Raw genomic sequence first — 171,108 nt, 5'->3', positions numbered from 1 at the left:
GCACAACAGGCCTGATACATGACCGCGCCCGATCACACGTCCAAAATCGTTCGAAGAACTGCTTGCATGAACGGGGGCATCCATACATGACCCGGCGTGGTATTTCATTGAGAATTGACCCATGTTCCAACCTTCTCGCATGTTTTCAGCGGGGCAACCCCCATGACCAATTCGATTGCATGGCTGGGAAGACAGGCAACCTTCCGCCGCCTTGTCAGTCGGGCTCGTGCCATTGATGTTGAGTGAAGCAGAAAAAGATCGTCTCCTCGCTTCAATGATCGATCAAAGGTGCGCCAGTTGACGAAAATTGGCTTCACCCTGCGGGCAGATTGATCTATCGTTTGACCTGACATGACAGTCGATGTGCATCCGGACGGCGAAGGTCGCCAAGGCAGTGTCCGGCCACAAGCGACTTCCAAATTCGGCCGGACTCTCAATGGAGAGTCGTCATGTCGGAACTATCTGCTGCATTGCCATCTTTGCCACTCTTACCCGTTGAAGTGTGTGACGGAATACACGCTGCTGTGGCCTTTGAGGTGCTACGCGATCTCTATGGCTTGCAGGCCGCGACCATAGCGGCCTGGTGCGCCATAGAAGCACGTACTCAAGGCGATGACGTCCGGTACCGTTTCTGGTTCGGCGTTTTTTGCGATCTCCGTAAGGCTTCGCCTGTCTTCTCTCTCATGCTGCCCTCAGCCTCGAAAATCGGGCTGCCTCTCTCCAAGGATGACGATTTTCAGACTGCGGAAAACACGCGAGGCGACCTTGATCGCTTGCTGGGCTCCCGGGATATCGGAGTTTCTATTATTCGTGAAATTAGATCAATAATTGAAAATTAATATTAGATTTTGCGTGCACTTCTTTCGCAAAATCTACCCGTAGCGGCAATAAATCGAACAAACGTGAGGGTGAACGATGAAATTGAAAATCCTGCTTGTTACATTAAGTGTAACAATGACTATGGCCGCCAAGGCGACCGCCGAGCAGTTGATCGTCAACAGCTACGGCGGACCGTACGAAGATATTATCCGCAGTCGGATCATTGAACCCTTTGAAAAAGAGTTCAATGTGACGGTTATCTATGACGCCGTGGGGTCTGCGTCACAGGATTATGCAAAAATCAAGGCGACACGCGGTCGGCCGGGCTTTGATGTCGTCGTCATGACTGCCTCACAATCGCTCGACGGATGCCACGATAACCTTCTCGAAAAGTTCTCACCGGAAACCGTACCGAACATCGCGAAACTGAATCCGGAGATCAGCGCCATCGCCGGCGCCTGCGGAGCCGTCCACGAGGTCCAGTATCTTTCTCTTCTCTGGCGCAAGGACAAACTCGCGAAAGCGCCAATCTCCTGGTTGGCGTTCTTTGATGAAGAACTAAAGGGAAAGGTGATCCTTCCGACTTTCCAAAACATCATGGCGGCATATCTCATGCAGATCATGTCTGTCACGAATGGCGGCGATCTCATGGACAACGTTGACCCAGGTTTCGAGGCCATGGGCAGGCTCGCCAGCCAATCGATGGGCTTCGAGCAGTCCTCGTCGATCATGGAAAATTACATCAAGGAGGGCGAGGTCTGGGCCATGCCATTCTGGAACGGGCGTGCCCAGCTCCTCGTCGATAGCGGTCTACCGGTTGACTACGTGAGACCGGCGGAAGGTACCATCCCGCTCGTTGCGACCTTGAATGTGCCGATTGGCGCTCGCAACAAGGACATGGCGTACAGGTTCGTCAATTTCTTTCTCGAAAAATCCAGCCAGGAAGCATGGGTGACCGGCTATAACGTCGGCAGCGCCCGCACCGATATTGAAGTCCCCGATGCCGTACGCGCGCGTCAAATCACCACCGAAGCCGATCTGAAGACACTTCTTCTTCCCGACCTTTCAGGTCTCGCAGCCAAGTTGCCCGAATGGGGTGCGCGGTGGGAGCGTGAAGTGATCGCGGCAGCGCGATAAGGGGGCGACCATGACAACAATCGAACTCCAGTCACCATTTGAACCCAAACGCCATCGGAGATTTACACTCAGGCCCTATGCTTCGCTGGTGCCGCCTTCAACGGTCCTTTTGCTCTTCTTCGCTCTGCCAATGGGCATGATGATTGGAATGAGTTTCCACGGAAGCGACGACCAGGCGTGGACCATCGCCAACTATCAGCGGTTCTTTACTGATGATCTGATGATGGCGGGTCTGGGGCGCACGATGCTGATGTCGGGCCTCGTCGCCATTTGCGTGACCGTCATGGCGTATCCGCTTGCTTATTATCTGGCTCGTTCGACGTCACGATGGCGCATGGTTGTGTTCGCACTTGCAATCGCACCGGAACTCGCCGGTGTTGTCCTGCGCACCTATGGCTGGCTCGTGATCCTCGAGGACCGGGGTTTTGTAAACTCGATGCTGCTGTGGGCGGGATTGATCTCCGAACCGCTGCCATTGTCGAGAAGCATGTTCGGCGTCGTCGCTGGCCTGACGCATGTCGTTCTGCCTTTCGGGGTTCTTTCCCTGATGACGAGCCTGCAAGGCATCAATCCCAATCTTGAAAAGGCTGCACAAGTCCTGGGGGCTTCCCGTCCAGCCGTGCTGCGCCACATTGTTCTGCCGCTTTCCATTCCCGGGATCGTCAGTTCCCTGCTCATCGCTTTCACAATGGCGGCCAGCGCCTATGCGACGCCAGCCCTGCTTGGCGGTGCGGGCTTCAAGGTACTGGCAACAATGGTCTACGAGCAGGTGCTTTTTTACATCGACTGGCCGTTCGCGGCCGTGATGGCGAATGTGTTGCTCGTGGCAATGCTCGTTGCCGTCTTCATCGGCTCGCGCATTGAAGCGCGGCTCCACAACAAACTGCATCTGTAGGAGACAGTCGTGAACAGGTTTTTATCTGTGACATTCAGGGTCTCGCTTGGACTCATCCTCGCGTTCATCACGCTGCCGCTGCTGGTCGTACTTGTGGCATCCGTCAGTCCGACGGCGAGGATTGTTTTTGAGCCATCTCTCTGGACAACAAAATGGTACGGCGCCCTCATGTCCAGTCGCTGGATTGACCCGTTTTTGCTGAGTGTCGAACTTGCGTTGATTGTCACGGTTCTGAGCGGGCTGTTCGGGCTTCTGGCAGCTTTTGCCGTCGCCTACGAGAAGTGCCCGGGCCATGCCGCAATCATGTCCTTCCTGTTATCTCCCCTCTCCGTGCCGCAAATCGTCAAGGGGGTGGCGATCGTTTTGTTCCTGTCGTCGACCGGGTTTTACACTCTCCTTGGCACGCCGGGCCTGATCATGGCCCACGTCATCCTCACCCTGCCATTCGTCGTGAGGATGATCGCAGGAGCAATGTTCAATGTCGACAAACGGCTTGATCTTGCCGCACGTGTCCTGGGCGCAAACAGGTTGCAAAGGATCCGCTACATCCTGCTACCGCTGATCAAACCCGGCCTGTTTTCAGGAATGACCTTCGCCTTCATTCTCTCCTTCAACAACATCCCCTTGTCGGTCTTCCTCGTCCGGCCTGGCGAAACGACACTACCCATCACCGTCATCAATCACCTCGAATACAGCCTCGACCCGGTGTTGGCGGCGGTCAACGTCGCCTCCCTCCTATTCATTCTCGCAGCCGTCTTCCTGTTCGAGCGGATCGGCGGTTTTTCGACACAGATACATGGTGGAAGCAAATGAACACAGTGGACATAGAACTGATCGCGGTTTCAAAGAGCTATGGAGCCAATCGGGTCGTCGACAATATCGATCTTTCCATTCCGGCAGGAGAATTCGTCAGCATTCTGGGGCCGTCCGGGTGCGGCAAGACAACCACCCTGAACATGATCGCCGGCTTTTCCGATCCTTCCGGTGGAGACATCAGAATCAGGGGACGGAGCCAGTTGGGCGTTCCCCCGGAGAAACGCGGGATCGGCCTGGTCTTCCAGAATTATGCCCTCTTCCCTCACATGACGGTCGCCGAAAATGTCGCCTTCGGCCTCAAGATGAAGGGAGTTTCGCGTACGAAAACCGAGACCGAGGTGCAATCGGCACTCAGACGGGTGCATCTTGAGGGTTTTGAAGAGCGGTATCCGAAAGAACTGTCCGGCGGCCAACAACAACGGACGGCGCTTGCCCGGGCGATCGCGCCGAAACCCTCCCTGCTTCTTCTCGATGAACCTCTATCCAACCTCGACCTCAAACTGCGGGAGGCGATGCGGATCGAACTCAAAGAGATACAGGAAGAACTCGGCATGACCTTCATCTATGTCACCCACGACCAGGACGAAGCGATGGCCATGTCCGATCGCATCGTGGTCATGCATGGAGGTCTTGTGGCGCAGGAAGGCAAGCCCGACGACATCTACGATAATCCGCGATCGCGTTTCGTTGCCGATTTTATCGGAAAATCGAATCTTCTGCCGGTTTCGTCCCTGAGAGCGGAAGGGGAATCGACGATTGTCGTTCTCGAAGACGGTCTTGCACTGACGGTCGCATCGTCGGAAAATCCAGGCGCCGTCCGCTACTGTTGTCTGCGTCCCGAGGCCGTCCGTCTCACGCCTGCGGGAGAGGACCTGCCCTTCCCGGTCAACAGGATCGACGGAACCCTGACACGGATCGTCAATCTCGGCGCCTACCGGGAATGCTTTGTCACCCTATCAAACAGGACTGTGCTCAAGTCGCTTGTGCGCTCGACACGATTGCCTGACCTGCACGTCGGGCAACCCGTCGTTCTCTCCATCGATCCCAAAGCCGTGCAGCTTCTCGAAGGCTAGAATTGATCGCATTTCTATATCAATGAACTCAAATTGATATTGGAGACAGGGTGATCAGTCGCGTTACTCTTCCCTTGCAGAGACGAAATATCCAAGGAAGGAACAGACATATGCTCAATACTCGAAAAATTTCAGCGGTCCAGGACGGAAGCAACGTTTGTGCGGATATCGTTGGCTTCGACTTCAACGACTATGACGAACAGGACATTGCAGAGGTTCGCAAATACTGGCTCCACTATGGCGTGCTTCGCTTCCGGAGTGCCAACATCACAGACCAGCAGCAGGTCGACTTTTCCCGTCATTTCGGGGAATTCGTGATCCACCCTAAGCAATTGCAGGAGGGCGGGCACCCCACGCACAAGGAAATCCTGGTGATCGCCAACACCATGAAGGACGGCAAGCCATCTGGGGCCATGGGCAACAGCGAGGCGACCTGGCACACGGACACCTGGTTCTACGAACGTCCGCCCGCCGGCGCCATTTTGCGGGCGGTGGAGGTGCCGGCTGAAGGCGGTGACACCTATTTTCTCTCCACCTATCAGGCCTACGACATGTTGCCGGACGACGTGCGAAAGGAAATCGACGGTCGGCAGATATTCTTCCAGAATGTCTACGACAAGACCGGCAAGCTGCGGCTCGGCAAGCAGGAGCCGAAGACCAGTGATTTCCGTGAGTGGAGCGGTATCGTCCACCCGTTGGTGCGGACCCATGCCGAAACCGGGCGCAAAGCGCTTTATCTTGGAGGAACGGCCGAGGGTACCTGGATTGTCGGCATGCCGCTTGATGAAAGCGACGATCTGCTGAAACGCCTGTGGCGTCACACGACGGATACGAAAGAGGTTTTTGTCCAGCAATGGACGAAAGGCGACATCATGATGTGGGATAATCGCTGCACCATGCATCGTCGGGATTCCTTCGATCCGAACACGATCCGGATCATGCACCGGACCACGACCGCCGGCGAACGCCCGGTCTGATCATTTCAGACGCCAGCAAAGCGACCTCAATCAATGGAACAGTATCGGACAAAAAAGGGAGAGCCTCCTCTCCCGACGGATCTCTGCGCCCTGCTGCAGGATGTTGAGACCGCAACAATCGGACATACCGAACATCTCGGCTTTCTCAGCACGAGTCTCCGCCCGGTCTGCTCCGCAAAGGTCATTGGACAAGCCCTCACCGTCGCGGCTCCAGGCCGCGACGGCGTTGTGATCTACAAGGCGATCGACCTTCTCCAGCCGGGAGACGTTCTCGTCATCGCGAGGATCGATGGGGACGACATCGCCTGTGTCGGCGGCGGTGTCGCGACAGCGGCAAAGGCGCGCGGCGCCGCTGCCATTATCGTGGACGGCCCGTGCACTGACGTTGAGGAAATTGTCGCATCGGGCCTGCCGGTCTGGTGCCGCGGAGTCTCGGCAAAAACCACGAACCGGACATTCCGGATTGGTGGATCCATCAATGTTCCCGTCGCCTGCGCAGGTACGGCGGTCCTTCCCGGTTTCGCGGTGCTCGCCGACAACTCCGGGATCTTCGTCGCAGACCGTTCACGGATGCACAGCCTGGGTGAGGCTGCGCTGAAGCGTCAAGAACGGTCCACCCGGCTGCGTGCCCATCTTGCGGCAGGCCATTCAATCTTCGCGTACGATGAGGGGCAATCCCAATGAAAATATCGCTCATTCAAATGAACTCGCAGCCCGACCGCCGGGCAAATCTGCGTCAGGCGCAGGCTCTGATGCTCAAGGCCGTCAAGGAGGAGGTGCCGGATCTGATCGTCCTGCCGGAACATTTCGACTGGTCGGGCGGTACTGCCGCGGAAAAACTCGCGGCAGCAGACTACATGCCCGGTGGTGCGGCTTACCGGATGGCACAGGAATTTGCTTGCCGGCACGGATTATGGCTCCACGCAGGCAGCATGCTCGAGCGTGTTCCCGGGGAAGAGCGAATATACAACACCACCGTTGTGTTCGATCCCGACGGCAGGGAGGTGGGCCGCTATCGCAAGATTCATCTTTTCGACATCGTGGCTCCGGACGGCAAAGCCTATCGCGAGTCCGCCACAGTCGCACCGGGGCACGACCTTTTTGTCTACGAGGCTGGCGGCTTCCGCATCGGAGCCGCTATCTGCTACGACCTCCGGTTTTCCCGCCTGTTCGATCAACTTGCGGAGAACAAGGTCGATCTTGTCATTCTGCCGGCTGCCTTCACTATGCAGACCGGAAAGGATCATTGGGAGGTCCTGTGCAGGGCCCGCGCCATCGAGTTCCAGGTCTATTTCGCCGCGTGCGGCCAGTGGGGCAGTTACCTTGCCGCCGGTGGCGAGACCCGGCAGTGTTTCGGCAACTCACTGGTTTGCGATCCCTGGGGACAAGTCATCGCCCGCGCCTCTGACGGAACGGGCATTGCGGCGGCACGGCTGGACAGCCAGCGAATACATGATGTGCGCCGGCTTATTCCGATGGCGCGCCATCGTCAGCAGTTTCCGAACGCAGCATCTCGGGTAGGTCTCGCTGAAACGCCGGGGCCAACAACTCAACATTTGGCAGTCGAACATGTTGCCTGCGATGGGCTATGTTCGACTTGCTGCAACAAGACAGATCTCCCTGCCTCCTTTTGATAGTCGAGAGGGCCCCATGACTACCCCCGCAACGCAGACCCTCGCCGGGTACATCATGAATGCGAGTTTTGAGAACCTTCCGTCGGACGTCGTAGAGAAAGCAAAGCTCTGCCTGATGGACTCCGTCGGGTGCTTTTTCGGCGGTCATCAATCCCCGGTCGCTCCGGGTCTGGAACGGCTGTCGGCGGATATCGCCGGAGGGTCCGCCGAAGCGCCCTGTCAGGATCCCGCCTGGCAGGCATTTCATTACGCGACTTTGGCCAACGCCCTTGACCTTGATGACATCTACTGGAAGGGGCATCCCGGGGCAACAGTGGTTGCTGCCGCACTCGCGCTTGCCAACCGTTCGCGCTCCACAGGGCGCGACCTGATTGCTGCAATCGTCGCCGGGTATGAGGTGGGATGCCGCATCGGTATGTCGCTCGTCCACAACACGCCGCGCAAGACAGTCCATGGCCATGGCACCTGGCAAATATTCGGCGCGGCCGCCGCATCGGCGAAACTGCTGAAACTCGATCATCAGCAAACGGCCCATGCCCTGGCGATCGCGGCTGTCAATGCTCCTGTTGCGTCGGTCATGAAGACCGTTTACGGGGCCACACCGACAATGGCGAAAAACAATTTTGCGACCGCAGCAATGGGCGGCGTCAACGCAGCCTTTCTTGCTCGCGCCGGATTTGAGGGGCCGCTTGACGTTTTCGAAGGGGAAAGCGGTTTCTGGCGCATGGCGGGGGCGGACGGCGTCGACCTGTCGCGGCTGAACATCGGTCCCGATATGCGCTACGAAATACGAGACGTCGGCTTCAAGGCGTTCAGCTGCTGCAGGATCATCCAAAGCAGCGTCGAAGCTGCTGTTGAGGCGTTCGCCATCGGGGCTGTTGACGGGACCGGTCATGACGTCAGGGAGATCGAGGTCTTCGCTTCCGAGATCGTCTGCCGTGCCCCGTTCAATGATCCCGAACCTCGCGATATCTGGGCGGCCCAGTTCAGCGCACCTTTTGCAATCGCCATGGGCGTGCTCGGACACGCCGCTGGTCCGGAATGGTTTGCGCCTTCGCGTTTCCTGGATCAAACAGTGCGCAAGCTGACGGCAAAAATCCGGCTCTTTCCTCTGAGGTCCACGGATCGATCGAGCCACCACCACGCTGCAAAGGTTCGTCTTCACCTGCTCGATGGCCGCGTCGTGGAGGCCACTGTCGAGGTTGCAAAGGGCGATGCTGCCAATCCACTCACACCTTCGTTCCTGGAGGAGAAGTTTTTGCGCCTGTCTGCGGGGCGTTTGCACGGAAACGGAAGACTGGAAATGCTCCAGTTCCTCAAGCATCTTGAGTTGAAAGACGACCTGCGGTTTCTGCTCGATAGGATCCGCGCACCAGGAGGCTCGCCTCAATCTGGGGACAGTCCTATATAACCGGAATGCATATTGTTGCATAAAAGATAGCTAATCTTGGCTTTATTTCCCGCCGATTCCTGCTGAAATCGTCTTGCTCGATGTTCGAGGAGGAGCACGCATGAGTGGAGGAATTATCAGTCCAAGCCTGTCAGACATACCGTGTTACTCCGCGACAGAGATCGCCAGGGACGGGGCTCTGCTTGATGGAAAAATCGTCCATGAGGTCGCCGGCAAAGCATGGGACGACATTGCCCGCGGTTCCGCTTACGGCACGAAATCGGTGCTTTCCATCACGCCCGGGGAGATCGACAGGCATCCCTTGATCAAGGATGCAGGTTCGCTGGAGGAGCGCCTTGGCTGGAAGTTATCCTGCCTTTCAAGCGTCAACAGCCGCTACGGGGCAGTGAAAATCGTTGGCGCAAACGCCCTCAATCGCCAGTTCGGTCTTCCACGGTCACGGTCCACAATTATCCTCATGGACAAATTTACCCTTCTTCCTCTTTGCCTGCTCGATGGAACCGACATATCCGCCGCCCGGACGGCGAGTTATGCGACGCTTGTTCTTGAGCGATTGCTTGCGCCCCGTCGGGATGTGTCTGTCTTCCTGTTCGGCGCCGGACCAATTGCCGAGAAAATTATACTGGCGCTTGATCGATGCCACGGGGAGAGGGTTCGCGAGGTCCTTGTCCGTAGCCGGACAGTCGACTCAGCCATACGGCTCGCGAGATCGCTGGGAGAAACGGTAACCTTCGATATCATGCCTGTTCGGGACAACTGCGATCTCGGTCGATGCGATTTTGTGATTACTGCATCAAACGCGAAGGCTCCCGTTTTCGAGGCCAGTGAGATAGGCGACGCTGCCGTGCTTCATCTTGGTGGGGATGAAACACCCCCCGCACATCTGGAACGGGCGCTGCGGTGCGGTCGTGTTCTGTGTGACGACGTGGCGATGGTGTCGCGCCGTGGTTCGCAAAGCCTTGCGCTTCACTTCTCGCGAAAGGGGACGACGCTGGAGCAATTGGGATCCGTGCTGGGCATCCGTCCAATCACGGCGATCATGGATCCTTCGGAAATCGGACAGGAAAAACCTGTCCACATCACCTGTGTCGGTCTGCCTATGCTGGACCTTTATGTGGCCGCCCATGTCTATGAGACCTTGTCGGGCATCACAAACGATAGCGCCGGCGAAGCGACGGTTGCAGAAGCGACCCACTGAGAGATGCTCCCATGTATATGACGAAGCTTCTCGCCGAATGCATTGCTGACCGTGTTTTCGATGCCGTGCCTGTGGAGGTCAGGAACAAGGCGCTCTGCTGCCTGTTCGACGCCGCGACCTGCGCCCTCGCCGGCAAATTTGCCACCGGGTCGACCAGCGCCAGATTGGTTGCAACCCGAATTTTTGGTCCCGGAAACGCACCTCTCTGGTTTTCGGACCGTCGATTATCGACCACCGGCGCCGCCTTTGCCAATTCGGCTTCTGTCTGCGCCCTTGATTTCGATGATGGTCATCGTGCCGCCCGCGGACATCCAGGTGCTGCGGTGATCCCCGCTGTTCTGGCCGCCTATACGGACAGTGAAATCGACCCGGACGAACTCGTCGCTGCGATCGTGGCCGGCTACGAGATCGCCATCCGGATCGCCGCCGCACAAAATCCTGAAAACATAAAAAGTCGCCAAAGCGGTCTCTGGGCCGGCTACGGCACCGTCGCTGCAGCCGGCAGTATCCATCGCACAGGTCGGGATCATCTCGCCCATGCCCTGGCGATCAATGGTGTGTGGGCCCCCAATCAGGCCGCAAATGGAAGTTCCGGCTATTCGAAGCTCACCGGAAATCATGCGAAAGAAGGAATCCCGTGGAGTGTCGTCACTGGCCTCACCGCACTCGAACTGGCCGAAGAGGGATTTACGGGTCCGGAAGACATTCTCGATCACGCGTCCCACTTCAATAGGGATCGTATCGAGAACGGGCTTGGTCTGACCTGGGAAATCCTGGGAACCTATTTCAAGCCGTATTCCTGTTGCCGCTATATCCACCCCGCCATCGATGCAACGCTGGACCTCATGCAAAGCCAGAGACTAGAGCCGAAAGACGTGCTGTCGGTCGAGGTCCACACATTCCAATGGGCTCAGCGACTGCAAAACAAAGTCATGCCGAAAACCCTTGTGGAGGCTCAATACAGTTTGCCTTTTTGTCTGGCCGCGGCCGTCCGTCACGGTGCCTCCTCGCTCGCGCCCACCGATGAGCAACTTCTCGATGACCGGGAAATCTGTTCCCTTGCTGGTGCCGTCACCTTGACGGTCGATGATCAGATCGACCAAAAGTTTCCGGCAGAAACGTTGGCGCGGGTGACATTGACCACTCCGTCGGGCGATATAACGTCCACCACCGCGATGCCGCGTGGCGATGCGGGCCGACCGATGCTTTGGGACGAACTCGAGGACAAGTTTCGTCAGGTTTGCAGAGGAAAAATGAGTACAGCGCGTGAGGACGTTTTCGACAGGGCAATTAACCAGCTCAAATCCGGTGATCCTCTGCCGTTCCTGCGAGAGATTTCGGCCGACCTGTGATTATTGATCCCACCGCTCGGCCGTAGAAGTGCCCGGACCATTGCTATTGATCGTTCCATTCCAGACCACAACCTTGCCACGGATGATGACGTGACGGACGCGGCCCAGATTGAAGCTATCGACGACTACGAGATCCGCGCGCCTGCCCTTCTCGATCAAGCCACGATCGCCTGCCAGTTGAGGAAAGGTGCGTGCGACGTTCCCGGTCGCCAAAGCGACAGCTGCGACCGGAGACATTTGCCTTTTGTGAACAATGCGCTGGAGTGCCACGAGGATGCTATCCCAATGGCCGCCGGCATAGTCAGTCGAGACCGTATCGACGCATCCGGCTTCGATCAGGGCGTCGAAATTTACCGGATTATTCCGCCAACGAGTCTGGATGCTGTCGAGCGTTGAGACATCGATGGTGACGCCACGCCGTCGCAGTTCGTGGGCGAATGAAACGGATTCATCCGGCAGAAACATCGGATGGTTCGAATGACCTGCTACGATGTTTGCGTGGGGATATTTCTCAGCGACTTCGATCAAGCGTTGGACCGACGGCGCAGAACTGTGAAAAATCGCCGGGAAGCCGACACGCGCGGCTTCTCGCGCCACTTCCTCAAAGCCTCTGAGCGCAAGATCGACCGGTGGCATTACGGAAGCGAGAATGACCTGACGCACGGTTCGCGCGCTGCAGACATCGGACAGACCGCATTCGTCGAGTATCGACTGCAATTCGTCATCGGAAACCCCGTCCTCGACTTTAAGGTATCGGCCGACCACGGCATTTCGCAACTGACGTGAAACCAGAGGCGACACTTCCCGTCCCGTCACCCGTTTCATCGCCTCGGGGATGAAACGGTACTCCTGCGCTCCGCCGCCCAGCGTCTGGCCCCCGCCAACCTCGCCAAGCGCTTTTGCTCCTTGCGACAAAGCTTCGTCGACGGATGCATGTCTATGCCGTTCGGATAGACCGGCGCCATCGATCGCCAGGGCCGCTTCGATATTGGAAGGGGTGTGAGCGGTAGAGATATGGACATCAAGCGGATGTGCATCGCCCGCAAACGCCTCATCAGACAACGCCAAACCGCATACATTCAATAACGTGGTCGTCCCCTCGAGGAGGTGTCTGTTCCTGTTCCAGACAATCACTTGCCCGTCGACAGGGAACGACCCGCTCGGCATGGATGGGCCGCTGACGCAGCCATGGGCATGCGCGTTGATAACGCCCGGGATAACCGTGTGGCCGTGAGCGTCGATGACATCGACCTCGTCAGGATTGACGGATATATTTCCTGGCTGGACGAACGCAATTCTGCCCTCGCCGATACCGATGGAAGCGTTTTCATGAAATGTGGCACCATCTCCCGTTATCACGCAAGCGCCGCGTATGATCCTGTCGAGCCGATTAGACATTGCGATCGTCTCCAAAAGCGGCTGGAGCTTCAGGCGATTCCAGAATGTAGCCGACTCCCCGGACGGTGCGGATAAGGTCGGGTTGGCCCTTCCGGTTCAGTCTCTTTCGTAATCGGCCCATATGGACGTTCAGAGTGCGCTCTTCGACATGATGCAGGCCGGGCCACACCGCAGTTATCAGTTCTGCGCGCCTGCAAATCTCGGTCGGTCGCTCCATCAGGCAGGACAAGACAGAAAATTCCAGCGGTCCCAGGTGAATGTTCAGACCATTTCTTGAAACGCGATGATGCTCGAAATCAATCTCGATGCCGCCGTAGGATAGCTGACCTGATCGCGCTCGAGGCAGGGTCCGGCTGAGCGCAGTCTTGCGCAGGTATTCAAGCAGCTTGATCGGCGCAAAGGGCCGAACGAAACACTCTTCTGCGCCGGCCCGCTGCATATCGACATATTGCCCCTCGCCGCCCGCACCAATGATTGCGAGGACGGGAACGCTCGCCGTACGATGATTCCCCTTGATCCTGGCACACACCTCAACCGCCGGAAAGGGATCAGGCCGGCAGTCAAGCAGTACAGCCCTGACCTGGTGATCGTCGGTAAGATGGGACATCTCCTCGACGCCTCTGGCCATTCGAGCCTGATAACCCTCAACTTCCAGAATGTGTGAAAGGAGGAGAAAGAAGTCCGCATCAACCGAACCGATCAGGATCAATTTTTTCATGAAATGCCCTTTGCGTCGGCAGCAGCCCTGAACGCAAGGCGGTTGTTCCCTGCGTTGAGCCATTTTCTCTACCATCGATATATCAATTTCCCTCAATTTGGCTATGAAATCGACTACTAGAAGTAGTAGTCGCCAAATATGACGTAATGTGACATGTTTTAAATTTGGCTTTGCCAACGGGGAGACGATGGCTACCAACACAGGTTGCCTGGAACCGGTCATTCCGCCAAAGTTGCGCGGATAGCCGAACAATAAGTTGAGACGCGCTAAAAGCCTGCCACGGCTTCGACCGAAAGGTGAGCGGCAAGAACATGAGACGCGGGTTGGTCGAAAAACGCCGGCACGTTGTCCGCTGAGCGCCTGTGGGGAGCGAGATGCTTCTCGTTCTGCGCCGCGACACCTCCCCCTCACATCGGAAAGGGTTCCCGCATGAAAACAGTATCTGCGAATCTCGCTGAAGCCATCGAGGCAATCACAGATGCCCCCACAGTCTATGAGGCCCTTTTTTCTGTTCAGGAAATTTACGACCTAGATTTCGTCACCTACCATTTGACCGCAACCGTGATCAGCGACCTTGATGCACCCTTTGTTCAGTCAACCTACAGTCCGGAATGGATCGCACGGTATTTCCTGAAGCGATATGTCCAGGTGGATCCTGTTGTGCAACAGGGCTTTTTACGGCAGCTTCCATTCGACTGGCGTGAATTCGAAATGACGCCCGAAATTGCAGCGTTCTTTGATGACGCCTGGCAACATGGCGTCGGAGAGTTCGGTTATTCGATCCCCATTACTGACAGGGTCGGCCGGCGCGCGATTTTCTCCGTCAATGCGGCACACGACCCGAAAAGCTGGGACAAACTCGTTGCAGGTAACCGGTCGGACTGGATCGAAATCGCATATCAGATTCATATGAAGGCGATCACGGAGATTCATGGAGGAGAAGACCCTGTTCCGGGCCTCAGCGCCCGTGAACGGGAGTGCCTGTCGTGGGTGGCACGCGGAAAAGACCACAAGGATATTGCACTCATTCTCGGTATTTCCGAGCATACAGCAAGGAGCTACCTCAAGTCTGGCCGGTTGAAGCTCGGATGCGCAACTATTTCGTCTGCCGCAGTCCAGGCGATGAAATTCAGGCTGATCACCATTTGATGCAGCAACTCGAACCTGGCTTTCCACCCCGTGGCACAACAGCCATAGACCTCTAACTTTCCGCGCAATACCTCAATTGTTTGTGCCCATCCGTAGCAATGGGCAAGCCGGGATTTACGTGCATTCTGTCCGACACATGATCGGAGATTGGCGCGTGTTCCTTCTCATCCAACCCTATCAATATCACCGGTACGCGGGCCTGCTGGAGCAATCGTTCCGATTGCGGAAACGGGTTTTTCACGATTGTCTTGGCTGGCAGGTCGATGTGCATCGCGGCCTTGAACGGGACGCTTATGACGGTTTGGGCGCCGTCTACCTGGTCTGGTGCGACAAGGACGCGCGACATCTCTATGGCACGGTGCGGCTCATGCCGACGACAGGGCCGACATTGCTGCATGATGTGTTCAGGCGAACGTTGGCGGGAAAGAATCTGGTGTCTCCCGTCGCATGGGAGGGGACGCGAATGTGTCTCGATGTCGACCTCCTGAGAACGGCACAACCGAGGCTCGGCCCACCAAGGGCTTTCGGGCTCCTTTTGCTGGCCTTGTTCGAATGCGCCTTCGTGCATGGCATCAAGACACTTGTGTCGAATTACGAGCCACCAATGAAAAGAGTATATCGGCGAGCAGGATTGATCGTGGAGGAGATCGGCCGTGCTGACGGTTTCGGCCGGCTCCCGGTGTGTTGCGGCGCGTTCGACGTTTCAGACGAAACCCTTCAGCAAATGCGAACAGTCCTTCGAATTGCGCACCCCTTGTACACACCCTCTTTGCCCAAGGCTGCGGGAGCGGCCGCGGTACAAAGGTTCCAACGCCTGGACCATGTCAAAAGGCCGGCAAAAATCGAGAATCTCGGGACCCTCCAATGGTGCTCAATGGCAAAAGCGCCGCTCGAGCCGGTGGGACAAGACGCGGGATGAACGCTTGGCTACGCAAATTGATCGATATGACATCCATGATGAAAACTAGCCGCGCCACGGCCGAACTGCTTGATCATCTGACCCGGGAACTGGGATTTGACTTTTACCATGTGGTGACCGTCCGTCATCCCGGCTTGGGAAATTCCATCTTGTCCAATGCCCCAAAGGAGTGGCTGGACGTATATCGGCAGGAGCGTTTCGACAGGATCGATCCAGTCCTGACCCACGCCCGTGAAATAATGGCGCCATTCGTCTTTGATTTTGAGCATGAAGGAAAAGTTGCGCGCAGACCCCACCAGACATTCTATTCCAGTGCCGACGAGGCCGGCATCAGGGCCGGCATATGCATGCCCGTGATGGCGCCATTCAGCGATTTCTTCACCCTTTCACTTTTCTCCGGTGATGTGGCCTTGCCCCAAAAATACCAACTGCAACCCGTTTTGAGTGCAAACGCTGTGGGGTTACTCCACATGTGCGTGGAGGCAACCGAGGCGGCGTCGATCAGAGCGCCGGCCATCGAACTGACGGCGCGGCAGTCAATGGTGCTCAAGTGGGCCGCTGAAGGGAAAACGACGCAGGAGATAGCCCTCCTTGAGAACATGACACATCATACCGTCAATTTTCACATGAAGAACATTCGACAGAAACTTAAGACCGTCACCCTTCCCCAGACGACTGCATTGGCCACAAAGCTGAAACTGATCTAAGGTACGTTGTGTTGCTGTATCGGTCGTCGTCATCCGCAAAAGAAGTGTTCGTTATCCCGGATCGCTGATAGTTAGGTTTGCTCCCCGGCAGAACATGCAGATAAAGGGCTGGAACTCGATCGGCAAAAAGACCGGCAAATGCATTGCCGAAATGTTGCCCTATCGCTATGTTCCAAAAAAGAATTATAGCGGCATAGAAAGCGGCAAAAATGGTTACGCTCGCAAGCATAGAGCCCCTGCTTCCGGACAGCAGCCGGGAACTTGAAGATCTGGCGATCGAACTGACGTCAGTTGCCAGTCGGTTCGCAGCGCGACTTCATCCCATCATGCGTGCTTCCGTCGGTGATCTCGTGCGCTCGATGAACTGCTATTACTCAAATCTCATCGAGGGACACAACACGCTACCAATCGATATCGATCGGGCCATGGCGGGCGATTTCGCTCGAGAACCGGAGAAGCGCAACCTTCAGCTCGAGGCCCGGGCCCATATCGAAGTGCAGCAGCTTATCGATAGGGGCGAAATGCCTTTCCCTGTGCTGTCGCTCGACGGCATCTGCTGGTTGCACGGTGAGTTCTGCCGCCGGCTGCCAGATGACCTGCTTCTTGTTCGCAATCCCGATACCGGCGAAGAAATCATTATGGTCCCGGGGCAGCTGAGAACGCGGCACGTCAAAGTCGGCGAACACATCGCTCCCGAACCGGAGATGATTGAACCGCTGCTCGCGAGGTTCGTTGAAGCCTACTCGTTCAAGATGCTGTCTAAACTCCAGAAGATCGTTGGGGTTGGGGCATCTCATCATCGTCTTGCATGGATCCATCCATTTTTCGATGGCAACGGACGTGTCTCTCGCCTGTTCTCCCACGCGTTGCTGCGCGACCTTGGGATTGGCTCGGAACTCTGGTCTGTGTCTCGCGGTCTTGCCAGAAACGTCTCCGACTATAAGCGTCTGCTCTCCCAAGCTGATCAGCCAAGACGCGGCGATCTGGATGGACGTGGCAACCTCACTGAGGCGGGCCTTGCCGAGTTCACGGCCTTCTTCCTCTCGTGCTGTCTCGATCAAGTCACATTCATGGAAGAGCTCCTCAAACCTGAGGAGCTCTTGAACCGCGTCGAGGTGTGGTGCAATGAGGAGGTGCAGATGCAGCGCCTTCCCAAGGGCAGCTGGCCTCTGTTGCGCGAGGCCATACTGACGGGAGAGTTCGCACGCTCGCAAGCACAGGCTTTGACCGGATATCAAGAGCGCCAGGCCCGAACCGTGTTGTCCAGTTTGTTGGACTGCGGCGTGCTCACGTCCCCGAGTTCAAAGGGCAAGGTGCGTCTCGGTTTCCCGGTCGATATCATCGAGCGGTGGCTTCCGCGCCTGTATCCGGCCGTTCGCTAGCGTTGGCCACTGTGTGCCATCGACGCGATCGATGTCATCCACGGCCTTGCCAAGCTCGCGAGAGATCATGGGATTGCTCTCGCTTCCCACGACGACGACTCGATTGAAAAGGTGAACTTCCTGAAAGCCCTCGGTGCTGCCATCTGTGAGTTCCCGATCACCCTGAAAGCTGCAATCGAAGCACGACGTCTCGGCATGGCTACGGCCATGGGTGCCCCGAATGCATTGCGTGATCCGCTCTTCGTCGATAAGGTGCAGGACATAGTTGGGCTTTACATGTAGCCGCCGGACCGGGCAGTCGTGCTGTGCTTGGATGAGAAATCGCAAATCCAGGCACTGGATCGCGAGCAGCCTGTTCTGCCCATGGCGCCGGGCGTCGCCGAACGACGCACCCATACCTTTGTCCGCAACGGCACGACATCCCTGCTCGCCGCTCTCGACGTTGCGACTGGCGCGATGATCGGCCAGTGCTACAAACGTCACCGGGCGACCGAATTTCTCAACTTCCTGAAGCGGATTGACGCTGAGATGCCCAAGGGACCGGACGTGCATCTGGTGATGGACAATTACGCGACCCACAAGACGCCGAGGATCAAGGCCTGGCTCACACGCCAACCACACTGGCATGTTCACTTCACGCCAACGTCGGCATCCTGGATCAACCAGGTCGAGCGGTGGTTCGCAGAGCTGACACGAAAGCAGTTGCAGTGCGGCGTACACCGTTCCACTGCAGAATTGGAGGCCGACATTGACGCCTTCATCGAAACCCATAACGAAAACCCCACCCCATACACGTGGGTCAAATCCGCCGACCAAATACTCGCCTCGGTCAAGCGCTTCTGCCAAAAAACAATGAGCCGAACTTCAGATTCAGGTGACTAGCCTCAACTACCGTTTTTCACGGCCTGCTGAAGCTTTTCGATGCGCTCCCGGCAGAGCGTCTCGATCAGGGCATGAAGTTCCGCAGTGCGCTCCTGGAGCCATTGAAGGGCTTCACCGGAAATCTCGAAGTGCTTCGAGTAGCGCGCCTTGACGTAGGCCTCGTTGAGAATGTTGTACCATGCCGTAAAACGCTGATGGTCACGCGGCCAGATGTCGACCAGCCGGCGATCACGATCCTCCGAAAGTCCGCGCAGGAATTTGAGGTTGTGCGAGGGCGGGGAGTAGTTGGTCAGCGTTAGAAGGTAGCAGGAATAGGCGGATTCGACAGCTTGATGGAGCTCAAAGGCGGCCCGCCGAGGATTATTTCGCTCCAGATAGAAGCCGACACCTGCGAGAAGGTCACCGATTTCCTGATTGTGGAGATCGAAATGTTCTTGCGCCACCCTGAGCGCATCGGCAGGGCTGAGCGGTTTCGGCTCAGCCAGCGGCCGGTCATCGAATTCGTAGAGGATGACGCCTTCGCGGGCGAGATCGACGAAGAAGTACTGCCCGTCATGCAGGAAGTTGCTGATCTCGCGGGCGCCATGCACGATGAGACCGACAGGTGTCTCGATCTCCTTGTCCCACATCACCCGGTCGGTCGCCTTGTCCCAGTATTTGGGGTCGGCCAGTTCCTTGTTGCTGACGATGACGAGGATATCGAAATCCGATCGATAGCCTTTCGACGTATGCGGTTCATCCACCCATGTGCCACGAGCGTAGGAACCGAACAGGATGATTTTATAGATCCGTCCGTCCTTCTTGGCATCGGACTTCGAACGCTCGACAATGCCTGCGAACTCTTCGTGGATGATCCGGACGACCCTTTCCAGCTCGCGCTGCTTTGCCTGCGGAAGATGTCCGATATCCGTTTTCATGGCCTCACCATCGATTCTTCTGAGGAGATATTCTAGCCGTTATCGGCAGACGATTGCTACTCCACATTGTTGTAGCCGCCGTGCCATCTGTTCCTACACTATGCAGGTCTCAACGGCCTGTCGCAATCATTGATCACGACCTGTTATTAATGACACATCTGGACCGAGGCGACCGATCACTCTATCCTTCGTGGTATTAGAGGCCTGCCTCGACCTTAATCGCGCGTCCGGCGAAAGGAACTAAAATGGATCTGCGCCAAATGAGCACATTCGTTGCCGTCGCAGAAGAACTGCATTTCGGGCGCGCCTCCATTCGACTCAACCTCGCCCAGCCTGCAGTCACGGCCCAGGTCCAGGCGATCGAGAAGGAACTGGGCCTCCCCCTTCTCATTCGTTCCACACGCCGGGTTCAGCTTACTCCCGCAGGCTCGGTTTTTTACGAGCGTTGCGTTCAGCTGCTTCGGGACGTCGACGAAAGTTGTGCCATCACACAGGCGGTTGCGGGCAAGGCTGCCAGCAAGATCACCATAGGCACAATTCATCCGGCAACCTTCGGTGTTCTGCCTGATTTTCTTACCCGAATTGGCCGACGCTATCCGGATATCCGCATTCACATCCGTAATGGCACAACCGAATCCATCGTACGGGACATTGAGCGCGGACAGGTCAATATCGGTTTCGTCCGGCCACTGGACAACAACGGCGCATTGCGATGGCAGGCGATAACAGAGGAGCGATATTTACTGGCCGTCTCCAAAGACAATGCTCTCGCTGAAGCCCAGACCGTCACGCTTGAGGACTTGCGCCGCCAGAAGATCATTTCCTTCTCGCGTTCGAACCTGTCCTACACGGAGCGATATTTTCTGGATACATACCGTGAGCATGATCTTTCCGAGCGGATCGTCTACACCTGCGACGACACACTTTCACTGATAGCTCTCGTTTCCGCAGGTGTTGGTGTCGGCTTCGTTCCGGAATGGGCGGCAAACCTGCCGAACAGGAACTTCCGTTTAAAGGCGGTGGAGGAGATCGATCTGCGCATCGGCCTTGGACTGGCCTGGAGCAACCAGGACCCGACCGCCAATCGTGACGACATCATCGACATCGGCCGCCAGCTCGCATCCACTATTGCGAAAGCGCCCGCTCGGAAACAGTACCGCAATTGAACCTCCGAAATAGCATGGCGGCAGGCCCCCCCGGGTTTCCCGTTTGCCGGACAGTCTTGGACGCCCTGGCACATGCGCCCATTATTCCTGTGCAACATAGAAAGAAGGCAGACCTGTCGTCGTAACCCCATTGCGCGACATTGCAGGGATCGGTGACCTTCAGACCAGCAACTTCGAACGAGCCCGTGACGCGGGAGGAAGCCGTCGGGTTACGTCTGACCACCGTAGCAGGGATGCTCCGCCGGCCTATAGCATTGCCTGTCTCCTATGCCGGCAATGAACTGGACACAGGTCTGCGGAGCATCGAGGCCGAAGGGATCGAATCCGGCCTTACAAAAGCCGGCAAGGCCTCCCATTTAAGCGATCCTTATAGAACCCACGCCGCCCTCCGCTCGGCGTAGCGGCCAGGCATGCCAACCGCGTGGCGATCCCTCATATGAGCGAGCACCGTTGTGGGTATTTCCCGTCATCAGGACCAACTGCATGCTGTCGTCCATCCCCCGCTGGGCGTCCCGTATGTCGTATATTGGACATATTGCCGAAGGGAGACACTTTTGACGGAGGATGAATGAGGTATCAAAACGTCTCGGAGGCCTTCATTGAGCTAGAGGCTGCGCCGGCGATAGCAAAGAAAATCTGCATGCAGAGCACAGATATCTGCCTGTCGATCATCGACAGGGACAGCGGCAGGCAACTCAACTTCGAGAACGGGTTTGCGATCATCAGAGTCGCTAACGATGGTCTCATCGTACGGGTCTCCGCCGGAGACCTGCTCACGTTCTACGGCATTCAAACGTTGATCGAGGGTCACTTGTGGGAGCTCGCGCCCAGCGCCGCAAGATCAGTGACATGGCTGCCAGCACCAGGGGCCCGGTCCGGGCAATTCCCGAGAGCAGCGACAACGGACATGAGAGAATGAAGTCCATTGGCTCCCTCGGATCAATACAGAAGATTTGCAGGGCGTAGCTGTCGAACCACCAAGTGGACCAGCGTCATGCAGTATTGTGCTTGGCACGGGCCTCGTCGCGAGCGGCTGCCGGCTGCCTCGATTTGACGTAATCAATCCCCTCAGCGACGTTTGTGATCTTCCACCAAACGTTTCGGTCCCGTCGTACCGATTCCTATCGAGTGAAAACACGGCCTCGTTCGATCGTGCGACGCTGGCGCTCGGCGATAATGTTCTGAGTGCTTTCTGCCCGCACCACCTGCTGCAGCACCTGCAGGCGGTCCCGCATCGCCTCGAAGGCGCGGCGTTGCATCGGTGAGACGAGATTGCCGGTATCCTTCTCACCCCTCAGGATCGCATTCCGGCCGAAACGCTCGTCGAGCGCCCGGCTGACCTCTGCAAACTCCCGGACGACACGTGGCTCAAGTGAACCCGCAGCAACACCGCGTCTGGTGTTCTTTTCCTTGTCCTTGTTCTGCCTGTTCACATCTGCCACCAGTTTCCGGAGGGCATCCTCGGCCGCCTGCGACAGCCCGGGGATGGCAACCGCCATGCGCCGACGGTCCTCGGTGACGGCTCGTGTCTCCGCATCAAGGGCTGTCGCCCACGACGCGCCGAGCGAACGCACGCGGCTGGCGGCTTCCGGTACAGCCTGGCGCGCTTCCTTGCGCTCGCGACCGGGGGCGAGCAGCCTGTCCATCAGGCGATCGGAGCCACGCAGCGCACCATAGGCAGAGGGATCGTTGCTGACCGCCGCGGCGATCCGCTCGCCGGCAAAGCCTTTTCCGACAAGCTCCTCGACCTTTCCGACCGCGCCTGCAGGATCGCGCCAGATGAGCGTCGCGGTCTCGGCAAGGGCTGCGCGATGGTGACGATAGTGCGCGACCGCGCCAGCACGGTTGCGCGCTTCTTCTTCCACCGGTGTCTTGAACTCGGTCACAGCGGCGAGCATCGGCAGCATGGGCATCGCTTCCTGTCCGACCTCGACGCTCGCGCCGGCAACGATCTTCGAACGGTCCTGTTTTTCGGCCAAATGCTGTTCCTCGGAAAAACGCCTGACGGCGGCGAACAGGCGGAGGATTTTCTCCCGGCGCTCCGGCGCGAGATCTTCCGGCATGCGCTCGGCGATGTTACGCTGGGCAACCACATCGGCCTTCGCGGTGAAGGCGCTCCAGCCGAAGCGTGCAGTCAAGGCGTCGTTGACGGCCTTGACCTCCTGAACCAGTTGGCGGTCCTCGACGGCATAGGCGAAAGCGGTCTTGTAGGCATCGTCCCCGCCCCGTTCGCGGATTCTCTCGATTTCGACGAGGCGTGCCATTGCCGGCTTCGACAGCATCGGGATCGACATGGACATATGGGCGCGTCGTTGCTGTTCGCGGATACCGAAGCGCTCGGCCTGCCGGCGGAATTCCGTGGCATGGGCACGAGCCAGCGGCAGCAGTTCCGACAGCGCGGCGATGGCCGTATTGCGTTCGCCACGAGCAGCACGACCTTCGACAGTAAGGTCGGAGCCGCGAAGGCAGCCAAGCCCACCTGGTGCAGTGGCGAGATTATCCGCAAGCTCACGCGGCTCGGTCGTCACATTCGATGCCAACGCATTCAAACGGGCAAGCGCTGTATCCGGATCGCGATAGATCCTCTCGAGGACCGGCCACAGGATCGCTTCCCGCTCTTTCCACCGGTCCGAGGCGATCTGCGCCCGCCGTGCATCCTCATCAACGCTGCGGGCAAAGTTGGTGCTGGGCGGGATCAGATATTTCTCTGTTGGCGGGATTTCCGTTGCCAGAGTTTCGGCTCGGTCTTCATTGTACGCAACACTCTGTTCGCGCTCGATCGCAAACCCGAGCGCAACACTCGCCCGCTCCCAAAGCTTTGCCACTTGCGCCCGCTTTTCCGCAACCCACGCCAGCCGCCGGGAAGCGCCCTCCTCCATTCCGGCCGCAGCCTTGGAGAGCGTGTCGATACCGCGCCGCTGCGCGAAATCCTGCGCCTGCGCCTGATAGCCCTCCTCGCTCTCGAAATCGAGTGTCGTGGTTTTCGCACCGGAGCGCGACAGGCGCTCGACAAGACGCCCGAACAGTTCCGGCCGGTGGCTCTCCTTCTCGATACGCTCCTGGCGAACTTCCGCGGATTCGATCTGCTTGGCCGTCCAGACATTGCGATCGACCTCGCGTTCCTCGGTGCGCTTCTCGCCCGTCTTCTCGTCAACGACCGTAATCTCGACCTTGACCTTCTCGACACCATCCTTGCGTAGCGTCACGGTGTCGCCCTCCGAGACACCCCCCTTCTTCAGCGCTTTCGGCAGGCTCGCGCCCCAGAGACGGTGGACGGTTCCGTCATCCGTCCTGAGGTCGGCATAGGGGCTCTCGTCGGCATCCTCGTCATCGGGCCGGAACTTCGCTTCGCCGGTTTCCACGAGCTCGCCAATGACACCAGCCGCATGATCAGCGCGCGGTTTCCATCCCCATTCCGGTTTCGCCTCGAAATCCTCTTTCGCGGCATAGAGGTCGGCGCCGTCGCGATGACGCGTCATCGATACATAGGTCAGGTGCTGGTCCATCATGCCGGTGGCGAGCACCAAGGTCCGATCGACGGTCGACCCTTGGGATTTATGAATAGTGGCGGCATAGCCATGATCGACATTGCGATAGCTGTTTTCGCTGATCACAACATCGCGGCCATTGTCGAGACGGACGGACAACAAGGCATCGCTACGTTTGTCGCCCGTGGAAATGACCGTGCCAAGCATGCCGTTCTTCACATATTGCGGACCGAGGCTTTTGGCCCGGGGTTCCGCGAAACGGGCATTTTCAAGAAAGATGATCCGGTCACCGGTAGCGAACTCCCGCTCACCGCGCTCTGTCTGGAACGAGCGACGATCGCTGAGTGCGCCGGCGTCGATCATCACCGATCGCAATGCCTCGTTCAGGCGCTTGACGTCCTCGTTGGTGTGGGCGAGCACGAGCAGCTCGTCGCCGCGAAGGTGGCCTTCGCGACCCTCCGAGAAGGAAGTCTCGATTGCCCGATTGCGCGCCTTTGTCCAGTCGGCGACCATCCGGCCGACGATCTCATCGCGCGTGTCCGCCTCGACCAGATGGCCATGTTGGGCATAGGCGTCGAGGCCCTTCTCGACCTCGCCGCGCGCAAAGAGCCGGGAGGCATCGCGCGCCCATTGTTCCTGCTGACGGCGGACGCCGGCGAGTTCAGCAAAGCCGATCCGCTCCGATATAGCCCGGAACGCAGCACCGGCCTGGATCGGCTGCAACTGCATGGCATCACCGACGAGGACGACTTTCGCCTCAGCCTCCTCGGCAGCCTTCAGCACGCGCGCCATCTGCTGCGACGACACCATGCCGGCTTCGTCGATGACCAGCACATTGCCGCGCTCGAGCAGATCGCGTCCGCTTGCCCAGGCCAGTTCCCATGACGCCAGCGTGCGTGACCTGATGCCGGAACTGTCTTCCAGCCCTTCGGCCGCCTTGCCGGCAAGTGCTGCTCCGACGACACGGCGACCGTCGCTTTCCCAGGCAACGCGCGCCGCCGCAAGCAGGGTCGACTTGCCCGCGCCGGCAAGACCGACCACCGCCGCGATACCGCTCTCGCCCGTGACATGACGGACCGCATCGACCTGCTCCGTATCGAGCCGGAACCGCTTTTCCGGATCAGCGGTCTCAACGGTCTCGACGGCGGCAGCGACTGCCTGAGACGAAACCACAAAACCCTTGCGCTCCGAAAGAATGCGTGCTGACTGCGCCATGTCATATTCGATGCGCAGCATATCGCGCGTCGTGAAGACGGCCGGTTCCGCCGCCTTTCCGCTCTCAGGATCGAACACCTGCGACTTCAGGGTTACGAGATCGTCCGACGCCATCAGGCGCGCCCGGATATTGGCGAAATCGACTGGATCGTCGACATAGCGATGCAGCGCCTTGGCGATCTCCTTTTCATCGAATGTCGAGCGCTCATTGCCGAGCTGCTTCAACAGAAGCTCCGGTTCCGCGAGCAATCGATCCGCCATGTCCTGCCGGCGGGCAAGATCGGCCGGCGCAAAATACATCTCGACGCCCTTGCGGGCGAGCGCTGCCTTTTCCGGACCGAGATGTTTTTGCGCGATCCCGTCGAGACCCTGTTCCGCATAGGAACGCCCATCGAGACGGATCTCATGACCGGCAAGCGCCAGATGCCGATTGGCCGTGTCCGCCCAGGCAATCTTCCATGCCTTCATGGTTTCCTTATCACCGGCCCAGAGCTTGTAGACGATCTTGCCGTTCGGCCGATCCGGCGTGACGACGCGCAGCGGCTCGCCATCCTCGCCAAGCACAGCAACCTTCTTCGGGCCGAAACCCTCCTCCGTCAGGGGACGCAGCGTCGTCATCAGATGGATATGCGGATTGCCGTCCTTGTCGTGATAGACCCAATCCGCGACCATCCCCTTGGACGTAAAATTGTCTTGCACGAACTCGCGCACCAGGGCGATGTTCTCCGCCCGCGTCAGTTCCTCCGGCAGGGCGATGATCAACTCGCGCGCAAGCTGGGCGTCCGCCCGTGTCTCGAAGGCGTCGACGGCATTCCAGAGCGCCTCGCTAGCGCCGGCGACGGATTTCCCTGCGATCGCCATCTTCAGCCAGGCCGGGATCTGGTCGGGCAGCGCCAGTTCCTCGTGCATCAGTTCGGACGCCCCTCCCCGATAGCTGAAGGACGTCCCGGCCTGCTCGTCCATCATCCGGGCACGATGACGATAGGCGGCTGCCGAGACGATGCTGCGCCCCGCTCCCCTTCCGATCACCTGCGCTCTGACGAACATGATCGCCACTGACGCCTCCCAGCCTTTCAAGCACGTCGCGCCAGCGACGTATATTGCGCCCTCAAACCAATCGGGCCCTCAAACCAATCGGGCCGCAGGGCCGATACCGCTTTTCCGGAAGACGGCCGAGGCCGGAATTCCGGCATCGACGTTTTGGGGACTTGCACAAGGTAGCCTATTTTACTATCGCATTCTAGTCAGTTTAATCGACAGGTTGCAAGATCGTCATGACGGAGAAGGAGACAGATATGGCTGCTAAATCGTCAATTCTGGATATAGATGCCCAAATCGAGAAGCTGCGCGAACGCAGGCGTTCTCTGATAGTTAAATCCGCCGAGCGCTTTGCTCGCGCAGCGACGAAGGCGGGGCTGGCGGAGATGGAGATCGCCGATGAGGAGGTCGATCGCATCTTCGAGGAGATCGCCGCGCGATTTCGCAAAGAGGAGAAGAAAGGGGCTGCTGGCGCATCTGCTCCGGCGCGTCGATCAACGGATAGTGGGGCTGGAACGCCGGAGGCAGTTTCAAATGACGGCTGATCGCAAACAGGAGGCGCGGGAAAAATTCCTGCTTGGCGGCATCGTCGTCAAGGCAGGCTTGTCGAAGGCCGACCGGGCATTCCTGCTCGGCGGTCTGCTTGAACTCGCGGGCGTGACAGCGGGCTCTCCTGAACATCGGCGGCTGCGCGATATCGGCGAAGAAGCATTCAAGGCCCCGGCCCTCAAGGGAGAGATCGCGCGCGCCGGGGAGATGCTGGAATGGCATTGAAGGGAAAGCTGCATCCGAGCCTGTTGCTGGTCCTCGTGCCGATCGTGGTCACGGCGGTCACCGTCCATATCGTCGGCTGGCGATGGACAGGACTGGCGACCGGCATGTCAGGCAAGACCGAATACTGGTTCCTGCGCACGGCTCCGTTGCCGGCGCTTCTGTTCGGGCCGCTCGCCGGCCTGCTGACGGTTTGGATGCTACCCATGCATCACCGACGACCGATCGCCATGATGAGCCTCTTGTGCTTTCTCGGCGTCGTCGGCTTCTATGGCCTCAGGGAATACGGGCGGCTCGCTCCTGCCGTCGAGCGCGGTCTCGTCGGTTGGGACTATGCGCTTTCCTATCTCGACATGGTGGTCGTGATGGGAGCGCTGTGCGGCTTCATGGCGGTCGCCGCCTCGGCCCGCATCTCCACCGTCGTGCCCGAACAGGTCAAGCGCGCACGGCGGGCAACCTTCGGCGACGCCGATTGGCTCTCGATGTCGGCCGCCGGAAACCTCTTTCCGCCGGATGGCGAAATTGTCGTCGGCGAGCGTTACCGCGTCGACAAGGAAATCGTCCATGAACTGCCTTTCGATCCGAACGATCGCTCGACATGGGGACAAGGCGGCAAGGCCCCGCTCCTCACCTACAGCCAAGATTTCGATTCCACCCATATGCTGTTCTTCGCCGGATCGGGTGGATACAAGACAACCAGCAACGTCGTGCCGACGGCGCTGCGCTATACAGGACCACTGATCTGCCTCGATCCGTCAACCGAGGTTGCGCCCATGGTGGTCGAACATCGCACCCGCGTCCTCGGCCGTGAGGTCATGGTGCTTGATCCGACGAACCCGATCATGGGCTTCAACGTGCTCGACGGCATCGAGACGTCGAAGCACAAGGAAGAGGATATCGTCGGCGTCGCCCATTTGCTCCTGTCGGAGAGCGCGCGCTTCGAAAGTTCGACCGGCTCCTACTTCCAAAGCCAGGCGCACAATCTTCTGACGGGGCTGCTCGCCCACGTCATGCTGTCGCCGGACTATGCCGGCAGGCGAAATCTGCGCAGCCTGCGCCAGATCGTGTCCGAACCCGAGCCGTCGGTGCTGGCGATGCTGCGCGACATTCAGGAGAATTCGGCCTCAGTCTTCACCCGCGAAACGTTGGGCGTGTTCACCAACATGACCGAGCAGACATTCTCCGGCGTTTATTCGACGGCATCGAAGGATACGCAATGGCTATCGCTCGACAGCTATGCCGCACTGGTTTGTGGCAATGCCTTCAAATCAAGCGATATCATTACTGGCAAGAAGGACGTCTTCCTGAATATCCCGGCGTCGATCCTGCGATCCTATCCGGGTATCGGCCGGGTGATCATCGGCGCGCTGATCAATGCGATGATTGAGGCCAACGGCGGTTTCAAGCGGCGGGCGCTCTTCATGCTCGATGAAGTCGACCTGCTCGGCTACATGCGCGTTCTCGAAGAGGCGCGCGATCGTGGCCGCAAGTATGGGATATCGATGATGCTGATGTACCAGTCGGTCGGTCAGCTTGAGCGGCATTTCGGGAAGGATGGTGCGACCTCATGGATCGATGGTTGCGCCTTCGCCTCCTATGCGGCGATCAAGGCGCTCGACACGGCTCGCAACGTCTCGGCGCAATGCGGCGAGATGACGGTCGAGGTGAAGGGGAGCTCCCGTAACATTGGTTGGGATACGAAGAACAACGCGTCGCGCAAATCGGAGAATGTGAATTTCCAGCGACGGCCCCTGATCATGCCGCACGAGATCACGCAGTCGATGCGTAAGGACGAACAGATCATCATCGTGCAGGGGCATAGCCCTATCCGCTGCGGCCGCGCGATCTACTTTCGCCGAAAGGACATGGATGCGGCCGCCAAGGCTAATCGGTTCGTCAAGCTCAGTCCGTAAGTGCTGGACCGTGTCCAAGGGCCTCGCCCACTCCTTTTTTCCCGGAGCAACCGGCAAACTGCTGCGGAACAAACCCACCAATCATCATCGCAATGAATCGGTCGGGCCGGATTGATTCAAGGAAGTCGTTGGACGCTGCTTCCAAAGAAAGCGAGACTCCGGCCATGAAGGACAAGGATACAGCAACAGTTCATCTTCGCCGCATCGACCAGTCGCAGAATATGCGGCGGTTCTACTCGATCGCCATTCAGCCGACGCTGTTCGGTGGGGCTTCGGTCATTCGAAACTGGGGCCGTATTGGCGCAAACGGCCAATCGAAGATGGAGACCTTCGACGAAAAGGACGAGGCGACGCAGGCATTCGAACGCCTTGCGCGGATAAAGCGCCGCCGCGGTTATCGCACCGTTGACGCTACCGGAAACGGCTAATCTCCGCGAGATTCTTGCGACGGGCAATGAACTCGCGCAGGAGCGGCAGGAAAAAAGCCTTGCTGAAGCGCCCGATCGGCGGTTCCGGCTCCAGATAGAAAGATCTGCCGACAATATCTGTGTTGAATTCATCGAGAATGATCCAGAGGCGCCGGTCGGAGTCGAGACCTGCACGACGTTTCTCGGTGTCAGGAATCTCGGCGGCAAACCGCGACTTCTCAGGCTCCTTGGTGGTGATTGGAAAGAAAAGCACGAAATCACCATCCATACGGCGAAGCCGGACACCGACGGTGACCGGTCGGTCCTTACGTCCTTCGGTCTCTCCCGCGCGGGCCTGCCGCGCCCAAAGATAAGGATAGCGGATGACGGTAGCGGTCTGGATATCGACAAAGCTCATGACCGGCCCTTCTCGTCCTCCTGCGCATAGGATTTGACAGCCTCCTGAAACTCATCGAAAAGGCTGTCCGGCATCATCTCGATCGTGCCGGCGGCACGGACATCCGACTGGCGCATCAACCGCTCGTAGTCATCAATGTTGAGAAGGACGAGGCGTGGCTTGTTGCGCTGGGTGATCGTAACGGGGTGGCGCAGCGCCTCGGCGATAATGTCGCCAGATTTGCGGGAAAGGTCACTGGTCGAATAGGAACCAACGGAACGAGGCATGGCGATCTCCTATCATTGTTGAGATTGCTGCAATATACAGCATTAACAGCATTTACGCAAATATTGGGGAAAGCGGTCTGCCGAGGCGGCGGCGCTTGCTGCAAAGGCGAATGCGGGAAGCCGCCCTTAAAAGGGCGGCTCGCTGCTAATATGGCCCGCCTGCTCAGCCCATAGGGCCTCGCGCTCAGCCAGCGCCTTCTCGATCCAGCGGCGCTCGTTGCGATGGACGATGTTTCGCAGTTCGGCGCCTTATCCTGACCGAGCTTTCTGCTTGGCCAGTCGTCAAAGCGCTTCCGTTAACCCCTCATGGGCGTTGCCCAGTGTCCCTCGCAGGAAAGTTTTCAGAGAGACTGGAATTTAATGGCTATTTGACTCATACAACCACCAGTAAATTAAATACGAGGTTATTTCTGCCTATGAAGCGTCTTGCGTCCAAAATCGCCATTTCGTTGTTTTGGGGACTATCTCTTTCCAGTTGCGCCGAATCCGCGCCGGAAGTGAGCGATGATCAAATCCTCTTGTTATTTTCTTCCTCCTCCATGTTCTCGACAAATGCCGATGCACCAAAGACAATCCCGAAAAGGGCCGAGGAATGCGTTCGTCTTCTTTCCGGACTGGAAGACGCGGTTTTCAAGGATATGCCGCAGGAGATGCTTGGCCAGTTGAAGACCGAATGCCGGCGCACGATCGGCGAACGCCTGCGTGATGCAGCCCTGAACCCTGTAAATCTAAAGCTCGAAGATGTTGAGACTGCGGAATTTGCGGAGCGGCTGACTGTCATTCGCGCGAAAGCGCAGGAGGAGGCACAGGCATTTGCCACACGTGAGAACGAGCGGCGTAAGGCCGAACTTGCCAGACAGGAACAAGACCGACAACAGAAGCGAATGCAGGAAGCAGCCGATGCGCTCAAGGCCGCCCAGGCTCAGTTGGCGTTGATAAAGGATGAATTGCCGAAGAGGCTCGCCGCGGCTGCAACCGCATGCGCCGAATTCGATCAGGCAAAAGAGAACCTCCGTAAGCGCAATGGGCGGTCTCCAGTTCTCAACCGCGCGTGGCGCCCCAATATTTGCCAGAATAGCTACGCGGAGCGGGCAAGTCGTCAGCTGGATCGGGTCGAGCAGGCGGTCGTGAAAATGGCTTCGGAGAAAAACTCGCTCTTTGTCCCCAGTATGCCTTTCCTCGGCGATGCCGACCCGGACAAGATCAAAACAGAAATCGAAAAGATGCAGGAAACGACCAGGAAAATGAAGAACACTTGATCGTCGCGGCTCGAATACGAAATTCCGAACTGCTGTTCTGTCGCCGGACGCCATGTGTGCATCCAGTACCGGAGTGCCTCACGACTTTCCTGACGTAAGGTACCGCCACGCATTGGGGCTTAGGATAAGGTTGCTTCCCGAACAAGAAGCAATCGAGGTAGAAATATGACAACGAGCAATCCGGTAGAGCTCTGCGAGTCCATTCTTCGCGCTGGGATCAGCTACAATACGGAACGCCATATCCTGCCAAGTGAGAACATCGTAGCGCATCGGCTCCTGTCAAGGCAGCTGGAACTGGTAGAGGCGTATGCAGAAATGGTGGGTAAGCTTCAGAAGCACCGTAATGCTCTGGAGACGTGTCTGGGAGCCATCCTCTCTACGAGCGCGTTTTGGAGCCCGGAAAAGCTCGACAAGGCACGAAGGCAACGAGAACGGCTAGATACGGTGAATGCCGCGATTGCGTCAAAAGCAGGCGAATTGGCACTGCTTCTGGACGAACGCTCGGAGCTTCATAACAAGTCATCTTTCCACAGTGAAACCCACTACGATGTCTGCGATGTTATCGTCCAGGCCGCTGCTCAAAACCATCGTTTCAACTCATTTGTCCGGGCGGAATTTTCTGCCCTGAGCGGGCAATACGATCTCAAGTATTGGCCAACGCTCGGTGATTTCGCGCGTACACTGTCTCGTGATGCCGCCGCAGCAAGGTCACTGGCATGCGATCCATTGACAGCAGCCGGGACCAAGGCACGCCGCGCGTCCTTATCTGACTATTTCAAGGCGTTGTTTGCGGCGATCGAGGAGAACAGTGCGAAGGGTTATGGTTTCCTTCCACTCGGGTTCAAGATTAGTGATGGCACATTGGCATCGATCGCAAATTGCGCGCTCGACCTTGGAGCTGACGACATTGTCGATGCCGCTTATGTGAAGAGGTTTCGACAGAGACAGCGAGAACAATCCGCTCGCAATCATGCAGGTGATTTATTGGAATGAGACTGCGTGTCTTTGATCATCACCAGGGCAAAAACCTCCTTCAGAAGGGAGGCCCGCCGAAGATCGACCGTATGCGTCGGCAAGAAGAAGGTCGCGTTCCACGATAGCCTTGGCGAGTTCCTCTTCGATCTCCTGGCGCTCGTCGCGATAGACGGCGTTCCGCAGCTCGGCGCGTTATCCTGACAGTCAAGTGAAAATGTGGCCAAATGGTAGAAAACGAGGGGGAACCGCCCCCTCGTTTTTATTGCCGACCTCATTCGAGGTCAGCAAGATAGAGTGCGATGTCGCTTGCGAACTGCTCTTCCTCGGCCTGCGCCTGAGCGACAAGGGCGGCGAGCTCGGCCTTCGCCATCGCGCGCTCAGCTTTGGTAAAATAGCAGCTCCGAAGCTCCGCACGCAGTTCGTTGATTTGATCGAGAGTAGTCATGTTGATCGTCTCCTTTTGATGACGTCAACGGGGCGACGTGCGCACGAAGCACGGGTCAAGGAGCGCGGAGCGACCGCCAGCGGCGGCGAGTGGGGTGCCGGTTTTATCGGAGCGCAGGGAAACCGGAGCGGAGGCAAAATCGGGGGCCCACGCTCGTCCTTGAGGCGGACTGAGCAGCCGTAAACTAGGGCGGCAGAAAGAAGAGAACCCGCGGCCCCGGCCAGGGGACGCGACCGTATTCCAGATCGGCCTATCCTCGGGGCAAATCGATTTCGAATAATATCTTCTCGATCCCTCCCAGGTCTTTACGCACAGCCAGGCGGGCTCGATGCCCGCTTTCGCTCCCATGACTACGCGGATTAGTCAGTGCCAAAATGCCGGAGCCGGCCCCGATCGCTCGGGGCCGGCTGCCTGCCACTCAGTTCGGGTTGTTCCAGAGGATCACCTTTTTCGCCGGATCGCCACCAGGGGCTTGGGCGAGATTGCCGAAGATCACGCCGATCTCGGGCGCCTCCAGCTTCACCGAGAGGTATTCCTCGCCGGTCTGGCGGGCAATGCGGTTCCAGCCTGCGCCGATCTCGAAGCCTGTCTTGCGATGGATGACGCGGAAGTCGGGCGCTTCCTCGCTTGCCTTCTGGGCATTCGGGACGATAGCGATCGGTGCGTTGACCCGGATAGTGGCGAAAACGCCTTCGAGGCTGCCGTCGGTCTTCTGCGTCAGGGTTGCGATCGTGGTGGCCATGGTATTGTCTCCTTCGGTTGCTCGGGACCATTCCCGATGGCGCACGAAGAGACGGCCGGCAGCTGCGGTCAGCTCGCCTGAAAATTTTGCAAAATTATATTTTCCGCCAAAACAAGGAACCGAAATAGAATTTTGCAGAAATTTCGGGCGAGTCTTACCCCTTCAGGGGTTGGCCGCAAAAGCGGGCGGTCGTCTATACGAGCGACATACAACGGGAATGGTTCGGGGCAATCGAAGGGCAAGAGACCATCATGGCTGCCCGGCCCGGCGCTGTACAAAGCAACCGTACAGCTCCATCAAGTGTTTCGCCACCATCCGGGGCAACACCACCTCCTGGCGGCCGCCTCCCGGCTCAAAAGGCATGCGGTGACGTTCCCATTTCGCCCTTCCTTCGCGGACGGGACGATCGCCACAGCGACCGTTGTCCATTGCCGACCCTGCGGCAACATCTGGTGGTGCTGCGCCCGCCCGATATCCGATGCGCGATCTTTGCAGCTTACCCGGCTATCGCTCGTTCATCCGGACAATGGATATCCTCTGGCACGCTACCTGCCCGCAGGCCAGCAGCTAAGCGAACTGGGACGGCTTCGTCGGCAAAGCCAGGCCCATCGGAGATCACAAGGCGACAGGATCCGCGCAAGTCACAAACGGAATGCCGTAGAGTGGGACAATTCTGATCCTGCGAAACGAAACACGCCTCCTCTGCCGCGGCCTGAGCCATGAGGAGATGATCGAAGGGATCGCGGTGATGAAGCGGGAGAGCAGCAAGAGCGATAAGATGCGCGTCTTTGATATCCAGCCGATCGAAACCCTGACTCGGCAAGATCGCAAGAATCTCTTCTATATCGGCATCAAGCTTACCGATCCGCAGCTTCACGGTGATTTCCCAAAGTGAAACGACACTGACGAGGACATCGTTCTCAGGATCGCCGATAAGGCTCATGCATGGCTTCCCAGCTTCTCATCGTCGTTCAGCCACCACAACAAGGCATGCGCATCGAGAAGTAGCCTCACGCCTCGTCTTCCATCGAGGCCAAAACATCCGCCGGCAGGGTGTCGAAGTCTTTGGCAATTTTGATCTTCCCGCGCAACGCGCCGGGATTGCGAGCGCCAATATCCTTTGATGGCGGTCCGATTTCCGCGACGACCTTATGATGGGAAGTGAGAACAAACCGATGACCATCCTCGACCTGTTTCAGGAAGGACATCAGGTTGCTGCGAAACTCGCGCAACCCGACACGACGGGGAGCAGATGTCTGTTGCCGGGATTGTGGCATAGCGAGGCTCCGATTGAGTGCAAAAATGCGGACACAAATCACCGAAAATGCAAGGCCGTCTTCATCTGATAGGCTCAACAAATGATGTTAGCTGAATTCTCTCCGCGTCAGCCTATCTTTCAAAGAGTACGGCAGCGTAGTCCGATGCACCATGCAAGACATGAACAATGACCACTTGTTCGGCGTCTACACGATAGAAAATAAGATAGTTCCCATGCACCTGGCGGCGAATGCCGTAGCCTTCATATCGGGGCGCCAGAGGAAACGCCAAGGGATTGTATGCCAATGCTTCGCACTTGCCGCGAAGTTCCTGGACGAAGGAGAGCGCCCGGCGCGGATTATCGTTGGCGATGTAATCCGCGATGTGTTCAAGATCGCTTTCCGCCTCGCCGGAAAATTCAACGATCATGCGGACTGTTCATCCTGTTCAGCCATTGCACGATATTTGGCCTCCAGGCGGTCAAACACCTTACTGGCCGGCTTCGTGCGGCCAGCGTCAGCATCGGCCAACCCACGCATAATCGACGCATCGAGTGCGGCCAGCTTTGTTTCTCTGTCCTGCACAAGCCGCACGCCCTCGCGCAGCACTTCACTCTTGGAGCCATAGCGACCTGTATCGACAAGCTGCTGGATATAGCTTTCGAGCTGTTTACCCAAATCGGCACTGATCATGTCAAAACCTCCGTCGCGTGTATTCGCAAAGGATATTCGATTTATCAACTATTATCAATGCTCACCACTTTTTACGTCACATGCAGTATACCCAATGTGATATTTGGAATGTGGCATGCCCTGCGCGTCACAAAACCCGCATGTCGATCTTGAGCGTGTACTGTTTGAAATCGAGAGCAGAAATAACTTAAATATATCATAATATATACAAGGAGGAGGGAGCCATGCCTCATATCACCCGCGTATTTCAGTCCGGTAATTCTCAAGCGGTTCGCCTGCCGAAAGAATTCGTTTCGATGTCGGGCGATGCACTCATTCTGCGCCCGCACGTCGAGCGTGGTGAGGCGTGGTCGTCCCTGAAAGCAGCGATGGTGCGCGGCGTGAGCGACGATTTCATGAAAGGCGGGCACGAGCAGCCCAAACCACAGGACCGGCCGAAGCTTGATAGGGTGTTTCCGATCTCACATCTTCTCGACACGAATACGGTCATTGCGTTGAAGACTGGTCGACCGAAGGAAGTCAACGGAGAGACAGTAACCAGTGCCCTATCCGGTGTGCTCTGTTCGCAAAAGCCGGCTTGATGCCCTCGGCGAAGAGTAGAAACATTGCGTCGATCAAAGCAAACAAAACCGCGATAGCGCTCAGAATAACAATCATCCATCCGAAAGCGATAATAATCGCAAAAGCAGGCTGTCCGAGTGCCGGTCCCCATAGATCGGCATTGCCGACAATCAAGCCGAAGACGAGAAGGATCAGCACGGAAGGCGTTGCCCGCACCGCGAGAAGCAGGACCTCGATAGATCGCAGCGACGGCGAAACAGCGCTATGCTTCATCTGCCATGGAAAACGGAAGCATATTGATGAGGCCGGATCCCTGAACCTCATCTCAAGATATCTGTGCTTCAGTCCGGGCAGCTCTGATATGAACATCCCGATCAATGCCGCAGCTATGCCAGCACCACGGTTATAGCGTCCGTCCGGCGAGGTCGTCAGTGCGATCACTGAGCGGACAATGCTTGCCAGAACAAGGACCCATATGCCGACTGTTACTGCGGTCGCCAGCCACGATGGACTTTCCTGCTGCCTGAACACAAGCGCAAAATAAACAAACCCAAGAGCACCAAGCACGACGGCCGTGCGGAATGGAAACATGACGAATATCTCCGCTCGACGAAGAGATGAGCGTCGTTGTTCAAACGATGAAACAGAGTTCGGCATAACACCCCTGCCAGTCATACGATATCCTGGTCGAACTATAGCATCCGGCCGTGCGACATCAACCATACCCAGCCAGTGCCTTCAGGCTCAATGTTGGCTTCCCTTGCGCGCGACAGGTCGAGACCACTGGCCACATGATGACTTGGGAATATTTCAGAGGCCGCTGCGGTTGAACCGAACGGCCTCTGAAGGGCGTTTACGGATTGTCTCAGCCGAAGCGCCAGACCGGGATGCCGAACTGGCGGGCCTTGTCGGCAAGATTACCGGTGATCCCGGAACCGGGAAAGATGATGACACCCGCCGGCATGACCGAGAGCATGGCATCGTTGCGACGGAACGGAGCCGCCTTGGCATGTTTCGTCCAGTCAGGCTTGAAGGCGATCTGTGTCGCCTTGCGGGCCTCAGCCCAGCAGGCGGCAATGCGCTCGGCGCCCTTCGGTGAGCCGCCGTGCAGCAGGACCAGATCAGGATATTTGGCATGGGCCTTGTCGAGGGCAGTCCAGATTTGCTCATGGTCGTTATAGTCCATGCCGCCGCCGAAGGCGATCTTGGTGCCAGCCGGTATCAGCACCTCCGTCTCGGCTCGCCTGCGGGCCGACAGGAAGTCGCGGCTGTCGATCATCGCCGCGGTCATGTTGGCATGGCTGACCTTGGAGCCTGTGCGCGGGCGCCAGGCCGATCCTGTCTGCGCCTCGAACAGGTCAGCCGCAAAGTCGCGCATGAACTCGAAGGCGTTGCGGCGCTCCAGAAGCGTGATGCCTTCCGCAGTATGGCGCTCCAGCTCGACACTCTTGACCTCCGAGCCATCCTGCTCGCGCTGACCTGTGCGCTGCGCATCCTCGTTGCGCTGAAGCTCGCGCTGAATGCGTTCGCCTGCACGGTGGAAAAGGTTGGGAACCGACCAGAGCAGGTCTTCGAGATCGGGCTCCAGCCGCGTGTCGCCGAGCATTTCGAACAGGGCGTCGAAGATCGCGGTCAGCGCAGACTGGACGATCGGCTCCTCGGGCAAGGGTCGTGGATCCGGCTCGTCCTGGAAAGGGCGATGGCCGTAAAGCTGCATCTCGTAGATGAAGCGGTCGGTCGGAGAAGAGGTGTGGTGTGGCTCGAAGGTGTCGTCGTTGGGAAGCATGAGGTTCATGATGGTCTCCGTCGGTTTGGGCCGCGCCTCTCGCGGCCTGACGGCGATCCCTGTCCATGCGGAGGCAGACCAGAACCGCAGCGCCCCGCGCTGCGGCCACGCAAAGCAGTGGGCCCCGCCGGGGCAAGTTTTTTGTCCCGCGAGGAGCACCGGCTCCGCATCGGCCCGAAAAGTGGGAACCGGTTTTCGGAGCAGCCGATGCGCGAGGAGAGCCGGTGCGGGGAAAAAACTTTTCCGGCGGCGGCTGGCGGCCCGCCCGCCGCATGGTAAGGGTCGCCTCCCGGCAGGCCCGCGGGCGCGCGCCCATCCGGGCGGCGACCGGCAAGCACCGGCCTTCCCAACCACGCCACCGCAACCCCTCCCCCGTCTCCCCATCACGGCCACGTCACGCAGACAGGAGGACCCGAGCATCTTCCGGGGCGAGCTGCACCCGCAGATTGGCGACCAACCGATCCAGTCCGAGTTGGCGCAGATCTTCGTTGAAGTCGCCGAGTTGCGGGGTTAGCACGAGCGGCAGGATGCCGAGCGCCTGCGTCCGACGGCTCAATCCCTCGATGCCGTGCCGGCCGGCGGCATCCGCGTCCGCAGCAATGTAGAGGCGCTCGCACTCGTCCGGTGGCCGGAAGGCGGCAAGGTGATTGGCGGTCAGCGCTGAGGCCATCGGCATGGTGGGCATAACATGCGACAGTGACAATATGCTTTCGAGCCCCTCGCCTGCGATCATGACCGGCACGGGGCCACGAACCGGAAAGCGAAAGCGCACGGCATTGCCGAGCAGGCCGCCGAGCGCGCGCCTAGGCGTATCCACCTGCGCCTTGCCGATGCTGCCCGAGTCGAGCTCGCAGCGATCGAGATACGTGCGATGTACGCCGGTGATCGTTCCGAAGCGATCGGTCACGGCTGCGATCAGCGCCGGAAAACTGCTCGTCCTGCCCGTGACGAGATCGCGATAGTAGCAGGAGGGGTGAAACCGGAGCGCGGGATGCAAAGCTGCCTGCAGGATGCCCCGCTGGCGCAGATAGCTGTCGGCCAGCGTACGGACAAGCGGTTGCGTCATCCGGAACAGGCGCTGCGCGCGTTCGTTTGCCGGCCTGTCAACCGGCGGATCTGGGCGGGCGTCGTCCCTGAGGGACGACGCGGGATCGGGTTGGGGTTCCTTCAGAAAACGCCGCGCCTCGTCGGCCACGTCGCGGAAATCGACCAGCCCGCAGGTTTCCCGCACAAGATCGAGCAGATCGCCGAACTGAGCCGTCGCCGCATCCGCCCACCTTCCCTTGCGAGAACCAGAGAGGTGAACATAGAGCGACTTACCCTTGTTGTTGGCGACATCACCAACAATCCAGTAATTGCCGGCCCTGCGGCCGGCGGAGAGATAATGACGGCAGACCGCCTCGGCATTGCGTGCGAGACGATCCGCCAGCTCAGATGCGGACGACATGACAGTTACCCCCGACCGGCGACGTCGACGATGCGATATCGCTCGATCAGACGGGAGAGGATCGCCAATCCCTCATCCGAGGTCGGGATGAAGAACCTGACCTTCCAGGCGATCATTTCGGAGAACAGGCCAAGTGATCGCAGCCTGTCGCGCATGCCATCGGAAAAGCCGGTGAGCTCGACGCGATAGTCGTTCATCACCCGGATACGCCTGAGGGTCATGTTGCCGGCAAGCGCGACAACAGAGGAGCCGCCGATCAGCGATTGCCAGACCTCAGCGGCGCTGACGACCTCGGTCTGGTCGAGCCCAAAATTCCGGCAAAGCCGCGTAAGACCCTCCGGGGAGACCAGACGTCCCACGACGCGCTCGCCGTCATCGGTCTGGAGACGATAGATCCGGCAATAATCCTGCGGCAGCAGCTTCCAGATCGGCAGCAACAGGCCGGACACTACATGCATGGTCGATACGGAGAATTCGGCGAGACTGGCGACTTCCGCCTCCCATGCGGCGGAGAAGCTCTGCTCGTCCGTCGCTTCCCAGTTTGTTTCTTCGAGCTGACGCACTTCGAAGCGGATCTCGCCCATCGGACGGATGAGCGCGACGCGCGGCTGGATCGAACCGTCGTCGAGCATGACCGATCGGGTCCGAACCTGCACCGCCGGGCGGCCGGACTTGCCGTTGATCATCAGAATGGCGTGCGGATCGCACGCGGCGAGGCTCAGAGCATCGGCAAGCGGCATTGGCCTGTTGCGATCCATACGCTCGATGGTCAGGAGGTGTGATTGAGCGCCGGTGACCGGATGAGTGTAGACCAGCCGCCGGTCCTTCACCGTCATATGATCCGCTGTCAGCGTCTCAAGACCCTTGTCGTAGACGCCCGCGGCGATGGCACCCTCGATGCGGGCGGCCAGCAATTGCTCGAAGGCGTCGAACAGCAGGTTCTGCATGGCGATGGTCAATGCCAGCATGCGGTTGAGGAAGGTGTGGATCGGCGGCAGTTCATCCTTGAGTCCACCCTCTTCTGCCGTTAGCGACAGGCCGGTGATCGCCTCGAATTTTTCCAGCGAGCAACCTTCGATACCGCCGGCATGGACCAGCTTATAGAACTGCCGCAACGCATCACGGGCATATTGGGATTCGAGGTTGTCTTCACTGCGGAACATGCCCTGACCGCCGGTCTGGCGCTGCCCGCGGGTGATGGCGCCGAGCGTGTCGAGACGCCTTGCGATCGTCGACAGAAACCTCCTTTCGGCTTTCACATTGGTGGCGATCATGCGGAAACGCGGCGGCTGCGCCTGGTTGGTGCGATGGCTGCGGCCGAGCCCCTGGATCGCCACATCTGCCCGCCAGCCCGCTTCGAGGAGATTGTGGAAGCGCAGGCGCTGGTTCTTCGCTCCAAGATCGGCATGGTAAGACCGCCCCGTTCCCCCTGCCTCGCTGAAAATCAGGATCGGCTTCTCGTCGTCCATGAAGGCGCGGGTCTCGTCGAGGTTGGCGCTGCCCGGCCGGCTCTCGACGGCAAAGCGAGCGATCGTGCCGCCATCCTCGCGCCGAACGATGCGGCGGCCGCGGCCGGTGATCTCGGCCACTTGACCAGTGCCGAATTGCTGGACGATCTGGTCGAGAGCGGTCGGAATGGCAGGAAGACTGCCAAGCCCTTCGAGCAGCGTATCACGGCGGGCAACGGCTTCGCGGCATAGGACGGGATTGCCATCGGCGTCATAGACCGGCCGCGACAGGAGATTGCCTTCGGCGTCGGAATATTCCTCGAAGAGCTGGGTCGGGAAGGAATTGTTGAGGTACTCGGCGACGATCTCACGCGGCGTGACATCCACCTGGATATCGTTCCATTCCTCTGTCGGGATTTCCGCGAGCCGGCGCTCGATCAGGGACTGGCCGGTGGATATGATCTGGACGATCGCCGCGTGGCCTTCTTCCACGTCCGCCTTGATGGCACTCATCAGCGCCGGCGTCTTCATCGACGTCAGGAGATGGTTGAAGAAACGCTGCTTGGTGCTTTCGAAGGCGGAGCGGGCGGAGGCTTTGGCTTGTCTGTTGAGCGTGCCGCCACACGACGTGATGCCCGAAGCCTCCAGTGCCTGATCGAGATGATTGTGGATGACCTGGTACGCTTCGGCATAAGAGTCGTAGATGCGGACCTGCTCCTCGGTCAGTTCGTGTTCAAGGATGTCATATTCAACGCCCTCGAAGGACAACGACCTGGAGGCGTAGAGACCCATGGCCTTGAGATCGCGCGTCAGGACTTCCATCGTGGCCACGCCGCCGTCCTCAATCGCCGCGATAAACTCGGACCGGGTCGAGAAGGGAAAGTCCGCGGCACCCCAGAGACCGAGGCGTTCGGCATAGGCGAGCGCCTCCACCTCGGACGCGCCGGTCGCGGAAACGTAGACAACACGGGCATTCGGCAGAGCGCGCTGAAGGCGCAGGCCGGCCCGGCCCTGTTGCGAGGCAGACTTCTCGCCACGATCCGACTTGCCACCGGCGGCATTGGCCATGGCATGCCCTTCATCGAAGATGACGACGCCGTCGAAGCCTTTTGCGCTTCCTGTCGCGGCGTCGCCGCTCCCCGCCTCTTGACCCAGCCAGTCAACGATCTGCTGGACGCGTGAGCGCTTGCCTTCGCGCTCATCGGTGCGCAGTGTCGCGAAGGTGACGAAGAGGATGCCTTCATCGAGTTTGATCGGTTTTCCCTGCCGATAGCGTGACAATGGCGTCACCAGCAGCTTTTCCTGGCCGAGTGCCTCCCAGTCACGCTGGGCATCCTCGATCAGGGTCTCGGATTTCGAGATCCACAGGTGCCGGCGACGACCCTTCAGCCAATTGTCCAATATGATGCCGGCGGCCTGGCGGCCTTTTCCGGCTCCCGTGCCATCGCCCAAAAACCAGCCTCGGCGAAAGCGGACAGCGCCTTCGGTCTCCGGGGTGACCGCCTTCAAATTGTCGAAACTGGCATCGAGGGACCAGTGGCCGGCAAGATAACCGGAATGGGCCTCGCCGGCATAGATCACGCTTTCAAGCTGGGCGTCAGAGAGATCGCCGCCGGACACGATGCGCTTTGGCAGATGCGGACGGTAACTCGGTTTGGGCGGGGCGACCGACGCCATGGCGACGGATTCGACCAGCTTGTCCGGATGCGGTCTTGCATCCGGAATTCTGATCGCCTGTAATTGATAGGGTTCGTAGATCCCATCGGCGACATCGGCGCGTGCGTCTGTCGCTTCGTCGCGCAGTTCGTAGGACAGCTCGACGACTTCATCGTCGATCCGGAATACCGGCGAGGACGCCGGACGCGGCGCATGAGCGGCTAAAGGGCAGTTTGCTGGAGCCATCACCGCCGCAGGGCGCATGGTGTCGGCCGCTTTGCGGGCAGCCATCTTCGCTGCACAGGCACTCAGGATTCCGTTGGACAGCGCGCCGATGGAGTTCGGCGCGGTGGATGGGGAGCGAGGCGGAAGGCCCGAGATCCAGGTGAGCAACGTCTCCAGATCGGGCGCCACACCTTGCGATGCAACGAGCTTTGCCGGATCGGCGGCGGCGATCTTGTCGATGACCGTCAGGCGGGTTTCCATCGTTGTGCCGTGGCGGGCGTAGATGCTGCCATCGATCGCGGCGCTGAACAGAACCGTGCCGCGGTCCTGAAGCCGGACGAAGGCGTCTCGCCATTTGGGATTGTCGGGAGAAAGGCTGGAGCCGGTGATTGCAACCAGCCGGCCGCCGGGGGCAAGCCGCGCGAAGGCGGAGGCGAGATGACGCCATGCAGCGTCGACCAACCGGCCTTCGACATGAACGCCGGCGGAAAACGGCGGGTTCATCAGCACGACGGTCGGACGAGTCGCGCGATCGAGATAGTCGTCGATGTGGGCGGCGTCATGCTGCGTGATCGGCGAACCCGGGAAGAGATGCGTCAGAAGGCCGTGGCGAACAGGAGCATATTCGTTGAGAGACAGTCGCGCACGAGCGAGTTCCGCGAAGATCGCCATCAGACCGGTTCCCGCCGACGGTTCGAGCACCAGATCACCGGCCATGAGGCCTGCGGCGCGGGCCGCGACATAGGCGAGCGGCATCGGCGTGGAAAACTGCTGGAGCTGCTGGCCTTCTTCGGAGCGCCGTGTGTGGGTCGGGATCAAGCCTGCAACCTTGTTGAGCATGGCAAGCGCTACCTGCGACGCATTTGCACGGGCTGCGATTGCACCGCCGAACTTGCGCAAGAAAAGAACTTGTGCGACTTCCGTTGCCTCATAGGCGTCCTTCCAGGACCAGAAGCCCTCGGCATCCGAGCCGCCAAAAGCGTTCATCAGGATGGTGCGAAGATCGGCTGCGCCGATGGCATGGCCGCGTTCGAGAAACGGCAGAAGCTCACGGCTGGCGTTGAGAATGTTGTCCGCACGGCTGGCGGAAACAAGCGAAGTAGCGGCCGTGTTCGCGGCGCGGGAAGAAATGATGTTCATAGGAGATCCTGTCGAGAGCGGGAAAGGACAAGTCCGCCCGGACGCTCTCCAAACCCCGGCAGGCCCCCCTTTCCGGCCCCTCTCTCCCTCCGGGGCGACATAGGCGGCAGGCTCCCGGCTTGTCATCGGGGCGCGAGTTTGAGGTTGCCGAATACGGCGGCGGCACCTGCCGATACCTCATGCAGGACAGCTTTACCGCCGGCGACGATCCAGTCCGCGGCCTCCTCAGCCGACAATTCGCGAACATGAACGAAATGACGTTCTGCCGTGGCGCGTTGGCGCTCGAAAGCATCACGGTTCTCGAAAGCGTAGAGCGTATCGCCGGGGCCGTCCCAATAAACGACCGCGAAGCAGGCAGGCCGGACGACCTCAGAGCGGAAGTTCAGAAAAACCGGCGCAACGGCCGGCAGCCGGACATCGATTGCAAGAATGGTCATGGTACTCTCCTGAGAAACGAAAAGGCCCGACGCTCCGTGGGGAGCGTCGGGCCTGGCTGGGGAGGGGATAGCTGAGGCTAATCACACGACAAGCGCTGCCGATCAGGGCAGGCTCGCGGGCACGCCTTCGAAAAAGACTTTGTCAGTATTGGCTTCGAACGGCTTCAGGATGCGGCCGTTAACGGCGACGCACTCACTGATCCAGTTGTAGTCGAGCTTCGTGTGTCTGCCGAACCGGTCGGCGGGCACATAGACGATCGTGAAATGCCGATATTCCCGTCCATCGGCCGTGACATGGACATGGGGACCTTCGATTGTGATGACTATTCCGCCCGTGCCATAAGAGGTACGGATCATCATGCCGGGACGAACGAGCGCAGCGACATCCGGCGCACCCGGAGGCGTCGAACGGTAGCAACCCGGATCATGCGCCCCAAGTCGAGCTGAATAGAGCGAATGGGCGAGATGCTGGGGCATCTCGCCGGGCCGGGGTTTACGCCGGATCTGCATTCCCGCCTCCACTGTCGTCCTCGCTCCGCAACCGCTCGCCGGGTCGGACCTGTTGCTCGGTCAGAAAGCCGTGAGAATTGTTTGGATCGGGAGGGAAATAGGTTTCATAAGGGTTTCCATCAGCCAGGTGCCCAAGAGGAGTGAACACGTGGGACGCTCCATCACTTCCGACAGCACACAGCACGTAACGCGGCTCCCGCGTGCTCGAATCCACGCATTCCATAAGTGCAAGGTTCCCGTCCGCCGCCGCTCGCAGCAGGGTGCGGAAATTTGTCCTGATATAATTGGGTATCGTCATTTCGTTCCTCCTGAAAAAGAAAAACCCGGTTTACCACCGGGCAGCGGGGTTGTGGATGCGGGCGGCCAGCTGTTCAGAGCCGGGACGCGTTGACGATAGCCTTGAGCGAACGCACTCTCTCCAGCCTCGGCCGGCCGGCGCTCCACCGGCCGATCTCCCTTCTTCACTGTGCAATCGCCCTCCCTCCGTGGCTGCAGCGCTGGCGAGATTACGTCATACTGGTTCGCGACCCCATCCATTACTGACTAATTTACGGTAGTAAAATGCGCGATTGCCGGATAGATTTGACAGTAGAGAGGGAGAGCAGGGATGCGAAAATTTGCAATCGGAAATCATGTCACCGAGGAAACCGGCCCTGAATTGCAGGAATTTCTCGCCCAAGCCTACGAGCAGCGTTTGCGACCATTGTGCATGTGCAAGGATCCGTCCGTGCCAATGTACATCGCCCGTGTCGAGGACCAGTATCTCATCAAACGGATGCCGCTATCGGGACGGGACCATGATCCTGCCTGCCCTTCCTATGAGCCGCCCCACGAGCTTTCCGGCCTCGGCCCGCTGATCGGCAATGCGATCCAGATCGATGCCAGCGGCAAGACCGACCTGAAACTCGATTTTTCGCTGACGAAACGGGGACCACGTGGAGCACCTGGTGCATCGGCTGAATCATCTGAAGCCGGCATCCACAGCGAGCCACAGAAGCTGTCGCTCAGGGCAATGCTTCATTATCTCTGGGAGGCTGGCGAATTGACGGAATGGCGCTCAACCTGGAAAGGCAGGCGCGGCTGGGGGCGGGTTCGCTCCAGTCTCATCAATGCTGCGTCACAGATGTCGGCAAGAGGTTGCCCTCTTATCGACATGCTCTATGTGCCGGAAGTATTCCAGCCGGAGGACAGGGATGGCATCGCCGCAAGGCGGGCGGCGGCACTAAAGGGCGTGCAGGCGACGAAGTCGGCGCCGAGGAAGTTGATGATGATCGTGGCCGAAGTGAAGGAATTTTCCCCGGCGCGCGAAGGCCAGAAAATCATCGTGCGACACACGCCTTTCCCGCTGATGATCGAGGACGGCGCATGGCGGCGGCTGGCCGCGCGCTATGAAACCGAGCTCGAACTGTGGCGGTCGAGCGAGGCTTTCCATTTGATTGTCATCGCCACCTTCGGCATTTCCGCTGCTGGCATTGCATCGGTGGAAGAGATCGCACTGATGGTGGTCAATGATCACTGGCTCCCGTTCGAGGATATTCACGAACTCAGGTTGCTGGAAAAGCTCGGTCACCTGAAGCGAAAGACCGTCAAGGGGCTGCGTTTCAACCTGCCGCGCGATGCACCGATCGCGTCGGTGATCATGCCGGAGCAGAAGCCGGCACCCGTCGCAATGTTTATCGTCCCTCCAAGTGCCGGTGACGACTATGAACACGCCCTTGCCGACGTGATCGAAACGCGACCGGAGATCACCCCGTGGGTCTGGCGTGTGGCGGACGGCGAAATCCCCCCGCTCCCTTGATCCGGGTTCGGCGCCACCGCCCGTTGACAGGACGCGGCGAATAAGAGCACCTGCTACGGAGAAATTCATCCGCTACAGTCAGCCGGAGCATCATGAAGCCAGAGAAAAAGCCGTTTGTCGTTGAGTTCAAGAACCGGCGTCGCCAATCCACGCAACAAAACTCGATCTGGGGCGCAATCGACCTGAAAACAGCAAGCAATCAGGTCGCCGCCAATGAAATGGCTGGCGTGATTGACGCAAGCACGGCCGAACAGCCGTTGGACACTGGCGCGCCCCTGAATATCCCCAATCTCAGCGCATGACGGCCGCATAGACCAGTTCCGACACGCCCATCAGGTCGCTCCTCGTCACGAGCCAGCGCGGCTTGAGTCCGGGTTGACGCCGGGTGCGTTTCTCGTGATGACATCCTGCCGACGGCACCTGACGGCCACCATCACGTCGTCGAGAAACTCTTCCGGTTCGCCCGCGCGGTCGGCTCCTTCGTCGGACCAGAGCAGGGCCTCAACGAAGGCTGGCGCGAAATCGAAATCGAAGGTGAAGCCTTCTTTTTCAAGTTCCTCGAACAGGCGGTCATAGATGTCGAGTGCGAAGGGCACGAGCGCACGAACATGGGACCGCATAGCCTGCCATCCAACGACATCCCAGATTTGCGCCATGCGGACGATCGTCTCCGGGACAGGCTGCCCGTCCTGATGAAGCCCGCGAAAATAAAGCATGGCCTCCCAGATGCAGAGTGCCGCCTCAAACTCCTTCACCCTGAATGGATCGCTTGAAGCAATACCTGCCAAGGCGCTGTTGCTCTCCAAACGGGCCGATGGCGAGGCAGCAGACCGCAACGCCTGGTCCTGGAGCCGGAAGCGGGCGAGAAGATCTTCGCTGCTCGCACGATGGATGGCCTTGGCGGTGATCAGCGAAACGCCGGCGCCGTAGGACTCGGGACGTTGAGACGGGTGGTTCATCCATTGGATCACGGTGACTTCGCGCAAATCCGTGGATCGCGCGACGATGCCCTGGACAACGAATTGCCACGGGAACTGACTGAGATCGATGCTGATCATCGTGTCGTCTTGGGCCACGTTACCACCCGCCGGCAGAAGGGCGAGGACACGGCTGGCGATGAAGACATTGACTGGCTCTTCGGTAAATTGCGCCGAGGCGCGATACGCATCGGCCAGTTCGCTGCGCGCCACGCGGATCGGATTGGTCGGCCCGAAATCTGTGAACAGGATAAGGCCCGCCTCGGTCTCGCTGCACTCGAGCACATTGGTGAGGATCAGCATTTCAAGCGGGCTGATGTCTGCGAGCGGAATAGGCGGATAGGTGTAAATTCTGGTTTCGAGAGTGGTCATGACGGCTCCTTTCCATGAACGTCAAAACCCGGCGCGATGGCCGGGCTCTTGTGAGGAAATGCTGAATGCTGGTGCGAGGGTCGCCGCTAACCGGCACGGTCAGGTTCCGCGGCGGTATCTGCAGTACACGGCATCCCTTCAAGGGAAACCTTGCGGTCATCGATCCGGATCACGACCGACCCTTTCGTCGGGAGACGCCACACCACCTCGCGCTCAATGGCGCGGATAATGGCATTGAGGTCTGCCTCGGCCTCCGACTGCAGCAGGTTGACGCTCAGGTCCTCCGCCTCGTCGGAAAACCATTCCAGTTGCTGATCGTAAGATGCATCGTCGGCGTCGTCGGACGGGCAAAACAGTGCATCGATCAGGAACATTCGCAACGCCACCGGCGTGATCGTTGATTGTCGCGTCACCAGAATGTCCGCCTCGTGGAGCGAACCGTATTCGGGACCTGCGACGATCAGGTCGGTTTCGAGACGCTGGATATCCACGGCGTGCCCATCTACCACCTCAAGGACGATCTCGAGCCGGTCCGGTCGTCCCTCGGTCTCGAACGAGCCGACTGGCTCGATCTCCTCACCGGCATCGCCAGTGACCATTTTATAGCCCGTGAGGCCGATCCGGCTAAGCCGGTCGTACCAGAGATAGCCGGCAAAAGCGTGGTTCGGTTCGAAAACCGGCGGAGCATCGCTCCAGGCGGAAAACGCACGCGTGACGTTCTGCTCTTCAAGAGGACCGCCGCCCTCGTAGATTTGAGCGTTCACGCCAACTGGCTTCGCGGGCAAGAGTTCATTGCGGTCGGCTTCGGCGAAGATCGGGGAAAATGGTCTCAAGGCAGGTGCAGCCTCACTCAGGTCGACGCCGAGAGTGCGTCCCCGCTGATAATCCTTGAACGACAGGCTATGCGGGCCAGAAGCCGCAGTCAGGCGGAAATAGATGCGGTCGATCGCCTCCAGCAGGGCATCGAACATTTCGTTGCGTACCACCTCCTTGCGCGCTGGCAGCACCAGCTTGAGATGGGCGCAATCGACCACATCGACCCGCGCGAAGAAGGATCGATGCCATGACTGGCGAAGCTCAGGCAGCGGCATTCCGAGCGTCACACCGTGAAAATTGGCGTTGTCGAAATTGTATCGACCGGGATTACGACTGAATACGCCGATCCGTATCCCGCGCCATTCCTCGATATGTTCGGCCTCACCGAGGAAATCCGACGACGGCATGATCTCACCGTTAAATTCCACCGCGACGGGATAGAAGCGGGCCGCATGCTGAACGGCTCCGGCAATGTTCTCGCTGGCCGTCTCGGGAACAATAACAGTCACACCCTTATGGTTATCCGGACCGGGCCCGACGTTGACGGGCTGCTTGCCATGAAAGGCGTCCGCGCTCGCCTGGATAAGCCACGAGTCCGATGTCCCCTTCCGCTGGGCGATGATTGTGGTCCCTCGATTGGCAAGAGCAAAGAAGCCCATGCCCGCGGCGTCTTCGGAAGATGAGAGCGCTTTGGACCAACCGCTGTGCCCCAGGGAAAAGAGCGATCGAGGGTCTTCGAGGCCGGCGCCATTGTCCGCGATGCGCACGGCTTTGCCGAAACGTGGACCATCAATCTGGTCGATCACCACCTTTGTCGCGCCGGCGCGGCGTGCGTTTTGCAGCAACTCATTGAGAATATCGTCGATCGCGGCGTTGAACAGGCGGCCGACCTTTTCGATGGCTTCTGCCGCGACCTTGGCGTGGAATGAGAAATCGGTCATTTCGGTTCTCCAGAACAGAAAGCCCGGCGCGACGGCCGGGCGATTGAAGGAATGGATGCGGATTTACGTCGGGCTGCCTTGGTCAGGCGGCGCTTTCGAGCAGTTTCTTCGCCTTGCCTTCGAGCTCGAGCCGGGTATCCTGATGCGACTTTCCCCGCGCCAGCGCGGTGATGCCCTGCACAAAGTCAAAGATCGACTCGGGAGGTCTGCCCTCCTCGGACAAAACCGTCTCGATGATCTTGCCCGTTTCGGCCTTGGAGAAACCCCGGCGGCGCAGGAACGTCTGCCTATCCTCGTCATTGCGGGCAACGACGCGTTCACGGGCAGCCCGAATGCCGGCGATGAAGGGTGCCGGGGAGGAGTTTGCGAAGTTTGTCAGCGCCGGAGCGGCCTCGTGGGCGAAGCGTTGTGCGGCGAATTTCGAGTGGCGAATGGTGATTTCCTCGAAATTTTCGGTGCCCCAAAGATTGCGATTGGCACACACTGCCCGCAGGTAAAAGCTTGCAATTCCAAGGGACTTGCTGCCAACTTCGCTGTTCCAGGCATAGAAGCCGCGAAAATACAGGTCCGGCTCACCGTTCGGCAGGCGGCCCGCTTCGATCGGATGGGTGTCGTCGCAGAGAAAGACGAACACGTCGCGATCGCTGGCATAAAGCGTCGTGGTGTCCTTGGTAATGTCGACGAAGGGGTTGTGGGTCATGGTCGACCAGTCGAGCAGGCCCGGCACCTTCCAGATCGTGTCGCCGGTACCATTCCCGGCAATGTTCATGATGGCGGCGATCAGATCCTTGTCCCAGATCCGGCCGTATTCCGGACCGGTCACCGCCCGAAGTTCGAGGCGGCCGTCATCCATCTCCAGGGTTTTCACCATTTCGGCATTGCGGTTGAGGAGCCCATGCTGAAGATTGATCGCTGCAAGCGGCGCAGGAAGCTGGCGCATGTAGCTTGCGGGTGCGCCGACCAAGCTGCAAAGCTGCCCGTAGCTCCAGTGCGTCGGCGCAAGCGCCTCACGCCCGCCAGGGACGATCAGGGACAAGCGCTCGGTATTGTCGCGGGTCGCTTCAACACGGATTTCGGCGGTCTCGACCGTGCGGACGCGCGCACGCTCGGTCCTTGCGGTGACGGCGCGATGAAGATCGGAGAGCGACAGATAGCGCTCGTCGTCGGGACGCGAGAACCATTCGGACGACACCCGGCCTATGCGTTCGCCGCGGGAGATGTCGACCTTGAAACCCGACGACGCCGATCGTTGGGCCTGAAGGGGGCTGGAAATCATGGTGTTCATGTCGAAGTCTCCTGAAACGAAAGAGTGGATGATGTCGCCGTCAGGCTGGCACGGCGGTACGGGCAATCCCGGAAGCCCTCTCCGGCCCTTCCGCAACTGCCGCCCCGCAAACCGGCCCTCCTCCCCCTCTTGCGACCTCGCAACAATCGCTTCCAGTCGGACCATTAACGGTCTATATTCTGGTCAAAAGGAGTTCGGGACGATGAAACTATCGGAACAGGTCAAGCCCATCAGCTACCTCAAGGCTCATGCGCCGGAGGTCATTCGCCAGCTCGCCGATAACCGACAGCCGGTGGTGATCACATTGCATGGCGAGGCGAAAGCCGTGCTTCAAGACGTCACGCAATATGAAGAGACGCAGGAGACGCTGGCGCTCCTGAAGGTGCTGGCACTGACAAACAAGCAGGTAGAAGACGGGAAGGTCCGCCCCGCGAAAGAGACCTTTGCGCGCCTTCGTGCGCGCCTGGCGAAGCCCGAAGCCTGATGCCGTATCAGGTCCTCTTTACGGAGGATGCGGAACGGGACATCGAAGATTTCTACCGCTTCCTCGCTACCCGGGACGGAATCCAGACTGCGGAACGAATTCTGGGCGAAATCGAGGAATCCTGCCTGGGGCTTGAGGATTTGCCCACCAGGGGGAATGTTCCGAAGGAACTAGCAGGCCTCGGCATCACCGATTATCGGGAACTACATCACAAGCCCTGGCGAATGATCTATCGGATCATCGGAGAGGATGTGATCATCTATTGCATCGCCGACGGTCGGCGAGACATGCAATCCTTCCTCGAACGACGGCTATTGCGCTGAGCAGCACGATCGCGACGCTCGGATGTCACCAATCATGCCAAGGCAGATCCTCGACCTGCTCTGCATCACGATCAAGCAGGACATGGCTGAAGCCTTTTTGGCGCGCCCATGTCATGACGGCAAAGAGATCATCGGGAATGCGCTGGTCGGCCACGCCGGCGTTTTCATCATGGGCGTAGAAGAACCAGCCGTAATCGGCGTAGCTCCCTCCGACGCAAGGCCAATCTGCGCAGGGTGTGCTGTCGAGCATCGTTGCGGTTGCGGCGCTCACATGACCTGTCGAGATGGTCACGAATGCACGGATTTCGAATGTCTTCATCAGTTTCGACCTTTCCCGATTACGGGAGTGATCGGCCGGGCGGTGCACCGTCCGGATCGATCCACTTAGACTGCTGGATGGTTACGCCGTCGAGGCAGGCGCACATTGATACCTCAGTCGATCGCCTCAATAATTTGTGCGGCTTCAGCATGCTCAGCTGAGTAAACATAGAGGCGGCCATAGGCTTCCGAGAGATGGTCGGACGGATACCGGAAGGAGAGATGCGAGAAAGCAAAAAGCGTTGCGATAATCCCAGCAGCTTCCGCCGATACCTCACCCTGAAACCCGGTGATTTCGCCGGTGATCCGAAAGCGCGATCTGGATCGCGGCGCCAGAAACAGCGGCGTACCCTGATGCTCATAGAAGTCCCAGAATCCGCCGCGGTAGTCGAGAGGACTCAGCCGTTCCATGAGGCTGTAAACAGCGTTCTCGCCGATGATCAGCAGCGAGCGCCCGAACAGGGTCGGGAGGAATTTTAAACGGCGCTCGTCAGGAACAATGGCGGCGGATTGGGGGCCAGTTTCGAATACAGACATCGATCTTTCTCCAGAGAGGCGAGTGGGTCAGTCCGGGCAGCCCTCTCTCGACCGTCTGGTTCGCCCTCTCCCGGCCCCACTCCTCCTCTTCCCAGCTGACCAACGCCCACCTGCGCCGCCGCACTCGAAAGGTCTCAGCGGCCAACCTGCGATCACTCTGGATGGAGACGACGGGCCGCTGACCGGATCGCTGTCATTGCCGCGTGAAATTCGGCGTTACTCACCACACCGGAAAGATCCACCGTTGAGACGGTGGTCTCGCAAGCTGACTGGATCTCTTCGTCGGTCACCGAATCCGTCAAAAGTGATCCGAAGCTGTCATCGACGTTGAGTACGGCGACTATCGCGCTGCGGACCCGGTCTTCGTGCAAGCGCGCGAGAACATGGCTTGCCCTCGGTGCGTCGATCTGCTCCTCGGGATCGGCTGCACAGGAGAGAATTGCCTCACCTCGCGCGATTGCCCACGCCGCCTTGCCCCGCCAGTACGGCGGCAAAGCGCGCGGCGCATGTGCATCGTGGACCATCATCTTCAGCAGCCCCAGCAATATCTCGAAGTGGTCACCACGGCGCTGGACCGCTTCGTTAAACTGTGCCGGCACGGGGATCGATGATCCGGTGTTGTGAGCCTTTTCACCTCTCCAAATGCCGGTGACGTGTACCTCACCGGAGGCATCATAATCCTTCCGTAAAGATTCCCAGTTGTCGTCCACGAGCGCGGCCTTGCAGGCCTCCTCCGGCGTGTCGGGGATATAGGTGCCATGCCGAAATATCGGCAGGGTATAGGTCGTTTCGATCGTGTAAGCGGGCATGGCGCGTACTCCTTAAAAACAGAGAAGCCCGGCTCTCGTCCGGGCTTCCGTTAGGGCGGGCTTCGGTGTGGTTACTCGGCGGCTTCCAGATGATCACCGTCGTCGTCCGGATCGGTAGATACCTCCTCCGCATCCTGGTCCCGGGTCAGGAAGGCCGGCAGATCGACGTTGTCAGGTTGGGCGGTATCGTCTTCGATACCGTCGGAGATCACCGCCGAATCGACCACGGTGACCGTGGTCGATTCGGCGGCTGGAAGCCGCAGCACTTCGGGTAGCCATCCGCTGCCTTCCAGCAAACGTGCCGCCTCGCGCGCCATGTCGGGCTTCTTCAGATGATCGATAAGCTGTGCCGACTGTTCGCCCTTTGCCTCGCGGACCGCCTGCAGGATATGCGCCTTGGTCACACGCTCGAGGTAGTTGTCGACCGTCGGCGTCCAGCCCGCTTCCACCATGCCAAAACCGAGCGAACGGGCGAGCTGTCGGGCATGGATGTTTTCCTTGCTCCGCTTGTTCCATGCCTGGACCGTGGTGTTTACCGACAGCGAGACGCAATGCGCAAACAGCGCCATGCGGCTGGTTTCATCGAGCGAGACCAAATAGCCCCAGACCTCGTCAGCGTTCGCGGGAAGATCATGACCCCACGATTCCTGCCGCTGTTCGATCTCTTTCGCCCAGACCGTATCGCCGAGCCCCTGTGCCTGACCGAATGTGGTGTGCTGGAGCGTGATCTCCAGGCACGAGTCCGCCCCGTATCTGTAGAAGATCTTGAGGACGGCGACATGGAGCGCGGCGACGAATGCCATCACCGGATCGTTCGCCAGCGCATTACGAAGAGCGACGGTGCGGGCGGCCGTCAGATCTTCTATGACGCGATCGGAAAGAGGGCGAAGCTTTCCGTCGTCGTCCTCCGGCTCTTCAACGCCGGCAGGCTTGCCGTTAATCGAAACGCCTCCGTTCACCGAGGCCGCAACGGTGTCTTTTCCGCCGTGACCGTCGCCGTCATTGGTGTCAGCGTCATCCGCCTCGACAGCGGGCTCATCCTCGGGCCGGACGAAACCACGTTCGATCTTCAGTTCGCCGTTGACGGCAAGCGAGATAAAGGCGCCGCCGCGCGCGACATCTTCCGGATCGAAGACATAGCGCCGGTCGTTCAAAGCATCCAGTTCATTCCCGAGCTCTTCAAGTCGAGCTTCTGTTTCCTCGGAGTAGTCTTCTGTCTCGGCATAGTCGGCGTCGAGCTTGTCATACTGCGCCTTCAGGGCATCATGACGAGCAAGCTCTTCCTCCGTATATTCCGCCTGTTTGCCATAGAAACGGCGAAGGCCGGAGGTATGACCATATGAGAAGTCGAAGGCCGCCTCGACCCATTTCCAGCCTTCTTCGGCCTTCAGCGCCTCCGCGTCGGCGGTCAGCTTTTCGATCACGAGCTGTTCGAGCAGCGCCGGATCCTGCAGCCATCCGCCATTGTCCGGTTCGAACAGGTCGCGCATGACGACACCGCCGGCAGCCTCGTAAACGTCGATGCCGACATAGGTGGCGCGGCGATCGGCGGCCCGGACCGCGGTTTCCGTCAGCATGCGGCGGATGTAATTGCCATCCTGGCTATAGGACCGCGAGACCGTGTCCCAAACCTGCTCCTGGCGAGCGTGGTCATTGGTGATCGAGAATGCCATAACCTGCCCGAGCTTCATCTCGTCATTCGCGTAGATATCCAGAAGCCGCGGCGAGACCGACGCCAGCCGCAAACGCTGCTTAACCGTCGCAACCGAGATATGGAGGCGTGCGGCGATCTCCTCCTCATCGAGCCCCTGTTCGCGGAGCTTCATGATGGCCCGAAACTCATCGAGCGGGTGGAGGTCAACACGCTTGATGTTTTCGGCAAGCGAGTCCTCGACTTCAGGCGTTTCGCCCTTGCTGACGATGCACGGAACAGCGGCGGTCTTCGACAGCTTCTTCTGGCTGACCAGCAGTTCCAGCGCGCGATAGCGACGACCGCCGGCCGGGATGCGGAAAATTCCGGTCTCGTTGCCGTCGGCATCGATCTCGGCGCGGACGTTGAGACTGGTCAGCAGTCCGCGATGGGCGATGTCTTCGGCAAGTTCCTCGATCGAGACGCCCGCCTTAATCTTACGAACGTTCTGCTGGCTCAAAACGAGCTTGTTGAACGGGATGTCGCGCCCGGCATTAAGCGTGATTTTCTGGATGGCCTGTGCCATATCGTTTCTCCGTGGCGGATCGGCCGGAGCCTTCTCCGACAACCACAATCCGCCACGAACTCCCCTTCCCCCCTCTGCCTCCGGCCGCATCCGCCACCCTCACCGCTCTGCGCCGGCATCCTCTTCGTTGCCGGTCCCGGAAAAGCCCAGACAGCCGGCCAGAGAGGATCGTCTTGCGATGTTCCACGCCAGCGGCTCTCCGATCCATCAACCCGCCCTGCTTTCGGCGCACGGTCGCGAGTTCGGCGCCGAAGATTTCTGTAAGGCACTCGCGGGCAGGAAAGGCGGCCACAAGTTCGCCGTTACAAAAGCGCAAGTGCGCTTCGCCCAGGCGGCATGGCGCAACGTGATACGTCCGTTTCTAATCCGCGCACGAAGCTCGATATCGAGCGTCATTCTACCGAAATACCGGTTCGAAGGGTGAACTTTGGGGTTATGGCCAGCGTCCTTGGCTTGGAAGAACATTTCACTGGGAATCCCCATGTGGGCGCCTCGAAGCACCGTCACCACCAGTTCGACGCTATTCTTTTCAGTAACAGATTGGGTTCAAGCTGGAGATCGCCAGACTTGGTGGCGGTCATTTCTATGCCGCTGCGCTCCGCGTTATCGCTGAGAACCGTTTGATCTCATCACTTTTTGTCGTTCTGGACATTTCGTTGTTTCAATTCCGGGATATCTTCGGGGCCAAACGTTCCATTTGAGAGTGGCGGCTTCTGAACGGACTTGCCGTGCTCCATCTTCTGCCAATAACCCGCCGGAGGCCGGGCTACGTCATAGGCATCACAGGCTTTGGCCAAATGAATCGGGTCAAGCCCGTATTCCTGAGCGATTGTTCTCAGCGGCTTGGTCCAGACAAGGTTGTAGAGCTTGGCACGCGTTAATTCCGGCATGATAAAATATCACCTCTCCTTGCTATATATCATCATACGTCGATGCTTAACGACCGGCATTAACGTTGCTGAAATACCTTTCCATCCGTCCTCGATTCACCGGACCGAAAACCTGTTTATCAAAAACCCCACAAGCAATTGAATGGCAAGACCGGCGACGCCGACGCTGAGAAGATGTCCGGCAAGAACCAAAAAAATCGGTAGACAGAATGATCTTGTGAGAACCCGCGCTGTTGGAATAAAGCGACGCGCCGAGGACTGTAGGCTGTTCCCGCGTCCGTGATCTGGCGATATGACATTGATCAGTTCTATGGTGAGGTGCCCGCGATTTCTCTTCAGTTCTCTCATCCCGGCCGCAACTCCCTGCTCCCGGCGCTTCGCGCCAATGGAACGAGCGGGGATCAAGCCGGCATAGGCGTTTCAGGACCACTTAGCGAGATGTCATAAGTCTTAGGCTGGGGAGGTACGCCACGACGACAGCGATCATCTTGCTCCCATCGCCTCCGAAAGCAGACGAACACAAACCGCAGTTTTCTCATTCGCTGCCGAATGAATTCGAGATATCGAAGTGGTCTATGGTGCCAACCCGACTCCATATCGAGCACCGGTCTCCCAGAACCATTCCTGGTCGAGATTCAGTTCGCGGGACGTTTCCACGATAACTGATTCCGCGCGATCGAAGATCGCATAGCAGATCTCGGTATCATCGTGGCGCGCGTGATAGGCAATTCCATCTGCCCTGACAGGGTGCTCAAACAGCGCCTTTGACCAGGCTTGAGCCGCATCATAGGGAAGCCCCGAATGCGGGATTTCCGCCGTCGCCCCAACAATCGCAAGTCCCGGACCGGTCAGATCGATCAGCTTCAGCGACGACACAATTTCAAGCTGAACATATCCCTTGCGTTTCAAAAAGCCAGCATCGATCAGTGTGTTTCCTGGTGACCGCAAGAACGTCTCGGCAAACGCACCGTTAACGAGCTTCGCGACATAGAGCACGCCGTAAGAGCCATCGGGAGCGTTGAAGCGGCCAGTCCTGGATCGGTCAAAAAAGATGGGTTCGTATATAGCCGTATAGAAGCGATGGGTTTCACTCCCTGCGGGGAGTGAAACAATCATGGGAGCACGACTATGCAGGTCTGGCGGTGGCAGTGGGACGGTCACGCGCCCTGCTCACCGTAGCGGTTCGCCGCTTCGAGGACCAACGGAAGGTTCCCTTCTCGCAGGACCTCGATCGGCTTTCTCCCACCCAGGCGATCATCCGGCCGCGCAAGGAAGTTCAGCACCGCCCAGGGGCTTTCGACGGGCAGCGCGTCCTGTACCTCTTTGAGACCTGCCACCACACTACCGTCCCGCTTGAACTGAAGCGTCGGATAGCAGCGCCGGTTGCTCGGGCCGGGAACAGCCAGCAAACTTCCTTCTTGCACGCGCTTGTCCACCGCCTGGCGGGAAACCCCATGCAGGAGCGTTCTGACCTGCTCCAGATCGTAGGCGCCGCCCGCTGCCTTTAGATCGTTCTGTGCGATCCGAACGCCCTGAAGCACAGCCTGGCTGCGTGCGTCCGGTTCGAAAGCTGCCTTGTTGACCGTGCTGGTTGTCTCGGCACGTTCTTTGGCCCTGGCAAGTTGGCGCATTTTTCGAACAACCATGCTATTGCCGCGAAACCGCTTGCCGACGGTCCGGGCGACAGAGTTCGCCGTTTCCGGCTTCGAGGTCACGACGGCAAGCCGTGCGCCCGCAGGCAACTGGAATCCCGCAACCCCCTCGAAAGGGTTCGCATCCAGAACGAACATTGTCATGATGCCGTTCGGCGTCTTAGAGGTGGTTTTCGACGTCTTGGACTGGGTTCTCTGGGCCATGGCGGTTCTCCTGAAGAGAAGATGGCTACTTGAAGCAACTTTGTCAACTATGACAACTTAGAGCAGCCCGGTTTGGCTTGGCAGCCTCAACGGTCTTTCGTGGGATACCTATGGGAAAAAATACCCGGGAAGAGGTAAAGTGCGACAATTCAGGATCGGCGACACTGTTCTCATTGCAGCGCCGAACGACAGGTGAATGAGCATTACCTTCTGATCAAACCTTCGGCGCCGGAGGCAAGCGCGTCGCGAAAATAGATCTCACTCACCCGAAACCTTCCGTCAACACGCTTGCACTGGACGATGATATCAATCGCAATCGTCAGCATTTCGCGGATATCGTGCCGTTCGAGGTCACCACCGCCTTCCGACTCCTTCACCAGCAAGGTCAGTTGCTCGAAGGCGAGACGCGCCGAGTCGGCATGCACGGTCGTGATTGAACCGGGATGGCCGGAATTCACATTGCGAATGTAATAAAAGGCCGTGCCATCTCTAAGCTCCTGCAACAATATCCGGTCCGGACGCATACGCAGGCAGGATTCGAGGAGGTCCCTGGCGCCGATCTTGGCGGTCCCCTGGCCGCCCTTCGAATAGAAGAGACGGACGTGGTTGGGCTGCGGAATGACCAGTTCCGGCGTATCCTCAATGGAAATGATACGTTCGGTATCGGGGATATACTGGATCAACGCCTTGGATAGCGTCGTCTTGCCCGATCCAGTGGCCCCGGAAATAATGATGTTTTTCCTTGCCAGCACAGCTTCCCGGAGGAACTGTTTATGAGCGCCGGCCCGATATAGCTCCAACAACCGTCGGTCCGGTTGCCCGCCGCTCTCTTGCGTGCGGGCCACATCGGCGAACAGTCCCCCTTGGTCAAGATCGCCAAGGCTGAGCGACACCGAGGACGGTTTGCGAATGGTGACGCTGACGGTTTCCCTCGTCGTCGCGGGTGGGATCACGATCTGAATACGCTCGTCGTCGGGTAGGGTTGCCGACAGGATCGGCCGGGTTTCGTCGATCGATTGATTGGAGTAGCTCGCCACCGCCCGAGCGAGGCGCATCAGCCGGTCATAGGCAAGTTCCGGCATATCGTGGACCTGCCATCCGTTCGCTCCTTCGGTCACGACCTTGCCGGGCTTGTTGACGATGACCTCATAGAGCGCCTTGTCGCGAAGGAACTGCGACAGTGGCAGGAGCAGTTCACGCACGACACCGGAATCTGCAGCTTCAGTCATTGCAACACCTACTTCGTCACAAGCTTCGGGTCCGGGGCAAAGTCGCCGAGAACGGCGCGGTCATAGACGCGGTTGCGCGGTTCGGTGACGCGCAGCCGGTAGACGCTGGAAAAATCGAGATCGCGCGCCACGAAGATCGAAACGAGGCTTCCTTGATGTTTCATCAGGGTTGGCGGGATGTTGATCGATTGTTCGACGGCAATCGCCGCGGCCTGCTGACCGGCGCTCGTGGTGTTCTGCGCATCGACGTCGCTATCGCGCAATTGGCTGTTGGCATAGGAGGTGGCGTCGCCGACAATCGACAGCAGGATGGCGCTGCCGAACCGCTCCCACCAATGCGTATCGACGTAGCCATCCATGCCGGCACGACCCAGGGCGTCGGTGGCCGGCGACGCCAGCGTGATGATGACGCCTTGCGGGGTCTTCGCGCGGTTCCAGAGAACAAAGAGACGTTTCTGGCCGCGGCGAAGTCCACCGCGATACTCGCCGACCACCTGCGTGCCTTTCTCCATCAGCACGACACGGCCGTTGTCCGACAGGACATCGCGATTGATGACGCAGCTCGTAAAGCCCGGCTGGTCGGAGGAGAGCGCGGTCTCAAGCACACAAGGGATGGACGTTCCCATGGCGACGATGAAATCGCGGTTGCCGAGTGTGCCGGCGCGCGAACCCTGCAGTTGCGTCGGGGTCAGCATGCGGTTGAAGCGCTGATCCTCATTTTCACCCTGCCCCGTAAAGCTGCCCGGCGCGTTTGCGAGCGGGACATAGTTCGAGGCGGCATTGGTGTTCACATCATCTTGCTGGCGCTTGGCAGTCGGCGTCTTTTCCGCACCATAGGCCATCACGGGTGCGCGCCGCGCAGCATCGAGCAGCTTGTCGTCGTCGGTGGGCGCTTTCTCGGTGATGACGGGTGTCGGGAGCTGGACTTCGGCTGGCGTCGTCACCGGCTGAACCGGCTCCTTTGCGGGTTCGAAATCCGACGTCTGGCGGATGATCACCCGCTCCGGCAGCGCGCCATCCGGCGACTTTTTCTTCCCGCCCATCGACCAGAGGGCAAAGGCGACAAAGGCAACGATCGCGACCGCGACGGCGCCGCGCTTGAGGATCGGGTTGTTATCGATCCGCCGGCCGGTCGATGTCTCCGCACGCTCGCCGGGGATGCGGGTGGTTTCTTCGTCGGCCATGACACCTCCTATTGCACTGTGCCGGGCGCGGCCTTGACGACGCGCTCGACCGATGGTGACGTCGTATTCGTTTCGGGATTGATGCCGACGCGGTCATAGGCCTCGTTGAAGACGCAGAGGACATCGCTGCCCCGGCGCAGGATAAACTTGCGGCTGATAGCGTGGACCAGCACCAGATTGCCGTCAGCGGATTTCGGGACCAGGCTTTCGGTGCCGTCCGAATTCTCCATATAGATCGCCGGCATTTCCTGATTGCCGATAAAGGCGAAGGTCGTGACCTTGCCGTTGTCATAGACGGCCTGCGGTTCAAGCGCTTGCGCGCCTTGGGCGGAATACCGCCAGTTGCGGGGTCCATAGGCCTCGTGAAGAGACAGAACACTATCGGCTTCGCCTGCCTGTGCCGCCAGGGCGCGAGCGGCTGCGTCCTCTCTCCTCCGCTCCGCTTCATCGGCCGGATAGCGGTATTTTACATAGAAATAGGTATTCTGTCCGGCTTCGACGCTGCCGTCACGAACGGTCAATTCCATCTGGTAGCTGCGTGTCGAACCGTCCCGTCTGATCGTCACGACAGAGATATTCGTCACGGGCTGGTTTTCCCGGGGTTTAAGAAAAAGGATATTGCCGGCCGGCGCCACCTCCCATGCGACGCTGTTGCCGAGCGCGACATGGGCGATCTCCTCGTCGGCCGCGAATTCAACCTGCACCGACGAACGCAGCGTGCCGACCACGCGGGTGATGTTGTAGGGTTGGTAGTCGATAAACCGGACCCGGCCGTCCTGGGACGCACCGCGCGGGATTTCCAGGGCCGAGGTCATCGAGGAAAAGCCGGCGATCACGAAAAGAACGAGCAGAAATCTCTGTTTCAATTGATGGCCTCCGGATCGGCACGATATTCGCTGACGGCAAAGCCCAGAGGGTTGACCAGTCGGTCGGTGGAAGACATCGGGGCGTTGACATAGGAGAAGGTAAGGGTCGCAACCCAGTGCGTGGTGCGTACATCGTCACCGCGCGTGACGGTGCGCATGTATCGGACGGATGCCACATTGGCGTTGATCAGCGAGATCGATACGATATTGATCCGCGCGGTGGCGCTGCGGCCATAGGAGTTCTGCGGCGAATCCGGATTGCTGCCGCGATAGACGGCCGCAAAGCGGGACTGCTCAGCTTGAGTCGACAGGAGCGCCACCGTCCGGAAATTTTCCTCTCCCTCGCTCCAGACATAGCCTTCGCGGGCGCGAACATATCTGGCGGCGAAAAATTTCGTGACGGCTTCATCATAGGTGCCGGCAGTCGAGGTCAGCGCGGACACCACGTCGACGATCCCCGTCGAATTGTCGACCCGCACGACGAACGGCTCGACCGTTTTCAAAGGCGTGAGGCCGGCGATCGCAAAGACGGAGACGACGGCGACGACGCTGGCCGAGATCGCAACAAACCAGGCGATGCGGGCGGAGCGCTCGATCTGGATCAGCCGATCCTGATCGAACCGGCGCGCCTTATCGAAGTAGCTCTTGAGGCTGTCGGTGTTCACCATCTCAGTTTCCCTCACACGGACCGTAGGAGCCTGAAACATCGAAGTGTGCGAATGCAGCCGGCGTCACGGCGGCCGGTTGCTCGGCGTAAGGCACTGCGCGGCTCCCCGGGTTCTGATCGTTCACACTGGCAGGCTTCTGCAGCTTCCCCTTATCTTCCCACTGCCACATGGAGCGGTTCAGCGGACGCCGGGAATAGCCGTCACATTTGGGCAGTGGGTGGGAAATCGAGGCGCAAGCGGAAAGGCTTGCGGTCAGCAAAAGCGGCAGGAGAATACGAATCATCTAAAAATAACCTGTCCAAAGTCCTTGATATCGAGGCGGTCACTCCGCCCGGTTCGGAGCTAGCCGGCGGCCAACGGCTCGTGTTCCGCGGCCGGCCGCCCTGACCGTGTGCGAGGCCGCCCAGGCGAGCGTGCTTTCGTGCGCATCACGGGCGGCGCCATAGCCATAGGTCAGTGACGCGCCGCCGGCGGCGAGCGCCGAGGCAATGCCGGGCAATTGATAGAAGACATAAAGAGCCGCGATGCAGATGGCGCAGAGCGCGATCGGACGCATAAGAACATCGCTATAACCCTCGATTGCCGTGAAGGTCGTGTCGATGCAGGTGATCAGCAGCGAGCCGATGGCAACGACCAGCACCTGCAGGATGACGAAGTTCGCAAGCTGACCAATCCAGGATTCCGTAAACCGGCGCGTCGACTGGAACATGGCGAGTGCGATGAAGATCGGCCCAATCGCGAGGATGATCGCGAGTGCCAGACGGGCATAAAGCGAGACAATGTAGCCGATCGCCGCGACGAGGAAGCTTGCGCCGATCACCAGCATACCGCCAACGCCGGTCACGATATCGACCGGCCAGGAGGCGCGGGACCATATCTCATAAGCGCACTTCTGGCCCTTATCCAGAAGGCTGTCGAAGGTCGATGCGCTCGGGGATGTTCCCGAGTTCAGCGCCTCCGCGATCTCCTTCGGCAGGGTGTCGAAAAAGATGTTGGTGACGTAGGTCTGGTAGTCGCTGGCGTTGCGTACCAGCATGACGATAATGGCGAGTTTTATGGCCCGGAAGGCGAATTCCAGGATTGGCTCCTGCACCGAGCCGCGCAGCACGAGATAGCCATAGAGCACGACATAGAGCGTCAGCGCCGCCGTAAGCGGACCACTGACCCAGTTGGCGATGTTCGAGGTGCCGGTGGAAATGAAGTTTTCGAGTGGCGCCTTGAACTGCCCGTCGACAAAGCTGAACACCTGATACATTGGTCAGCCTCCGAGCGACTTGCGCATGCGCTCGAGACGGAGCTTGCCGTCGGCGGCTTCGGAGTTGCGGCAACTGGCTGTGTCGCGGAGTTCACCGGGATTGTTTCGGCATTCCCCGATGATTTTCGTCAACAAGGCCTCGTCGGCGGCCAGTTCGTTGACGGTGTAGACCTTCTCCTTCTCCGGAGAGCAGGCCGACAGAAGAAGCACTGCCGCACCAGAAATGAACCACCTCATTTGAGCGCCGCTCCCATGGTGTCCATGCGCTGGCGCCAGTCTTCGGCCTTGCGTTGCTCGTCGACCTGCACCTGCGCCTGCTGGACCATTTGCAGGCCCTGCATGCGAAGGACATCGGTTTGCAGGAAGGCGGACTCGGCCTGCAGGCGCGCCTGCAGATCGGCGATGTCCTTGGTGTCGGCGGCACTGGAGATTTTCTGACGAAGCTCATCGATGCCATCGATGCGCTTGGTGGCGGCGTCATAGATCTGCTGACCGAGACTCATCTGTCCGGCATTCTTGTTCTGCACACGTGAGAGTTCCTGCGCGTAGAAATCGTTCGCGTTGGTGCGGTAGGTGGAATTGCCCTCAAGGAATTTCGCAGCGGAGTCGCCGAAGACACCGCTCCCGGATCCCGTAAACAGGCTTTCGATGGCATTGAAGTCCTGCGGGAGCGCTTTGCGGATAGAGGAATCGTTCAGCATGCTGGCGACATCGGCCATGTTGGTGATCTTGTTCAGCGAGCCGTAAAGCTGCTGCGCCTGCGTAATCTGCTGGTTCAGCGCATCGAGCTGTGATTTAAGCTGGGCGATGCTCTCGATCTGTTTGGCGATCGCCGCCTGATCGGTAACGGGAATGCCCTGGGCATCCGCGAGACCGACCGACGCCAGCAGCGTGACGGTTACCAAAACGAGCCCTGTCCTGCCGTTGCGGATCATGAAGTCCTCCTTCTTTGCTGGAACAGGGTCAGCCAATCCCCGCCCTCTTCGCCGAGTTCAGCGCGGATGGTGTCCGCCAGTTCAACATTTGCCGTACGGCCCGACAGGATCGCGAGTTCGTCGTCGAAACCATTCAGATTGAGTTCGGCAACCACGCTGTTGTGGCCCTGCTTGACGATGAAGCGACGGCTTTCGACCGAAAGCTCGCGCGAGATCAATTCGAATTCGCGCTCGGTGAGCTTGAAGCCGTCGACATAATCGGCGTGGTCGCCGCGCGGATTGGGCAGGAAAATCTGCGTCGGGCATTGTTCGATGATCGTATGGGCGATCGGCGAGACGATGGCGTCACGCGGGCTCTGGGTCGCAAACAGCATGAGACCGTTTTGCTTGCGGATCGTCTTGAGCTTGTTCTGGGCGAGATCGCGGAAGCCTTCGTCCTGCAGCGCCTTCCAGAACTCATCGATAACGATGATGATGCGGCGGCCGTCGATCAGCCGCTCGATACGGTAGAACAGATAGGCCATAAGCGGCGTGCGGATTTCCTCGTTGTCGAGGAAATCAGTCATGTCGTAACCGATGAACTGGGCGCCGATCCCGATATCGTCGAGATCGTTGTCGAAGACCCAGCCGAGCAGCCCTCCCCTCTCCCATCGCCGCAGCCGCGAGGCAATGCCTTCAGGATCGGTATTGTTGAGGAAGGTGCGAAGGGCGCCGATGGAGCGGCGCTCGACGGGAAGGTCCGCCAGACCGTCGACGGCTGAAGCGATATCGCGCAGCTCGCTGACATTCAGTTCCCGTGTCGCCGCTCCCGCCAGCTTGCCGATCCAGCGGGTGAGAAATATCCTGTTTTCTGGCGTCAGATCAAGCGCCTTCAGCGGCGCGCAGCCGGTCGGCACACCATTCCTGAGCGGTAGATAGGTGCCGCCGACGGCACGAACGAACAGATCCGCACCCCGGTCCTTGTCGAAGAACACCATATGTGGATCATGCTTTTCGAGCTGTGAGAGCATGAAGTTGAGCAGCACCGTCTTGCCCGCGCCCGATGGGCCGCAGACAAAGGTGTTACCGAGATCGCTGTGATGAAAATTGAAATAGAATGGCGAGCCGGACGCGGTCTTCAACATGGCGACCGCCGGTCCCCATTCGTTGCCGTCCTTCTGGCCGGTCGGGTAGGAATGATAGGGCGAGAGGGCCGCGAAGTTTCGCGAGCTAATCGCACCCGAGCGCGCGCGATAACGGAGATTGCCCGGCAGTTGCGCCCACCAGGCGGCCTCGAGCCCCAGATCCTCGCGGGCGACGACAGCGCCGCCGTTGGTCAGATGGGCGCGTGCCTTCGCCATATGGTCGGTGAGTTCCTTGACTGTCGGGGCGAAGACGGCGAGGCCGAGGTGGTGCTCGCCTATCACGAACCGGTTGGATTCGAGATCGTCCATCGCCTCGCCGAGTTCCTCGATCTGCGAGGCGGCCTTGTCGACGGCGCTGACCATCTGGTTCTGTTTGCGGCCCATGATCGTGCGGGCGTCCGCCTTGGACGTAAAGGCAAAGGACTGCGTCAGGACAAGTTCGAACGGCGCGGTCAGGATGCCATCGAGCATGCCGCTGCGCGTGGTTGCCGGATACTCCTTGAAGCCGAACATGCCGGCATAGCGGGTTTCCGCCTCATGGCGTATCTCGACGGTCTCGCGCCCGAAGATCACCCGGTCCGAGTAGATCGCCGATGAAATCCGCCCCTCCGTCAGGGGCAAAGGCTCGCGCCGCCCGCCGACAAGCTGGTGGAGAAACTCGCTCGGTTCAGAGAACAGAATCCCGTCATGCTCCTGGAGCGACAGGATGCGGGGCGCGAAGCGCTTCAGCCCGGCGACAACGTCGATCACCTTGTCTTGCACGTGTTTGAGCGCCGCTTGGTCCAACTCGATGCCGGAGCGACGCGCCATGCGCAGTCGGGAAAGGAGATTGGCTGCCTTCTCGGCGGGATCGCGGCTCGGATACCAGACAAGGGTGAGATAGAGATCGTTGCGGAACAGGTCTTCGTGCACCATCCGCTCACAGTACTTGGCATTGAGACCATCGGAGAAACGATTGGCGAAGTGCCCTTCGGGATAATCGTTGTCACGTCGGCGGATGACATGCGTCCAGAGCGCCAATCGCTCGTCGGCGATATTGCGGTAGAGCGTGTTCAGGCTGCGATGCAGGCCATTGAGATCGAGAACATCAGCGGTTTCAAAGGAAACGCCCTCGAGTACGAGCACGGTCATCAGGGAACGGGACTCGAGCGCTATGGTGGTTTCGTCGACGTGACGTAGATAGGGGATGAAGGTCTCCGGCCCAAGTTCGCGGGACCGTAGCGTCGCAAGGCTAGGCAAGGCTCAGGTCCCTTTCGTCGTAGCACCGGACAAGCTTCAATGGCGAGAGCGTCGCGCCACCCCAATAGGCGGCGTTGCGGGAACGGCCGCGGGTCTCGATCCAGGCAATGAGGATACGGAACATGTTGTGGTCGTGTTTGACGAGCGCCCGGAACACGAGGTGGAAGATGATGCCGACGAGCGCATAGGCGATCGATCCCGCGGTGATATAGAGGATGGTGGTCAGCATGATGTTGATGCCCATCGCTTCCATGGTCACGCCGGCGATCATCGCCGGGCGGGTGCAGGCCAGGAACAAGGTGTCTTCCTCAAGGACGGGAGTGCTCGCCATGAATGTCAGCCGCCAACGATGGTGTTGACCAGCTCGGTGGCCCCGAAAATGCCGCCGATACCGATGATCCAGAAACCGGCCTTCCTCAGATCCATATAGCCGAACATCCAGGCGATGCAGATGATGATCACGGCGATGATCGCGAGCAGACGGGCGATATTACCGGTGAGCATCGTGACGATGTTCTGCAGCACGGTTTCGATGCCGGCGGACTGGGCAAAAGCCGGTTCAGCGAGGCAGGCAACGATGGCAATGGCCATCAGCGCGGACGCTGCAAGGGGACGAAGGCTGGTTCTGGAGATCATTCATTCTGCTCCGATCGGTCATTCTGAAAAACAAGAACAGAAGAGAGCCGTCTGGAACGGAATACGTCCCATGATGCGGTTTCTTCGGCTCGCGTGACTTGTTCAGGGACTGGCTGTGCCAGTTGGTTTTGAGCCTGTTCCTCGGCCGCCGCCTCGTGGGCAATTGGCCCGGCCGGTCCGCCAATCGTGAGCGATGCAAGTTTCGGGGAGAGGCGCCTCACCTCGTTGCGCACCTGCTCGTCATACCGGACCATTTCTCCGACCGAAGGGTCATCCCGCCCGTACCAGGACTGGAGCATCACCGTTTCGGCCCGCGCGGGACCAGCACCGAAACGCAAGGCGAGACGGTAATAGCCATCGAGAAGCGTGGCGGTTGCCTTGAGGTTCAGACACGGATCGAAGGCGTCAGAAACGGAAAGGTTCAGTTTCCGAAGTTCCTCGACACCGATCCCGCCAAGTCCGATCTGGATATCCTGGTGGTCGGCTATCAGGGACGTTGCCACCTCAATCGCTTCGGCCTTGCTGGCGGGCTGTGCAGGAAGCGGCATGCCGCTATTGATGCGGATGTTGAAGGGAAGGAACCTGCTCTCCAGGCTGACGACGGCGGCCGGCGTTTCCACCTTGACCATCGGCGCACAGTTCTGCGCGATATCGACGAAAGCGGCGCTCATCGCTCAATACCAGACACGCTGCTTGCCGACGCCATCGATCGTGACATCGATATAGTGCGGCTGCGATCGCACGTTGGGACGCACGATCGGGTAACCCATGCACTGGAGCCGGCCATCCTGTCGCTGCCACCGTGCTGACAGGACCGAGCCGGAGTTGCCGCTGTCATTGTCACGGCCGGAAGAGCAAAGCGAGCCGTCTACCCGCTGGAGGGCGGTTGAAACGCAGGTCGCCTGTTCACCGCGAGATCCGTAGCTGCTCGAAAGGCGATAACCTTCATTGCAATAATATGGCTCGTAGCCGGGCCGGGAACTGTGAAACCCGACGCCGCTGCAGGTCGGAAACGAATGACCCTTGGCAAGCGCGCGCCAGAGTTTTTGGATCGGGGGCCGGCATTCCGCAAACTGGGTTGCACCACCGGGGTTGGAAAGGCACAGGATAACCTGGCAACCCCAGTCATCAGCTCGCGCATTGCCGTTGGAAATCAGATAAGATGGCAGCAAGAACGACATAGACAGCAAACTACTGAGCAGAAGGTTTTTCATGGACTTGGCCCTCCGGAACAATGACAGCGCGCTACGGCAACAATGTCCGGCAGGAGCGCAACGCAATTTTACTATCGTATATAACACAGTTAAATAACATGACAAGAGCGCTCAAGACACAATTGCACAACCTTGCCTTCTCCGGACTGATCCTCCACGAGATCCTCGACCATCCATTGGAAGACGAAACGCCACAGGCGCGGCTGAAGGAGATCGGCATGATGACGATCCTTTACACGATGAGCCAGGGCCACCAGAAGCTAACCCTTTCCAATGTCGTTGAAATTACCGGATTGACGCGAAGCGGTGCAAAGGAGACGGTGGATCTTCTCGTCAAGCGGGGAATGCTGAATGAAACCATGGGTACGAATTCCATGGGGCGGGGAACCGCACGTCAGTTCGAGATATCCGAAGACCTTCTAAAGAAGCTGAGCGCCTTCGAAAGCTGAATGTGCTTTTCCGATTAAACTAACTTTTTTCGACACAATCGTCTATGGAAGCGAGTCAACCGCTCGCAAAAGCACGAGCGCAGGTGGCGACTCTCAAGAGCAGGATTGGGCTCTTGAACACACCGGGTCTCGGTACAATCGAGAAGGAGCAAACCCGCGACATACGGTAAAGGATAATGGCCTTCTCACGGAAGGATATCGGACGTCTTGCCACGGGCGCGGCGCAAACGCACATCTTGCCCATCGCATAGCTGCAATGCACAATAAATGATTGCGCATTGCACATATAGCAGGCATTTTGATCGTAGCTGACGCACTTGATGGTCTCTCCCAGTGCCATCGTGTCAGCTGTTCCCCTCTGGAGGTTATTGACCTTCACATTTTACAGGGCCCTGGTTGACCAGTGGCCCTATTTTTTTGCTGTCGCATCGGCTGGCCCTTTGAAGGCACAAAAGTGGCCGTACTTGAAAACGAGCCTCTGGTGATGTAGGTTATATCACAATAGATAACCGAAATATCCGGAGCATCGAAATGGCTGCCACCAATGGTCTTCGCGTCTATGATGGCGCTGAATTCGCCCACGCGCTGCAGGTTGAGATGGATTCGGCTTCCGGCGAGAAGAAGTCGAACGCCGGTGGACACCCGCTGAAACATAAGCTGACAGGAAAACAGCGTGTGTCTTCCATCGGCGCGAAACTTCGCAGGGCAATGGCGAGTGCAATGCACTCCACGCCGGAAACCGATGTAGATGACATGATGGTCGTGCTGGTCGACACCCCAAACCAGGCGGTTCGGGAAACCATCCGCGATATCGTCGAGCATGTCCCGGCCATCCTCGAAGCCCGGCAAAGCAAACTGACCGATGACGCGATCGACGCGCTGGTTTCGGTCTATATGCGCACGCCCCCCAATGCCGAGGTCGAGAGGCTGCTCTATGACAGCAATGCGAAGGCTAGAGCCCGGTTTTTTGGGGAGTGGCCAAGCTTTACCAGCAAAGATCTGGCGGAGGTGGCCGGACATGGTTCCAAGAACAAGAGCATGACCGCCTCGCGTTGGAAGATGAAAGGCAAGGTCTTCTCGATCAGGCATGGCGGCGTCGAGTATTTCCCGGCCTTCCAGTTTGAGGAAGGGCAGCCGATTGAAGCTGTCGCCAAAGTGCTCACCCTGCTTGGTGAGAAAAAGTCCGGCTGGCAATTGGCATTCTGGTTTACCTCGCCGAATGGATGGCTTGCCGGCACGCGCCCGGTCGACGTCCTGAAAGACGGCGATGTGGTGGTGTCGGTGGCGGCTCGTGAGGCGGAAAATATCGCCGGATGATTTCCCCGCCGCCATCACCCTTCCCCGCCTCGAACTCACACGAGATCAAGGCGGGAACGAGATTCCACAGGGTTCATGATCAGCGTTTTGAAAGCTGCTCTTTCAACCCTGGAAAGGGTCGTCCAGGCCGGTTTGCGCCGCTATTCCTGGGCACCGGTCCAATCCCGACGCAATATCTCGCGACCGACTACGAGTGCGCGGTTCACGAGACGATTTTTCACGACGTGCCGATTGACGAGCCGAACAAGACCGTCGGCGTCGACAATATCAAACCGCTCGCCCATTCGCTCATCGAGTTGAAGCGCGATCTCGTTCTGGTTCCGCTTTTTGCTCCTGATCTGGCCAAGTGGAGCGTGAGCAGGGCCGACCTCATCGACACGACGGCCGCTGATTATCACATCACTGCTCAATGGGCGCTGGCCATTCATCAAAGCAGGCCGGACGTAGACGGTCTCATCTGGACCTCGAAGCGCTGCGATCCACAGCAGGCCATAATCTTGTTCGGAGATCGCGTCGCCGAAACCGATCTGCATGGGATCAGCAATGTCCCGATCTACTCGGACGTTGGAGAAATGCGGCAGCTCGCTACGTTTGCCGCGCGTGTCGATATCACCCTCGTGCTGTAATTGGACAGCGGTTGTTCACGCACTTCCCAGCGCGTGGGTCTCAGGAGATGGTTCTTGTCCCTTGCCATCGCGTCATTGCGTCATTGCGAAATGAAAAGCGTCTCGCCGTGCGAAATCCATCGACGGTGACCTTTCCCGCAGAAGCTGACCGTCTTTTTACCAAAGTTGGGGCCGGAACAAGATTTGCAGAAATCGGCGACGTTTGCCTCAACATAGCTTGCCTGCCCTAGCTCAGCTACCGCTTAAGGCCTAGTCTTCGCGAGCAGTCATCGCTCCACACTTCGTGGCGGACGCAGTGATGCATCTACTACCGGAGACAGCGGCTCCCATCCTGCCTAATCGTTAAATCTCGTGCCATTGCCCCTTGACCTCAACTTCAATTGAGGTTGTAGGGATTTCAAGGCGGTCTTAACCCATTTGAATGGAGAGCGTCTTGGTCCGGTTTTTCCGTTATTCAAAACCCAAATACTCCTGCCGAATACGCCTCATTGGAGCCATTGTTTTGCAGCTGGTCGGCACAGGATTGCTGGCTTTCATCTTTTGCCTGCTGGATTTGCTTACAGCGAAGCCAACAATAATTCTCGGCCAGTTTGCCCCGTGCCTGGTGGGGTCTGTTGCTGGCTTTCTTTTTGTGGCTTTTCGTCGTCCGGCCACCGACGGCCACCTTATCCTCGTCGCGACATCGTTCCTGGCATTTGGCACTTTTTATTGGCTGGTGTCCTATTCATTGCCTGACCTTTTAGTGGCAAGACTAATATGCGGATTTGGACTGGGTGTGCTTGTCGCAAAAACTTTCCAACGCCGGTTTCTTGAAAATCCAGTGGTACCCCGCATTCATTAGGATGGGTATCCGAGAGAAGCAAATTGGCCCACTAACCAATTGGACAGTACGAATTGCCAGTACAGTTATGCCCGAAATTGGGCGCAAGCGGCTCAGCGCCGGCTAAAGCAGACGCCGAGCGATTGCACTCACTAGTGACAAGCCTGTTTCCGGATGCCAGAGCCGCCCAAAAATCGCTGACAGACCATGATCGGCGGACTACCGTCATCCGCCGATATCTAGCGGAGCGCTATGGTTGTCGCCACGTATTAGCTTCTGTTTCTTCCGACCTTGTACCATCAGGCCACAACCCAACAGAAAATAGAAAACGGCAAGGCCCAAAAATCTCCAAGAAATCTGCCCAGAAGCAACAAATGCCTCAACCAATAGAGACGACGCTATAATCCAGGCGGCTGATCCCACCAGATCAGTCACTATGCGTACAGCCCATGAACAAAAGAAGTTTCCCTTCCGGCCAAGTGGCTCAACGTCTGGCAGGACAAAGCAACTGTGAAACTGCATCGCTGCCCAAATTCTGGCGTCGACTATGTGCGTGTTTTTCAGAAGTTGCACAGTCCACTTTATTGCAATCAAGAAGAGGACGGGGACAAACGCCCAACCGAGCAGGATTCGACCAAACTCGGGCACATCTATATAACTCGCCATAAAACTCATTTTCATCGTCTCCATTAAGCAGAACTTCTTCCTATGAATGTCCAACTGGACGCCGGCGACGTGCCAGAATTCTCGAATATCTACCCGCGACGGCAGCCGGCCATGCCTTCATTGAGGTCGATACATGTGCCGACGAAGTGCCGCTTTCCTGTTCCAGCAGCGTTTGGATCCAATGGTCGTATCACAACGGCAAGGCCGCGGGCACAACGACGCTGCTTCAGGACGCAATCCGCGCCATTCGATGGCCGGAACGCCCAACGAACGTCTTCTTCTGGGGTGGATGTGAACACAAAGTATTCAGCGCAATCCACCGCCACCTGGCGAAGGATGCCGGGCTTCCGCGTGACCGCTTCGTGCTCTATTCGCACTGGCACTGGACCCTCAGCGAAGAAGACATCATCGCTAAGGGGGCCGATGCCTATCTACCTCAGTAAAAATAATGAGTTTTCGCCTTGAAGGGATCTGAACGGACGAGACTGTTATTTAAGAAATTCTCTCAGCACGAGATCCGTAAGCTAACCAAGAATTTGGCATGACAAAATGCCGCCTTTATTTTCGTCACGCAAGCTCTCAGCTTGAAGGCGACAAGGCTGCACCTACGCGACACCGCAAGACTTGCAATCGGTATCTATCAGGTCGACCAACCACTTGTTTACGGCCGGTGGCAGGTCAGAATGAAGCGTCTGTAGACGAAGGTGCGCAGCCGGTTGCGCAGGTTGGCATTTTTCCGCTGTGCTTTCGCTATCGGGTGATGGGAATGGAGTTCTATCTTCTCAAAGCCCGCAGCGATCAGCAGCGGCGTCAGCATCTGGGGCCGCAGCCCCTGGCCGAATGGAAGCGCCTTCATGATCGCAGCATGGCGACTGCCCAGAGCGCCGTCATAATTCCTGTCAGCACCCATCACATGATCAATAAGCGAAATCAGCAGGCTCGCAAGGCGTCCGGTCGGTTTCGGCGTCGCCCAGTCGCCATCGAAAAACAGAAGCCGGCCGCCCGGACGAAGAAGCCTGAACCATTCGGAGAACGTCTGTTCGGGCTGCGTTAAAGTCCAGACCAGATGCCTGCAGACGATCGCGTCATAGGATGCATCGGGCTCCATGGTGTTTTCGGCATCCGCCATGATGAAGCGCAGCCGCGGTTTGCCGGCGTGTTTGGCGCGCGCCACCGCCAGCATCGCCTCTGAAAAGTCGAGTGCCGTAACATCGTGGCCGAGATCGTGGATCAGGCGCGTCACCTCGCCGGTGCCACAGGCAAGCTCAAGAACCCGTTTCGGCCCCGGACCGATCAGCTCCCTTATTGGTTTCTGCCAAGCCTCGGCTTCCAGACCGGCGGCGATCCTGTGTCCGAATGCCAGATCGAAAGTCGCCGATCTCTTGGACCAATAATCCCGGATTTCCTCCTTGAGATCGAAATTGCCGCCATCCATTGTGTCGTCCTTCGTCTGTTCCCCGTATAAGCGCCGACGAAATGATTCAATCCGGCGCGTCGAATACGGTGTTTAGCGTTGCAACCGTCACGGCAATCGCGATTCCGGGCCAGATCATCAGGCTTGGATGATCGAAGATGAAAACGCGATATTCGAACAGCATGGAGCCCCAGTCCGGTTTCGAGGGGTCTGCGCCAAGCCCGATGAAGGCCAGCGAGGCGTAGGCGGTGACGGCAAAACCAGCCTGATTGCCGGTATGGGTCGCCATCAGTGGCAGGATATTCGGCAGAAGATGACGCAGAACCATCCGCAAGGGCCGAACGCCCAGTGCCTGGGCCGCGTGGATAAAAGGTTGTTCAAGCACGCGACGGCTGAGTGAATGGGCAAGTAGAGCCGTCGGACCGATGCCGGCAAGACCAAGAGCCACCCCGGCCGTGATGGGCGTCAGGCCAAAAATCGCGGCCGCCGTCAGGGCGATGATGAGCGTCGGAACGGTGATGAAGAATTCGCAACAGCGCAACACCGCCCTTTCCTGCCAGCCGCCCAGCACCGCAGCGCCGGCGCCGAGCAAGGTGCCACCGGTAAAGGCGATGGTGCCGACCGACAGAACCACAAGCGCGGTGCGCCATCCGCCCGCCATGAGGCGCGAAAGAAGATCGCGTCCGAGATGATCGGTTCCCAGCAGATGCTGCGCCGTCACACCGGAATGGCGGGCTAGGATATCCACGGCATCAGGATCATAGGGCTGCCAAAGGGTGCTGAGGAGCAGAAAAAGGGCCAGGATGGCGAGCGCGAAATACCGGAGCATCAGACGAGCCGTGGATCCAGAAGGCGCTGAAACAGCTGCACGATCAGATTCATGAAGAGCAGCCAAAGCGCGATGACCATCACATAGGCCTGCAGCACCATCTGGTCTCGTACCGCGATGCTTTGCACAAGGAACTGGCTGATGCCGGGAAGATTGAAGAGGATTTCCATGGTGGCCGTTGAGCCGATAACCCACCCCGCCTCCGAGCGCACCGCCGAAAGCAGGGCATAAAACGCACCGCGATGCGCGTGGCGCCAGAGCGCCTGCCGATGCGAAAGTCCTTTGGCGAGAGCTGTGCGAAAATACGGCTGTCGCGTGGTTTCGATCATGTCACGGCGGTAGATACGTGCAAAGACGGCAGCCGAATGGGAGGCGATGAGAAGGACGGGCAATATGATTGCTGTGATGTCGGTTCCGAAGGGTCGAATCCAGCGCAGCTGGACGCCGAGAACCCAGAGCAGGACAAGCCCCAGCCAGAAACCGGGCACAGCCTGCACGAAGACCGAAAATGCGCGGCTGGCACGATCGGCAATACCACCCGGCCGCGCCGCAGCGCTGAAGCCGAGTGGTACGGCGACGGCAATGGCGAGGAGAAGGCCGGAAATACCGAGCATGAGCGAGAGAGGCAGACGCTCGATAAATTCCGCAAAGACGGATTCGCCGGTGCGGAAGGATCGGCCCCAGTCACCGGCAACGAAATCCGAAAGCCAGTGCAGATAACGCAGGATGAGCGGGCGATCGAGGCCCCACCCTTCCCGCAGCGCCGCAACGGTTTCGCTCGTGGCCGTCAGGTTCCACACCCGAATGGCAATCTGCACCGGATCGGCGGGCATCCATGCGATGAGCGTGAAGGATGCGAATGAAAGCGCAACCATTCCCAACACGGAATATATGCCGAACCGGAGCAATTGCATCTGACCTTACCGCGCTTCGCCTATATCGCCGCGCAGGACATAATAGTCGGAACCCCACGGCTCGTAGTTCTGCAGCCGCGTCGAAAGTCCGACATACCAGACGGGTGAGACCAGGAAGGATGCGGGAACATCCGCAAACAGCTTCGTCTGTGCATCAAGCGCGATCGTGGCGCGTTCGCCGGCGTCGCCCGCCGTCGCGAAACGGTCGAGAATGGCATCGAAGTCAGGCGAGGCGTATTTCGCATAGTTGAGCGAGGCGCCGCTGCGCAGCATCGAATTGAGGAAAAAGGCCGGGTCTCCGTTCGGTGCGGTATGCTGCGCCCATAGGGCGATGTCGAATTCGCCGGCCGCAGCCACGTCCTGAATATTTTCCACGACCTTCGTGTCGAGTTCGATGCCTAGTCTGGCAAGCTGCGCCTTCACCACCGGCAGCATGGTGACGAGGTCCGGGCGCTGCGGATAGGTAATGGCGAGAAGGCGAAGCGGCGTGCCGTCCTTCTCACGCTTCCCTGCCCCGTTTTTCGTCCAGCCGGCTTCGTCGAGAAGCGCTTCGGCCTTCGCAAGATCGGTCTGTCGCTGCTCTTTCCCGGCAAAGGGGAAATAAGCGGCATAAGCGCCGGTCGCGGGTTCACCGCCATTGATTGCGGCCGCCAGTTCCCTGCGGTCGAAGCCGAGATCGAGCGCCTGGCGCACTTTGATATCAGCGGTAACCGGCCTCGTTGTGTTCAGGAAAGAGAGATATTGATAACCGACAGGGAAAGACTTGATCGTCAGATCCGGATTGGTTTTCAGACGGCTTACGACTTCCGAAGGTAATCCGAAAGCAAGATCCAGCTCGCCGGCTTCCAGCGCCAGTGTCATGCTTTGCGCATCGCCGAACCTGCGGAAATCAACCGGAGAACGTTCATCCGCATCGGCAAAATGGGTGTTCGGCGTGAGCGTCAGTGATGTATCCGCCTTGAAATCCGCAATCTGATACGGCCCGGTGAACAGCGCCTTCCCGTCAGTGGCGGGCTTGTAGGCGATCAGCGGCCATTCCGCGAAAAGTGCCTGAAGAAAAGCCACCGGCTTTTCCGTGGTAATAATCAGTGTCAGGTCGTCGGCCGCCTTGAAATCCAGCTTTCCACCCGTTGCCAGCGCCGCCTTGTTGGTCGCAAATGTATGATCGAAACCGGCGGCAAGCGCGGCCGCCGTCACAGGGGAACCATCGGAGAAGGCGCGGCCCGGTTTCAGCGTCACTTTCCAGCTGAGATCGCCGGTGCGCTCCGCTTTTTCGGCAAGACCGGGCACAAGTCGCCCTTCCCGATCGACGGTGAAGAGGTTTTCACCCACGCCATGGCTGACAAGCGCCCAGCCGTTCGATCCCTTTGCCGGGTCGAGACCGCTCGTGATGTATGTGGCGCCAACGCGCAATGGTTCGGTGGCGAGAGCACTGGCGCCCACACCCGTTATCAAGGCCGCAAGCCCGGCCGCGGCCAGACGTGAAAAGCTCTTTGCCGACATTCTGTTTCCTCTCATGCTATTCGGACAGATTGCGAAGCCGCTGTTTGCGGCCGGTCGGGTGGTAGGCGAAATCGTCAACGATGCTGCCACCCAGCAGATGTTCGGCAACGATACGGTCGACTGCCTCTTCCGTGACGCCGCCATAATAGGTGCCCTCGGGAAAGACCTGCAGGACGGGCGCAAGGTTGCAGGGGCCAAGACAGGTGGACTTGGCGGTCATGGTGCCCTCACCCGTAATCCGAAGCTTCTGCCGCTCCTGCTGGTTGCGCAGATGGCCCCAGATCACATCCGCACCCGCCGAATTGCATGGACCACCCTGGCAGACGAGCACGCGGCGCTTCTGTGCAGGCACCAGAGAGCCCTCGCCGGCGGACCGGAGCGACGCCGGAAGATCAAGTGGCTGCGCCGTTTCGGCAAGATCTTCAAGCAGGCGTGCCATCAGGCTGCTCGCTGTGGGGCTTGCTGCGACGGAAAGGGATGGCCACAGCCTGACGTCGCCTGCCCGCCATCGTTTCAGTGTCTTCGTCATCCAGTTGTGAAAACTGGGCTCCAGCGGCAGCATCAGTGGAATGATCAGGATATGGCCGACATCCTCATCGATCAGCTCGAACAGCGCTTCGCGGAGTGACGGCGTTCCCTGCTCCGTGAAAGCGATGCGAACGGTTCTTGCGCCGCAAAGCCCTTCGGCCTGCATTGCCAGATGCCGCATGTCCTGATGAGGCGCGGCGGCAAAGGCTGACTTCGCGACAAGCAGAACGGCGTCCGGTGTGGAAGGCTCGCGATTGGTTGGGTGGCTACTGTCTGTCACATTGCCTCATTCACGAGGCAGCGTCGAAAATGACAGGGTCTCCGGCGAAAGACCGGAAACAGCCATCATTCCCATGGCACCCCCCGACCACGGAATTACATGATGTCAGGCAGGTCTCCTGGCTTGCGGGTCGAGGCCGTCTCACCCGTCTTCCCGGCATCGCTGCCAGTGACATCGTGGGCGATCGGCTCACCGCTTACAGTTGCGGGACAGCTCCGGGTTTTCACCGGATTCCCTCTTAGCTCCCACCGGGTGGCGGAAGAACCATGACGGATGGACCCTACACTGCCGCCGGTCGCTGTCAACCGCCTGCACCAGTGTTGAGAACTCTACAGTGAAGCCTTTCGTTATGTTATAAAGTAACATTAACCTATTCATGACGAACTGGTCAATAGGTCAGTCTGTTTATTACCAATGAAGGAAGCAGCTTGAAGCTGGATCTTGACATCACAAAGCGGCGCGGCAGACAAAAGGGGTCGCTGGCTTTGGAATATTTGCGACAGCCCGCTCGATTTCAGGCTCCAGAACCCTCCACAAGATGATGGCCCTGCTGTTAGCTATTTGCCGATATTCCTCTGTAAAGCCAGTTCCAGGTCCTGTCGAAATATAGATCGACAGACTGCCTTGTATCGAACTCGGCGCTGCCCATCATCGCCGATGAGGTGGGCAATGCGACAAGACAGTGGATGAGGTGGCTGGCGATCAGGCTCACATCCCCGGCTGCAATCATGCCCGCATCCTGCGCTGTCTGCACGGCATCGACGAGCCGGTTCATGATCGGATCGGGCTGCGGCGGGATCGGTGCTTTCTTTTCGAACACGACAGCTTCACTGAAGGTGATGCGCTTCAGTGCAATGAGGTCCGGCTCCATGTTGATATGCAACAGTTCGCGCATCAGGGTCCGCAGGCGCTCAAGAGCGTTGCCCTGTGCCATCGGTAAGTCTCTCAGCCGCGCCACCGCTCGGGCATGAGCATGTTCCACCACGGCTTCGAACAGGGCGACTTTCGAGGAAAAGCGGCGATAGACAGTATCCTTGCCTGCCCCGCACTGCAACGCGACCTGCTCCATGGACGTGCCGGCAAAACCGCGCGTCGCAAAGAGTGTGGTCGCAGCGTCAATTATCCGTCCGGCTGCGGCGTTCTGTTCCGCCTTCAAGGGACGACCGACCCGCGCTGTGGCATTTATTCTTTCCGACACCAGATTTCCTCCGCACTTGCACGTGCCCGACCTGTTTGAAGATGTCGACCAGGATTGCCAACATAAAAGTTGACCAGCGCCTTCATATTAACTGGACAGGACGGTCCCGTTTGATTTATTCACTCTAGCAGATTTCCCAAGCTTCGACCATGGGGGCGAATAGTGAAGCAAGGTCTTTCCTTTAAAAACATTCTGACGGCCACAACCTTTCTGGTGGCAACCCATGCCCTGGCACAGGAGCAGGGCACGCAGTTGGAAACAATCGTCGTGCAGGGCAATGCCGGGGCGGCAGGAACATCCGCTGCGATTGTTGCCAAGTCCACTCGGTCGGCAACCAAGACCGGAACACCCGTAGCCGAAACGCCGCAATCCGTTACGGTGATAACGCGCAAGCAGATCGACGACCAGAATCCGCAAACGGTCAGCGAGGCGCTGCGTTACACGGCCGGTGTATTATCCGACCGGGACTCGAACTCACGTTACGATTCCGTATTTCTGCGCGGCTTCGGCGCATTTGGCCCGGCGACCAATTATGTGAACTATCTCGACGGTTTGAAACTTCAACGTGGTCAGGCCTTTGCAACACCCTCCATTGATCCGTTTTTCCTTGAGCGCATCGATGTCCTGAAGGGACCGGCAGCGCTTCTTTATGGCCAGGTAAGCCCCGGCGGCCTTGTCAATCAGGTCAGCCGCAAACCATCGAGCGTACAGTCGAACGAGGCAAGACTTGAAGTCGGGACCGATGGAAGGGTTCAGAGCGGTCTTTATTCCACCGGCCCCATCGCCACGGATGGAACATGGCAATACGGTATCGGCATTGTTGGCCGCTCCTCCGGCACGCGCTATGACGATGTGGATGAAAAGCGTCTCGGCATTGCGCCATCCCTCAAGTGGCAGCCGGACGAGGATACCTCGCTTGTTGTTTCCGGCTATTATCAGCGCGATCCGGAAGGCGGCTATTTCAACTCGCTTTATCCGAAGTTTCTGGCGCCCGCAGGCTATGCCGGTTTCCTCAGTCGGGACCTCAATGTCGGGGATCCGAACTACGACGCGTTCAGGCGCACGCAATATGGTGCCGGTTACGAGTTCGAGCACAGGTTCGATGACCAGGTGACCATCCGCTCCAACTTCCGATATTCCGGCGTGGATACCGATATGCGTTCGCTCCAGATGAACGGGCCAATGTCTGCGACGGGTATTATTCCCCGCTGGGCTGTCCATTCCATCGAGGACGTCGAAGGCTTTTCCTTCGACAACCAGGCTGAATTCAAGTTCGAAACCGGTGCCATCGGCCATACGCTTCTTGCCGGCCTCGACATTCAGCACTCAAGCAGCAATTGGGAATATCTGCTGGGTGGCGCGACGCCGCTTGATGTGGCCAATCCCGTCTACGGCCGACCGGTCGGCCCGTTCATGACGGCAGTCGACAATGATCAGTCGCTTCGCCAGACAGGCATCTATCTCCAGGATCAGATCGAGATCGGCGGGCTGCGCGGCGTTTTCGGGGTGCGGCACGACTGGGCCCGTCAGGACACTGACAATCTCCTTGCCGGAACATCGTTGAAACGATCCGACAGTGCCACCAGCTATCGCGCCGGCCTGCTTTACCTTTTCGATAACGGCATTGCGCCCTATGTCAGTTATTCCACCTCGTTCGAACCTTCCACCAGCGTGGGCGCCAATGGCAGTCCGTTCAAGCCGACGGAAGCGCAGCAATATGAAGTGGGCGTCAAATACCAGCCTACAGGGCTTGACGCCATCTTCACGCTCTCTGCCTTCGATATTCGCCAGCAGAATGTGGTCTATTACAACGCCTCATCAGGTTTCAACGAACAGCAGGGAGAAATCCACTCCCGCGGGCTGGAGTTCGAGGCGAGAGGAAACCTCACCAGCAATCTCGAGCTGATCGCCGCGGTTTCCCTGCTCGACACGGAAGTTTCCGAATCCGGCATCACATCGATCATAGGCAACCGCCCGCAGGCCGTGCCGCGTTATTACGGTTCTCTCTGGGCAAACTACACCGTCTCATCCGGTGCGCTGGAGGGCTTAAGCATCGGCGGCGGCGTGCGTTTCGTCGGCTCCAGCTATAGTAACGATACCAATACGGTGAAAGCCGATGGCTATACCCTGATTGACGCCGCACTTCGTTATGATTTTGGAGCAACGAACCCGAAACTCAAGGGGCTGCAGGCGACACTGAACGTCACCAACCTGCTCGACAAGGACTATTACTCCTCCTGCAGTTCCGAGTATTATTGCCAGTACGGCAACGGTCGGACGGTGCTCGCCAGCCTCAGATATAAATGGTGATGTCGCCGTGATCATAACGAGACGAGGCTTTTGCATCTCCTTTGCGGCAGCCGGCATCCTTTCCGGCATTCAGCCCGCCGGAGCCGAGCAGCCGGTTACCGTGAGGGATATGGCGGGTAGCGAGGTACATCTTCCCGCCCTGCCGAAAAGGATCGTTCTGCTGGAGGCGCATGACCTGCTGACGATGTCGCTCCTGCATCGCGATCCTGCGTCGCTGGTCGTGGGCTGGGCCGCCGTCGATCGGCTCGACAGCGGTGAATTGCAGACGATCCTGCTGAACGGCCATTCCGTCAGCACGGTCGGAACGCTGAGCCCGGACACGCTTTCCCTTGAAGGACTGATCGCCCTGTCTCCCGACCTGATCGTGACCACGGCCTTCATGACGCCGCAGGGGGATGAGAATTCCCTGCTGCAGAGGCTGCAGAAGATCGGCATTCCCGTGGTGTTCAGCGACGCCTCCTCAAACGCGGCCGATGAGGCGCGGGCAAGCGGCCCGGTTGATGCGATGAAAGCATCTATGCGCATGTGGGGAACACTTCTGGGCGCTTCAGACAAAGCCGAGGCCTACATCGCCTTTGTCGAACGGGAACTGGCGGGCATTGCAACGCGCATTTCAGGTGCGAAGCCCGTCACGACCTATCTGGAGGTCCAGTCGACGCTCGACGACTGCTGCTGGGCGGCGGGCAGAAAGAACTGGGGCGAATTGCTGACGCTGGCCGGTGGTCAGCCGCTTCCGGGCGTGGTCGCGCCGTGGTTTGAGAAGCTGTCGCTCGAATATCTTCTTGCCACACCGCATGAGGTCTACATCGCCTCCGGTGGCGGCTGGGCTTCGGGTGGCCGTCCACCCATCGGCCCCGGAATTGACGCCGAACTTGGCCGGGAGGGATTGCAGCGCCTGATCGAGGGCCGCCCGAGTTTCGAACACCTGCCGAGCGTTCGCTCAAAGCGGGTTTACGGGATATGGACGGGGTTGATTACCAACTTGCCGCTCAACGTGCTGTTTATCGCCCAGGCAGCCAGATGGCTGCATCCGGATCGATGTGCCGATATCGATCCAACCGCCATTCTCGACACCATCAATCGCGACTTCGCGGCATTTCCCATAAAGGGACCGCTGTGGGCGGCGATCTGAGACACGGAGCCACGCCCGATGCCATCGACCAGCAACAACCGATACCGCGCACATGCCTCGGTCCAGTTTGAAAAGATTAACGACTATATCGAACCGATTGTTGAATCGATTGCAACGCACGACATGACCGTTAAGACGGCAGATGGCATTCATCATATCCATTCGCCATTCGGCGACGCCACATTCGAGGCGACCGGAAACGGTTTTCGGTTGACGGCGGAAGCTCCCGATCCCGGCGGCCTGAACCGGCTGAAACATGCTCTGGTCGGGCCGATCGGTTTCATTGCCGCCCGTGAAAATCTCGATATTCAATGGGAAGGCGACCATGCGGATCCCGCCTTACCCGACGATCTGCGCATTTTGCGGGTGCTGACCATTGAGGACCTGTCGCCCCACTTTCGCAGGATCGTCTTCAAGGGGGAAAACCTCGAACGTTACGACCGGAAAGACCAGCTCCACTGTCGTCTCATTTTCCAGCCACGCGGCATCGCCACGCCACGCTGGCCGCTACTTGACCATCGCGGGCATGTCGTCTGGCAGGACAATATTGCGGTTCCGACGCGCGTCTATACGATCCGCTTCATCGACACGGCAATACAGACAATCACAATCGACTTCGCGCTCCATGCTCACCCCGGTCCCGCGACCATGTGGGCGATGAATGCACGGGCAGGCGATGTCGTCGGTATTCTGGGGCCGGCGGCGAACGGCCCGGGGCTGGCGGACTTCTACGTTCTCGCCGGCGACGAGACCGCATTGCCCGGCATTGCCAGAATTCTCGAATATCTGCCGGCGACGGCAACCGGCCATGCCTTCATCGAAATCGATACGCCCGCCGACGAACTGCCGCTCTGCTCTTCCAGCGGCATTTCGATCGAATGGTTGTATCGCAACGGCAAGGGTGCCGGCACAACGACGCTGCTTCAGGACGCAGTTGGCTCCATTCGATGGCCGGCATGCGGAGAGAGCGTCTTCTTCTGGGGTGGATGCGAACACAAAGCCTTCAGTGCCATTCATCGTTACCTGAAGAAGGAAGTGGGGCTTCCGCGTCACCGCTTCGTGCTCTATTCGCACTGGCACCGGTGTCTCAGCGAGGAAGACATCATTGCCAGGGGGGCCGATGCTTATCTACCTCAGTGAAAACAATGAGTTTTGTAATTGATAAGATTCTAACCGTCGACCCCATGGGAAAGAATCGATTTAGCTTATCGGCACAGACTCTGGCCATTCCTGCGCGCCATGCAGGACACGAAGAATTCGAACTGTCGTGTCGGTAACCGCATAAGCGGCTACGTAGGGCGTGCCGTTGATGACGAGTTCGCGTGTACCGGCAATTCTACCTACACGGCCGCTGGCGGGAAAATCGAGCAAGCGACGTGAGGCTGCGACTATCCGTTCGTCGACCAGAACGGCGGCCGCAGGATTATCTGCCTCAATGTATGTGAAGATGGCGTCGCGATCCGATAACGCGAACGCAGACCAAGTAAGTTTCACGATTTGAGCGCACCAGCTTTAAGACGGGCAGCCGCTCGACGTTCGGCAAAATGCGCCTCAACCTCGTCGTCGGATACGTCCAGGCGAGTATCGTTTAGCGCTTCGAGCACCTTGTTGCGAAACCAAGCGTCATGAGCCTCACTGCCTGAAAGGAGCTCAAGGGGGAGCGCCCCTTCGTTGGCAGTCCGTGTAAGCAATATACGGACCGCATCGGATACTGTAAGGCCCATGCTCTCAAGAACGGCAGAGGCACGATCCCGAACTTCGGCATCAATACGTGTTTGGACAAGTGCGTTTGCGGCCATGGCTATCTCCATATCTGACGAGATAGTAATGCAATTGAATGACAAATTCTACACAAAGTTTCAGGTTGTCGTTGTCCACCTCGTCTTTCTTAGTCTTGATAAAGGATACAAACCACCGACCCCGCCGTTCGGCAACCGCTTTTGCTCTTGAAAGGAATCGAACAGCCGTTCACCTAACGCATTTGCCTAGCAGCAATTTATTTATGCAATGACAGCGAGTATCGGGTGTGCCGGCGTTCACCCGTCCGCGTAAATGCACCGATCTCCACGAGTTGCTGAAGGTCGCGTGTTGCTGTCGCGCGGGATGTATCTGTGATCGAAATGTAGTTTTCGGCACTTAGCCCCCCCTTGAAGCCTGCCGTGCCTTCCTTGAAGATGCGCGCGACTACCTTTTCCTGCCGCTCGTTCAACTGGCCACGAAAACGATCATAGAACTTTGCTTTCTGAATGAAGAAATCTATGCGCTCAAGCGTCGCCCGCTGAGCATCCAGGATCGTTTCTGAAAAGAAAATGACCCAGTCAGTGATATCCAGCGAGCGCTGGTGCCGCTCAAGCTCGGAGTAGTAGGCCTTCCGGCGCTTCTCGATTGTGAAGGCGAGTGAAATGAGACTTGGCTGCCCTATGTTTTGCGCCAGGGATTTCTCAGCGAGCGCGCGCCCAATTCGGCCGTTGCCATCCTCAAAGGGATGTATGCTTTCAAAGTAAAGATGGCCTACTGCGGCGCGCGTCAAAGCTTGAAGCGACGTTTGGCCATCTGGCCCGGATTGATTGAACCATGTGATGAAGGTCTCCATCTCAGCGGCAACCCGGCGAGACGGGGGAGCCTCGAAGTGGATGGTGGGCTTGTCCAATCGACCCGACACGATCTGCATGGCGTCTTCATGCTTGCGGTAAGCACCAACTGTTTCAATATATCGGTTTCCGGCCATCAGCATTGAATGCCAGTGGAACAGTCCCTCATGACGCAGCGGCTTATGCCAGCTTCGATAGACATCCGCCATCATCTCGGCGATCCCCCGCTCCTGGGGGCGGATCTGCCTGTCATCAGTGTTTAGCCCGAACTGCCGGCGGAGTGATGACTGGACACTCACGCGGTCCAGAAATTCCCCCTCAATCTCTGAGGTCTTGACCGCTTCGTCGCTCAGCAACTCAATACGAAGCTGGTTGCTGTCGTCCTCGTTGAAATGTCGAACAGCACCGATAACCTCGCCGGCGGACTGCAGGAATTTCTGCTCCAACGTTACCAGGCTTGCGGTGTCGTATCTGAAGTTTGGCCAATCCGTGTTTTGCCAGTTCCATTTCATGAGTTATAGCACCCCCCTCTATAACTCATAATTATTGCCAGAAATGAGCTATTGCAAGCCTGTCTATCGCTCGGCACCACAATCTGCAGCGTGCCGAAAGAAACGGAATGAGCATGATCAAACACGACCTTTCATCACGTCATTTTCAGCGAAAAATATCCCAGTTCTGCGAACTGCGTATCGCGCCGATCACATCCAGGCGGGTGCTGGAGAACATCCGGCCCTACCTGGTCAGCTTAATCATCTATCGGAAATCGCCCCCGTTTCTGAATGGCCATATCGACTGGACGATGATCAGTCAGGCCTGCGGGATCGAAGCCGAGTTCACGGCAGAACTGAAAAAGCAGCTCCGGCCAGGCCTGGATGCAATCATCCGCTGGCTCGGCGCACCACCAGTGGCCGAAGAACGACGACCGCCAAAACCGACAGTTAGCTCGGGCAAAATGGCGCCCGCCAGGAAGGCAGCTTCCGCACGCTCCGCCCGACAGCCACAACGCGCGGCGACCGACGACGCCTTTGTCGGGCCTGCGTCAACATCGCGCGGCCCTGCACCAAAACCGATAAGCCCTTTCCCAGAAGCACTATTTGAAGCGACAGAGGATCCGGCGAGCTTTCAGGACGCATTGGTCTACCATATGCGTCGGTTCGGCGACACATATTGGCAGCTGTACCGCGCCGTTGTTCATCTGGATGAGACATTCGATAACAAGACGCTGCTATCCTGGATGCAGGGGGAGCGCGTGCCCCGCTCCGTTGCCAGCTTTAATATCCTGCGCCGCATTGAGCGGCGCTATCGGTTGCAAGAAGGATATTTCAAGGACAAGCTGCCGCACCAGGCGCGCTCGCTTTATGGTCATGATCTCGGCGATATCAGCCCGGCTGAGCGGCGCAGGATTTCAGTGCATCTGCCAGATGACTTCAGTAGCCTGCCCTTTACCAAGCGCGAGGAGATTCTCGATTGGGTGCGCCGAATGATCATTTCCGGATCGACAGAGTATCGCCGATATCAGGCAGCGGCCAGCAAGCAACGTTATGCCATCCGCTTTCCCGGTGTCACTTATGGCGGCAGTGCACTGCCCTCTCGATCATTGGCCCCAATGGCTGGGGCTAAAACAAACCTCGCGGCAGATTTAGACGATCCAGATCTGCTGTCCGGCGTTGTCGATGCACCGCCGAGGCTTGCCATGGAAATGGCCGATCTCATCCGTTTCAAAACCTCGACGCTGACGGCGATTGGCTTTCAGCGCAATGGTGTCTGGGGTGAAGAAACAGCCTCCCAGAAGATTGAGCACCTCGGCTTGATGTTTGGTGCGCTGGCTGCCTCGCCAAACGGTATCGTGAAGGGTTTCGGTGTGCCAGTCAGCCAGTTGAGCTTCGGCCTTCTCGTCTTCCCCGGTGTTTGGGACTGGTATCTGCAGTGGCGGGAACAGCGACGTGGTTTCTATACCAAGTGGGAAGAAGACATGCTGATGGTCGCCCAGGCTCTTACTCGCGCGGACGTCGGCTGGATACGGCAGCACCCGGAGCTACTTCAGAACGTCAGACCGATTACAGGCTTGATTGAGCGGGAGGAAATAGAATTCGCGGCCCGTAACTGGCACGGTGCGTGCGACGCATTTCATCGGCATGCGGCCAACCGGTCGAAGGAAATTCAGCGTGTCATGCGCGTCCATCGCGATCCATTCGAGCCGATCATGTGCGTCCTTGAGGCAGAGAGTCCATTGGCCGAATATCGTAAGATCACCGATGAGATTCTTGAACGCATGCCGGATGAAAACAGATATCCCCGACCGGCTGCCGAAGCCGTCAGATCATTCCTGCTCCTTCGGCTTGGCCTGCACCTTGGGCTCAGACAAAAGAACCTTCGCCAGTTACGCGTCTGCCCGCGCGGACATTATCCGACCTCAGAACGCCGACTTGAAGACATGAAGTGCGGAGAGTTGCGCTGGAGCGATCGCGATCATGGGTGGGAGGTCCTTATCCCATCGGTCGCTTTCAAGAACTCTGGCTCCTCCTTCTTCGGACAGAAGCCATTCCGGTTGATTTTGCCCGACCTTCTCGATCTCTACAAATACCTCGACGCTTATATCGACAGGCATCGTGGAGTTCTGCTCGGCGGCGCGAAAGATCCCCAAACGCTATTCGTCAAGACGGTGAAGACCACCAGCATCGACGCAGCTTACAACTCGACCACATTCTACGAGGCTTGGCGGACCGTAATTCAACGCTATGGCATTTATAATCCCTATACCGGGCGAGGTGCGATCAAGGGCCTGCTGCCGCATGGACCGCATAACCTGCGGGACATTCTTGCGACGCATATTCTGAAGCAGACCGGATCCTACGAGCAGGCAAGCTATGCCATTCAAGATACGCCCGATGTCGTGCAGCAGCACTACGGTCGCTTCCTACCGCAAGACAAGGCGGCCCTAGCTGCCAAAATCCTCAACCAGGTTTGGGAAGCTGCGTAAGATCGAATGAGATACTCGGCTCGGATTGTGATGACAGTCTCCGTCCGAGCCAACCTCTTCGTTTTCGCCTTGATGGGATATGAACCGATATTACAGCCTACCCAATCTTAAAAGGTGCAGAGAAATCAAACGTTTAGAAAAATTGGGCCGCCGCACAGCTCAATCAACATGCCACTACGCTGTGATGGCCTTGATAGGCGAAGTCTCCCTCCGCATGTATTGCGGATATTTTGTTGAGCTGCCTGTGGAAAGGGTTCAGCACATCAGTCTCAATGGCTATTGTGTCAGAACCGCAGTAGACAGCCTTGATCTGAAATTGTTGCGGCTACAGACTTCCACTATGCCAGCGGGATTACCCGATGTCTCAAGACTCTGACAGATCGACCACGTTGGTGTCATGACGCGGAACTCAGATACGATCACCTTTTAAATTTGGTCCTCTCATCCTTAGGATACGAGAGCTATGTCACTTAGCTCTTTCTCAGCGACAGGCGCTCGGACTTTCGGCAAAGCAGTCAGGAAAACCGCTCTCGATAGGTGGGTCGGCTCGCTATGCGACCTCTCAGATTGAAGCTATTCCGGCGACCGTCGGGTCGCCGGACCCTTTCTGAACGTCAGATTAGCCGTGAGGCAGAAACACGCCGCGGAATCGCATTTTGCCGGAAGATAGCCGGTCATATGCTTCGGTGGCCTGATCGAGCGAAAAGGTCTCGACGATCGGTTTGACCTTCCCCTTGGCGGCGAGATCGAGGATTTCCGCCAGGTAGTGCTGTCCACCATGCGTGGAGCCGACAACACGTTGGCGCATCATGTGGAACGGCCTGCCGTCGGACGGGATCGAGAACGGCTTGCTGAAGTCGAGCCCGCAAAGGACGATGCGCCCGTCAGGTCTTACCCCCGCCATCGCCTTTTCGGCGGTGTCAAAATCGTTGGTCGTGACCAGAAGAATGTCTGCGCCGCCGGCCTCAAGCAGCTCCTTGCCATCGGCGACGACGCGGTCAGCCCCAAGATCGGTGGCCAGCTTGTGCTTGTCCGGCGAATGCGTGATCGCGATGGTCTCAAATCCCAACGCTTTGGAGAACTGCACGGCGACGTGGCCCAGCCCGCCGATGCCCAGCACCGCGACCCGGTCACCGGGCTTGGGCTCCGCATCGCGCAGGCCGCTCCAGGTGGTATAGCCCGCGCACATCATAGGCGCGGCATCCGTGTAGTCGAGTCCGTCGGGCAACAGAACAGTGCCTTCGGCAGAGATCGCGATGTACTCTGCGTGGCCGCCCTGCGTCGCGAAACCGGTCGTTCTGGGTGAATCGCAGTACATAGCCGTCTGGCCGGTCAACGGGCGGTTCTGGCGGCAGTACGAGCATCGGCCGCAAGAGGACTGCACCCAGGTAGTGCCAACCCGGTCTCCCACCTTGCGTGTATGAACGCCCGGACCAACCTCGACGATCTCGCCGACCACCTCGTAACCGGGGGTCTGCGGATAGATATCGCCACCGGCGCCCTGAGTCGCCCAGACGTCTGTATAGCACATGCCAGAGGCGTGAATTTTCACAAGGACAAGCCCCGGCTCCGCCTTCGGAACGGGAACCTCTTGAACCTCCCAAAGCTTGTTCGCCCCGGTCATAACAACAGCTTTCATCTTCATCAATTTTTCCTCTCTTCGGCGGGCCGCTGGTGGGGTTGGCGGTTTGGGGGCCTCACAGCGACCAGGAGGTAGCGTGGACACCGAGATGCTGCGCCCTGCGCTGATTTTATGACTCGTTGACTATCTAAACAATCTGATCAATTCTTGATGTCATGATGAAAGCAATTCACCAATCTAAGGGCAACGATCTGGCGGCCTTCGCCGCATTCCTGGCGGTCGCGACCCATCGCAATTTTCGGAGTGCCGCTCAGGAGCTCAACATGACGCCCTCGGCGATCAGCCATTCGATCAAGGTTCTCGAAGAGCGGTTGAACGTCCGCCTGTTCAACCGAACGACTCGCAGCGTCTCGCTGACAGAGGCAGGAGAGCGCTTTGCCGCAAAACTCAGGCCGGCAATGGCCTCAATGGAAGAAGCCGTTCAGGATCTGGAGGGAAATGGTCCCGTCCCCAGTGGCACGGTGCGGATCAATGCCAGCGAAGGGGCTATTCGGCTGGTATTGCGGCCGGTGCTCGCACGCTTCCTGCGCGAGTATCCCCAGGTCCATCTCGACATAGTCAGCGATGGCAGGCTCAGCGATATCGTTGCCGATGGTTTCGACGCCGGCATTCGATTGGCGGAGGCCGTACCAAAAGACATGGTGGCCATCCCGGTGATGGGAGAGGTACGCTTTGCGGCTATTGCGTCCCCCGAGTACTTCGAGCGCCGCGGATATCCAGCCGTACCACAGGATCTAAATAGCCACGATTGCATCCGCTTCCGGTTTGAAAGTGGCGCGATCTATCGTTGGGAATTTGAACGCCTGGGCGTTGTGGAGAAAATCAATGTTTCCGGGTCTCTCACATTGAGTGACCAACCGCTGATGGTGGAGGCCGCAATCGATGGGATAGGCATCGCTTTCGTGCCCGACCATCTTGCGAAAGATGCACTGGAAGACGGCCGCCTCAAGCGAGTTCTGGAAGAATGGTGTCCAGCGTTTCCGGGACTGTGTCTTTATTACTCGGGGCGTCGCCACGTATCATCCGGCCTGAGAGCGTTAATCAAAGTACTTTCTGAAAGTCGTTCCGAAAACTGAGGACTAGGTTTTGTTGACAAGGGCAGTTGCCAGAGCGATCCTTTTGGTTTGGGGAGGCACGGCGACAGTTGGGATTTACGATCTCAGACAATACGTCCTGAAGCTCTTGATGAAAGTCGAACCTTCGGCCCATCAATTTGTCATGAATTGAGGGGCAAGGGATCGGTGCCTTCGCCTAGAATTGCAAGGGATCGTCGATAGCTGAACACGCGGCCGCGCTTGCGGCCAGTAACCTCATCAACGCTGCCCAATCGCTCCAGGTCGGCGAGTGCGGCGTTGACCGTTGGTGCGGACAAACCCGTTACCTGAACAATCCGGCTCGCCGTGTGAAAAGGATTCTGCTGGAAAAGCTCGTGAATGCGAAGGGCCGACCCTGCTCTATCACTCTCCATGGTGATCCGCTCGCGATCTTCCTTGAAAAGATCGACGATCTGTGTCGCTGCCTCAAAGGCTTGATTGGCAGTGTCGGCGACGCCCGTCAGGAAAAAATCCAGCCAAGCTTCCCAGTTTCCATGCTCACGGACCTCTTGTAATAACCGATAGTATTCTCTCCGATGGGCCTTCAGATAAAGGCTGAGGTAGAGCAGCGGCTTTCGCAAAACCCCGTTCATGCAAAGATATAGGGTTACAAGCAGGCGGCCATTACGACCATTGCCATCGAGGAACGGATGGATCGTTTCAAACTGCACGTGCGGCAGGCCAGCTTTGATTAGCGCCGGTAATCGCGATTGGTCGTCATGCATGAAGCGCTCGAACGCATCCAGGCAACCAGCCATTTCAGTGACGGGTGGCGGTACAAAGAGTGCGTTACCGGGGCGCGTCCCACCAATCCAATTTTACAAGCGGCGGAACCAGGATCCTTGGTGCCTCCCCGCCCACTGTGCAGGAGCCTGGCGTGCATCTCACGGATCAGACGCAACGACATGGGCAACGTTTCCAGCCGCTGTAGAGCATACATCATGGCGTCAACATAGCTGGAGACTTCACGGATATCATCAACCGGCTGCCCGGCTTGAGCTTCGCCCCTTATTTAAGCAAGGCGCATTTCATTTAATTAAGCAACAGACATAGATAAGTGCGCTTAATTAACGCGGCGATGACCTGAACTCCTGAGCTTTGGTCCAGGCGGCACAGGCACCTGATACGATGATTTGGCGCCATTAAAGTGACAGCCTGATACATCCTTTGTTAAAGCTCGTACGATTCCGGACTGCTCTTGTCTGAACCCGTCTAACCACGGGTTACTACTTATAATTGATCTCGTTTAAATTGTATGTCACCGTTATTTGGCCGGTCGGACATTCGACCGTATCCGCAAGCATTTTTCATCTTTAGGAGGAAAGAATGAATTCGTTTTGGGTCGAATTTACCGATGGTACAACGATTGGAAAGATTGATGCTGGACTGAAAGCCGTACCCGCCATCGATCCAGAGTTGCAGGACGACACATGGTTTTTCAACGCGGAGTGGGGAACGTCCCAAAAGGACATCAACAACCTTAAGGGGAGAATTGAGACGAAATCCGGGCGGAACAGCGTATTGAATATTGGACTCCAGGCAGACGACAAAATCCGCCAGAAGTAGCCCCAACTCCGAGTGCACCAAAACCGAACGAGCTGCATTAGTTGTTTTTATCACGAGGTTTCCCCGGACCTAGGTGAAGACCGATCTCGATCCGAAACGCTTCACCGCACAGTACAGGCGCTCCTCCAAAATACGAGCTCCTGACAGGATTATTGCGATGGCCAGCGTTCGTTGGAGCAGGCCATCAAGCGGCTGGCGAAGTCGATGAAACAGGCTGCCTGAGAAGCCAGAGATCAGAAGCCGCAGCGTCGATCAAGTTCTTGGAGGGCAGCCTGAACCTCATCGATGGAAACCGCCTCCGGTGTTCCGGGAATATGGCGGAACAACGGATTCGAATCGAACACGTAGAAATCCGAGGCCCATGCCGCCAGGATGGTCCGCTTGTCGTGTGCGGTGAGAGCAGTCGCTTTTACAACATCGATCGGCCGCTCAATCTGCATGCCCTGAAGCAGGATCGCCGGCCCCATCGCCGCGGCATCGCTCACGGCCTGCTGTAACATCTCGTGCATGTCGGCCTTTCTATCGAACGTGTGGATCTTTGTCCCCGCCGAAGGTGCGATGCCGCGATGGCATCATTCTCCGGCGCCAGCAGATCATGCTTTTCAGCGAAGGCGGCGAATAGGCCGCGCGCGGTCTCCGCTTCGATCTCGCCGCGCAGTGCCGCACTACAGGCTTTCAGCGCCATCGAGTGTGCCGTGTCACGCAATGATGCTGGCCATTCAGCAAGATGCCGGTAGGCATCCATGACGCTCCTGACCACAGCCGGGAAGCCAAGGCCGACAAGGATGGTAACTGGTTGTCTGAACATATCGGGTTTCATTGTGTCTCTCCTTCCCAACCCGTGATGTTAACGGGCGCCGCTGCGCGCGACGCCCCTTCTCCGAAGTTTCGGTCAGGCGGCCTTTTGCGCTTCGATCTGCACCGGGGCGGTCGACTGCACGAGGGCCGGCTGGGTCTGGATGTCGATCTTCCGCGGCTTCAAGGCCTCGGGGATCTCACGAACGAGATTGATCGACAGAAGACCATTGTTCAAATCGGCACCATTCACCCTGACATGGTCGGCAAGCTCGAACCGGTGTTCGAACGGACGGCCGGCAATGCCGCGATGCAGATAACCTTCGGATGCCGTCTCCTGCTTCTTGCCCGTGACCGTCAGCAGATTGGACTGGAAGGTGATGTCGAGATCATCCTGGGCAAAACCTGCGACCGCGATCGAAATCCGGTAGCTATCATCACCGATCTTGACGATGTCATAGGGCGGCCAGTCGCTGATCGAACGGGCGCGCTGAGCGTTTTCGAGAAGATTGAACACCCGGTCGAAGCCGACGCTCGAGCGGAAAAGAGGTGCGTAGTCGTAGGATGTTGCCATAGCCATATCCTCCTTGAAGCAACATGGGTACGGAAGCGCCGAAAGGCGGCGCTCCCAGCAAGGCCAGCCCTTTATCAGCGGTTGGCGGCAATCGATTTGGTTTTTGAGAATTTAGGATTCAAGAGCACCAGCCGAAAAAATTTAAGACCTCGCCGACGCGCTGAAACCCTTTGCTCGGTTGAGGTCATAAACAGCGGCATTGTCCTGGATCTCGCGCAACCCTTTGTAAGATACGTGTCGCAAATTGCCGTCGTCGGTCCAGCCGCGGAATTCAATTTCCGCGATCAAGGTCGGCTGCGCGTAAGCGTAGTTCTTGCCTTTAAGCGGCACGGCTGGTGTCCGTGTCTTCAGTGTGTCGAGCGTCTTCTTCAGGTAGGCTGCATCCTTTTCCTTGAAGCCCGTGCCGACGGCGCCGACATAGACCCAATCGTGGTCCCGGCGAGTTGCCAGCAGGAGGCTGCCAATCCCACCGTGGGCAACCGCCGACTGCTCGTAGCCGAGGATCCTGAAACTCTTGCTCTGCACGCACGTGATCTTCAGCCAGTCGCCGGTCCGACCAGAGCGGTAGGGGCTATCTCGATGTTTGGCGATGACGCCCCCCATGCCGATCGAGTAGGCCTTGGCCAATAGCTCAGCGCCGTCTCCCTTTATCTCTTCGGACAACTGGATCGCACCGACGGCGCCCTCCAGCAAGTCTGTCAAGAGACGACGGCGAACTGACAGTTCGGTCCGGGTCAAATCGTGACCGTCCAAATAGAGAAGGTCAAAGGCGAAGAGAACGGACTCCGTCGAAACCCGCTTGCCCCCTCTTCTGCCGAGCCAGCGCTGCAGCCCTCCAAAGTCCGGGCGGCCTTCCTCATTCAGTACCACCGCCTCGCCATCAATGAATGCCCGCCGTCCTGGATGAACGGATCGGCCGATTTTCCGTGCAATTCACTTTGGGTAAACAGTCGATCTGCATTCATGTTTTCACCTGCCTTCTCAATTGTTCCGGATCTTCTTCATGAGCCACTTGTCCCGATCGTCGTTGCTTATTATTGACAGGGTCTTCGCGGCGTCCCGGTACCGATCTCATGGCAATCGTCGCAAGTAAGCATTGGAGCTGTTGCATGGCAATCTACAAGGGCGCATTGGCATTGCTGGGAAAGTCGGAAACCGACGCAGCGGTCGTGGATTACTTGAAGTCGCTGGGTGCGACGCTCCCGCTCACGCGGCCGCCACGCGGCGAGAAGGAAACGAACGTCGAGGTCCCCGGTCAACAGATTGAACTGCTCTTTACTCTCGGAAGCGAGTTGCCGAAAGGGACGCGCTTTGCGGAAGGGGAGTTGGTTCTGCGTACATTCTTCGTTCTTCCGGAGGAAGCAGGAAGACCGATCGATGGAACGCCTTTCGATCTCGATATGACCATGACCCGGGAGCAGGCGCGAGCAAAGTTTGGAGAGCCGGAATGGAGCAGCGGTGGTAGTTTGAAAAACGATCGCTGGGTGCTTGGAGACAAGCGGATGCTGCTAAGCTTCACCTCGGACGAACAGCGCATCCGACAAGTGTCAGTGTCGCAATTGTTCGAGTGAGCGGGTGGCCGCTTCATCCTCTGTCGGCCTGAAAGCGCTTAGGCCGCTCTCCACCCCAACTGGGACATTCAGCCCAAACAGCCGAGCGACTGATTTAGCGAAATTTGCGGCCCACATGAACGACCGCAATAGAGTTTGAGCAAGATGCCTTGCGAGCGTCTTCGCCTTGAAGAGGGATGTGAACCCACAACCTGAGCCTCTAGATTCTCTAAGCTATTGATAATTAGTTCACTTGATAGAAATTGAACGTCGGGCTCAGCATAAACCGCTAGGTGTACGATGAGCCAAGATGCTAATCTGTACCGAGGCGGCCCCCGAGGGTTTGCAAACATTGCGGGCAATAATGGCAGACACCGTAAATCACCACTTCATTCCGCAGTTCTACCTCAGGGGCTTCAGCGACGCGGCCGATAAGCGGAAGGCACAGGTCTTCGTGTTCGATCAGTCGACAAAGAAGTCGTTCCGGACGCTGGTCCGAAACATCGGTGCCCGTCGGAATTTCTTCCGCATCGAAGCAGAGGGATTCGATCCGAACCATGTCGAAGACGGCATGGCAGAGATAGAAGGCGAGATCGCCCCGCGACTGGCTGAAGTGATCGAGACGAAAAGCTTCCCGACGGACGCGCACTTCACATCCGTCATGCTCCTGATGGGGAACGTGGCCGTCCGCAACCCGCGCTTTCGGTCGATGCTGGAAGACCTCCACATCAAAATAGCTTCAGGCATGATGCGGACGTCGCTGCAGGACAAGGACCGATACCATGACTCGATACGGCAGGCTCGAGAAGGTGGTGCCCCGATCCGTGACGATATCAGCTATGAGGACATGAAGGCGTTCATAGATCGCGGGAACTACAAGATCGCGATCGATCAGACGTATCTTATTGGCTTGGAGCTCGATGCTGTGCCAACGGTTACTGAGCAGCTAGCTCGAAGAAGCTGGGCGTTTGCCTCGGCTCCAGCGGGATCGACTTTCACAACATGCGACGACCCCGTTGTCCTGGCATGGGCCGATGGAAAAGATCGGGGACCATACTCGCCGGGGTTCGGCCTGGAGGGCACGATCGTCATGTTCCCCATCTCGCCGGAACTCGCGCTCATCGGGCTATTCGTTCAACAACCGCAAAACCGCACATTCCGCCGGGATCAGGTCGCCGACATGAACACGAGCATGGCGAAGAATGCCACAAAGCAGCTCTATGCCAGGGACGGTGAATTCGAGCTCCACACTCGGACGGAGCCATACACCCGCGGTAAGGATCTCGCCGCAGTCCTGGGACGGCAGGCGAAGGCAACGGGTCAGAAAGATGGAAATGAAAGAACAGCTGAAATTCGGTGACGACATCGTCGGCGCTCTCGACAACTGGGGAGAGAAAGCGCTGGTCCCGGTCTCTATAATCGCTGGCAAGCATCTTGAGGTCTGCCAAGTGAACAGGGGGAAGTTCAAAGACAACGACATCAGGCTTACCGAGGCGCACGCGTTCGCCTGGAGCGCCCTGGGAAATCTCATATCAAGGAGCGCCGGCGCCAAGATCATGGAGGATCCGGACGTCAGTCAGCAGCTCAACCTGATCTCCCACTTTCTGCAGAGCATCAATCTCTGCGAAGTAGCGGTGGTGGAGGGCCTATATCTCCAAGCTGCTACCCTTCTGCGGCAGGAACATGAGATCATTTCCGCCGTCCAGGAACTCGGAGTAGGCAAACGGAAAGACGGGAAGACGCCGCACGCCACGATCGGCGTCCTGAAAAATATGGGTAAGGCGTATGGTGAGCTGAGCGGAGCGGCACACGTTTCTCAGTCAGTCCTTCTCCACAGCATCATCGAGATGGAGAAAGGCGAGCTCAGAGGCCCATCCGCCTTTCCCATCTACCATCGGGAACTGTCGAGGAATCTCTATGCGCTGCACGTTTGTTACATCGTCCTAATGGCGAGGATTGCCGGTGAGGTCAACGAGGGGATTGGCCTCAGCGGGCTCTCGGAAGACGAAGAGAAAATGGTGGTCCTAGCGATGTCTACGCTGCACGAAGAGGGCCTCATCGATATCGAAGAGGCCGCATTGGATAAACCGATCTCGGAGTCCGAGAAGGCTGGTTAAACCGCCTCGTCGAAGGTCACCACTTAGCCATCTAGGTCTACGGCCACCATAAGGCTTAGCGGCAGTCAAACGTGGCCGCCTAGCGCGAATAGGTCATCCGAAGTTCCGTGCTCCCCTGCCGCTGACTGGTTGACGGCTTTCCACCAAAGGACGGAGCAAGGTCGTATTCACCAGATCCGAATCCGGCATTGCGTAATTGCTCGACCAACTCAAAGGCTTCACGGATCGTGTCGGCATCACGTTCGGCCTTAGGGTTTGCTTTCATGTGAGCTTCGAACTTGTCCATCTCTTTCGTCCTTCACATTGCCACGAAGCGTTCGCGTGTCTGCAGCGCCACGGTGACCCCAATTCCGGTCATGTGATCCTGCAGCAGTCGATAGTACGAACGGACCTTCCTGTTCAACTCTGGATTCGCACCAAAGTTCTCGATCAAGAGATTTAAATCACCTTTCAGGACGTCCATTGACAACCCGCGTCCATGCGATCGCCAGCGCTTCGTATCGTTAAGCTTCTTCGCGATCTCTGATGCGCGTGCCTCGCGCATCTTGCCGGAAACTGACTTTCGATTGGTTTCCGTCACGGCCCAAGTCTTGAACTTGTACTGCACCAGCCACTTTTTCAGAAGATCTACCGAGTGATCACGAGCCTGCTCGAAGCGATGAATTTGAGCTGGATCAAACTTCTGAATAAGGAACGCGAGTTCTGCCGACGACAAGCTTCCTTTACTGGATCGCTTCATCAGCTCATCATATTTTTCCAGGTACCCCAAGGCCGGTACGAATTGGCCGTCGCGATTGCGCACCTGCGGATCGATCGGGCCCAGGATCGAATAGTAATCCATGTAGATATTGTCACCAGACATCACCAGGACGGTACCGGCCGACATAGCGAAGTTGGGGACCAGGAAATTCACTTCGCCAGGATAGTGGTAACGGAACACGTCCGCGATCCGCTCTGCCGTCTCAATCGATCCGCCATTGGTTTCGATGATGACAAGGAGCTTCTTGCGCTTATCCTGTATGTCTTCGATATAATCCCGGATCAGATCATCCATCGGCTGGCTGATCGGATGAATGCACGTGATGACATCACAGTCCAACTCATCTTCGATGGACTTCAAACGTCGGGTCAATTCGGACTCGACGTATTTTGTTGTATGCGTAAGCTCGTCGACTTCCACCACCGCCCCCGAATGGTTTTGATTCGACAATCATAAGATGAATTTCGGCTTTACGCTATAGTTGCGACAGCTGCAAAATGCTCAGCACCAATGTATTTTCCCATGGCGTAACCAGAAGTGCGAGCGGCAGCCATCCGCGACCCAAACCGACGGATGAAGAGACGGAAGGCCGTCTTTGTCCACCGAGAGGTCCCACCGTGGCTTCACATCCTTCAGCAGCATGACCTCCAACCTACGTCCACACCGGCAGGGGCAAGTCAGGCCGGCACTCCACAACTCGCCATCCTCACGCGCCACGTATAGATTTCGTGTTGCGAAATGCGCCGGAAGCTCGTCGCCTTCGATAAATTCGACCCTGCGCGGCCTCTCCGCAAAAAGACCGCGTATCCATGAGACCAGTTTCTGAAAGAATTTCATTTCACGCTCCGAGATCCGGCAGGCCGAGCAATGGCTCCCGCGCTCCTACCGCGACCTCCAAAATGCCGCCCCTCTGAAAATCGGTTTCCCCGAAATGGTCTTCGTCGCCATCCGCCAGGGCGAATATGCTTCGGGCCTGCTGCGAATTACGACCATGGCGGAACGGGAAGGCGCGCGCGACGAATTCAAGGACAGCGGCACTTGCGGCACGCATATTGAGAGCAATGACCGACGGCGCCTCCTCGACTGCTCCCTTTATGTAGCCATCATCCAGTTGTGATGCGTAGGTTTCCGGAGACACGCGGGCGAGATATTCGGCGCGCAAGGATGCGGCCGTGTAGACGCCACGATCACCCAACGTAGAGCCGGACGGTTGGATATAGTCAACCCTGCCAATAACCTCGGCGATGGCCGTATAGCCATCGGGACGCTTTCGGGTCGGTATTGAGACCCCCATATCAAAAAGCGGGATCATGAAGGCCTGAGCGATCCGATCTGCAATGTGTCGACCTTCCGATGAGTCGACGCAGGAGAAAATGACGTCAGCCTCAGCGGCTGCAAAGACCGCTTCGCGAGAGGCGATCGTCTGGCCGACAATGACAACCTCGATATCGGCGCGATAGCCGCGAATGGCTGCAGCAAACATGTCCACCTTGCGTGCGTTGCTGCTGGCATCCGACAATGTGGAATTCAGAATTCGATTGAGGTTCTTGCCTTCCACGCGATCATAGTCGATCAGGGTCATCTTCCCAAAGCCCATCCTGGCGAGTTGCTCCGCAACAATCGAGCCAGTGCCGGAAACACCAATGATGCAGGCATGTAGCTTGCCAAGCTCGCAGGTCATGTCGGCGCCAAACGCCATCGGCGCCTCGCTGCTTTCGCAACCGTTTCGCCAAAACCTCATCTCGTCGCCGACGACAGAAACAGTGTCGATTGCCCGGCACTGGTGCCGATCATCATAGATCCGTCCAATCACCTCTCCGTCCGGCATCATGATGGCAGAGCCGTGGCCGGCTCGCGGTGAAACGCCGCCCCACCCCGCAAAGATGGACGTAATAACCTCAGCATCGCTTTCGTTGTCGAGATCCGAAAACTGCCGAAAGCCGCCAGGATGGGAGTGCAGGAGAATAATCGATAAGCCATCATCCTCGGCGACATTGATCGCATCAGCGATGAACTGGCCGGGCCAAACAAGAAGATACGGGGATCTCCGGCACTGATCGTGGGGAACCAGTGTCAAATCAATGACCATCAGCTTACGATCGTTAAGGCCTGCATCGCGGCATAGAAGAACCGCCGCTGCCTCAAGACCGTCGCCAGGGAAGAGATGCGAATGTAGCTGCCGATGCTGCCCCCCTGTCATCGTCAGCAGTGTGCGCGGATGGATTGTCATACTTCGACCTCACGCAACAGGGCAGCCTCGACAAGAGCGAGATGGGTGATGACGTTGTCGAGGCCAGGCCGCCATGGTGCGATCGCACCGCGGTGACGGGACCAGCGCTGAAACCCCCTCCCCTCGATCGCTTCGGTTACTTGCGTCTGCGGTATGGCAACTCCGTCCTCTCGGCTCAGCTGCGGATAACAGTAAAACATGTCAAGTTCCGCGGTTGGATAGCTGCTGGGAATCTCGATCGCGACAGACGTCGATGCGACGGTATACCCGGCCGGCAATTCCATCCCGTGGAGCAACAGCCACCGTCTGGCGCCATCAACGATTGTTTCCCAATGGAATCCCCGTGCCGTCAGCCCCTCCTCGTCGACCGGCAGCAATCGAAACTGCCGGCGCGACTGAGGAAGTTCACCATTGTTGATCTCGCGCGGTGTCAGCCGGAGCTTCTCAATCCCGGGCGAGCGCAGGTCGATCGTGTCTTCGACGGTGACTTGGCGTTTTCCGTCGCGCGACTTGAGAACAATGATCCAGCCCTGGTCAGGGTTGAAGCCCGCCTTTGTCAGCGCATCGCGGACAACGACATCGGGCCTGTCGAACTTGATCGTTACGCCCTGAACGTTGAGCTCCCACTCCGCGTGGCGCGAATAGACGCTCTCGACGCCGACTTCAGCCAGCGATAGGCTTCCACCGACTTCGATGGGTCGATCGGGCTCGGCCTCATGACGCACATACAGAAGCTCGGTTTCCGGGATTTTTCCAAGGATCCGCAGCGCGGATTCTGAGATGCTGCGGTCCGGCCAACTCAATGAACGATCATCGAGGAACAGGCGATACAACCGGTCGGCTTTCGCTACGATGAACTTTGCCGCAACGTCGGAGTCGAGGCTGACGACCTCGTCAGATCGGACTTCCTCGATATCGCCCTCCGCCACCCACTGTAGGACGACATACTCGTCACGCGGTGAGACATCGCAATATCCCAAGATCTGGCGACCTGTTGGTGAGCGGTCAGCCACGCTTACCGGCCGGAATGCCAGATCGGTACCAGCTACCTCGATAAAGAGGCCTTTTGTTTTCGCTATCGTAAGTTCGGCGCTCATTTAGGCCTCCTATTTCAGATGTAGATTTCAATTGCATTCTTGCAATCACAATGCCAATATGACGAAAGAAAACGAAATTGCAAGAGTGAAATTCAATGTCGAAGTCAGAATTTAGAGGCGGTGCGTTTTATCAGGCCCTCGACAGCGCTCGCGCTTCACGGCAACTGAACTGGAAACAGGTTGCCGAACAGTCCGGTGTCAGCGCATCGACATTGACGCGCATGGCTCAAGGCAAACGCCCTGATGTCGACAGCCTGACTGCACTGGTTCGCTGGGCGGGGTTGAGTGCAGATACATTCGTTAGAGAACCATCAGAGATGGCATACGAAGCTGAACCCCTCTCCCAAATTACTGCTGTGCTTCAGTCTGACCCGAGTTTGCCTGATGATGGCCGTGATGCGATGATAGATATGATTACCGCCGCTTACACGCGGCTCCGAAAGAATAGCGATCGGAAGTAGGAACAGGAGCGGAAAATGAACGAAGCTGAAAGACAAGCGATCCGCGCCATGTTGAAGCGCCGGTCCGACGAAAAAACACAGACGCAGGAAATGGCAAGGCAATGGCTCATCGATGAGGGCCTCTACGATGGCGACGGCGAGCTAAAACCGCAGTATGGCGGCCAGCCCGAGAAGCGTGGCCAGAAGTGACGTCATTCCATACGAGCTTCGTACTCGGTTTCCATGGTTGTGATGGGCAAACAGCAGACGCTCTCTTGCAAGGTGGACCATTTCGGCAAAGCACCGAGGACTTTGACTGGCTTGGATCCGGCGCTTATTTCTGGGAAGGCGATCCTGGGAGAGCGTTGGAGTGGGCGCAAGAAAAAGTCAAACGTGGGTCGTATAAAAGTGCGGCCGTTGTCGGCGCAGTCATCGATCTTGGTAACTGTCTGGATCTTACGGTGCGTGAGAATCTTGATCTCCTCACCGATGCATATCGCAGCTTTGAAGCAGCGAGAGCGAAGGCGAAGTTGGCCCTTCCGGAGAATAAGGATATTCGCGGAGCCAAGGTCGGAGACAAGCTTCTAAGGTACCTCGACTGCGCCGTAATCAAGCACTTGCATGAAAACATCGAAGACGAAGTCCGGCACGCGCAAGCGACGGGTGCAGCACCCGCTATACTTCCCTTTGACACGGTACGGGGTCTCTTCGTCGAAGGAGACAACGTCTATCCCGGTGGCGGGTTCTATCAAAAAACCCACACGCAAATCGCCGTACGCTCAGAGTCGAGCATCATCGGCGTCTTTCGTCCCCGGAATCGCTAGGACGCTTCGGTGCAGCCCTTCCCTTTTTCAAGATTTCCGACAGCCGCAAAGCGAATGCGTCGGACACCTGGCGCACGATCTCGTCTGCGGTGTCGCCTTCAATATACGATCTCAGATCGTCATCGTCGGTACGCGGTTGGTTGATTGAGCGTCGGATTCGGTGATTGTCCATGAGTCAATTCCTCATCTGTTGCGCTTGGGATCATATCTGGGATTGAGGGCAATATCGAAGTAATGCTTACGGCGAACCCAGATAAAACCTTCGTTCTTGGTCAAGATTGCCACATCGATGGGGCCGCCAACCGTCTCAAGATCATTCGAGTAACGACGCTTGCGCGACGTAAGTTCCACCAACGAGTACGCGACCTCGCCGAGCTCCTTCTTGGAGAGGTGGTTTACGACCGAGAGAAGGTCGTCTGAGTTCTTCTTTTTCAGCCGATCCAGACCGTCGCGGAACTCCTCAGCGACTGCTGCCTTGATGAGGTCCGCCTTTCCGTTGCGAAATGCACGCTTGTTTTGGTCAACAATCTGACCGACCATGCTCAGACAAAGGCTTTCAAGCGCCGCCTCGAACTCCCCATCGATACCCTGCATGAACCTCTCAGGCATATCCTGTTGTGCAAACGGAACGATTGCCGCGGTTTCTCCCCTGCGATCGATATCGATCAGATTGGTGGCAAGGACGCGGAACTGGTTGAAGTAGACGCCATCGATCTCAACGGAACTGAGCGTTGGAAACAGCTCTTCGGTCCCAAAGCCGGTGAACACCAGCCCGGTGAACGCTGCAGACTTCTGGTTGGACTTGATGACGGCAAACATCATGTCGCACAGGGCAGTCTCGATGTCCGGCGAGATTTCGAGCTTGGTACCCTTGGCAACGTCAATCACCGCCGCGCCGTAAATCTCACGAAACTGCTCCGGTTTTACATCCGCCAGAAAGTCTTTAAGCGGCGATTGCTCTGCCTCCACTTTGCGAAGACCGCATTGCCTCACAATGAAGTCCTGGACGGATTCCCGGGGCTTCCGGCTGCGCTTCCCCATGGAAGAAAGCACGTAGGTCAGCACCTGTGACTTTATCTCCTTGACCTCGCGCAGAACCATCCCGCGAAAGTGGTCAAGTTCGTCCTCTTGGCCGCGCTTGAACGAAAGAAGGTACTTCTCGAATTCAGGCCATACCTGGACCAGGGATTTGAAGGTATTTGTCGTAAGCTTTTCACGATACTCTCTGATGATGACTTCGAGTGGCGTGTTCATAAACTGCGCGTTATTGTAGATCATTAGCGCGATCGGTTGATAACGCGAAAACTCGAAAATCTTTTCAGCAGAATCGTAGGTCTTGTGCCGACGTCCATCGCTCAGCGTGACAACGCTATCCGCGGCGAGCGCTACCGCGGTTCGATTCAGTATCGCAATCTCGGCAGTCATAGCTCAACGACACTGATGAGGTAGCTCATTTTCGACCCTTGGATTGCACGTGTCTTGACCATCGCGAATATCATGGGGACAGGCAAGCCTCGATTCGCCTGCACACAACCTTTTAAGCTCGCCATAGAGAATCTCTATAGTTCAAAGCCCGCACGAAGCTTACGCAACCTCCCAAACCTAATGGTGGGTCTGAATAAACGCGGTTACAGCAGTCGCCAATCACCACGGCGGCAAACTGGCGATGCCCACGCTGCGGTCGCACAATCATCACATCATCCCCCACGCCCGAAACCTCCCCCTCCCCGTCATCTCCCTCAGTCCCAGTTCCAAAACAATTCGCCGCGCCGCCTGCGGCGTGACGTCCAGCGTCTTCGCCACCATCCCGGCCGACACCAGCGGACGCGCCATCACCAGCTCGACCAACTCCGGCAGTTTCGAAGACGTTCGCCGCCCCTCCAACTTCCGGTCCATCAGTGTTTTCGCCAGCGCCAGCCGGTCATGTTCCTTCATGCCGATCTCGGCGGCCGCCAAAAGCCCATGCGCGATGGCCAGCATCCGGGTTTCCCGGTCGCGATGTCGGCGCCGGTCGACGGGAATGGTTTTGAGGCCGAGATTGATGGCCGCGAGCTGGGCGCCGGTGGTGATGCCCGCCTGACGCAAGATGGACGCACAAAACAGCCGGCCGAACCAGGGGGCGTGCTGCAGAACGGACAGCTCGTTCCAAGCGTCGAGGGCGATGATCGCCTGCAGCACCGCCGGCAGATTTTCGGCCTGGCGCAGCACGCCCCGCCATTCGTCGAGCCGTGCATCCTCGTCCCAGTCGAGATCGTAGATCATGGGGTCCTTCTCGGCTGCAGCGCGACCCCTGGTCCCGCTAGGCCGGGTTACGTTCTCGATCGCGGCCGACGATCGAGCCAGCGTCGCATCGATGGCAGCGAGGTCGACGCCGGGCAGATCTTTGGCGTCATCACCATCGTCCCCCTCCCCGTCCCTTTCGATCGGAACCGCGGTCCGGACCACCCCCGCTGGCTCGACCGAGTTGACGTCCGATGTCTGTCGTAACGTTCGGATACCCTCTGCGGATAGCGCCCAGGGGGGTGACTGCGCCGCAATGCGCCGGCGAGTGCGCAGCACGTCGCGGGCGATAGTCAGCTCGTGGGTCGGTGTGCGGATGTCGCGAAAAGCGTCATGGAGGACGAGGTCTTCGAGATGGACGAGCTCGCCGTCGATCCACAGCGAGGCACAGGCATCGACAAAGTTTTGGCGCTCAATCCAGCCGGCGCCGACCGGCGAGCGCGCAATCCGCTCATCGAGACGGGTGAGCGCGACACCGGCGTCAAAAGCCGGCCGCATCAGGGCTGTCATGTTGATTTTCGCAAGATCATAAGCCATTGAAATCATGGTAAATGATTTGCTAAAGAAACTCCATCTGAATATTAAAGTTCCTTACATGCTACGATCTTGGGTTGGATTATCTACCATCGATAAGTACCCCTTATCGATGGTTAATCGACAAAGCCAGCGAATCCAGCTAATCTGGGCCAAATAACGCTCCCTAAAGGCTCCCAAACATGGAAGATCGCGTCCATTTCGCCCTCGAAAAGCTGCTCAATGTCGCCCATCAGGATACCGGCCAAGGCCGTCGCGTCGCCAACTTCATTCTCGCCTGGTGGAATGCAGAAGTACATGGCGGCTTCGACCTGACCGATCTCGCCAATGTCGATCGCGAGGTTGCCGACGACATGGTGACGGTTTTCACCTTCCTCGCCCGTGAAGACGGGCTCATTTACCCTGACGCCTACAGGCCAGAGATCATTCAGATCATTCGCCGCTGGCGGCCACATGTCGAGATCGACTGATGGCGACCCCAAAAAAACCAGCGTCGCTGTCGCCGGTCGAACGCCGTGGCGTCGAACTCGATACCATCGCCTCGGTGCTACCGATCGAGCGTCGTGACGAACTCGCGGAATTGTTGACCGACCAGGATGTCGAGACGCTGCGGCACCTGGTCAACGAAGGCATGGGCGCGAACACACTTCGGGCCCTGACTTCCGATCTCACCTATCTCGAAGCCTGGGCTTTGGCCGCGACGAAAAGATCACTGCCCTGGCCCGCCCCCGAGGCGCTGCTTTTAAAGTTTGTCGCGCAGCATTTGTGGGATCCGCAGAAGCGGGTCGACGATCCCGATCATGGTATGCCGGCCGATGTCGATGACAACCTGCGCAGCCAGGGGTTTCTGAAAGCCGTCGGCCCGCACGCCCCGGATACGGTGCGCCGGCGGCTGGCCAGCTGGTCAACTCTGACGAAATGGCGCGGGCTTTCCGGTTCTTTCTCCTCCCCTGCCCTTAAACAGGCGATCCGGCTCGCCCTTCGGGCCACGCCACGGCCACGAAAACGAAAAAGCGCCAAGGCGGTGACATCAGATGTTTTGGCAGCTGCTGGCGACCTGTGCCTCAGAAAACCTGCGGGATCTGCGCGACCGGGCGATCCTGATGGTCGCCTTTGCGTCCGGCGGTCGCCGGCGCAGCGAGATGTCCGGGCTGCGGGTCGAACAGCTGGTTGTCGAGGCTCCGGTTGAAGTGGCCGACGGCCCTCCCCTCCCCTCTCTCGCCATTCATCTCGGTCGGACCAAAACCACGTCCGGTGAAGAGGACGATGTCGTTTATCTCACCGGCCGGCCGGTTGAGGCGCTGAATGCCTGGATGGCGGCGGCAAAAATCGACAAGGGCAGCGTGTTTCGGGGGATTGGGCGCTGGGGCACGGTGTCTAAACGAGCGCTTGATCCGCAATCGGTCAATGCCATTCTCAAGCAACGGGCAGAGACGGCTGGGTTGGACAGTGGGGAGTTTTCGGCGCATGGGTTGCGCTCAGGGTATTTGACCGAGGCTGCCAACCGGGGCATTCCCCTCCCCGAGGCGATGGAGCAATCACGCCACCGATCCGTTCAGCAAGCATCCAGCTATTATAACAGTGCTACACGCAGAAGCGGGCGAGCGGCCCGATTGTTGTAGGATCGGGTCTCACTGTCAGAATTGCCAGGGCGAGATCAATTCGAGCCCTGTTGTCTCGAAACCTTTGAGGTTTCGGGTCGCCAACCGGCCAACATTGATCCGCGCTATCGCCGCGATCATGCCGTCCGGAGCCGACACCCCTGCCGCGCAGCGTCTCCCATGATATCGCCATAGGCCAATGCTGCTTCTTCCGTGAAGGCAAACATCTTGTCGGAGAACCGGCGACGCCAGCTCACAAGTCCCTCTTCCAGGCGATCTGCGCGCTGATCCGGCCTGATCTTTTGAATACCAAAAATGATCTCAGCAACTGCAACCGTCGGCAATGCCAATTCGGCGTCGTGACGAACCAGCCATGCTATAACCGCAGAATCGAGAGCTTTCTTCAAAGTCTCCGACATCACATTCGTGTCGAGAAAAATCAAAGCTCGACGCCTTTGTGAGCGCGTCTGCTTTCATCGATGATACTGTCGAAATCGATATCCGTACCCGACTGCGATGAAAGACGGCTATAGAATTTCGCAGCGGGTTCACGTCCCGCCTCACGAGCCTCGTAGGTTTCGAGCGCGCGCTCGACAATATCGGCAATCGTGCGATTTTCTCGGCGGGCAAGCTTGTGGGCAAGGTCGCGCGCTTTGGAACTGCGGACAGATAGTTGCGGTGTTACCATTGAATACTCCTTCGTCTGAATCCAATCGAACTTAAATTGAGACAGCCATCAAGATGGCATATGCCATCTTGATGGCTTTCAGGCGTTTCTGATATTTAGCCCTGCGTTTTTGCCATCATGCATGTTCGTTGCGCCTGAAGACCAACACAAACGCCACACTTTAAGCAATTTCTACCAAAGACGGCCACCAGAACGCATTTCATGCTGGCTATCTGATGGCATCCATCGACCGTCGCATTTCGAGCCTGACGACGTTGTATTCCGATCATGGGCCCCGCTTGCAACTGTTCATTTTCTCGCGCATTCCTTATCTGTACAAAGCACCTGAAAACGCGTGAGAAAACCATGGTAAAACGGCCAGGCGAAAATCCATCGTCAGCACCCAGACGGCTTATCGGCTATGACGCGTCTCGACCGACGATCAGGTCCATGACGCTCAGATGGACGAGTTGCGCGCCGCCGGCTGCGAGTGGATTTTTCAGGAGCACGGATCCGGCGCGTCACGTGCCCGGCCAGATGGGGGAGCGGCCCGCGCGCGGTGGACGCAAATGGCAACCGTCGTCAGTCCGCCACCTGCTGGATGAGGCGCAACGGCTCGGCTTTATCCGCCACTGAGCACGAAATGCAGAGGTCGTCGTTTTACGCGACCTGTTCGGTGGGAGCGGCTCCCAGCGTTGCTAGATAAGGTCACAGGCGATCGATCTGTCGGCCTCCGAATTCTTTCCAAAACTCTACGAATGCCCGGAGCTTGGGCAGCATCTGTTTCCTGCTCGGAAAGTAGATAAACAAGCCGGGGCTTTCAGGCATCAAGCCTTCCACGCATGGCTCCAGCAACCCCTGCCGGACGAGGGGCTCGACGACCGACGCAATGTTGTAAGTGAGACCGACGCCGATATGCATGTCGCCAGCCGGTTGACTGTCAGCGGGCCTTTGCCATCCATGGAAAAACTTAGCGGATCCCCTTGTCCGGATCGCTCCTTGAACATCCAGCGGTAGACCGCCCCCCGAACAGCCGGACGTTGACGCAGGCGTGCTCACTGAGCTGTTCCGGACGTAGCGGTTTACCTCTGTGGGCGGAAATACGCCGGAGATCCTAGGACAGTCAGCGGCGAAGGTTCAGTGAGCCTTACAGCCACCATGTCTTGCGCGATCACTTCGCCGATGCGGATGCCAGCGTCGTATCCCTCAGCGACGATATCGACAAAGCGGTCTTCAAACACCAGCTCCAGCTCGATACCGGGATACGCGGAAGAAGGTAATCTCGGGTTTTCCGCTGTTCGCAGAGTCGCTCCAAGGCGTTAGCCCGCCCTTCCCTTCTCGGCATCATCGGTCGCCTCCATCGTCGCGATGAGCAGGTCGGCGTGACGGACCTTAAAAAGTGTGTCGGCGGCGCACGCGACAGGTGCCAGGCCGCCGGAGCAAATCAGCTCGGCCAATCCATCCCGATATTCGAACCGGAAGTCGTATCGCGTGAAACACTTCATGCAGGAGAAGCGCAGGCAAACTCGGTGGATGGGGCAAGCCACGGTCTCGGAGCGCGACCAGCGTCTGCGAACGTATTGATCGCGGCCGCCTTGCCGATCGCCCTCCAGGCAGACGGGACAAATGCCGCGCGATCTGAACTGTCCGACATTGCCAAGTGGGGCGGCGTGCCTGGAAAGTGCAAGCGCCTCGACCACGGCAGGTCGGATTCTACAAGCGCGGCTACATGTATTTCATCGTGACCTTGAATAAGTCCCTTCAGTCGACGGCATGTTCATTTCTTGATACCAGTGGGTGCGGTCTTCACTGCTTGGCTTGGAAGTCACCTCTGGAAAACCTTGTCAGCTGACAAGGTTTTCAAAGCGCTGAGTCGCCCTTGTTAGCCTCCAAAGCCAACGGAGTTGCACCGAGAGAACCCGGGCGAATTAGGAATCAATTGGCACGCCGCACCAAAAACCTTGTCAGCTGACAAGGTTTGCAAAAGTGAAACATTCGCTTGGAACGCAGCTCAGGTGGAGCAGGAATGCCGAAGAGCCCAATATTGCCTTGCGAAAAACACCGCTTGGCATAGCTCGGCCACAAAAGAGAGCCGACATACTTTCGCAGGGACGGGGGAGGGGCCACTGACCGGCATGATAGTACGCTGCCAAAAGAGCCACTTCCCAAGTGCCGGCATGTCTACGATGTGGACGAACAACGGGCTCAATTTTGGCACTCCACCAAGGTGAATCTCTTCGGTCGAGCGCGAACCAGAACGGCGGTATCAGCCGCCGCAAACCAAGGCGGCATAACCGCGAGCCCCCGGCAACGCCAGAAAAGCCGTTGCGGGATGACGAGGTTCGCCGCGACTGTGGAACTCTTCAAACTCGCCCGGTGTCATTTTATTTCGCCGTAAACGGGAAATGCGCCGGGAACGTCCGAAGCGCCAGTTCTTTAACAACGCGCAACTGCAAGATAGCCGGAAGTGACTTACCCGTCAGTGATACCACCGCGTGGTCAATACCGGAGAAGGCGAGGGGCCTGCAACGGTATGCCTCTCTCGTGAGGCCTACAGAAGCTTTCAACACGCCGCCAGAATACACTTGTCTGCACGGCGCACCAAAAGATTACTATTCCGTCTGCGGTGACGAGGAGATCGAATCCCTTTCCAAACCGGTTGCCCCTGATGGCTGGTGCGTCTTCGACAGTATCGACCCAAGGGCCGCACGTTGGTCCTGCGATGATTGAGGACGTCGCGGCCATGCCACAAACGGAAGCCACGTGGAAATCCAAGGGCCAGGGGCGACGGTTAATGTCAAATGGCCTGCGTGGAAGCGCGTTCAACGACCTCGGTTTTTAGAACCACCTTGCGGGCGGCCCGATCTTCGCCATTTAATCGCTCAACTAAGAGCTTGGCCGCTGTCGCTCCCAGTTCGTAGACGGGTTGCCGCACGACAGTAACCGGGGGGGTGGTTACAGATGTCCAGTCCGCGTCATGGAACGACACCAGAGATAGATCACCCGGAATATTTAATCTCAATTCACGATGTGCCTTGAACACTTCAAGACCGATTATACTGTCCGATGCAATGATCGCCGTCGGACGGTGTCCCGACTGGAACATTTCGATAATGATCCGGTGCGTGCGTTCCGGTGTAACGGCCCCAACCTTCACCCAGTCCTCCATACCGATAAGGCCAGCCTCACGGCAGACACCAAGATACCCTTCGATGCGGCGCCGCACCGAACCGGTGCTGATGTCCCGCGGCGTATGGAAGCGATGATCCGGTGTGTCACAGGCGGTAAGATAGGCGATGCGGCGGTGGCCAAGTGTGATCAACTGGCGGGTAATACTCTCCGCCGCATTCTGGTCGTCGGCGATGACAGTGTCTACGTCCAGCGCCTCGCCGCAACGGTCGAGTAACGCGAGTGGCAAGCCGGACCGGATGGCTTCCCTGAGGTGATCGACATCGTTCTCCTTGGCAGGGGAGACAATCAAGCCATCGACGCGTTTGGCAAGCAATGTACGAATCGCGGCCTTCTCCGCCGTCGCGTCCTCGCCCGAATTGATGAGAATGACGGTAAAGCCCGCCTGCCGGGCGATATCCGTGATGCCGCGTACCGCGAGGCTGAAGAAGGGGTTCTCGATATCCCCCACTACGACGCCGATTGTGCCGGAGCGGCCCGTCGTCATGCTGCGGGCAAGCTCATTGGGGCGATAATCAAGGGAACTTGCGGCAGCTGTGACAGCCTCGCGCACCCTGTCGCTGACAGTTCCGTAGCCGCCCAGCACGCGTGCAGCCGTTGCCTTCGAGACGCCGGCCCTGCGTGCGACGTCAGCCACGGTGACGGAAGGGGTTTTAGAGAGGCTTTTATCCATAAACGGTAGCCTTACAAGAGAACTTGACGAGTGGCAAATGCGAAGATAACAATTGCCAATAATCAAAGAGACCGGTCTCTTTATTATTGAGACCGGTCTCAATAACAGAAAAAGACTTCCGACATGCGAACTGCATGGGCCGGGCAGGCGACGTCGTGTCGCTTTCCGGATGGGACCTGTGCGCCTTGAATACATCGCAGACAACGACACCAGAGGAGACGAAACCAATGCGATTTACCGAAGCCTTCACTTCCCCCTTTACCAAAATCCGCGCCACCGCCATCGCGGTCACGCTCGGTGTCCTCGCAGGCGCAACGACCCCGGCGCTTGCCGACAATCCACTTGGCCTCATTGATCCCACCACCATCAGTGTCGGAACGATGGGTGACGCCAAGCCCTATGCCTTTACCACTGCCGACGGTAACTTTACCGGTTTCGACATCGAGCTTTTCCTCAACGTTGCCGGACGCCTCGGCTTCAAGAAGGAGCAGGTTGTCTTCACCGGTCAGGAATTCTCGGCGCTGATGCCGTCGGTCGCCAACGGCCGCTTCGATGTTGCGGCCGCCGCAATTGGCACGACGGCCAAGCGCAAGGAAACCGTTGATTTCTCCGATGGTTATCTTGCAGGTTTCCTCAGCGTGCTGACTTCGGAGCCTGGCATCACCGATGCAGCAGGCCTCAAGGGCAAGCGTCTCGGCGTCGTGCAGGGCACGCTGCAGGAAATCTATGCAGAGAAGAACTTTGCTGGCACCGATCTCGTCAAGTTCCCGGACAACAACTCAGCCGTTTCTGCGCTCAACAACGGCACGGTCGACGCCCATTTCCTCGATTTCGAGGCGGCAAAGGACTATTCCGCCCGTTACCCGGCGCTGAAGGTCGCGGTCAATATTCCGAGCTTCGATGCGCCTGCCGGCTTCGTCATCCGCAAGGGGAACGATGCATTGCGCGAGGCGCTCGACAAGGGCCTGAAAGAGGCCATGCAGGACGGCACCTGGAAGAAGCTTCATGAAAAATGGTTCCCCGGCACACCGATGCCGGCGGCATATCTTCCCAAGCAGTGATGCCGCCTTCCGGTCCGGCCTTCACCGGTCGGGCCGGCCTTTCTTTCAAGGGATATCCTGATGAACTGGCTTGAAAACCTGCGCCGCAGCTTCCTCGACTGGAACGCCATGGCCGAAGTGCTGCCGACCATGATCACGGTTGGCCTGAAGAATACGCTGATCCTGGCTGCGACCTCGACGGTGCTTGGCGTCGCCATCGGCATGATGCTCGCCATCATGGGCATTTCCCGCTCGCCATGGCTGCGTATTCCCGCGCGTCTTTATACCGATATTTTTCGCGGCCTGCCGGCCATCGTCACAATCCTCCTGATCGGCCAGGGCTTTGCCCGCATCGGCCGCGAACTCTTCGGTCCGTCGCCTTATCCGCTCGGTATTCTGGCACTCAGCCTGATCGCCGGTGCCTATATCGGTGAAATTTTCCGGTCCGGTATTCAGAGTGTCGACCGCGGCCAGATGGAGGCCTGCCGGGCACTCTCGATGAGCTACGGTCAGGGCATGCGCCTTATCGTTGTACCGCAGGGCGTGCGCCGCGTGCTGCCGGCCCTCGTCAACCAGTTCATCGGCAACGTCAAGGATTCGAGCCTTGTCTATTTCCTCGGGCTTCTGGCCTCCGAGCGCGAGATTTTCCGTGTGGGACAGGACCAGGCGGTGGTGACGGGCAATCTTTCACCGCTGCTGCTTGCGGGCGTATTTTATCTCATCGTCACCGTACCGCTCACCCATGTCGTCAACGCGATCGACAATCGCCTGCGGATCGGCAAGCAGCGCCCCTCCGTCATCACCAGTGGGTTGGAAGAGGTCAGTGAACTCGACGGTGCAGCCCGCGCGTCCGGTGTCGCCTTCAAGGGTGGCAGCCTCGATGTGCGCCGTCTCGGCATGGCGTATGGCGATCTCGATGTGCTGAAGGGTGTCGACCTTTCGGTAAAGCCGGGCAGCGTAACCTGCATCATCGGCCCGTCCGGTTCAGGCAAATCCACCCTGTTGCGCGGACTTAACCGTCTGGTCGAGCCGAAGAGCGGCGATATTCTCATTGATGGTGAAAGCATTCTGGCCATGAAACCGGAAACGCTGCGCCGCCGGGTCGGTATGGTCTTCCAGCATTTCAATCTCTTTCCGGATCACACGGCGCTGGAAAACGTCATGCTGTCGCTGACGAAGATCAAGGGCCTGCCGGCAGCCGAGGCCGAGCGCATCGCCAAGGCAAGACTTGCCGATGTTGGTCTTGCTAGCCGTCAGCATCACCGTCCGGGGGGTCTTTCCGGTGGGCAGCAGCAGCGCGTCGCCATTGCCCGTGCGCTTGCCATGGAGCCGGAAGTTATCCTCTTCGATGAAGTGACGAGTGCGCTCGATCCGGAATTGGTCAAAGGCGTGCTCAACCTGATGGCCGAACTCGGCACGCGCGGCATGACCATGGTCGTCGTCACGCATGAAATGGGATTTGCCCGCCGCGTCGCCGATCAGGTCGTCTTCATGGACGAGGGGCGCGTGGTGGAAGCCGGTACGCCAGAGGCGATATTCGATAACCCGCAAAGCCCGCGCCTCCAGCGCTTCCTTGCGGAAGTGCTCTGAGCGTCGGGAGGAGAAAAAGATGACACGAACGATACGATGGGGCGTCCTCGGTTGCGCAGGCATTGCCGCCAAAGCGGTCATTCCCGCCATCCAGTCAAGCCGTCTGGGGCGCGTTGTGGCAATTGCCTCGCGTGATGCCGCCAAGGCAAAGGAGATGGCGGCCCGCTTCGGCATCGCCAAATCCTATGGCAGCTACGAGGATTTGCTTGCCGATCCGGAAATAGATGCAATCTACAATCCTTTGCCCAATCATCTGCATGTGTCCATGACGATCAAGGCGCTGGAGCAGGGCAAACCCGTGCTCTGCGAGAAACCGATCGCCCTTGATGCCGTGCAGGCGAGGGAACTGGCGGCCGCACAGAAGGCAGCGGGCCTGCCGGCCGCCGAAGCCTTCATGGTTCGCCACCATCCGCAATGGAAGAAAGCACGTGCGTTGATCGCCGAAGGGCGCCTCGGCGAGGTTAGGGTCATCCAGACGATCTTTTCCTATTATCTCGATGACCCTGGGAACGTGCGCAACCAGGCCGATATTGGCGGCGGTGGTTTGTTCGACGTTGGTTGTTATGCCATCAACACGGCGCGTTTCCTGTTCGATGCGGAACCGCTGCGGGCAATCGCGCTCATGGAGCGTGATCCCGTCTTCGGCACGGACCGGCTGACGAGCGGGCTGCTAGCGTTTCCGGAGGGAAAGCAGCTTGCCTTCACCTGTTCCACGCAACTGTCCCTCACGCAGAAGGTGACGGTGCTTGGAACGCGCGGACGTCTGGAAATTCCCATTCCTTTCAATGCGCCCGCCGATGAGCCGACTGTCCTCATCTTCGACGATGGCCGTGATCTGGCCGGCGGCGGACGCGAGGAGATCATGATCGGGCCGGTCGATCAGTATCGCGAACAGGCCGATGCATTCGCTGAGGCGGTTCTTTCCGGAAAGCCACTCGTGACGGGGCTTGGCGACGCGATCGCAAACATGAAGGCGATCGACGCCCTTTTCCGCTCCGCCGCCAGCGGCCGCTGGGAAGAGCCCTGACTGCTTCACACCATCCTTATGACAATTGATTGAAAGCCAACCCCATGACCGACAACACCATCTCTTCGGCCGTCATCATCGGTGCCGGTATCTTCGGCATTTCTACCGGCGTGCAGCTCGCGCGACGCGGCATCAAGGTCACGATCCTCAATGACGGCCCGCCCGCCAACGGTGCCTCCGGCCGCTCGCTTTCCTGGCTGAACTCGGCGCGCATGCGCTCTGAACCCTATCATCGGCTGCGCATGGCCGGCATCGACCGTTATCGCACGCTCGCGGCTCAGAACCCCGATGCGGAATGGCTTCGCTTCGATGGTGGGCTGACTTGGGATGCGGATGACGAGCGCAACGAGATCGACGCGGCCTATCGCCACGAGGTTTCGCTTGCCTATGACGCGCAGCGGCTTTCCGCAGCCGAAGTCGCTGGCGTCGTGCCCGGTCTCGACGCAGGTGCAATCACTCCCCAGGGTGCTATCTTCAATCCCGGCGAAGGTTGGGTCGATCTGCCGACGCTGATCGGGGTGCTTCTTGAGGAGTTTTTCGCGCTCGGAGGCGTTCTGGTAACGGACCAGGGTGCCGCGCGGGTCATGCTCGAGGGTGGTCGTGCTGTTGGTGCGGAAACTGCAAAGGGTCACCTCCATCGGGCGGATGCTGTCGTGCTCGCGACAGGCCCGGCCGTGCCCAAGATGGCTGCGGAAAGCGGACAGACCATCGGTGACGGGACACCGATCGCGCTTCTCGTGCAAACCAAGCCGCTGGCCCATCCCCTGCGCGCTGTCCTCAATACACCGCGCGTCGCTGTTCGCCCCGCGCCGGGTGGCTCCTTCTCGCTGGATGCCGACTGGGCGGCCGATGAGGGTGTGACAGTGCGTGCGGACGGCACCTATGAGATCGATGACAGCATTGTTGCCGAGCTTCTGGTGGAGGCTGCCAAGGTGATGGAAGGCAATCCGCAACTCGAAGTCGCTTCGATCGGTGTTGGTGGGAAACCAATCCCGGGCGACGGCGAGCCGGTGATTGGAGCCATCAAGGCCATTCCCGGCTATTACGTCGCCTTCAGCCACAGTGGCGCAACGCTTGGTCTTATCACCGGCGAGCTGCTGGCCTATGAGATTGCAACGGGAGTGGAACATCCGATGTTGGCGACCTTCCGTCCCGAGCGTTTCGCGGGCTAGAACCATTTTAGGAAGATTTCCGGAGGACGAGCCTGCCGAACTAACGGCGGGCTTATTTTGCGGCATACACCAATTATCGACCGGACGTGGATTGATCTTGTTCCGTTCACCAGTTCGGTGAAGTGAACGGGACGGGTCGATGAAGGGCAGGGCGGGTGGTGATAACTGGCATGGCCGTCTTCCTGACGTGAGCAGTTAAACGCCTCACCACCTTGACTACGGTTCCGAAGTCCCAGGCTGCGGCCGTCATAGATATCACCTCTCCGCCAACCATCATCCCGTGGCTTTCACCTGGTGACCGCCAGCTCGCAACAGCGCCATAAGTACCGGACCAAGTGAAAATTCACCACGCTTTGCCTTGTTCGTCAAATTCCTGAGATACCCGCCCGGTGAATTGATGTGGCCACCACGTTCCAGAATGCAGGCGATAGTTACCGCGGCATTCTCTGGACCCATTATCTCACAGGCTTCCTGATATGCGGAGGGACTAACCCCAAGCATTGACCTGACAACCACGGCGGCGGTCATGAGTTCGCGCCAACTCCCGATTTGCCCCCCAGGCCCATAGTTCGAAATCTCCGGGCAGGCTCGCAATACAAGGCCAATAGGAAAAGCCTTGATCGGCACATGGCCCGTCTGCTTGTTCTCGCCCGGCTTCGCTCCCTGCTCGTTTCTAGAGCTAGGTTCAAGTTCATTAGGAGGGTTGGTATTTGAATTCTGTATATGACGCTCAATTTGAGCATCATTGGTGATCATTTTTGAAGAAAAATCGCCAGAATTCAGGAGTTTGAGGATATCCGCTCGCAAACTGCCCATCTCGGCACCCAGATCGCCAAGTTCATTCAGTGTCGGGTTGCGCGGAATTCGTCCGACGAGCATAAGATATCGCTCTTCAAGCCCGCCCCAATCGCCTGAGGCTCCCTCTTCAACGCCAGCGGTGATCAGCTTTCGGATATCGCGCCGGCAGATCGTCAGGCTTTCCTTCGCTCTTCTGAAGGCAATTCGATCAGCGGCAACCTGCTGAGCCAGGCATGCGAGTTCCTCAGCACGCATAAGAAGCGGGGATATGTCGAATCCGAAGGCGTGTTCGATTGATCCCTCGTCATCCTTTCGAGCGTAGCGCTTGCCGTTCGCACTATCCTTGCGGATGATTAAGCCGGCCTCAACGAGAAGAGCAAGATGCCGACGCAAAGTGGCACCTGCGATGCCATGCGCGCGAATTGACAGCTGAATGTTCGACGGGAAGACGACGAGCTGCGCGTCCTGGCGCAGTTCATTCTCGGGATAAAAGCTGAGGAGAGCGTCGAGCACCGCAAGGCTACGATCCTGCAGACCGAGCACTTCTCTTGCCTCCGATGCATCACGAAAGACTTTCCATTTGTCTGCCGACTTGCCTTCCTCGATCTTGGTCGTGGCAATCTGCCGCTTCACAAGCGCAAGAGTCACCGGCCGCCGCCCAAAGGGCGTCGTCACTTGTCCACCTTCCATGTCCTCACCTTTCAAAAAGGCAAAAGATCCACGCTCACCAAAACGATGCCAAAGACTCTTGACTAGGATTCATGGAAATGCGATTCTCAAGTTCTCACACAACGAGAAGGGCTTCCATGACGGCAACGTTTCGGGGGCCTTTTTCTTTTGCGCACTTTCCTTCCGTAAAATCATTTCGAAGCCTGCCAGTCAGCTTCGATTTAAGTCCTGGATCCCCTCACGTGCGAACCGCTCCACCAGCGTAGGCAGTTCGGCTTCGATAAAATCGAGGAATTCTGCTCCGGCCGGCGTCTCCGCCGAAATGCGAATGTCCTTGGGCGTGCGCAAGTAACTGCCAAGCGGCTCGCCCGCGGCACCGGCAATCTTCTTGCCGTCCTTCCGGGGCTCTGTTGCGGGTTTCAGGGCATTGAAGGCGGCTAGAAACTTCTGGTCTGACCCCAGCCGCTTCTCTGCGGCGGCTGACAGCACTCTACGCAGTTCTTCGTGCAGATCAGCACGTTCAGAAAACACCTTCGCGAATTCTACCCATCTCGGACGGCCGACCTTGGCAGCCCGACCGATCGCCTCGATGATATCGAGGGGAACTGAGCGATAAACCGCCCGCATTCGCGCAAGCTCCGGATCATCGATCGACAATGCCGCCTTGATATCGCGAGGCTTCACGTCGGCGTCATCCATACGACGGGCGAACAGGGCGCGCTCGACCCAGCTCAGATCCTGACGATCGGCATTTTCGATACCCTGCGCGATGACAAGCTCGACATCGGAAATCTCGACCTCGATCGCCCTGACCGGAATTCCGAGATCTTTGGCTGCCTGCAGTCGACGATGGCCGTAGATCACCTGATAGCGATCCGGTGAGGATGGTGACTTGCGGACCTGAATGGGAACTTTCTGACCTTCGGACCGAATAGAGTTCCTGAAAGTCTCGAAGTCCGATGCATCGTCGTCCGGAAGACGATCAGGAAAGGGGGAGGGATCGACCATTAACGGATCGAGTTCCCGGATCGCACCGCCGCCCGATTCAACAAGCGCCTTCAGCCGGTCGCGTTCCGATTTGATGTCGTCGATTGCCCGATGTGCCGCACCGATGACACCAGCGCCCACACGTGCGGGTGCTGGCGATTGTTGCGGGGAGGCAGAACTGTCCGTCGACAGCCGGTTTTCGAGCTCCGCCGACAGCAGTCCGAAATTTGCAACGATGGATTTACGCGACGACTTGCTGGTCATGTGCGTCCCCAACTGATGTTGATGAGTTTCAATATCGCCTCGTTGACGGCGTCCACCGCCTCGCGTGCGCGTTTGTGCGTATCACGGCCGATCTGGCCCATCTCCAGTTCGTAAATGGATCGCTTGGCAAGTCCCGCTGCCTCAACCGCCGTGCTTTCAATCAGCGTGGGTAGAAGCACATCAGTTCCGAACAGATGGCGCATCATAGCCACGACCTGCGACTGCGGCGCATCGTTCGGATCGTGGCGGGTGACAAGATACCGGATGAAATCCTGATCGAGCTGTGCTCCACTCTCGTTCAGCACGCTGATCAAATCGCCCATCATCAACAGGAACTGGCTCATGGAAGCCACGTCAAGCATCGCCGGATGTACCGTGATAATCATGCTGGTCGCAGCATAAATTGCACTGAGCGTCAGAAACCCCAGTGACGGAGGTGTATCGAGGATAACGACATCGTAATCTTGGTCGACCTCCGCAAGTGCGAGCTTCAGGCGCTCAAAGAAGATTGCCCCGGAGCCTGATTTTTGGGCCAGCACACGCGGTGTCTCGTGCTCGTACTCCATGACTTCGAGATTACCGGGAATCAGGTCGATACCATCGAAGTACGTCTTGCGAATAATATCGCGGATCGGGCGACGCTCGGCGTCGTCATAACGAAGAGCCGCATAGATAGTCTCGTTGGCGCCGACATCGAATTCGGGCTGCGCACCGAAGAGAGCGGAAAGCGATGCCTGCGGATCAAGGTCAAGTGCAAGGACGCGATAACCCTGCAATGCGAGATAATGTGCAAGATGAACGCAGGTCGTGGTCTTCGCGCTGCCGCCCTTGAAGTTGGCGATCGCGACGACCTGAAGATGTTCGCCCTCGCGTCTGCGCGGCAAAAATCTCAGCGCCTCTGAAGGCTTCTGGCTGGCAAAGAATTCGCGCAACTCGTTTATCTGGGCAAGCGTATAGACGCGATGATTATTCTCCAGCCGACCGGGAATCGGACCGCGTCCTTCGCTCGACATGAGCTTCAGGGTGGAATCGGGTATGGACGTCAGCTTGGAGACTTCGTTCGTAAGGAAGGGCCTCAAGCTCTTCTCCGACTTCGGAGGATACATGCGGGTGCGAAGCTGCTGCAATTGCTGTGACAGAAGGCCTGCGTGACGCATGATCTTTCCACCCGCGTCTTCCTTCTGACTGATCGTTGCTTCTACGTTTTTCGCTATCGCCATATTGCCCCCTTGGCGGGCATTCTTCGGTTTGCCGACTGTTGCCCGCCAAAGATACAACACGATTCTTGCCGCACGTCCAGTCGTTTAGAGTTAACAACGCCTTAACAGACCGCTCTTTCGAAACAGGGTTCGGTTAGCCAAAATCGAAATTTAACATTTGTTTTTATTTATTTAGAGAATAACTCTATAGGGAATCGATACCAGTTTGTTCGAGGGCTGATTATCCAGAACAACGATCTTCGGAAATACGTTCAGCGCGCTGTAGCTTTGTCCAGATGCACGCGACTCAGAGGTAGCTCAGTTTGTCTGAGCAGTTTTGCGGGGGCTTAAATAATAGTCACCTCTGTCATGCTGCGGCGTGTTATGCATCGTCCGAGGGGCGCTACGATGAAGTCGTTCTTTTTCATCAAAGATTGGCGGCGGCGTCGATGGGCTCACGCCGCCAAGCACTCTTTTGGTCAGATAGCCACCGAATGAAAAGCCTCACGCTCTACGGAACATTGTTTTCGCGGCTTTTCCGACACCCCGCCCAATTCGCCATTTTCGTATTCCCATTCCCAATCATTCGGAAACGGGGAGACGTTCTAGATGGAGGTGTCACGCGGCCTGCGATCGCAGTGCAGAAGTGTATCAAGCTGAGAAGAGCCTCTCGCCAAGCGTGAACACAGGTTTTGCCATTGCAGCCAAGGTATCTTCAATGTCAAGACGTATGCTTTCCCATAAGGGGTACTTATCGATGGTTAGAACCTCAACCGTCAATCATACGATGTGAGGAACTTTAATATCTCTATAGAGTTCTCATAAGAAATAATTTACCATAATATCAATGGCTTACGATTTTTCCGAAATCAGCATGAACACCCTGATGCGGCCGGCTTTCGACGCCGGTGTCGCTCTGGCTCGTCTTGACGAATGCATCGCCCGCTCGCCGGTGGCCGCCGGCTTCCTCGAACGGCAAAATTTCGCCGATGCCTGCGCCTCCTTGTGGATCGACGGCGAACTCGTCCATCTCGAAGACCTCGTCCTGCACGACGCCACCCGCGATATTCGCACCCCGACCCATGAGCTAACCATCGCCCGCGACGTGTTGAAGACCCGCCGGCGCATTGCCGCCCATCTCCCCGGCTGGGCGTTATCGGCAGAGGGTATCCGAATTTTGCGACAGACGTCGGACATCAATCCGGGCGGCGCCGGGGCGATGGAGCCGGACGGCGCCAATCGGCCCGCGGCCGCTGCAAAAAATCCGGAAGGGGAGGGGGATGATGACGATGCGGGAAATCTGCCCGGCGTCGACTATGCCGCCATCGATGCGGTGCTGGCCCGATCGGAGGCGGCGATTGAGGACGCCTGGCGTCCCGGCCGCGCCGGCGGTGATCGCCCGGAGGAAAAAAATCCGATGATCTACGATCTCGACTGGGACGAGGATGCCCGGCTCGACGAATGGCGCGGCGTGCTGCGGCAGACCCAAGACCTGCCGGCGATGCTGCAGGCGATCATCGCCCTCGACGCCTGGAACGAGCTGTCCGTCCTTCAGCACGCGCCCTGGCTCGGCTGGCTGCTTTGCGCCTCGATCCTGCGCCAGGCCGGCATCACCACCGGCGCCCATCTCGCCGCCTTCAATCTCGGTCTCAAAACCATTCCCGTCGATCGCCGCCGGCATCGCGACCGGGAGACGCGGCTGCTCGCCATTGCGAGCGGGCTTTTGGCGACGGCCGAGATCGGCATGAAAGAGCATGACCGGCTGACGCTGGCGAAAACGATGATGGACCGAAAACTTGAAGGACGGCGGACCTCCTCGAAATTGCCGGAACTGGCCGAGCTGGTGATGGCAAAGCCGCTTGTCTCGGCCGGCATGGTGGCGAAGACGCTGGACGTCACGCCACAGGCGGCGCGGCGGATTGTTTTGGAGTTGGGCTTGAGGGAGATGACGGGGAGGGGGAGGTTTCGGGCGTGGGGGCTTGTCTAACGGCATCACCATTTTCGGACCACTTTTTCCTCGTTACAAGCATCCCGTTTCATTCGAGGGCTCTTGATCGCGCCGTGACTCTTGTATGACTATACTGCGACCTAAGTTGCATAAGGGGACATACATGAAAGCGACCGGCGGTAGCGAGTGCCTGCTTTGTCAGTGCGGAGACCCTGAATGTCCCGGCGGAGTTGCTTACAGAGAACCATTCAAAATTCATGCGGAGTATCTCGATGAAAATGAAAGCGAGGTATTTTGCTACCTTTCGGTTCGAACCACATCTTGGACTTGGGATGGTGAGCGCACAGACTTGCACGATATCCTAGGTTTGATCTGGGCTATCGCGCTACGTGTAAGAGATATGGCATCGGTCCAGCTGATCTCAGACCTTGGTTTTTCTGGTATTCCCTCGGAGATCTACGCGAGGCTCCTAGTTTTGCGGCAACCAGGAATCATCGGCCCGTCGAAAAAACAACGTGACTTCTTCGAGGGGCTTGGCGCGGAATCCATATTTGCTGACGAGCTTTTTCAAGATCTTTTTGGTTTACCCGCGATGGGTCCTAGACGTGACACTGACGGCGCAACCTATCAGCCAGAGCCAGACTGGGTCAGCCTGGTCGCCAACCGCCTTCGTCTCAAGGGAGCAACCGACTATGAGTTTCGTGTAAGACCCTCCACGAAGTGGCAGGTATTCACATCGATCAAGCGTGGCACGACGGTTGCTGAATTCGATGCCGAGATAATGGATCGTTTGCGTAGTTTCGTCTCGACGATGGTCGTCAGGACGGTCGACGGTCCAGAAAGCAAGGCGTTCAAAACCAAATATCTTGCCAACGCAATTCCGCATGGAAAGCTAAGAGCAGCAAAGAAGCTGCTCGAGTTCGTTGAGGGCTCCATCAATTCGACAGCCAGTCTTATTGTCCCGCTTGATTCACATCTCATCTTATTGGGGCGCTCCACTATGGTTGCCGTTGAGGCATGGTGCGGCCGTGAGAACTTCGAAGCGGAGGGCATTCTAATCCAAGCCCGTCGCGAAGCGGAGGCAGAAGTCTTCTTGACCGATGCAAGATGTGTTTGGAGCGAAAAAATTGACGATGTCCGCTTTGAAAGTCTGATCCTAGAAATCTTGCAGCGAGAGCCGGGGATGCATTGGCTGCGACAGGTTGGCGCTACGAGAGAGGGCGACGATGGGCGGGACTTTCTGGCAGAGTGGACCGTGCCTCCCACAAGCACGTCGGTGACAGGAGTATTGCAAACCGGCGGCCCCTTGAACGAACTTAGAAATGTGATGGTTCAAGTGAAGGTACGCAATCGTGGAATCTCTCGTTCAGACGTTATCAATATACGCGACACGCTTGAACACTATTCCTGCACAGGATTTCTCCTAGTCGCTTTTCCTAGAACGACTACCAAGCTATTTGACCATCTTCTCGCCATGCGCCAGCGTGGCACGATTTGGGTTGATTGGTGGCAGCAGTCCGAAATTGAATCGCGGCTGCGTCGTCACGCAGATATTACAGCTCGATATTCAGACATAGTTCGCTTGGTTCGAACCTAGGTGGCGTCGATAGACGCTGAGCTTAGGGCCTAACCATCAATCCAATGCCGCATCCGTTGTGGAGGTAGAAACCGATGACCTGAAAGTCGACGACACGGCAATGCTATTGTCATTCACGATCGCGTTGACCACGGCTGCGTTAAAAGGCGCTTGGACTTTCGGTTGCCTCCTAAATGCCCCTGACTTATCCGGATTCGTTAAGTCTCGCTTTCGTTGACGCCGAATCGCAATGCAGATCCGTCAGCCAATGGCCTCGATGAGTTCGCTGGTGTCGAAACTCAAAAGAAACTGGGCATATGATGAAGTGAAGAGGTCGGCAACATACTCAGCGATTTCGACATCCACCACATCTGAATCATCTTCGCCGCGCTTTACCGAATACTTACGCGATTTTGTCGTCGCGAACAGAAATAGAGTGTGGAAATAGATCGTGCTCACATATCGCCGCTCGGCGAGCTCAATGGCATCTGACGACCGGTTGCCGCTTTTGAAATCCCGCAGTACGCTGCTGTCTAGGTTGATGTAGATCCGCGACAGCTTGTCCTCCTCGACAAAGGGATGAACGACGACGCCGAAATCCATCTCCAGACCGGCCAAGGCCAGCTCGTCCCAGGATTTGGTATTGTTGGCGCCATTTCGTGAGCAGAGAACAAGGTCAGGAATCCCAAGTGGCGGAGCCGGTTCGGGTTGCGGCTCAATCGTCTTGCGCTCGGGGTCGGTCAGCTGGACCAGCACCGTTTCGATAAGATCGCCTGTGGGACTGGATAGGCTAGCGCGAACCTCGATCGTATCCCCGACGTGCATCTCGCTCGACGCCTTCAATCCGATCTTGATTGTGCCATCAGCGGGGTTTGACCGGCGCAGGTCCAGGAGATCACCCCGCTGCGACGGCGCGGCTAGCGGCCCGCCCTTACCAGCACTCTGGCCCTGCTGCAGAACTGACAACTTGAGATCGCCGGGATCGTCACTCCTATCGAAATATTCGTTCTCGACATCCGTCGCGAAGGAGATGGTCCGCGTCCCACCCATCGGTAGCTTAAAGAGCTTGATATCCCCCTGCTTGCCGTCACCGCCTCTGACCTGGAATGTCGAAGGATAGCGCTTGGGATCGAAGGGGTTGGTCTCCCGCGGCTCGCGCTTCGGCCGCTCCTCGTCCTGGCGCTCCTTCTTCGGTGCCTCGCCTGGCCTTTGCACCGACAGCTGGAAGGTCTGTTGGAGGATCTTCGTCAACGCATCGTTCATCGGCAGGTTTCGGGTCAAATCGCGCAGCATTTGACCCGCATCCTCACTGCCGACCGTCAGGCTCGCCTTTCGCCGCTTAGCAATGTCCTTCAACTCGCCAGTCGACAAAAGCTCCCGCAAATGACGTCTCAACGCCTCAGCGGTCTCGCTGGATTTCAAGCGATCGCGCGATGCCATAAAGAGTTCGTTGCGTACCTCCAGGTGCAGGTTGGTGCAATCTACATGAATGAGAAGATAATCCTTGAGAAGCGGCATCTTCAAACTGCGGGTGACGAACTCGGACGTATAATGCCCCTGCACCTGACCGTTCAGTGAAAAGAGAACGGTCATGTTGTTCTTGAAATACTCGCGCTGGATATATTGCTTGGTTTCTTTGACCGTCTCCCGCGACAACGCCTTGAAAACATAGGTGGTAACGTTCATCTCGCCGAATTCAGCCGTCGACGAAATCTCGGAGAATTTGGCCTCGATTGTCTCTTTGTCGGCCTCCAGACGCCGCTTTAAGCCGTAGACCGCTGTTATAGGCGCGCGGTTGTCAGGGTAGCGCTCATTGTTGTCGACCGTCAGAAACGGTAGGGCGGGCTCGAAAAGATACTCGTTGAGGCTGACATTCAGGTCACGCGAAATGATCGACCGCGCACCTTCCGGCAGACGATACGAGTAAAGCTTCAACAGCGAGCCCTTTTTGAATTTGCGACCTTCGAGGCCGACATCCAGCTCGTCGATATCGACGCTTGCGACACCGTCGCCAAAAACCAGGTATTCGTACCAAGTGTTTTTTTTGCCGGCCGCTTCGGCGAGTTTCGGCGGATGCCTGCGTAACAGCGTGAACCCTAGAGGGCTCTTGCCGTCGAAACGCTTGCTCGCCACGAGCTGATAACGAAGATCTCCGCAAAAGGCGATCGCGCCGGCGCCGCCCATATTGTATTTTCCCTGGACGAAATGCACATCGTTTTTGTTGCCACGCAGGAGAGACAGAAAGGTCCCAGGAAAGTCCTGGGGTGCCTGGCCGATGCCGTTGTCGTAGATCAGGAGCGAGGTGTCGCGGCGTGGCCCGGAGGCAACGATCTGCAGATCGCGGGCTTGCTGGCGCCTGAAGTCGCCCAGATCCCAGTTGCGGTGATTCGGGAAATAGCAATCGAGCGCTTCCTTGACACTTTTCGGTGCGAGATTCGACCGCACGTCGATCCCGTCTTCAACGACCTTCTTCTCCAAGATAGCGTCGATCCCGTTCATGATCTTTTCGACCAGTGCAGGGACTGGGTGTGCCTGCTGGTTCTCGACCACACCATAAAAGGACTCGTTGTCCCCGTATGGTCGCCATCTGGTGGAGTCTTCCAATAGTCCTTTGGCGCCCAGAATCTCCTGGACCTCGTTTTCCGTACCAGCCGACAGAAGATTCTCGAAAAGTTTCCGCATTTTCCCACCCCACCCAAGTCACGGAACGTCGCAGATTTGCGGGAAGCATGTCAAACACAATACTTTTGGTTGCGGCGGGGAGCCTTACAGTTTGTGTAGCTTCATCAGAACACTGCGACGTTAAGAGCCCTTTCATATCCAGCGCATACCATCGCCGCCTTGCCTGTGCCGTCCTTGCGTCCTTTAGCTGGCGGCAGAAACCGCAGCGAAGGCGGGCGAATGAAAAGGAGCCGTTGGCATTACCTGACTTCCTTCAAAAGCAGGTTGGCTCCCGCCAGAGTCGGCAAACCGTTGACATCGATGCACGGAGCTTCAATCCTCCTGGATCATTTCGACGCTGATGCCCAACCAGGTTTTGGCAGTAGTCATCTTGTCCGTGACAATGAATTGCGCTCCAAGATCGACGTCAAGCTTCGCTCCTCGGCTTAGCGACGAGCGTACCTGATCGAGAGTTGCCCGCTTGCGCAGGGCCTTCAGCATTAATTTGTCTTCGGCCGAAAGGCTTTCCGGATCAATCGCGTCTATCTTGGCAACAACGTTTTCAGCTACGGAGCGGTGGAGGTTGATGCGTGTGGCATCCGAACCGCCGCGACTTGGATAGACCTCGCAGGCACACATCGATCCGCCGCCGAGATCGATCTCATGAAGCTTCCCGTCGGATCTACGCACTGACAGCTTGATGCGACCATCCATCCGTACGACTGGGGCCACGGCCAAACCGACCCTCCCCAACTCTTCAAGAACCTGGCGCTGCAGATCTTGTGCGTAAAGCGGCCGCAGACTGCCGCAGAACTCCAAGTCCTTGAAATCTGTCCGGGTCTGCAGGTTCTTCAGCTGCCAGTCGATGCTGTACTGCTGGTCCCCAACAATTATGAAGTCGGCCAATGAGGATTTTGGTGCATGATAAGGCAGGAGGTTGCCACCGACCGTCAGGAGGTTCTCGGCAGCCCTACCGCCGTCTCGTTCGACTAGATCGCAGTCGGGTGTCATTAGCGCCCAGATGACCGCGGGTTGGCCTGCCACATCCTTCTGAACGTAAAGGTCGCCCATGCGCATGATTTCGGGCTGTGGCTTCGTATCGATTCGCGCACGGTGGTAGAGTTCGGCAATTTTTCTGGTGCGACCATCATATGCGCCTTCGATGAGCTCGGCATGCAGATCTAGCTTGTCGCGGCTCGGCCGTCGAACCTTGTCCGCCGCCGCATGACCAATCGATCCGAGTAGACATTCGCCGAAGAACCATTCGAGATAGTCGAAGAGGCTCATGCCTTCCTGGGCCAACCGATAGGTGACCAAATAGGCAAAATCCTTGAGCTCGAGCTGGTCGATCTCCTTCTTCATCTCGTTGACGGCTGATTGCGAACTTTCGAGCCAGAACAGCAGCGCCTCGTGCAGCTTATGCCCGAAAGGATGGGACTGAATGATATCGAGTAGAACATCGGCCGCGGGTCGCGCCACGGTGATTGGCTCGGGTTTGCCCTTCGGAGCCTGAGCCTCCAGTTGCCCGACCTGGATATCGGATTTGCGAATGAAACCGAACCGACTGGCGAAAACCTTGCCGTTCTCGCCGGAAGCCCTGCGACGATAGTTTTCCGCCTGAGCCGCAACGTCCATCGAAGACATCAATATGACAGATGGGTGCTTCTTTTTCGCTGCTGCCGCACCAAGAAGTTGATCAAGCCGGTCCAGGGAGGCTTTCACCGCTGCTTCGCTCATTTCCTCACCGGGGACAACCCCCGATGTGATGTTCTCATCAAGGTAAAAATCGGCAAAGACAAGATCTGGAATGGCGTCGGCCAAATCGGGCTCCGCAGTCATCCGTCCCACGAGCTTGACCTTCACACTTGTCCCGCAGCGTCGCAGTAGCTTCAGTAGGGGATCGACATCGGCAAGGTTATTGCTGGCTTTTATCGTGAAAACCGAGGTTGGGTCGAAGCGCACGTCGCGCGTTACCAAAAAGCGCTGGTGGAGCTCTGTCAAGATCTGGTGGAGTTCTTCGCCTGTCCAAGTCTGGGATTCGATTTGGCCCTTTGCGACGGCTATCGCGTCCTCGTCTATGCCAAATTCTGCAAGGAGCACGCCAGCGGCCTCGCTGTCCAGGAAATCATAGACCTTGTTGTAGTCTGCCTCAGTGAGGCGTGGCAGATCGAAAGCATCATCGAGCAGCGTGATATTCTTGATGCCGCTTGTCTTGATGGCCTCGATAAATCGGCGATCCTGCAGAGTCATGCGTCCCCCATATCGATCACGAACATGTTTAGCCTTCCATCCCGCTGACGCCCTACAGTGCTGTCCATGTAAAGCTGCCAGCCGTTATATTCCGCAAGCTCCCGGGAAATGTATAGGCCAAGACCTCGCCCCTGGCCGGCAGGCTTCGACGTGATGAACGGCTGAAAAATCGTTTCCTTGCGGCCAGGGTCGACTCCTGGCCCATTGTCTTCAACGGTAACTGACTTCGTCTCGGGATCGATCATGATTTCGATTTGCGGCTTGAAGCCGGATTGATAAGAGGCCTGCAGCTTAAGCCAATAGGTCGAGTTGGCGATCAGGTTTTCCAGTATCTGCACCAGCATGCCGCGAACGGCCTTGACCACAAAGCCCTTGCCCTGAGGTTTAACAATAGTGATCGCATGTCTGCCGAACTCATTTTCATGCTGCTCAAGCACGTAAGCGATCACGTCGGCGACATCGAATGACGACTTCGTCTGGCGTTTTTCGCCGGTTAGCTCGTCGAAGGCGGAAACCCGCTTTTGCAGGGTAATAAGCTGGTCTTCGAGCGCACGAAGAGCCGATTGCTGCTGGCTTGCCTGTGCGTGGACGAGAGCAGAGATCGTATGACGGACCGCCCGGTCGAGTTCATGGAAGATGAATTCGGTGATGAGGCCAATACCGGCGAGGTGCAGAAATTTCTCGCGATCATCAATAGTCTGAGAAACCGAGCTGTCCAGCTTGCGCACAGCCGCCGCGCACTGGGTGACGAGTGTTTCGACAGCGTCACCTAGCCGGTTGCCGTAGGGGATCTGGTCGGCGGTGAGGTGAAGCCGCAATTCGTCAAGAGCCGTTTCGACCTCGACCTGTGACTTGCGAAAATCCATCGCGGATTCTTCGGCTTCTCGCTTCTTTATCGTTTCCAGCTGATCGGCTGCATTGATCAGCCCACGCAGCTCGACATGCAACGTTACCATCAGCATCTTGCGCAGCGCCGCCTCCGCGTCCGACTCGATCAGGCCCTGCCGATTGGTCTGCTCACTCAGCGCTAGATGGGATGAATGAATGAGGACGCGGCCAAGGACCTGCTGGCGATTGAGCTTGAAGCCGGATTCGCCAAAGGCGTTGCGGTCGAGCGCCAGCCAGTCGTCGCCCGGCTCCCCGTATGGTAGAACCCGAAAGCCATGCCTATAGAGCATCGGGCCGCCTGACCACTGGGCAATCTGATCGCGCGTTTCCTGCTGTTTTTCCGTCAGCCCGTCGATTGCCCTGACCACTGCGCGATTGAACCAGTAGATCTCAGCCTCGAATGGCCCCAGGTCCTTCAGCGCTTGCGGGCGGATTAGAATGTTTTCGAACGCGGCATGCCCGCGTTTGCCACGCCGCTTAGAATCCTTTTGTGCCATCGAAAAGATCTCGACCCCACGCCATCGCACGAAGCTTTTCTTCTCGCGAAGACTATAGTTGAGGTCGGCTTCAAGGATCGGCTCGTCCGTCTTCGGGTCGAAATAGAACTTGATTGCGCAGCTTGCATGGGCGGCTTCAAGGAGCTTTCGTGGCACCACTGGGATCACAACTCGGTTGCCGTTATGCCGCACGAGCATGAGTCCGTTGCCCTTTGCCTCGAACGGATCGACGGTCCGTGCAATTCTAAGGCGAATGACATCCTCGAAACGTCCGGGTGTCCAGTCAGCATTCAAGGACGAGATGCGAATCGTTGTCCCTTGCATGCTTGGTGAGGCTTTTGGCTGCCCTTTCACCGGTTCGACCCTGATCTCTTCAAGTGGTGTCTCGTCATCATGCGAGAAACGACTCCAATTGATCCTGAGTCGACCCCAAAAGGGTTGATCGACTGTCGCCGAGAAAACAAGAAGGCGGTCGCCGAGCCGCATCGTTGACAGGCGGCCTACACCCTTGTCGCCAAGAAAATTGGCGCCCTGGATGTTGTCCTTGCGCCGTGACCGAGTTCCAACGGTCAGAAAGACCTCGTCCAGTTCAGTGATCGTCATGCCCTTGCCCTGGTCTCGAACATCAATCCAGTTATCGCGAGCGTAAAGGGCGACCAGCGTTCTCCTGAAGCTGTCTCGATTATCGAGCTTGCGCTCAAGCGTACGAAAAAACCGGTCGCAAAGATCCTTCGGCGCGGTGCTGACGAAGCCTTTTTGGATCGTGGTCAGGATATCGCGAAGGTCTGTGCCTTCTGCCAAATATTCAATACAACGCGCGTAGACGCTATGTGGCAGCAGGATCTGCGCAACGATTTCAACTTTGGTGGAGCCCGCATCAACGGCATTCTTAATCAACTCGTACAGCGCGACCTCGTCGGAACTAATGAGTTCTTTGCCGAGTTCGAGTAGCGTGCGCGCTGCAAATCTGAATGCCATCGGCGGGTCTCTTTACCTTCATCAATATAATTCTTAACGGTGGAGAAGACGGTCACCAAAAGAAAAACGCCGCTTCCCATTAGATCGAACATACTAAACAACCGTCTCTAAGATGGCTGTCGTCTTCTACTTCGAGACCACCTAGGGTTTCAACCAAGGAGAGTGACTTTCGATTTGCCTTTTTTCTGGCTTGCGCCTTTTCCCAGTCTGACTTGATCTTGGCGACTCGCTCCGGCATTGCAAGTTCGCGCAGGGACTCACTCTGGCACCAGTAAAACTGCTCGCCAAACTGCACAGCACGTTCCTCATACTCCATGGCAAGTTCGAAATAGGACGGATGGGTTTCCAGCAGACGCACCCATTCGATTTTTTGCTGATAGAAACAAAAGAAGCAGCCAGAACGCGAGCGGCCCCAATCCATGTATTGCGGTAGTCCCAGTCCGGAATCTTCAAGAATCCGGATGATATCGGCTCGCACTAGTCCATCGTCCTGAAACGGATAGACGGCCAGAATATTGGACTTGGTGCTAATATACCCCGATCGGTTTTCGTCGGCACGCAGACCGACGTAATTGATGACGGGGCCATCTCCGACATAGGCCTCAAATGGCTTCAGCTTGAGCATCTTGGTGCACCACCGTCGATGGTTCGACGGCAGCATGCCCTTGTAGACAGTCAGCCAGTGGTCAAAACTGTCGGTAGGCGTTGTCCTGTGGATGCGTTTGCCAAGGATGGCCTCCAGCCTGCCGATGTAATCGTATGTCTCCGGCAGTTCCTTGTCCGTGTCGTGAAAGACGTATTCGATCTCAGGAACGCGGTCCCGCAGATAAATCGCCAGCGCCGCGCTGTCCTTGCCGCCGGAGAGGCTGAGGATATGCCGGGGAGGCTCTGCGCCGAAAGAGGCCGAAATCTTGGGGGCATAATCAGTGATCATTCTGTGTTCTCGTTGAAGTGCTATCGGCCGCAGCTTCGACAGCCGGCTCACTGTCCTTTGATTTTTCAAGCTCGAGCCAGAGAAGGTTGGTCAAGATCTGGACACGTTGGGCTTCTCCCTGGGGAAGACGTTTTGCAAGCGTGCGCATTAAATCCTCATCATCGGCATCAAGCGTCACGGGATGCAGAACCCGCAGCAGGTCACGCCCGTCACCGCGTGTCAGGTTGAGCCTGATGGCGTCCACATCCGGACGGTCGTCGGGCGCGGAGAATACCGCGCTCTCCACCTTCGCAAACACTTCGGCAAGTCCGCCCATTTCGTCCATGAATCGCGCCTCATCGCCAGGCAGCCAGCGTCCCGGCGGCTTTGACACCACAAAGCTTGCAAGCGACTCTGCCCAGGCCTCATCATGCAGCGCCGGGTCGCGCAGCCGCAATGCAAAGGCTCGCAGCCTCGGCTCCCGCGCGGCGAGCGAAACGCGTGCGCCGCGGGACGCCAGCGCAACGCGGTCGAATTGCTCGGGCCGTTGACCGATCGCAACGGCCGTCCGCTGGACAATACGTTTGATCAATTCGCCATAGCTGTTCTGAAGCTCACTGACCGCGTCGGTGAAGCGCTCGATGAATGCATCGACAAGCGCCGCCTCTGTGTCTTCTCCCCGAAACACGGGCAGTCCACAGGCATGCGGAAGATCGGCAAACAACAGCGTCGCCGGTTCGCGCGCCGACAGCAGTGCGTCGCGCACGGCAAGGGTTGCCGGCGATAGCGACTTGGTCTTGCGCGTGAACTCAGGAAGCTTGGCCGCGAATTGACAAAGTTCGGTGACGACATCCAGGAGGGCGGGTTTGCGTCCTTCCACTCCGCGGGCGAAGAGGTCGGCCAGGCGAATGAAGACGTCTGAGCGTACGCCCTCTACGCTGCAATGCTGGATCTCGAACGACTGTGGTGCCTTGATCAGCCGCAGGAATTCCATGTCTCCGAATTTTGGAAGGAACGTGCCGTTCTCATAAAGGGCGAATTCATGTCCGTGAACCCTGACGACGATGGCGAGCAGGATCGGGGCCAGACCCTGGCGCACACCGAAGGGCCGTGCAGATAGTGCCGCCAGAATGTTCGTGATGGCGACGCGGCATCCCTTTGCCTCGTGAATGAGGCGCAGAATTTCTAAAAGGCTTGGGCGCAGATGAAGTGGGTCCTCGCCGGCCGGCGGTATCTGCAGGGCAAAGCTTTCGCCGTCGGCAACATGCAGGGCACCACGCTGCAAAACCGAAAGATACATGGACTTTTCCGGCGGAGCCTTACGTTCGTCCATTCCAAGCAGCGGCTTGTCGGGCGAGCGGAAAATGCCCTCGATCAGACGCATCCGCGCGGCGGCCGCGGCACTGCTCAACGCATTGCGGTTTACCAGTTCGTTCTCGACACGCGGCGCAAATGGATAAAGATCCGAGCAGAGCTTTGAAACGATGCGCGGCAGATTTCCAGCGGCCGCGAAAGCCTCGCCAGCATAAATCCAGTCAATCTTGGCTCCGGAGGCGGGATCCGAAAGCGCCTCGAACTCGCGTTGCAGCGCTTGCTGAGCCTGTCTCACCTGCCGGCGCACCTCAGCTGCGGCAAAGTCGTCGCTAGCAAGGTCGGGAGTGTTGGTTTCGACCCACCGCCAGATCGTGACGTCGCGCATGTAGGAGGCCAGATGCCATACCGGGGGCAGCATGCCGATCACAAGGGCCGGATTTCCAGCGATCTCCGGATCCACTGTCTTCGCCTTGGCGGCAAGTTGCTGCTCGCCGCGATCAGCAAGCGACAGAACGATGACGCCATCAGCGTCCGTAGGCGCAACCGCAACTTTGCCAAGATCCTCGGCGAAGGCGTAGCGAAGCTCGAAATACCGCATCGTGCCGGTTTCGAGATAGTGCCGGCGGGCCAGAATCATTTGCCTGTCAAGGAAACCGCCAAGGACCGGCGCAACTTCCTCGGCCGCACCCACAGCGCGTTTTGCCAGCTCGACATAGGTGTGCAGATTGATGCTTGAATTCGGCCACAGCCGGAAGGCACCTGTGCCGCCTCGGTTGAAGAGCAGACCGGCCTGAGTCAACGTTTCGATCGCGGCATCGACAGCTTTCGAGCCAAAGGCGGACAAGGACGCGGCGAGACTTTGGCTGGTCGGCAGGAGATCGTCGGCATCAAGGAGGTTGAGCAGACCAACGGTCTTCAGGATTTTCAGCGCCAGCGGATCGACATCCACCGACGCATCGATCGTTGCGACAATCCTCTGCCACTGGCTCTGATGGTTCGCCGACGCCAGACGGTGACCGAAGGACGTTCGGACGTAGTCGTAGAAGCGCGACAGGTCGAACGTGTCGGCTCCGATAGGCGTGGCCGCGGCGAACGCTTGTAGCGCCATCGGCTCGCTCGACAGAAGAAAGCCGAACAGCGAGCGTTCGCTCTGACCGAATTGCGAAAAGAACCGAACCATGACCGGCAGCAATGCCGGATGCAACGGATAAAAACTCGTTGGGTCGACTGAAAATCCCCGGCCGCCAAGCCAGCCGATCCGCGCCGTCCCGTCGATCGCGGAACGCGCCTGCGCCACGATCGTGCTGCTCAGTGCTGCCGTGTCGATGCCCAGGGCGCCGGCGGCAAGGGCCGCGGTATGGACTAGCGGCTGGTCGAAAACGACTTCCTCAAAACGCCCCGCAACCTTGTCCCATTCATGGCGCTGTGCAAGCGGGAGACGCTCGGCGTAGGCCTGAAACCCCTGATGCAGGATGCCGACCAGCAGAAGTGGATGGTCGCCGCTGCGGGCAGCAAGTTCGCTCAGGCGCTGCAGCGCGAACACATCCTCGCGGTCGGGATTAAGGGCCGCGTGTTCAAGAAGCTTGCCCATCTCATCGATGATCAGCAACACGGCGAGATCTTGCTTTGCGGCCTCCTTGACCAGCTGCGACACCATATGCTCAAGGGTGCGCACGCAGCCCTCGGCCTCACATTCACGCAACGCGGCATCGAGGCTCGTCCCGAATGGAGGAGTGTCGTTGTTGAAATCCAGGGCATCCCGCACGCCGCGCGCCACAGCTGCCGCGATTCCCTCCCGGGCGCCAGTGACCAAGACGGGGAGGAATTTTTTGGTGTTTTCGCGCCCCGACCAGTCAATGGCTGCGGCGATCCTGTCGGCATCGTTTCCGGTCGCACCGCTCAGCAGCCGCGCGAGCACGAGCGCCATGCTCGACTTGCCGACCCCATAGTCGCCGGTTACGCGCCATGCACGCCGCTTCGAACCTTGTTTCGCACTCTCGATAATCCGTCTCAAGGCTTCGACCATCGGCGGTGTGACGATATAGCCTTCCAGAGCCGCCTGATCGCGGAAGTCTTTCTCCAGCTGTACGGATCGCAGGAAGCGGCCTGGAACGGAAATGAGATCGGCGATCACGCCATTGGTCTCCTTACCCATTGGATGTGGCTCCCTTCGCAAAAATTGCCGAAATGTCGGGCTTGATTTCGCTATCGCGCGTCAGCAATCCCTGGATGGCCGATGGGCGGTAGGTCAAACCGTGGGCTCCACGCTTCGACAAGGTTTCGAGACGGGCGCGAACGTCCTCTTCCGGCAACTTGAACACTTGGCCCGGGGCCCCGGCCGCCGAGAGAACATTGCGCACCAGCATTGTCTTCTCGGTTGGGGCTGTCCTGTCCCAGTAATCCAAGAGGACGTAGGCAAACAGGGCGTTGGAAACATCGGGCTTAGTTTCGCGCCGGAATGAATAGACTGGTTCCCAGCGGCCGGACTCGCTACGGCGTTCGCCGCTCTGCTGCAGCAGCCGCAACTCGACGAGTGGCCCGTCAAGCGAGTCCTCGACGCCTACACGGGCGCCACGCGACGAATGATATGTGTGGAGGAAAACGTCTAGATGCTGGCTAAGCGTAATGCTTGAATGGCTGTAGCCCATCCGCTGCGATTGCCGCACGAACGCTGCGAGCGCCTCGCTGTGAGAGAACTCCGAATACGGCCACGCGCCGAGCAGATAGTGCCAGGCAAATAGTCCAGGTGTCGCGCGGGAAGAGACGTTCCAATGCAGCAGCCAGAGTGTCCGGATGTCTTCCAGAAATGGATCGGCGCCATCTTCTCCGAAGACGAAATGGCCAATATCGGTGATGCGATGGGTTCTGTCCGGCGCCGGTCGAGCAATTCCCATCGCATCCACCCAGAAGCGCAGCGAGCGCACCATGTTTTTGCCGATGCCAAGCTCGACCATGGCGGCGTCTTCGTTGAAGAAAATACCCGGATCGGCCGAAATTGCCCGGTAGGCCTTCGGGAGCCAGGCATAGCGGCAGGCGAAAGTCTCATGTCCGGAAAAGCGGTAGGCCGGCTGGTTGTTCGAGATCGCAAGGTCAAACATCGATTACTCCAGACAGCATTTTGCGGACATCATTGATCGCGTCCGCTATTTCGGTCGCGGTGCGACCGATCTCGTCATCGGTCGTGAAACGGCCAAGCCCGATTCGCAGGCAGGTTTCGGCGATATCGGGGGCCATTCCCATGGCCCGCAAGACATGGGACGGCTCCTGCGCGCCGGCGTTGCAGGCCGACCCTGTGGAAATCGAGACGCGCCCGCGCAGACGGGCGAGCACCAGATCGTTCGGTGCGCCAAGCGCCGCAATGTGAAGATTATGGGCAAGACGGTTATCTTGGTCGCCATTGACTATAACTGGCCCAGCCAGCGCAATCATCTTTTCCTGCAGACGGTCGCGCAAGGCACGAAGGCGCAGGCTTTCGGCGACCCCTTCTTCCATCATGATCTGACAGGCCATGCCCAGGGCCGCAATTCCCGCGACATTGGGCGTCGGTAGATGGGCACCGTGAAGTCCGAACTGAAGAGATGGATCAAAGACCTGAGAGACAAGTGCGCCGACCCCTTTCGGGGCATATATCTTGTGGCCGCTGAGGATCAGGTAGTCCCATGATAGCGTCGAGGCGTTGAGCTCGATGCGGCCGATTGCCTGGGTCGCGTCGACAAGAAGGCCCGCGCCGGCAGCTTGCGCGGCATCGGCAATTTGCTGGAGCGGATAAATCGTCCCGACTTCATTGTTGGCCGCCATGACGCAGAGAAGATCGATGTCTTGGTCGAGTACGGCCTTCAGGCTGGCAAAGTCAAGGCGAGCATGCTGGTCTACATTGACCCAGAAAACCTTGGCAAGTCCAAGCCGTTCGGCATGGCAGACCGTGTCGATAACCGCCTTGTGCTCGACGCGGCTCACTGCTACGCGCAGAACTTCGCCTTTGCTAGCAACCGCATGCGCGAGCGCAAGCTGGATCGCCTCTGTCGATCCGGAAGTGAAATGCACTTCATCGGGCTCGACGGCGAGGCTATCGGCAATTTGCTGCCTTGCTCGGGCAACGAGTGCTGCCGCTGTCTCGCCATGAATGTTTTCGATGCCGTTGGCGTTGCCGAATTCCGAGGTCATTGCATTGACGGCAATTGCAAGAATGCGCGGATCGACTGGGGTCGTGGCATGGTGGTCGAGATAGATCGCCGATTTTCGGTCAGTCACGACCCGCGAAGGCATTGTCGGTGCAATCTCATTCATGGAGGGTCGCCTTGATGTTCCCAGGCGATTGCTGCCGAGGGTAGACGTTGATCTCGATTTGACATCCAAGCACAACCATCCAACGAAGCATCTGATCGGCACTGACGCTATCACTGCGCCCTGACAGAAGTTTCGAAAGCGTCGGCTGATCCGTGCCGCAACACTTGGCCGCCTGGGTCTGGCTGAGGCCCGAATCCGTAATGATCTGACGAAGCACCGCGCGAAGACAACTGCGCACGTCCTGGCCAGCAAGCGGACCTGTGCTGAGAGAAATCGCGTTGAATTGTACTTGCCGCACGGCCTGCTCCGGACATGATTCGCTGGCGACACTATGGGAAATTATCCATAGAGGGGGCAAGATTAAATACTCATTTCAACGCGTGCAACCACAGCTTTTATACAGGTGTCGTGCATCCGCAACGGCAGTATGCACGGTCCTGAGTTGCTGGGGGCATATAGCCTTGTCGATTGGTCGTGATCAGGCTTCCTGTGACGCCTCAAACTCGACGAAGGCTGTCGCGAAGAAAAGGTGACGCTTGGCTGGCCCCCTGTTAGTCTTGGGAACACCGGCGATCGTCGCGTGAGAACCTTTGAGCAAGGCGATCAGGAAGAGGTCGCAGCTTTCAGCGACAAGCTTTGGGCGGAGTTGCTTTGTTGCCTTCAGGTGCCTGGCGAATGCCGGAAGAGTCTTCTTGACTGTTTCCTGTAGGAGAGCGGGGGAGAGGACCTGAAAAAGATCCTTGGGTTGCGTAAGTTTCAATGCTTCGACCGTATCCCAGAGGGCATCGGCGTTGAGTCGAAAGTTCAGCGTCTTGCCAGAAACGGTCGGCCCGAAATGCTCCTCGAGCGCCTCCGAAAGCGCTTTCACATCCTTGATCCGGCCCTTGCTCAGTAATTCCTGCTGGCGCTGTGCCTCCACCCGCCGAGCGTTAGCATTGATCAGGCTCGAGATGATGTGATCGCCTGACTTCGTCAAAAGGCCTAGCGAGTCGAGCATCAGAATCTCATCGTCGCTTAGAGATCGGCTGTCTCCCTTGTACCGCATGTCGTGCTCAATCTCGTTCCAGACGTGTGCAAGCATGCTGGTGATCTGAATTTCGCAGTGACTGCCCTTCAGATTAAAGTAACCCTCAGTCAGATGTTCTGGCCGGAGACAGACCTGCATGTGGGTTGCGCGGTAAAAATTGGATTTGTCCCGTTGAATACGCGCGCTTTCTTCCTTGCGTTCCGTATCGAAATCAGTCTTGCCAGCAGGGCTTGCAAAAATTTCCTTGACCAGTTTGTACACAAGTTCACGGTCATGCTCAGTATATGTCATGACACGGACGCCGGCCAGGTCTCCGACACACGCGAAGACGTCGCTTCTCGTCTTGAACAGAGACGCTCTCTTTTTGTCTTGAGACCACTTGGTGAGCTTACCGCGGAGACTGTCCACGCTTTTCGACCGACCCGCAACTCTTGCCAAGATGTTACGCTTCTTCAGCTCGCTTTCAAGCAGTGCGACTACGTAAAGAACAAGCTTCGTCAGGCGGTCGTGTGAGTTCGAATATTCCTCACAGCATTCCATGACCATTTTGGCGTCAAGCGGCACAACCAGTCTCCTCAGTATCGATCCTTCCGGTTGTATACTGGGTGGCTTAATAAACCGTGTTTACAGGCCCACGTCACCGTCGTTAGGCCAATCCAAGCCTGTCTCTCCGGTGAATTTGCATGTTCATCCACCGTCACTGACGATCCGCTTGTCCAACGGAGAAAGGGGTGTGTCTTCTTGGCCGGGGCCTTGGTTCCGGTCGCTTAACGATAGATCCGGGTAAGATTGGGCTGCTCAATCGCTTTGGAGCCATAACCTAGCGCTTTGATCACGCTACGCAGTTGTTCGTCCGTCAAACTGGGTTTTGACGCATCTGAGCGTTCATACTTGCGTGCGTGGACGCTGGAGATTGCCGGCAGTCCCAACCATTTGTTCATCACGCGTGGGTCGACAAAACAGTGCTTACGGAGATCAATCTTGCGAGGACTGCAATCCGACAGAGGTGAAACTCTTTCATATGCTCCATGGCCTCGGTTCACTTTTTTGTCGATAGCAAGCAAGAGAACGTAGTTGACACTATAGCTTTGTGCGACGGCGCGTCCCAGGCTGTGATCGAAGTCCAAGATGGAATACTCGTCGCCGAAAATGTCCAGACCTACACGGCGATATTGAAAGTATGAGGGTCTGACGTACACCAGCCGCAATTTACCGCGAGTGAGCACGAAGGCATTGGTCGCAAACTTATTTCCGATTCTGAATATTTGTCCCTTCATCTGAATCGCCAGGGATCGCCGCTTAACCGCTCCAATCGGAATCTCTCCAGGGTGAACGTCATCCAAGAGCTCCAGCAGTTGATCGCGGGTCAAGTTGTTCAGGCGCTTGGCAATCGTGTCCATATCATTCATCCATTCCATCTGTGCCATCTTGGGCTTAAACAGGCAGCGTGAATCTTCCGTTCACAGCCTCCTGTATGAAGCGACACCTCCATGGTCGGAGCTTGTGCCGATAGTCGCAAAGGAATTCAGTGGCTTGTAAAAGGTGGACGAGTGTTGCCGGTTCGAATCCTTTCACATCAGGATTTTTGTCAATTGTTCATTCGAGTGGCATCGAATTTCTCCTTGGTGAGCGGATCCGCGGTCTGAGCCCATAGCATTACCGGCCCGGTTCTCGGGCCTATACAACCTCACATCCGGTCGCCACTTTTAGCGGCTGCACCATTTTCCCGCATTCGACGGGCACGGGCTCAGGAGAACGGGACCAAACTCAAGATCGGCGTTTAAAGGCCAAAAGGATTCCCGGTCCGTCCACCTGGATCCGTCAGGACTGATCAGGTCCTGAGGATTCGAATTTTCGTTTCACAGACACTTCCGGCTTCAAGCGATTTTCATGATTGCACCTTCGATCACGACACCGGCGCTCACATACTTCCAGAGAGCCACAAGCAGCTTACGCGCGAGCGCCACCATCATCGGCTTCTTCAGACGACCGCTGTTTTGAGCGATGCGCTCCTTAAACCAGCAAGTTAGCGCCGACTTCGGTTGATGCCGCAGCCATAGCCAGGCGAGCTCTACCATGGTTGCTCGCAAACGCGGATTTCCCGCCTTGGATACACCCTGTTCGCGGTTGACGTTACCGCTTTGCCAAGGGGAGGGGGCAAGGCCTGCATACGAGGCGATTTGGCGTCGGTTGTCGAAGTGTCGGAACAGCCCTTCCGTGTAAAGTATCGTAGCGAATTCCGGCCCTATTCCTTTGATGCCCAAAAGAGCGGTCGCTTCCTTCGGTGTCTCCAACGTCTCGCGGACAATCAAGGCATCTCGCTCTGCTTCTACAGCCTTGATTTGTGTGAGCAACAATTCGAGGCGATCGAGTTCTCTGCAGACTTCGGCCTTCAGGTGTTTTGATAGCGGACGCCCATCGCCAGTTCGAAGCTCATCCAGACGTTGGCGGCGATCTCGATTGACAGGTTCGTATTCCCGAATTCCCTGTGTGAAGAGTAGTCCCTTTATGCGATTGACGTGGAAGACGCGCTCGGCAATCAGATTTTTCCGCTCCCGCCCAATCCGTCGGTTGTCGTCTTCCGCGGGTGTGAGAAGCCTGACCATTGAGCACGCACGCGGCTCGCCGCGTTTCCATGCGATCAAAGCGCGGATCAGCGTCTCACCGTCGATGCGGTCGGTCTTTGCCCGGCGATGCCGGCGCGGCATGGCAATCGATGCGGCTTCTACAATGTGGCTCTCTATCCAAGCTTCCTTGCTCAGCACTCGTCCCAACCAGAAGCCATCCAGCCCGACCTCTTGGATCACGACCAATGGGTACAATGTGTTCTTTCGCCGTTTGACCTTCTGGCGAAGCGCTGTAAAGCATGCAAACAAACCGGCGATATCGCCTCCGCTGACGGTGTGGCGGGACATTTTCTTGCTGCCAGGTGACAGAGCCGTCACCAGCCATTTTGACTTGCTTAATTCCAACGAGACGAAAATTGCGCCAAGATCGACGAGAGTAGTGGTCTGCGCTTGAGATTGATCTGCTGTTATCGGCATGGTTGGCCTCCAGAGAGTTTTCTAGCGACCTCACTCTGCCACCGTGCAGGCCGCACTCACCCCTGATGGGATCTCAAGAGCTTGGGCGGTACGACGTCGTCCCTGCACCCGAAAAGGTCGCACGCAAATCTTCAGCCCGTCGCTCCGGTCTGCAACAACATCGTCGTGCTGAGCCCAACCCGCCCGAGGCAGGCTGGGAAATCTACGATTCTCGATCAGAGGACTGAGACGTTCTCAGCCTTCGATTTTCCAGTCTTGCGGTCCTGCCCCACCTCAAAGCTGACCTTATCGCCTTCGCGGAGCGAATCGCCGCGTTGCAAGGCAGACACGTGAACAAATACATCTTGTCCGCCATTCTCAGGCGTTATGAAACCGAAACCCTTGTCGTCGTTGAAGAATTTAACCGTACCCGTTGGCATGAGAGACCTATCTCCTGTGTCATTCGTCCAAATTGCGAAGCGGAAACTACAGCGGTGACGCTTCTCTAGCAACTGTGAGCATGTAGTTGGCTGCTTTGTGGGTGAATGTCGATGACGATCGATTCCGGTGAGCTTTGCTGACCCTGGAGGATGGGCTTTGCCATATCCGGGATCTCATCTGTCCCAAATCACAGTTAGCGTACTCGCGCGGCCACTAAAGTTTTCGAGCCATCCGGGAACAAGGCTAGATATTTAGGGCGAGAGAGCCGGGTTGGTTGAAGCGAGTGGATACGACTGGGTATGTTCATCGAGCAACGCGTTCTGCGCGACATCCCCAAGCTCCGAGAGTGGAATATAGCCCCTAATGCTTCCAAAATAGGAAGTTTCGCCCATGCAAGGCGATCGTACCGCTTAGTTCACGCGGCCTCAGCTTCCTCGGTCGCGTTTTCAAAGGGCAAAAATCCTTTGTAAACGAGCTGGTTCCTTACTACCGACTCGTGAACGAAAAACGTCTCTGCGGCAGCTTCGATGCTTTCTGGCGTGGGATTGTTGACGTCGAGCTCATGCCGCAGGTCATTGAACGGGCATAAAAGGCTTCGCGCAAAGGCCCGCTGGAATTTTTGTCTATCTGTGTTCGAACGGCTGACAACGCCGAACTCAGCCCCAGATTTCCAGACGGCATCGCCGAAGATTCTGGCTAGCTCGTAACGACGGTCCTTCGGACGCAAAGTCTGAAGCGACAGACGGGTCCGGTCAGAATCGTCAGACATCCGCACGCCATAGGGAAGTTGACGTGCAGTCGCCGTCGCTTTCTTCAAGTCTGCCCAACGCGCTCCAAGGATATCAGCAAGACTACCGCTCCGCAGTTGCCCAGGTCGCGCGCCGATCATCGCACGCAAGTTTGCCGCCGCGCTCTCCGCAAATCGCCACGGGGCCGCCGTACCGGGAAGTTCTTGATCCTTCTCAATCTTGGTTGCGAGACTGAGGTCGATTTTCGCATCCGACAGTCGCGTTGCTTCGATCGCCTGCCCAAGTATCGTTGCGGATTCTGCACCAGGCCTGGCGCGAGCTGCCTCTTCCACGCCCTCTTCACCGGCCAACCCCTCGAAATCGATTAGTGCGGTGACGACATCGTCCGGCGCTTCGTCGGCATCATATCCGAGACAGGCTTCAAGCCTTCTCCACCCCGCCAGTTCCGGGTCTCTCCGTTCGGCTAAGACCTGACCGAAAAGTGCCTCAAGCGCTTTGCCGTCTACTGAGCCCGCACAGTGCTCGATGACGACCCGGAGAAAGGCGTCGAGCTCCTTCTCATATTCGTCGGCCATGACCATCCCGACACCATTGATGTCGACATATTGCTGTGGGCCGCCTGCCGAGCGCTTCCCGAAACTTGGTGCAAACACGATCCGATCCGCCGAACTGTAGATCATAACCGGCGGCCATAGCGCGCCGCCCATCGCAGAGTTCAACTCGTGTCGCAGGCGCCAGTCCGCTGACACGGAATGAGAGCCATTGATAGTCTCCCACCGCAGGCGCCACCAATTATCAACGAACCACAAGGCTAGTCCGGTAGCAGAAGCTCTGAAATAGTCCCGAATGGCTTTTTTTTCCGTATCGGCGATACGGGACAATACCCTGTCGCCCAACCGAAGCGAAATCTCTGCAACTTCGCTACCGGCTGCAGACCAGTTGGCGGATAGTTCGAAGAAACGAGTGTCGATCATCGATAAAAAGCCTCTGCGGCCTCGATAGCGGCCCTAAAATTCTCATCATCTGTTATTGTAAATCCTCCTTGCGCGAAAGCAACCGTTCGCGAACGAGCGAGAATTTGTCGAGCGAAAGCGTCATTCTGTAGGAGCGGGTATCCATGATATTCCGCCTGGCCCGCATTTGTTATGCGTAGTTCGTAAATCCAACCATTGTCATCGATTGTCCAGAGCATCGCTGGAACATCTCCCGCGGCTCGCTCCGACTGCAGGCCGAGATGGAGTCCTCGCTTCAGCAGCTGCGGAATCCTCGAAATATCCGCCTGAGCGAACTTTGCATGTTCGTCGCAATAGGTGCGCTCGACATCAGGACCAACATAAGATTTCAATCCATAAGCAATCGGATTGTACTTGTGCTTGGAGTAGGGGCTATATCTAACTGCGTTGCACAGATCGTCGCGCTCCGCATCCCCCGGTATCGATGAGCAAAGCCGGCGCTTGGGATTGTCGCGAGAGCGCTCGACAACGAGCCGCCTTGGAGGGCGAATTCTACCCATTGAACTCAATCACATTCTGAAAAAACATTGCCGTCGTTACAGCGCCTTTGCCTTGGATTTGCAAGCTGTTTTGCTGTCACTCATATGATACGGCGTGCCGGGCCTGTGCTACACCAATGAGATATCGCGACAACGGCGTGCGGCGAAGGAAGCAGCGCAATTCCGATGCCGGTGATGGAAGTCTGGACAGATCAGGATCTTCGTCTATCAACTCTTCCGGGTTGGATAGCAAGCTGCCGTGCTTCGTCTTCGTCCTCGCAGTCGAGCTGATCCTGCTTGCGCTTTCAAACTACAAAAGGGGTGCAACTTCCCCCGGACTTGATCTCGTCGAGCCACGTCGTGCGATGGCAGTCGGCGGACGGGCAGCGGAAGCCGGAGCACGGAAGTTTTGATACGTATCAATGGTTTGCCAATCAAACTGCTGTGTTCCGGTTCGATTGCCATCAAGAGCTTAGTGTTCCTCCTGTGAGTTAATCGCTCCGAAGGAATTTCGCGTTTACCCATCCATCTCGGCCGGTTTCCGTCACAAGAATGTGCACCCATCCGGATTCCTCTTTTATGACGGCGACCACAGTCCCGGTCGGCAGTATCTCAATCAATGGTGACGTCGGATTAGGCGCTTTGTGCATGTTTAGGTTGGTTATAGTTCTCGCAGGTCTTGCGTTCTTTTGATCCGACACTGGAGCGATCGCGATTTGGGGTGTTGATTTTATCTCTTTCATGATCAGTGGCGGGAGAGAGGGAACTACGACGTCAGTCTCGGCTGCGGTGGAGTCGACATTTTCGACTTTCTGCGCCAATGCTTTCAAGTGTTGGTCTGTAATGGTAGCGCTTTCTTTGTATTGAAAATGACATTTAACAAGTTTAACGACTCGCATGCGGAGTTGGGGACATACCCTCGGCTGATACGATTCCCGTCAGACCGGTCGCCATCTCCGCAATTCAAAATCCAGTTGGACCCGCAACCGGGATTTGCCGACTATGTGATGTCCGGCCTGAGCCTACCAGAAATTGGTATTTGGTGATGCGTCGTTATCGAGATCACGGTCCACAATCTTGTAATTCCCTTTTTGTATTTCAGGGAATTTCCTGGTCTGTGTCCTAATCCAACCGAAACACCGAGTAATGTCATCGGCTTCGAAAACTGGAATTTCCTCGCCAGCGCATTTTAATATTACGATGTACCGCAATCATCGCTCCATTATGAAATACTGAAAGAAATACTTGTATAGATTTTATTTGCAGTTTCGCAACGAATGCCTTCGGTGCAGTAAAATTTGCCCTATCTGAGTAGTTCAGAAACCTCCCGACGTACACTTTGAAGCGGCATTGCAGAATGGCCTGCTGCCGATCATGGACCTCAGTTAAGATGGAATCCTACCCCGCAAGCCGCCCCAACGGGGCGGCCCCTGCACCCTTCCGTAACCGGTGGACACGGCTATGACAGAACGGACGCCGCGCCAAACTCTAGGCGTGGCAGCTGCGCGAAATTCCCGGCCGGGTTGGAATGGATAGCCGAAGCAAAGCAGTCCCGAAATCTTGCCCGTATCGCGAAGCTCGTCCGCGATCATGCTTGCCACGCGTCCGCCCATGGATTTTCCCGCGATGACGAGGGCTCCTTGCGAACCGAGTTCATCGATCATAGCTCCATATTCCTGCTTCAGAAGTTCGGCGCGTGGGGGCGGGGACCGCTTTCCGATGGAACGTCTTGCTGTCATGTAATCGACCGAAATCTTATTGAGTGAAATCTCTCGCACGTAGCCGTTGGAATGGAAGATGTAGATGAACTCCAGGCCCGGCATTTACTTGAGAAGTCTCAAGGCGTCGTGCGGCTTCGGAGGTCGAGCCAGAAGGAACCCATCGGAGCAGCATAAAGGCCAGCGTCGTGCCGGATTTGAAGAGACGCGGTAGCGATCGATCCCGGCGGAATCGCCTTGAATTGCTGAAGGATCGTCCCGATCATGCATTCCGGGTCGGCCCTCGGATGCAGAGAACTGAGAAGATTACGCGTCTCGGGCGATAGGAATTCACGATTTCTTTTCATGGGTTACTTCTTAGTTCGAACCGTCGAATTCAGGGATGTCTTGAGCTGGGAAACACAGTATAAAAAGAGCGAGGCCAGCAATTGTGGGTTTCGTAACTTCTTGAATATCAGGCTGTTAAACCCACGCGCAATTGCCGACGATTGGATGGAGGCGCCTTTGAATGGCGCTATGCCAAAGGTCCGATCGTTTAATCGACCATTTTTCAAGCGGGTTGCACATTGGGAAGGCGAAGTTGTCGCCTTCCCAATGTTTCTGGCGCTTCTTCCGCCAAGGCGCGTTCTTCTGCCAGTCACCGGCCATGATGCTCCCGAACGGTTGTAGGCACTTGGCAGTTCCGACACTTCCGCGAAGCCGGAGAAGAAGCGCACGTCGAGGCCGTTTGTCTCCCTCTCCTGGATCGCCGCGATGTTGTTCGGGCTGAGCCAGCGTGACTCCGCAGACAATTGCCGCATAGGAGCGCTGCGCGAGATCGACCGGTATCGACGCCGAAGGTCCTGCGTAACTTCCACGTAATTTTCGGTGGCCATATGTCTGCACCTTGGTGCGTCTCCACGGTCGACGGGCGACCGTAGCGGCGATGGATCGAAAGGACAGACATGAAAAAGATCATTTCAGGCATATTCGTTTGTTTGACGCTGACGGCTTGCAGCCAGACGGAAAAGGGCGCCGGCATTGGTGCGGCGAGCGGCGCTATCATCGGCGGGCTGGCGAGCGGCACTTGGGAAGGCGCTGCAGTGGGAGCCGCCGCAGGCGGCGCGGGAGGGGCGGTCATTGGGAACATCAGTGAACGAAACGACAGGAACCGTCGCGATCACTGGGAAAATCGGGACCGGCGCGATTACGGTTGCAGATATCGGGATAACTACGGCCGCTGCCGATAAGGGGCTGGCCTTGGCGACGGGGACTAAAAGCCGGCTGGATACTCAGCAGGTTTCGGTTCCCCGGTGCCGGACATCTGAACCGCCGATTGACTTGGCGGCCAGTCGGTCATGGCAGTCGAGTTTATCTGAAACACACATATAAATTTGCTGTTAGAATTCTTGAGAACAGCTGTCCGGGACTTGCACGATCAGGCCACTATGAAACTTCTACTTATCGAAGATGATCCGGAAATGACGGATGCGTTGAGGGTAGCCCTCTCGCAGCACGGCATCGTTCTCGACGCCGTTGGAAATCTGGCAACGGCGCGGGAAGCGATCGCTATGGCGGATTACGATATTGTCCTTATCGATCGGCAACTGCCGGATGGTGATGGCAGTACCTTTCTCGCCGATTTGCGTAGCGCGAGTTCAAATACGCGATCGATCATCATTTCCGCTCTGAGGTCGACCGACGAGCGAATTTCCGGCCTCAATGACGGCGCTGATGACTATTTGCCGAAGCCGTTCGAAATTCCCGAGCTTATTGCCAGAATGAGCGCTGTGCTGAGGCGGGTGCCGACAACCGGCCCATTCGTCCTGTCGGCGGGAAACGTCACCTATGATCGTGTTTCATGCGATGTGCATGTCAACGGCATCAGGCTTGCGCTCACCCGCAGGGAACTGCTTATCATCGAAACGCTTCTGAGAAACCGTGGTCGTACCGTGTTGCGCTCGTCCCTTGAGGGCCAGGTCTATTCCTTTGACGATGAGATCCAGTCGAATTCACTGGAGTCCAACATGTCTCGCCTGCGCCGAAAGCTTGGCGAAGCGGAGGCCGACATTGTTATCAAGAACATTCGTGGCATAGGCTACTACCTTTATGAGCAGAAATAGGATGACCAGCACATCCCTTCGCTGGCGATTCACTTTTGGTTTTATTGTCCTGCAGCTCTGTGCGGTCATCGCCTCGCTCAGCCTGGTTTTCTATCTTCTTTCTGGCCTCAAGCCCGATGTGGCGATCACGTCCATCTGGCTGTCTCAGGAAATCGCAGACTCGGTCCGTCTCGAGCCGAATGGCCGGGCCCATCTTGTGCCGACGGCCAAACTTAAAGAGATTATGGAGGAAGCGCCGGACCTGTGGTTCGTGGCAGACCTCGGCAAAGATATTGTCCTTGCACACGGTGCGCCTCCCGGGAAAATTGCCGACAACGTGCCATTCCTGCGGACGTTCAGAAGTGTCGAGCTCCATGGTGATCTGAACGATCCGTTGAGTGTCGCCCGCATGGAGCGTTTCGACACAGAGGCCGGTGAGGCAACGATTTTTGCCGGCGGTGTTTCGATGTCCCAATATGGTGTGACCGTGCTCTTGGGGAACCTTGCCATCGGCGTGCCGGCACTGATCCTTATCGCCATTTCCCTGATTGGCGTTCCGCTTGTCACACGCTGGGCGCTGCGGTCCTTCAGCGATCTGACGGGGCGTCTCGACAGGATTGATCTCGATACACGCGGCGCCCTGGTGGAAGAGCGTGGCTTGCCCAATGAGGTGCTTCGCCTGGTGCGCGACATCAACAGGGCGCTGCGTCGTCTCGATAGTGGCTTCGAGGCGACGGAGCGCTTCTTCGTCAACGCGGCGCATGAACTTAGAACGCCGATCGCTGTCCTGCAGGTGAGAATCGATACTCTTTCACCAGGTGCGGACAAGACACACCTGCAGACGGCCATCAAGCGACTTACAGCGATCGCGAACCAGCTCCTCGACACCGAGAAGTACCGGCAAAAGCCTCAGCAGAATGCACCTGTCGAACTCAACAGAGTCGTATCGAAGGTGGTCGCCGACCTTGCTCCCCTGGCCATCGCCGAAGGCTACGAGATTTCATTCGACAGCAACGCGGAAAACCTGTTCGTTCCCGGGGATGCCGAAGCTCTGGAGCGTGCATTCGTCAATCTGGTACGGAATGCAGTCCAGTATGGAGGTGGAAGAGGACAGATATCGGTCGGTATCGAGGCTGACGGCAGCGTGACTGTCGCCGATCAGGGTTGTGGAATTGCCGGCGACAAGCATTCGCGCATATTCGAGCCGTTCTACCGGGTCAACCCTCACGGCTCAGGTGCGGGCCTGGGGCTCAGTATGGTCAACGAGATCGTGACCCGCCATGGCGGTTATGTCGAGCTTTCCTCCGCGCCGGGCAAGGGCAGCACCTTTGTGGTGCGCTGGCGCGACATGCGCGTTTTCCGCCAGCCGTAGGGAACCCGCCGGTTGCGCCGGCTGGTCGATGAGACGGTTTCATTCGTGGATATGGCCACTATCGCACTCAATGTCTCGCGGGCAATCTCTGGCATGCCATCAACCTGGCAAGCACTCTTTGTCGCCCGGTTGACTTTGCAATGGGCGCCAAACACACCGGGCGCGACAACGGCCAGGTAATGTCAGGTTCCTGACCAACGGCCAGCCGCGACGGCCGCTCTCCGTAATTTTTGCGTAATTTTCGTGACGGAGAAAGCCCGCAATTTTCGATAGCACGGACCATGGCTTGATGACACGACACATTACCCGCAAGCGTCTGATCCTGGCGGCAGTGACCCTTGTGGGTCTGCTTGTTGTCTGGGACCTGTTTCTGCGTCCGCCGGCGAAGCCTGAACTGGTGACCACGCAGGCGAGAACGGGTGACATTGAAGAGGTCGTGTTGGCGACAGGGGTTCTCGAACCGCTCGAACTGGTGCGTGTCGGCGCCCAGGCGTCGGGTCGCGTTGAGCGGCTGGCTGTCAAGATCGGTGACGTCGTCGAGGCCGGCCAATTGGTGGCCGAGATCGATTCCCAGACCCGGCGCAACACCTTGCGGGACCGCGAGGCCGCCTTGGCCAACATCCGCGCCGTTCACGCCGCGCGCAGCGCCGGTCTGGTGAAAGCCGAGAAGGATTTCGAGCGCGAGCGTGACCTGCTGGCGGGTGGTTCCACGCCGCGCGCCCAGTATGACGCTGCGGTTGCGATGCGAGACACCGCGCGGGCTGAGGTTCAGTCGCTGGACGCTCAGATCACCCAGGCGCAGGTCGCGCTGGAGTCTGCGGGTATAGAACTGGACTATACGCGCATCACTGCCCCAATCGCCGGCACAGTGGTCGCTATCGTCACTGACGAGGGCCAAACCGTGAATGCCCTGCAGACCGCGCCGACCATCGTCATGATCGCACGATTGGACACAATGACGGTGCGCGCGGATCTCTCCGAGGCTGACGTCGTGCGTGTACGGCGGGGCCTGCCGGTCTGGTTCAGCATTCTTGGCGACCCGAAGCGTCGTTTCGATGGGGAGTTGCGACAGGTGGAACCGGCCCCAGCCTCCATCGCCAACGAGAGCAACGCCACCGCGAGCCGGATTGGCTCAACCAACGGCGCGGTCTATTACACCGGGCTGATCGACGTGGCGAATGCGGACGGGGTCCTGCGGCCCTCCATGACGGCGCAGGTGTCCATTGTTCTCAGCCGCGTCAGCGGCGCCGTGCTGGTGCCGCTGAGTGCTGTGGAGGGTGCGCCGCGGGCTGGCGACACAGCACGCATCCGGGTGCTCGACGCAGCAAGCGAGGTCCAGATCCGGCAGGTCCAGGTCGGCATCGATAACGGCGCCGACATCCAGATCCTTGGCGGTCTTCAGACAGGCGAGATCATCGTCCTGGGAGCATCCACGGACGAGCGCACGGATGGCCAGTCTCAACTGGCCGCGGCGCAGCGGTAGGGCGGCGCCATGACGGAACCACTGATCCGCGTACGTGGGGTATCCCGCGCTTTCCCCGCAGGCGACGAGATGGTGCGGGTGCTGAAAGACGTCGACCTCGATATCGAGGCCGGCGAGATGATGGCCATCATCGGCGCCTCGGGCTCCGGCAAGTCGACGCTGATGAACATCCTTGGCTGTCTCGATCGCCCGACGGACGGCAGCTACTGGATCGAAGGGCGCGAGACCTCGACGATGTCCGTGGACGAACTCGCGGCATTACGCCGTGAGCGTTTTGGTTTCATCTTCCAGCGCTATCATCTGCTTGGCGATCTCAGCGCGGCCAGCAATGTCGAGGTGCCGGCCATCTATGCCGGACGCAGCCGATCCGACCGGCACAAGCGAGCGATCTCCTTGTTGACCCGACTGGGCCTCGCCGAGCGGACGGGCAATATCCCGGGCAAGCTTTCGGGCGGCCAGCAGCAGCGGGTGTCGATCGCCCGCGCCCTGATGAATGGCGGCGAGATAATTCTGGCCGACGAACCGACCGGAGCGCTGGATACGCACAGTGGCGCCGAGGTTATGAAGATCCTTCGCGAGCTTCACGCCGAGGGGCACACCATCATCCTGGTCACCCACGACAAGAAGATCGCCGAACACGCGGATCGGGTTGTCGAGATCAGCGACGGCGTTATCATTTCCGACGAGCGCAATGTATCCAAATCCGCCGCGACGGCCCGTCCCATCCGCGAACATACGCCGGGCGCTGGCTGGCGTGGCGCAATTGACCGGATGACTGAGGCCTTTCGCATGGCGGGCGCGGCAATATGGGCGCACAAGATGCGCTCGCTTCTGACCATGCTCGGCATCATCATCGGCATCGCCTCGGTGGCGGCTATCTCGGCATTGGGAGCCGGTTCGCAGCAACAAATCCTGAGCAGTATCAGTTCGCTTGGCACCAACACGATCGAGGTACGGGCCGGGAAAGGCTTCGGCGATCTGGAAGCGGGCAAGATACGGACGCTGGTTCCCGCCGATGCCGAAGCGCTGGTGAACCAGCCCTATGTCGACAGCGTGACACCAACCGTCACGACGAGCGTAACTGTCAAGCGCGCCGCCGTGGCCGTCAATGCGTCAGTCACCGGAGTTGGCGCCGACTTCTTTCGTGTCCGGGGCCTTGAGCTGGCGCATGGACAACTGTTCGACGCGCAGGACGTGACCGCCTACAGCCAGAATGTGGTGATCGATGCAAACGCCGCGCGAGACCTGTTTCCAGACCGGGTAAACCCGGTGGGGCAGGTCATCCTTCTGGGCACAATGCCGGCGAGGGTCGTGGGTGTGACAAAGCAGGAAAACTCCTTCGGCCCGGCGGTTGATACGTTGACCGTTTATGCGCCTTACACAACCGTCATGGGCCGCATGCTGGGTCGTCCGAACGTCGACGGCATAACGGTCCGTATCAGCGACGATGTCGATCCGGGAAATGTCGAGGCCGCGGTTTCGCGCCTTATCGAGCGTCGGCACGGCGCGAAAGACTTTTTCCTCACCAACTCGGCGACCATTCGCGAAACCATCGAGACCACCACGCAAACCCTGACGCTGCTGATATCCTCAGTCGCGGTGATCTCGCTGATTGTCGGCGGCATCGGCGTGATGAACATCATGCTGGTGTCCGTGACCGAGCGCACCAAGGAGATCGGGGTCCGTGTGGCCGTCGGCGCGCGCCGCAGCGACATCCTCTCCCAATTCCTGATCGAGGCCGTCATGGTCTGCCTTGTCGGCGGCTTCATGGGAGTGATGCTCGCCCTCGGGATCAGCGCTCTTTTCAATTTGCTGAGCCCCGACTTCAAAATGCTCTTCTCCTCGGGCTCCATCATGGTGGCCTTCGCCTGCTCAACCCTGATCGGAATCGTCTTCGGCTTCCTTCCTGCCCGCAATGCGGCAAAGCTGGACCCGATCGAAGCCTTGGCGCGCGACTGATGAACCGCAAACGTCTGTTCGGTTGCGAGTTCTGGCGAGGCTTTGCGCGACTCGGCCGCATCGAGCGTACCCTGTTCATGATCGACTGGAATTCTAGCCCGGTGTCAGGCCGGCCTCAACGAGGGCGAAGACGCCCACAGTGAGGCCTGTCCGCTGAGCGTCGGAGCGCGTTGTCCGTGCGCGAGTTGAACGTTTGTTCCTAGAATTGTATAAACAGAATATATTTTTCGTAATGAGAAAGACATTTCCGAAACTGATATTGTATTTCCGATTAATTCATCTTTAGCAAAGAGAGAGCAAATGTATGTTTGATCGATCTGCTTGTTAAATTCGAACGGCGTCGAGTGTGACGGATACGTTTTCCGAGGATATGATATGCCGATTGACCGTCTACTATCGAGATTCAGTATTCAGACAAAGGTTCTGATGTTTATTCTGCCATTCGTCGTCAGTATTTCTGCGGTTGGCTTCACGGGTCTTTGGGCTTCCGGTCTCCTGCAGAGTCGCATTGAGATTTCGAACAGCGTGCTTCAGTCACTGACAGGCTTTCGTGATTTAGCCTCAGGCATGAACCGATTTCTGGCTGAAACGACTGAGGAGCGGCGCGATGAGGTCAAAGGCCGCTTTGCCGAACAGCGCAAGATCGTGCAAACAACGCTCCGTCAGGTCGAAGAGGGCACCGAAGAAAATGCGACCCTGAAGGCCACCGACGCATCGATAGCAAAGGCGGGCGACTATGTCGATGATCTGTGGTCGATGCATGAAACCGAAACGGGCCTCGAGAAAACCATCCAAAAAGGGCTGAGCGTAGTCGTCAGTTCCCAGACGGATATCAGCGAAGCGCTGAAAAAGGTCCAGCGGTCCGTGCAGGATGAGGACGCTGCGGCCAAAAGAACCCTGCGCGACGCCGACTATATCCGCGGCATGGCGACGTTTTTGGCTAACACGCAGACGGCTTTCGATACGGCGAGCCGACCGGCGGACAAGGTTGCCGTCATTGCGAGCGCACTGCCCGACATGAAGAAGAGACTTCGTGTGACGGCCATGTCGCTGCCAGAGGCAAACAGGCCTACCGGGAAATCAATTGAACGGGTTCTGGGCGAACTCCAGGGACTGATTGCCGGAGATGACAAAAGTGACGCCGTGTTGTCTGCCATTTCCGAAAATGTGGGGAAGTTTGCGCAGTTGAACGCCGACCTCGGTCTTGCGGCTCAGCAAAAGATGCTCGATGCGACCGTCAAATTCGGTCAGCTCGATGCGCCGGCTGAAAAGGCGATGGCGGTTTTGAACGACGGCCGTCAGCTTATGAATTCAGGCTACTCGATTCAGATCATTGTGGCCCGCCTCCTGCTATTTCCAACCGCCGAGAACCGGACGCGGCTGCTGCAGGAATTTGCATCCATGCGCAAGGACATGGCGAAACTCAAGCAAAATGCCGAAACCCTGCCATTCTATGCCCAACTTGAAAAAAGTCTGCTGCCGGCGCTTGCAGCGACCGAGGTCGCGAGCGGCGATCTCGTTGTGGTAAGCAACAAGCGCAGAGCCAGTTTCGAGAAAGCCGCCGGGGAACTGGATGCTGCCTGGCAACTGCTGACCGCTTTCGCGGAACATCAAAAGCGTAACGCAGGAGAAGATCGCCGCGAGGCAAACTCCTTGTCGATCAGCGCCACTTCGATCGGCATAGTGATCTCCATCTTCGCCGCAGTCGGCCTTGTCGTGACTTTCAAGGGGCCGATCGGTCAAATCACCGCCGCGATGCGACGGCTTGCAGAGGGTGCTTTGGATACGGATATCAAAGGAGAAAGCAGGACGGACGAGATCGGCGATATGGCACGGGCACTGGGCGTCTTCAAACAAAACGCGCTTTCCAAACTCGAGATAGAGCACGAAAACCAAGTGCAGCGCGCCGAGGCAGAAGAGGATCGTCGTCGCAATGAGATCGAAAGGCAGAAAGTCGACCAGCAAATCGCCTTTGCCGTGTCGGCTCTTGCCGCCGGCCTGGAGCGACTTGCGAAGGGGGATATTTCCAAAAACATCGATACGCCGTTCGATGGGCGTCTAGAGCAACTCCGGATCGATTTCAACCAGTCGCTTGAGCGACTTCAAACGACGATGATACAAGTGCGCGATAATACCTCCATGATCCAGCGCAACGCAGCCGAAATGAGTTCTGCCGCTGATCATCTCGCCAAACGGACCGAGCAACAGGCAGCATCGCTCGAAGAAACGGCTGCCGCGGTCGAGGAGATCACAGTGACGGTCAAGTGTTCGGCAGGGCAGGCCGAGGAGGCGGACCATGTCATTGCTGAAACGAAGCGACGTGCGGACAACTCCTCTGTCGTCGTCGGTGACGCGATTGCCGCCATGGCCCGGATCGAGACCGCCTCGGACCAAATCGTTCAAATCATCGACGTGATCGACGAGATCGCCTTCCAGACCAACCTTCTGGCGCTTAACGCCGGAATAGAGGCAGCTCGAGCCGGACAGGCGGGCAAGGGCTTCGCGGTGGTCGCTCAGGAGGTTCGCGAGCTTGCCCAGCGCTCCGCGGGCGCTGCCCATCAGATCAAGGATCTTATCCAAAAATCCAGCGAGGAAGTCTCCTCGGGCGCAAAGCTGGTTCAGCAGACTGGAACCGTACTTTCGGACATCTCATCCAGCATCATTACCGTCGCCGAACGGGTAACGGCGATTACAACTGCTAGTCGCGATCAAGCAAATGCGCTTGCCGGGGTCAACACGTCTGTCAACGAAATGGACCAGATGACGCAGCGTAACGCCGCCATGGTGGAGGAAACCAATGCCGCGACCCGGCAGCTTGCCGATGAGGCGGATGCGCTGATGGAAATCGTCAGCCGGTTCCAACTGCCGCAACAGGGCATTTGCAACGGTACTGCCGAGGCCCGTGCCGCTTAGGCGCGGATGGGGATATCGATTAGTTTCTTCTACGTTTCTTGCCCGCCTATTCTGATCCCGTCGGCGAGAAGGAGGAGTGCATCGACTGCCAATCGCGCGAAAAATGAGGCACGTATCTTATTCTTCGAGTTTGTTTGCTTCATTCGGGTGAGAGTTTATGTCACTCTGTGAAGAAATCCTATCTGTTCCTGAGGTGAACTCGATGAAGCGCCCCACGATTGCGGATGTTGCCGAAGCGGCTGGCGTCAGCGTTGCAACAGTCGATCGCGTTCTGAACGCGCGCTTGCCCGTGCGCGAGGAGACTTCGAAACGCGTATTTTCCGCTGCAGAAAAGGTCGGGTTTCACGCCGCGAACATTATTCGCCAGAGAATGATGGCGGATTTGCCCTCGTACAATCTTGGCTTTATCCTTCGCAAGGAGCGGCACTCCTTCTATCAGGCGTTCGCCGAAGAGCTGGGGGCGGCGGCGCGTGCAGTCAAGGATCGACGTCTCCAGATCCATATGCATTTTGCACAATCAGGCGAGCCGTCCGAAATTTCGGAACTCCTGCTCGCCATGAGAGGCAAGGTGCAGGCCATTGGCGCGATCGCACCAGACCACCATGACATTACGTCAGCCGTAAGCGCGCTGAGATCCAAGGGTATTCCGACCTTCTCTCTCCTTTCCGACTTCGCGCAGGGCGTACGCGAGGCATATCTGGGGACGAACAACATCAAGGTAGGCCGCACTGCCGCATGGATGCTGTCTAGGTTATCGCGTTCTCCTGGTAAAATGCTTCTGCTTCTGGGCGGCCACCGTTTTCATGGGCATTCGCTGCGCGAGACCGGGTTTCGCAGCTACATGCGGGAGTATGCGCCGGAATATGAAGTGCTCGACGCGCTGATCAACCTCGAAACGCGCCGTTTGACCTATGAGCTCCTGATGGACGTGATTTCTCGCCATGGTGACCTTGTCGGGGTTTACTGCATCGGAGGGGGAATGGAAGGCGCGATCGAAGCTCTCCAGGAAACGGACAAGGGCGACAGGATTGGTTGCCTCGTCAACGAGCTCACGCCCGAATCCAGACAGGCTCTGCTCGAACGGCGAATATGCGGTATCTTTCAGACCCCGTTACGGGAGCTATGTGCCGATCTTATGGCAACCATGGTTCATACGATCGAACATGGCATGGCGGAAACACCCGGACAACGCTTCCTCCCAGCACAGCTTTGGGTGCCTGAGAGTCTGTGATGGTTTGATAGAGTCCATCATCCATTGACGTTCTGTTTCTATCAGCGTTGATAGCTGGCAGTCCTCCAGATGCGTTGACGGAGAGCCTCCGTTGCGGAAATGTCCTCCCGATTGGTGGCGACAGGAGGCACCCACCAACTTAACGCAAATCCCGCCCAATCCGTGTCGAAGATCATGATCTCCGACAACGAAATTTTGTTGCCTAGTGAATGTCCAGGGCCGTTGAAGCCCGTGCAGGCATACGTTTCATAACCTGTGGAGGAGAATGGGAATGAAGAAAAAGCACCTGATTATCGCAGCAATGGCCAGTATGTTGGCAACGACGGCATCAGCCGAGACGATCGGCGTCTCGATGGCGCTCTTTGACGACAATTTCCTCACCGTTCTTCGGAACGGCATGACCGACTACGCCAAGACGCAAAAAGACGTAATCCTGCAAATCGAGGACGCGCAGAACGACGTCGGCAAGCAGCTGAGCCAAGTTCAGAACTTCGTTGCTTCTGGTGTTGATGCGATCATCGTCAACCCCGTCGATACGGATGCAACTGTTGCACTGTCGCAAGCCGCTAACGCAGCCGGCATTCCCCTGATCTACGTCAATCGCATGCCGGTCAACGTGGATCAGCTTCCCGGAAAGCAGGCCTTCGTCGCGTCTGACGAAAAAGAGTCCGGGACTCTCGAAACCAAGGAAGTGTGCCGTCTCCTGAAGGAGGCGGGAAAGAAGGAAGCCAAGGCCGTTGTGATGATGGGAGAGCTTTCCAACCAGGCTGCCCGCATGCGGACGCAAGACATCAAGGACGTGATTGCAACGCCTGAATGCAGCTTTATCAAGATTGTCGAGGAGCAGACCGCCAACTGGTCGCGCACTCAGGGTGCCGACCTGATGACCAACTGGCTCTCCGCCGGCGTCCAGTTCGACGCGGTCATCGCCAACAATGACGAAATGGCGATCGGCGCCATCCAGTCGTTGAAGGCCGCCGGAAAAGACATGAAGAGCGTGATCGTTTCGGGCGTGGATGCCACGCAGGACGCGCTTGCTTCCATGGCTGCCGGCGATCTTGATGTGACGGTCTTCCAGAATGCTGCAGGGCAGGGCAATGGCGCTGTGGATGCTGCCCTTAAAATCGTGCGCGGCGAGAAAATCGAGAAGAAGGTCTACGTGCCCTTCGAACTCGTGACGCCGGCAAACCTCAAGGACTACCAGGCCAAAAACTAACCAGCTCGCAACCGGGAAAGAGACGGGTGTGCCGTCTCTTTCTACCTAAGAGCGAAGGAGGATAAGCCATGGTCAGCCCTACGACTGCCGCGGCAATCAAACGCGTGCTAGAGGCAACGGAAGCCGATGGCTTGCTTGCCATCGACGGAATCCGAAAGGAATTTCCGGGCGTTCTGGCGCTCGACAACGTCCAGCTCCGCGTCCGGCCTGGAACTGTTCATGCCCTTATGGGCGAAAACGGGGCTGGCAAATCGACCCTGATGAAGATCATCGCCGGGATTTATCAGCCCGATGCCGGTGAGATACGTCTTCGAGGCACCCCGACGGTGCTGAAGTCGCCGCTCGACGCGCTGGAGCAGGGGATCGCGATGATCCACCAGGAGCTCCAGTTGATGAACTGGATGACCGTGGCGGAGAACATCTGGATCAGGCGAGAGCCCAAGAACCGGTTTGGCTTCATCGATCATTCCAGGATGGTGACGATGACGGAGGAGCTTTTCGCTCGGCTGAACATCGTGCTTGACCCGCGAGCTCAAGTGTCGGAACTGACGGTCGCGCAAAAGCAGATGGTCGAGATCGCTCGTGCGGTGAGCTACGAATCCTCTGTTCTCATCATGGATGAGCCGACATCGGCGCTGACTGACCGCGAGGTTGAACACCTTTTTTCTATCATTCGCGATTTGCGGAAACGCGGAATTGGCATCGTATACATCACTCACAAGATGAACGAGCTCTTCGAGATTGCCGATGAGTTTACGGTTTTCCGTGACGGAAAATATGTGGGAACTCATTCTTCAAAGGACGTCACGCGCGACGACATCATCCGGATGATGGTTGGCCGTGAAATCACTGACATGTTTCCAAAGGTCGACTGCCCGATTGGGGAGGTTGTGCTCGAAGTCAGAAATCTCACTATCCCCGGCGTTTTCCACGACATTACCTTCTCCCTCCGGAGGGGTGAAATTCTCGGGCTGGCCGGTCTTGTTGGCTCCAAACGCTCAAATGTGGCAGAAGCTCTGTTCGGCGTAGCGCCGGCAACCTCAGGTGAAATCCTGGTCCACGGCAAGCCGGTGACGATCAACAGTCCCAGCGCGGCAATGTCCCACGGATTGGCCTTCCTGACGGAGGATCGAAAGGAAACTGGCTGCTTCCTGATCCTGAACTGCTTGGAAAACATCCAATCGGCACTCATTACGCGCTCCCATGTGCGAGCTGGCCTCGTCGATCAGCCAACGGTGACGAAGCTCGCCGAGGAAATGGCAGCGAAGCTTCGGGTGAAGACTCCAAACTTGCATGAAATCGTCGAGAATCTCTCTGGCGGTAACCAGCAGAAGCTGCTCATTGCGCGCTGGTTGCTGACAAAGCCGCGTATCCTGATCCTCGACGAGCCGACACGGGGCATCGATGTCGGCGCCAAAGCGGAGATTCATCGCTTGATAACGGCTCTCGCAGCCGAGGGCGTTGCTGTGCTGATGATCTCCTCAGAACTGCCTGAGGTGCTGGGGATGAGTGACCGCATCGTTGTCATGCATGAGGGGCGTGTCTCCGGAGTGCTTGATCGCTCTGACGCCACGCAAGTCAAAATAATGGACCTTGCTGCGCGCTAGCGCGAACAAGGGGAGGAGACCCACAATGAACACCACAACACAGTCCATCGCGCAGGCCGCACGGCCGCGACGCCGTCTGCCATCGGAGCTTACGATTCTCCTCGTTCTCGTCCTAATCGCGCTGACATTCGAGATACTTGGCTGGGTCCTGCAGGGACAGAGCTTTCTCGCTAACACGCAACGTCTTGCAATCATGATCCTGCAGGTATCGGTGATCGGGATCATCGCTATTGGCGTTACCCAGGTCATTATTTCGGATGGCATTGACCTCAGTTCCGGTTCGATCGTCGGTGCGACCGCGATGATCTCAATGAGTCTGGCGCAGGCGAGCTCCTTCCCCAGGGCACTCTACCCCGGTCTGACAGATTTTCCAGTCGCAATACCGGTCGTTGCGGGACTGTTTGTCGGTGTCGTCTGCGGAGCGATCAATGGGTTGCTGATCGCCTACAGCAGAATTCCTCCGTTCATCGCAACGCTTGGCATGATGGTAACCGCCCGAGGGTTTGCGAAATGGTACACCAAGGGCCAACCCATCAGCTTTCCGACTGACAGCTTTGCAGCGATCGGCAAAGGCCTCGCTCCGATACTCATTTTCCTCGCGGTGGCGGCGATCATGCATGTCATCCTGCGCTACACGCGTTACGGCAAATTCACATATGCAATTGGCGCGAACCGGCAGGCTGCACGTATTTCAGGGATCAACGTCGAACGACACACTGTGAAGGTCTATATGGTCGCCGGTCTTTTATCGGCATTGGCAGGGATCGTGGTGGCCTCCCGAGGACTGACCGCCCAGGCCGGAATGGGAACAAGTTATGAACTGGACGCAATCGCGATGGCCGTTATCGGGGGAGTATCGCTTTCGGGCGGACGCGGATCGATACCAGGCACAATGATCGGCATGGTCATCTTCGGCGTGATCATCTCCGGTTTCACCTTCTTGCGTCTCGATGCGTATTACCAGGAAATGCTCAAGGGGGTGATCATCGTTGCAGCCGTTGTTGCCGATGTCTACCGCCAGCGCAAGCGCTTGAAGAAGAGCTGATAGTTCGGCAGGCGCTAGCCTGCCCGCCACCCGCCTCTTTGAGGGCGGTTCGAGCAGTATTCCCGATAAAATGGCCGGCTACACGAGGTAGCCGCCGCGGGGCGCGGTCGTTTCCTCTCGCGGCCGCGCTCCAACTATAGCCCTTGGGCAGCAAGATAAGAGATAAAAAGGAGGCCTATATGAAGATCGCCATCGACCCGTTTATGCATCGACATCTCAGCCTGGAACAACTGCCCAACAAGGTGAAGGAGCTCGGCTACGACTGGATCGAACTCAGCCCGCGTGCCGATTTCCTCGAATGGTTCAAGGCGCCGCGCGTGTTTCCCGAGCGCATCAGGTCCTTTAAAAAGGCGCTGAAAGACGCCGATGTCGGCATCGCCTCGCTGCTGCCTATGTATCGCTGGGCCTCCAATGACGAGACCGAACGGCAGGCGGCGGTGAAACACTGGAAACGCGCCATCGAGATCGCCATCGAACTGGAGGTCGACACGATGAACTCCGAATTCGGCCGCGGACCGCATCCCGACAAGGGGTCGTGTTATTGCTGCCACACCGGCTCGATGATCGAAGCCTGCGAGGACGCCTGGTGGCGCTCGATGGAAGAACTGGTGCCGATCTTCGAGCGCGAAAACATCAACCTGCATGTCGAGCCGCATCCGGAAGACTGGTGCGAAACGCTGCAGCCGGCGCTGGACATCATCCGCACCGTCAATTCGAAGAACGTCAAATTCCTCTATTGCGCGCCGCACACCTTCTATTTCGGTGACGACACGAAAACGATGCTGCGCGAGGCCAAGGATGTGCTCGCCCATGTGCATGTGGGCGATACCTTCAACCACAAGGCCAGCTCCGGGCTTCGCTACATCCTCAATCCACCCGGTACGCAGGCGCGGGTGCACCAGCACCTGAATATCGGCCAGGGCGAAGTGCCATGGGACGACTTCTTCGGCACGCTTTCCGAAATCGGCTTCGACGGCATCATGACCTCCTGCGTTTTCGCCTGGGAAGATAAGGCAGACGAGTCAGGGCGCTTCATGTGCTCCGAAATCAACAGATACATCAACAAATATCAGAAGTGAGGCTCTCCCAATGACTTTGAGAATTGGTGTCATCGGCACCGGCGCAATCGGCCGCGAGCATGCGCGTCGCATCAACCAGGTCCTCGGCGGCGCGAAGATCGTGGCGCTAAGCGACGTGAACAAGGCGTCAGCCGAAGCCGTGAAGAAGGATATCGCGCCGGATGCGAGCATCTACGACACAGGGGAAGCGCTGATCGCCGCCTCCGACGTCGATGCCGTGCTCGTCACCTCTTGGGGCGCGACCCATGAACAATACGTCCTGGCAGCAATCGCCGCCGGTAAGCCATGCTTCTGCGAGAAGCCTCTTGCCACAACCGCCGAAGGCGCTAAGCGGATCGTCGATGCCGAGGTCAAGCATGGCAAACGTCTCGTGCAGGTCGGCTTCATGCGCCGCTACGACAGCGGTTACGTCGCCCTGAAGCAAGCCGTCGACACCAGGATCGGCGCACCGATCATCGTTCATGCCGCCCATCGCAACCCGGCTGTTCCGGAGCAGTATGTGACGCCGATGGCAATCCATGACACCCTAATCCACGAGATCGACGTATTCCGCTGGCTACTCAACGACGACTATGTCTCGGCACGCGTCCTCTTCCCGCGCTCGGCCGCCCGCAGCCACGCCAAGCTCAAGGATCCGCAGATCGTGATCCTGGAAACGGCCAAAGGCACGATCATCAATGTCGAGATCTTCGTGAATTGCCACTATGGGTACGACATCCAGTGCGAAGTCGTCGGCGAAGATGGTATCGCCAAGCTGCCGGAACCCCTGGCAATCCAGACGCGCCTCGACGCCAAGCTTCAGAACGACATCCTGACGGATTGGAAGGATCGCTTCATCGCGAGTTACGACGTCGAGCTGCAGGACTTCATCCACGCTGCCGCCAAACGTACCGCATCCGGGCCGACCTCCTGGGACGGTTATGTGGCCGCCATCACGTCCGACGCCTGCGTCACCGCCCAGGAGAAGGAAGGACAGTCCGTCGCGATCGACCTGCCGACCCGTCCGGCGCTCTATAACTGAGGTTTTTCATGCGTTTTGCGATCAACCACATCACCGCACCGAAACTCACCCTCGAGGCATTCTTCGCTGCCGCCAAAGGTCTCGGGCTGACCGAGGTCGAAATCCGCAATGATCTGCCGGATGTCGTCAACACCGTCAATCCCGCAGCGGTCAAGGCCGCAGCGGCAAAGGCCGGCGTGACGATCATCTCGATCAACGCGCTCTATCCCTTCAACGTCTGGTCCGGCGACCTGTCGAGGCGGGCCGTCGCTTTGGCCGACTACGCCGCCGCAAGCGGTGCAGAGGCACTTGTCATGTGCCCGCTCAACGATGGCACGAAGGTCGCCTTTGACGATCTGGTCGCTGCGCTGAAAGCGATGAAGCCGATCCTCGAAGAACGCGGCCTGACCGGTCTCGTCGAGCCGCTCGGCTTTCCGATTTCGTCGCTGCGCTCAAAAAAAGAAGCGCTGGAGGCCATCGAGGCTGCCGGTGGCGAAGGGGTTTACAAGCTCGTGCATGACACCTTCCACCACCACCTCGCGGGCGAAACGGAGTTCTTCCCAGAAAGGACCGGCCTCGTGCATATCTCGGGCGTGGTCGATCCGGCCGTTGCGGTATCCGAAATGCTTGATGCACACCGAGTTCTCGTGGATGGCGCCGACCGCTTGGAAAACATTGCCCAGATCAAGGCCCTCAACTCCGCTGGTTACCGAGGCCCTTACAGCTTCGAGCCTTTTGCCGCGGAAGTGCACGAATTGAATGACCCGGTTGCTGCCGTCAAGGAGAGCATCGGTCACATCAACCGGGCAATTTGACCCAGTCGCTCGCGGGTGACCGCGAGCGATCTTCTGACGCGCGTGTCTCCTGGGATGCTGGAGGAGTGAAATGGCAAAAACTTTGGATGTGATAACGGTCGGCCGCTCTTCGGTGGATCTCTATGGCGCGCAAATCGGCGGCCGGCTGGAGGACATGGGGTCGTTCCAGAAATATATTGGCGGCTCGCCCACCAACATGGCAGCAGGAACGGCGCGACTTGGCCTCAAAAGCGGTCTGATCACGCGCGTCGGCGATGAGCATATGGGACGGTTCATTCGCGAGGAGTTGCAGAAGGAAGGCGTCGATGTGCGCGGGGTCAAGACCGATCCCGAGCGACTGACTGCGCTCGTCCTCCTCGGCATCCGCGATGAAGAACGTTTCCCGCTGATTTTTTATCGTGAGAACTGTGCCGACATGGCGCTGTGCGAAGAGGATATCGACGAGAGCTTCATTTCCGAGAGCCGCGCCCTTGTCGTGACCGGCACACATCTCAGCCACCCGAAGACTGAAAGTGCAGTCCTCAAGGCCATCGATCTTGCCCGCAAGCATGGCGCACGCATCGGCCTCGATATCGACTATCGCCCCAATTTGTGGGGGTTGGCGGGCCACGGCGAAGGAGAAAACCGCTTCATCGAAAGCGATCGCGTGACAGCGAAGTTACAGAGCCACTTGCATCTGTTCGACCTGATCGTCGGCACGGAAGAGGAATTCTATATTGCGGGCGGCTCGACCGATACGATCGCGGCACTGCGCGCGGTACGCAAGGTCTCTTCGGCGACCCTTGTTTGCAAGCGCGGCGCAGCTGGCGCGGTCGCCTTTACGGGCGCAATCCCCGATAGCCTTGAGGATGGCGAGCGGGGACCGGGTTTCCCGATCGAAGTCTTCAACGTTCTTGGCGCGGGAGACGGCTTCATGTCTGGCCTGATCAAGGGCTGGCTGGAAGACGTGTCCTGGCCAAGAGCACTGGAATACGCCAATGCCTGCGGTGCCTTCGCTGTCAGCCGCCATGGCTGCACGCCGGCCTATCCCTCGCTCGAGGAGCTGGAGTTCTTCCTCAAGCGTGGCGTGAAGGAAAAGGCGCTTCGTAAGGATGCTGAGCTGGAGCAGATCCATTGGGCGACCAACCGCCACAATGACTGGTCAACGATGCGCGTCTTTGCCTTCGACCATCGCATTCAGCTGGAAGCGATGGATGGAGCGACGCCGGAAAAGATCGGAGAGTTCAAACAGCTTTGTCTCAAGGCGGCGCTCAATGTTCAGAACGGAGAGGCGGGGTATGGAATTCTCTGCGACAACAGGCTTGGGCGTCAGGCGCTGCATGCAGCCTCCGGCACCGGGCTCTGGATCGGGCGACCGGTCGAGTGGCCAGGTTCGCGTCCTCTGACGCTGGAGCCCGAACTCGGGCCTGACTATGGGGCTCTAAGCGAATGGGCTCTGGAGAACGTCGTCAAGGTGTTGTGCTTCTGCCATCCGGGCGACACCGCCGAGATGCGGGCTGAGCAGGAAGCAACGATCAGCCGCCTGTTTTCAGCTGCACGCCGCAATCGACTAGAATTCCTTCTTGAGATCATTCCGTCCAAGGTTGGACCGGTCGATGACGACACCGCCGCAACCCTCATCCGGCACTTCTACGAGATCGGGGTTTATCCGGACTGGTGGAAGCTTGAGCCGATGGTCAGAGCGACCGCCTGGGAGAAGACCTGCGCGGCGATCAACGACAATGACCCGAACACGCGCGGCATTGTCGTTCTTGGACTTGATGCGCCGGAAGCGGAGCTCGAGGCGAGCTTCAAGGTCGCCGCACGCTATCCACTGGTCAAGGGCTTCGCCGTAGGCCGGACCATCTTCGGCGACGTCGCGCGTCAGTGGTTGAAGGGCAAGACAACAGACGCGGCAGCCGTTGCCGAGATGGCGCGGAGATATAGCCGGCTTTGCGAAATCTGGGATGGCGCGCGTACAGCCGCCGAGGAGAATTAATATGACGACGATCCGTTTGACTGCAGCACAGGCGATGTTCCGCTGGCTGTCGATGCAGATGAACGAAGATGGCGAGCGCTTCATCGACGGCGTCTGGGCGATCTTCGGGCATGGCAACGTCGCCGGCATCGGCGAGGCTCTGCATGGTATCCAGGAAAAACTTCCCACCTGGCGCGGCCAGAACGAGCAGACAATGGCACATGCAGCCATCGCCTATGCCAAAACCAAGCGTCGCCGTAGAGCTATGGCAATCACCTCTTCGATCGGGCCGGGAGCAACCAACATGGTGACGGCGGCAGCTCTTGCCCACGTCAACCGCCTCCCCGTGCTATTCATTCCCGGTGACGTTTTTGCCAATCGCCGGCCTGATCCGGTGCTACAGCAGATTGAGGATTTTGATGATGGGACGATGAGCGTCACTGATTGCTTCAGGCCTGTCAGCCGCTACTTCGACCGCATCACTCGGCCGGAACACCTGCTATCGGCCCTGCCGCGCGCCATGCAAGTGATGACCGATCCTGCCAATTGCGGACCTGTTACGCTCGCCTTCTGCCAGGACGTGCAGGCGGAAGCCTATGACTGGCCGGAAAGCTTCTTCGAGCAAAAGACCTGGCGCATCCGGCGACCGGAGCCCGACCCGCGTGAAGTCGCCGACGTCGTCGCCGCGCTCAACACGGCTCGCAATCCCGTAATCGTAGCGGGTGGCGGCGTGCTTTACTCTGGAGCCGAGAGTGATCTTCTTAAGTTCGCCAGAACGCATAACATTCCTATCGTCGAAACCCAGGCCGGCAAGGGCGCAATCGACTGGAACGACCAATTGAACTTCGGATCGCCGGGAGTCACCGGGACCGATTGCGGCAACAAGATTGCGGCTAATGCCGATCTCATCCTCGGTGTCGGCACCCGCTTTCAGGATTTCACCACCGGCAGTTGGACCGTTTTCTCCAACCCGGCGCGTAAGCTCGTCTCGATCAATCTTGCCGGTTATGACGCTGCCAAGCACGGTGCCACACCGCTCGTCTCAGACGCAAAGGTTGCGCTGTCCCGTCTGTCGGAGGGTCTCGGTCGCTACAGATTTGCCGATCCGGATTTTGCCGCGCGCGATGCCTGGTTCAAGTTGTCTGACGAGGCGCTCGCCGCTCCGGCTCAGCAGGGGGCCAACTTCCTGCCATCAGACGCCCACGTTATTGGAGCCGTGCTGCGTCAGGCCGGCGCAAACACGGTCGCTATATGTGCTGCCGGCACGATGCCCGGCGCGCTGCAGGTGCTGTGGCGAGCCTCAGCCGATGGCTATCACATGGAATACGGCTATTCATGCATGGGATATGAGGTTGCTGGCGCCTTCGGCATCAAGCTGGCGGACAGGACGAAGGACGTCGTCTGCTTCGTCGGCGATGGTTCATACATGATGGCCAACTCCGAACTTGCCACTGCGGTCATGATGCGGGTGCCCTTCACCATTGTTCTGACGGACAATCGCGGCTACGGCTGCATCAATCGTCTCCAGCAGGAATGCGGCGGTGCCGAATTCAACAATATGTACAAGGACAGCAATATAGAGGTGCAGCCGGAGATCGACTTCGTGGCGCATGCCGCCTCGATGGGCGCCCACGCGGTCAAGGCCATCGATATCGTCCAGCTCGAAGCCGAACTCGTCGCAGCGCGCAGCCGCGACATTCCCACAGTGATCGTTATCGACACGGAAGCCGAAACTGGTGCCGGCATCGGCGGCGCGTGGTGGGATGTCGTCGTGCCGGAGGTGGGTGACACCGAAAAGCTCAAGAAAGCGCGTGCGCATTACGAGGCGCACGTGGCTCGCCAACGCATCAACTGACCCAAACGAATGCCGAGAAGGACCGGATCATGATACTTTATGGAACAAACCCCATCGCGTGGTCCAATGACGACGACCAAACGATCGGCGCGCATCTGACGCTGGAAGATTGCCTTTCCGATTGCCGCAGGATCGGCTTCGACGGCATCGAAAAGGGGCACAAGATGCCGAACGAAGGCAAGGCGCTGAAGGCCAGGCTCGGCGAATTCGGGCTGCGTTTCGTCGGTGGCTGGCATTCCACAAACCTTCTGGTGAACGACATCGCCGCTGAAAAGATAGCTCTGCAGAAGTTCATCGATATGACCAAGGCCGCTGGTGGCGACCACATCAATGCATGTGAATGCTCGAACACGGTCCACGGCAGCGATGGAACACCAGTGAACGACCGCCCGATCATGACTGAAGAGCAGTGGGCGCGTTTTTCCCAAGGCTACGAGGCGTTGTCCAAACATGCGCACGATCAGGGCGTAAAGATGGGATATCATCATCATATGGGAACGATCATCGAAAGTGCAGCGGACATTGACCGCTTCATGACGATGGCAGGTCCCTATACCCGCCTTCTGCTTGACACAGGCCACTGCACCTTCGGCGGCGCGGATCCGGAGGAGGTGGCGAAGAAATACATGGATCGCGTCACGCATATCCATGCCAAGAATATCCGTCCCGAGATCATGAAACGGGTCCGCTCCCAAAATCTTTCTTTCCTCGATGGCGTGCGTCTGGGCGTATTCACCGTGCCGGGCGATCCGGAAGGCTGCGTCGATTTCGCCCCCGTATTGAAGGTCGCTGCCGAGCATAACTATTCCGGCTGGCTGGTTATCGAGGCCGAGCAGGACAGCGCGGTGCGCGAGCCCTTCCATTACCAGAACATGGGTCTGAGGGCGCTGAAATCGATGGCGCGTGAAGTCGGGCTAGACAAGGCGCATGACAAGGAGGCGGCGCAATGAGCATTCTCCTGCGCCGTCCCTTCGGCGACCACGGCAAGGTCCATGAGATTACTCCGCAATCGGCCGGCTGGCGCTATGTGGGTTTTAGCCTTTACCGGTTGCGGGAAGGCGAAACCGTGGGCGAGGCGACCGGCGGCATGGAAGCTATTCTGGTCATGGTGGAGGGCAAGGCGCGCTTCACCGCGGCCGGCAAGGACTGGGGCGAACTCGGCGAGCGCATGAACGTGTTCGAGAAGACGCCGCCCCACTGCCTCTATGTGCCGAACGGCGAACAGTGGGAAGCTCGAGCGACGACCGATTGCACGATCGGCGTCTGCCTCGCGCCCGGCAGGGGCGGCCACAAGGCGCGGCGCATCGGCCCGGAAGGTATCAGCCTGACGCCGCGTGGCGTGGGCGCGAATCAGCGTTTCATCAATAATATCGCGATGGAAGGCGAGGATTATTGCGACAGCCTGCTGGTCACGGAGGTCTTCACCCCGGCAGGCAACTGGTCCTCCTATCCGAGCCATCGCCACGACGAGGATGATTTTCCGCGCGTTACCTATCTGGAGGAGACCTACTACCATCGCCTCAATCCCGAGCAGGGTTTCGGTGTGCAGCGCGTGTATACGGAAGACGGTTCTCTCAACGAGACCATGGCGGTGAAAAACCACGACGTCGTGCTCGTGCCTCGCGGCCATCACCCTTGCGGGGCGCCCTATGGGTTCGAGCTTTATTATCTAAACGTCATGGCGGGGCCTGTGCGAAAGTGGCGGTTCATTCCGGACCCGGCTGTACAGTGGATTATGGAGCGCGATGCTCGATAACCTCGAGTTGTAGTCTCAGTGATTTTGGCAGAAAGGAGTTCGTTTGCCTCTGCTCAAGTTTCATATGCAAAAAGGGCGTTCCCATGCGGAAATCGAGCTTTTGCTCGATGTGGCGCACAAAGCCATGCTCTCCGCTTTCAATGTGCCCGTACGTGATCGCTATCAACTGGTTTTCGAACACGAACCCACCCATCTTCGGGCCCTGGATACAGGGCTCGGTTTTGAGCGATCGCAAAAATTTGTCCTTGTCGAGGTCGTCTCGCGTCCCAGGCAGAGGGCTGAAAAACTGGCTTTCTATCAAGGCCTTGCCATGGAACTTGAGAAATGCTGCGGGGTCCCCTCATCCGACGTAATGGTCTCGTTTGTCGAAAACAGTGACGAAGACTGGTCGTTTGGCGAGGGAACAGCCCAATTCGTGACCGGACAGTTGTGAAAGCGATGCCGGGCGCGGATCCCGAGCTCGCGGCGATCCGTGCGTGAGCTTTTGGGAGATGTGTGAATGGGCATAGAGAACGCTGACACGCCAGGAGATTTTCAGGCCTTGCAGGCCGAAATCAATGCCAGACACGGGATGTTCCCAAAGCGCCTTGCCCAGGTAGCACGCCATCTGCTGGACAATCCCGATGAAGTCGCTTTCGGTTCCGTGGCCTCCATTGCATCCGCCGCGCAGGTTACCCCCTCGACGCTGATACGCTTTGCCCAATTCCTTGGTTATGACGGCTTCAGCGCATTGCAGGAAATCTTCCGCGAGGTTGTCCGCGCCAAGATTTCCGACGGCGGAGGACGCCGGTCGTCAGAGCGCGCGGATATCGCAGGAGAAGCGCGGGCCTTCTACGAGACCATCGAAGCCTGTCACCGCTCGTTGGAAGCTTTGTCTAGGTCGATACCCGTGACGGACATAAAGACCGCAGCGGACATACTTTCATGCGCGAAGTGTGTGTTCATCATCGCCCGGCACGGCACTTTCCCAATGGCGACTCTACTTCAGCACATGCTGACCCGATTGAAGATCCGTTCCACCTTGCTGACGGATATCGCGGGCGGAGAAGACCTGCTTGCATTCGCGACGCCGGAAGACGTGGCTGTCGTGATCAGTTCCTCGCCCTATTCCGAGGAGACCACCGCGCAGGCTACAGATCTCACGAAGCGAGGGGTTCCCGTCATCGCCTTGACAGATTCCAACTTCTCACCGCTCTCGGAACTTGCGGCAGTGCACTTCAGGGTTATCGAATCCGGACATGACGGACTGTGCTGCTGCCCTTAGCCGGAATTGCCCTGAGCGAGGCTTTGGCGATCTGTGCGCGGCAGACAAGGGAGAGCATGAATGTTGATTTTCGCTGAGAACTGATGGAGTGGATGCCCCCTCCCGACGGCATCGCAATGTGCCAGAGTGATGTTCGCCAGAACGTCACTCAGAGGA

At 58.0% G+C, this 171,108-nt stretch carries 154 protein-coding genes, 12 pseudogenes and 1 riboswitch; of the genes and pseudogenes, 77 read left to right on the top strand and 89 right to left on the bottom strand.

Annotation, left to right across the window (positions count from 1 at the left end):
• The first annotated feature begins 449 nt into the window (after positions 1-449).
• The 11 genes from ACIQUH_RS19790 to ACIQUH_RS19740 all read left to right on the top strand — a co-directional run bounded on the left by ACIQUH_RS19790 (position 450) and on the right by ACIQUH_RS19740 (position 11,312).
• The gene (locus ACIQUH_RS19790; RefSeq protein WP_400818042.1) at positions 450-839 is read left to right on the top strand and encodes a hypothetical protein; all 390 of its coding nucleotides are present in this window, start codon (positions 450-452) and stop codon (positions 837-839) included.
• Positions 840-915: 76 nt separating this feature from the next.
• Positions 916-1,956, top strand: coding sequence for an ABC transporter substrate-binding protein (locus tag ACIQUH_RS19785; protein ID WP_400818040.1), 1,041 nt, complete (start codon positions 916-918; stop codon positions 1,954-1,956).
• A gap of 10 nt (positions 1,957-1,966) precedes the next feature.
• Positions 1,967-2,851 (top strand): ABC transporter permease, encoded by an 885-nt coding sequence (locus tag ACIQUH_RS19780; RefSeq protein WP_400818038.1) that lies wholly within the window; start codon positions 1,967-1,969, stop codon positions 2,849-2,851.
• A gap of 9 nt (positions 2,852-2,860) precedes the next feature.
• On the top strand, positions 2,861-3,664 hold the full coding sequence (locus tag ACIQUH_RS19775; RefSeq protein WP_174023216.1) for an ABC transporter permease: 804 nt from the start codon (positions 2,861-2,863) through the stop codon (positions 3,662-3,664).
• The gene (locus tag ACIQUH_RS19770) at positions 3,661-4,740 is read left to right on the top strand and encodes an ABC transporter ATP-binding protein (RefSeq protein ID WP_400818036.1); all 1,080 of its coding nucleotides are present in this window, start codon (positions 3,661-3,663) and stop codon (positions 4,738-4,740) included. The genes ACIQUH_RS19775 and ACIQUH_RS19770 overlap by 4 nt, the downstream gene beginning before the upstream one ends.
• A 110-nt stretch (positions 4,741-4,850) precedes the next feature.
• A complete protein-coding gene (locus ACIQUH_RS19765; RefSeq protein ID WP_400818054.1) occupies positions 4,851-5,717 on the top strand; it encodes a TauD/TfdA dioxygenase family protein in 867 nt (288 codons plus the stop codon).
• Positions 5,718-5,750: 33 nt separating this feature from the next.
• The gene (locus ACIQUH_RS19760) at positions 5,751-6,401 is read left to right on the top strand and encodes an RraA family protein (RefSeq protein ID WP_174023218.1); all 651 of its coding nucleotides are present in this window, start codon (positions 5,751-5,753) and stop codon (positions 6,399-6,401) included.
• Positions 6,398-7,351, top strand: a complete 954-nt coding sequence (locus ACIQUH_RS19755) for a carbon-nitrogen hydrolase family protein (RefSeq protein ID WP_174023219.1) — start codon at positions 6,398-6,400, stop codon at positions 7,349-7,351. The genes ACIQUH_RS19760 and ACIQUH_RS19755 overlap by 4 nt, the downstream gene beginning before the upstream one ends.
• Positions 7,352-7,367: 16 nt before the next feature.
• Positions 7,368-8,762, top strand: coding sequence for an MmgE/PrpD family protein (locus ACIQUH_RS19750; protein WP_400818033.1), 1,395 nt, complete (start codon positions 7,368-7,370; stop codon positions 8,760-8,762).
• A gap of 100 nt (positions 8,763-8,862) precedes the next feature.
• Complete coding sequence (locus ACIQUH_RS19745) at positions 8,863-9,960, top strand: ornithine cyclodeaminase (RefSeq protein WP_400818031.1); 1,098 nt, start codon at positions 8,863-8,865, stop codon at positions 9,958-9,960.
• An 11-nt stretch (positions 9,961-9,971) separates the two neighbouring features.
• On the top strand, positions 9,972-11,312 hold the full coding sequence (locus ACIQUH_RS19740) for an MmgE/PrpD family protein (RefSeq protein ID WP_400818029.1): 1,341 nt from the start codon (positions 9,972-9,974) through the stop codon (positions 11,310-11,312).
• Here ACIQUH_RS19740 and ACIQUH_RS19735 read toward each other — a convergent pair whose 3' ends face one another.
• Positions 11,313-12,710, bottom strand: coding sequence for an amidohydrolase family protein (locus ACIQUH_RS19735; RefSeq protein ID WP_400818027.1), 1,398 nt, complete (start codon positions 12,708-12,710; stop codon positions 11,313-11,315).
• Positions 12,703-13,428, bottom strand: a complete 726-nt coding sequence (locus ACIQUH_RS19730) for a response regulator transcription factor (protein ID WP_400818025.1) — start codon at positions 13,426-13,428, stop codon at positions 12,703-12,705. The genes ACIQUH_RS19735 and ACIQUH_RS19730 overlap by 8 nt, the downstream gene beginning before the upstream one ends.
• A gap of 429 nt (positions 13,429-13,857) precedes the next feature.
• On the opposite strand from ACIQUH_RS19730, the gene ACIQUH_RS19725 reads away from it, so the two are divergent.
• The 5 genes and pseudogenes from ACIQUH_RS19725 to ACIQUH_RS19705 form a co-directional block, all read left to right on the top strand.
• A complete protein-coding gene (locus ACIQUH_RS19725; protein ID WP_400818023.1) occupies positions 13,858-14,577 on the top strand; it encodes an autoinducer binding domain-containing protein in 720 nt (239 codons plus the stop codon).
• Positions 14,578-14,731: 154 nt separating this feature from the next.
• A complete protein-coding gene (locus ACIQUH_RS19720; RefSeq protein ID WP_400818021.1) occupies positions 14,732-15,496 on the top strand; it encodes an acyl-homoserine-lactone synthase in 765 nt (254 codons plus the stop codon).
• Between the two features lie 26 nt (positions 15,497-15,522).
• Positions 15,523-16,203 (top strand): autoinducer binding domain-containing protein, encoded by a 681-nt coding sequence (locus ACIQUH_RS19715; RefSeq protein ID WP_400818052.1) that lies wholly within the window; start codon positions 15,523-15,525, stop codon positions 16,201-16,203.
• Between the two features lie 209 nt (positions 16,204-16,412).
• Complete coding sequence (locus ACIQUH_RS19710; protein WP_400818019.1) at positions 16,413-17,585, top strand: Fic family protein; 1,173 nt, start codon at positions 16,413-16,415, stop codon at positions 17,583-17,585.
• Between the two features lie 231 nt (positions 17,586-17,816).
• Positions 17,817-18,467: pseudogene (locus ACIQUH_RS19705) on the top strand (IS630 family transposase); the annotation flags it as partial.
• 2 nt (positions 18,468-18,469) lie between these two features.
• On the opposite strand, the gene ACIQUH_RS19700 reads toward ACIQUH_RS19705, so the two are convergent.
• A complete protein-coding gene (locus ACIQUH_RS19700; RefSeq protein WP_400818017.1) occupies positions 18,470-19,384 on the bottom strand; it encodes a nucleotidyltransferase and HEPN domain-containing protein in 915 nt (304 codons plus the stop codon).
• Between the two features lie 245 nt (positions 19,385-19,629).
• Between ACIQUH_RS19700 and ACIQUH_RS19695 the strand changes: the two genes are divergently transcribed.
• On the top strand, positions 19,630-20,550 hold the full coding sequence (locus ACIQUH_RS19695) for a LysR family transcriptional regulator (RefSeq protein ID WP_400818015.1): 921 nt from the start codon (positions 19,630-19,632) through the stop codon (positions 20,548-20,550).
• A 568-nt stretch (positions 20,551-21,118) separates the two neighbouring features.
• Complete coding sequence (locus tag ACIQUH_RS19690; protein ID WP_400818013.1) at positions 21,119-21,469, top strand: hypothetical protein; 351 nt, start codon at positions 21,119-21,121, stop codon at positions 21,467-21,469.
• 202 nt (positions 21,470-21,671) lie between these two features.
• On the opposite strand, the gene traA is transcribed toward ACIQUH_RS19690, so the two are convergent.
• Positions 21,672-26,309 carry a Ti-type conjugative transfer relaxase TraA gene (traA, locus tag ACIQUH_RS19685; RefSeq protein WP_400818011.1) on the bottom strand — a complete coding sequence of 1,546 codons (4,638 nt, stop codon included), beginning with the start codon at positions 26,307-26,309 and terminating at the stop codon, positions 21,672-21,674.
• A 239-nt stretch (positions 26,310-26,548) separates the two neighbouring features.
• Here traA and ACIQUH_RS19680 point away from each other — a divergent pair, with 239 nt between their 5' ends.
• The 4 genes from ACIQUH_RS19680 to ACIQUH_RS19665 all read left to right on the top strand — a co-directional run bounded on the left by ACIQUH_RS19680 (position 26,549) and on the right by ACIQUH_RS19665 (position 29,403).
• Positions 26,549-26,836, top strand: a complete 288-nt coding sequence (locus tag ACIQUH_RS19680; RefSeq protein WP_400818009.1) for a TraC family protein — start codon at positions 26,549-26,551, stop codon at positions 26,834-26,836.
• The gene (locus ACIQUH_RS19675) at positions 26,826-27,065 is read left to right on the top strand and encodes a conjugal transfer protein TraD (protein WP_400818007.1); all 240 of its coding nucleotides are present in this window, start codon (positions 26,826-26,828) and stop codon (positions 27,063-27,065) included. The genes ACIQUH_RS19680 and ACIQUH_RS19675 overlap by 11 nt, the downstream gene beginning before the upstream one ends.
• The gene (gene traG / locus ACIQUH_RS19670; protein ID WP_400818005.1) at positions 27,056-28,975 is read left to right on the top strand and encodes a Ti-type conjugative transfer system protein TraG; all 1,920 of its coding nucleotides are present in this window, start codon (positions 27,056-27,058) and stop codon (positions 28,973-28,975) included. Before ACIQUH_RS19675 ends, traG begins: the two co-directional genes overlap by 10 nt.
• Positions 28,976-29,139: 164 nt before the next feature.
• Positions 29,140-29,403 (top strand): WGR domain-containing protein, encoded by a 264-nt coding sequence (locus ACIQUH_RS19665; RefSeq protein ID WP_400818003.1) that lies wholly within the window; start codon positions 29,140-29,142, stop codon positions 29,401-29,403.
• Here the strand turns inward: ACIQUH_RS19665 and ACIQUH_RS19660 are convergent.
• Together ACIQUH_RS19660 and ACIQUH_RS19655 are read right to left on the bottom strand one after the other, a co-directional pair.
• The gene (locus ACIQUH_RS19660; protein WP_400818001.1) at positions 29,387-29,800 is read right to left on the bottom strand and encodes a hypothetical protein; all 414 of its coding nucleotides are present in this window, start codon (positions 29,798-29,800) and stop codon (positions 29,387-29,389) included. The two genes, ACIQUH_RS19665 and ACIQUH_RS19660, sit on opposite strands and share 17 nt — an antisense overlap.
• The gene (locus ACIQUH_RS19655) at positions 29,797-30,066 is read right to left on the bottom strand and encodes a type II toxin-antitoxin system prevent-host-death family antitoxin (RefSeq protein ID WP_400818000.1); all 270 of its coding nucleotides are present in this window, start codon (positions 30,064-30,066) and stop codon (positions 29,797-29,799) included. Before ACIQUH_RS19655 ends, ACIQUH_RS19660 begins: the two co-directional genes overlap by 4 nt.
• A 416-nt stretch (positions 30,067-30,482) precedes the next feature.
• Between ACIQUH_RS19655 and ACIQUH_RS19650 the strand changes: the two genes are divergently transcribed.
• The 3 genes from ACIQUH_RS19650 to ACIQUH_RS19640 all read left to right on the top strand — a co-directional run bounded on the left by ACIQUH_RS19650 (position 30,483) and on the right by ACIQUH_RS19640 (position 32,501).
• On the top strand, positions 30,483-31,325 hold the full coding sequence (locus ACIQUH_RS19650; RefSeq protein ID WP_400817998.1) for a hypothetical protein: 843 nt from the start codon (positions 30,483-30,485) through the stop codon (positions 31,323-31,325).
• A gap of 165 nt (positions 31,326-31,490) precedes the next feature.
• The gene (locus tag ACIQUH_RS19645) at positions 31,491-32,318 is read left to right on the top strand and encodes a hypothetical protein (protein ID WP_400817996.1); all 828 of its coding nucleotides are present in this window, start codon (positions 31,491-31,493) and stop codon (positions 32,316-32,318) included.
• 6 nt (positions 32,319-32,324) lie between these two features.
• Complete coding sequence (locus tag ACIQUH_RS19640) at positions 32,325-32,501, top strand: hypothetical protein (RefSeq protein WP_400817994.1); 177 nt, start codon at positions 32,325-32,327, stop codon at positions 32,499-32,501.
• 70 nt (positions 32,502-32,571) lie between these two features.
• Here the strand turns inward: ACIQUH_RS19640 and ACIQUH_RS19635 are convergent, their stop codons facing one another.
• The 6 genes and pseudogenes from ACIQUH_RS19635 to ACIQUH_RS19610 form a co-directional block, all read right to left on the bottom strand.
• Positions 32,572-32,745 carry a hypothetical protein gene (locus ACIQUH_RS19635; protein ID WP_400817992.1) on the bottom strand — a complete coding sequence of 58 codons (174 nt, stop codon included), beginning with the start codon at positions 32,743-32,745 and terminating at the stop codon, positions 32,572-32,574.
• Positions 32,746-33,163: 418 nt separating this feature from the next.
• The gene (locus tag ACIQUH_RS19630; protein WP_113082129.1) at positions 33,164-33,487 is read right to left on the bottom strand and encodes a DUF736 family protein; all 324 of its coding nucleotides are present in this window, start codon (positions 33,485-33,487) and stop codon (positions 33,164-33,166) included.
• Positions 33,488-34,102: 615 nt separating this feature from the next.
• Positions 34,103-34,501 (bottom strand): annotated as a pseudogene (locus ACIQUH_RS19625) (type II toxin-antitoxin system VapC family toxin).
• Entirely contained in the window at positions 34,498-34,764 is a 267-nt protein-coding gene (locus ACIQUH_RS19620; RefSeq protein ID WP_400817990.1) for a type II toxin-antitoxin system Phd/YefM family antitoxin, read from the bottom strand. Before ACIQUH_RS19620 ends, ACIQUH_RS19625 begins: the two are co-directional and overlap by 4 nt.
• A gap of 112 nt (positions 34,765-34,876) precedes the next feature.
• Positions 34,877-35,173 (bottom strand): type II toxin-antitoxin system RelE/ParE family toxin, encoded by a 297-nt coding sequence (locus tag ACIQUH_RS19615; protein WP_400817988.1) that lies wholly within the window; start codon positions 35,171-35,173, stop codon positions 34,877-34,879.
• Positions 35,170-35,436: a type II toxin-antitoxin system ParD family antitoxin gene (locus ACIQUH_RS19610; protein WP_400817986.1), complete on the bottom strand. Its 267-nt coding sequence runs from the start codon at positions 35,434-35,436 to the stop codon at positions 35,170-35,172. Before ACIQUH_RS19610 ends, ACIQUH_RS19615 begins: the two co-directional genes overlap by 4 nt.
• Before the next feature lie 224 nt (positions 35,437-35,660).
• On the opposite strand from ACIQUH_RS19610, the pseudogene ACIQUH_RS19605 reads away from it, so the two are divergent.
• Positions 35,661-35,891: pseudogene (locus tag ACIQUH_RS19605) on the top strand (antitoxin); the annotation flags it as partial.
• A gap of 64 nt (positions 35,892-35,955) precedes the next feature.
• Here the strand turns inward: ACIQUH_RS19605 and ACIQUH_RS19600 are convergent.
• The 7 genes from ACIQUH_RS19600 to ACIQUH_RS19570 form a co-directional block, all read right to left on the bottom strand.
• Positions 35,956-36,588, bottom strand: coding sequence for a hypothetical protein (locus ACIQUH_RS19600; RefSeq protein WP_400817984.1), 633 nt, complete (start codon positions 36,586-36,588; stop codon positions 35,956-35,958).
• 274 nt (positions 36,589-36,862) lie between these two features.
• Positions 36,863-37,792 carry a DUF2493 domain-containing protein gene (locus tag ACIQUH_RS19595; RefSeq protein WP_400817982.1) on the bottom strand — a complete coding sequence of 310 codons (930 nt, stop codon included), beginning with the start codon at positions 37,790-37,792 and terminating at the stop codon, positions 36,863-36,865.
• A gap of 385 nt (positions 37,793-38,177) precedes the next feature.
• Entirely contained in the window at positions 38,178-39,230 is a 1,053-nt protein-coding gene (locus ACIQUH_RS19590; RefSeq protein ID WP_400817980.1) for a toprim domain-containing protein, read from the bottom strand.
• 5 nt (positions 39,231-39,235) lie between these two features.
• The gene (locus tag ACIQUH_RS19585; protein WP_400817978.1) at positions 39,236-43,699 is read right to left on the bottom strand and encodes a strawberry notch-like NTP hydrolase domain-containing protein; all 4,464 of its coding nucleotides are present in this window, start codon (positions 43,697-43,699) and stop codon (positions 39,236-39,238) included.
• A gap of 122 nt (positions 43,700-43,821) precedes the next feature.
• Positions 43,822-44,136, bottom strand: a complete 315-nt coding sequence (locus ACIQUH_RS19580; RefSeq protein WP_174023247.1) for a hypothetical protein — start codon at positions 44,134-44,136, stop codon at positions 43,822-43,824.
• A gap of 102 nt (positions 44,137-44,238) precedes the next feature.
• Positions 44,239-44,646, bottom strand: coding sequence for a hypothetical protein (locus ACIQUH_RS19575; RefSeq protein ID WP_400817976.1), 408 nt, complete (start codon positions 44,644-44,646; stop codon positions 44,239-44,241).
• Positions 44,630-44,944, bottom strand: a complete 315-nt coding sequence (locus ACIQUH_RS19570) for a DUF6117 family protein (protein ID WP_400817974.1) — start codon at positions 44,942-44,944, stop codon at positions 44,630-44,632. Before ACIQUH_RS19570 ends, ACIQUH_RS19575 begins: the two co-directional genes overlap by 17 nt.
• A gap of 309 nt (positions 44,945-45,253) precedes the next feature.
• On the opposite strand from ACIQUH_RS19570, the gene ACIQUH_RS19565 reads away from it, so the two are divergent.
• Both ACIQUH_RS19565 and ACIQUH_RS19560 read left to right on the top strand, forming a co-directional pair.
• On the top strand, positions 45,254-46,444 hold the full coding sequence (locus tag ACIQUH_RS19565; RefSeq protein ID WP_400817972.1) for a DUF1173 domain-containing protein: 1,191 nt from the start codon (positions 45,254-45,256) through the stop codon (positions 46,442-46,444).
• A gap of 92 nt (positions 46,445-46,536) precedes the next feature.
• Positions 46,537-46,746 (top strand): hypothetical protein, encoded by a 210-nt coding sequence (locus tag ACIQUH_RS19560; RefSeq protein WP_400817970.1) that lies wholly within the window; start codon positions 46,537-46,539, stop codon positions 46,744-46,746.
• A gap of 45 nt (positions 46,747-46,791) precedes the next feature.
• On the opposite strand, the gene ACIQUH_RS19555 is transcribed toward ACIQUH_RS19560, so the two are convergent.
• From ACIQUH_RS19555 to ACIQUH_RS19545, 3 genes are all read right to left on the bottom strand, one after another.
• Positions 46,792-47,793, bottom strand: a complete 1,002-nt coding sequence (locus ACIQUH_RS19555; RefSeq protein WP_400817968.1) for a hypothetical protein — start codon at positions 47,791-47,793, stop codon at positions 46,792-46,794.
• An 86-nt stretch (positions 47,794-47,879) separates the two neighbouring features.
• Positions 47,880-49,550, bottom strand: coding sequence for a hypothetical protein (locus ACIQUH_RS19550; protein ID WP_400817966.1), 1,671 nt, complete (start codon positions 49,548-49,550; stop codon positions 47,880-47,882).
• A gap of 82 nt (positions 49,551-49,632) precedes the next feature.
• Positions 49,633-50,835, bottom strand: coding sequence for a DUF932 domain-containing protein (locus tag ACIQUH_RS19545; protein WP_400817964.1), 1,203 nt, complete (start codon positions 50,833-50,835; stop codon positions 49,633-49,635).
• 202 nt (positions 50,836-51,037) lie between these two features.
• Here ACIQUH_RS19545 and ACIQUH_RS19540 point away from each other — a divergent pair, with 202 nt between their 5' ends.
• Complete coding sequence (locus ACIQUH_RS19540) at positions 51,038-51,319, top strand: type II toxin-antitoxin system Phd/YefM family antitoxin (protein WP_174028656.1); 282 nt, start codon at positions 51,038-51,040, stop codon at positions 51,317-51,319.
• On the top strand, positions 51,319-51,642 hold the full coding sequence (locus tag ACIQUH_RS19535; protein WP_400817962.1) for a type II toxin-antitoxin system RelE/ParE family toxin: 324 nt from the start codon (positions 51,319-51,321) through the stop codon (positions 51,640-51,642). Before ACIQUH_RS19540 ends, ACIQUH_RS19535 begins: the two co-directional genes overlap by 1 nt.
• A gap of 25 nt (positions 51,643-51,667) precedes the next feature.
• Here the strand turns inward: ACIQUH_RS19535 and ACIQUH_RS19530 are convergent, their stop codons facing one another.
• The 4 genes from ACIQUH_RS19530 to ACIQUH_RS19515 all read right to left on the bottom strand — a co-directional run bounded on the left by ACIQUH_RS19530 (position 51,668) and on the right by ACIQUH_RS19515 (position 55,522).
• Positions 51,668-51,961: a hypothetical protein gene (locus ACIQUH_RS19530; RefSeq protein ID WP_400817960.1), complete on the bottom strand. Its 294-nt coding sequence runs from the start codon at positions 51,959-51,961 to the stop codon at positions 51,668-51,670.
• Positions 51,962-52,074: 113 nt separating this feature from the next.
• Positions 52,075-52,497: an antirestriction protein gene (locus ACIQUH_RS19525; protein WP_400817958.1), complete on the bottom strand. Its 423-nt coding sequence runs from the start codon at positions 52,495-52,497 to the stop codon at positions 52,075-52,077.
• A gap of 152 nt (positions 52,498-52,649) precedes the next feature.
• Complete coding sequence (locus tag ACIQUH_RS19520) at positions 52,650-53,306, bottom strand: hypothetical protein (protein WP_400817956.1); 657 nt, start codon at positions 53,304-53,306, stop codon at positions 52,650-52,652.
• Between the two features lie 71 nt (positions 53,307-53,377).
• Positions 53,378-55,522 carry a ParB/RepB/Spo0J family partition protein gene (locus ACIQUH_RS19515; RefSeq protein ID WP_400817954.1) on the bottom strand — a complete coding sequence of 715 codons (2,145 nt, stop codon included), beginning with the start codon at positions 55,520-55,522 and terminating at the stop codon, positions 53,378-53,380.
• 178 nt (positions 55,523-55,700) lie between these two features.
• On the opposite strand from ACIQUH_RS19515, the gene ACIQUH_RS19510 reads away from it, so the two are divergent.
• Positions 55,701-55,946, top strand: a complete 246-nt coding sequence (locus ACIQUH_RS19510; RefSeq protein WP_400817952.1) for a hypothetical protein — start codon at positions 55,701-55,703, stop codon at positions 55,944-55,946.
• 205 nt (positions 55,947-56,151) lie between these two features.
• On the opposite strand, the gene ACIQUH_RS19505 is transcribed toward ACIQUH_RS19510, so the two are convergent.
• The 16 genes from ACIQUH_RS19505 to ACIQUH_RS19430 form a co-directional block, all read right to left on the bottom strand.
• Positions 56,152-56,412: a hypothetical protein gene (locus ACIQUH_RS19505; RefSeq protein ID WP_400817950.1), complete on the bottom strand. Its 261-nt coding sequence runs from the start codon at positions 56,410-56,412 to the stop codon at positions 56,152-56,154.
• A 573-nt stretch (positions 56,413-56,985) separates the two neighbouring features.
• Positions 56,986-57,528, bottom strand: coding sequence for an RES family NAD+ phosphorylase (locus ACIQUH_RS19500; protein WP_400817948.1), 543 nt, complete (start codon positions 57,526-57,528; stop codon positions 56,986-56,988).
• A 41-nt stretch (positions 57,529-57,569) separates the two neighbouring features.
• A complete protein-coding gene (locus tag ACIQUH_RS19495; protein WP_400817946.1) occupies positions 57,570-58,268 on the bottom strand; it encodes a hypothetical protein in 699 nt (232 codons plus the stop codon).
• Positions 58,269-58,471: 203 nt separating this feature from the next.
• The gene (gene virB11, locus ACIQUH_RS19490) at positions 58,472-59,497 is read right to left on the bottom strand and encodes a P-type DNA transfer ATPase VirB11 (RefSeq protein WP_400817944.1); all 1,026 of its coding nucleotides are present in this window, start codon (positions 59,495-59,497) and stop codon (positions 58,472-58,474) included.
• 8 nt (positions 59,498-59,505) lie between these two features.
• The gene (gene virB10 / locus ACIQUH_RS19485) at positions 59,506-60,681 is read right to left on the bottom strand and encodes a type IV secretion system protein VirB10 (protein ID WP_400817942.1); all 1,176 of its coding nucleotides are present in this window, start codon (positions 60,679-60,681) and stop codon (positions 59,506-59,508) included.
• Positions 60,682-60,689: 8 nt separating this feature from the next.
• Positions 60,690-61,547: a P-type conjugative transfer protein VirB9 gene (gene virB9, locus ACIQUH_RS19480; RefSeq protein ID WP_400817940.1), complete on the bottom strand. Its 858-nt coding sequence runs from the start codon at positions 61,545-61,547 to the stop codon at positions 60,690-60,692.
• Positions 61,544-62,215 (bottom strand): virB8 family protein, encoded by a 672-nt coding sequence (locus tag ACIQUH_RS19475; RefSeq protein ID WP_400817938.1) that lies wholly within the window; start codon positions 62,213-62,215, stop codon positions 61,544-61,546. The genes virB9 and ACIQUH_RS19475 overlap by 4 nt, the downstream gene beginning before the upstream one ends.
• Before the next feature lies 1 nt (position 62,216).
• The gene (locus ACIQUH_RS19470; protein ID WP_400817936.1) at positions 62,217-62,498 is read right to left on the bottom strand and encodes a hypothetical protein; all 282 of its coding nucleotides are present in this window, start codon (positions 62,496-62,498) and stop codon (positions 62,217-62,219) included.
• A gap of 39 nt (positions 62,499-62,537) precedes the next feature.
• Complete coding sequence (locus ACIQUH_RS19465; RefSeq protein WP_400817934.1) at positions 62,538-63,470, bottom strand: type IV secretion system protein; 933 nt, start codon at positions 63,468-63,470, stop codon at positions 62,538-62,540.
• Between the two features lie 3 nt (positions 63,471-63,473).
• The gene (locus ACIQUH_RS19460) at positions 63,474-63,707 is read right to left on the bottom strand and encodes an EexN family lipoprotein (RefSeq protein WP_400817932.1); all 234 of its coding nucleotides are present in this window, start codon (positions 63,705-63,707) and stop codon (positions 63,474-63,476) included.
• A complete protein-coding gene (virB5, locus tag ACIQUH_RS19455; RefSeq protein ID WP_400817930.1) occupies positions 63,704-64,405 on the bottom strand; it encodes a P-type DNA transfer protein VirB5 in 702 nt (233 codons plus the stop codon). Before virB5 ends, ACIQUH_RS19460 begins: the two co-directional genes overlap by 4 nt.
• Positions 64,402-66,768 carry a VirB4 family type IV secretion/conjugal transfer ATPase gene (locus ACIQUH_RS19450; protein WP_400817928.1) on the bottom strand — a complete coding sequence of 789 codons (2,367 nt, stop codon included), beginning with the start codon at positions 66,766-66,768 and terminating at the stop codon, positions 64,402-64,404. Before ACIQUH_RS19450 ends, virB5 begins: the two co-directional genes overlap by 4 nt.
• Complete coding sequence (locus ACIQUH_RS19445) at positions 66,761-67,099, bottom strand: type IV secretion system protein VirB3 (protein WP_400817926.1); 339 nt, start codon at positions 67,097-67,099, stop codon at positions 66,761-66,763. The genes ACIQUH_RS19450 and ACIQUH_RS19445 overlap by 8 nt, the downstream gene beginning before the upstream one ends.
• A 5-nt stretch (positions 67,100-67,104) precedes the next feature.
• Complete coding sequence (locus tag ACIQUH_RS19440; protein ID WP_400817924.1) at positions 67,105-67,404, bottom strand: TrbC/VirB2 family protein; 300 nt, start codon at positions 67,402-67,404, stop codon at positions 67,105-67,107.
• The gene (locus ACIQUH_RS19435) at positions 67,401-68,075 is read right to left on the bottom strand and encodes a type IV secretion system protein VirB1 (protein WP_400817922.1); all 675 of its coding nucleotides are present in this window, start codon (positions 68,073-68,075) and stop codon (positions 67,401-67,403) included. Before ACIQUH_RS19435 ends, ACIQUH_RS19440 begins: the two co-directional genes overlap by 4 nt.
• A 3-nt stretch (positions 68,076-68,078) precedes the next feature.
• Entirely contained in the window at positions 68,079-68,618 is a 540-nt protein-coding gene (locus ACIQUH_RS19430) for a hypothetical protein (RefSeq protein WP_400817920.1), read from the bottom strand.
• A 98-nt stretch (positions 68,619-68,716) separates the two neighbouring features.
• On the opposite strand from ACIQUH_RS19430, the gene ACIQUH_RS19425 reads away from it, so the two are divergent.
• The 4 genes from ACIQUH_RS19425 (at position 68,717) to ACIQUH_RS19410 (ending at position 71,851) form a co-directional block, all read left to right on the top strand.
• Positions 68,717-69,067 carry a MarR family transcriptional regulator gene (locus tag ACIQUH_RS19425; protein WP_107327867.1) on the top strand — a complete coding sequence of 117 codons (351 nt, stop codon included), beginning with the start codon at positions 68,717-68,719 and terminating at the stop codon, positions 69,065-69,067.
• Between the two features lie 531 nt (positions 69,068-69,598).
• A complete protein-coding gene (locus tag ACIQUH_RS19420; protein ID WP_400817918.1) occupies positions 69,599-70,384 on the top strand; it encodes a hypothetical protein in 786 nt (261 codons plus the stop codon).
• The gene (locus ACIQUH_RS19415; protein WP_400817916.1) at positions 70,381-71,010 is read left to right on the top strand and encodes an RES family NAD+ phosphorylase; all 630 of its coding nucleotides are present in this window, start codon (positions 70,381-70,383) and stop codon (positions 71,008-71,010) included. The genes ACIQUH_RS19420 and ACIQUH_RS19415 overlap by 4 nt, the downstream gene beginning before the upstream one ends.
• A 433-nt stretch (positions 71,011-71,443) precedes the next feature.
• Positions 71,444-71,851 carry a hypothetical protein gene (locus ACIQUH_RS19410; RefSeq protein WP_400817914.1) on the top strand — a complete coding sequence of 136 codons (408 nt, stop codon included), beginning with the start codon at positions 71,444-71,446 and terminating at the stop codon, positions 71,849-71,851.
• Between the two features lie 204 nt (positions 71,852-72,055).
• On the opposite strand, the gene ACIQUH_RS19405 is transcribed toward ACIQUH_RS19410, so the two are convergent.
• Positions 72,056-72,520, bottom strand: a complete 465-nt coding sequence (locus ACIQUH_RS19405) for a hypothetical protein (RefSeq protein WP_400817912.1) — start codon at positions 72,518-72,520, stop codon at positions 72,056-72,058.
• A gap of 53 nt (positions 72,521-72,573) precedes the next feature.
• On the opposite strand from ACIQUH_RS19405, the gene ACIQUH_RS19400 reads away from it, so the two are divergent.
• Entirely contained in the window at positions 72,574-72,939 is a 366-nt protein-coding gene (locus ACIQUH_RS19400) for a siderophore-interacting protein (RefSeq protein ID WP_400818050.1), read from the top strand.
• Positions 72,940-73,157: 218 nt separating this feature from the next.
• Here ACIQUH_RS19400 and ACIQUH_RS19395 read toward each other — a convergent pair whose 3' ends face one another.
• From ACIQUH_RS19395 to ACIQUH_RS19370, 6 genes are all read right to left on the bottom strand, one after another.
• Positions 73,158-73,931 (bottom strand): class I SAM-dependent methyltransferase, encoded by a 774-nt coding sequence (locus ACIQUH_RS19395; protein ID WP_400817910.1) that lies wholly within the window; start codon positions 73,929-73,931, stop codon positions 73,158-73,160.
• A gap of 46 nt (positions 73,932-73,977) precedes the next feature.
• A complete protein-coding gene (locus ACIQUH_RS19390; RefSeq protein ID WP_400817906.1) occupies positions 73,978-74,739 on the bottom strand; it encodes an ABC transporter permease in 762 nt (253 codons plus the stop codon).
• Positions 74,739-75,653, bottom strand: coding sequence for an ABC transporter permease (locus tag ACIQUH_RS19385; protein WP_400817904.1), 915 nt, complete (start codon positions 75,651-75,653; stop codon positions 74,739-74,741). Before ACIQUH_RS19385 ends, ACIQUH_RS19390 begins: the two co-directional genes overlap by 1 nt.
• A gap of 6 nt (positions 75,654-75,659) precedes the next feature.
• Positions 75,660-77,156, bottom strand: coding sequence for an ABC transporter substrate-binding protein (locus tag ACIQUH_RS19380; protein ID WP_400817902.1), 1,497 nt, complete (start codon positions 77,154-77,156; stop codon positions 75,660-75,662).
• A gap of 16 nt (positions 77,157-77,172) precedes the next feature.
• A complete protein-coding gene (locus tag ACIQUH_RS19375; RefSeq protein WP_400817900.1) occupies positions 77,173-77,964 on the bottom strand; it encodes a (2Fe-2S) ferredoxin domain-containing protein in 792 nt (263 codons plus the stop codon).
• Between the two features lie 90 nt (positions 77,965-78,054).
• A riboswitch (cobalamin riboswitch) is annotated at positions 78,055-78,248 on the bottom strand.
• 269 nt (positions 78,249-78,517) lie between these two features.
• Positions 78,518-79,162, bottom strand: coding sequence for a TetR/AcrR family transcriptional regulator (locus tag ACIQUH_RS19370; RefSeq protein ID WP_400817898.1), 645 nt, complete (start codon positions 79,160-79,162; stop codon positions 78,518-78,520).
• Positions 79,163-79,324: 162 nt separating this feature from the next.
• Between ACIQUH_RS19370 and ACIQUH_RS19365 the strand changes: the two genes are divergently transcribed.
• From ACIQUH_RS19365 to ACIQUH_RS19355, 3 genes are read left to right on the top strand one after another with little or no spacing between them, the layout of a single operon-like run.
• Complete coding sequence (locus ACIQUH_RS19365) at positions 79,325-81,472, top strand: TonB-dependent siderophore receptor (RefSeq protein WP_400817897.1); 2,148 nt, start codon at positions 79,325-79,327, stop codon at positions 81,470-81,472.
• A gap of 7 nt (positions 81,473-81,479) precedes the next feature.
• Positions 81,480-82,604 (top strand): ABC transporter substrate-binding protein, encoded by a 1,125-nt coding sequence (locus ACIQUH_RS19360; RefSeq protein ID WP_400817895.1) that lies wholly within the window; start codon positions 81,480-81,482, stop codon positions 82,602-82,604.
• A gap of 18 nt (positions 82,605-82,622) precedes the next feature.
• The gene (locus ACIQUH_RS19355) at positions 82,623-83,744 is read left to right on the top strand and encodes a DUF2218 domain-containing protein (protein WP_400817893.1); all 1,122 of its coding nucleotides are present in this window, start codon (positions 82,623-82,625) and stop codon (positions 83,742-83,744) included.
• 60 nt (positions 83,745-83,804) lie between these two features.
• Here the strand turns inward: ACIQUH_RS19355 and ACIQUH_RS19350 are convergent, their stop codons facing one another.
• From ACIQUH_RS19350 to ACIQUH_RS19340, 3 genes are all read right to left on the bottom strand, one after another.
• The gene (locus tag ACIQUH_RS19350; protein ID WP_080854966.1) at positions 83,805-84,098 is read right to left on the bottom strand and encodes a type II toxin-antitoxin system mRNA interferase toxin, RelE/StbE family; all 294 of its coding nucleotides are present in this window, start codon (positions 84,096-84,098) and stop codon (positions 83,805-83,807) included.
• Positions 84,095-84,403, bottom strand: a complete 309-nt coding sequence (locus ACIQUH_RS19345; protein WP_400817890.1) for a type II toxin-antitoxin system RelB/DinJ family antitoxin — start codon at positions 84,401-84,403, stop codon at positions 84,095-84,097. Before ACIQUH_RS19345 ends, ACIQUH_RS19350 begins: the two co-directional genes overlap by 4 nt.
• Positions 84,404-84,600: 197 nt before the next feature.
• The gene (locus tag ACIQUH_RS19340; protein WP_400817888.1) at positions 84,601-85,707 is read right to left on the bottom strand and encodes a Fic family protein; all 1,107 of its coding nucleotides are present in this window, start codon (positions 85,705-85,707) and stop codon (positions 84,601-84,603) included.
• Positions 85,708-85,814: 107 nt separating this feature from the next.
• On the opposite strand from ACIQUH_RS19340, the gene ACIQUH_RS19335 reads away from it, so the two are divergent.
• Positions 85,815-88,178 (top strand): hypothetical protein, encoded by a 2,364-nt coding sequence (locus ACIQUH_RS19335; RefSeq protein ID WP_400817886.1) that lies wholly within the window; start codon positions 85,815-85,817, stop codon positions 88,176-88,178.
• A gap of 619 nt (positions 88,179-88,797) precedes the next feature.
• Here the strand turns inward: ACIQUH_RS19335 and ACIQUH_RS19330 are convergent.
• A complete protein-coding gene (locus ACIQUH_RS19330; RefSeq protein WP_400817884.1) occupies positions 88,798-89,823 on the bottom strand; it encodes an alcohol dehydrogenase catalytic domain-containing protein in 1,026 nt (341 codons plus the stop codon).
• A gap of 152 nt (positions 89,824-89,975) precedes the next feature.
• Here ACIQUH_RS19330 and ACIQUH_RS19325 point away from each other — a divergent pair, with 152 nt between their 5' ends.
• Positions 89,976-90,896 carry a LysR family transcriptional regulator gene (locus ACIQUH_RS19325; protein ID WP_400817882.1) on the top strand — a complete coding sequence of 307 codons (921 nt, stop codon included), beginning with the start codon at positions 89,976-89,978 and terminating at the stop codon, positions 90,894-90,896.
• A gap of 140 nt (positions 90,897-91,036) precedes the next feature.
• On the opposite strand, the pseudogene ACIQUH_RS19320 reads toward ACIQUH_RS19325, so the two are convergent.
• Positions 91,037-91,917 (bottom strand): annotated as a pseudogene (locus tag ACIQUH_RS19320) (Fic family protein); the annotation flags it as partial.
• Between the two features lie 323 nt (positions 91,918-92,240).
• On the opposite strand from ACIQUH_RS19320, the gene ACIQUH_RS19315 reads away from it, so the two are divergent.
• Positions 92,241-92,480, top strand: a complete 240-nt coding sequence (locus tag ACIQUH_RS19315; RefSeq protein ID WP_400817880.1) for a hypothetical protein — start codon at positions 92,241-92,243, stop codon at positions 92,478-92,480.
• Positions 92,481-92,553: 73 nt separating this feature from the next.
• Positions 92,554-92,702: pseudogene (locus ACIQUH_RS19310) on the top strand (ATP-dependent DNA ligase); the annotation flags it as partial.
• Positions 92,703-92,713: 11 nt separating this feature from the next.
• On the opposite strand, the gene ACIQUH_RS19305 reads toward ACIQUH_RS19310, so the two are convergent.
• From ACIQUH_RS19305 to ligD, 4 genes and pseudogenes are all read right to left on the bottom strand, one after another.
• Positions 92,714-92,989: a hypothetical protein gene (locus ACIQUH_RS19305; protein ID WP_400817878.1), complete on the bottom strand. Its 276-nt coding sequence runs from the start codon at positions 92,987-92,989 to the stop codon at positions 92,714-92,716.
• 10 nt (positions 92,990-92,999) lie between these two features.
• Positions 93,000-93,300 (bottom strand): annotated as a pseudogene (locus ACIQUH_RS19300) (DUF982 domain-containing protein).
• A 72-nt stretch (positions 93,301-93,372) separates the two neighbouring features.
• Positions 93,373-93,849 (bottom strand): Hsp20 family protein, encoded by a 477-nt coding sequence (locus tag ACIQUH_RS19295; RefSeq protein WP_137454906.1) that lies wholly within the window; start codon positions 93,847-93,849, stop codon positions 93,373-93,375.
• A 141-nt stretch (positions 93,850-93,990) separates the two neighbouring features.
• Positions 93,991-94,779, bottom strand: a pseudogene (ligD, locus tag ACIQUH_RS19290) (non-homologous end-joining DNA ligase); the annotation flags it as partial.
• Between the two features lie 179 nt (positions 94,780-94,958).
• On the opposite strand from ligD, the gene ACIQUH_RS19285 reads away from it, so the two are divergent.
• From ACIQUH_RS19285 to ACIQUH_RS19275, 3 genes are all read left to right on the top strand, one after another.
• Positions 94,959-95,420, top strand: coding sequence for a hypothetical protein (locus ACIQUH_RS19285; RefSeq protein WP_400817876.1), 462 nt, complete (start codon positions 94,959-94,961; stop codon positions 95,418-95,420).
• 343 nt (positions 95,421-95,763) lie between these two features.
• Positions 95,764-96,759 (top strand): DUF4238 domain-containing protein, encoded by a 996-nt coding sequence (locus ACIQUH_RS19280; RefSeq protein ID WP_400817874.1) that lies wholly within the window; start codon positions 95,764-95,766, stop codon positions 96,757-96,759.
• Positions 96,734-97,516 (top strand): hypothetical protein, encoded by a 783-nt coding sequence (locus tag ACIQUH_RS19275; RefSeq protein WP_400817872.1) that lies wholly within the window; start codon positions 96,734-96,736, stop codon positions 97,514-97,516. Before ACIQUH_RS19280 ends, ACIQUH_RS19275 begins: the two co-directional genes overlap by 26 nt.
• Positions 97,517-97,595: 79 nt before the next feature.
• Here ACIQUH_RS19275 and ACIQUH_RS19270 read toward each other — a convergent pair whose 3' ends face one another.
• The 5 genes from ACIQUH_RS19270 to ACIQUH_RS19250 form a co-directional block, all read right to left on the bottom strand.
• A complete protein-coding gene (locus tag ACIQUH_RS19270; protein WP_112974504.1) occupies positions 97,596-97,802 on the bottom strand; it encodes a hypothetical protein in 207 nt (68 codons plus the stop codon).
• Between the two features lie 12 nt (positions 97,803-97,814).
• A complete protein-coding gene (locus ACIQUH_RS19265) occupies positions 97,815-98,696 on the bottom strand; it encodes an SDH family Clp fold serine proteinase (protein WP_162725512.1) in 882 nt (293 codons plus the stop codon).
• 81 nt (positions 98,697-98,777) lie between these two features.
• A complete protein-coding gene (locus tag ACIQUH_RS19260; protein ID WP_112974502.1) occupies positions 98,778-99,113 on the bottom strand; it encodes a DUF6527 family protein in 336 nt (111 codons plus the stop codon).
• A gap of 1 nt (position 99,114) precedes the next feature.
• Entirely contained in the window at positions 99,115-100,506 is a 1,392-nt protein-coding gene (locus tag ACIQUH_RS19255) for a ThiF family adenylyltransferase (RefSeq protein WP_400817869.1), read from the bottom strand.
• Positions 100,503-101,603 carry a multiubiquitin domain-containing protein gene (locus tag ACIQUH_RS19250; protein WP_400817867.1) on the bottom strand — a complete coding sequence of 367 codons (1,101 nt, stop codon included), beginning with the start codon at positions 101,601-101,603 and terminating at the stop codon, positions 100,503-100,505. Before ACIQUH_RS19250 ends, ACIQUH_RS19255 begins: the two co-directional genes overlap by 4 nt.
• Positions 101,604-101,698: 95 nt before the next feature.
• On the opposite strand from ACIQUH_RS19250, the gene ACIQUH_RS19245 reads away from it, so the two are divergent.
• Genes ACIQUH_RS19245 through ACIQUH_RS19235 form a run of 3 tightly spaced genes read left to right on the top strand, consistent with a single transcriptional unit; the run spans position 101,699 to position 102,867 of the window.
• Positions 101,699-102,064 carry a helix-turn-helix domain-containing protein gene (locus ACIQUH_RS19245; RefSeq protein ID WP_112974499.1) on the top strand — a complete coding sequence of 122 codons (366 nt, stop codon included), beginning with the start codon at positions 101,699-101,701 and terminating at the stop codon, positions 102,062-102,064.
• 15 nt (positions 102,065-102,079) lie between these two features.
• On the top strand, positions 102,080-102,253 hold the full coding sequence (locus ACIQUH_RS19240) for a hypothetical protein (RefSeq protein WP_400817865.1): 174 nt from the start codon (positions 102,080-102,082) through the stop codon (positions 102,251-102,253).
• The gene (locus tag ACIQUH_RS19235; RefSeq protein ID WP_400817863.1) at positions 102,250-102,867 is read left to right on the top strand and encodes a hypothetical protein; all 618 of its coding nucleotides are present in this window, start codon (positions 102,250-102,252) and stop codon (positions 102,865-102,867) included. The genes ACIQUH_RS19240 and ACIQUH_RS19235 overlap by 4 nt, the downstream gene beginning before the upstream one ends.
• A gap of 183 nt (positions 102,868-103,050) precedes the next feature.
• On the opposite strand, the gene ACIQUH_RS19230 is transcribed toward ACIQUH_RS19235, so the two are convergent.
• Both ACIQUH_RS19230 and ACIQUH_RS19225 read right to left on the bottom strand, forming a co-directional pair.
• On the bottom strand, positions 103,051-104,292 hold the full coding sequence (locus ACIQUH_RS19230; RefSeq protein ID WP_400817861.1) for a hypothetical protein: 1,242 nt from the start codon (positions 104,290-104,292) through the stop codon (positions 103,051-103,053).
• A gap of 267 nt (positions 104,293-104,559) precedes the next feature.
• Complete coding sequence (locus ACIQUH_RS19225) at positions 104,560-105,684, bottom strand: RHE_PE00001 family protein (RefSeq protein ID WP_400817859.1); 1,125 nt, start codon at positions 105,682-105,684, stop codon at positions 104,560-104,562.
• Positions 105,685-105,863: 179 nt separating this feature from the next.
• Here ACIQUH_RS19225 and ACIQUH_RS19220 point away from each other — a divergent pair, with 179 nt between their 5' ends.
• Entirely contained in the window at positions 105,864-106,151 is a 288-nt protein-coding gene (locus ACIQUH_RS19220) for a hypothetical protein (RefSeq protein ID WP_174033839.1), read from the top strand.
• Positions 106,151-107,303: pseudogene (locus ACIQUH_RS19215) on the top strand (site-specific integrase). Before ACIQUH_RS19220 ends, ACIQUH_RS19215 begins: the two are co-directional and overlap by 1 nt.
• A gap of 15 nt (positions 107,304-107,318) precedes the next feature.
• On the opposite strand, the pseudogene ACIQUH_RS19210 reads toward ACIQUH_RS19215, so the two are convergent.
• Positions 107,319-107,725: pseudogene (locus tag ACIQUH_RS19210) on the bottom strand (PIN domain-containing protein).
• Positions 107,722-107,970 carry a type II toxin-antitoxin system VapB family antitoxin gene (locus ACIQUH_RS19205; RefSeq protein ID WP_174033835.1) on the bottom strand — a complete coding sequence of 83 codons (249 nt, stop codon included), beginning with the start codon at positions 107,968-107,970 and terminating at the stop codon, positions 107,722-107,724. Before ACIQUH_RS19205 ends, ACIQUH_RS19210 begins: the two are co-directional and overlap by 4 nt.
• Before the next feature lie 345 nt (positions 107,971-108,315).
• Between ACIQUH_RS19205 and ACIQUH_RS19200 the strand changes: the two are divergent.
• Positions 108,316-108,485, top strand: a pseudogene (locus tag ACIQUH_RS19200) (recombinase family protein); the annotation flags it as partial.
• Between the two features lie 172 nt (positions 108,486-108,657).
• On the opposite strand, the gene ACIQUH_RS19195 reads toward ACIQUH_RS19200, so the two are convergent.
• From ACIQUH_RS19195 to ACIQUH_RS19185, 3 genes are all read right to left on the bottom strand, one after another.
• The gene (locus ACIQUH_RS19195) at positions 108,658-108,870 is read right to left on the bottom strand and encodes a hypothetical protein (protein WP_236771554.1); all 213 of its coding nucleotides are present in this window, start codon (positions 108,868-108,870) and stop codon (positions 108,658-108,660) included.
• Positions 108,871-109,268: 398 nt separating this feature from the next.
• The gene (locus tag ACIQUH_RS19190; RefSeq protein ID WP_174033833.1) at positions 109,269-109,649 is read right to left on the bottom strand and encodes a TniQ family protein; all 381 of its coding nucleotides are present in this window, start codon (positions 109,647-109,649) and stop codon (positions 109,269-109,271) included.
• Between the two features lie 1,097 nt (positions 109,650-110,746).
• A complete protein-coding gene (locus ACIQUH_RS19185) occupies positions 110,747-111,811 on the bottom strand; it encodes a LacI family DNA-binding transcriptional regulator (protein WP_174033831.1) in 1,065 nt (354 codons plus the stop codon).
• Between the two features lie 227 nt (positions 111,812-112,038).
• Between ACIQUH_RS19185 and ACIQUH_RS19180 the strand changes: the two genes are divergently transcribed.
• Genes ACIQUH_RS19180 through ACIQUH_RS19165 form a run of 4 tightly spaced genes read left to right on the top strand, consistent with a single transcriptional unit; the run spans position 112,039 to position 116,640 of the window.
• On the top strand, positions 112,039-112,872 hold the full coding sequence (locus ACIQUH_RS19180; RefSeq protein WP_400817855.1) for an ABC transporter substrate-binding protein: 834 nt from the start codon (positions 112,039-112,041) through the stop codon (positions 112,870-112,872).
• A 60-nt stretch (positions 112,873-112,932) separates the two neighbouring features.
• The gene (locus ACIQUH_RS19175) at positions 112,933-114,441 is read left to right on the top strand and encodes an amino acid ABC transporter permease/ATP-binding protein (RefSeq protein WP_174033827.1); all 1,509 of its coding nucleotides are present in this window, start codon (positions 112,933-112,935) and stop codon (positions 114,439-114,441) included.
• Positions 114,442-114,460: 19 nt separating this feature from the next.
• Positions 114,461-115,468 carry a Gfo/Idh/MocA family protein gene (locus tag ACIQUH_RS19170; RefSeq protein WP_400817853.1) on the top strand — a complete coding sequence of 336 codons (1,008 nt, stop codon included), beginning with the start codon at positions 114,461-114,463 and terminating at the stop codon, positions 115,466-115,468.
• 44 nt (positions 115,469-115,512) lie between these two features.
• Entirely contained in the window at positions 115,513-116,640 is a 1,128-nt protein-coding gene (locus ACIQUH_RS19165; RefSeq protein ID WP_174033823.1) for an FAD-binding oxidoreductase, read from the top strand.
• A 273-nt stretch (positions 116,641-116,913) separates the two neighbouring features.
• Here the strand turns inward: ACIQUH_RS19165 and repC are convergent, their stop codons facing one another.
• The 3 genes from repC to repA form a co-directional block, all read right to left on the bottom strand.
• Positions 116,914-118,128 carry a plasmid replication protein RepC gene (repC, locus tag ACIQUH_RS19160; RefSeq protein WP_174033821.1) on the bottom strand — a complete coding sequence of 405 codons (1,215 nt, stop codon included), beginning with the start codon at positions 118,126-118,128 and terminating at the stop codon, positions 116,914-116,916.
• Between the two features lie 189 nt (positions 118,129-118,317).
• Positions 118,318-119,358 (bottom strand): plasmid partitioning protein RepB, encoded by a 1,041-nt coding sequence (repB, locus tag ACIQUH_RS19155; RefSeq protein ID WP_174033818.1) that lies wholly within the window; start codon positions 119,356-119,358, stop codon positions 118,318-118,320.
• Positions 119,355-120,578 carry a plasmid partitioning protein RepA gene (gene repA, locus ACIQUH_RS19150; RefSeq protein WP_162729542.1) on the bottom strand — a complete coding sequence of 408 codons (1,224 nt, stop codon included), beginning with the start codon at positions 120,576-120,578 and terminating at the stop codon, positions 119,355-119,357. Before repA ends, repB begins: the two co-directional genes overlap by 4 nt.
• Positions 120,579-121,404: 826 nt before the next feature.
• Between repA and ACIQUH_RS19145 the strand changes: the two genes are divergently transcribed.
• Positions 121,405-122,544: an RHE_PE00001 family protein gene (locus tag ACIQUH_RS19145; RefSeq protein WP_400817849.1), complete on the top strand. Its 1,140-nt coding sequence runs from the start codon at positions 121,405-121,407 to the stop codon at positions 122,542-122,544.
• Positions 122,545-122,668: 124 nt separating this feature from the next.
• Complete coding sequence (locus ACIQUH_RS19140) at positions 122,669-124,102, top strand: hypothetical protein (protein WP_400817848.1); 1,434 nt, start codon at positions 122,669-122,671, stop codon at positions 124,100-124,102.
• A 240-nt stretch (positions 124,103-124,342) separates the two neighbouring features.
• Here ACIQUH_RS19140 and ACIQUH_RS19135 read toward each other — a convergent pair whose 3' ends face one another.
• From ACIQUH_RS19135 to ACIQUH_RS19060, 16 genes and pseudogenes are all read right to left on the bottom strand, one after another.
• Positions 124,343-126,763, bottom strand: a complete 2,421-nt coding sequence (locus ACIQUH_RS19135) for a hypothetical protein (protein ID WP_400817846.1) — start codon at positions 126,761-126,763, stop codon at positions 124,343-124,345.
• Between the two features lie 312 nt (positions 126,764-127,075).
• Positions 127,076-128,992, bottom strand: coding sequence for a hypothetical protein (locus ACIQUH_RS19130; protein ID WP_400817844.1), 1,917 nt, complete (start codon positions 128,990-128,992; stop codon positions 127,076-127,078).
• Entirely contained in the window at positions 128,989-131,355 is a 2,367-nt protein-coding gene (locus tag ACIQUH_RS19125) for an ATP-binding protein (protein ID WP_400817842.1), read from the bottom strand. The genes ACIQUH_RS19130 and ACIQUH_RS19125 overlap by 4 nt, the downstream gene beginning before the upstream one ends.
• 79 nt (positions 131,356-131,434) lie before the next feature.
• Positions 131,435-132,289 (bottom strand): phosphoadenosine phosphosulfate reductase family protein, encoded by an 855-nt coding sequence (locus ACIQUH_RS19120; RefSeq protein WP_400817840.1) that lies wholly within the window; start codon positions 132,287-132,289, stop codon positions 131,435-131,437.
• Positions 132,279-135,737 carry a hypothetical protein gene (locus ACIQUH_RS19115; protein ID WP_400817838.1) on the bottom strand — a complete coding sequence of 1,153 codons (3,459 nt, stop codon included), beginning with the start codon at positions 135,735-135,737 and terminating at the stop codon, positions 132,279-132,281. Before ACIQUH_RS19115 ends, ACIQUH_RS19120 begins: the two co-directional genes overlap by 11 nt.
• On the bottom strand, positions 135,730-136,680 hold the full coding sequence (locus ACIQUH_RS19110; protein WP_400817836.1) for a DUF4007 family protein: 951 nt from the start codon (positions 136,678-136,680) through the stop codon (positions 135,730-135,732). Before ACIQUH_RS19110 ends, ACIQUH_RS19115 begins: the two co-directional genes overlap by 8 nt.
• Positions 136,673-137,938: a cysteine desulfurase family protein gene (locus ACIQUH_RS19105; protein WP_400817834.1), complete on the bottom strand. Its 1,266-nt coding sequence runs from the start codon at positions 137,936-137,938 to the stop codon at positions 136,673-136,675. The genes ACIQUH_RS19110 and ACIQUH_RS19105 overlap by 8 nt, the downstream gene beginning before the upstream one ends.
• Entirely contained in the window at positions 137,862-138,086 is a 225-nt protein-coding gene (locus ACIQUH_RS19100; RefSeq protein ID WP_400818048.1) for an XRE family transcriptional regulator, read from the bottom strand. The genes ACIQUH_RS19105 and ACIQUH_RS19100 overlap by 77 nt, the downstream gene beginning before the upstream one ends.
• A gap of 261 nt (positions 138,087-138,347) precedes the next feature.
• Positions 138,348-139,460, bottom strand: coding sequence for a GTP pyrophosphokinase family protein (locus tag ACIQUH_RS19095; RefSeq protein WP_400817832.1), 1,113 nt, complete (start codon positions 139,458-139,460; stop codon positions 138,348-138,350).
• A 203-nt stretch (positions 139,461-139,663) separates the two neighbouring features.
• Complete coding sequence (locus tag ACIQUH_RS19090) at positions 139,664-140,296, bottom strand: hypothetical protein (RefSeq protein WP_400817830.1); 633 nt, start codon at positions 140,294-140,296, stop codon at positions 139,664-139,666.
• Positions 140,297-140,773: 477 nt separating this feature from the next.
• A complete protein-coding gene (locus ACIQUH_RS19085; protein ID WP_400817828.1) occupies positions 140,774-141,940 on the bottom strand; it encodes an IS110 family transposase in 1,167 nt (388 codons plus the stop codon).
• A 215-nt stretch (positions 141,941-142,155) separates the two neighbouring features.
• Entirely contained in the window at positions 142,156-142,359 is a 204-nt protein-coding gene (locus tag ACIQUH_RS19080) for a cold-shock protein (RefSeq protein ID WP_113082095.1), read from the bottom strand.
• Positions 142,360-142,775: 416 nt separating this feature from the next.
• A complete protein-coding gene (locus ACIQUH_RS19075) occupies positions 142,776-144,083 on the bottom strand; it encodes a hypothetical protein (RefSeq protein ID WP_400817826.1) in 1,308 nt (435 codons plus the stop codon).
• 1,009 nt (positions 144,084-145,092) lie between these two features.
• Entirely contained in the window at positions 145,093-145,251 is a 159-nt protein-coding gene (locus ACIQUH_RS19070; RefSeq protein ID WP_400818046.1) for an SH3 domain-containing protein, read from the bottom strand.
• 870 nt (positions 145,252-146,121) lie between these two features.
• A pseudogene (locus ACIQUH_RS19065) lies at positions 146,122-146,424 on the bottom strand (alpha/beta family hydrolase); the annotation flags it as partial.
• A gap of 495 nt (positions 146,425-146,919) precedes the next feature.
• A pseudogene (locus ACIQUH_RS19060) lies at positions 146,920-147,143 on the bottom strand (RNA-splicing ligase RtcB); the annotation flags it as partial.
• A gap of 120 nt (positions 147,144-147,263) precedes the next feature.
• On the opposite strand from ACIQUH_RS19060, the gene ACIQUH_RS19055 reads away from it, so the two are divergent.
• The 19 genes from ACIQUH_RS19055 (at position 147,264) to ACIQUH_RS18965 (ending at position 170,952) form a co-directional block, all read left to right on the top strand.
• Positions 147,264-147,548 (top strand): YMGG-like glycine zipper-containing protein, encoded by a 285-nt coding sequence (locus tag ACIQUH_RS19055; RefSeq protein ID WP_262517887.1) that lies wholly within the window; start codon positions 147,264-147,266, stop codon positions 147,546-147,548.
• Positions 147,549-147,746: 198 nt separating this feature from the next.
• Positions 147,747-148,421 (top strand): response regulator transcription factor, encoded by a 675-nt coding sequence (locus ACIQUH_RS19050; RefSeq protein WP_400817823.1) that lies wholly within the window; start codon positions 147,747-147,749, stop codon positions 148,419-148,421.
• Between the two features lies 1 nt (position 148,422).
• The gene (locus tag ACIQUH_RS19045) at positions 148,423-149,772 is read left to right on the top strand and encodes a sensor histidine kinase (RefSeq protein ID WP_400817821.1); all 1,350 of its coding nucleotides are present in this window, start codon (positions 148,423-148,425) and stop codon (positions 149,770-149,772) included.
• 289 nt (positions 149,773-150,061) lie between these two features.
• Positions 150,062-151,255 (top strand): efflux RND transporter periplasmic adaptor subunit, encoded by a 1,194-nt coding sequence (locus tag ACIQUH_RS19040; RefSeq protein WP_400817819.1) that lies wholly within the window; start codon positions 150,062-150,064, stop codon positions 151,253-151,255.
• 9 nt (positions 151,256-151,264) lie between these two features.
• Positions 151,265-153,214 (top strand): MacB family efflux pump subunit, encoded by a 1,950-nt coding sequence (locus tag ACIQUH_RS19035; protein ID WP_400817817.1) that lies wholly within the window; start codon positions 151,265-151,267, stop codon positions 153,212-153,214.
• A gap of 375 nt (positions 153,215-153,589) precedes the next feature.
• Positions 153,590-156,127 (top strand): methyl-accepting chemotaxis protein, encoded by a 2,538-nt coding sequence (locus tag ACIQUH_RS19030; protein ID WP_400817815.1) that lies wholly within the window; start codon positions 153,590-153,592, stop codon positions 156,125-156,127.
• 202 nt (positions 156,128-156,329) lie between these two features.
• Entirely contained in the window at positions 156,330-157,358 is a 1,029-nt protein-coding gene (locus ACIQUH_RS19025; RefSeq protein ID WP_400817813.1) for a LacI family DNA-binding transcriptional regulator, read from the top strand.
• Positions 157,359-157,629: 271 nt separating this feature from the next.
• Positions 157,630-158,574: a sugar ABC transporter substrate-binding protein gene (locus tag ACIQUH_RS19020; protein WP_400818044.1), complete on the top strand. Its 945-nt coding sequence runs from the start codon at positions 157,630-157,632 to the stop codon at positions 158,572-158,574.
• Between the two features lie 68 nt (positions 158,575-158,642).
• Complete coding sequence (locus tag ACIQUH_RS19015) at positions 158,643-160,181, top strand: sugar ABC transporter ATP-binding protein (protein WP_400817811.1); 1,539 nt, start codon at positions 158,643-158,645, stop codon at positions 160,179-160,181.
• Positions 160,182-160,206: 25 nt separating this feature from the next.
• Positions 160,207-161,226: an ABC transporter permease gene (locus ACIQUH_RS19010; protein ID WP_400817809.1), complete on the top strand. Its 1,020-nt coding sequence runs from the start codon at positions 160,207-160,209 to the stop codon at positions 161,224-161,226.
• A 179-nt stretch (positions 161,227-161,405) separates the two neighbouring features.
• On the top strand, positions 161,406-162,305 hold the full coding sequence (locus tag ACIQUH_RS19005; protein ID WP_400817807.1) for a sugar phosphate isomerase/epimerase family protein: 900 nt from the start codon (positions 161,406-161,408) through the stop codon (positions 162,303-162,305).
• 10 nt (positions 162,306-162,315) lie between these two features.
• A complete protein-coding gene (locus ACIQUH_RS19000; protein ID WP_400817805.1) occupies positions 162,316-163,326 on the top strand; it encodes a Gfo/Idh/MocA family protein in 1,011 nt (336 codons plus the stop codon).
• 8 nt (positions 163,327-163,334) lie between these two features.
• On the top strand, positions 163,335-164,120 hold the full coding sequence (locus tag ACIQUH_RS18995) for a TIM barrel protein (RefSeq protein ID WP_400817803.1): 786 nt from the start codon (positions 163,335-163,337) through the stop codon (positions 164,118-164,120).
• 70 nt (positions 164,121-164,190) lie between these two features.
• Positions 164,191-166,098 carry a 5-dehydro-2-deoxygluconokinase gene (gene iolC / locus ACIQUH_RS18990; protein ID WP_400817801.1) on the top strand — a complete coding sequence of 636 codons (1,908 nt, stop codon included), beginning with the start codon at positions 164,191-164,193 and terminating at the stop codon, positions 166,096-166,098.
• A complete protein-coding gene (iolD, locus tag ACIQUH_RS18985) occupies positions 166,067-167,932 on the top strand; it encodes a 3D-(3,5/4)-trihydroxycyclohexane-1,2-dione acylhydrolase (decyclizing) (RefSeq protein WP_400817799.1) in 1,866 nt (621 codons plus the stop codon). The genes iolC and iolD overlap by 32 nt, the downstream gene beginning before the upstream one ends.
• Before the next feature lie 29 nt (positions 167,933-167,961).
• On the top strand, positions 167,962-168,882 hold the full coding sequence (gene iolE / locus ACIQUH_RS18980; RefSeq protein ID WP_400817797.1) for a myo-inosose-2 dehydratase: 921 nt from the start codon (positions 167,962-167,964) through the stop codon (positions 168,880-168,882).
• Positions 168,879-169,688, top strand: a complete 810-nt coding sequence (gene iolB, locus ACIQUH_RS18975) for a 5-deoxy-glucuronate isomerase (RefSeq protein WP_400817795.1) — start codon at positions 168,879-168,881, stop codon at positions 169,686-169,688. The genes iolE and iolB overlap by 4 nt, the downstream gene beginning before the upstream one ends.
• A 43-nt stretch (positions 169,689-169,731) precedes the next feature.
• Positions 169,732-170,121, top strand: a complete 390-nt coding sequence (locus tag ACIQUH_RS18970; RefSeq protein WP_400817793.1) for a tautomerase family protein — start codon at positions 169,732-169,734, stop codon at positions 170,119-170,121.
• 108 nt (positions 170,122-170,229) lie between these two features.
• Entirely contained in the window at positions 170,230-170,952 is a 723-nt protein-coding gene (locus ACIQUH_RS18965) for a MurR/RpiR family transcriptional regulator (protein WP_400817791.1), read from the top strand.
• Positions 170,953-171,108 lie beyond the last annotated feature (156 nt).

It is taken from the genome of Agrobacterium sp. NPDC090283, from assembly GCF_044769685.1.
In the GTDB taxonomy this organism is placed as follows: Bacteria; Pseudomonadota; Alphaproteobacteria; order Rhizobiales; family Rhizobiaceae; genus Agrobacterium.
Note: the sequence above shows the minus strand (reverse complement) of the source record. Positions and strands in the feature narration are given on the sequence as shown.

What these genes read in the sequence shown, in the direction of transcription:
- ACIQUH_RS19790 (WP_400818042.1), top strand. Translation starts at nt 450, where the DNA reads ATGTCGGAACTATCTGCTGCATTGCCATCTTTGCCACTCTTACCCGTT.
- ACIQUH_RS19785 (WP_400818040.1), top strand. Translation starts at nt 916, where the DNA reads ATGAAATTGAAAATCCTGCTTGTTACATTAAGTGTAACAATGACTATG.
- ACIQUH_RS19780 (WP_400818038.1), top strand. Translation starts at nt 1,967, where the DNA reads ATGACAACAATCGAACTCCAGTCACCATTTGAACCCAAACGCCATCGG.
- ACIQUH_RS19770 (WP_400818036.1), top strand. Translation starts at nt 3,661, where the DNA reads ATGAACACAGTGGACATAGAACTGATCGCGGTTTCAAAGAGCTATGGA.
- ACIQUH_RS19765 (WP_400818054.1), top strand. Translation starts at nt 4,851, where the DNA reads ATGCTCAATACTCGAAAAATTTCAGCGGTCCAGGACGGAAGCAACGTT.
- ACIQUH_RS19760 (WP_174023218.1), top strand. Translation starts at nt 5,751, where the DNA reads ATGGAACAGTATCGGACAAAAAAGGGAGAGCCTCCTCTCCCGACGGAT.
- ACIQUH_RS19755 (WP_174023219.1), top strand. Translation starts at nt 6,398, where the DNA reads ATGAAAATATCGCTCATTCAAATGAACTCGCAGCCCGACCGCCGGGCA.
- ACIQUH_RS19750 (WP_400818033.1), top strand. Translation starts at nt 7,368, where the DNA reads ATGACTACCCCCGCAACGCAGACCCTCGCCGGGTACATCATGAATGCG.
- ACIQUH_RS19745 (WP_400818031.1), top strand. Translation starts at nt 8,863, where the DNA reads ATGAGTGGAGGAATTATCAGTCCAAGCCTGTCAGACATACCGTGTTAC.
- ACIQUH_RS19740 (WP_400818029.1), top strand. Translation starts at nt 9,972, where the DNA reads ATGTATATGACGAAGCTTCTCGCCGAATGCATTGCTGACCGTGTTTTC.
- ACIQUH_RS19735 (WP_400818027.1), bottom strand. Translation starts at nt 12,710, where the DNA reads ATGTCTAATCGGCTCGACAGGATCATACGCGGCGCTTGCGTGATAACG.
- ACIQUH_RS19730 (WP_400818025.1), bottom strand. Translation starts at nt 13,428, where the DNA reads ATGAAAAAATTGATCCTGATCGGTTCGGTTGATGCGGACTTCTTTCTC.
- ACIQUH_RS19725 (WP_400818023.1), top strand. Translation starts at nt 13,858, where the DNA reads ATGAAAACAGTATCTGCGAATCTCGCTGAAGCCATCGAGGCAATCACA.
- ACIQUH_RS19715 (WP_400818052.1), top strand. Translation starts at nt 15,523, where the DNA reads ATGACATCCATGATGAAAACTAGCCGCGCCACGGCCGAACTGCTTGAT.
- ACIQUH_RS19710 (WP_400818019.1), top strand. Translation starts at nt 16,413, where the DNA reads ATGGTTACGCTCGCAAGCATAGAGCCCCTGCTTCCGGACAGCAGCCGG.
- ACIQUH_RS19700 (WP_400818017.1), bottom strand. Translation starts at nt 19,384, where the DNA reads ATGAAAACGGATATCGGACATCTTCCGCAGGCAAAGCAGCGCGAGCTG.
- ACIQUH_RS19695 (WP_400818015.1), top strand. Translation starts at nt 19,630, where the DNA reads ATGGATCTGCGCCAAATGAGCACATTCGTTGCCGTCGCAGAAGAACTG.
- ACIQUH_RS19690 (WP_400818013.1), top strand. Translation starts at nt 21,119, where the DNA reads ATGAGGTATCAAAACGTCTCGGAGGCCTTCATTGAGCTAGAGGCTGCG.
- ACIQUH_RS19680 (WP_400818009.1), top strand. Translation starts at nt 26,549, where the DNA reads ATGGCTGCTAAATCGTCAATTCTGGATATAGATGCCCAAATCGAGAAG.
- ACIQUH_RS19675 (WP_400818007.1), top strand. Translation starts at nt 26,826, where the DNA reads ATGACGGCTGATCGCAAACAGGAGGCGCGGGAAAAATTCCTGCTTGGC.
- traG (WP_400818005.1), top strand. Translation starts at nt 27,056, where the DNA reads ATGGCATTGAAGGGAAAGCTGCATCCGAGCCTGTTGCTGGTCCTCGTG.
- ACIQUH_RS19665 (WP_400818003.1), top strand. Translation starts at nt 29,140, where the DNA reads ATGAAGGACAAGGATACAGCAACAGTTCATCTTCGCCGCATCGACCAG.
- ACIQUH_RS19660 (WP_400818001.1), bottom strand. Translation starts at nt 29,800, where the DNA reads ATGAGCTTTGTCGATATCCAGACCGCTACCGTCATCCGCTATCCTTAT.
- ACIQUH_RS19655 (WP_400818000.1), bottom strand. Translation starts at nt 30,066, where the DNA reads ATGCCTCGTTCCGTTGGTTCCTATTCGACCAGTGACCTTTCCCGCAAA.
- ACIQUH_RS19650 (WP_400817998.1), top strand. Translation starts at nt 30,483, where the DNA reads ATGAAGCGTCTTGCGTCCAAAATCGCCATTTCGTTGTTTTGGGGACTA.
- ACIQUH_RS19645 (WP_400817996.1), top strand. Translation starts at nt 31,491, where the DNA reads ATGACAACGAGCAATCCGGTAGAGCTCTGCGAGTCCATTCTTCGCGCT.
- ACIQUH_RS19635 (WP_400817992.1), bottom strand. Translation starts at nt 32,745, where the DNA reads ATGACTACTCTCGATCAAATCAACGAACTGCGTGCGGAGCTTCGGAGC.
- ACIQUH_RS19630 (WP_113082129.1), bottom strand. Translation starts at nt 33,487, where the DNA reads ATGGCCACCACGATCGCAACCCTGACGCAGAAGACCGACGGCAGCCTC.
- ACIQUH_RS19620 (WP_400817990.1), bottom strand. Translation starts at nt 34,764, where the DNA reads ATGCCACAATCCCGGCAACAGACATCTGCTCCCCGTCGTGTCGGGTTG.
- ACIQUH_RS19615 (WP_400817988.1), bottom strand. Translation starts at nt 35,173, where the DNA reads ATGATCGTTGAATTTTCCGGCGAGGCGGAAAGCGATCTTGAACACATC.
- ACIQUH_RS19610 (WP_400817986.1), bottom strand. Translation starts at nt 35,436, where the DNA reads ATGATCAGTGCCGATTTGGGTAAACAGCTCGAAAGCTATATCCAGCAG.
- ACIQUH_RS19600 (WP_400817984.1), bottom strand. Translation starts at nt 36,588, where the DNA reads ATGTTTCCATTCCGCACGGCCGTCGTGCTTGGTGCTCTTGGGTTTGTT.
- ACIQUH_RS19595 (WP_400817982.1), bottom strand. Translation starts at nt 37,792, where the DNA reads ATGAACCTCATGCTTCCCAACGACGACACCTTCGAGCCACACCACACC.
- ACIQUH_RS19590 (WP_400817980.1), bottom strand. Translation starts at nt 39,230, where the DNA reads ATGTCGTCCGCATCTGAGCTGGCGGATCGTCTCGCACGCAATGCCGAG.
- ACIQUH_RS19585 (WP_400817978.1), bottom strand. Translation starts at nt 43,699, where the DNA reads ATGAACATCATTTCTTCCCGCGCCGCGAACACGGCCGCTACTTCGCTT.
- ACIQUH_RS19580 (WP_174023247.1), bottom strand. Translation starts at nt 44,136, where the DNA reads ATGACCATTCTTGCAATCGATGTCCGGCTGCCGGCCGTTGCGCCGGTT.
- ACIQUH_RS19575 (WP_400817976.1), bottom strand. Translation starts at nt 44,646, where the DNA reads ATGCAGATCCGGCGTAAACCCCGGCCCGGCGAGATGCCCCAGCATCTC.
- ACIQUH_RS19570 (WP_400817974.1), bottom strand. Translation starts at nt 44,944, where the DNA reads ATGACGATACCCAATTATATCAGGACAAATTTCCGCACCCTGCTGCGA.
- ACIQUH_RS19565 (WP_400817972.1), top strand. Translation starts at nt 45,254, where the DNA reads ATGCGAAAATTTGCAATCGGAAATCATGTCACCGAGGAAACCGGCCCT.
- ACIQUH_RS19560 (WP_400817970.1), top strand. Translation starts at nt 46,537, where the DNA reads ATGAAGCCAGAGAAAAAGCCGTTTGTCGTTGAGTTCAAGAACCGGCGT.
- ACIQUH_RS19555 (WP_400817968.1), bottom strand. Translation starts at nt 47,793, where the DNA reads ATGACCACTCTCGAAACCAGAATTTACACCTATCCGCCTATTCCGCTC.
- ACIQUH_RS19550 (WP_400817966.1), bottom strand. Translation starts at nt 49,550, where the DNA reads ATGACCGATTTCTCATTCCACGCCAAGGTCGCGGCAGAAGCCATCGAA.
- ACIQUH_RS19545 (WP_400817964.1), bottom strand. Translation starts at nt 50,835, where the DNA reads ATGAACACCATGATTTCCAGCCCCCTTCAGGCCCAACGATCGGCGTCG.
- ACIQUH_RS19540 (WP_174028656.1), top strand. Translation starts at nt 51,038, where the DNA reads ATGAAACTATCGGAACAGGTCAAGCCCATCAGCTACCTCAAGGCTCAT.
- ACIQUH_RS19535 (WP_400817962.1), top strand. Translation starts at nt 51,319, where the DNA reads ATGCCGTATCAGGTCCTCTTTACGGAGGATGCGGAACGGGACATCGAA.
- ACIQUH_RS19530 (WP_400817960.1), bottom strand. Translation starts at nt 51,961, where the DNA reads ATGAAGACATTCGAAATCCGTGCATTCGTGACCATCTCGACAGGTCAT.
- ACIQUH_RS19525 (WP_400817958.1), bottom strand. Translation starts at nt 52,497, where the DNA reads ATGTCTGTATTCGAAACTGGCCCCCAATCCGCCGCCATTGTTCCTGAC.
- ACIQUH_RS19520 (WP_400817956.1), bottom strand. Translation starts at nt 53,306, where the DNA reads ATGCCCGCTTACACGATCGAAACGACCTATACCCTGCCGATATTTCGG.
- ACIQUH_RS19515 (WP_400817954.1), bottom strand. Translation starts at nt 55,522, where the DNA reads ATGGCACAGGCCATCCAGAAAATCACGCTTAATGCCGGGCGCGACATC.
- ACIQUH_RS19510 (WP_400817952.1), top strand. Translation starts at nt 55,701, where the DNA reads ATGTTCCACGCCAGCGGCTCTCCGATCCATCAACCCGCCCTGCTTTCG.
- ACIQUH_RS19505 (WP_400817950.1), bottom strand. Translation starts at nt 56,412, where the DNA reads ATGCCGGAATTAACGCGTGCCAAGCTCTACAACCTTGTCTGGACCAAG.
- ACIQUH_RS19500 (WP_400817948.1), bottom strand. Translation starts at nt 57,528, where the DNA reads ATGATTGTTTCACTCCCCGCAGGGAGTGAAACCCATCGCTTCTATACG.
- ACIQUH_RS19495 (WP_400817946.1), bottom strand. Translation starts at nt 58,268, where the DNA reads ATGGCCCAGAGAACCCAGTCCAAGACGTCGAAAACCACCTCTAAGACG.
- virB11 (WP_400817944.1), bottom strand. Translation starts at nt 59,497, where the DNA reads ATGACTGAAGCTGCAGATTCCGGTGTCGTGCGTGAACTGCTCCTGCCA.
- virB10 (WP_400817942.1), bottom strand. Translation starts at nt 60,681, where the DNA reads ATGGCCGACGAAGAAACCACCCGCATCCCCGGCGAGCGTGCGGAGACA.
- ACIQUH_RS19475 (WP_400817938.1), bottom strand. Translation starts at nt 62,215, where the DNA reads ATGGTGAACACCGACAGCCTCAAGAGCTACTTCGATAAGGCGCGCCGG.
- ACIQUH_RS19470 (WP_400817936.1), bottom strand. Translation starts at nt 62,498, where the DNA reads ATGATTCGTATTCTCCTGCCGCTTTTGCTGACCGCAAGCCTTTCCGCT.
- ACIQUH_RS19465 (WP_400817934.1), bottom strand. Translation starts at nt 63,470, where the DNA reads ATGTATCAGGTGTTCAGCTTTGTCGACGGGCAGTTCAAGGCGCCACTC.
- ACIQUH_RS19460 (WP_400817932.1), bottom strand. Translation starts at nt 63,707, where the DNA reads ATGAGGTGGTTCATTTCTGGTGCGGCAGTGCTTCTTCTGTCGGCCTGC.
- virB5 (WP_400817930.1), bottom strand. Translation starts at nt 64,405, where the DNA reads ATGATCCGCAACGGCAGGACAGGGCTCGTTTTGGTAACCGTCACGCTG.
- ACIQUH_RS19445 (WP_400817926.1), bottom strand. Translation starts at nt 67,099, where the DNA reads ATGGCGAGCACTCCCGTCCTTGAGGAAGACACCTTGTTCCTGGCCTGC.
- ACIQUH_RS19440 (WP_400817924.1), bottom strand. Translation starts at nt 67,404, where the DNA reads ATGATCTCCAGAACCAGCCTTCGTCCCCTTGCAGCGTCCGCGCTGATG.
- ACIQUH_RS19435 (WP_400817922.1), bottom strand. Translation starts at nt 68,075, where the DNA reads ATGAGCGCCGCTTTCGTCGATATCGCGCAGAACTGTGCGCCGATGGTC.
- ACIQUH_RS19430 (WP_400817920.1), bottom strand. Translation starts at nt 68,618, where the DNA reads ATGAAAAACCTTCTGCTCAGTAGTTTGCTGTCTATGTCGTTCTTGCTG.
- ACIQUH_RS19425 (WP_107327867.1), top strand. Translation starts at nt 68,717, where the DNA reads ATGACAAGAGCGCTCAAGACACAATTGCACAACCTTGCCTTCTCCGGA.
- ACIQUH_RS19420 (WP_400817918.1), top strand. Translation starts at nt 69,599, where the DNA reads ATGGCTGCCACCAATGGTCTTCGCGTCTATGATGGCGCTGAATTCGCC.
- ACIQUH_RS19415 (WP_400817916.1), top strand. Translation starts at nt 70,381, where the DNA reads ATGATTTCCCCGCCGCCATCACCCTTCCCCGCCTCGAACTCACACGAG.
- ACIQUH_RS19405 (WP_400817912.1), bottom strand. Translation starts at nt 72,520, where the DNA reads ATGGAGACGATGAAAATGAGTTTTATGGCGAGTTATATAGATGTGCCC.
- ACIQUH_RS19395 (WP_400817910.1), bottom strand. Translation starts at nt 73,931, where the DNA reads ATGGATGGCGGCAATTTCGATCTCAAGGAGGAAATCCGGGATTATTGG.
- ACIQUH_RS19390 (WP_400817906.1), bottom strand. Translation starts at nt 74,739, where the DNA reads ATGCTCCGGTATTTCGCGCTCGCCATCCTGGCCCTTTTTCTGCTCCTC.
- ACIQUH_RS19385 (WP_400817904.1), bottom strand. Translation starts at nt 75,653, where the DNA reads ATGCAATTGCTCCGGTTCGGCATATATTCCGTGTTGGGAATGGTTGCG.
- ACIQUH_RS19380 (WP_400817902.1), bottom strand. Translation starts at nt 77,156, where the DNA reads ATGTCGGCAAAGAGCTTTTCACGTCTGGCCGCGGCCGGGCTTGCGGCC.
- ACIQUH_RS19355 (WP_400817893.1), top strand. Translation starts at nt 82,623, where the DNA reads ATGCCATCGACCAGCAACAACCGATACCGCGCACATGCCTCGGTCCAG.
- ACIQUH_RS19345 (WP_400817890.1), bottom strand. Translation starts at nt 84,403, where the DNA reads ATGGCCGCAAACGCACTTGTCCAAACACGTATTGATGCCGAAGTTCGG.
- ACIQUH_RS19340 (WP_400817888.1), bottom strand. Translation starts at nt 85,707, where the DNA reads ATGAAATGGAACTGGCAAAACACGGATTGGCCAAACTTCAGATACGAC.
- ACIQUH_RS19335 (WP_400817886.1), top strand. Translation starts at nt 85,815, where the DNA reads ATGAGCATGATCAAACACGACCTTTCATCACGTCATTTTCAGCGAAAA.
- ACIQUH_RS19330 (WP_400817884.1), bottom strand. Translation starts at nt 89,823, where the DNA reads ATGAAGATGAAAGCTGTTGTTATGACCGGGGCGAACAAGCTTTGGGAG.
- ACIQUH_RS19325 (WP_400817882.1), top strand. Translation starts at nt 89,976, where the DNA reads ATGATGAAAGCAATTCACCAATCTAAGGGCAACGATCTGGCGGCCTTC.
- ACIQUH_RS19315 (WP_400817880.1), top strand. Translation starts at nt 92,241, where the DNA reads ATGAATTCGTTTTGGGTCGAATTTACCGATGGTACAACGATTGGAAAG.
- ACIQUH_RS19305 (WP_400817878.1), bottom strand. Translation starts at nt 92,989, where the DNA reads ATGCACGAGATGTTACAGCAGGCCGTGAGCGATGCCGCGGCGATGGGG.
- ACIQUH_RS19295 (WP_137454906.1), bottom strand. Translation starts at nt 93,849, where the DNA reads ATGGCAACATCCTACGACTACGCACCTCTTTTCCGCTCGAGCGTCGGC.
- ACIQUH_RS19285 (WP_400817876.1), top strand. Translation starts at nt 94,959, where the DNA reads ATGGCAATCTACAAGGGCGCATTGGCATTGCTGGGAAAGTCGGAAACC.
- ACIQUH_RS19280 (WP_400817874.1), top strand. Translation starts at nt 95,764, where the DNA reads ATGGCAGACACCGTAAATCACCACTTCATTCCGCAGTTCTACCTCAGG.
- ACIQUH_RS19275 (WP_400817872.1), top strand. Translation starts at nt 96,734, where the DNA reads ATGAAAGAACAGCTGAAATTCGGTGACGACATCGTCGGCGCTCTCGAC.
- ACIQUH_RS19270 (WP_112974504.1), bottom strand. Translation starts at nt 97,802, where the DNA reads ATGGACAAGTTCGAAGCTCACATGAAAGCAAACCCTAAGGCCGAACGT.
- ACIQUH_RS19260 (WP_112974502.1), bottom strand. Translation starts at nt 99,113, where the DNA reads ATGAAATTCTTTCAGAAACTGGTCTCATGGATACGCGGTCTTTTTGCG.
- ACIQUH_RS19255 (WP_400817869.1), bottom strand. Translation starts at nt 100,506, where the DNA reads ATGACAATCCATCCGCGCACACTGCTGACGATGACAGGGGGGCAGCAT.
- ACIQUH_RS19250 (WP_400817867.1), bottom strand. Translation starts at nt 101,603, where the DNA reads ATGAGCGCCGAACTTACGATAGCGAAAACAAAAGGCCTCTTTATCGAG.
- ACIQUH_RS19245 (WP_112974499.1), top strand. Translation starts at nt 101,699, where the DNA reads ATGTCGAAGTCAGAATTTAGAGGCGGTGCGTTTTATCAGGCCCTCGAC.
- ACIQUH_RS19240 (WP_400817865.1), top strand. Translation starts at nt 102,080, where the DNA reads ATGAACGAAGCTGAAAGACAAGCGATCCGCGCCATGTTGAAGCGCCGG.
- ACIQUH_RS19230 (WP_400817861.1), bottom strand. Translation starts at nt 104,292, where the DNA reads ATGACTGCCGAGATTGCGATACTGAATCGAACCGCGGTAGCGCTCGCC.
- ACIQUH_RS19225 (WP_400817859.1), bottom strand. Translation starts at nt 105,684, where the DNA reads ATGGCTTATGATCTTGCGAAAATCAACATGACAGCCCTGATGCGGCCG.
- ACIQUH_RS19220 (WP_174033839.1), top strand. Translation starts at nt 105,864, where the DNA reads ATGGAAGATCGCGTCCATTTCGCCCTCGAAAAGCTGCTCAATGTCGCC.
- ACIQUH_RS19205 (WP_174033835.1), bottom strand. Translation starts at nt 107,970, where the DNA reads ATGGTAACACCGCAACTATCTGTCCGCAGTTCCAAAGCGCGCGACCTT.
- ACIQUH_RS19195 (WP_236771554.1), bottom strand. Translation starts at nt 108,870, where the DNA reads ATGCATATCGGCGTCGGTCTCACTTACAACATTGCGTCGGTCGTCGAG.
- ACIQUH_RS19185 (WP_174033831.1), bottom strand. Translation starts at nt 111,811, where the DNA reads ATGGATAAAAGCCTCTCTAAAACCCCTTCCGTCACCGTGGCTGACGTC.
- ACIQUH_RS19180 (WP_400817855.1), top strand. Translation starts at nt 112,039, where the DNA reads ATGCGATTTACCGAAGCCTTCACTTCCCCCTTTACCAAAATCCGCGCC.
- ACIQUH_RS19175 (WP_174033827.1), top strand. Translation starts at nt 112,933, where the DNA reads ATGAACTGGCTTGAAAACCTGCGCCGCAGCTTCCTCGACTGGAACGCC.
- ACIQUH_RS19170 (WP_400817853.1), top strand. Translation starts at nt 114,461, where the DNA reads ATGACACGAACGATACGATGGGGCGTCCTCGGTTGCGCAGGCATTGCC.
- ACIQUH_RS19165 (WP_174033823.1), top strand. Translation starts at nt 115,513, where the DNA reads ATGACCGACAACACCATCTCTTCGGCCGTCATCATCGGTGCCGGTATC.
- repC (WP_174033821.1), bottom strand. Translation starts at nt 118,128, where the DNA reads ATGGAAGGTGGACAAGTGACGACGCCCTTTGGGCGGCGGCCGGTGACT.
- repB (WP_174033818.1), bottom strand. Translation starts at nt 119,358, where the DNA reads ATGACCAGCAAGTCGTCGCGTAAATCCATCGTTGCAAATTTCGGACTG.
- repA (WP_162729542.1), bottom strand. Translation starts at nt 120,578, where the DNA reads ATGGCGATAGCGAAAAACGTAGAAGCAACGATCAGTCAGAAGGAAGAC.
- ACIQUH_RS19145 (WP_400817849.1), top strand. Translation starts at nt 121,405, where the DNA reads ATGGCTTACGATTTTTCCGAAATCAGCATGAACACCCTGATGCGGCCG.
- ACIQUH_RS19140 (WP_400817848.1), top strand. Translation starts at nt 122,669, where the DNA reads ATGAAAGCGACCGGCGGTAGCGAGTGCCTGCTTTGTCAGTGCGGAGAC.
- ACIQUH_RS19135 (WP_400817846.1), bottom strand. Translation starts at nt 126,763, where the DNA reads ATGCGGAAACTTTTCGAGAATCTTCTGTCGGCTGGTACGGAAAACGAG.
- ACIQUH_RS19130 (WP_400817844.1), bottom strand. Translation starts at nt 128,992, where the DNA reads ATGACTCTGCAGGATCGCCGATTTATCGAGGCCATCAAGACAAGCGGC.
- ACIQUH_RS19125 (WP_400817842.1), bottom strand. Translation starts at nt 131,355, where the DNA reads ATGGCATTCAGATTTGCAGCGCGCACGCTACTCGAACTCGGCAAAGAA.
- ACIQUH_RS19120 (WP_400817840.1), bottom strand. Translation starts at nt 132,289, where the DNA reads ATGATCACTGATTATGCCCCCAAGATTTCGGCCTCTTTCGGCGCAGAG.
- ACIQUH_RS19115 (WP_400817838.1), bottom strand. Translation starts at nt 135,737, where the DNA reads ATGGGTAAGGAGACCAATGGCGTGATCGCCGATCTCATTTCCGTTCCA.
- ACIQUH_RS19110 (WP_400817836.1), bottom strand. Translation starts at nt 136,680, where the DNA reads ATGTTTGACCTTGCGATCTCGAACAACCAGCCGGCCTACCGCTTTTCC.
- ACIQUH_RS19090 (WP_400817830.1), bottom strand. Translation starts at nt 140,296, where the DNA reads ATGGACACGATTGCCAAGCGCCTGAACAACTTGACCCGCGATCAACTG.
- ACIQUH_RS19085 (WP_400817828.1), bottom strand. Translation starts at nt 141,940, where the DNA reads ATGCCGATAACAGCAGATCAATCTCAAGCGCAGACCACTACTCTCGTC.
- ACIQUH_RS19080 (WP_113082095.1), bottom strand. Translation starts at nt 142,359, where the DNA reads ATGCCAACGGGTACGGTTAAATTCTTCAACGACGACAAGGGTTTCGGT.
- ACIQUH_RS19075 (WP_400817826.1), bottom strand. Translation starts at nt 144,083, where the DNA reads ATGATCGACACTCGTTTCTTCGAACTATCCGCCAACTGGTCTGCAGCC.
- ACIQUH_RS19070 (WP_400818046.1), bottom strand. Translation starts at nt 145,251, where the DNA reads ATGCACAAAGCGCCTAATCCGACGTCACCATTGATTGAGATACTGCCG.
- ACIQUH_RS19055 (WP_262517887.1), top strand. Translation starts at nt 147,264, where the DNA reads ATGAAAAAGATCATTTCAGGCATATTCGTTTGTTTGACGCTGACGGCT.
- ACIQUH_RS19050 (WP_400817823.1), top strand. Translation starts at nt 147,747, where the DNA reads ATGAAACTTCTACTTATCGAAGATGATCCGGAAATGACGGATGCGTTG.
- ACIQUH_RS19045 (WP_400817821.1), top strand. Translation starts at nt 148,423, where the DNA reads ATGACCAGCACATCCCTTCGCTGGCGATTCACTTTTGGTTTTATTGTC.
- ACIQUH_RS19040 (WP_400817819.1), top strand. Translation starts at nt 150,062, where the DNA reads ATGACACGACACATTACCCGCAAGCGTCTGATCCTGGCGGCAGTGACC.
- ACIQUH_RS19035 (WP_400817817.1), top strand. Translation starts at nt 151,265, where the DNA reads ATGACGGAACCACTGATCCGCGTACGTGGGGTATCCCGCGCTTTCCCC.
- ACIQUH_RS19030 (WP_400817815.1), top strand. Translation starts at nt 153,590, where the DNA reads ATGCCGATTGACCGTCTACTATCGAGATTCAGTATTCAGACAAAGGTT.
- ACIQUH_RS19025 (WP_400817813.1), top strand. Translation starts at nt 156,330, where the DNA reads ATGAAGCGCCCCACGATTGCGGATGTTGCCGAAGCGGCTGGCGTCAGC.
- ACIQUH_RS19020 (WP_400818044.1), top strand. Translation starts at nt 157,630, where the DNA reads ATGAAGAAAAAGCACCTGATTATCGCAGCAATGGCCAGTATGTTGGCA.
- ACIQUH_RS19015 (WP_400817811.1), top strand. Translation starts at nt 158,643, where the DNA reads ATGGTCAGCCCTACGACTGCCGCGGCAATCAAACGCGTGCTAGAGGCA.
- ACIQUH_RS19010 (WP_400817809.1), top strand. Translation starts at nt 160,207, where the DNA reads ATGAACACCACAACACAGTCCATCGCGCAGGCCGCACGGCCGCGACGC.
- ACIQUH_RS19005 (WP_400817807.1), top strand. Translation starts at nt 161,406, where the DNA reads ATGAAGATCGCCATCGACCCGTTTATGCATCGACATCTCAGCCTGGAA.
- ACIQUH_RS19000 (WP_400817805.1), top strand. Translation starts at nt 162,316, where the DNA reads ATGACTTTGAGAATTGGTGTCATCGGCACCGGCGCAATCGGCCGCGAG.
- ACIQUH_RS18995 (WP_400817803.1), top strand. Translation starts at nt 163,335, where the DNA reads ATGCGTTTTGCGATCAACCACATCACCGCACCGAAACTCACCCTCGAG.
- iolC (WP_400817801.1), top strand. Translation starts at nt 164,191, where the DNA reads ATGGCAAAAACTTTGGATGTGATAACGGTCGGCCGCTCTTCGGTGGAT.
- iolD (WP_400817799.1), top strand. Translation starts at nt 166,067, where the DNA reads ATGGCGCGCGTACAGCCGCCGAGGAGAATTAATATGACGACGATCCGT.
- iolE (WP_400817797.1), top strand. Translation starts at nt 167,962, where the DNA reads ATGATACTTTATGGAACAAACCCCATCGCGTGGTCCAATGACGACGAC.
- iolB (WP_400817795.1), top strand. Translation starts at nt 168,879, where the DNA reads ATGAGCATTCTCCTGCGCCGTCCCTTCGGCGACCACGGCAAGGTCCAT.